Below are 230,686 nucleotides of genomic sequence, written 5' to 3'. Positions count from 1 at the left end.
CTGCCTTCGCGCAGCGGAATGGAGCCGACCGCGCCCGCGTTGTCGTGCGGTCCGCCATGCAAGCGGCCGTCGATTACGAGTCCGCCGCCGATGAACGTGCCCACGAACAGATACAGAAAATTGTGGATGCCGCGACCCTGGCCCATCACGAGTTCGGCGGCACAGGCGGCGGTGGTGTCCTTCGAGAATTCCACCGGGAGGCCCGTCATGGTCGCGATGCGCGCGCGCAAGTCGATCTCGTGCCATGCATCGAGCGCATCCAGCGCGTCGGGCGGCGCGCCGAGCAGATCGCGCCAGCCTCCGAGCCATAATGGCGCAGCCACGCCCACGCCGACCACTTTGCTCGCGCTCGCGCCGAGCGTCTGATTCACGCGCGTGAGCCTTGTTTCAAGCGCTGGAAACAGCGTGCGCGGATCGGGATACGGATACTCGAACACGTCGCGGCACACAACGCGGCCCGCGAAATCCATCGCCAGCACGTCGAGGCTGCGGCGCCCGACCTTGATGCCGATCGTATAGGCGCCGTCCGCGCGCAACGCAATCGGCACCGACGGCTGCCCGATCCTGCCACGCACGCGCGCCTGCTTTTCCAGCAGACCGTCGTCGATCAAACGATCGACGATCATCGACACCGTCTGCATCGAAAGACGTGTCAGGCGGCCAACGTCGGCTTTCGGCAGCGGCCCGTGCAGGCGGATCGCCTGCAGCACGATGCGTTCGTTGAATTGCCGCATGCCGACCTGGTTTGAGCCGACCGTGCGTTTGAGGGGCGGGCGCATGCCCGTGGTATCCATGACGATGAGCCCCTCAGCGAAGTGACTGCATCATGCAATCGCCTTGACGTCGGCTTCTTTCGCGCCCGTCATGATTGCAACGGCCTCGGACATATGCACGTCTTTTGTATTGACGAGCGCGGCGCGCCGGCCGAGCCGCTGAATATGAATGCGGTCCGCGACTTCGAATACGTGCGGCATGTTGTGGCTGATGAGAATCACCGGCAGCCCGCGGTCGCGCACACGGCGAATCAGTTCGAGCACCATGTTGCCTTCCTTCACGCCGAGCGCGGCGGTGGGCTCGTCGAGAATCACGACGTGCCGCGCGAATGCCGCACTGCGCGCGACCGCGACGCCCTGGCGCTGACCGCCCGACAGTGTTTCGACGGCCTGGCGCATCGAACGAATGCCGATTTGCAGGTCTTTCATATGCGCAGTCGCTTCCTCCAGCATGCGGCGCTTGTCGATCATCTTGAAGATCGAGCCGCGCCAGCCGGGCTTCACCAATTCGCGCGCGAGAAAGAGATTTTCCGCGATGCTCATCGCGGGCGCGACCGCGAGTTCCTGATAGACGGTCTCGATGCCTTGCGCACGTGCATCGAGCGGGCTGCGGAATTTGACGGGCTTGCCGTCGAGCAGAATCTCGCCTTCGTCGGGCACGGTCGCGCCCGACAACGCCTTGATCAAGGACGATTTGCCTGCGCCGTTATCGCCGATCACCGCGAGAATTTCGCCGGGCAGCACCTCAAAATCGCAGCCGTCGAGCGCGGTCACATTGCCATAACGTTTGACGAGCCCACGCGCCTGTAAAACGGGCAGCGGGGAAGAAGCGGAAGTAGTTGTCGACATCACGGGCTCCTGTCGGTCCGGACCTGCATGCAAGATGTTGGCGGTGCAGTGCTTAACCGCGGCGATGAGAAAGTTTGTCCGCGGCCACCGCGAGAATCACCAGCATGCCGGTGATCAATACCTGGTAGACCGAAGAAACGCCGATCAGTGTCAGGCCGTTTCGAAACACGCCGACAATCAGTGCGCCGAGCAGCGTGCCGGAAATCGAACCGCGTCCGCCGAAAAGACTCGTGCCGCCGAGCACCACCGCGGTAATGCTGTCGAGATTCTCCGTTTGCCCCGCTTGCGGATCGCCCACGCCGGTACGCGATACAGACAGCAGCGCCGCGACGCCATAGATCGCGCCCGCCAATGTGTACACGGTGAGCAGGATCTTCTGCGACGACAAGCCCATCAGCCGCGCGGCCTCGGCGTTATTGCCGAGCGCATACAGGTGCCGCCCAGGAACCGTGTCGCGCAGCACGAACCATGTGGCCAGATACATGAGCAGCGTGAGGACGGTGCCGTACGTGACATCGGCGGGACCGAGCTTGAACGTGTTGCCGAAGAACATGATCGCGTCCGGCAGATTCGACACGCTTTCCGCATTCGAATAGATCTGCGTGAGCGCGAACGCAATGTTCAGCGTGCCGAGCGTGACGATGAACGCGGGCAGTTTGATGCGCGTGATCAGCACGCCATTGAGCACGCCGAACAATGTGCTCGCGGCGATACCGCAAAGAATCGCGACGGCCGGCGGCAGGCCGAGCGTGACGGCGAACTTCGTCATGATGATGGAGCCGAACGCCATCACCATCCCGCATGAGAGATCGATGCCGCCGGTCAGCACGATCAGCGTCTGACCGATTGCGATGACGGCGACGACCATCGTCTGCTGAAGAATCAGCGAGAGGTTCTGGAACGACAGGAACCGGCTGCTTTGCGAAATGAAGAATGCACAAGCCAGCACGAGCGCGATGAGCGGCCCGACTTCGGCGAGCGACGGCAGACGGTCGGAGAAATGGCGCGGATGGCCCGCGGGCGCGGAGGGAGTCGACATGATGGATGACCTCGAGACATGAGCGCGGCAGGCGCCGCGCGGCGAATCGTTCGGCGGCCCGTTACGTGGGCCGCCGTGCAGTGCGCGTTACTTGTTGCCCCAGCAGTTGTCGACGCCGAACTTGGTGTCCTTGCTGTCGATGCCGGACATCGGCTTGTCGGTGATCAGCGTCACGCCCGTGTCCTGATAGCCCGTGACCTTCTTGCCGGTCTTGGCGTAGTCGACGCCCGCCGTCACGCCGAGCGAGGCCATCTTCAACGGATACTGCTGCGAGGTCGCGGCAATCGAGCCGGCCTTCACGTTGCGCACGCCTTCACAGCCGCCGTCGATGGAGACGATCATCACGCTCTTGTCCTTGCCCGCCGCTTTCAACGCGCGATACGCACCCGCGGCTGCCGGCTCGTTGATCGTGTAAACCACGTTGATGTCCGGCGCTTTCTGCAAGCAGTTTTCCATCGCGGTCTGGCCTTTCGCCTGATCGCCGCGTGTGTCCTGGCTGCACACGATCGACGCGTCGCCTTCCTTCACGCCGAAGCCTTCCAGGAAACCGTTATGACGCAGCACGCCGACCGACACGCCTGGCGCGAGGTCGAGCGTGGCGATCTTCGCGGGCTTGCCGTTCAACGCGGCTTTCGCGTACTTGCCGATCAGCACGCCGGCCTTGAAGTTGTCGGTGGCGAAGAGGGCGTCGGTGGCGTCCTGCGGATCGGTCGGCGTATCCAGCGCGACCACCATCACACCGGCGGCGCGCGCTTTCTTGATGCTCGGCACGATCGCTTTGGTGTCGCTCGGCGTGATCAGAATCGCTTTCGCGCCGGCCGTCATCATGTTTTCGATCGCGGTCACCTGGCTCGCGTTATCGCCGTCGAAGCGGCCTGCGGCGGTAATCAGCTTCGCGCCGTCTTTCGACGCAGCCGCTTCCGCGCCTTGCTTCATCTTCACGAAAAACGGGTTCGTGTCGGTCTTCGTGATGAGGCCGACGACCGGCTGGTCGGCTGCCTGGCTCGCGCTCGCGCACCAGACCGCCGACGCCGCGACGCACATGGAGACGATTTTCCTGGCGACAGGAAGCCTGCGGGAATTCAGATTCATGGGACGCTCCTCCAGTTATTGGCAACGACGTTTGAACTGCCGGCGGTTGCACATGCGAACGCTGCGCGGCGCAACCTGAACGGCGGCTGATTCGAACCGTGATGTGAGGTCGAAAGAAGCCGCCTAAATCACTTTGGTTGATTTAGTACAGCAGGCGCGAACGGGCGCGTCAAGGAATCTCGTGAGCGGGGGTGAGAGTGCGGCGAGTCACGTCTAGGCGTGTGAAGCCATACCGGGCGGGGCTCTAAGGCGGTGATGCGATGCAACGTCGAGTGGCGCCGATTGGGGAAAGTCCTGGCTGCGGTGAAAGTTATCTGAAAGCTAAAAGGCATGCGTTAGCGACTAAAAGCCGCGCATGCTTCGCTCGTTTGCAGCGGTGCGAGGGGAAAATCAACGCGAGCGCGGCGTGCCGCTCGACGCTCGCACCACGAGTTGCGGCGCGGACGAAACTCGCATCGGCACTTTCGTTTTGCCGCGTGCCTTTTGTCCATACGACGACTCGATCAACTCGCGCAGCAGCGACACCGCGAGTCCGGCCACTTCGACGGTCGGCACCGCGACCGTGGTCAACGCGGGTCGAGATTCGCGCGCGAGTTGAATATCGGTGATGCCGACAACCGACAAATCCCCGGGCACCGCGAGGCCCAGGTCCGCGGCGGCATGCATCGCGCCGAGCGCCGGCAGATCGTTGGTCGCGAAGATCGCAGTGAGTTGCGGGTCGGCTTCGAGCAACGCGCGCGCCGCCGTGTAGCCACCGTGGATCGTATCCGCTGCATGTCGGACGCGGTTCCTGCGCACGCCGGCCGCGCGCAGTGCATCGACGAAACCTTCGTAGCGCGTTGCGTGAACGCCGGACGCCTTGCTCCCGACAATCGCGCCTATCCGCCGATGTCCCAACTCGAGCAGATGTTTGCCGGCAAGCTCGCCGGCCAGACGAAAATCGACCGCGACGCAGGGCAAACCCGGCGGATCGTCGGGCCGCTCCCACATGCATAAAACCACGGGCGTACCGCGCGATTCGGTCACATGAAGGTCGGCGAGTTCGAGGTTCGCGTTCGTCACCAACACGCCCTCGGACAGCGTGCCGGCAATCTGATCGAGGTAGGCGCGGCCCGTCACCGGATCTTCGTTAGTATTGCAAATGATGACGAAGTGGCCGCTCGTACGCGCCGCGCGTTCGACGGCGAGCGCGAACTCCGGATAGAACGGATTGGCGATGCTCGACACCATCAACGCGAGCGTCGGCGCGCGGCCTTCGGCCAGCGCGCGAGCGGCAAGATGCGGGCGATAGCCGAGGGCATCGACGGCTTCGAGTACGCGTTGACGCGTCGCCTCGCCGACGCGGCCGCGATTGCGCAGCACGTTCGAAACGGTGGCGGGCGTCACGCCCGCGTGGCGCGCAACTTCGCTGAGTGTGGGCATAGATCGTCATTATTTGGGATGGTTACCCGGCATTTGCATCAAAGCGCAAGGCACGGCACCATCTGTCGCACAGACAAAACGACATGGAGACAGGCAAGGACCGGCGATCGCATGCGATCGATTTTTTAGGTCTTGCTGATTAAGCGCTTAATCTCCGTCGTCGAGCCGATTAAATCACGGAGTCGATGCGATGGCGAGCATTTCGTTAAGAGGCGTACAGAAAGCGTATGGCGACGGCGCGCCGGTGATTCGCGACGTCGATCTGGAAATCGGCGAGAACGAATTCTGCGTTTTTCTCGGCCCCTCGGGCTGCGGCAAGTCGACCTTGCTGCGTATGATCGCGGGGCTCGAAGATCTCACCGACGGCGACTTGTCGATCGGTGGAAAGATCATGAACGACGTGCCGGCCGCTCAGCGCGGCGTCGCGATGGTGTTTCAGAGCTATGCGCTCTTTCCGCATATGACCGTGTTCGAGAACATGGCCTTTGGATTGAAGCTCGCAAAAACTCCCAAGGAAGAGATCGACCGCAAGGTACGCGAAGCCGCGCGCATTTTGCAACTCGAAGCCCTGCTTGAACGCAGGCCGAAAGCACTCTCGGGCGGTCAGCGTCAACGCGTTGCAATTGGCCGCGCAATCGTGCGCCAGCCCGGCGTGTTTCTGTTCGACGAACCGCTTTCCAATCTCGACGCAACACTGCGCGGTCAGACTCGCATTGAAATCGCGCGGCTGCATAAGCAGTTTGCGAAGGCGAGCGTGGTGTATGTCACGCACGATCAGATCGAAGCGATGACGCTCGCGGACAAGATCGTGTTGCTGCATGCGGGCAAAGATACGGAGCGCTACGGCAGCATCGCGCAAATCGGCGCGCCGCTCGAGTTGTATCACCGTCCGAAAAGCCGCTTTGTGGCCGGCTTTATCGGTTCTCCACGCATGAACTTTTTGCCGGGACGGGTTGCTTCCGTCGACGCGCAAGGCGTAATCGTCACGCTCGACACGACGCTCGAAAACGTACGCGTGCCCGTGGATGGCGCCGCGCTCGAGGTCGCTCAACCGGTGACGCTCGGCGTGCGTCCGGAGCACCTTGAATTCATCGACACGTCTTCGCTTCAGGATGAAGCGGTGCTCACACGCACCGTCTCGCTCGTCGAACAACTCGGCGAACACAGCTACGTGCATCTCGATCAGCCAGGCGGCTTCACGCTGATCGCAAAGGCACCGGGCGACACGCATCTCGCGCCGGGCGATCGCGCGCATTTGCGTGTGCCGCGCCACGCCACGCATTTGTTTACCGAAGACGGCTTTGCCGCCGCTTCGCTGGAATCCGTCGAACACTACGCATAAAGGACATTCGGATGCGCCTTGGAGTCTGCTACTACCCGGAACACTGGCCAGAGTCGATGTGGGAAGACGACGCGCGCCGGATGAAAGCACTCGGCATCGAACAGGTGCGAATAGCCGAGTTCGCATGGAGCCGCATTGAACCGACGCCCGGCGAATACGATTGGGCGTGGCTCGATCGCGCGATCGAAGTACTCGGCGCGGCCGGTCTGCAGGTTGTAATGTGCACGCCGACCGCGACGCCGCCGAAGTGGCTGATCGACCGTCATCCGGACATCTTGCCGATTGGCGCCGATGGCCGGCCGCGCGCGTTCGGTTCGCGTCGTCACTATGACTTTTCGTCGCCGTCGTATTTCGCGGCGTCGCAGAAGATTTGCACTGCAATTGCCGAGCGTTATGGCAAGCACCCGGCCGTTCGTTACTGGCAGACCGATAACGAGTTCGGTTGCCATCACACCGTGGTCAGTTATTCGCCGGCGGCAGTGGAGCGTTTTCGCGAGTGGCTGAAAGCGCGCTATCAAACTGTCGACGCATTGAACCGCGCGTGGGGCACCGTGTTCTGGAGCATGGAATACCGCAGTTTCGACGAGATCGACGCGCCCGTCGCCACCGTGACCGAAGCGCATCCTTCGCATCGGCTCGATTACCGGCGCTTCGCTTCCGATGAAGTCGCGCGCTATAACCGCATGCAGGTCGAGATCATTCGCGCGCATTCGCCGGGGCGGCCGATTGCGCACAACTTCATGCAGCTCTTCACCGAGTTCGATCACTACAATGTTGCCGCCGATCTCGACGTTGCCGCGTGGGACAGCTATCCGCTCGGCGCACTCGAAGAGCAATGGTTTGCGCCGGACGTGAAAGCGCGCTGGCTGCGCAGCGGTCATCCTGACTTTGCGTCGTTCAATCACGACGTGTACCGCGGCATGTCGAAGCTGCCGTTCTGGGTGATGGAGCAGCAGCCGGGTCCAGTGAACTGGGCGATGTGGAATCCCGCGCCGCTGCCTGGCATGGTGCGTTTGTGGAGTTGGGAGGCGTTTGCGCATGGCGCGGGTTGCGTGTCGTATTTCCGCTGGCGTCAGGCGCCGTTTGCGCAGGAGCAGATGCATGCGGGTCTGAATACACCGGATAACCGCCTCGATGTGGGCGGTAGCGAGGCCGCGCGCGTGGCCGAGGAAATCGGCACTGTACTCGCGGCGAACGCCGACGCCGACGCCGCGATTCGTTCAAAGGTCGCGCTCGTCTACGACTATGAAGCGAAGTGGCTCTTCGAGATTCATCCGCAGGGTGCGGACTTTCACTATCCGCGCTTTGCATTCGAGTACTACTCGGCATTGCGCGCACTAGGTCTCGATGTGGATGTCGTGCCGGTCGATGCATCGCTGGACGGCTACAGTCTGATCGTCGTGCCGCCGTTGCCGGTCGTGTCTGCTGATCTTGCCGCGCGTCTCGCGAAGTCGGGCGCGCAAGTGGTGCTCGGGCCGCGTACCGGTTCTAAGACGCAGGACTTGCAGATCCCGGCGAATCTTCCGCCAGGCCCGCTCGCTGATGTATTGCCGTTGCGAGTATGGCGCGTCGAATCGATGCGGCCGAATGTGACCGAACCTGTGCTGCTCGATGGCACACAAGCCGCGAATGCCGGAGAGGGCGTCGCGCGTCACTGGCGCGATTTCATCGAAAGCAATGGCACGAATTCATTCGACGTGCTCGCGCGTTTCGCGGACGGCCACCCAGCGTATGTGCGAAGCGGCGCGTTCCATTACTTTGCAAGCCTGTTCGACGACGCGCTGACGGTTCGGCTCTTTGCGCAAATCGCACAGCAAGCCGGCATTCAAACGATGCCGCTTGGCGAAAGCGTACGCATCAGCCGGCGTGGTGCGCTGACCTATGTGTTCAACTACGGCGATTGCGCACACACGATCGCCGATGTGGCAGACGACGCGTTCATTATCGGTTCGCGCGCAGTCGAACCACAGGGCGTGGCAGCGTATCGATCGAAATGACCGGTTCGGGTAACGGGACGATTGGCAAGCCGGAATTCCATGCAGTAACGACAACGACGCAAAATCAAGGAATAAAGGAGACAGGTAGCATGAAAATGAAACCACGCAAGGTTCTGCTGACACTCGCGCTCGCTGCGGCTGCGCTCGGAACGACCGTTGTCAGTACTGCGCAGGCCGGCACGCTGACTGCGAACATCGCGTTCAAGGGCGCGAGCCAGCGCGCGGTGTGGCAGTCGGTGGTCGACGACTTCAAGAAGGCGCATCCCGGAATCGACGTGAAGGTATCGTTTATCGACGAAGAAGCCTACAAGGTGCAGTTGCCCGGCTGGCTCTCCACGGTCGCGCCCGACATCGTGAACTGGCATGACGGCGAACGCATGGCTTATTACGCGCAGCGCGGCCTCTTTGAAGACCTGAGCGGCGATTGGGCGAAGAACGGCTGGAACGACATGTATGCGTCGACGAAAGAAGCCTCGTCGTATAAGGGCAAGCAATATGCGGCGCCCACGGTGTACTACTCGTGGGGCATGTTCTATCGCAAGGATCTGTTTCAGAAGGCCGGCATTTCCGGTGAACCGAAAACGTGGGAGCAGTTTCTCGACGACTGCAAGAAGTTGAAGGCAGCCGGCATTGCGCCGATCGCCGTTGCGGGCCGCGATTCATGGACGCTCGCCGGCTGGTTCGATTATCTGGATCTGCGCGTGAACGGCAACGCATTCCACCAGAAGTTGATGGCGGGCGAGATTGCGTACACCGATCCGCGTGTGAAGAAGGTTTATACGACGTGGAAGCAGTTGATCGACGCCGGCTATTTCATCGACAACTCGCTCTCTTACGATCTCGATTCGGTGCAGCCGTTCCTGTTCCAGGGCAAAGCCGCGATGATGCTGATGGGCACGTTCATTACCGCGGGCTTTCCGGCGAACGTGAAGCCTCAAATGGGCTACTTCCAGTTCCCGATCATCGACGCCAATGTGCCGACCGCTGAAGATGGTCCGGTCGAATCGTTGCATATCCCGTCGAAAGCGAAGAACAAGGCGGATGCGCATACGTTCCTCGCCTTTGTCGAGACGCCGGAAATCGGCGCGAAGCTCGCCACGGGGCTTGGATCGTTGTCGGCGAACAGCAAGTCGCCGGAACCGGAAGATCCGATTTCGAAGATCGGTTTCCAGATTCTTGCGAATACGAAGGGCGGCATTGCGCAGTTCTATGATCGCGACATGACGAAGGAAATGGCCGATGAAGGCATGAAGGGCATGCAGCAGTTCATTTCCGATCCGTCGAAGCTTGATAGTGTGCTCGCGCAGTTGGAGCAGACGCGGAAGCGGATTTATAAGAAGTAGGGAAGGGGGCGGTCGGGCGGCCGCCTTGGTGTTTTTGCTTGGCCGATAACACGCGTCGACAGCTTTGTATGGGGTGGGAGTAAGAGCTTTGCATGGGACCGGAGTAACGCGCTAAAGCGCGAACTTCGGATCGACAGCTAAAGCACCAACTCCCACCGACAGCTTTGCATGGGACCAGAGTAAGAGCTTTGCATGGGACCGGAGTAACGCGCTAAAGCGCGAACTCCGGATCGACAGCTAAAGCGCTAACTCTGGTCGACAGCTTTGCATGGGGTGGGAGTAGGTGCTAAAGCACCAACTCCCACCGACAGGAGAATCACTTTGTCGCATTCCGTCACCCGTCACACCGTGGACGGATCCGTTCAGCCGGGCGGCTCCGCGCTGCCCGCATCGCGTGACCGCGCGCCGAATGTCCGCACGCGCGGCCGCCGTCCTTCGCCCACTGCAAGGCGCCAACGGCGCGCGGCCTTTCTGTTTCTCGCGCCGGCCTGCGTCATGGTGGCCATTTATGTGATCTGGCCGATTCTCTCGACAATACGCCTGAGCTTCTTCAACTGGGACGGCATGACGGAGCCGACTTTCGTCGGTCTCGCCAATTACGTCGAACTGTTCAACGCGCAAACGTTCTATACCGCGTTGAAGAACAACGTCATCTGGTTGCTGCTATTTCTACTCGCGCCGCCGATGGGACTCGCCGTCGCGCTCTACCTGAATCAGGCAGTGGCCGGTATCCGTATCGTCAAATCGCTGTTCTTTGCACCGTTCGTCTTGTCCGGCGTCGTCGTCGGACTGATCTTCTCGTGGTTCTACGATCCGACATTCGGCCTGCTCGCGCTGATTCTCGGCCACGGCGTGCCGGTACTCGGCGATCCGCGCTACGCGACTTTCGGCATCGTATTCGCGGCACTGTGGCCGCAAACCGCCTATTGCATGATTCTCTATCTGACCGGACTCACATCGCTCAATGCCGAGCAGATAGAGGCCGCACGCATGGAAGGCGCACGCGGCTGGTCGATGCTGTGGCACGTCATTCTTCCGCAATTGCGACCTACTACGTTCATGGCAATCGTCGTCACGATCATCGGCGCATTGCGCAGTTTCGATTTGATCTCGGTGATGACAGGCGGCGGTCCGTTCGAAAGCTCGACGGTACTCGCCTATTACATGTACGACCAGGCGATCAAGTACTACCGCATTGGTTATTCGGCTGCAGTGGCCGTCGTGCTGTTCGGCATCATGCTGGTGTATATCGTTTATCACTTGCGGCGGATGCTGCGCACCGAGCAATAAGGAGCGACCATGTTTCCAATTCCCATCGACAAATGGAAACCGGCCACGCGCCGCGTCTACAAACTCACCTTGCCGATTGCACTGCTGATCTGGCTTCTGCCGATGATCGCCGTGCTCGTTACCTCAGTGCGGTCGACGGAAGAACTCAGCGAGGGCAACTATTGGGGCTGGCCCAAACACTTCGCGCTATTCGACAACTATCGCGAGGCGCTCACCACTTCGCCGATGCTGCATTACTTCTGGAATAGCGTGCTCATTACCGTGCCTGCGGTAATCGGCTCGATCGCTCTCGCGGCGATGGCGGGCTTCGCGCTCGCCATCTATCGCTTTCGCGGCAATTCCTCGCTATTCGCCACCTTTGTCGCGGGCAACTTCGTGCCCGTGCAGGTGCTGATGATTCCGGTGCGCGACCTGTCGTTGCAACTCGGCGTGTTCAATACCGTTAGCGCGCTCATCCTCTTTCATGTTTCGTTTCAGACCGGGTTTTGCGCGCTTTTCTTGCGCAACTTCATCAAGCAGTTGCCGTTCGAACTTGTCGAGGCCGCGCGCATCGAAGGCGCAAACGAGTGGACCGTGTTCTTCAAAATCGTGCTTCCGCTGATACGGCCCGCGCTCGCCGCGCTGGCGATTCTGGTTTTCACCTTTGTCTGGAACGATTACTTCTGGGCGCTGTGTCTGACGCAAGGCGACGATGCCGCGCCGATCACAGTCGGCGTTGCTGCATTGAAGGGTCAATGGACGACTGCCTGGAACCTCGTTTCCGCAGGCTCCATTCTCGCTGCGCTGCCTTCTGTGGCCATGTTCTTTGCGATGCAAAAACACTTTGTCGCCGGGTTGACGTTCGGTGCAACAAAGGGCTAAACCGGCGACCGGCTCACGCTAAAAAAAAGCCACGGCAAAAGAATAATAAGTCCGGCGAAGCACACCCAGCTTTGCCGGTACGACTGGCAAACGTTTGCGCAATTGTCATCACGTTTCCCCTCATTAAAGATCGGGAAGGGCTTGTCGTTATCTAGTGAAATAAGTCAGACCGTCGAACTGACTCGTGCCTGAAAAAAAGGCACGCGCTGGACCAAAGCTCATCGGGGGTAGCAATCGTGAACCAACAACGCTCGCCATGGACTCGCACCGCGGCTCCGGGGGAAGTCATCTATTCGGAAGGCTTCTTGGGCGACGCAGTCATCTACGTCATTGCAGATGGCAAAGTCGAAATCTCCACGCAGTGCGATGAAAAAAAGGTCATTCTCGCCACGCTCGGCAAGGGCGAGTTTTTCGGCGAAGCGGCGTTGTTGCCGCCCGAGCCGCGAGCGCACACCGCCAAGGCATTGAGCTTTTGTCAATTGACGGCTATCGCAGGCGGTATCGTCGAAGAAGAACTGGAACGCGTGTCGCCGCTTCTGCGTCATATCGTTCGCACGATGATACGGCGCGTCAAGAAGAAGGACGACATTCTCGCGACGAACACGCATGCCGATTTTCTCCCAGGCGTACTGTCCTACGCGCATGTGCTGTCGTTGATGGCAGGCGCCGAGGCGACTGACCGGTTCGATGCACGCGCTCGCCGTCCTCAGAACGAGGAAGTCTCGATTCCGCTTCCCGAAGTCATCAAGAAGTGCAACGCGATTGCAGGCCATTCGCGCCCGCATGTGATGGCGATGCTCAAGCGCATGGAGAAGCTCAATCTGGTCTCCATCGAATCGGGACGCTCAGAGCGGCTGAACAATACGTCGGGACGCTATTCGGCGAGCGACGGTGCAGTGGGCAGGCAACTCGTCACGTTCGATCCGGTGAAAATCACCGAGCGCGCGCAGCAGGTCGCGAATCACGATCTCGACGTTTCGATCAGCAGCGAACTCGAACTGATTGAACTCGATGATCTGGAAGCGTTGATCGGCGTCGACAGAAAGGTGATTCTGAACAAGCTCTCGCATTCGGAGATTGCCGAAGACCTCTTCGCGTTCCGCAAGACCAAGGTTCTCAACTACGTCGAAGAGAAAGGCCTCAGCTATTTCTCGCGCCGCAATGCGCGCGGTGCGGGTGAATTGAATTCGCTCGACGATCTCGAGTTCGTCGATCAGCGAACCCTGTTCGAAGCAGTGAGTGCGTTCGATACCTACGATCTCGCGAAGCTGCTGTCGGCGTCAGCCGGACAGCCGGTGGACGAGCGCCTGCAGGCCGTCATGACCGAAGCGAGAAAGAAAGAAGTGTCGTGGGTGATGCGCCGCGAGATCAAGATCGATCCCGTCGAGATTGTGGAAATCGAGCAGCGTTTCATCGATACCGTCCGCGCACTGAAGTCGCCCGCGGCGCATGCCGCGCCGGTTGAATCCTGACGCCCGTTGCGTTCGGTCTAAAAGGCCTAATGCAACCTTTAACTGTAATTCGCAGGCTCGTTCAGCCGGTCGCGAGGACGTATGGATCTTTTGACGGTATTTGGCGTAGTGTTCGGCGTCGCGGCGATCGTCGCGGGCTTCTCGCTCGAGGGCGGCGACTTTACGTCGCTGCTTCAACTGGAGGCGTTTGTCATTGTCCTTGGCGGCACGTTGGGCGCAGTGATGATCCAGAACACATGGGCGCGGTTTTACGACGGCGTGAAGCTGCTGCGCTTCGCTTTCGTGAAGGCGCGGCAAGTGGATCGCGAGAGCCTTTCCGTTCTGCTCGAATGGGGCGATCAGGCGAAACTGAACGGCATGCTGGCATTCGAATCGATCGACGCGAAAGGCATTAGCCCATTCGCCAAGCGAGGTCTCGAACTGCTCGCGAACGGCGTTTCCACGGCTGTACTCGAAGACGCATTGCAGCGCGAAGTCGACGCCTACGAGCGTAATTGCATGGCGGCCGCGCGTATCTGGCAACAGGCGGGCGGTTATGCGCCGACCTTCGGCATTCTCGGCGCAGTGCTCGGTTTGATTCAGGTAACGGGGCATATGCTCGAGCCGTCGCAATTGGGCAAGGGCATTGCGGTCGCATTCGTCGCCACGCTGTATGGCCTTGGGCTCGCGAACCTTGTATTTCTGCCGCTATCGGGAAAAATCCGCGCGCAGGTGGATAGCGAATTGCGTTTCAGGCGCTTGTATCTGGACGGCTTGCTCGCGATCTCGCGTAAGGAATCGCCGCATACGATCGAAACGCGTTTGGCGGGCGACGTGCGCGAACGATCTGCCGAATTGCTCGGCTAGTCGAGTCGACAGAAGTCGTGCATCAACTGATAGCGGACTGCGTGTATGAGTACAACCACTGGCAGCAAGCGTCTCGCGACGGACAAGAACGGGCACGATGACGGCCACGATAGCGGCGAGCAGTCGGACCGCTGGCTGATTTCATACGCCGATCTGATTACGACACTGATGGTGCTGTTTCTCGCGCTCTATGTCTTGCAGCTCGCGAAGAACAGCGAGTTGCAAATACAGGCGCTGCAGCATCGTCCGGTGAAGGAAGCTGTCGACGTAGAGCCGCCGATCACGGCAGCGAACGCGAAAGACGCCGCAAAAAAGCAGCTTCTGTCATTGCTCGCGCCGTTGCAGGACAATCGCCAGATTACGATTTCGCACACGCCGCAAGGCGTGGAAATCGCGATCAATGCGAAAGTACTGTTCAATTCCGGCGATGCGCGTCTTTTGCCCGAATCGTTCGCGGTGCTGGAACGCGTTGCAGCGGTGCTGCGCGACCGTGCGAAAAATAACATCCTCGTGGAAGGGCACACGGACAGTTTGCCGATTGCCACGGCGAAATACGAATCCAACTGGGAACTGTCGTCCGCGCGCGCGGGCGCGGTGGTGCGCTTCTTCGCGGACAAGGGCATAGAAGCGCATCGCATGGCGGCAATCGGCCGTGCCGACAATTTCCCGCTTATCATCGGCAACGATGCGGCGGCCAACGCCGCCAATCGCCGCGTGACGATACTCGTCGAGTACTGAGCATCAAACGCCGAGCGCAAGGTACTGATGAAGCGACTGAATTGCGGCCGCGCCTTCTCCAACGGCTGCCGCGACTCTCTTCACTGAGCCGCTGCGCACGTCGCCCACCGCAAAAATACCCGGCCGGCTCGTTTCGAGAAAATGCCCGGTGCGCTCGGACGTCCACTTGTGAGCGACATCGGGACCGGTCAGCACGAAGCCATTTCTATCGAGTTCGACGCAATCGCCAAGCCAGCCGGTATTAGGTTGCGCGCCGAGAAACAGGAACACATGGCGGATTGGCTTCTCTTCGATTCGCCCTTGCTGATTCCACTGAATCGACTCGAGATGCGCTTCACCGTTTAGTGCGACGATCTGCGTTCGCACATGTACCGTGATGTTCGGCGCTGCCTCGATGCGTCGGATCAGGTAGTTCGACATGCTCGCGGCAAGTCCTTCGCCGCGAATCACGATATGCACATGGCGCGCAAAGCCCGAGAGAAATACCGCTGCCTGTCCCGCCGAATTGCCTCCGCCGACAATGACGAGTTCTTCGTTGCCGCAAAACGCCGCTTCCATATACGTCGCGCTGTAGTACACGCCCCGGCCCTGAAAATGTTCGAGACGTGCGAGCTCCGGCTTTCGATAACGCGCGCCTGTTGCGATCACCACTGCGCGACCGTACACATGTTCGTCGTGACTAAGGCGGATATGGAACGGCTGACCCTTGTCGCATTCAATACCGAGCGCTTCGATCGGCACGCCCACTTCCGCGCCAAATTTCCGGCATTGCGAAAGGCCGCGTCCGGCAAGCGCCTGACCGGAGATGCCGGTGGGAAACCCAAAGTAGTTTTCGATCTTCGAGCTGGTGCCGGCCTGGCCGCCCGGCGCTTTCGTGTCGAGAACCGCGACGCGCAATCCCTCCGACGCGGCATAGACGGCTGCGGCCAGGCCCGCCGGTCCCGCGCCGACCACGACGACGTCGAACCGTTCGCCGTTCAATCTGTCGGGACTCAAACCGATTGCGTCGGCAACGGCGCGATTCGTCGGGCGCTTTAGCACGACACCTTGCAAGGTGACGAGTACCGGCAGATCTTCTTTCGTGGCGCCGTAACGTTCGAGAAGTGCTTTGGCTTCCTCATGCTCGTCAATATCGAAGTACGCCGACGGTTGCGCATTACGGCTCAGAAAGTGCCGCAATACCAGTGTCGGAAAAGAAGCCGAGCTGCCGATCACGACCACGCCGCCGCTCTGATCCTGTATGTAGGCGACGCGGCGCAGAATGTATGCGCGCATGATCGTCTCGCTCAGTTCCGCTTCGGCAATCACGAGCGCGCGCAGCGATTCCTCGTCGATCACGATGACTTCGCAATCGCTCGTCGCGCGCGCGGACGCCACCGCGCCGCGCCCCGCGAGCGTGCCGACTTCGCCGGTAAAACTGCCGGGTCCGTGCGTGCCGAGAATATGCAGCGTATCGCCGCTGCCGCGCGTCGCCTCGATGGTGCCGGAGATGATCGCGTACATCGGAATGTGGCGATCGCCTTCGGTGAACAGCACGTCGCCGGTGTTCAGTTTGCGCCGCTCGCCATAGCGCTCGAGTACCGCGAACTGCGCGTCGTTCAGCCTGGGGAAGATCTGGTGGTGACGGCTGCCGCCTGCCAGCAGATCTTCACGCTTGCCAGAAGTTTTATCGCTCATGAGAGGTCCGATTGGAAAGACGCACGATGCAGCGTGTCGCTGCGCCGCCGGATTGGCATGCGAATGCGAACAATCGGCAGCAAGAAAAGGCCGCGGAGAGGCCGCTTTCGCCGAGATTGTGCGCCAGAGTCCACTCGCCAGTAAAGAGTGCGTAAGGCGGAGAACGTGCGGCCGAACAGCGCGAGAGCGCTTCTGCTCAAGTTCGCGCTTCTTTTGCCGTAAAAGACGAGAGGAATTAGAGAAATAGACAATGAAAAGGGTCTAGGAAGCATGCGCGATTTAACAGTAAAAAACAGCTTACTTGCAGTGCTGGTCGTCTTTGCCGCGATGATCATGTTCGGCGGCGTGGTCGGCGTATTCGCACTCGGCCGCTCGAATGAAAACGCCCAGCGGCTTCAGGAGATCGCTACTCAGGAGATCCTCGCCAACGATGGCTATAAGGACAGCACGCGCACGCGGGCAGCGCTTACGCGCGCTTATGCCGCGTTGAAGGAGCGCAACGATCTCGCCACGCGCGATTCCGCACTCGGCAGCGCGCAACGAACGCTCGATCGCGCGGATGCCGAGACGCGCGCTTTTGCGGCAGCGTCCCGATTCGTGGGACAGGACGATGCGTTGAAACAGCAGCTCGTCGATTCGTCGAATGGATTGGCGGCCACTTTAAAGAAAGCTTTCGACGCGCTTCAGCGTGGCGATACCGACGCCTACGTCGCCATCAACGATCGCGACATTACACTTGCCGGTCAGGTCTATTCGGCAAACGTCGAAAAATTCCAGAACCTTGCGGGTGCGCTTGCAAAGGAGTCAGCGACGAGAACCGAACGCGAATACGGGTGGATCGTCGCGATGGTTTTGACTGGTGTTGCGCTTGCCCTCGCATTGATCGTCGCCACGCACTTTGCGTTGCGCACCATTGTGATTCGCCCGTTGCAGCAGGCGTCGAAACTGCTCGACCGGATCGCGGGTAATGATCTGACCGCGTCTATTCCTGAAGGCAGCAAGAGCGAGATCGGCAAGTTGTTCACGTCGATGTCGCGGATGCAGGCCGGACTCGCGCATACCGTGTCGAACGTGCGCGTCAGTTGCGAGGCGATTCACGGCGGCGCGCGCGAGATTGCAGCGGGCAACCTCGATTTGTCGAGCCGCACCGAAGAGCAATCGGCTTCGCTCGAGGAAACCGCGGCGAGCATGGAAGAACTGACCTCCACGGTCAGACAGAACGCGGATAACGCGCGCCAGGCGAGCACGCTTGCCGCGAGCGCCGCCGATGTCGCGCAGCGCGGCGGCGACGTCGTGCAGCGCGCGGTCCACACCATGACGGCCATCACCGCAAGCTCGCACAAGATCGCGGAAATCACCGGCATGATCGACAGCATCGCATTCCAGACCAACATTCTCGCGCTCAACGCCGCCGTCGAGTCCGCGCGCGCGGGCGAGCAGGGCCGCGGCTTCGCTGTCGTCGCGGGTGAAGTGCGCACGCTGGCTCAACGCAGCGCGAGCGCCGCGCAAGAGATCAAGGCGCTCATTTCCGCTTCCGTCGATGACGTGCGCAGCGGCAACGAACTCGTCACGCAGGCCGGCCACACGATGAACGAAATCGTCGGCGCAGTGCAGGGCGTTGCGACTATCATGGCGGAGATCACGTCGGCGACGGTCGAGCAAACCGCGGGCATCGAGCAGGTCGGCAAAGCCGTCAGCCAGATGGATCAGGTCACGCAGCAGAACGCCGCGCTCGTCGAGCAGGCCGCCGCCGCTGCGAGCGCGCTCGAGCATCAGGCGCAGTCGATGAACGATGCGGTGTCGGCATTCCGTCTGCGATAACGCCGTCAGTCTCCAAACCAAACTAATCGGAAAACAAATATGAGCGTTAGTGCCGTCTCGCGTGCAGTCGCAATTCTGTTAGCCGGCGTGACGATGTGCGCCACCGTGCACGCGTCCACGTATGCGTATGTGTCGAATGCGGACAGTCAGGACATTTCGGTTTTCAGCCTCGATAAGTCGAATGGCGCACTCAAGCCGGTCGAAACAGTGAGCGTTGGCGGCACGGTTATGCCGATGGCCTTTTCGCCGAATCATTTGCGGCTCTATGCAGGTCTGCGTTCAAAGCCTTTTCGCGTGGTGAGCTTCGCAGTCAGTCCGCTTGACGGACGCCTGACCGAACTCGGCAAGGCGCCGCTCGCGGAAAGCATGGCCTATGTGTCGACCGACGCGAGCGGCCGCTATCTGTTCTCCGCGTCGTATGGCGGCAATCTGCTCGCGGTGAACGGCATCGGTGCAAATGGCGTTGCCGGCGATGTTCAGCAGATCGTCAAGACGGGCCCGATGGCGCACGCTATTCGCAATGCGCCCGACAATCGTTATGTGTTCGCGTCAGTACTCGGCGCCGACGCATGGTTGCGTTTGAAGTTCGACGCGGCGAACGGCGCGCTTACTCAAGACGCGGCGCCCGCCTATTCGCTGCCGGCCAAATCGGGTCCGCGCCATTTCGTGTTCTCGCCGGATGAGCGCTTCGTTTATCTGATCGACGAACTCGACGGCAAGCTGCATGTACTCGCATTCGACAAGCAACGCGATGCGGTGAAGCCGGTGCAGACCGTTTCCATTCTGCCGCCCAACTTCTCCGGCGACAAACCGTGGGGCGCGGATGTTCACATCACGCCCGACGGCCGCTTCGTCTATGCATCGGAACGCACGTCGAGCACGCTGGCCGCTTATCGCGTGGACCGTGCATCGGGAAAGCTGACGCGCATCGGCACCTATCCGACCGAAAAGCAGCCGCGCGGCTTCAATATCGATCCTTCGGGCAATTACCTGCTCGCGGTCGGTCAGTTGTCGACCAACCTGAGCGCATACCGGATCAATCGCGAGACGGGCGCATTGAGCGCGCTCGGTCAGTATCCGGTCGGCAAGGGCGCGAACTGGATCGAGATCGTGGAGTTCAACGGATCGAACGATTGAGGTTCACGGCGAACTGCGTCCCCGCGCATGCGGCGACGCGGACGCCGGCCCGCCCGCCGACGCTGCACTGCGTCGGCGGGCGCGCAGCCCGCGCCATAGTTCTTCGAAGTAAGGCAGTAGCTCGAATAGCAGAATCAACGCGAACAGAATCGCGATATAGGCGACGGGCAACGGTTCGCTTTTCGCGGTCAATCCGAATCTCGCCGGCTCGCTGCCGAGGCCGAGCAACGCCAGAAATTGCGTCCAGTGACGGGCGACGACAAGCAGTATCGCCATCAGCGGGACGAGTTCGAGAAAGCTATGAACGTGCTGTTCGAACGGCGTCACGTTGCGTCCACTCACTGCATAACTGACGTCCCACAGCGCGGTCGCTTCGTGAACGAAGAACGCGACGATCATCAATAGAATGATGCCCGCGTTGATCTCGAGAAAGATCGCGGCGAGTAGCGGCAGTCCGACTTCGGCAAACATCAACAGATGGATCACCGATTCTTTCGCGCCGGTCGTGGATTCGATTCGAGTCGCGCGATGGCACAGCCAGTCCGCGAAACCGGCCGCAAGCCACACAGGCAAAACGAAGTACATCAGGATCGTGAGGGTTGGGTCGATCGACATGATTTCCTCGGCGAACGGCTGGCTGACCAACGCGAGCACGCGGCTTCACTCGATCCCTTCGTGTTTCAACGCCAGTTGCACCGCGGGCCGCCCGCGCATGCGTTGTGAGAACTCCGCGAGTTTTTGCGGGACCTCGATCTTTACTTTGTTCGCCCATAGAAGCATGGTGAACAGATAGGCGTCCGCGACGCTCGCTTCTGCGCCGAACAAATAGTTGCCTTTAAGCATTGTCGATATGAGCTGGAAACGCTGGCCGATTTTCTCGCGCGCGGCATTCGCTTCCTCATCCGACGCCGGCTTGAATACGCGGCCGAATTGTTTGTGAAGCTCCGTTGAAATAAAGGCGAGCATTTCAATCAGGCGCGTAGTGCCGAGTTCTCCCGACGGTGCAAGCGAGGGCTTGCGTTGCGCGACCCACGAAAGGATCGCGACGTTTTCGGTGAGCCGTTGACCGTCGTCGAATTCGAGTGTCGGTACATAGCTCTTGGGATTGATTTCATCGAACTTCTGGCCGGTCTCAGTCGTCTTTGTCTTGAGGTCGACGCGCACGCGATCGAATTGCATCTCGGCCTCGTGCATCGCGATGTGATCGGCAAGACTGCACGCGCCCGGCGAATAGTAAAGCTTCATGATGCGGCCCTCCTTCATGCAGCAGTTGGCGATTTTTAATGGAGCATCCCGCGTGCCTCGGCGGCCATGCTCATAGTTCGCCGCGCGCGGCGAGGGCGGAAATGCGATCCACCGTTCGGCATGCAATGGCCTGAATCGTCAGCGAAGGGTTGACGCCGCCCACGGTCGGAAACACCGAGCCGTCGCAAATCCACAAATTGCGGATGTCCCAACTGCGGCAATCCGCATTGACAACGCTCTTTGCCGGATCGTCGCCCATGCGTGCGGTGCCGTTCAGGTGGCACGTATCGTCGGTTTCGCGCCAGATGTCCTTGCCGCCCGCGGCGGCGAGCGCCTGCTCCATGAAATTCAGCGAATGGGCAATGAGGCGTTTGTCGTTATCGCAGTACGAGTACGACACGCGTGCAACGGGCAAGCCGTATTGGTCTTTTTCGTCGGCGAGCGTCACGCGGTTGCGTTCCTGCGGCAGCATTTCGCCGACTATCTTCAGGCCCGCCTGATGGTTGTACTTGTGCATCTCGTCAGCGAGCGCTTCGCCCCACAGGCCGCGGCCATTTTGCGCGGCTGCCCATGCGTTGGGCAGCGGACCCTGGCTCATATACGCATAGCCGCCGAAAAAATCCTTGTTCTGGTCCGCGTAGTTCCAGTGCTCGGTAATCGCAAGCGACGGCGGTCCCTTGTACCAGCGTATCTCTTCGTCCATCGTGCCGTACACGGCCTGGTTGGCCTGCACCATCAGGTTCTTGCCGACAAGACCCGAGCTATTCGCGAGACCGTCGGGAAAGCGGCTATTCGCGGACATGAGCAGAAGGCGCGGCGTTTCGATTGCATAGCCGGCGACGACAACGTTCTTCGCGCGCTGGAATTGCCAGCGTCCTTCGCGAATGTACTCGACGCCCGTAACAAGCCCGGCATCATTCATGTCGATGCGGCCGACCATCGCCAGATCGCGCACTTCCGCGCCGGCTTGCAACGCGCGCGGAATCCACGTGACGAGGGCGCTTTGCTTCGCATTGGTCGCGCAGCCGGACACGCAAAAGCCGCGATACACGCAAGGATGCGCTTTGCCGCGCGGCGCCGAGAGTGTCGCGAGCGGTGTTGCGCTCCAGCCGATGCCGAGCGCCTCGCAGCCGCGCGCGAGCACCATCGCCGCGGCATTCAATTCATGCGCGCGATACGGATAGCGTGGACGTTTCGGTCCCCACGGATAATTGACGGGTCCGGCGATTTTCAGCGCGTCCTCGACCTGTGAGTAGTACTGCCACATCTCGCGCCAGTCGAGCGGCCAGTCCGCGCCATAGCCGAGCAGCGCGCGCGATTTGAACCATTCGGGCCTGAAGCGCAGAGAGACCATCGCGAAGTGAACCGTGCTGCCGCCCACTGCCTTGCCGCTGTTGTTATGGCCGAGCTTGAGCGGGTTGTCGCCGTCGCAGATGCGCTCGTCGGTCCAGAAGAGTTTTTGCTGATGCGCTTCGTCGGACGCGAATTCTTCGAGTGGACGCCACCATGCGCCCGCATCGAAGGCGACTACCTTGAAGCCCTTTTCCGCGAGGCGGCACGCGAGCGTGCCGCCTCCCGCGCCCGTGCCGACGATCGCGAAGTCCACTTCGTCGTCGTTCGAATATTCGCGCATTGGCACCCAGCCGCGCGGTTCGAACACATCGGGCGCGCGGCCATGCTTGCCGCGTGGATGATAGAGAGCGTCATCGAACACGGCGATTCTCCCTCGCGGCTTTATCCTCGCTGCCCGATTGCGCCTCGACGGGTTCCCACGGATCGCGACGGTTGAAATACATGCGCACGTAGCCACGCGGATTGGCCGGGCCGCCGAAACCAATCTCGCTCCAGGCATGCGGATGCGAGTAATAGAGACCGCAGATGTCGTGAAGTACTCGCTCCGCAAAGAAAACTTCCGGTTGCATGCCGCGCCACGCCGCATGCACGAGTTCGCCGCGCTGCATCTGTTCGAGCAATGCGTTCTGCGCGGTTCTATCGAGGCTTGCGAACGGCAGGCCATGCCGCTCGCGGCTCTCGGCATCGAGCGCGGCTAGGCCCGTGCGCCACGCGTCGCGCATCGGCGGCAACGCGGCGTTTCGATAACCATCGCCCTGATTCGTGTATAGGCGATGATCGAGCATGGCGGCGACCGGCACAAGCGGCTGCGCGTTTGCCTGCGGCACGACGCACGCGCAGAGCGACGTCACCGCAAGCCATTCCATCGCATTGAAGAAGCGCGGCTCGCGCGGCACCGCCAGCCGTTCGTCGATAACGACGCGAGACACTTCATCCCATGACGGTGTGTCGCGTTTGCTCAACACGTCGTAACCGGGGTAACGTGTCGCTCTTTTCGTTGGTCTGCCGGTTTTCATTTCTCCGTCTCCCTGAGCCGCAGCGCGGCAAGGCCCGCGAGCGCGAGCGCCGAGAAGCTCGGCGGCGCCGGCAGCGGAGGGCCGGCGAACAGGTTCTGGCTCCAGTTGCGCCATCCGCCCTGGCGCCGCGCGATGCCGCGCGCGTGGAAGCCGGCGCCCGCGATACCGAGCGCGGTCGTGATGCGCAGCCATAGGCGCGTGAACCAGCGCTCGCGCGGCGCGGCCAGCGCGGCGTGCGCAAGCAGCGCCGCTGCAAACGGCGGCGCGCTGACGGGTGCATACATCGCACGATGCTGGAATGAGCCGCGAAAATGCAGCAAACCCGCTTCGCCGACCGTGCCGATGAGTCCGGCCGCCACGAGCAAATCCCAGCGCGCGGCCCGCAGGCATGCCGAGAAGTTGCGGCTCGTGCGCGGGCTCGTCGCGCAATCGCTCGGCCACCGCGCCGAGTGCGCCCGACAACAGCAAGGCCATCGGCGCACCGACCGGTGCGGCATGAAACAGGTTGTTCCAGCTCCAGCCGCCAGGGCGCTTCATGACGTTGTACAAGTGAAACCCCGTGCCGGCGATGCCGGCCGCAGCCGCGGTCCGATAGATCAAATGACGCGCGTGGTGCGTTTGCTGTCTATGGTCCGCGCCGCCGTGCAAACCGGCGATCAGCGAAAGACTCGCGCTGACGAGCGGCGTATACATCGCCGGATTGTCGAAGGAACCGCGGTAGTGTTCCATCGCACTGTCCGTGAGCACCGAGAAGGCGAGCAGCGCCGAACTATGATTGAAACGCCGCGCGGCTTCGACGTGTGCCTGAGTTGCGGGCGCGGCGTGGGTGACGCTGTCGATTGAGCGCAGCGCTGGTCTTCGAGGCGTCGCGCGTGTGCGCCGATTTGCGTTTGCCCTGCGCCCGGTGAATCGCGCTAAAGCGGCAGCTCCGGCCACCGCGCATAACACGCTAAATATGCGTTGCGTCCCCATCGATACCTGCTCCTGCGTTTTTCGCGCCTATGCAACGAAGTACTGTGCCGCGTCCTCGTGCTTGAATGCGAGGCCGCAACCGGGCCTCGACAGGTCGGGCGCGATGACGCCGTCATGCGCTCGCGGTGCGCCGTCGAATAACATCGCCTCGATGCGCACATGGTCATGAAACCACTCCTGATGACGCAGCCGCGGCACCGCGCAAGCCACATGCAGATGCAATGCGGGCGCGCAATGCGCGGAAAGCGGCATGTGAAACGCGTCGCAAAGCGCGGCGGCCTGCAGGAATCCGGTGATGCCGCCACAACGGCTCACGTCGGCTTGCAGTACATCCACGGAGCCCTCGGCGAGTAGCGTGCGGAAATCGTCGGACGTGTACGCGTATTCGCCGGCCGCGATGTCCATGCCGGACGGCGCGTGTTCGCGCACGAAGCGCAAGCCGGCTGCATCGTCGGATGAGACCGGCTCTTCGAACCATGCGACCTGTTGCGCTTCAAATTGGCGCGCATGGTACAGCGCCTCGCGCGGCGAGAACGCGCCGTTGGCATCGACGAACAGACCCGCGTCGCCGATAGCTTCGCGCGCGGCTTTCACGCGCGCCTGATCTTTATGCGGTTGACTGCCGATCTTCATCTTGACCCAACGGCAGCCGTCGCGTTCGACCCAGCCGGCAAGCTGATCGCGCAATTGCCGGTCGTTGTATGTCGTGAAGCCGCCGCTACCGTAAAGCGGCACGCTTTCGCGCGCCGCGCCCAGCAGTTGCACGAGCGGCACGCCGAGCAGCTTCGCTTTCGCGTCCCACAACGCGCAGTCGATTGCGGAGATTGCCGTGGCCGCAAGTCCCGCACGCCCGAGATTGCGCACCTGACGCTGCATGCGGTTCCAATGCGCGCGAATATCGGCGACGTCCTCGCCGGTCACACAGGGCGACAGCGTGTTCGCGATCAACGCGACGATGCTGGAATCGCTATACGTATAGCCGATTCCTGTTTGACCACCCGCATCGACCTCGACGACGACGAGCGTCGTCGCATTCCACTCGAACGTTCCGTCGCTTTCGGGGGCGTGGGAGGGAATGCGGTAGGCGCTCGCCCGCACCGCGCTAACCGGAAGTTGCGAGCCGCCTCGTGCAGATGCCGCCTTGCTCATCGCCGCGTGCCTCTACTTGTCATGACGGCCCGGAAGCACTGCGCCAAGCACCTGCTTCGCGGTCTGCACGATCACATTGCCTTCGTCGGGATCGCCTTTTAACAATGTCGATGCAAACGCCTTGGCCTGAGCAAGCGTGATATGCGGCGGCAACGGCGCGATGTTCGGATCGGCTTTTACTTCGATCACCACAGGGCGATCTGCGGCAAGCGCAGCGTCCCAGGCCGCGCCCATCTGTTCGGCGTCGTCGACATAAATGCCTTTCAGGCCGATCAATTCCGCGAACTTGTGATACGGCACCGAAGGAATGTCCTGCGAAGCCTCGAACTTCGGATCGCCCTCCATCACGCGCTGTTCCCACGTGACCTGGTTCAGATCCTGGTTGTTGAGCACCATGCAGATCCAGCGCGGATCAGCCCAGCCTTTCCAGTACTTCGACACGGTGATGAGTTCGGCCATGTTGTTCATCTGCATGGCGCCGTCGCCGACCAGTGCGATGACGGGCCGCTCCGGATAAGCGAACTTTGCCGCGATCGCATACGGTACTGCGGCTCCCATCGACGCGAGGCCGCCCGACAGCGAGCACATCATGCCGCGCTTCACCTTCAGATCGCGTGCATACCAGTTTGCACAGGAGCCTGAATCGCTCGTCACGATTGCATTCGACGGAACGCGTGGCGACAGTTCCCATACCGTGCGCTGTGGATTGACGGCATCCTTGCCGGGCTCGTGCGCGCGTTCGTCGAGTGTCTTCCACCAGTCGGCAGTCCAGCCTTCGATCGTCTTGCGCCACCCGCGGTCCTGCTTGTGTTCGAGCAAAGGCAGCAAGGCGCGCAGCGTTTCGACACTATCGCCGACGAGGTTCACTTCCATCGGATAGCGCAGGCTCAGCATGTCGGCTTTCAGGTCGATCTGCACGCCGCGCGCCGCACCTTCCTTCGGCAGAAACTCGGAGTACGGAAAGCCGGAGCCGATCATCAGCAGCGTGTCGCACTCGGTCATCAGATCGTAACTGGGCTTCGTGCCGAGCAGGCCGATCGAGCCGGTGACCCACGGCAGATCGTCGGGCAACACCGCTTTGCCGAGCAGCGCCTTTGCCACGCCTGCACCGAGTTTTTCCGCGACGGCGATCACTTCGTCCGTTGCATGCAGTGCGCCGGCGCCGACGAGAATCGCGACCTTCTCGCCGGCGTTGAGCACGTCGGCGGCCTGCTGAAGATCTTCAGGCTGAGGCACGAGACGCGGCTCGCGATAGCCGACGCCCGAATGCAGCGTGCCGTGTTTGCGCGCAGGAGGCTCGTACGGCAAGTCTTGCAAGTCGTTCGGCAGCACGAGCGCGGTCACCTTGCGCTCGGAAAGTGCCGTACGTATCGCGCGATCCACGAGATGGCGCACTTGCGCGGGCACCGACGCCTGTCCGACGAACGCACCCGCGACGTCCTTGAAGAGCGAGATGAGATCGACTTCCTGCTGATAGTGGCCGCCTAGCGCCGCGCGCGCCTGCTGACCGGTGATAGCCAGCACGGGCATATGGTCCATGCGGGCGTCGTAGAGTCCCGTCACGAGATGCGATGCGCCAGGCCCCGACGTCGCGATACAAACGCCGAGCTCGCCTGTGAATTTTGCATGCGCGGACGCCATGAAGGCGGCCATTTCCTCGTGACGAACCTGAATGAATTCGATCGGCCCCGGCTGGTCCGTGTTCTTGTGATGCTTCTTCGCTTCACTCTGCGCGCGATTCAACGCGCCGAACACGCCGTTGATGCCGTCGCCGGGATAGCCAAAAATTCGGCGCACGCCCCACGCCTGGAGTCGCTCGACGATGAAGTCACCGACAGTTGTGGACATGGACAGCTCCTCACAATAAAGATCGTCACACATGCGAGGTTGCAAACCACGTTCCGCGTTCTTTCACTCAGAAAGAATGAATTGCTTCCTTGTGAAGCTGCGCGGTGAATGAAGCGGGCTCGCTTTTTGCTGGGCCCTTGTGAGTAAAACGCGGTGCATGTCGTGCAAGGGATTCGTCATGAATAAAGTCGTCGTTGTGACAGGAGCGGGCGCCGGAGTGGGACGCGCGACCGCCGAGGAATTCGCGCGGCATGGCTACGATGTCGCATTACTTTCACGCGATTTGGCGCGGCTCGAACGCGCGGCCGCCGAACTGCGTCTTCGATACGGCGTGCGTGCAATTGCGATTCGAGCCGACGTCGCCGACGCCGCGCGCGTGGAAGAAGCGGCAACGCGCACCGAAACGGAGCTTGGACCTATCGACGTGTGGGTCAACGTTGCAATGGCCACGGTCTTCGCGCCGGTATCGAAGCTGACTGCGCAGGAATTCGAGCGAGGCACCAAGGTGACATACCTCGGCCAGGTGCACGGCACGATGGCCGCACTGTCACGCATGCGCACGCGCAATCGCGGAACGATTGTCAATGTGGGGTCCGCACTCGGTTATCGTTCGGTGCCGCTGCAATCCGTCTATTGCGGCGCAAAATTCGCGGCGCGAGGTTTCACTGACTCGCTGCGTTCCGAGATCATTCACGACGGGCTCAATGTGCATTTGACGATGGTCGATTTGCCCGCATTGAATACGCCGCAATTCGACTGGTCGCTCAACAAGATGGGTAAAAAGGCCAAGCCCGTCGCGCCGATTTTCCAGCCGGAAGTGGCCGCGCGCGCGATCTATTTCGCTGCAACGCATAAGCGTCGCGAGGTATGGGTGGGTTTTCCGACGGTCAAGGCGATACTGGCCAACTTCATCGCGCCCGGACTGCTCGACAGATATCTGGCAAAGGCGGGCTACTCAGGACAGGTCACCGACGAGCCGCTTCCTGCCGACGCGCCTAACAATCTGTTCGATCCCGTACCCGGCGATTACAGCGCGCACGGACGTTTCGACCGTGAGTCGAAACCTGTGAGCCTGGAGATGTGCGCGGTTCGTCACCGTGGCTTTTTATGCGCATTGGCAGGCATAGGGATCGTCGGCGGCATCGGATTTTTGATCAGAAAGAATCGCGGCGCATAGATACGACGGCGTAACAAAGGGTTCTTGCCGGCCACCAGGTAAGAGTCACGAGGATAGGTGACAATACACCTATCCCACAGCCCTTAGGAAAGCCATGTCCCAGCCGCTCACCATCGATTTCGTTTCCGACATTGCATGCCCTTGGTGCGCAATCGGCCTTTCGTCGCTGCAACTCGCGTTGTCGCGCGTCGGTGACGCCGTGGATGCGCGGATCGTCGTGCACCCGTTCGAACTGAATCCGCAGATGGCGCCCGAGGGCGAGGCGATTGTCGATTATCTGGGCAAGAAATACGGACGCACGCCCGAGCAGATCGAAGAAACGCAGGCCATGATCCGCGAGCGCGGCGCGAGCGTCGGCTTCGAGTTCGGTCCGCGCACGCATGTCTACAACACGTTCGATGCACACCGCCTGTTGCATTGGGCAGGTCTCGAAGGCAAGCAACTGCCGCTCAAGCTCGCGCTGCTGCGCGCCTATCATTCGGAAGGCCGCGATCCGAGCAATCATGACGTGCTCGTCGAAGTCGCGCAGTCGGTAGGACTGGACGCCGAAGCCGCACGCAACGTGCTGCAAAACGGCGACTATGCCGACGAAGTCCGCGCCGAAGAAGAAGAGTTCCAGTCGCACGGCATTCAGTCGGTGCCGGCAATAATTTTCAATCGCCGCTATCTGGTGAGCGGCGGGCAACCTGTCGAAACCTTCGAACAGGTCATTCAGCAGATTCTGGCCGAAGCATAATCCGGCAGTTTCGTATGTGAATGCCTGCGCAATAGCAGGCCTTTTTTTGGCGTAAACGAAATACAGCCGGAGAACCCCGTTCATGGTCACCAAACGAATCCATGCCGCGTTGCTCGGCTTCGCGCTGATGGCGCTTGCATGCGTAGCTCATGCGCAATATACGACCGACTGGCTCGCCAATACCTACGGCACGCTGGCCGCGCATGTCGGCAACGGCGCGCGTTCAATGTGGGTCGCACCGGAAGGCGTGATTTATACGTCGTCGTTGTGGGACGAGAACGAGGGCGGCGTCGCGATCTATCAGAACGGTCAGAACATCGGCTCGATCGGTACGCACGCCGACTTTCAGGGCAGCGCGATAACCGGCAATGCGACGTCGATTTTCACGGCGCTGCAATACAACAGGTCGTTCGGCAGCGGCTCGGTCGGGCGCTATAACCGTGCAACGAAAGCGCTCGAACTTCGCATTCCGGTCAGCGTGTGGGACCGGCATCCCTCATGCGGATGTCATCACCGGACTCGCCACGGCAGGCACGCTGCTTTATGTCAGCGACTTTTACGGCAACCGTGTGCGTGTCTATACGACTGACGGCGTGTGGCAGCAGGATATAGCGGTGTCCGGTCCCGGCGCGCTCGCACTCGATGCTGCGGGCAATCTGTGGGTCGCGCGAAAAAGTGCTGGCGTCATAGCGCAATTCAGCGCGGCAGGCGCGTCGCTCAACACGATCCAGATGCCCGCCGCTTCGCGGCCATCGGCGTTGTACTTCGATGCATCGACGGGACGGCTCATGGTCGGCGACGAAGGCCCCGACATGAACATCAAGATCTATAACGTGGCGGGCGCGCCGACGTTGGCCGGTACATTCGGCATTCAGGGCGGCTACCTGGATACGACTACCGGAATCAAAGGGCAGGTCGGCGACAAGCGCTTCACGCGCGTAGCGGGCATCGGCAGGGACGCAGCGGGCAACCTGTATGTGCTCAACAATCCGTGGGGCGGCGGCTGGGACATGGGCCGCAATGGTCCGACCGATCTGCATGCCTACGACAGCGCCGGCAATCTGCAATGGAAACTGCAGGCACTGAACTTCGAAGCGGTCGCGGCACCGGACCCGTTGACCGACGGCGCGTACTTTTATAGCGGCGCGCATATTTATACGGGCACCGCGGGCGGCACCTTCGTTGCGAATACCGTCGACCCGTTTACTTATCCATCGGACCCGCGCCTGAATATCAACGACACGCAGCGCGGGCAGCACTTCGGGCAACTCGTCGCGGTGGGCGGAAACCGCATTCTCGTCGCGTCCGGGCAGAATCCCGACACCTTCAACTTCTATCATTTCAATTCGGCGAGCGGCTACATTGCAATACCGGATGGCTCTTTGCCGGGCCCGGCGTTCAACACGACGGTGAAGGTGACGGGAGGCTTTTGCATCGACAGCAGGGGCGATGTGTGGGCGGGTCTCGACAGAACAAACCATATCTATCATTACCCGCTTACGGGTTTCGACGGAAACGGTAAGCCGTTGTGGGGCCCGGCCGTCACGATCAAGATTCCAATGAGTATCCGGCCGTTGACGCGCATCATCTATTTGCCCGAGAGCGACACGATGATTCTCGCGCAAGGCGTGGCAGGCAGTTGGGACTGGACGGCGATACAGTCGCGCATCGAGGTCTATCACGGCTGGAGCGCGGGCAATACGACGCAGCCTCAACCGGTGATCAATCTCACGAGCGCGAATCCGAAGTCGATTACCGCAGTGGGCAATTATCTCTTTGTCGGCTATGTGCATACGGTGCCGAACATCGACGCGTTCAATCTGAACACCGGCAATCTCGACGCGACGCTCATCAATAATAGTCCCGGTGCTGTGGATGTCGGCAACGATGTCGATTCGATGTACGGACTGCGAGCGTTTCTGCGGGCAAGCGGCGAATACGTGATTACGAAAGACAACTACAACGGGTCGAGCATGATCGTGCATCGCTGGACACCGTAAGCGGCGTGGGCCTGCGTGAGGCTTCGCGCTGATCACGTAGGCCATCGGATAAGATACGGCCCTCGTGGCATTTTCCCGCTTAAAGGAGTGGTTTCAGTGATTCAGCCGAGCAACGTATTCAAGGAAAACCTCGCGCATATGCCTGCAATCGACGGCATTGCGCGTATCGATCTGATCGACGCGCAAGGCGCCGTTGTTGCGAGCATCGAGAACAAGCCGGGCAAACAGGGCTCGCTCGCGGTGTACAACTATCTGCAACAGACGTTCGGTGCGCTCGACGCCAAAGCCGCCGAACACGGCCTCACGGTGTTCGGCGAACATACCGCCGACGCGCGCAACCGGCCCGGCGCTCATCCGAATGTCGATCATCTTCTCGCGATTGCAGCGGGCGCGCCGGCTTTGCGCATCGACGTGATTGCGGCGGACTGAACTGCGTTCGGACCGCCGTTAACGCGACTTGCTTTAGCGCGCCTTTAACGCGCTTTGCTTTAACGACCTTGAAGGCCGTGCGCTGCACGGCCGAATATCGCGCGGTCGGCGAGCCATACGGCGACAAGCGTTGCGCCCATCAACGGAAAAACAATGCCGAGCATGACGAGGCCGGTTTTCCACCCGCGCATCGGCGGTGCGGCTCTTTCCCGCGAAGGCGCGCCGAGCGAGCGCTGCGGTTTGCGCTTCCACCACATCACGCAGCCGGTCACGGCCATCAACGCGAGCCCCAACGAAATCGCGGCGCACAGAATCTGATTGGCGACGCCGAAATAGCGGCCCATATGCAATGACGTGCCGTATGACACCGCTTTCGATACGCCGCCATAGTCGGCATAGCGAATGTCCTTGAGAATCGCGCCGCTGTACTGATCGATATAGATGGTGCGTTCCAGTTGCGGATCGGCTGGGAAATAGGACACGGTATAGACGCCCGTCGGCGATGTCGGCAGCGCGATGTTGTAGCCGCTCGTGACACCGAGCGACGCGGCTTGCGCGACGATGTGGCCGAGCGGCAACGGGGCCGCTGCTTTCGCATCGGCGGAAGCGGGCACCGGCGCATTGCCGACGGCCCACGGCGTTTGCGGCAGCGGCAAGTCGTCCATCACCATGCCGGGCATGGAGTCCATGTGCGCGGCGTGTTCTGCTTGTGCGCTTGCTTTTGCCTTCGCGTCGATCTCTTTGCTCGTGCCCGCAGGCAGCACCGAGCGCAACGGCAAGCCGCCCCACGTGCCAGGCGGAGCGCCGAGATTCGCAGCGGTCGCGAGCGCCTTGAACTGCTGACCCCACGAGCCGGACCACGGCAAACCGGTCAACACGAACGCAAGCGCGCCGAGTGCGAGCCAGATGCCCATGACCCCGTGGATGCTCTTCCACAGCGGCCGGCCCTTTAACGTCAGACGCGGCACGAGTGCATCCCGCACGCGTGTCGTTTCACGCGGCCACCACAGCGCGATGCCGGTGCCGATCATCACGAGTGTCCAGCATGCGGCAAGCTCCATCAGCAATTCGCCCGGTTTGCCGAGCAACAGCTTGCGATGAAGCATGCGGTCGACCTGCATCAAGCGACGCTCGACGCTCAATGTGCCGAGTACTTCTCCGCTATACGGGTTCAGATGGACGCTCTGCTTTTCGCCGTCCGCGAGACGAAAAATGAATTCCGTGCTGCGCTCGGGCGTGTTCGAGATCGCGGCGGTGACGGCGATTGCATTGGACGGCATGGCCGCACGCGCTCGCGCGAGCAGCGCGTCTTCTGACATGCGCGGCGCCGTTTGCGGTTCGACGACGAGAAGCCGCGGATAAAGCAGCGGTTCGACCTGCGGCTGAAAACAGTACAACGTACCCGTTATTGCCAAGACGATGAGAAACGGCATCACGAAGAGGCCAGCGTAGAAGTGCCATCGCCAGAGCGTGCGATAGCCGCTGCTGGGACTCGTCGTGCCTAATACGGCGTTATGCGGTGCGATGGTGGACATTGAATCCTCCTGAAGAAGATTGATCTGGTTCTTGCGCTAGAACGCTACGATTGCGCGCTACATGCGCAACTTCGCTTCCAGATAGAACGTGCGTCCTGGGTAAGGGTGATAGACGAAGTAGCGCGCATCGAAAATGTTGTCGACGCCAATGCCGACTTCGCTCAGCTTCGTGGGCCTGAACGTGAACTTCGCGTCCGCCACCGTGTAAGAACTCGTGCCGCCGAATACATCCGGATTCGTGTCGGTATTCGTGAGCGTGTTGTATTGGCGGCCCGAATAGCGCGCGGCGAGTGTCACTGCCGCGCGCTCGTCGAAGCGATAGGTCGCCGCCACATTCACGCGCCATAGCGGAATGCGATAAAAGTATTTGCCGACGCTCGCGGGGTTCTGCGCATTGGCAATGATCTTCGATTGCGTATAAGCGACGCTTGCCAGAAGATCGAGTCCGCGCATGAATACGTTCTCACCGGCATAGCTCGTTTCCACGCCGCGCGAACGCACTTTGCCGATGTTCTGGAAGTTCGCCACGTTCGGAATCACGGTCGTATCCGTCTGGCTGAAAATCGTGTTCTTCACGTCGTCCTGAAACAGCGAGAAACGGAAGATGCCATTCCAATGCGCCCATTCGGCGGTGAGTTCTTTCGAAAGATCGTCTTCCGGTTTCAGGCTCGGGTTGTTGTTGACGATCGAGGAGCCGTTGATTTGCCCCTGGAACAATTCACTGACCGTGGGAAAGCGATATGCGCGGCCAATCGACGCGCGTAACGTCAGATCGTCGCTCACATCGAATGAAAGCGAAGCCTTCGGCGAGAAGTGCTGCTCACTGGCGTTAGCGAGTGCAACCCTTGTGCCCGGCAACGCTTGCGATCCGTCGTACGCGCGCCAGTCTTCGTAACGCACGCCGTAGACGAATTTCCAGCGCGGCAGGAAGCGCCATGCGTCCTGTGCGTAGAGCGCCTGAGTTTGCGTCTTGCCGGCGAATGCGTTGGCGAATGAAGTCGCGGAGCCGTCCCGCCAATTGAGCGTCGAGTAACTTTCGTTGTCGAGAAAGTAATTGTCGTAGTGGTAGCCGAAAGCGAGCGCATGATTCGCGAGACCCGCTTGCGTCGAGGCCGGCGTGTAAGTACTGCGCAAGTCGAGTGTCTTCCAGCCGGTGCCGTCGCCGAAGGTCACGGTGCCCGCGCCATTGCCGGGCGCGCCGGAACTTGCAAGACGCGCGACGCTATTACTGACGTCGTAATACGAGGCGATCGCCTCGCCGTTCCAGCCGGTGGCGTTGCGCGTTTTCAGCGTCACGCCATAGAGCCAGTTCTCGCTATGGCCCAGGCTCGGCGCGAATGCGGAAGCCGGAATCGTGTACTCGTAGCCGTTGATCGAAACCTTGCCGCCATATACAGCGTTGCCGTTCGCGTCGCGCAGAAAACTCGACGTCTCGCTGTTATACGTTTGATGCCAGTAGCCGAGCGTAAAAGCGCCTTGCAGTGCCGGCGCGAAGTCGTACTGCATCTTCAGCTTGAACTGGTCCTGGACGGTGTGCTCGATGCCTTCGCCGTTAATACCGAGTATGGCGGTCGGCGTATTGGTCTGGTTGTTGTAGAAGTACGCTCCTGTAACCGGCGTGTCGCCGGCCTTCGCGGGCGTGCCCGATTTGGCGAGCGTCGCGAATTGCAGCGGCTGGCTCGTGTTCTCCAGATGGTTCACGCCGAGCAGAAACGAGAACTTGCCGATCTGGTTGCCGATAGAAGCACTCGCTTCACTGCCGTTGAAATTACGGTTCACACCATAAAGGCTGAAGTGCTGCGTGAATGCTTTCACGTCGGCTTCCGCTTCGAATTTCTTTGGCATGCGCGTGCTGATCAATACGGTCGCGCCAAGCGAATTGCCCGGATAGAGCGCGGAATACGGGCCATAAATCACATCGACCTGCTGGATCTCGTCGGGAGACACCATCGACCAGCGCGGTGGAAAAGAAAAGTTGTTGCCCAGCAGATTGCTCAGCAGCAACCCGTCCGCATAGACCAGACCGCGCGCACTTTGCGTATTGCTCGTGCCGCGCACTGCGATGATCGAATTCAGATCGCCGATAAAGCGCTTGCGGACCGCGAGATTCGGCATGTACTTCAGCACGTCCTCGGTGTTCACGACATTCCAGTTGGAGAATTGCTCGCGCGTGACTGTTTCGACCGAAGCCGGCAGATTCGGATCGACGGCGCGGGGCGCGACGTTTTCGTTTGCGGCGCTATTCGCACTCACGCTGACGGCGGGCAGCGTCGTGTCGGCGTGGACCGGTGCCGCCGCGAACGCGGTCATCGCTGTAGGGACGAAGGCGCGCAGCCTTCGCAATGAGAAGATCGACATGAGCGTTTCCTTCATGCATTGAACGGACGATCGCGCGCGCCATCGACAGATGCGGCAAATGCGGCCGCATGTGGCTAACGCGGCCACATGTGGTCAATGCACGCAATGCGCGGGCGATCAGGAACAACGACGATCAGGAAACGGAGGGCGGTGCTCTAGGGCGTCCCGAAGGGAACGCGCCGAGTGGTGTGAAGCGGGTGGAGAGACTGGGCGGCGCCGTGCCTGTCATGACGATGACAACCGGCGGCTGCGCGGCCGCAACCGTGGGCATGGCCACATGATGCTGCAACAGATGACAGTAACCGCAAGCGCCGAAGGCGTCGTCGTGACTGAGGTGGACGGCCGATGTGTCGGCGCGGCTGGCGTGCTGCATCGCGCCGGGCTGAACGGTTTGCAGCGCCGAACATAGCGCGGCAATCGGCTCCTGCGCGCGGTTGGAGACCAGCGTCTGACTCACGACCGGCGCAAACACGACGAGCCACATGGCGATGAGGCCAAGCCAGGCGGTCAGACGGTTGCGGGAGTGTGGAGTCATGGCGATGAGCAGGAAAACGCGGCGATTCTAGCACTGCCACGCACATTTTTCTGCCCGATGTCCGGCATAACGACGGATTGAAGCCGGAAATCCGCTCATTTCCCGCCGTTACAACGCGGCCGCATCGCTTAATCTGCGTGGTACATGTTGGCCTTTGTGCAACATGGGCGATCCCGCGCGTGGACGCCGCACTCGCAACGTTACTGGACTCATGACTTTCACGCAGACGCTCGCCTCTTCAATTGCACAACTCAACCAGCAGGCGATAGCGCTCTACTCGGCGGATGAATTTGCCGCGGCATTATCGACGGTAATGCCCGCGATCGAGCACGACGAAAGCACGCTCGACGATGCAGCGATTCACGCAATGGCCGACGCGCTGAACATCGCCGGGGCTTCGTCGTGCCGTCTCGGTCACGCGGACGATGCAGAGCGCCATTGGCGCCGATGCCTGCGTATCGCGCCAGGTTATGTCGAAGTGTATGAGAGCTTCGGCGCGTTGCTGAAAGCGCGCGGTCGCCTGTCGGCGGCCAAAGCAATTTATCGGCAACTCATCGCGATGCGGCCCGAGCATGCGGACGCTCACAATCAACTGGGCGCAGTGCTGCATGCGCAAGGCCATCATGAAGAGGCCGAGGTGTCGTATCGGCGTGCGCTTTCCCTTCGCCCGGACCATGCCGAGGCGCACTATAACCACGGCGTCGTATTGCAAACGTTGCGACGCCTGCATGAAGCCGAGGCCGCATATCGCGAGACGCTGCGCCGATTACCGGCGCACGCGCAAGCGCACAACAATCTGGGCAACGTGTTGATGGATCTCGGTCGTGTCGACGAAGCGGACGCGGCTTATCGCGACGCGCTCAGCATCCAGCCGCATTATCCGGAGGCATTGAATAACCTCGCCGGCGCGTTGAAGGCTGCGCAGCGTCTGACCGAAGCCGAACTCGCTTGCCGGCTTGCGTTGACCATGCGCCCCGACTACGCGGAGGCTCACGTCAATCTTGGCGCGGCGCTGACCGATCTTGCACGGCTGCCCGAAGCCGAGTCCGCGTATCGCAAGGCAATCGCGCTTTGCGCCGATTACGCCGGGGCTCATTACAACCTCGGCATCACGCTTTTCAAACTCGAACGCATGGAGGAAGCCGCGGCCGCTTATCGCGAAGCGGTTCGCCTGCGTCCCGACATAGCGCCTGCTCATAACAATCTCGGCTGCGTGCTGCGCCTGCTCGACCGTTTGCCCGAAGCCGTCGACGCTTTCGAACAGGCGCTATCCACTGATCCCGATCTGGCCGAAGCGCATTACAACCTCGGCGCCGCACTCGCGCAATTGACGCGTCTGCCCGAGGCGGAAAGCGCATACCGTCGCGCACTTTCGTTACGCGCCGATTACGGCGATGCGCGCTTCGGGCTCGCGACATTGCTGCTGAGCATGGGACGTTTCGAGGAAGGCTGGCCGCTTTATGAATGCCGCTATCAGCAGACGGATTTCGTGCATCGGCAGACTGCTCAGCGGCTATCGTGTCCGCAGTGGCAGGGCGATGCGCTCTCGGGACGATCGTTGCTCGTCTGGCAGGAAGACGGTCTCGGCGACATGCTGCAATTCAGCCGTTATTTCGCGTTACTGAAGGCGCAGGGCGCCGCGCATATCGCGTTTGCGTGCGCGCCTGCGTTGCATCGGCTGATGACGCGCATCGACGGTGTGGACTCTGTGCTCGATCACCATACGGCAGCGGCGCGTGCATCCGATTATGATTGCTGGACGAGCCTCTTGAGTGCGCCGCTGCATTTGCGCACAACCATCGATACGATTCCGCGGCCGGTCCGGCTCGCGGCCGAAGAGTCGCTCGTGGAAAAATGGCGGCCTGTGCTCGACGCATTGCCGCCGGGGCGCAAGATCGGTCTCGTGTGGAAGGGCAATGCGAAGCATCATAACGACGCCAATCGTTCGATTCCGTCGCTCGTCACGCTCGCACCGTTGTGGAGCGTGGCCGGTCTCAGCTTCGTGAGTCTGCAGAAAGGGCAGGGAGAAGATGAAGCGCGCAATCCTCCATCTGATCAGCCGTTGCTCCACGTTGGTTCGATGGTGACAGATCTTGCCGACAGCGCCGCGATCGTCGCGCAACTCGATCTGGTGATTTGCGTCGACACGTCGATCGCGCATCTCGCTGCGTCGCTCGGCAAACCCTGCTGGGTGATGCTGCCGGAGAAAGATGTGGACTGGCGCTGGATGTACGAGCGCAGCGATTCGCCGTGGTATCCGCACACGCTGCGGCTATTTCGCCGCGAGCGGGGCGAGGAGTGGACCTCGACTGTCGAGAGAGTGAGGCAGGCGTGCGTCGCGCGATTCGGCGTGCGCGAGTAGCCGCTACGCGGTTACGAGCGTCATCGAGAAACCGTCCCACCCTTTTGTGCCGACCGTTTGAATCGCAGTGGAGTCGAGGCGCGGATTGCTGCCAAGCAGCCTGAAGAATTCATGCAGGCCGGCTACGTCCGGATCGCTGCTCGCGTGATCGGCAATGCGGCCGCGGCGAATCACGTTATCGCCGACGATCAGCGTGCCGACGCGGCTCAATTGCAGCGACAGGCGCAGGTACTCGGGATAGCTTTTCTTGTCGGCGTCGAGAAAAAATCATGTCGAACGGTTCGACGTTATCGGCGACGAACTGCGCGAGCGTTTGCGCCGCGGCGCCCACGACGATCGACGCAACGCCCGACACGCCCGCGCGTTCCAGGTTCGCGCGCGCCACTTGAGCATAGTCGCCGTTTGCTTCGAGAGAGATGAGTTGACCGGTTGGCGGCAGCGCTCTTGTGAGCCAGATCGTGCTGTAGCCGCCGAGTGTGCCGACTTCGAGAATACGCCGCGCGCCGCGCAGTTTCGCGAGCAGATGCAGCAGCTTGCCCTGATTCGGCGCGACGTTGATGGACGGCAAACCCGCCTCGGCACTTGCGCGCAATGCGGCGTCGAGCGACGCATCCTCGGGTAAAAGGCTGCTTGTCAGATATTCGTCGATCGTATTCCAGAGGTTCTCGTCCATCGTTTCTCCTGCATGGTGTGAACTACTTCGCGCGCTTCGGCTTCGCCTTCGATGCCTTGCCCGATTCATTAAGCGCGATTGCCGCATGAATCAGGGCCTTAAACGCATTCGCGTCGAGTTCTTCGCCTTCGTGAATGTCGATTGCGCGCCTCGCATTGCCGTCGAGACTCGAGTTGAAAAGCTTTGCCGGGTCCGCGAGCGAAGCGCCCTTCAGGAACGTCAGCTTCACCGCCGACTTATACGACTCGCCTGTGCAGATGATTCCATCATGCGACCACACAGGCGTGCCCATCCATTTCCATTCTTCGATCACGTCAGGATCGGCTTCGTGGATGAGCTTGCGCACTCTGGTCAAAGTGGCGCCGCGCCAGTCCGCGAGATCGGCAATTCTTTTGTCGATCAGTTCCGAGGCCGGCAGTGCTTCCGACGAAGCCGATTTATTCATAGTGCTCTCCTGAGCTTGTTCGGTTCAGAGGCCGAATTGCTTCGCGTACTCGGTATTCAGACGCGGCCATTCGAAATTCATCGCATCGCCGGCGACGATACGTCCCAGCGGATCGCCCGCGAGGAAATGGTCGAGCACGTCGAGGCAAATGTGCCAGCCGGCTGCGCCCATCGAGATGAACTTGCGGTCGATGTTGTGCCACAGCGTCAAACGCGTGCCGTCGCCTAGCGATTCGAGTTGCCAGCGAAGATCGTTCTCGCCCCAGCGGTACTCGAGCAGATTCGGCGCGTCGGCGCGCGTGACTTGCGTCTCCGACACTTGCGGCGTGGGCGTGCCCACTGTCGAAAGTTTGACCGGACCGACCGATGCAAGGCTGTGGTCCGCGTCGAACGGCGCCCATTCGCGCAGGCTCGTCGGGTCCGTCAGCGCTTGCCAAACTTTCTCCGGCGAATGACGCAGTTCGCGCACGAGGACGAGCGTCCAGCGGTCTCCGTCTTTCTGAACTTCCGCGCCGGCGGCGGGGCCGGGCCTGTATGAATCGCGATTGCTCATCGCTTCTTCTCCTTGCGACGTGGTGCGGGATGAGTCTGGTCGAGATGACGCTCGAGCGCGTCGAGATGAACCGACCAGAAACGGCGGAACGGAGCAAGCCACGCGTCGATCTCCATGAGCGGCTCCGGTTTGATGCGATAGACGCGCCGTTGCGCGTCGACGCGAGACTCGACGAAGCCGGCGTCACGAAGCACGCGCAAATGCTTCGAAACAGAGGGCTGCGAAAGGTTGAGCTGCTCTTCGATATCGCCCACGGACTGCTCCGACGATGCAAGCAGACTGAGAATGGCGCGACGGCTCGGCTCGGCAATGATGGCGAAAGTTGAGTCCATGTCGTTTATATACTCCGTGAGGCATATACGTGTCAAGCCGTGGCTGTGGATGCGAAAGCCTCACGATTCGTTTGGTTGGCTCCGGTTTCGCTTCGCTTTCCGCGCCGCCTTCACGAACTCGACGAAGCATTTCACGACCGCATCGTCGCGCGCGGTTTGCCATGCGAGACCGATGCGCCAACTGGCGCCGGGTCGGCGCAACGGCAGCACTCTCGCGTCGCGCAACAAATACTGCACGCGGGACGGCAGAAACGCGGCGCCGACGCCTGCCGCCACGCCGGCCAGCACGGTTTGAATGTCGTCGGTCTGCTGGATCACATTGGGCACGAAACGATGCGCCGCGCACCACTGGTCGATCTGCGCGGCGAGGCCCGGACCCCGTCCGCGCGCGAGTGCAATGAAGCCCGACTCGTTCAGTTCGTTCAGGTCCGAAGGAAGGCGCTTCCAGCGTGCATGCTGCGGAATAGCCAGCCCGAGTGCCTCGTCGAGCATCGCGAATGAGGAGACGCCGCTATCGGCCGGCAAGCGCAGAAAGCCCACTTCGAGCTTGCCGGAAAGAAGCCGCCGCGTTTGCTCCGCCGACGACAGGTCGTTGAGCGTCACGCTGACGTTGGGATAGCGCTTGCGAAAGTCGGCGACCAGTTGCGGGACTTCGGTGAGCGTGGAGAGCCCAAGACCCACGCGCAGAAAACCGCGCGCGCCGCTGCTCGCCTCGCGTGCCCGCGCGAGGATCTCGTCGGCATCGCGAACTAGCGCTTCTGCATCGGCGAGAAAGCCAGCGCCAAAAGTAGTGAGTTCCGCCCCATGCCGGCCACGCTCGAAAAGACGCGCACCGAGGCTCGCTTCGAGTGCCGCGATCTGCTTGCTAAGAGCGGGTTGACTCACGCATAAAACGTCCGCTGCCTGGCCGAAATGGCGCAACTCGGTGACGGTGAGAAATGCCCGCAGTAGTTTGAGTTCCATTCTTAAAAGTAATCGAATGCACCGAAACTTTCATTTTACGTATGGATGGTAGCGCGGTCCAATGGGGCTGTTCTTACTTCACCGGGCCGTGAAAATGCTGTCTTCGTTCGCTTCGTCGTTTCGTGTTGCATCGGTGCCGCTGGTGTCGTGCCGCGGGCAAGCCGCGCAAAATGTCGCACGTATCGCGGACTGGTTGACGCTTGCCGCGTCGCGCAACATCGACCTCGTGGTCTTTCCCGAGGCTTGTATCAGCGGATACGCGAGCATGGCGAAGCTGAACCGTGCCGAACTGAATGCGCTTGCTGAACCACTGGATGGTCCTTCCGTGCGCGCGGTCATGGATGCCGTCGAGCGCACTGGCGTCGCGGCTGGTGTGGGACTTATCGAGCGCGCGACGGATGGGCAGTTGTTCAACAGCTATCTGGTGTGTCTGCCGGGCGGCGTGCGCTATTGCCACAGAAAGCTGCATGCGTTCGAGCATCCGCGAATTGGCAGCGGCGATCGCTTCACCGTGTTCGATGTGTCAGCGGGCATTCGCATCGGTATCCTGATCGGCGCCGATAACTATGTGGTCGAGAACGTGCGCATGGCGGCGCTGATGGGCGCGACGCTGCTGATCGCGCCGCATCGAACGTATGGTGTGAGCGGGGAGGGGAGCGAGTGGATTCAGCCGATGTCGATGGAGCAGGCGCTTCACTCCGCGTCGAGCGCGAATGCGGCGCGTTGCGAAGCCGCATGCAGTGCCGAAAAATGGCTATGCCGCTGGCTGCCTGCGCGAGCCGTCGATAACGGAATGTTTGTCGTGTTCAGCGATGGCGCCGATATCGCCGGGCAGCCGAAACGGGCCGGCGCAGCGATGATCGTCGATCCGTTCGGCCGCATATTGGCGGACATGTCGAGCGGCGAAACGACAGGCGGCCTCGTCTATGCCGAACTCGACACGAGGCTGATAGGGGTTAGCCCTGGGCGCGAATGGCTCGGCGCCCGCCGATCGAATCTTTACGGCGCATTGAGCCGCTCTGCGTTAAACGCCACGGACTTCGACGCGCAACGCGTGTCGGCGAAAGGCGCGGTTGCAGTGTCGTTTGCGCAGGTCCGACGCAATCGCGTCATTGGTTGATGCGACCCGCGCCAGAACACCTATTCCGCGATTGAAAAGCGCGCCGGACGGCTTTGCGTCGATTTCGTGGGGCGCTCGATTCGCGCCGTCGCGCCTCGGATGAACAGCACCGCGCACACCGCAACCATCGCCCAAATGCAGAGAATTACCGTCAAAGCGCTCATTTCGTGTCTCGAACGTTATAGAAGTGCTGTCGTTATCGTTGGCTGTACTGTGTTGCCAGCCGGTCAGTGCATCGTGGGTTGGTCGTCGCCGGCGGAAAGAATCTCGTCGATCAAATGCGTGGCCACTCCAAGCTGCTTTTCCAGCGAAGCACGCGCTGCGTGCGCCGCTCTTTCATCTCCCCGCGCCGCTGCATTGTACGTCTGCGTCGCGAGGCGCAACACATTTTGCGAAGCGAGGTGCAGGTCGTGCATGGTGCCCGTGTCGCCAGCGGACGCGGAGCTCGCTTCGGTTGCCGTCAACTCGGGCAGATTTTCGTCGAACGGGCGATCCGGGCGGTCCGGACGATTCGGGCGATGGCGGGAAGGCATCTGAGGCTCCTGGCGCGATTGGCACGAAAACAGTGTGCGCCGGGCGAGCGAACTTCAATTGGTCGAATAGAAGGCGTTTTTAAGGGCAATCGCGGGCATGGGCGGGGTGAGGGTTTTCGTCTGTAGAAAGCATGGCTTTCAAGTGCGCTGCACCAACGCATTGCAGCTACGTAGACAAAGCGCGTTTACACGCGCTTTGTGATCTGCAAAAACGCGTGATGCCAACGTTACCGATAAGCAGATTAGATGGCTTTATGGGCCGCTTTAGGCGCTTGATCGACGCGTGCCAAATCTACAATGACAGCCACATTAGCGTTGGAGACCCGCGATGTCCGGTCGCACACAGACCCGCATTCCCTGCATGTTGATTCGCGGCGGCACGTCGAAGGGCGCGTTTTTCATGGCGTCCGATCTGCCCGCCGATCCGACCGAGCGCGACCGTGTTCTGCTCGCCGTAATGGGTTCGCCCGACCCGCGGCAGATCGACGGTATCGGCGGCGCCGATCCGCTGACGAGCAAGGTCGCGATCATTTCCCGCTCGTCGCGCGAGGACGCCGACGTCGACTATCTGTTCGCACAAGTTGTCGTCAACGAAGCGCGCGTCGATTTCGGTCAGAATTGCGGCAACATTCTCGCGGGCGTCGGGCCGTATGCGATCGAGCGCGGACTCGTCAAAGCGGAAGAAGGCAGCACGCGTGTGGCCATTCACATGGTGAACACCGGTCAGATTGCAGTGGCCACAGTCAGCACGCCGGATTTTCGCGTGACGTATGAAGGCGACGCGCGCATCGACGGCGTGCCTGGCGGCGCCGCGCCGATTCCACTCGAATTCAGGGACACGGCCGGTTCGACATGCGGCGCGCTTTTGCCGACGGGTCAATTGAAGGACACCGTTGAAGGCGTGGAGGTGACGTGCATCGACAACGGCATGCCGCTTGTGCTGATGCGCGCGCGCGACCTGCAACGCAGCGGTTACGAAACGCGCGAGGAACTGGATGCCGACGAGGAACTGAAGGCGCGCATCGAAAAAATCCGCCTGGCCGTAGGCCCGATGATGAACCTCGGCGACGTGAGCACGCGCACTGTGCCGAAGATGTGTCTCGTCGCCGAACCGCGCGATGGCGGCACCATCTCCACGCGCAGCTTTATTCCGCACCGCTGCCATGCGTCGATTGGCGTGCTCGGCGCGGTCAGCGTGGCAACCGCTGCTGTGTTGCCGGGAACTGTCTGCGACGGCCTTGCAAACGTCGATGCGGAAGGCGCGCGCAAGCAGGTGTCCGTCGAGCATCCGACTGGCGAGTTCACTGTCGAACTCACACTCGGCGGCGAGCGTGATCGTCCCGTGGTGTTGAGCGCGGCGTTGCTGCGTACCGCGCGCTGGTTGTTCGACGGCGTGGTCGGCATTCCTGCTTCGGTGTGGGAACAAAGAGGTTCTTTATAAACTGAACGGCCGCTAGTTCGTCGTGGCGGTGCTGACGGTACGCGTAACGTCCACGACCGACAGACGAATCGCGTCGATCAGCGCGCGAGCCGCCGGCGACGGCGTACCCGCCGCGCGCAGCGTCAGCCCTATGTCGCGGCGCGTATTGTGAAGCGGCACGTCGAGCACCGCGAGCTGGCCCGTTTGCACTTCGTAGTGCAACTGCTGCGCCGACAGCGCCGCAACCATGTCGGTGCCCAGCAGCAGGCCGCGAATCACCGCGAGGTCGGCGGTTTCGACGGTAGGCAGCGGCGGCCTGATTTTCATCCGCTTGAATTGCGCTTCGAATAGCGCGCGAGCCGGCGCGTGGCTGCGCGGCAGAATCCATTGCACGTCGCGCAGATCGGCGATACGCGGCTCATGCGCGCGCGTGAGCGGGTGATCGCGGCGCACGAGAAGCACCATGTCTTCCGACATCAGGCGCTCGTTTCTCAGGCCACTGGTCGCATCGTTTTCGCGCAGTGCGCCGAGAATGAAGTCGATGTCGCCCGCTCGCAGACCCGCCACTAACGCTTCATAGGCGCTTTCGTCGGTGACGACGCGCACGCCTGGATTTTCCGCGCTCATCTTCGCGATGGCTTTCGGCAGGATCAGCGTGCGTCCGAGCGGCAATGCGCCGACGGTCACCGCGCCCTGGATATTGCCGCGCAATGCGGCAATATCGTCGGGTACGTGGCGCAGTTCGTTCAATGCGCGGCGCACGTGCAGCAGAAAAGTTTCGCCTTCCGTCGTGAGCAGAATACCGCGCGGGCTTCTATGAAAGAGGCTCAAACTCGAGCCGCTTTCCAGTACGCGGATCGCGGTACTCACGGCAGGCTGGCTGATGCCGAAGGTCTTCGCGGCGCTCGGCATGTGACGATGCCGTGCAAGCGCGACGAAGATTTGCAGCCGCCGCGTGTTCAGCAAATACGCGGGCAACGCGCCCTCAGCAGCGGGCCGGCGACGCGTCTGGCGCGCGGCGCACCATTGCGCGAGTTCTTCGAGCTCCGCAAAAATCCGCTCGCAGCGAAGCAGGACCGCGCGCCCAACCGGCGTGGGCAACATGCCCGAAGGACCACGATCGAAGAGCGGTTCGCCGAGCGCCGATTCGAGTTCCTGTACCGATCGAGTAACAGCCGATTGCGCGCGAAACAGCGCAGCCGCCGCGCGCGTCGCGCTGCCCCTATCGGCGACGAGGCGAAACGCGCGTAGTTGCGCGAGGTTGAGCAGGTCTTTGGTATTTGCGGGCGTAGTGCGCGTGGCGGCGCTTGCGGACGTAGGCGTGGTTCCTTGCGCGGTGCCCTGGTTCCTCACGCGACGAGGCGCTGCATTCTGCGTCATGCCGCGCCCGCAATCAGATGCAAAGCCGGCAGCGACAGATTGAGGCTTTCCTTGGAGATGTGCGTATGTTCCTTCATCAACGCCTCCACGCGCGCGCCTTCGCCTTTCTTCAACGCGTCCGCGATCGCATGATGCTGGCGGTGCGCGTACATCAGCATCATGAACTGGCGCTCGCGCGCGGCTTCGTCGAATGCGATGGTGAACGGCGAGACGAACGGAATCTTGTCGTTCAGGCTCAGCGCGGCGCTCACCGCTGCGTTTTGCGCGGCTTCGATGATGAGCGAGTGAAAGCGCCCGTTCATGTCGGCATAACGCACGTCGTCGCCGGGTTTTAGCTGGCCGTTGCGGAAAATCTCGTCGCCCTCGCGCAGGCAGTCGTCGAGTGCGGCGGCGAGCGCCGCGCCCACGCCGCCCTCGGCAACCGAACGCGCGGCGAGACCCTCGAGCACGCCGCGCACGTCGATCGCGTTCAACACGTCGCGCACGCTGAAACGGCGCACCACATAACCGCGGGCGCCGGAGCGATCGAGCAGTCCTTCGGATGACAAGACGCTCAGCGCATAACGCAGCGGCGTTCGCGACACGCCGAGCCATTGCGCGAGTTGCGCTTCGACGAGCCGTTGTCCGGGCGACAGTTCGCCTGCCAGGATTTTCTCGCGTAAGGTCTGAACAATGGCCTGCTGAGTGGTTTCGTTCATCGTCGTCTACTCGTTGGACGTCGTCCAGTATAGCCACGCGAGCCGGGTTGCACCACGCTTCGAAAGCGTCTTGCGAGTTGGTTTTATGGCCATCTGTTTTGTTTATTCGCGGCTGTTCCAGAAATACGGTTGCGAAGTCAGCTTAGATCCGTTCGGGATACCAAAACGGCCCGGCATCATGCGGCTCGCGGGTCATTGCATGAAGACGGAAGGGCTCTCGCACTGCACTGGTAGCGACGATTCTGCTCATTTCGCGCGTTAACCCGTACTTCCCGAAAACCCGCACAATTCCTATCTTCGTATCCCAAGGCGGTTGCCAACGCTTCTTTCGCATTCCCGGCAACCTATACGATTCGCACCCAGCAATAGCGCAGCACGAAGTAACGGAAGACAAACGAAATGGCAAGGATCATTGGCGGCATCGGCACTTCGCATGTGCCGACTATCGGCATGGCGTACGACAAGGGCAAGCAGAACGATCCGGCATGGGCGCCGCTTTTCAAGGGCTATGAACCTGTGGCGAGCTGGCTCGCAGAGCGCAAGCCGGACGCGATGGTGATGTTCTACAACGACCACGCGAACAGCTTTTTCTTCGACTGCTATCCGACCTTCGCACTGGGCGTATCGGCCACTCATGAATTCGCGGACGAGGGCGCGGGAAAACGTCCGCTTCCGGATATAGCGGGCCACCCCGACCTCGCGATTCACATTGCCGAGCAACTGGTCAACGACGAGTTCGATCTCACGATCTTCCAGGATCGTCCGCTCGATCATGGCTGCAATTCGCCACTCTCGCTGATGTTGCCGCATGCGGGCGGCTGGCCGCTTGCGCTCGTGCCGATCGAGGTCAACGTGCTGCAGTATCCGCTGCCGACCGCGAACCGCTGCTATCGGCTCGGACAGGCACTGCGCCGCGCGATCGAATCGTATGAAGCGAACCTTGATGTCGTGGTGGTCGGCACGGGCGGTCTCTCGCATCAGGTGCACGGCGAGCGCAGCGGCTTTAACAACACCGAATGGGACATGGAGTTTCTGGACCTGATCGTTCACGAACCAGAGCGTCTGGCCGCGATGAAGCATGTCGACTATGTGCGCCTGGGCGGCGCGGAAAGCGTCGAAACGATCATGTGGCTCGCGATGCGCGGCGCGCTCGGGCCAACGGTGCGCGAGCTACATCGCAACTATTACCTGGCGACCAGCACGGCAATGGCCGTCACGATTTACGAAGACGAGGTGGCGCAATGAATCCGCAATTGATCGGCGTCGAAGAACTGACGGGCACCTATCCGTTCGACATTCGCCAGAGCATGAAGGCCATGCGGCTGAACCGCTTCTTCTGGCAAATGCGCGAAGCCGCGGCGCGCACGCTGTGGCTCGAGAACCGCGAAGCGGCTTATGACGCGGCAGGTCTGACACTAGAGGAGCGCACGCTCGTCGATAACGCCGACTGGATCGGCCTGATTCGCTATGGCGTGTGTTTCTTCGTGCTGGAGAAATTCGCGCGCGTCGTGAAGATCACCAATCTGGGCATGTACGCAAGCATGCGAGGCGAAACGCTCGAAGCGTTTCTGAAGACGCGCAAGGTGCCGGAAGCCGTGTAGAACGCCGGACACCGTGCCGCCTGCCGGCGCATTTAATTCGGATACCAGAACAAAACCCGGCTTCCATCGAAAGCCGGGACGGGAAACTATTTTCTTCGGAGACAAGCATGAAATCTGCAGAATCAGTCGACATCAAGGCGTTTATCGACGCGCGCAAGGTGTCGCCCTATCAATGGCTCGTCCTCGTTCTGTGCTTTGTGATCGTCATGATGGACGGCCTCGATACGGCCGTGATGGGTTTCGTCGCGCCCGTCATCATGCATGACTGGAGCGTGAGCCGTACCGCGTTTGGTCCGGTGATGAGCGCTGCGATGGTCGGCCTCGCGGTCGGCGCATTGGCCGCGGGTCCGATTGCCGATCGCATCGGACGCAAGAAGGTATTGATCGCTTCGGTATTCTGCTTCGGCTTTTTCAGCCTGATCTGCGCGTTCGCCGAAACGCCTGTACAACTTGTCGTACTGCGTTTCCTCACTGGCCTCGGACTCGGCGCGGCCATGCCGAATTCGACGACGCTGCTTTCCGAATACGTGCCGTCGCGCAGCCGTTCGCTGCTGCTCACCATCATGTTTACGGGCTTCAATTTCGGCTCGGGAGCGGGCGGCTTCGTCGCGGCCTCGCTGATTCCGCACTACGGCTGGCGCTCGGTGTTCATGTTCGGCGGCATCCTGCCGATCGTGAGCGTGCCGCTTTTGTTGTGGCTCTTGCCCGAGTCCGCTCGCCTGATGCTGGTGCGCAAGATGCCGAACGAACGTATCGCGGCGACGCTCGGACGCGTCTGCGGCCACCTGTTCGACAAGGACGTGCGTTTCACGTCGCCCGAACCCGTGGTTGCGGCAAAGGCGCCGGTGCGCATGTTATTCGCCGATGGTTACGCGCTCAGCACGCTGATGCTGTGGCTCACGTATTTCATGGGCCTTCTCATCATTTATCTGTTGACCGGCTGGCTGCCGACGCTGATCAAGGACGCCGGCTTGCCCGTCGAGCGCGCGGCTGCGATCACCGGCATGTTCCAGTTGGGCGGCACGATTGGCGCCGTCGCGGTGGGCTTCGCGATGGACCGTCTGGATCGCAACGGCGTGATTGGCGCCGCGTATCTGCTTGGCGGCGTGTTCATCTTCGCGCTCGGCATGGGCACGCTGAAGTCGAGCCTGTTGCCGGTTCTCGTCACGTGTGCGGGCTTCTTCATGAGCGGCGCGCAGACGGGGCTCAACGCACTCGCGCCGAGTTGCTATCCGACCCGCGCTCGCGCAACAGGGGTGAGCTGGATGCTCGGCTTTGGGCGGCTCGGCGGCATTCTCGGTTCGCTCGTGGGCGGCGCGTTGCTGTCGCTCGGATTCAGCTTCCAGGTCGTGTTTTCGGTGCTTGCGGTTCCCGCCATTATCGCGGCCGTGGCAATCGGGATGAACCGGCTTGCCTTGCGTTTCATTACGAGTCCGGTTGCCGACGCATAGATCTGTTTTGCAGTGAGTGGCGAGAACTTGCGGCGTTCAGCTTGCGCCTCCGTTCTTGTATCGAACGCGAACACAGCGCGCTTACTACATCTACAGCGCGTTTATCCGGGAGCAGACATGGACGGCAATTTGAGTGCAAGCGCGAGCGAGTTTAAAAGAACAGAACTTTCGTCCCGGTGGACGTGGCCCAATCGTCAGGCAATGATTCGCGCGGGCGTGGCGGGCGGATTGCTCGGCGCGGTGATCATCTGGATTTACGAGGCGTTGATCTGGGTCGGCGCGCAGCATCTGATGCCGCTCGCCGGCATTCCGCGCAACGCAACGGGTCTCGTATTCGGCAAGGGCGTGCAGGAGTCGATCGGTATATGGGCCTACGTAGTGGGCACGGGTATTCATTTCGTGTTCGCGATTGCATGGGGCGTGCTGTTCTCCGCCGTCTGGCCATACTTTCGCCGACGCGGCATTGAAGCGACGCTCGTCGCACTCTTCTATGCGGTGCTCGCGTGGATCGTCATGCACGTGGCCATCATGATCGCTTCAGATAATCACCCGAACTACTACGACCCCGCGGTGATTATCGGCGGCTTTATGTCTCACATCTTCTTCACCGTGCCGCTTGCATTGACGGTGAAGCGCCGGTTCGAAAGAAAAGCGCAAAAAAGTATTTCAACAAAGACGTAGCAATTGGAGATCTGGAGAATGAAAAGAAGTCTCAGGGGAATTGACGTCGCGCTATTCGGCGCGGCACTGGCGGCCTCAGTGCCGGCCTTCGCGCAAAGCAGCGTGACGTTGTACGGTATTGTCGATAACGGCCTTTCTTACACCAGCAATCAGACATCCACGCTGGGCTCGACGAGCGGCGGGAAATCCGCTGTCAAGTTCACGCCGGGTGTATGGGCCGGCAGTCGCTTTGGCCTTAAAGGCGGGGAAGATCTCGGCGGCGGCACGAAGGCTATTTTCCAGCTTGAATCAGGCTTTAACTCGGGGACGGGCGCGCAGCAATACAGCAATGCGATGTTCGGCCGCCAGGCCTGGGTCGGCGTTACCAATCCCGCGTACGGTACTTTCACGGCGGGTCGCCAATATGCGTCGTACTACCAGATGCTGTCGCCGTATAGTCCGACGACCTGGCTCACCGGCTACTATGGCGCGCATCCTGGCGACGTCGACGGTCTCGATACGATTTACCGCGCGAATAACACGCTCGAATATACGTCGCCGAAACTATACGGTCTGACTGTGAGCGGTTCGTATTCGCTCGGCGGCGTGGCCGGCAGCACGAACCGCGGCTCGACGTGGTCGACTGCGGCGCAATATGCGTTGGGTCCGATCGGCCTCGCGGTCGGCTTCTCGCGGATCAACAACTCGACGCTCGGCGGCGGCACATGGGGCGCGGATTCCACGACCACGAACGGCGGCTCGCAGATCGGCGTATCCGCGGTGACGAACGGCTATCAGACCGCGCAGGCGCAGCAGCGTTTCGCAGTGGGCGGCGGTTATACGTTTAACAGCGCGTGGGACGTCACGGCGACCTATACGAACGTGCAGTACATTCCTAGCACAGGATCGAAATTCCACGACACGGCAATCTTCAATACAGGCGGTCTCGTGTTGCACTGGAAGCCGATGGTCGCGTGGGATTTCGGCGCGGGCTACAGCTACACGCGCGCGACACGCGCGAACGGTATTGAAGACAGCGCGCAGTATCACCAGTTCAACCTGTCACAGTACTACTCGCTTTCAAAACGCACCGGTCTTTACGCGCTGGAAGCGTATCAGCACGCGAAGGGGAAGACGCTCGGCACGAATGCCGCGGGGCAAATCATCGACGCCACGGCGACGCTCGGCGACGGCTACAACACCGCGCCGTCGACGACCGGCAATCAGTTCGCTTTCGGCGGGGGCATCATTCACCGCTTCTGACGAATGGATTGAGTTTGCGGTCCTTTGAAAAGCCGGGCTGCATGCATGAACTCCATGCGTCAGCCCGGCTTTTTTGTTGTCGCGGAACAGTAATTGCTCTCTTGTTGCACGAAATCGCCTCGCGGTATTTCAGGAGCCGCGTCGCGAATTCTTCCGCGAAAACAGCAAGCAGTTAATAAGGGAGACGATCATGACGAGCAAGCCCACGACACTCGCCACTCCGGCCACCCTGGCCGCCCCGGCTGATCCCGCCGATCCGAGCCGTCGCAAGGTGCTCGCGGCGCTTGCAGGGTCCATCGCATTGTCGGCTTGTGGAGGAGGCGGTGGAGGCGACAGCAATGGCGGCTCCGGCTCAGGCGGATCGCAGCCCGTCGGCACGATTCCGCCCGCCCGTGCGAATCTCCCGCGTCCCGCGCTACCCGATCCCGCTACCTCGGGCATCGACCATGTCGTGCTGGTGACGATGGAAAACCGTTCATTCGATCATCTGCTGGGCTGGGTCCCGAATGCGGAAACCGCGCAGACCGGTCGGAACTTCAAGGACGTGTTCGGCGAAACACACACGCCGTTCGCGCTTGCCACGAACCCCGCGTATGGCTTCCAGGCGTGCTCGTTCGCGGACCCGAATCATTCATACGATGCTGGACGCGTTCATCTTGCCAATGGCGCAATGAACGGCTTCCTGCTCACGGCCGGTACAAGCCTCACGCGCGGCGACCTGCTTCCCATCGGCTATTTCCAGTCCGCGGATCTCGACTTCTATCGCGGCGCAGTCACGCAGTACACCGTGTGCGACTACTACATGAGCGGCATTCTCGCGGACACTTATCCAAACCGCGTGTATCTGCATAGCGGACAAACGGACCGCTTGTCCGACACGCTCGACACCTCGTCGTTGCCGACCATCTGGGACCGTCTCGACGCAAAGAACATTTCGTCGACGTACTACTTCCACGACGTGCCGTTCACCGCGCTTTACGGAACGCGGTACGTCGGCCGCTCAAAGCTCTTCTCCGACTTTCTCTCCGACGCAGCCGCAGGTACTTTGCCCTCGTTCTGCATGGTCGATCCGAGCTTTGGCGGTGAAGCGCAGGGTACGTCGAACGACGATCATCCGCATGCCGACGTGCGCAACGGCCAGGTGCTGCTCGGCCAGATCTACGACGCGTTACGCACGAGCCCGAACTGGAGCAGAACGCTGATGATCCTCGTGTACGACGAGTGGGGCGGTTTCATGGAGCATGTGGCGCCGCCCGTGAAGCCGGTGTCGAGTGCGGAGGCTTCGCTCGGCAACGACGGAAGGCTCGGCTTTCGCGTGCCCTGCATGCTATTCGGGCCGCGTGTGCGCGCCAATTATGTGTCGCGCTATCCGTTCGATCCGAGTTCGATTCACCAGTTGCTCGCATGGCGTTTCGGTCTCGATCCACTCGGTGTGCGCGCAAGCGATTCGGCGACATTCAATATGGCCTACGCGCTCGACTTTACCGATCCCGCGCGCACCGACGCGCCGGCCATCGCGGTGGCACAAGGCACGTTCGGCTCGGCATGCTCGAATTTGTCGACGGCGGGCGCGGGCGCGAGCGGCATTGCGCAACTGGACAAGAGCCAGCTCGTGCCGAATACGGCCATGAGTGCGCCAGGCGGCCGTTTCGCCGAGTTGCGCACGAAGGCCGACGCGCTCGGCTTCCCTGCGCCGAGATAATGGTTGCGATTGAGAAGATCTGTTAGCCCTGAGTCGCGCGGCGTCAGAACAACTGCTTTTGACCGGACGTGAGCCGTGTAAAGTCGTCGCGCAACAGCGGCAAGATTGCATCCGCAACGGGTTGCAATTGACGCGTGAGATAGTGTTCGTAGTCGATCGCGGAACGCAGCGTTTCGAGCGGCTCGGGGCCGGCAATCGTCATCACATAGCTGATCCAGCCGCCGTTCTGATATTGCAGCGGACGCCCTTGCCGGCGATTGAATTCGTCGGCCACGCGCGCGGCGCGCACGTGCGGCGGCACGTTGCGTTCGTAGTCGCCGAGCGGTCTGCGCAGACGCTTGCGATAGACGAGCTGATCGTCCAGCTTGCCGGCGAGCGTATCGCGCACATAGTCGCGCACGTAATCCTGATACGGCTGCTGCGTGAAGATGCGTCTATAGAGTTCCTGCTGAAACTGCTGCGCGAGCGGAGTCCAGTCGGTGCGAACCGTTTCGAGTCCTTTATAGACGATCTCTTCGCTGCCATCCGCCGATACGGTGAGACCGGCATAACGTTTCTTGCTGCCTTCTTCCGCGCCGCGAATGGTCGGCATGAAGAAGCGCCGATAATGCCGCTCGAATTGCAATTCGAGTGCGCTGTCGAGTCCGAAGCGCTGTTGTAAATCCTGCCGCCACCACGCGTTGATATGCTCGACGAGCGCGCGTCCGATGCGGCCCGCTTCTTCTTCGTTGTGCGCGTGCCGCAGCCAGACGAAGGTCGAATCCGTGTCGCCGTAAATGACTTCATAACCTTCGGCCTGAATCAGTTCGCGCGTGCGGTGCATGATTTCGTGGCCGCGCATCGTTATCGACGACGCAAGACGCGGATCGAAAAAGCGGCAGCCGGTCGAGCCGAGCACGCCGTAAAACGCATTCATGATGATCTTCAGCGCCTGCGAAAGCGGCTTGTTGTGCTCGCGTTTCGCGGTTTCGCGACCTTGCCATACCTGACTGACAATCGACGGCAGACAATGACGCGTGCGTGAAAAACGCGCGCCGAGAAAGCCGGGTACGGACTGATCGTCGCCGGGATTCAGCATGCCTTCCACGAGCCCGACAGGGTCGATCAGAAAAGTGCGAATGATCGACGGATACAGGCTTTTGTAATCGAGCACCAGCACCGAATCGTATAAGCCCGGGCGCGAGTCCATCACGAAACCGCCGGGACTCGCGGCGCCGGCCACGTCGCCGATATTGGGCGCGACGTAGCCTTGCCGATGCATTCGCGGCATATACAAATGCGTGAACGCAGCGACGGAGCCGCCGCTGCGATCCGCGGGCAGCCCGGTCACGGTGGCGCGCTCCAGCAGAAACGGCAGCAGTTCCGTCTTCGCGAAGATGCGCGTGACGAGCTCGCAATCCTTCAGGTTATACCGGGCGAGCGCGGGCTTGTCCTCGTCGAAGCGGCGCTGGATTTCGTCCATGCGCTGATACGGATTGTCGATGGATTTGCCTTCGCCCAGCACCGCTTGCGACACATGCTCGAGGCTGAACGAGGGAAAGCTCCAGGTGGCCGAACGCAGCGCCTCGATGCCGTCGATAATCAGGCGCCCCGCAGCGCCCGCAAAGTAGTGGTTCTGCTTCAGGCCGTGTTCGCGCCACTCCATCACGGCGCCGCCGCGGCCGAGTTTCAAAGGCACGCGGTATTGCTCGGCATGCTGCTGCAGCACACGCAAATCGAATTGCACGAGATTCCATCCGATGATCGCATCGGGATCATGCCGCTCTATCCATGTGTTGAGCTTTTCAAGCAACTGGGCGCGCGTTTCGCAGTATTCAAGGTCGAAGTCGAGTTGGCTCGCATCGCCATTCGGCGGCCCGAGCATGTACACCTGGCGCTGACCGCAGCCTTCCAATGCAATCGAATAGAGTTCGGCATGCACACTCGTTTCAATATCGAGCGACACGAGTTTCAATGAAGGACGATAGTCCGCAGCCGGTTTCAATTCGCCATTGATAAGCGTGCCGTCGCTTTGCGGTTCGCCGCCGAACCACACTGGCGCAGTGATGAAACGCTCCATCATGTAGCGCTCGGGCGGAAAGATGTCGGCTTCATAGACATCCACGCCGCCTTGCTTCAAGCGTCTTTCCTGGCCGGTCAACTGACGATATTGCGGGCAGTAAAGTCCCATTACCGGCCGGTGATGGAAGTCGCGCAGTTCCAGCGGACGCAGATCGAGAGGCGCCTCGCGGCGCAAGATGGATTCGACGCGCTCGCGCTGTTCCGCAGGCACGAATGCCACGGACGTTTGATGGCGCAAACGCACGTGACGGGGCCCGCCGTCGGTTGCCAGCCAGAAATCGACTTCGGTGCCGGCGGGCGTGTCCCGCCAATGCCGCGTCAAAATGAAACCCTGCTCGAGCTTTGTCAAACTCACCACCCTGGATCTTGCGAAAGGCGTGTTGTCGCCTGATGCAATTCTACCGTCGCGCGCAAGCCGCAGCGCGTGATGCCAATGGCACCGTGTCTGCAGCCACGCGACGTAGCCGGTATGATGAGTTGGCAGCGCTTCTCTCGGCGCGATCCTGCGCCGGTCAGTCTTCTAAAAAAACGGAGTAAATGAAATGACTTTGGGCAAACTTCTGGTAGCCGCTGCGGTTGCCGCAGCGAGTTTCGGCGCGCAGGCGCAAGTTGCCGGCACGCAACCGCTCGGCGTGACTATCGAACAATCGAATGCGCTGCTGAGCGGCTGGAGCGTGAAGAAGAGCATTCTCGGCAAGGCCGTGTACAACGATCAGAATGAGAAGATCGGTTCGATCCGCGATCTGGTGGTGGCGCCGGATGGTTCTCTTTCCGCAGCGATTGTCGCCGCGGGCGGCTTTCTCGGCGTTGCGTCGCATGATGTAGCGGTGCCTATTGCGGCACTCGACGTTCGCTCGGGCAACTTCTATCTGCCGGGCGCGACGAAGGCAGCGTTGAAGGCGACGCCCGAGTTTCAGTACAGCAAGGTGCAGGCGCCGCCGAAGCCGAAGAAGCTGTCGACGCAGTGATGTAAAAGCGGCGTGCGGGCAGGCCGATTAGAAGGGCCGGCCCGCAACTGCTTTACGCCTCCAGGGCGAGCGTGGCGAACGTCCCGAGCCAATGCTCGCCCATGTAGTCTCCGGCCACATGAGGCAGCGCACTTTGCAAGTGACGCTCGGCTGCATCGAGCAATGCCGTGCGTCGTATGTCGCCTGCCGGCAGTGCGCGAGCCAGCGAGCGCTGGCACCAGGCGCGGCTCAGATTGAGACCGTCGAGATGCGCGATCTTGCCGTCGGTGCGGTCCGTTACCGTAACGGGTTCGAATAACGTAGCCGGCTTTTTTGCGCCGAGGTCGGGCAGAAAGCGCCCAAACCAGTCGACGAATTGCGCGGACGGCAACACACGCCGCATCAATTCCGCTTCCATCAGCGAGGGCGAGAGGAATTCGTCGCCGGCGGGCTCCCATGCCTGGCACGCTACGTCGTGCAAAAACCAGCGCTCCGCGGTGCTGACAATCAACGCCTCCAGCGAGCCGCGCGAAGTTTGCCGCGCGAAATCCAGCGTGAGCGCAAGCGCGAATGCCATGTTGAAATGCGTGCCGACGCGCAGCGGATAAGTGGCTTTCGGCAGAAACGTCTCGAAACGTTCGACGAAGATCTCGGTAAGCGGCGCGAAAGTCTTCGACCAGCGCGCGGCATGCGAGAGCTTCGACGAATGCAATTGCGCGCTGAGCGCGAGCAACCATGCCCAGCCATAAGGCCGCTCGAAGCCCAGGTTATGCGGCAACTCGAGATAAGCGCGTTCCCCGGCTACGTTCGCCGCCGTCAAATGCTCGTCCACCACGGCGACGATACGTTCTGCTTCCGGCAAGTCCGGGAAGCGCTCGATAAGATGAAGAACCAGCCAGTAGCCATGCACGCACGAATGCCAGTCGTAGCTGCCGTAAAAAATCGGGTGCAATGCACGGGGGCTCTGCACGTCTTGCGGACCGGCCAGCGAATGCGTGAGTTTGTTCGGGTATTCGCGTGTTAGATGAGCGAGCGCGAGATTGGCGAATTTCGACGCGGATTCGCGAGTGAGCAGGGCGGTCATCGGCGGTTCCTCGAGGCGGAATAAGAACAGGCCATTAGTATCGTATTCGCGGCCGACAATAGCAAAGCGGCGAGCGTGGTTCTCTGCCGGATGCATGCTGGATATTCTAGTCGCAGTAGCGGGAATGCCGCGATGTTAGCGTTTGCGGCCGCGAACGGCGCGCAATTGCAGCTAAAGCTGCGGCGATGGGTTTTGAAGATGCCTGGAGGTGAGCGCAAGCGGACACGGCGTCCAAGCCGCGTTTCTTTCCAGTTCTTTACACCGTTATGGCCGCCTTTATGCGCGTGCTAACGTCGCGCTCCGCTACAAGCAATGCGTCTTTGCACTGACGACACGAAGAAACACGAAGATGGAGCAGTTCTTTATGCGGCGTGCCAGCGCCGTCAATTTCCTGCTGGCGCGCCGACGCCTATGCCTCGACAAGATTGCGTCCGCAACGGACGTTGACCTGGATCAGCAGCGCGAAGCCGAATTGATCGAGCGTCTGGTACTCGACGTTCGCGCGGGGCGGCTCAGTACATTCGAATTGAAACAGGCGAAAGCCGTTGCAGTGATCGTCACCGATTGAGGCTTCGGCTTATTGGCGGCGTTAGAAGCGATAGCCGGAGTTCTCCGCCGCTATCGCCTTCTCTTTTCTTACTGGCTGCGCACTGCGCTATAAAGAGGCAATACCCGCTCCTCGAGCATTGCAATCGCCTGAACCGCGAGTTGCGACAGCGTGTGCTTGCTGCTCGTTGCAATGGCGAGCCGGCTGAACAGAGTTGGCTCGGTAATGCGGATCACGCGAAAGCGCCGCTTGAGCGCGTCGCTCACGGTTGCGTTGAGCGGCAGCACCGCATAGCCGATGCCCTCGCTGACCAGATCGAGAATCGACGACACGGCGTCCACTTCGAGTTCGATATTGAGTCTCACGCCTTGTTCGGCCGCAACCGATTCGAGCATGCGCCGGATTGCATGCATGCGGCCCGGAATGACGAGCGGATAGCGTGGAATGTCGCGCAGTGCGATGGTTTTAACCGTCTCGCGCGCGGCCTTTGCAACTGGTTTGCCGTCATCCGCGCCGATCAGAAAGAGTTCCTCGGTAAAGACAGTGCGCTTGTCGATTAGCGGTGTGTCGAACGTGTCGTAGAGAACCGCGGCATCCACTCGGCCCATCATCAACCATTCGATCAGGTAGGTCGACAGTCCCTCGGCAACGGAAATAGTCGCGCCCGGAAACGACGTACGAAAACTGCGCACGAGTTCATGGGTGGCGACTTTCGCGAAGCTCGGCGTAATGCCAATGCAAAAGTGCCCGCCGACGGTGCCGCGCAATTCGTCGAGATCCTGTGACGCGCGCTGCACCTGCGAAAGTATCCCTTTGGAATGAGCCAGCATTCGCTGACCAGCCGGCGTGAGCGTGACGCCGCGGCCATTGCGTTCGAGCAGCGTGTGACGCAATTCGACTTCGAGTTGCCGCACGAGCCTGCTGAGTGCCGGCTGATTGGTGTCGAGCGTAATGGCAGCGCGCGTAAAGCTGCCGAGTTCGGCGACGTGCACAAACGCTTCCAACTGCTTGAGGTCCATGATGAGAGCTATGTGAAAAACACATATCAGCTAGTTTGGTATAGCGATTGTATCGAGCCGCGCGTGCCGCCACAATCCGCTTACTCCAGCTTACATACGCAGCCGCACTCAGCCGCACCGCAGCCGCCGCACTCAGCCGCACCGCAGCCGCCGCACTCGGCCGCGCCGCGGCCATCAGAACCAGATAGAGACGAAGCACATATGAAATCCTGCTTGCCGCCCGATCCCCATCCTGTCCGTCCCGCGCAGCGACTGCCCGCCGGCGCCTGCGACGCGCATTGTCATGTCTTTGGTCCCGCCGACGTTTTTCCGTATGCGCCCGATCGCAGCTACACGCCGCCCGACGCGCCTTTCGAGCAACTCGTCGCGCTGCACGATTTTCTCGGCGTGAGCCGCGGCGTGATCGTGCAGGCGAGTTGTCATGGCACCGACAACACCGCGATGCTCGACGCGATTGCCCGAAGTGACGGCCGTTATCGCGGCGTCGCGATCGTCGACGGCGATGTGACCGATGCGCAACTCGCCGACCTCGACGCGCGCGGTGTGCGAGGCGTGCGTTTTAACTTCGTCGCTCATCTTGGCGGCGCGCCGGATCTCGATGTGTTCGACCGTGTACTCGAACGCATCGAGCAACTTGGCTGGCATGTCGTGTTGCATCTGGACGCGCAGGACATTCTGCAATACGCGGAGCGGATCGCGCGCATCAAGGTGCCGTTCGTGATCGATCACATGGGCCGTGTGCGTGCCGAAGCGGGACTCGATCAGCAGCCCTTTCGCCAACTGCTCGACCTCATGCGCAATCCGCTCGCATGGGTCAAAGTATGCGGTTCCGAGCGCGTTTCGGCAGGCTACCGGCCCTTCGACGACGCGATTCCATTCGCGCAAGCACTCATCGACGCCGCGCCGGACCGCGTACTGTGGGGCACCGATTGGCCGCATCCGAACATCAGCAAGGACATGCCGAACGATGGCGAACTGGTCGACCTGCTGTTCCGTTTCTGCCCCGACGAGGCATTGCGCGAAAAGCTGCTGGTGACGAATCCCGCGCGGCTTTACGGCTTTCGCTCATCGTAGTTGACGCTGTACCGGTATCGAGAACTGCCGCATCAGATGGCAGCTCTGTGGAAAGCGACCTGTATATATATCGGCTTTCCGCTCACTATTCCCGATGGAGACAAAGATGATCAGCACTAGTGCCCGCGTTAATCGACCGGGAGCGGCTTCATGAGCGAGAGCGCCGTCATGACCTCGTCCGCGTCCGGCGCAAGGAAGCCGTTCTATCGCACGCTTTACTTTCATGTGTTCGTCGCGATCGTTATTGGCGTGCTGCTTGGGCATTTCGCGCCGTCGCTTGCCGTGAAGATGAAACCGCTTGGCGACGCGTTCATCAAGCTGATCAAGATGGTGATCGGGCCAATCATCTTCTGCACCGTCGTGACCGGCATTGCCGGAATGGGCGACATGAAGAAGGTCGGGCGAGTAGGCGGCAAGGCGCTGCTCTACTTCGAAATCGTGTCGACGCTCTCGCTCGTGGTCGGGCTCGTGGCAGGACATGTCTTTCATCCTGGCAGCGGTTTTAACCTGAATCCGGCCACCATCGACACGAAAGCTCTCGCCGGTTATACGACTGCGGCGCATCAGCAGAATACAGTCGAGTTCCTGATGCACATTATTCCGGACACCGTCACAGGCGCTTTTGCATCGGGAAATGTACTGCAAATCCTGCTGATTTCAGTGCTGTTCGGTGCGGCGCTTGCCGCCACCGGAGAGCGCGGGCGCCCGCTCATCGCGATGATCGACTATTTCGCGCATACCTTTTTCGGCATCGTGCACATCATCATGAAAGTGGCCGCGATCGGCGCTTTTGGCTCGATTGCGTTCACGATCGGGACGTACGGTATCGGCGCGGTCGTGCCTTTGCTGAAACTGATCGGCGCCTTCTATGCGACGCTGTTCGTATTCGTGATCGTGGTGCTCGGCGCGATTTCGCGGCTACTCGGCTTCAGCATTCTGCGCTTCATGAGTTATATCCGCGAAGAGATCCTGATTGTGCTGGGCACGAGTTCTTCCGAGGCCGCGCTGCCGCAGATGCTCGAAAAACTCGAGCGTCTTGGCTGCTCGAAATCGGTTGTCGGACTCGTCATTCCGGCCGGCTATTCATTCAATCTCGACGGCACCAACATCTATCTGACGATGGCCGTGCTTTTTATCGCACAGGCATTCAACATCGAACTGAGCCTCATGCAGCAACTGACGCTGGTCGGCGTGGCGATGCTGACGTCGAAAGGAGCGAGCGGCGTGGCCGGCGCCGCATTTGTGATGCTGACTTCGACGTTACTGGTCTTCCCGCTCATTCCAGTGTCCGGCATGGTGCTGATTCTCGGCATTCACCGTTTCATGGGTACAGGTCTCGCGATTGTGAACACGATCGGCAACGGCGTCGCGACGCTCGTCGTCTCCGCGTGGGAACACGAGCTCGATCGATCGAAGCTCAATGCAGGCATGTCGCGCCGACGCACGGATTAAGCGCAGGAATTGACGGTCTAGCCGCCGAATACATTGCAGTGTCCTGATGACTGCGAGCGCATTCGCGCACGCAGCAGGGGACGCTTGCATTCAAAAAATAGAAACTGGTCTGGAGACATGATTCATGTGGACAAAAACAAATGCCATGCGCCGCATGCTGCACGTGAACGCTGCGTGCATTGCGACGGTTCTTTCGATGGCGGCGAGCGGCACCGCGCACGCCGATTCTTCACAAGCCGCGGCGGGCGCGGCGTCCGTGTCTTCATCGTCGGTGCAGATGTACGGCCTGATCGGCATGTACGTCGACAGTTCCAAACTCAGCACGACGCGCTCGAGCACGGTGCAGATGGGCGGCGGCGGAATGACGACATCGTTTTGGGGCATTCGCGGCCGCGAGGATATTGGCGGCGGCAATGCGGTGATCTTCAGCCTCGAAAGTTTCTTCCGGCCGAATACCGGGCAGATGGGACGCAATACGACTGACGGGCTATTTTCACGCAACGCCTATGTGGGACTCACCGGCGCATACGGCACGTTCAAGTTTGGCGAGCAAACCAACCCGACGTATATCAACCAGCAACTCGTCAATCCGTTCGGTTCTTCCGTTGTCTTTTCGCCGTTGATCGTGCAGTCGTACACGGCGAGCTATAGCAACACGGTGATTGGCGATACCGTCTGGCAAAACGCAATCGAGTACGTTTCGCCAAATTATGGTGGGCTCACGGGCACCGCGATTTATAGCGTAAGCAGCACGACGGGGCACCAGGGCCGCGACAATGTCGGCCTGCATTTGACCTACGCAAAAGGACCGCTCACGGCGGTGTTTTCCGCGCAACGCGTACGCACTGCGGCGGTCGCGCCGTCAAGCGGTCAGTACCTTTATCTCGCAGGAGCCGCGTATGACGCGAGGTTCATGAAGGTCTACGGCGCCGCGCAAATGACCAGCAATAACAATGTGGAGACCGGCTCGCACACTTATGAACTGGGCGTTTCGGTGCCGCTCACGCCGTCGAACGTGATACTCGGCGAGTGGGCGCGCACCAAACACAGTGCGCCGCTGAATCACAGCAACGTGCGCAACACGGCGAGCCTTGCTTACGAGTACATTCTGTCGAAACGCACGTTCGTCTATACCGTCTATTCATACGACAAACTCACTGCGAATCCGTCAGGCAGCACATATGGCGTGGGAATGCAGCACACCTTCTAGGTGCGATGAAACAGTCCGCCTTATGCGCTGCTGCCTGGTTCCGCGCGCCGTGCGGTGTTGCACGAGAACAGACGTGCGAACAGGCCCCGCGACGTTTGCGGCGCTTCGGCGACTTCCATTGCGTTACGCCACCAACGCTCGCCACGATGCGGCGCTGTGAGGTCGAGCCGCTCGCCCATGCGTGGTGTGGAAAGCGCGACGCCGCGCGCAGCGGCGAGACCCAGCACGCGCTCGAACGGGTCAGACCACCTGTGCATCGCGAGATCGAACGTGCCGTTGTGAATCGGCACAAGCCAGCGGCCGCGCAAGTCGACGTGCGCCTGTACCGTCTCTTCCGGCTGCATGTGGACGTACGGCCATTGCGCGTCGTACGCGCCGGTTTCGACGAGCGTGATGTCGAACGGACCGAGGCGTTCGCCAATAGTCCTGAAGCCGTCGAAATAGCCCGTGTCGCCGCTAAAGAACACGCGCAAATCGTTATCGACGATAACCCACGACGCCCACAGCGTGCTGTTGCCGTCGAACAGGCTGCGCCCCGAGAAATGCTGGCCAGGCGTTGCGGTGAATGCAATCCCGTCGATCTCCACGCTTTGCCACCAGTCCAGTTGACGCACCTTGCCCGCGTCGATACCCCATTCGATAAGCCGGTCGCCGACGCCGAGCGGCGTGACAAAGAGCTTTGTCGTGGCCGCAAGCGCGAGCACTGTTTCGTGATCCAGATGATCGTAGTGGTCGTGCGAAAGAATCACGCCGGCAAGCGGCGGCAGATCTTCGAGCGCAATAGGCGGCGCATGAAAACGTTTGGGACCGAAGCGCCGAAATGGTGAAGCGCGTTCTGCGAACACCGGATCGGTCAACCAGAACTCGCCGCGCAACTTGAGCAGCACGGTCGAATGTCCGAGCCGGTAAAGGCTTCTATCCGGCGCCGCATCGAGATCCTCGCGCGTCAATCTGTCGACCGGCAAGGTGGCCAGCGGCACCGTGCCCGACGGCTTGTTGAGCAGCACATTCCACGCAATGCGCAAGGTCTTGCCGAATCCTTCGACAGGACGCGGCTTCACGTTGCGAAAGCGCTCGCCGTCATGCTGCGCCGACAGCGCGGACAACTCGCGTCCGCGCCTCGCGGCAGCGAAACCCAAAGTCCGGCTGATGGAGTCGAGGAGCGATGTCATGTGTGGCGTCCCGAGTTGGAAAGTAGACTGAGCAGTGTACTTTATAATCTCGAAAAGTAAACTGCACAGTGTAAAATTTCCGGATGGACCCCACAGTCACTCACCAACGCCTCACCGACCGCAAGCGTGTCGCCGTCATTAACGCGGCAATCGAGGAATTTCTGGCAGCCGGTTTCGACGCCACCAGCATGGACCGCATCGCCGCGCGCGCGAATGTATCGAAGCGCACGGTGTACAACCATTTCCCCAGCAAGGAAGCGCTCTTCGCCGAAATACTGCGGCAGTTGTGGGACGCGAGTCACGCCGGCGAGACACTCGCGTATCGGGCGAGCGTCCCGTTGCGCGAGCAACTAATCGAACTTTTAGTGCGCAAACTGCGGCTTATCAACGACGAAGCGTTCCTCGCGCTCGCGCGCGTTGCGATCGCCGCGGGCATTCATTCGCCCGAACGCGCGCGCGATATGGTCGCGCGTCTCGGCGAACGCGAGGAAGATCTGACCGTGTGGATACGCGCGGCCGCGGCCGACCAGCGTCTGCGAATTGCAGACCCTGTGTTTGCCTCGCATCAGTTGCAAGGGCTCGTCAAGGCGTTTGCGTTCTGGCCGCAAGTGACGATGGGACAGCCGCCGCTCAGCGAGACCGAGCAGCAGACAATCGCCGAATCCGCGGCGGATATGTTTCTCGCGCGCTACGCGTAAGCGGCGAGCGTTTTATCGCGCAACAACGCATTCAACTGCCGCGCGATTAAACAGGTTCTTCCGGCACGTCGAACAGACTGTCATCCACATTCACTTCAAGCGCACAGTCGTTCTGGTGTGGGGACGAGCTTTTCAATTCGGCAAAACGCGTCTGTACAGTCGCTTTGAGCCGCTCCTGAATCGTCCTGCGCTTGATGGTGTCCATCGCCGCATACCGGTTTATCTGCGCCTGAGAAAACCGGAGCGTCGCGGCGCAACGCGTATCGAGCGATGTATCGCCGTGCGATTGCAGAACCCACGCCAACTGCATGTAAAACGTGGCGCCTTCATCGTAGGTAATGACACTCGGCGATTTCGGCGATTCAAAGGCGCTCGCGAGCGCCAATTCGATTTCCTCGATCCGCTGCTGCCGGTCCGTTTCGCGCATGACTGACCTCGCATAGTGTGTGTTCGTAGGGCGGCGTCGTCAAAGCGGGCGCAACTCATGCGTGCGTTCCGATTATGCGTTGCCGTCCTTACTCTGCAATGCGAACTCGCAAACATCGAACCATGTACGCGAGGATGCAGTGGACTGCGCGTTCGCGGACGCAATAACCGACGCGAGCGCACGCCGCATACGGGTTGCGCTTTTTACACAGGATTGCAACTTGTACAGGGACAGAAGGCGGTCGCATATTGCGAAGCCGTGTCGCGTCGGCATGTCGATCATGCGTCCTGTTTCAAGGCGCTCTGTGAGGCAATCAATCGCCGGCGTCCGCACGATTTGTCGAAGCGATCGCGCGTCGCCGACGGCGAGAAGCGCGATGCCCGACGCTCACGACCCGTGAGGAGAGGATGATGGAACGAGTTCTAGGCAAGGCAATGGTCGCGGTATTGATCGCGGCGCTGGCAGGCGGCACGTTCGGATGCAAACGCTCCGGCTCGAACGATACGGCGGGAACGGCCGGCATGAGCGGGCCGGCTGCCACGAGCAATAGCGTCGCGCCGCCGATGGGAGGCGCATCCGCGGCGAGCCAGTAAGCTTGCAAAGCCGGCGTTTGGTTCGCGTCATCGCGCGGCAAACGGCGAGCACATCGAGCGGCTCCGCGCCATCGCCACGCACGAAGGAATGACATGCGCGCAATGGTGTTCGACGGAAGCGCTGCGGTGCTGCATGAGCGCGACATGTCCGATCCGCAACCGGCGGCTGGCCAGTTGCTGATCGACATTCACGCGTGCGGCGTGTGCCGAACGGATTTGCATGTCGTCGACGGAGAACTCGCGCATCCGAAGCGGCCCATCATTCCCGGACATGAGATCGTGGGAACGGTGGCGGCATTGGGCAACGACGTCGCCGGGTTCCAGGTGGGCGATCGCGTTGGCGTGCCGTGGATCGGCCACACCTGTGGCCACTGCCGCTATTGCAAGAGCGGCCGCGAAAATCTGTGCGACGCGCCGGGCTTTACGGGTTATACGATCGACGGCGGTTACGCGGAGCGCACGGTCGCCGATGCCCGCTATTGCCTGCATCTACCCGAGCGCTATTCCGATCTCGAAGCAGCACCGCTGCTATGCGCCGGCCTGATCGGCTATCGCACACTGAGCATGGCAGGCGATGCGCGCGCAATCGGCATCTACGGGTTCGGCGCGGCCGCGCATATCGTCGCGCAGGTGGCGTTGCACCAGGGCCGCACGGTGTTCGCACTGACGCGTCCGGGCGATACCGCCGCGCAGCAGTTCGCGTTGCGGCTCGGGGTGCACTGGGCCGGCGGCAGCGACGAGACGCCGCCCGAACAACTCGACGCGGCGCTCATCTTCGCGTCGGCCGGGCCACTCGTGCCTGCTGCATTGAGGGCCGTGACGAAGGGCGGCGTTGTCGTGTGCGGCGGCATTCATATGAGCGACATTCCGTCGTTCCCATACGATCTGTTGTGGGGCGAACGGCGCGTGTGTTCGGTTGCCAACCTCACGCGCGCCGACGGTCATGCCTTCTTGCAACTCGCGGCGCGATTGCCGTTGCAAATCGAAACCACGCCTTATGCGCTCGCGGATGCAAACCGGGCCCTCGACGATCTGCGCGACGGCAGACTAAGCGGTGCGGCGGTGTTGCGCATGCGCTGATTGCGCGAACGCGTTATCGACCCGGCGACGCGCGTCGATGCTTGCCGCGCGCGAGATCTTTTGCACCCAGCATTTCCTTATCGTGAGCCAATGCCGCGCGCAGACGCGCGCACGATGAAATCGATAAAACCACGCGTTTTCAGCGGCAATTTGCCTTGTCCCGCATGCATGACGCTCACCGGTATCGGCTCGGGATCGAACTCGCGCAGCACCAGTTTCAGTTTTCCTTCACTGACCGCGCTTGCTGCCTGATACGACAGCACGTTTGTCAAACCGACGCCGGCGATGGCCGCATCGATCGCCGCTTCAACGGTATTGACCGACAGCCGTGCACGAACCGGTACCGTCTGCTGCGGGGCCTGGTGTCCACCAAACTCCCACACGTAACTCGAAGGCAACGCGTCCGAAACGATGCATGAGAAGCGCGCCAGATCGGCAGGCGTTTGCGGCTCGCCGGCTTGTGCAAGGTACTGCGGACTTGCGCACACGACGCGGCCCACGGTGCCCACCTGCGTCGCGACCATGCTGCTATCGGGCAGCTTGCCGATGCGCAGCGCGACGTCGATATGCTCGTCCAGCAGATGCAGGTTGCGATCCGCGAGCACGAGCCGCACGGTTATCTCCGCAAACGCCGCGAGAAAGTCGCTGACGACGGGCAGCATATGCAACCGCCCGAAGACGACAGGCGCTGTCACCACGAGTTCTCCGCGCGGCGCGCTGTACTCGCCCGCGGCGGCGCTTTCCGCCTCGCTCACCTGCTCGAGAATCTGCTTGCAGGCCGCGAGATAGGCGACGCCCGCGTCGGTGAGCGTGAGCTTGCGTGTCGATCGAACGAGAAGACGCGCGTTGAGATGCGCCTCCAGTTCCGCGACTTTGCGGCTTACCGTGGGCAGCGGCATGCGCAGCTTGCGGCTGGCAGCGGAGAAGCTGCCGCTTTCCGCCGCGGCCACCAGAATCGACATTGCTTCAAGACGGTCCATGAACGCGCATGCTCATCGAGTTGAATCGAAGCAAAATACCGGATTGCGCGGAGTTCTGGAAGAGCGGCAATACGATTGTGCCGAGCATAAGTGCACCGTGCCCGGCAAATGGACGCGAGCGCTACAATCGTCATTACATATAGCGCGATAAAGGAGACACAGCATGACAACGCTTCAGCCGATCAGCCGCTACCCCGTGCCCGATCCCAGCGAATGGCCCGACGACATCCGTGCGCGCATTCTCGAAGTGCAGCAGAAAGCCGGCTTTGTGCCGAATGTATTTCTGACGCTCGCGCATCGGCCGGATGAGTTTCGCGCGTTCTTTGCGTACCACGACGCGTTAATGCTGAAGGAAGGCGGCCTCACCAAAGGCGAGCGCGAAATGATCGTGGTGGCCACGAGCGCGGTGAACAATTGCCTCTATTGCGTGGTCGCGCATGGCGCGATCGTGCGCATCTACGAAAAGGCGCCTTTGCTCGCGGATCAGCTTGCCGTCAATCATCGCAAGGCGGACATTACCGCGCGGCAAAAGGTCATGCTCGACTTTGCATTGAAGGTGTGCCGCGAATCGGGCAGCGTCGATGAAGCCGACTTCGAGCTTCTGCGCGAACACGGCTTCTCCGACGAAGACATCTGGGACATTGCTGCGATCACGGCGTTTTTCGGCTTGTCGAATCGCATGGCCAATGTCATTTCGATGCGTCCCAACGACGAGTTCTATTTGATGGGCCGCGTGCCGAAAGCCGCATCGGATACTGCTTCAAAATAGGCTTATTCTGCGCTATGCCGTTTATGCGCTCGCCGGTTCGGAACGGAGGGCGGGCGTGGGCAGCGCGGTATCGTCAATGGGAAAGTGCAGCAACGCGGCGATAAGTCCGCTCGCAACCGTTGCTTGCCACAGCAGCGAATACGAGCCGGTTAGATCGAATACGACGCCGCCTAGCCACGCGCCGAGAAACGAACCGATCTGATGACTCAGAAAGCACACGCCGAACAGGCTGCCAAGATGCCGCGTGCCGAATACTTTCGCCACGAGTCCGCTCGTCAGCGGAACCGTGCCGAGCCATGTGAGGCCCATCACGGCTGCGAATAGCACCACCGTGACGGCACTTTTCGGCAACACGAAGAATGCGCCGATCGTCGCGCTGCGAATCAGATAGAGCCAGCCAAGCACGTGATGCTGCCGGAAGCGGCCACCAAGCCAGCCACAACCCCAACTGCCGACCATATTGAACAGACCGATCAGCGCGAGCGCGGTTGCGCCAAGTCCGATCGGCATATGGCACAGCGACAGATAGCCAGGCAAGTGTGTGGCGATGAATGCGAGCTGGAATCCGCAGGTAAAGAAGCCGAGCGTGAGCAGCCGGTAGCCGCGATGTCGCGCGGCCTGTGCGAGCGTATCGCGTAACGGCGCAGCGGGAGCCTCGTGCCGCGGCGCTCCTACAGGCGCGCGACGGTCCAATACGATGCCGAGCGGAGCGACCATCAGCATCACGAAAGCGAGCACGAAGAGCGACGTCGCGATGCCGGCATGGAGCCTGATTCCTTGCACGAGCGGCACCATCAATACTTGCCCGACAGAGCCGCCTGCGCTGACAAGACCCATCGCCATGCTGCGTTTTTCGGGCGACGCAACGCGGCCGACCGCCGGCAGCACCACGCCGAACGTGGTGCAACTCACGCCAATGCCGACCAGCAGACCCATGCCGACGATCAGCAACGGGCCGCTCGGCGTGGCGGCCGCGAGTCCGAGGCCCGCCGCGAAAGTCGTCGCGCCGAATGCGACCACCGGCGCGGAGCCGTAGCGATCCGCGGCCGCGCCCGCGAACGGTTGCGCGAAGCCCCACACGAGATTGTGCAGTGCGATTGCGAATGCAATCAGCGTGACGGGCAAGCCTCGATCGAACGAAAAAGGCCCGATGAAGAGCCCGAAGGTTTGCCGGATGCCCATTGCCGCGCTGAGAACAAGCGCGGCGGCGAGAATGACGAGCGTCGTGTGATTGAACGCGGGCGTGAAGCGTTTGCTGCTGGTGGTCGACATGTTCTGATCTCCTTTGACACAATGGTCGCAGCGAGTCTCAGAAGCGGCAAAAGAAAAGTTTTTGATGACAGGTGAATGCCGCTCACCTGTGCAATGCAGCTTGCGCTTGCAATGCTTGCAATAAGCGTCGACGGAATCAGAACGACGTGCCGATCTGAAACTGGAACTTCTGATACTTGTCGGTCGCGTGTTTGACGACTGGAAAGCCGAGCGACAATTTCAGCGGGCCAATTGGCGAAATCCATTCGAGTCCCGCGCCATAGCTGTAGCGCAAGCCGTTTGCGCCGGTACTATTGCCTTCGCTGCCCCACACATTGCCCGCGTCGACGAAGGTGAAAACGCGCAGTGTTCTGTCCCATCCGGTGCCGGGCAGCGGGAACGTCATTTCGACGTTGGCCACGACCATTCGCGAGCCGCCAATCGGGTCGCCCGTGGTTTTGTCGGTCGGCCCGAGCGAGCCGGATTCGTAGCCGCGCACCGAGCCAATGCCGCCTGCGTAGTAGTTCTTGAAGATCGGATACGCCTTGCCGGCAAACCCATTACCATAGCCGCCCTGAAGATTGAGGCCCAGAATGAAGCCGCGCGAGAACGAGTAGTAGTACTGCGCCTGGAGGTCGGTCTTGTAGTACTCGGTGCCGCCCGCCGGCGTGCCGACTTCGCTATTGGCCTGCACGAAGTAACCGCGGCTCGGCACCAGTGCGCTGTCGCGATTGTCGCGCGCCCAGCCTGCTGTAATGGGCACGTTGTTGACCACATTGCCGAACTCGGCCACATAGTCTTTATAGCTTTGCGGCGTCGATGAATCCGTGCTCAGCCGGTTCTGCTCGAGTCCGAGGCCGAAATAGACGGTATCTGCCTCGGAGAACGGAATGCCGAACTTCAAATCCGCGCCCACGGTGATGATGCGAAAACTCGTATCGGTGTAGTAATAGAGCGGATAGGTGGTGCGGTAGTAGACGTCGGTAATACGCTTGATGCCGTCCACGGTGAAGTACGGGTCCGTTTGTGTAAGCGAAAGCGTGCGGTACGTCTTCGCCGTATTCACGTTCACGGCGAGGCTCGTGCCGGAACCGAACACATTGTCCTGCGAAATGCCGGCTGAAAGCACCACCTTGTCAGTGGACGAAAAGCCCGCACCCAGCGTAATCGCGCCGGTCGGCTTCTCGTTGACTTTGACATCCACGTCGACCTGATCCGGCGATCCCTCCACCGGCACGGTGGTCACGTCGACATCGGTGAAATAGCCCAGACGATTCACACGGTCCTTCGACAACATCAGGCGGTTCGAGTCGAACCACGAACTTTCGAGCTGACGCATTTCGCGGCGCACTACTTCGTCGCGGGTGCGGGTGTTGCCGGTCACGTTGATATGGCGTACATAGACGCGGCGGCTCGGGTCCACTTGCAGCGTCAGGTCGACCGTACGGTGTTGCTGATCGATCTTCGGCAATGCATTCACGGTGGCGAACGCGTAGCCGTATTCGCCGAGCTTGTCGACCACGGCCTTCGTCGCGGCCTGCAGCTTTTCCGCGGAAAAGCGCTCGCCGGCCTTGATGTTCACGAGTTTCGTCAATTCACTCTCGCGGTCGAGCAGGTTGCCCGCCAGCTTGATAGAAGAAATGGTGTACGGCTCGCCTTCGTGAAGCGTGACCGTCAGGTACATATCCTTCTTGTCCGGCGAAAGCGATACCTGCGTCGATTCGATGTTGAACTCCAGATAGCCGCGATTCAGGTAGTACGAGCGCACATGTTCCAGGTCGCCGGTGAGCTTGTCTTTCGCATACAGATCGTTTTTCGTGTACCACGAGAACCAGTTCGGCGTGGACAACTGCATTTCGTCGCGCAACGTGTCCGTGCTGAATACACTATTGCCGATGAAATTGATCTGCCTGATCTTTGCACTCGGACCCTCGGCCACGGAGAAAAGAATCGCCACACGGTTACGGTCGATCGGCGTGATCGTCGTCGTCACTTCCGCGGCGTAATAGCCGCGCGTCAGGTACTGGCGTTTCAATTCCTGCTCCGCCTTGTCGACGAGCGCCTTGTCGTAAGAGCGGCCTTGCGACAAACCGACGGCGCGCAGCGCCTTCGTCAGGTTTTCCTTGTCGAACTCGTGAATGCCCGCGAAGTCGATTGTGCCGACGGCGGGGCGTTCCTGAACGTGCACGGTGACGACATTGCCTTCGGTGGAAATCCGCACGTCGTTGAAAAAGCCGGTGGCATAGAGCGCGCGAATCGATTCGGAAGCCTTATCGTCCGTAAAGGGCTCTCCCTGCTTGATCGGCAGATAGGCGAAGAGGGTGCCCACTTCGATGCGTTGCAGACCTTCTATCTTGATGTCCTGCACGACGAACGGTTCGGCGGAATGCGCGGGGCTGCTTGCCAGCGTGATGCCGGCGAATGAAAGCGCGCCTGCCAGCCGGCTCGTTAAAGCTTGAAAGTTCATCTTGAGTTATCGATCCTGATGCAGCGCGCGCGAGCGCAGATGAGAACGCTCGAAGGCAAACGGCGCATTCGAAACGACGGTATTGGGCTCTGGAAAGCGCGAAGTATAGGGACGTGTGCGGCGGCTATCGTTACCGGAAACTTTCCGCGCCTTATGGTCGTGCGGTGTCCAATCTATCGACGAGGCGGTGCGCGGGGGCTGTCAGCGTTGTGCGTGGAAATAATGCGTTACAGAGGCGAAGAAAGCGTAGGGCGCGTGTAACCCAATGGCGCATGGGCGCTGCTATTGTGAAATCGGCGATTGCGCTACCGGCGTAACGCGATTTGGAGGGCGGGTCATGATGGAGTTCTTTACACCGGCGGTTCTTGCAGCGATCTTGCGTGTCAGTTCGACGCCGATCTTTTCGTTGCGCCTTGCTACAGCGTCGCTGCTCGTGCGCCGCGACGTGCCGCGCTCTGCGGTCGATGCGATCGATGCGGTCGCTATGGTCGATCCGGTCGATGCGCGCGAGCGCGGCAACCCCGCGCGAGAGGATGCGATTCGTGGCTGACATTTCGACTTTCATGCTGGATTCGATCACCGGCATGCAATTGACGGCGGACGGCCAGTACCTGCTGATTCACGGCAATCAGCCCACGGCCGCGCTGCATCGTTCGGTACTCAACGATCTTCTGGTGGCGCTGCCCAATGCCATAGAGCATGCGGACCGCGTGGCTCACGACGGTCAGGAGAGAGGTTTCGCACTGCATTGTCAGGGTTGGGAGGTCGGCCGGCTGGAAGGCATGGGCATGGTGGTGATCCGCTTTCGCCTATCGGCGAATGCGGGCCTGTCGTTTTCGTTGCCCGCCGAGCAAATTCCTCATCTGCTGCATGCGCTCGGCGGCGTGGTGGCTGCAAACGAGGCTCGTGCGAGCGATGTGACGCTGCAATAGCCGCATTCCATCCGTGAATACGCTGCCGGCGTCGGCGTGCTTTCTTTTCGCATTGCTGCGTCCTTCATTCTTTCCTTTCGTTACCTCTTTTGAAACTACGCAGTGTATTTCGGCGCATTCGCTTAAGGCCGCTCGTTTCCGTGATGCTGTGTACCGCCGGCTATGCACCGCTTGCCGGTCACGCGCAATTGAGCGGCGCGGCTGCGCAAGCCGAATCTGTCGACGGCGTATGGGGCCTGCGGCTCGCGCCGCAATTGACGGAGCAGCCTATGCGCGCGGGAGATCAGCCATTCGTATCGGCGATTGCCGATTCCGTCACGGCCACCGCGGACACGGACGTGTCGCTCAAGGGACACGCGCAGTTGCGGCGCGGCGTGTCCATCGTGAAGGGCGACGCATTGCATTACGACGTGGATACGGATAAGGCCGATGCCTATGGCAACGTACAACTCGTTCAGAATGGCAACGTGTTCGACGGCCCGGACGCGCATGTTTACCTGGCAGCGAATGAAGGCTATATCAGCGTGCCCAAATACCGGTTCCATCTCACGGGAGGTTGGGGCAGTGCGCGACGAGTCGATCTTCTGGATAAGGAACGCTCGGTCGTGCATCACGGCACGTACAGCGCGTGTCAATGCGAGTCGGACCCGGCCTGGTACGTGAAGGCATCGGAGTTCGACATGGATACCGGTACTGACGAGGGCATCGCTCATAACGGCGTGCTGTTCTTTCAGGGCGTGCCGCTGCTTGCGAGTCCGTGGCTATCGTTTCCACTGTCGGGCGCGCGGCGCAGCGGCCTGTTGCCGCCGACTTTCTCGATGAGTTCCACTAATGGCATCGACGTCGCGCTGCCGTATTACTTCAACCTTGCACCGAACTACGATCTCACGCTGACGCCACGTATCATGACGCGCAGAGGCGCAATGCTGACAGCCGATTACCGTTATTTGCGGCCCAACGATTCCGGTTCGATTTCAGTTGCCTGGCTGCCGCACGATGCAATAACCAACACAGAGCGCTATTCGATTGCGTTGAAAGAGAACTGGGATTTCGGCTCGGGATTCGGCGCATACGTCAATTACAACCGCGTCTCCGACTCCACGGTCGTAACCGATCTCGCGTCGGGCATTGCCTTTCCGACCGGCTCGACCACGCTGTATCAGCAGGAAGCCGGGCTCACCTATTCGAATGGACCGTGGACCGTATTGGCGCGCGAGCAGCGCTGGCAATCTTTTTCCAGCGACTCCACTTACAACCGCGAGCCGCAAGTCAATGTCCGCTACGCGCGCTACAACGTGGGCGGTTTTGATTTTGGCGCCGAGGCAGATGCGACGCGCTTCACCATCTCGTCGTCGGATATGACGCAAGGCAATCGCTTCGTTTTCAACCCGTATGTGAGCTATCCAATCGAGCGTCCGGGCTGGTTCATTACACCGAAGCTGGCGTGGCATTTCGCTGCGTATGATCTGACGTCGATCGGCTCCGACGTGCCCGCGGGCGAGCCCAAATCGTTCAGCGTGAACGTGCCGACGTTCAGCCTCGATTCCGGCATGCGTTTCGAGCGAAGCGTGCGGCTGTTCGGGCAATCGTACATACAGACGCTCGAACCGCGCCTCTTCTATGTGTACACGCCTTATCGCAATCAGTCGTATGTGCCGCTATTCGACACGGCCGCCGCGGATTTCGGACTCGCCGAATTGTTCATGGAGAACAGCTTTGTCGGTAATGACAGGGTGTCCGATGCGAATCGCGCGACGGCGGCATTGACCACGCGCTTCATCGACCCCTCAAGCGGAGACGAGCGCGCGCGCTTTGTTCTCGCGCAGCAATATGACTTTCGCACGCCGCGCGTGACGTTGCAGTCCACCGACAACATCAGCACGGTGGCGCGGACCGGCATTATTCTCGGCGCCTCATACAAGGTGGGGTCCAATCTCAGCGCGGAGCAGGCTGTCGAGTACAGTCAGGCCAATCATTACCTCACGCATGCGGAGGCCGGATTTGGCTGGGCGCCTGGCGCGCACGAGGTGTTGAATATGGCGTACCGCTACACGCGAGCCAATAGTACGCTCGACTATCAGCCGGTCAATCAGTTCATTGTCTCCGGGCAATGGCCGCTTGCGCGCAATGTCGTCAGCGTTGCGCGTGTCAATTACGACATGAGTGCGCATCGGCTGATTGCCGGCTTGCTTGGGATTCAATACGACGCTAACTGCTGGTCCCTCGGTGTCGCATTCGAAAAGTACACCAATGCGACGAGTTCGGCCACATCGCCGAGTACCGGAACCCGCATGCTGATGCAGCTTCAGTTGAAGGGCTTTTCGCAGGTCGATAACGGTTTGCTCAATCAGTTTCGCGCCAACGTGCCCGGCTATACGCCCGCGTCCACGGTGGAAGAACCGGTGTCGCGCTTCAGCGATTATCAATAGCGTTCTATTGCGGCGTGTGGATATCGGCGCTGGCGTCGTCGCACGAAAACTGCTCGGCCTCCGCGAGTATCCATTGCCTGAAGCCGAGTAGTTCCGGCCGACGTTCGCCATTCTCCGCACTGACGAGCCAATACGCGCCCGCCGAGTCAATCGTGTCGAAAGCCGCTTCAACGAGCGCGCCGCTCTCGAGGTCGCAATCCACCAACGGCTTGCGGCCGAGTGCAACGCCGAGTCCCATGCTCGCGGCTTCGAATGCGAGCTGGATGGTATCGACACGCAAGCCGTCGTCGGGATCGAGCTTCTCTGCGCCGGTCGCTTCGAGCCACGTCTGCCAGTCTTCGCTCGCGGCGTTCACGTGAATCAACGTGGCTTTCTCTAATGACGGCGCGCCATGCTCGTCGCGCAGCGACTCGAGATAAGCGGGGCTGCAAACGGGGACGAGTTGTTCTCCAAAGAGCCGCGTCCACGCGGCGCCCGCAACCGGTGCGCGGCTCAAGCGGATTGCGAAATCGAATCCATCTACTGGAAAGCCGACCTGGCGATGCGATGTGTCGACCGTCACGTTGGTATTCGGCCAACGCGCCTTGAAATGCTGCAAGCGCGGCAATAACCAGCGCGATGCAAACGTCGGCGCGCAACTCAACGCAATCGGCCGATTCGCGCGATGATTCGGCAGACGCTGTGTGCCGATCGCAATTAGCGAGAACGCCTCTGAAACATATGACAGATAGTCGGCGCCGGTCGCGGTCAGTGAAATGCCGCGCGGCTCGCGCACGAACAGTTCGACGCCGAGCGCTTCTTCGAGACCGACAATGCCGTGACTGACGGCACTCGGCGTCACATTCAATTCCGCGGCGGCGAGCTTGAAACTTTGATGCCTGCCCGCCGCTTCGAAAAAACGGAGCGCGGGCAAAGGCGGCAGACGTAGCGGCATGTTGCATCCCCATATGACGGCGCAACGCCCGCGAGGCCGCGTGCGTGCCGTTTCGCGACAGCATACCGCGACGTGGCGATTGTTTTGCAGCGGTTTTCATTGCAGTGCGGAAAGAAGTTCTTGCGCACTGTGCGACAAATTATTTGCGGAGGCTGTCGATACTCGGTGGATTCGATCGTCGTCTGCATATGGGCGGCGCGCCTTTAGCCCTTTAGCCCTTTAGCCGCTCACTTGTCCTTTCTCATCGATAGGAGATGCCAGATGACTGAACTGAACCAGGCTTCATCGACGCTCAAACCGGCCCGCGAACTGGCCGACTTGCCGCGCCGTTTTCCCGGCGAAAGCGCCGAATATCGGCGTGCACGCAACGAATTACTCGCTGAAGAAATCGAACTGCGCCGCCATATCGAACGCGTCGCCGCGCAGCGCCGCGCGTTGCCGCTTGGCGGCGCGGTGCCGGAGGATTATCGTTTCGAAGGAGAGTTGGGCCCCGTCACGTTGTCCGAAATGTTCGGCACTCACGACACGCTCGTCACCTATAACTGGATGTTCGGTCCGCAGCGCGAGCGGCCTTGCCCAATGTGTACTTCGCTGCTGAGTGCCTACGACGGCGAGATGCCCGACATTCTGCAGCGCGTCGCATTTGCGGTGATCGCGCGATCGCCGATAGAGAAACTCGCCGCCTTCAAGAAAGAGCGCGGCTGGCGTTATTTGCGGCTGTATTCGTCGGCGGGCAATACATTCAATCGCGACTATGCGGGAGAAGATCCGGACGGCGACGACGTGCCCGCATTCAACGTGTTCACGAGAAACAATGGGACGGTGCGTCACTTCTGGGCCGCGGAAAATGGGTCCGTGGACCGCCGACCCTGGCCAGGACCCGCGAGGCGCGCCCGACGTAATGCCGATCTGGACCGTGCTCGATATGACGCCAGGCGGCAGGGGCAGCGACTGGTATCCGAAGCTGCAATACGACAATGCACCGCGTTAGCGCGGCGCGCGGCAAGGGCGATTAGCTGGCTGCGTCGTTTGCCTGACTTTGCGCGAGCGCGGCTTGCAGATAGCCTGACACGGCGCCCGAACGCATGGGCGGACTGAACAGGTAGCCTTGCACCGCGCGAGCGCCCAATGCCTTGACCACTTCCGCTTGCGACGAAGTCTCGAGCCCCTCGACCACACATTCGAGCCCGAGGTTCTTGCACAGATCCAGTACCGATTTGACGATCTTCTTCGATGCGCTATTCGAATCGACGTCGGTCATGAAACTGCGGTCGATCTTGATCGAATCGAACGGAAGACGGTGCACGTAACTGAGGCTCGAATAGCCGGTGCCGAAATCGTCGAGCGAAACGCGGCAGCCTGCCTGCTTGATCATCGTGAGCGCGGAGCGGGCCTGCTCGAAGTCGCGCGTGACCGCCGTTTCCGTGATCTCAAACGACACGCGATGCGGCGGCACGCCGCTTGCCGAGACAATGTCGATAAGACGGCGCGCGCGTGCCGACGTCGAAATATCGATCGCGGAAAGATTGAACGACAGATAGAGTTCCGCTGGCCAATGCGGGACTTCGGCGAGTGCTTTATGCAGCAGTACTTCCGTAATCCGCAGAATGATTTCGGTGCGCTCCGCGATGCGGATGAACTCTTCCGGCTTGACTGCGCCGAGCCGCGGATTGTGCCATCGGCCGAGTGCTTCGAGTCCGATTGTCCGTCTCGTCACGACGTCGGAAATCGGCTGAAACTCCAGAAAGAGTTCGGACTCGAGTTCCGCATGACGCAATTCCTGCGTGACGAGACTCGAACGCCGAATGCGCGTTTCGTGTTCCGTGGAGAAGATCACCGCTGTGCCGCCGCGGCGGCCTTCCTTGCCGACGTAAAGCGCCGCATCCGCACGCTCGAACACTTGAGTAACGGTGTTGCCCGCGTCGGGAAATGCGGCCCAGCCGATCGTGCCCGACAGTTCCGCGATATTGCCCGCGACGCGATACGGCTGACTGAGCGCGTCGCAAATGCGCTGGCCCAATTCGAGCAGCGCATCGTTCGATTGCCGGTCTTGCGCGAGTACTCCGAATTCGTCGCCACCGAGCCGCGCGAAGAATATGCCGGGCTCGGCAAGCGCAAGCAGACGCACGCCGACTTCCTGCAGCACGAGATCGCCGCTCGCGTGACCGTAGATGTCGTTGACCTGCTTGAAGCCGTCGAGATCGATAAGGCCCACATTAAAGCCGCCGCCAGTGGCGAGCGCCTGCTCGGACAGCGCGCGCAGCGAGGCGAAAAAACTGCGGCGATTGGGCAGGTCGGTCAGGCTGTCGATGCTTGCGAGTCGAAAGTTCTCGTCGCTGAGTCGTTGAGTCTTCTCCTGACTCGCCTGCAAATCGCGCTGCGTGTGCACGACTCCCGCAAACGAGCGGTAATACAGTTCGATGATGAACGCGAGTGCGAGTCCGATAAGCGTCATGTCGATCGCCATCGCGATGAAAACCGGAGAGCCGGTGAAGACGAGGAACGTCGCAAAGCTCAGGATAACGATCGATAGCAGCAGCAACGCGGCCACGCGCAAATGCATCAGGCAGAACACGCAGCCCACTACCGTCGTCGCCATATAAAACGCGACGTGCGCCTGTTCATACGGCGTGCCGTAGGGCAGCAGCATCAGCGACCAGGTAGTGAATGCAATGCCGAAGATGCCCGCTACCCAGATGAGCCGGCGCAATTCGGGTACGGCTTTCTCGTGAGTCAGTACCAGGTTGCGGCCACGCCACCATCGCATGCAGCGTACGACACACAGCGTGCAAAGCGCGCCGGGAATGTAGATGGACATCCACGCCGGCGCGCTATGCAAATGCGTGAACGTGACGGCCATCGTATTGACGATCAGGATGAAGTAGAGAAGGGGAATCTGACGGCCGAACGCCTGGACCTGCGAACGCACGAGCTCGGGGTCTCCTTCCGCAACCGACAACGCTTCTCGCAATCTGGTTATTGCAACCATTCCTGTCCTTTAACATTTGCGCCGCATACGCAGCTTGGTATATCGGCAGGGGCCGGTCAGACCTTGAGCGCAGTCGATGCCAGCTTCAGTTTCGTGAGACGGTAAGAACGACCTGCGTGTTGCGAAAGGGGCGTTTATTCGCGCGTCGTTCGAGTAACTTTGACTTTGGGATTGCGGCTCAAAGCGTGGGACAGGACAGCACGCGCAAGGGTCCAAGCGTCGTACCCGGTTCGCCGTTCGTGGCGGGAGTGCCTTGCGGCGGCGTCGAAATGAGGCGCACGGCGTTCTCGCCGGCATTGGCCAGAACATACTTTTCGGCGCTGTTTTCAGGCTGCCAGTAAGCGCGAAACACGCCGTTTTCGCCGAATACGAGCAGCTTGCCATGCACCGTTTTCATTCCGCTGATGAGATCCACGGGCTCGCCGTCGCGTACCTGAAAAGCTTGCGGGGTTGCCGGATGAGTGGCGCTTGCGAGCGTCGCGCAGCCGTTTTCATCGGCTGAAGCAGTGCCGCCGACGAGCGCGCCGAGCAGTGCACATGTTGCAATATGGCGAAATTTCATCTTTTTCTTTCTCCCGATTGCTGGCTTGTCGGCGCGTTGCAAGGCGAATGCCGCTGCTCGCGGGCGGCACCATAACATAGTAAAAAATCGCTGGGCGATTGCGAGAGGCCGCGCTAAAGCACTGAAATTGCAACGGATTGTGATTCGACGCGTTCGCTGGTACGGCGCGAGAAACGCGTAAGCGCACGATTCTTATGGCACTTTGCCGAAGAAAATCGTCAAATCCCCAGTGGGCGGGTGAAACAAGGCTTACACGCGGGGTTTGCGCGAATGCGCGCCTATGCGTTAGTGTGTCGGTCCCGGCGCGACAGATGTAGCGCCGTTTCCATGATTACCATACGGGAAGTGCTATGAACAAACAGGAACTGATTGATGCAGTCGCCGCAGCGACGGGCGAAAGCAAAGCGGCCACGGGCCAAACCATCGACGCTATCGTTGAAGCGGTGACCAAAGCCGTGGTCGGTGGCGATACGGTGCAACTGGTCGGTTTCGGTTCTTTCTCGACTGGCGCGCGTGCAGCACGCGTGGGCCGCAATCCGTCGACGGGCGCCGAGATCCAGATCGCCGCAGCCAAGACGGTGAAGTTCACCGCAGGCAAGGCGTTCAAGGAAGCAGTCAACGCGTCGTAATGCAACGCGCTTCACACTGGAGCGTCCGCCATGCGCCGTCATGGCGCTGCGAGCGACGCCTCGAGTGTGAAGAATCGCGCGCTGCGCAGCCCCGATAGACGAACGCGTCGGCGGATGGCGCGGCGCGTGTGCGCCGGCTTTCGTCGAGCGCGCTCGACGCAGCGAGGCTGCGTCTGCAATCAGCTCGCGCGGCGCTTGCGCGTCGCTTCGGCGAGCGTCTCCAGCACCGGTTCCGTTTGCGTCCAGCTCACGCATGCATCGGTAATGGACACGCCGTAACGCAGCGGCTCGCCGGCCTTCAGATCCTGACGGCCTTCTTCCAGATGACTTTCAAGCATGACGCCGATAATGCGGCGCTCGTGCGCGGACAGTTGCTGCGCGAGATCCTGAACCACATCCAGTTGACGCAAATGCGATTTGCCGGAGTTCGCGTGCGAGCAGTCGATCATCACCTGTTCACGCAGCCCCGCTGATTTAAGCGCTGCACAGGTTGCCGCCACCGACGCGCTGTCATAGTTCGGCCCTTTCTTGCCACCGCGCAGAATCACGTGAGCGTCGTCGTTGCCGCGCGTTTCGAAGATCGCGGCCATGCCCATCTTCGTCATGCCCATGAACGCGTGGCTTGCGCGCGCGGCGACGATTGCATCAGCGGCAATCTGCACACCGCCGTCGGTGCCGTTCTTGAAACCGATCGGACAACTCAGGCCCGAAGCCAGTTGCCGATGACTCTGGCTTTCCGTTGTGCGCGCACCGATTGCGCCCCAGGCGATCAGATCGGCAATGTACTGCGGGCTCAGCAGGTCGAGAAATTCCGTTGCGGTCGGCAAGCCGAGTCCATTGATGTCGAGCAGCAATTGCCGCGCGAGACGCAGGCCCTCATTGATGCGGAAACTGCCGTCCAGACGCGGATCGTTGATATAGCCTTTCCAGCCGACGGTAGTGCGCGGTTTTTCGAAGTACACGCGCATGATGATCAGCAGGTCGTCTTTGTACGCGTCCGCGGCGGCTTTCAGTTTGTGCGCGTAGTCGATTGCCTGGTCGTGATCGTGAATCGAGCAGGGCCCGACGATCATCACGAGGCGGTCGTCGCGCCCGTGCAGAATGTCGGCGATTTCCACGCGGGTTTTTTCCACCAGCGATTGCACCGTGGGCGGCACGGGAAGTTCGTCCTGCAGCAGCGCGGGCGAAATGAGCGGACGTACCGCGCCGATGCGAACGTCGTCGATGCGGGTGGTGTCCTGGGTGGCGTCGGCCGAGCCGACTTCCTGGTCGTGCAGAGGATTGTCGATGGCGCTCAAGGTATTCTCCCGGACTTGTCGATGTGAGCTGGCCTTGCGGCCTTGAATGTGGGTGTCGTTGCGCGGTGGGTCGCGCGCAATTCGCTGCCGGGATTATGACATTCGCGCGCCACCGCGCACACCGCGCGGCTCGAGGGTGCGCGCGAAGTGAGCGAGAAGTGAGCAAAAGCCGCTCGAAAGCGTTGCTTAAAGCCGCTCGATCAGCGCCTTTGCAGCGGCCGGATTGCGTTCCTTGAAACCGCTGATCACGTAGAGATACACATCGCGTGCGGCTGCTTTCGCGGGCGGCGCGCCACAGGTTTCCAGATCGCCGGGCGTGGTGCCCGTCGCCAGTTGGCGCGCGCGTTCGGCCCATGCGTCGAGCGCTTTCGCCGGATAACCGTTGGCCTCTTTCTCGGTTGTGCCCATGATGCGCGCGTACACGAACGGCGCGGTGATGTCGGCGATCTGCGGATATTCGCTGTCGCCGGCCAGCACCGCTGCGACCTTGTATTTGCGTGCCAGCGCGATGAATTCGGGTGTCCTGAAGCTCTCGTTGCGCACTTCGATGGCATGCCTGAGCTTGATTCCTTCGATGCTCGCGGGCAGCAGCTTCAGGAAAGCCTCGAAATCTTCGCCGTCGAATTTCTTGGTCGGCGCAAACTGCCAGTTGACGGGGCCGAGCTTCTGTTTGAGCAGCAGCACGCCGCTCGCGAAGAAACGCTCGATGGTCTCGCCGGCATCCGCGAGTACTTTTCGATTGGTCGCGTAGCGCGGCGCCTTCAGCGAAAAGACGAAATCATCCGGCGTTTCCTGATACCACTTTTCATAGCTCTCCGGCTTTTGCAAGCCGTAGAACGTCCCATTGATTTCGATGGTCGACAACTGGCGGCTCGCGTATTCGAGCTCGCGCTTTTGCGTTAGATCTTCGGGATAAAACACCCCGCGCCACGGGGCATAGGTCCAGCCACCAATGCCCACACGGATTCGCGGTTTCGTGCGCGTTGCCATATGCGGTTTTCCTCGTTGTTCTGGTTTGCCTCGCGGCGCCCCGGTGTCGATTCGAGCGCTGACAGCCCTACGTTGCGTCAGGCAGTAGCTTACTCGATCGTGCGTCGCGTGTAAGGAAGGGGCGGGGCATTCATCAAAACGGGGGCTATCGCGGAAGCATCCGGTAAAGCCGATGTTCCGGTAAAGTCGCAACGAGTTGCCAGCCAGCGAGTGTTTCAGACAGGCGCCGTTGCGGATCGAACACTGCCAGGTACACCTCAGTGAATCGGGTTGGCAAGTCCGGAAATGTTTTTTGCAAGTCTGCTGCCCACGCGCGCAGCATATCGTCGTTTGCGCGGAATGCCTTATCGCCGTTTTCAATGTCGTCCTGGAACTTCCTCAACGCGGCGTTTTTGGTGCGGTAAAGCACCGGCTGTTGACCCGCCTTCAAATAGAGATCCGGTACGAGAACACGATCGAGCGTGGCGAGCGCGACGACTTTATCCAGATACGGATTCCACCGGTCAGGCGCCGTTCTTGGCGACGGGTACGTCGTATCCTGTTTGTACTGGAACAGAACAGAGCCTGATTTCAAGGACGCAAACGTAGCCCTGTATGCCTGAATGGCAGGCTTCGCCGCACGCCAGTCGGCAGTTACCGTCGCAATGCGGAACAGGAAGACGATAGTGAGCGCCACCGCGCCGGCACGTTGCAGACGCGGTCTCGAAGCCCGCACATCCACCAGTGCAGTCAGCAGGAACGCGAAGCTCAGCGCACATCGCTCGACAACGCCATAAGAAGCAAATGCGGAGAATGGCGCGAATAGGGCCACCAGCGGAAGCGCGATGACGGTTATCCGGCACTCAGGCTGACACGTCCACCACCTCAGTAGAAAGCCCACGGCTAACGTCAGGCCCAGGCTTGCCAGAATTGCAATGTCGGCGGGAGGATTACCGATTGCGAAGACATCGAGCCAGCGGCTCACTTTGGCGAATAGATGAATGAAACCGAAGTCGACGGAACCGCGAAGCCCGCCGGTACTGCTGTGCGCCAGCAATACCACGGGAAGTATCAACGGAACCAGGGTTGCACTCGCATGCCTGAACATCGACCGGATGCGGAACTTGTCTTCCTGTAGCAGACAGCCAAGCTCCCATGTTCCCGTGACCAGTGCAAAGACGGCCAAAGGAAACAGATGGCAAAAATAGATGAGAAGCGCGCTGCAAGACGAGACTGCGATTCGAGCGACCGTGGACCGGCGTAGCGTGACATGCAACGCTATGGCCCATAAACAAAGGCCGATTCCGAACAGAAAGTTGTCGTAGCCGCGAATCAGAATCCAGTTGTAGAGCAGCAGGAAACTGGTCAATGGGAACCATGACCAGCGGCCGTTCAGCGCACGGCTGAGGATCAGGCATCCCGAGCTGATCAACGCAAGTTCGACAACGATAAAGAGCCACGCAGCCCATTCCACCGGCATGAGCTTCGCGATCCACGGGACCGTCAGGTCCATCGCAAGATCGGGTAAGGGGTCCCACCGAACTACGAAGTCGCCGGCGTAGGAAACCGGATGCGCAAGGATGTCTATCCTGACGATATTATAAAAGTGCTGCCCCAACGGAGGTATCGACGAAACGAAGAGCGGCAATGAGGCCACGAGAGTGGCGATTAGCCAGACGGCCCACAGAGTCAACGGCCTGCCGCCCTGCACGGGCCCTCTTTGTGCAGTCATCAAATCCCCTTTCAGGTTGTTAAAGCGCTTTGCGTCGTGCGGGTAACGAACGAATCAAACAACCTTGAGGATCGAAGTCGCGAAAGTTCTAATCTCATCGAACTGGGTAACGAGTTCCAGGCACAACACGAATCCAAGCATCGCCGATAGTCCGGGGTAGCGCTCGATCCAACGCAATATAGGAGTTGCGTAAAGCGGTCTCACGGAATCGCGCGTCATGACATAGGTAATGACGATGCCGATCGCGGCGCCTGCCAACAGGTCCGTCGGATAGTGGAAGCCGAGGTAGGCGCGCGGAATGCAAATGAAAATGGCGACGTAGAGAAGCGCGAGAATGCCGATGCGGCGCGAGACGACAAAGAGTCCTACTGCGACCGACATCCACAGCATTGCGTGATCGCTAGGAAAGGAACTCCACGTTGACAACATGCTTTCGCTTTGCGGGACAAACGGGAAATGAAGGTTTAGCTCGGGGGAAAAGGCGGGGCGCATACGGAAGGGTAAAAAATGCGCGAGAAGCCTTCCTGCAAGAAGGGCCAACAGGCCACTCACGGCCGTTGCAATAACGACTTCACGCCTCCATTGCCGACGCTCCGCCGATTGAAACCATATCCACCACAAAGCCGGGATCAGAACCAGACCTTTGAAGGTGTACATGTTGGCAATGGCTTGCACCGCATGATTGCAGAGCGCACACGAATTGAATCCGCTAAGGAACGTCTCGATGCTCGTATCGAAGCTGTTCATTTTTCGCGTAGACAGTAAGGTTCGTACTGGGACCGGACGGCAACCCTCCGTCTTGCGGAGGGGTTCGCCCAACGAGTCGCTTTCCTACCTGCGGTACACCCAGATTATGATATTTGCCACCGTCGGAGGATCGACATCGGCTCCCGAATGCGCGCTTGCGCACGCTACGTTCCAAAAAATTTCCCGTTGTGGCCTGAAATGAAGAATGCTTTCAGATCGCCGTCACGGAACATCGGGTCACGCGCAAGCAGTCTCGCGAAGTACTGGTATGAGCGGCGAAGTTCAGGTCAGCACCACGCTCACGGCCTTGCACTCGACGGCAGGTATAGCAACAGCACGCTTATGAGAAGGAAGCCGGCGCCTGCGACGATCCGCGGCGAAACCGCTTCGCCTGACACGACGCCAAACACAAGAATCTCGAGGATCGTGACTGCAACCATCAGCGGATAAGCCACGCTCAGCTCGACGCGCTTGAGTGCCAGCGCATAAAGGCCGAACCCGGCACCATAAGCCGCTATCGCGGCGAGTCGATAAAGTAACGGCCGGCCACCGGTCGCGAACAACGAGGGGTCGGTATCAACCCGCGCCGCAATGCGCAAAAGAATGCTCGCCGAGGCACTACAGGTGCCGCTCAGAAACAGAAAAAAGAATTGCATCGATTGAATGGTCGAGGGTCAGCTTGCCGCTATCACCGTCGCTATGCAGAGGCAGACTACCAGCAGGCTAAGGCGGTTCTTGAAGGTGAACACAATCGGATCGTCTTGCATCTCGCCGCGAAAGGCCAACATCCACACACGGCTAATCCAGAAGAGCAGCAGCCCGAATAACAACCAGAGTGCGTGCGGGTGCCGATAGAGCATCCGTACATCGGATGAATTCATGTAGAGCGCGAGCACCAGTACCGCGACGTAGCCAGAAGCCGTGCCGAATGAACGCAGAATGCCGAGATCCTGCGTAACGTAACCGCGCCCGACTGCGCAAACTTTCGCTTCGCGCAATAGCGCGTCGAGCTCCGCGTAGCGCTTCACCATCGCGAGACTGAGAAAGATCAGAATAGAAAACATGATCAACCAGTCCGACAGGGGAATGTCCCCCGCGGCGCCGCCCGCCGCGACGCGGGCGGTGTAAAGAGCCGCGAGCACAAAGACATCGATAAGCACGAACCGTTTGAGCCTGAGCGAATAAGCAAGCGTAGTTGCGAAGTAGCCGGCCAATACGAGCTGAAATGTGGAAGGCAAAAGCAGGGCAAGACCCGCAGAGGCGACGAGCAGCGCACACCCGATAAGCATGCCGAAAGCGAGCGATAACTGTCCCGAGGCAAACGGCCGATTGCGCTTACTTATGTGGCGGCGGTCCGCATCGAGGTCCAGCATGTCATTGAGCAGATATACCGATGAAGCACAGAAGCAGAAGGAAAAAAATGCGATGCCTTCCGCTCGAAGCGTGTCCCCTTCGGTAAAACGGTGCGATGCGAGCAGCGGTACAAAAATCAGGAGATTCTTGACCCACTGATAAACACGCATTTCCCTGACGGTCAGGCCGATGAGCGATCGCCGCTCCTCGAAGAAGAGAACCTTCTGATTCACCATCTCGGCCGCCTCGGCGATCGGGCGCGTTCCCACAACGATTGCCCGTCTGCACTGTTTCCACACGGGTACGTCGCACAGCGCGTTGCCGCAATAGTCGAAGCCATGCGGACCGAATTCCTCGGACAAAGCGCACGCCTTCTGGACGCCGGAGAGATTCAGAGCGTCGTTGCTCGCGAGAATACCCGCGAAGAAACCGAAGTATGAGGCTATCTGTTCCGCGAACTTGCGGTTCGCAGCCGTGCATAAATAAAGATCCCTGCCACTGGATCGCTCTGCACGCAGGAACGCCACGAGGCGCGCGTTATAGGGAAGCAATGTCACATCGATTGCTGCCCGCTGGGCAATCTGCGCTTTCAGATGCGCTTTGCCGCGAAACAGCCAGCCAATACAAAAAAACGCATACAGTGGATTTCGCTTTATCAGCACGAGGAAAGATTCGACCAGAAGGTCGGTGCTGGTCAGCGTGCCATCGAGATCGACGCAAAGGGGTACGCTCGCCTGGGACATCATCACCTCGTGTGAGTCTGGGCTGCATGCCTGATTCGTCAGGCAACGCGCATTGCATACACTTTCCTCTTCAAGAATAGTGCTCGATTTGCTCTGCACTGTGCGTCAGAACACACTTGTCGCGGCGTCGTTAAAAAAACTGTCACACTGGCTAAAGCGCAACTGTTCTTCAGGTTTCCTTAAGGTTTTGCGCATAGCATCTGAGCGATATATGCGCCTTCGGTTCAGATGCTGATGCCGGTTGCGGACAAACCTTTTCTGCGATCTCTTGCCCGTCGCTGGAAACCGCGCCATGCGGCGAACCGAATGGCGGGCTCGCTGCTATGACGAATTAGCCCGCCTCGCGAAGTTAGCGCGGCTTCTCACCTTCCATCGGCTCGCCTAACACGAACGGCCCACCTTGAAAGCGCTGCGCGGGATCGTCGCGCGAGTCGTCAGGCGCCGTTGCCGGAAAGCGCGACGCGAACGGCGCGGAACTGTCGCGCGGATTGAAGCCGAGGAACGCGGCCTTGGTGTTGTCCCACCACTTGACCGGATTGTCCGACGCGCCGTACACGACCACATGCCCCACGCGATTGGTGAACAGCGAGCAGCGCACGAGTTCGATGAAGTCGCGATAGCTCAGATAGGTGACGAGCATCCGCGGATTTTTAGGCTCTTCAAACGACGAACCAATGCGCATGCACACCGTTTCTATCCCGAAGCGATCGTAGTAGTAGCGCGACAGCGCTTCGCCGAAGCACTTGGTCACGCCATACAGACTATCGGGGCGCTGCGGCGCATCGGCGTCGATTACTTCAGTTACCGGATGAAAGCCGATCACATGATTCGAACTCGCGAACACGATCCGCTTGACACCGTGTTTGCGCGCGGCTTCATACAGGTTGTAAGTGCCGGCGATGTTCGCGCCGAGCAGATCGTCGAATGGCGCGTCGATGGAAATGCCGCCGAGGTGCACGATTGCGTCGACACCGGCCACGAGTTGCATCACCGCTGCGCGGTCGGCGAGATCGACCACACTCGTTTCTTCATGCGCCGCGGGATCGCCGAGACTCGCAATGTCGGTCACGCGCACGACCTCGGCCCATTCCGCGAGTGCGCCGCGCAACTGCCGGCCCAGGTTGCCGGCGCCGCCTGTCAGAAGCAGGCGCCGGAACGGCTTGCGATCTACTGTGGACGATTCGCTGATGGTTTGGCTCATCGATAAAACTCCTGCCTATTGCGTGGTTAAATTGCAAAAACGTTTTTGTGCGGCCGGCGACCGGCGGCACGCCGAAGCCTGCAACTGAATCAAAACAAACGCGCGCCAGCCCATTTCTGCGACAATCCGTTAACAGGAGAACCCGTTAACTGCGCGATGAAAAAACTTCCTCCAACTATTCGCGACGTCGCGGCTGCCGCGGGCGTATCGGTCGCAACCGTGTCCAAGTTCATGAACGGCGCGCAGCGCTTCTCGCCACCCGTCGAGGCGCGCCTCAAAGCGGCGATCGAAGATCTCGGCTACCGTTCGAATCCGCTTGCGCGATCCATGATTACGGGCCGCACACGCGCGATCGGATTGACGATTCTCGACATCAGCAATCCGCACTTCACTAACGTCGTGAAGGGCGCGAACCGCATTGCGCTGCGCCACGATTACACGCTGCTGCTCGTGGATACCGACGAAAACCAGGCGCGCGAAAAGCCGTTGATCGAAGCACTCGCGCAGCGCGTCGACGGGCTGATCATCAGCTCGCGCATGTCCGACAGCGAGTCGCAATGGCTGCTCGATCTCGACAAGCCGCTCGTGCTGTTGCGGCACAGCGAGACCCTGCCAATCCCGAGCGTGGGCATCGACAACCGGCTCGCAACCTACATGCTCGCGCGGCACCTGCTCAATCTCGGGCATCGTCAGATCGCTTATCTCGGCTTTGGGCAGGCACGCATCAACGACGAGCGTATTCGCGGCGCGCGCGATTGTCTCGAGGAAGCGGGTCTCACGCTCGACGTGTACGACGCGCATGCGCCCACTGCGCATGCCGGCGAACACGCGTGCTCGCGCGTGATGCTTGGACCGCACAGGCCGCAAGCGGTGATCTGCTACAACGACCTTATCGCGCTCGGCTTCATGAAAGAGGCGGCGTCGCTCGGCATCAAGCTGCCGCAAGAGTTGTCGGTGACCGGCGTCGACAACGTTCCGTACGGCGAATATGCGGCCCCCGCGTTGACCACCGTCGATATTCAAAGCGAGAAGATGGGCGAACTCGCGATGCAAAAGCTGATCGATCAACTCGCGGGCCACGCGCAAACAGGGCATTCGATGTGCGAGCCGAGGCTCATCGTGCGTGAATCCACGGCGGCCTGCGGCTGACACATATCGCGCTTTCAACCCGTACTTCTCGCGCTTCTCGCGTTGTTGTTACGCTTCGAGTTTCGCCGGCGCCATACGCGGCGTCAGCAAGTGCATCACGCCAAACGCGACGAGATAGGCGAGCGCGCCGATAGCGAACAGTACCCAGTAGTGCCCCGTGCGTTGCAGTACCTGGCCGATTACTTCGGAGAACAGCACGCCGCCAATCGAACCGGCCATTCCGCCGATGCCCACCACCGCGCCGAGCGCGCGCTTCGGAAACAGGTCCGACGCCGTGGTGAACAGATTCGCGGACCAGCCCTGATGCGCTGCCGCCGCTAGGCCGACGATCGCAACCGCGCCCCACAGATTGTCGACCTGCGAGACGAATGCAATCGGCAGCACGCAGCACGCGCAGATCAACATCGCGGTCTTGCGCGCGGCGTTCACCGTCCACCCTGCGCGCAATAGTGCCGACGAAAGCCAGCCGCCGCCGATGCTGCCCACGGTCGTCATCGCGTAGATGCACACGAGCGGCAGGCCGATATGCTGCATGTCCATGCCGCGCGATTCGTTGAGCCACTTCGGCAGCCAGAACAGATAGAACCACCATACCGGGTCGGTCAGGAACTTGCCGATCAGGAACGCCCATGTCTGGCGCTTGCGGATCAATACGCCCCAACCAGGCGCACGCGCGTTCACGTTGGCGGCGTCGAGTGCTTCGACTTCGTCGCGTGCCTCGTCGAGATCGTCGTCGTGTGAGCGCGGTTCGGCCGAGCGGTAGAACGCGAACCATACAACGAGCCACAGCAAGCCCAGCGCGCCGATGATCACGAACGCCGCGCGCCAGCCAAACGCGAGCGCAAGCGGCGGAATGATCGCGGGCGCGAACACGGCGCCGATATTCGCGCCCGAGTTGAAGATGCCGGTTGCAAGCGCGCGCTCGCGTCGCGGAAACCATTCGGCGGTGGTCTTGATGGCGGCCGGGAAATTGCCGCCTTCGCCTATGCCGAGCAGCGCGCGGACCATCGCGAAGCCGGTGACCGAACCCACCGCGGCGTGCAGCATCGCGGCCACGCTCCACACGAGCATGGCGAGCGCATAGGAAATGCGCGTGCCGAGCCAGTCGACGATGCGCCCGAAGCATAAAAGCCCCACTGCATAGAACGCTGAAAACGCGATCACGATGCGGCCGTACTGCACCTGCGTCCAGCCGATGTCGTGCTGCAGCAGCGGCGCGAGCAGCCCGAGAATCTGGCGGTCCATGTAGTTGATGACGGTCGCGAAGAAGAGCAGTGCGCAGACCGTCCAGCGGTAGCGGCTGGCTGTACGGGCAAGACCGAGTACGGCAGTTTGCATGGATGTCTCCGTCGCACGGCTTCGCTCGTCGCGCCACGCTTTTCTGTGCCGGGCGACGAGCGCCCGGGCCCGCGGCGCAGCACCCGGCGCAGTCGCGCGCGGTCAGCGATTTGGACCCAATTAGGAAAACGTTTTTCTAGAATAGAAGCTTTGCGGCCGCAATGCTAGTGCTGAGTTTACCTAGGGTTGTGCGCGACGGCGAAATAGTGGGAGGATAAGCGCCTTGCACTGAGTTAATCGTTTTCTCGAAGGTTGCCAGGAGCCGCCGAGCTCTATCCAACACTAATCAGGAGACAGACATGCGTTCCCCACGAAAGTCCATCGGCAGGTGTGCTGTGAGTACGTTGACGCTTCTTCTCATGTCGGCCTGCGGCAGCGGCACCGACGATGCGAACCAGCCGCCCGCGCCTACGCCCACGCCGACAGCCGCGCCGTCGCTGCATGCAATCGTTTATGGCGCGAGCGATACCAGTGTTCCGCGAGGAACCGATGTGCCCATTACGATGATGGGCCAGATGCGGGCGCTCTTCGATCTGATCAGGAAATCGCCGGACTTCACGCAGGTCGTGATGGATCTCGGCGACGGCACTCCGGTACACGTTCTCGACACCAACACGGGCGACAAATTCCTGCCCGGCAAACTCGCGCTCGGCCTTTCGTACATCCTGATCGATATGAAGGCGAAGGGCGATCCGAAATACGCGGACTATCTGGCGACCTACCAGAAGATCACCACCGCGATGATGGCGCAGCCGAGCGGCGGCAATTACACCTACGCCAATACTTCGTGGGGCGAATACTATTACCTGGTGGCGCTGAACAACTTCAAGGCGCACGGCATGCTCAATGAAGTATTCAGCGACACAATGCTGGCGACGCTGCAAAACCGTCTAACCTTCTGCGACATGTTCGGCGCGGATTCGAGCGGAAAGACGAATACATGTCCTGCGGCCGGCGTGCCGATCGACGTTGCATCGCTGAATACCGCGCAGAATTACTATGCTGTGTCCTACGGCATTGCTGGATTACGGCAGAAGCTCGGCTGGAGCAATCCGACCTTTTCGTCCGCGACCGACCCGGCCGTTGCCACGATGAACGCGCGCGACGCGTTGCTGTACACGCTGACGAACCATATCCGCAACGATTCGTCAGGCGGCTTCTCCGACGAAGCATCGAACACGCACACGACCTATTACGACCAGGCGCGCTTCGACAGATACAGCACGTTGCTGATCGGCGAAGTAGTCGAGCGCACACTCGAAATGGGCAACGAGGCCAATCTCACGCCGGAATTGAAGGGCTATTTGAGGAAATCGGTCGATCTTATTCTTCCTCAATTGAACGCGGACGGCGAGGGCTTCAACTATGGACGGTCCATTGGTCCTTATGGCGATTCGGCATTCATGGAAGTTCTCACTGCCGCAGCCAATGCCGGCGTATTGACGCCGCAGGAAATGCAGATCGCCTATACGTTCATCTATAAGGCGGCTCGCCGCTATGAAACGTTCTGGTATGACCCGACGTTGCCGACTCCGTCGGTGAACATGTGGGTGAAAGGCCGCGGCACCGATACTTACCGCGGCAAGCCGCGCGTGATGGGCGAGAACTTCAGCCTGCTGCATCAGTACATGTATGTCGATGCGTGGTGGAGCAAACTGGGTTTCGGCGGCAAGGCGCCGATGGCCGACTCCGACTATCAGGCGTGGCTCGATGCAAGGCCGCGCTATACGCTGACCTGGTACAACCAGCCCACCGATACCGCCCACCCGTACAGTGCGGCGCTTCTGACCGTGCGTGACGGCAATCGTGTCATCAATCTGAATCTGAGCCAGGCGCCCGACTACAATTCATTCACGCCGTATTACCCGGTTCCTTTCTCCGACAAACTTATCTATGGTACGACCGATCTCGGCTATGCATTGCTGATTCCGCAGGTGTCGTATAACGGCAAGACTTACATACCCGTCACCTACTATAAAAATCTCAACGTCACGGAGAGTAATGGTCAGGTGATCGTGTCGTTCGACACGGCGAAGTTCAGACAAGCCGTGAAGAACGCGGCGTTCTCGACCGACCTCGATTTGCAGGCGCATACGGTGCTCACATTCGGCCGAGGCACGCTGACGCGCACCGATACGCTGAGCTCGGCGACGCTGACCGGCAATGTGACGGTGGAAACCGACTTCACTTCATTCGCCGATTACCAGAGCACGACCGCCAACGGCGACGGCTTCTCGGTCAATTACGCCAATAACGCCAATAGCAATGCGACCGGCTACGGCACCACGGGTTTCGACAGTTGCGCGCTGTCGAACTTCGATACGACAGCGGGCGGCGCCACGAACCCCTTGTCGACGACGCCGATCGGCCAGTTGCACTCGAACTTCGCGTGCACGACGCAGCCGTTCACGATCAACGCCGGCAGTACCCGCACGTTCGGCTGGAGCCTGAAGTACAGCAGTTAGCGTTAGCGTTGTTCTTCGTTCGTCTTTGCTGCGGTGGCTCGATGATCGGATACGAGCGTCCGCAGCATCGACGGATCATCGGCAGGTTCACGATCCAGACGCCGCGATCGAACCATCTTGCGCATGGCCAGACGCGCCATCCTGGCCCAGCCGGAAGGACGCGGATCGGCAAGCATGCTGAGCGCGCGCGCATAGTCGAGCGTGAGGCCGGGCGTCCACGCCATCGTCGCCGCGCGTTTGCGTATTTGCGCAGCAACCCATAGCTCCGGCGTCGTGATCACGCGAAGAAAAGGCCGCCACCCGCCGAGGCCGCCGACGCCACCGAGGCCGCCCCATACGCGTGTCGAAGCCCCTTCGATCGCCGCCTCGAGCGCGCGCGAGACACTGCTCGAACAGTTGCGGGACGTCAGGTTATACGTGGTGTCCTGCCGGTACGCGTCCCAGAAGCGGCGCAAGCGGGCCGGATCGTAATTGCGTATGCGCACCTGAACCGTCGACGGACACCACGCCTTCGATTCCGTCGCATAGTCAGGCTGAAACACGCCGGGCACATCGTTCTCGCGCGTGGCACGCAGGAGCCGCGCGAAGTCATCCGGCGAACGATCGAATTCCACCGCGGGATAGAGGCTCACGTAAATGCCATCAGGTGCTTCGAGCGCCGCGTGCCCGGTCGAGATCACACCGTTGCGATCCACCGCCGCGATATAACGATCGACAATCGGCTGTCGCCGCGCCTCGCCTTTGGCCGATCCGACGGGGGTCCACACATGCACGGTGAGCGCGGCTTCGTCGGCGGCGGGCGGGCCGTCCCATTCGATGTTCGTCATCGCGGCCCGAGTCGCTGCATCGCTGTTGTCCGATCGTTCGGCATCCGAATCGACTGCGGGATTCGACACGAGGCGCCGCGCCCGCGTACTCAGCAACAACAGATTCCAGCCGCCGAAGATCAAACCGAGGCCGAGGCAATACGGTACGGTGCCGACATAATGCGTGGGATAAGGCTGATAGAAGAAGAGCGCCAACGCGATTTCCACGCCACCGCCAATCGTTGCGAGCCGCCACGTACGGTAGCGCACGACATGCGCCGAGACGATCTGCAACAGGCCATCGGCGAGAAACAGCGTGCCGAAAATCATCGACAGGGCGAAGTGGCCATGATGATGACCCGCGAGAATCAGCGCCGCCGCCAACGAGAACGCAATGCCCTTCGCATAGCGCAGCGTGCGCTGGCCGCCCATGCCGGTCCACGCGACCGCGAGCGTGGCGAGCCCTTCGAGCAGCAACAAAACCGCAAACGGCGTGATCGGAAAATAGAGCGCGCCGTCGAGCGCGTCGATGAACACGACGATGCCGAGCAGCAGGCTAGCCGCGCCCATCATCCTGAGCGAGCGCCAACGCGTGCGCAGGTAATCGACGCCGAGCAGAATCATGACCAGACGAACCATAACGAATCCTCCTTGACGCGTTCAGTTTGCACCGGCACCGACGCGCGTGATGTTCTGTTCGCACTCTAAAGGCGAGCCGTTCGACGACGATGCAGTTTCATGTCGGCGGCTGGCGGCGATCGATCGATGTTGAAGAGCGGCAGCGCGGATGCGCTCGGCCATGAGCGCATCCAATGGCGTGTACACGACCATGCCGAGATCCGGCCGGCCATCGACGGCGAATAGCGAATATTCCATTTCGACCTGCCCGAGCGTGGGATGCAGCAGGCGCTTTACGTTCTCGCCGTCACCGTGACCCAGCACCTGGTTTTCGCGCCACATGCGGTCGAAGTCCGCGTTGGCGCGGCGCAGATCGTCGACGAGTTCGCCCACTTCGGAAGCGAGCCCTGCGCGCGCCACGTCGGCGCGGAATGTTCCGACCACGAAGCGCGCGACGCCTTCCCAGTCGTGCTGTTTCGCGCGAACGGCCGGGTCGCCGAACAGGAAACGCAGGATGTTGCGCTGGCCGGCCGGCAGCCTGCCGTAGTCGGTCAGCACGACCGCGGCGGCCGCATTCCACGCGACCACGTCCCACGTCGCGGTCTTGATGATCGAGGGGCTCGCGTCGAGCGAATCGAGCACGCGCTGCAACCGCGGGTTCACACCATCGACGCCGCGATAGCGCACCTCGGGCGGCCTCCCGAGACCTAGCATGAAAACGTGTTCGCGCTCGGTATCGGTGAGCATCAGCGCCGCGCAGATGCGCTCGAGCACATGCGCGGACGGCGCGCCGCCGCGGCCCTGTTCGAGCCAGGTGTACCAGGTGGAACTGATGTGGGCAAGCTGGGCGACTTCCTCACGGCGCAGTCCAGGCGTGCGCCTACGGCCCGAAAAGCCGAAGCTCGCCGGGTCCAGACGCGTGCGGCGGCTGCGCAAAAAGTCACCGAGGGTTTGAGCGTCGTTCACTGACATGCTGAGCCTGTTAGTCCTTTTACCGGGATAACGTCACTACTTAAACAGGATAGCGGATGAACGCATAGTACAGGGATGACTACCTAAGGAGGCATTGCCATGCGGATCTTTGTGACGGGCGCAACGGGCTTCATCGGCTCGGCGTTGGTGCCCGAACTTATCGAGGCCGGTCATCAGGTGATCGGCATGACGCGCTCCGATGCGGGCGCGCACGCGCTGTTTGCCGGGGGCGCCGACGTTCATCGCGGCACGCTTGAAGACGTCGACAGCGTGCGCAGCGGCGTCGCAAACGCGGACGCCGTCATCCATCTCGCATTCGACCACGACTTTTCGCGCTTCGCGGCGAACTGCGAGAAGGACGCACGCGTGATCGAAGCGCTCGGATCGGCGCTGGCCGGTTCCGATCGTCCGCTGCTCGTCACGTCGGGCACGGGCGCGGGCAGCCGCGACGACGGGCAGCCCGCCACGGAGGATGTGTTCAACACGGCGCACCCGAATCCGCGACTCGCAACGGAGCTGGCCAGTAACGTTCTGCTGCAGGCAGGCGTGAATGTCTCGGTGATGCGCCTGCCGCAAGTGCACAACCCGTTCCGGCAAGGGCTAATCACGCCGCTCATCCAGATTGCGCGCGAGAAAAGGGTTTGCGCGTATGTGGACGAGGGCCGTAATCGCTGGCCCGCGGGACATCTATCGGACGTCGTGAAGCTGTACCGGCTCGCGATCGAAAGGGCAGAACGCGGCGCGCGGTATCACGCGGTCGGCGAGGAGGGGGTGAGCGCGCGGGAGATCGCGGAGGCGTTGGGCCGTGGCCTGAAGCTGCCGGTCGTTTCGATCGCGCGCGAGCAGACGCAGGCGTATTTCGGATGGATGGCGATCTTCGCGGCGCTCGATATGCCCGCGTCGAGTGCTCTGACACAGGCACGTTTGGGCTGGCAACCAGCAGGCCCGACGCTGATTGCCGATCTCGACGAAGCACGTTACGCCGACGATGTGCCGGCGTGACTCAACCGTTCGACACGCTGACGAGCTTCTGACTGTGTTCGCCCGTCCAGCGTTTCACCGTCCCCACGTCGATATCGAATAGATCGAGCACGCGTCCCAGCGTGTGATCGATCATCGACTGCAAACTGTCGGGCCGCGCGTAAAACGCCGGCACCGGCGGATAGATGATCGCGCCGGTTTCCGTCGCCGCGGTCATATTGCGCAGATGCCCGAGATGCAGCGGCGTCTCGCGCACCATCAACACGACGCGTTTGCGTTCCTTCAGCATCACATCGGCGGCGCGCGACAGCAACGAACCCGTGTTGCCCGTCGCGACCTCCGCGAGCGTTTTCATCGAACACGGCGCGACGATCATGCCGTCGACGCGAAACGAGCCGCTCGAAATCGCCGCGCCAATATCGGCATTGGGATAGTGCTCGAAAGCCAGCGCCTGAACGTCGGCCGCGCGCAAGTCGGTTTCGTAGGCAAGCGTCATTTGCGCCGAGCGGCTCATCACCAGATGAGTCTCCACGTCGAGCTCGCGCAGCATCTCGAGCAGCCTCACGCCATAGACAACGCCGGAAGCGCCGCTGATTCCCACCACGATACGTTTGCGTCGGTCCATGTTCGTCGTCTCTTGTCGATCCGCTGCGCGGCGGGTTCGTAGGTTCGTATGTTCGTCTGTCTCCGCACTCAGGTTGCATGACATGGCCCCTGTCGTTCAAACGAAATCTGTTCATGCCTCGCATGAGGGCTTTTCATTGTCCGCGGATGAAATCCGTTCATGACGTACATGAGAAATCAGCGTTTGCGAGGGGAGGTCGTTGTGCGTCAGTCTGCGCTCACCGTCGTTCCCCTTGATCATTCACCGGACAACCATGAAAACTTTCCCCTCGTTTCAGACCCACTTGCAGGCCCTCGAGGAAAAGGGCCTTGTCGTTCACGTACACCGCGAAATCAACAAGGACACCGAACTCCATCCGCTCGTGCGCTGGCAATTGCGCGGCGGCATTCCCGAGTCGGATCGAAAGGCGTTCGTGTTTCATAACGTCGTCGACAGCAAAGGACGCCGCTACGAGTTGCCCGTCGTGGTCGGCGCATTGTCGATCAATCGCGAGGTCTACTCGATCGGCATGGGCGTGCCCGTCGATCAGATCGGCAAGAAGTGGCAGCAGGCGAAGGGCAATCCGATCGCGCCCGTTCTCGTGAACGAAGCGCCGTGCCAGGAAGTGTGTTTTATCGGCGATGAACTCGATGTCGACGGTCAAGGTCTCGAACATCTGCCGATTCCCATTTCGACGCCAGGCTTCGACAACGCGCCGTACACAACGTGCTCGCAGTACGTTTCCGTCGATCCGGAAAACGGCATTCAGAACATGGGCACGTATCGCGGACAGATCAAGGGTAAGCGCCGCGTCGGTTGCAATCCGTCGATCGAAATGGGGCAAGGCATCTATCAGCATTGGCTCAAGTACAAGGCGATGGGCAAGCCGATGCCTGCCGCGCTCGTGATCGGCGGCCATCCGGCCGTGTCGTTCTGCTCGGTCCAGAAGCTGCCGATCGACGTGGACGAACTCGGCGTGGCCGGCGCGATTCTCGGCGAACCGCTGCGCGTGGTGAAGTGCAGGACCAACGATCTACTCGTGCCCGCCGACGCTGAAATCGTGATCGAAGGATTCGTTCCGACGGATACGCTCGAACCGGAAGGGCCTTTCGGCGAATCGCACGGTCACGTGAATTTGCAGGAATTCAATCCGTACATGAACGTCACGGCGATTACGCGACGCAAGAACGCGCATCTCGTGTCGATCATCAGCCAGGTCACGCCGAGCGAAAGTTCGCTCGTCAAGAAAGTCGCGTTCGAGCCGCTGTTTCTCGACCATCTGAAGAATTCGCTGCGTATCGCAAGCGTCGAAAAGGTCGTGATGCACGAGCCGCTGACCAATCTGCGCAAGCTCGTGATCGTGGTGTTCAGCGAGAAGGCAACCGAAACCGAAATATGGCGCGCGCTGATGGGCGCGGCGTCGCTGCAACCGGCTGTCGGCAAGCTGGTCGTTGCCGTGAGCAACGACATCAACCCCGAAAACAGCGACGCGATCTTCTGGTCGATGAGCTACCGGATGAACGCGATCAAGGACGTGCAGATTCTGCACGGCCGCGATACGGGACACGGACCGCGCACGTCGGGCGCGCAACGCGGCGACGATGCGGTTGACGGCGTGATCCTGATGAACGCAACACGCAAGGAAGAGCTGCCGCCGCTTTCGCTGCCGACGCGCGAGTACATGGAAAACGCGAAAGCGATCTGGGAAGAACTCGGGCTGCCGCCGCTGCGTCCGGAATGGCCGTGGTACGGCGTCTCGATGGGCGACTGGGACGAGCGCAACGAAGCGATGGCGCAGCGCGCCGTGAAGAGCGAGTACTTCGAAACGGGCGAGGAACAGACGCTTCAACGCGTCGGGCCTGAGTGGATCAATAAGGATTCCGACTGGTTCTTCGCCGAAAAGAAAGACATCTAACGCGCCGCGGATAGCGGCCACCATATCAATAGAACGACATCGATGGAGGAGATATGCACGACAAAGGAGAAGCACTTCCGGCTGTACGAATGAGTATGTTGACGCGCTCGCTCGCGGCATTCACGTTGCTTGGGCTGTCGAGCGGCGCGGCGCATGCGCAAAGCAGCGTCACGTTATACGGTTCGCTCGACGGCGGCTTGCGCAATCTCGTGAACGGCACGAAGGCGGGCGGCGCGGCGTTGACGATGGCGTCGAACGGCGTCTACAACTCGAACCGCTGGGGCCTGGAGGGCAAGGAAGATCTGGGAGGCGGCTACTACGCGCGCTTCAATCTGGAAGCAGGCTTCGTGCTGTCGACCGGCGCGAATAACAACACCAACAACCAGATCTTCCAGCGCACGTCGACGGTCGGAATAGGCGGGCCGTTCGGGCAGGTCGACATTGGCCGGCAATTCACGCTCCAGCATTTTCTGATCAAGGACTTCGAGCCGTTCGACTTCCATTACCTCGGCATTACGGAATCGACGGCGGTGTCGGGCGGCAACACCGGACGCGACGATAACGACATCAACTATCGCGGCATTTTCGGGCCGTGGGTGGTTCGCGGCGAATATGCGCTGGGCGGCGTGCCGGGCAGCGCCGCACACGGCTCGACGCTCGCCGGCGGCCTGAACTATCGGGGCAAGACGATCAAGCTGGGCGCGGGCTATACGCACAAGTCGAATCCGCTGACGGCGACGTCGAGCGAATACTTCAGCAATGACCAGTACACGGCAGGCGGCACGGTGAGCGTGGGCCCTGTCGATGTGATGGCCGGTTACTCGCTCGATTTGCAGGACACGCCCGCTTCGGCGCGCAGCATGACACGCAATCAGTACTTGTGGGGCGGCTTGCGTTATCAGGCGACGCCGTTCTTTAGCGTGACCGCCGCGTATTACGACAACAAGAACAAGACCGGCGGCGTGGACGGCAGGAAAGACGTGGCGATTCTCGGCATTGACTATCTGCTCTCGAAGCGCACGGAGCTTTATGCGGACATCGACTATACGCATTTCACCGGCGTTTATGTCACTAACGCAACGTTGAACGCGTCGGGTCACGCGAAACAGACGGGTATCTCGTTCGGTATGAATCACTGGTTCTAGCCGTACCGTCTACTGCAACTTAACTCACGCAAAAAAACCGGTCGGAAGCCTTTAGGCTCCAACCGGTTTTTTTACGCTTGAGCAATCAGTGTTCAGTGATCGTCGAGCGATCCTTGCGCATTGAAGTGTGCGCGAATCGTCTTCGTGTGATGCAGAAATGCCGGCGTGGCCATCACCTCAAGAGAACGCGGACGCGGCAAATCGATGTCGTAAATCGCGGCTATCGAGCCCGGCCGTTCCGACATCACCAGCACGCGGTCCGACAGGAATACCGCTTCAGGAATGCTGTGCGTGATGAGCAGCACGGTTTTCTTCGATTCGAGCCAGATGCGCTGCAATTCCATGTTCATGCTCTCGCGCGTCATTGCGTCGAGTGCGCCGAAAGGTTCGTCCATCAGCAGAACGGACGGCTCGTGCAAGAGCGCGCGGCAGATCGACACGCGCTGCTGCATGCCGCCGGAAAGTTGCCACGGATGCTTTTGCTCGAAGCCTTCTAGACCGGCCATGCTGATCAGTTGCATCGCTTTCTCGCGTGCTTCGCGCCTCGGCATGCGGCGCATTTCCGCCTGCAACAGAATGTTGTCGAGCACGTTGCGCCACGCGAGCAGCACGGCGCTCTGGAACACGATACCCACGTTCTTTTGCGGGCCGCGAATCGGCTCGCCGGACAAGGTCATCGTTCCGGACGAGATCGCTTCGAGTCCGGCGACCATCTTCAGCAACGTGCTTTTGCCGCATCCGGACGGTCCGACGATCGAGACGAACTCCTGTTCGCGGATGTCGAAGTCGAGCGGCTTCAGCGCTTCCATCATGCCTTGCGCGCTGCGATAACTCTTGGTCACGCCGCGCAGTTCTATCAGCGATCTGGCGGGCGCGGGCGCGGAAAAAGACCGGTGATGCTTGTCGTCGAGCTTGAGTACGGTGGTCATAGCGGGGCGGGTTTCGGGTGAACGGAAAGGAACGACGCGGCGGCGCTAGTGCGGCTCATGGAACGAATGCGCCGGTGTAGTACTTCGCGGGCACGTTCGCCGACGGATCGAGCTTGCTGTACTGCACGATCGCGGCCACGGAGTCGTCGATGTTCTTCGCGCTGACGTGGAAGATCGGCGCCTTCTCGGTTTCGGGCGTGCGGTAGAACGGGATCGTCGCCTGCAGCGTGCGGATCATCGTGTCGCGCGAACCGGCGGCGGGCAGCGTCTTGAGTAGCGCATCGACCGCGGCGGCCGGGTCTTTCTCGCTGTCGTTCACGGACTTCGCCGTCGCGCGCATGAAGCGTTTGAGCAGATCGGCATGGTCCTTGATCATGTCGTCGCGCGCGATGATGCTAAGCGTCGCCACGTTCACGTTGTAGTCGGCAAACAGGATCGCGCGCGCAGGCTTCTTCGTGGCCTGCTCGACGGAGATCAGCGGGATCGTCGCGAAGCCGACCAGCAGATCGGCCTGACCCGTAATGACCGCATTGATCGTGGTCTGCGGATTGCCGGTGATCGTCTTGAAGTCGGAGTCCTTCAGGCCGACCTTGTTCATGAACATCGTCCATAGCTGCGACGACGCGTCGCCGGGCGCAACCGCAACCGTTTTTCCCTTGATGTCCTGCGGCGTTTTGATGTTCTTGTCCGCGAGCCCGACCACGGAGGTCGGATTTTCCTGCATCAGCACGCCGATCGCTTTCACGGGTGCGCCCATCGCGGCGACCTTGACCATCGTGCTGAAGTCCGCGTAGCCAATGTCCACGTTGTGCGTCGCGACGGCCTGCACGGTCGGGCCCGAGCCGTGTCCTTCCATCAGCTTGAGGTCGATGCCTTCGGCGTCGTAGTAGCCCTTCACCTTGCCGAGATAAAACGGTGCGACCGCGCCGTTGACCGTGTAGTTGAGCATCAATGTCAGCGAGTCTTTCGCGTAAGCGGCGTGGCTCGTGCAGCAGACCGCTGCAAACGCGAGCGCGGCTGCCATGCGCGTCGGCTTTCGTGATTTCATGGTGTCTCCTTCCTGTGGCCCCATCTGAAATGGGTGCTGTCTGCTTCTTGATGTGGGGTAGTCAAAGCGAATGCGGTGGAACCGCGCGAACGCCGAGAACGCCGCGAGCGCGTCAAGCGCGTCCAAGCAGCCGCGAGCGATGCGACGCATGCCACGGAATCGCGATGCGCTCCAGCATGTCGATGGCGACGAACAGCAGAGCGCCGATCACCGACAGCACGACCAGCGCCGAGAAGATCAGCGGCTGGTCGAAGTTGCCGTTTGCACGTTGCAGCACGAAGCCGAGTCCCGAATTCGCGCCGACGAATTCGGCGACCACCGCGCCGACGACAGCGAGCGTGATCGACACCTTCATGCTTGCGAAGATCGACGGAAGCGCGTGCGGCAGGCTGATCTTGAAGAACGTTTTCACCGGCGAACTGCCCATCGACTTCGCCAGATCGGTCAGATCCTTCTCGACCGATTTGAAGCCCATCACCGTCGATACGACAACCGGAAAGAAGCCAAGCAGGAACGCAACCAGTATGCGCGGAAAGAGTCCGAAGCCGAACCAGACGACAAAAAGCGGCGCGATCGCCACTTTCGGAATGCTCTGCGAAAACACGACGAGCGGGTACAGGTAGCTCTCGATCAGCGGCGACGCGGCGACCAGCATCGCGATCGGCACGCCGATCAGCACCGAAAGCGCAAAGCCGCCGAGCGTCGCGTACAGCGTCGGCAACGACTCTTCCAGCAGCATCGACCATTGCGCAGCGATCTGATGGAAGATCGCTTCGGGCGTCGGCACCAGATACGGCGGAATCTTGAAGATGCGTATCACGAGATCCCACGCAAGCACGATGACGACAATAAGCAGCAGCGGACGGACCCACTGCGAACTCAGGACTTTCCTGGTGAAGTTCACGGCATTCGACCTTTATGGTTGAGAAGCGGAAGAGCGGGAAGAACTGGAAGAGACCGCGCGCGGACATGCGCCGGCATGCTCTGGCAGCAAGATTGACCGCCAGCCATGCGCCGGGCAAACGCTAATTGTTCATGCCGCATATGAGAGAAATTCATCCGCTGCGTGCGGCGGCGCGATGCGCAATAACGAAACGCGCATGGTCGTCGATGCGATGGAACGTCCGTTCGCAAGCGATGAATTGTTTTCATGCTTTACATGAAAGATCGTCGTTTGCCGGTCCAACGGCGAGCCCGCAATATCCGGCTGAGGGCTCGATGACCCGAACTCGAACGCATCCGATAGCCAGTGGAGCACGCAATGAATCAACCGATCAGTCCCGATGTCGTGTCGTCGCACGTTACCGTGCGTGACGGCACGCAAATCGGCTACACCCTCTACGGCGCAAAAGACAACACGGTGCGCGTGGTGCTCGTGCATTCGCTCGCGATGGACCGTCACTTCTGGGCGCCTGTCGTCGAGCGGCTGTTGCCGCGTGCTTCTGTGCTCGCCATCGATGCGCGCGGTCACGGCGCATCCGGCAAGCCGGCCGGTCCGTACACGGTGTCGCTGTTTGCGCAGGACGTCTACGACGTGCTGCGCGCGACGGACTTTCGCAACGTGCTGATCGCGGGCGCGTCGATGGGCGGCTGCGTCGCGCTGCAATTCGCGGCCACATGTCCTGATGCGATCGGCGCGGGCCTGATCGACACGACCGCGTGGTACGGCGAGACGGCGCCGCAGGACTGGGACGCGCGCGCCCAGAAGGCCGAGACCGGCGGCCTTGCGCCGCTGGTCGAGTTTCAGACCACGCGCTGGTTCAGCGACGCGTTTCGCGCCGCGCATCCGCAAGTGGTGCAACGTTGCGTGGACACCTTTCTACGCAACGACGTTGCGGCATTCGCCGCGACCGGCCGCATGCTCGGTTCGTTCGACGGCCGCGCGCTGATGGCGAAGGTGAAAGTGCCGACGTGCGTGATCGTCGGTGAGGAGGACTATGCGGCGACGCCCGCGATGGCGCGGGCGCTGCACGCGGGCATTGCCGGATCGACCTTCACCGAGATCCCGAAGGCGCGTCATCTGACGCCGCTGGAAACGCCCGACATCGTCGCGCGCGAACTGCACGCGCTGCTCGATCGCGCAGGCTGCGCCCGCTAGATGCACAAGAAACCTGCAACGAATACGCGCAACAAGGAGTGCCTGGATGATTCCGTTTGAGCTCGCGAAGCCACGGTCGCTGAAGGAAGCGATTGCGCTGCTGGACCCGGAAGACCCGGATATTCGCCCGGTGGGCGGCGGCACCGCGGTGATGTTGATGATGAAGGCCGGCGTGCTGCGGCCGACGCGGCTCGTCAGTTTGCGCGATATCGAGCCGCACTATGCGCAGGTTCGCCTGGACGACAACGGCGAGTTGCGTATCGGCGGATTGACGCGGCTCGCGACGCTCGAGCATTCGCCGGTCGTGAAGGAGGGATGGCCGCTCATCGCCCGCACGTTGCGCACGCTGTCGAATGTGCGAGTGCGCAATGTGGCGACCATCGGCGGCAACCTCGGTCACGCCGATCCTCATATGGATATGCCGCCGGTGCTAAGCGCGCTCGGCGCACGCGTGACGATCACGGGTCCGCACGGCGAACGCACGGTGCCCGTCGAGCAATTGTGCACGGGCTATTACGAAACCGTGCTCGCTCGCGATGAACTCATCTCCGAAGTGATCGTGCCGCCGCAAGCCGGCCGGCCCGCGGCGTACATGAAGGTCACGACCCGCGCGGCGCATGACTGGCCTGCGCTCGGCGTGGCTGTCGTGCTCGATATAGAGGGGCCGCGCATCGGCCGCGCGAGCGTGATCGTCGGCGCGGCGACGGACCGGCCGACACGGCTCACGCATGCCGAGGCGCTGCTTCGCGGCGCGGCGCCCGACGACGCGATTCTGCGTGAAGCGGGCGAAGCGGCTGCGGCGCAACTCGATATCGTCGGCGATTCTCATGGGTCCGCGAGTTACAAGAAGCAACTGCTGAAGGTCTATCTGGGCCGCGCGGTGCGCACGGCGCTGGCCGCCGCGAGCGGACGCGCCGCTCAATTCGGGGATCATGCGTGATGAAGATCGACAAGACGCTGGAAGAACAGCCAGCACAAAAGCAGGTGGGCCGCGCATTGAACCGGCTCGAAGCGCGCTCGAAAGTGACGGGCCGCGCGGAGTACATTCATAACCTCGTGCTGCCGCGCATGCTGTACGGCAAGATATTTCGCAGCACGATGGCGCACGCAAGGATTGTCAGCATCGACACGAGCGCCGCGCGTGAAATGGAGGGCGTATTCGCCGTGTACACCGGCGAAGATATTCGCAAGGTGATTCCCGAGCCTTACTATGGCCCGGCGTTTCACGACCAGCCGATTCTCGCGCTGGATAAAGTGCGCTACATCGGCGAGCCGGTTGCCGTCGTGCTCGCGGCCGATCCGCATATCGCCGAAGAGGCAACGCATCTGATCATGGCCGAATACGAGGAATTGCCGGCCGTGTTCAACGAAGTCGAGGCTGCGCAATCGGATGTACTCGTGCACGACTTCCTGCGCCCAGCGGGTACGTTCCCGGACCTGAAGCATCTTGCCGGACGCAAAGGCACCAATGTCGCGCTCGATTTCCAGTTGCGGCGCGGCGACGTGGAGGCGGCCTTCGCAAGCGCCGCGCATGTATTCGACGACACGTTCACCACGCAGCAGGTGATGCACACGCCGCTCGAGCCGATGGTCTCGCTTGCCGAGCCGGATATGGGCACGGGAATGCTGACGGTGCATACGGCTTCGCAGAGCCCGTCGTTCGTGCGCATCGAAATCGCGCGTCTGCTGGGGTGGGACGAGAACCGCGTGCGCGTGAAGTCGGCGCTGCTCGGCGGCGGCTTCGGCGCGAAGCTGTATATCAAGCTCGAAGCACTCGTCGTCGCGCTGGCGCTGCTGTCGCGGCGCAACGTGAAAATCTCGCTGACAATGGAAGAGCAGTTCTTCACGATCACCAAGCACGCCACCACGTTCCGCATGAAAACGGCGGTGAACGAAGAAGGCCGCATTACCGCGCGCAAATGCGAGGTCTGGTGGAACGGCGGCGCGTATGCCGATATCGGGCCGCGCGTCACGCAGAAGTCGGGCTTTACCGCTTCGGGTCCGTACGACATCGAGAACGTGTGGATCGATTCGTACCAGGTCTACACGAATCTGCCGCCTGCGGGCGCATTTCGCGGCTTCGGCATTCCGCAGATGGTGTGGGCTTACGAGAGCCACGCCGACATGATTTCGCGCGCGCTTCGTATCGATCCGCTCGAATTCCGCCGCCGCAATATCCTGCGCGAAGGGCGTCCCCATGCAACCGGCACGCCGATGCACGACGCGGCGATCGGTCTCGTGCTCGAACGCGTCGCGCAGCGAATGAACTGGGCGGCGCCGTTCGAGCGCGGCACAGGCACGCTGCGGCGCGGGCGCGGCATTGGAGTCGGCTTCAAGGCGCTGGTTGCGCCCACCACGTCGATGGCGATGGTGAGCCTCGCGGGCGACGGCAGTTGCACGGTTTATTCGAGCACGGTCGATATGGGCCAGGCGTCGGAAACCGCGATTGCGCTGATGGCCGGTGAAGTGCTCGGCATTCCCGCCGAACGCATCCGCGTGATGCGGCCCGATACGGACGTGACGCCCTACGACATGGCGACGCTCGGCTCGCGCTCGACATTCCACATGGGACACGCGGTGCGTCTCGCCGCTGAAGACGTGAACCGCAAACTCGCCGAACTCGCCGATGAACTCGGCGTGCCGGCCGCGCCCGCGAGCCGCGCGGGCGAACTGCTGCGGCGCAAGTACGGCATGCAGGCGGGCAACATCGTCGGCATAGGCAGCTTTATTCCGCCGTATAAGTCGCCGGAACACGAGACAGGGCAGTCGGAGAACATCACACCGAACTGGATGGTGGGCGGCTGCGGCGTCGAAGTCGAAGTGGATACGGAGACGGGCCACTTCAAGCTGCTGCGCTTCGAGCATGTGGTGGATTGCGGCACGCCGATCAATCCGAAGGTGGTCGACACGCAGATCTCCGGCGCGGCCATCATGCAGCTCGGCATTTCGCTGTTCGAGCGCATGGAGTTCGACGAGGTCGGGCAGCTTCGCAATGCGTCGTTCGCCGAGTACAAGATTCCGGGCATCCACGATATTCCGCCGGTCATCGGGCGCGAGACCGTCGACTCGGTGCAGAGCAACGGGCCGTTCGGCGCGAAAGGCGTCGGCGAGAGTTCGACATTCGGCGTTGCGTCGGCGATTGCCGAGGCCATCGAAGACGCGGTCGGCGTGCGTCTGAAGTCGCTGCCGCTCACGCCCGAGCGTGTGTACCGTGCGCTGTGCGCCGCGCGCAATGAACCGCTATCCGAGGAATAAACATGAGCGCTACTTCCATCAACATTCAATTCACGCTGAACGGCGAGCGCGTGAGCGCCGACGTCGAACCGCATCACACGATTCTCGACGTGCTGCGTCAGCAGTTCGCGCTATATGGCGCCCGCGAAAGCTGCGGTCAGGGCTTGTGCGGATGCTGCACGGTGATCGTCAACGGCGAGAGCGTGTCGGGCTGTCTCTATCTCGCCGCAATGGCCGACGGCGGTGAAGTCAGCACGATCGAAAACCTGGACGCCAATGGAGAACTCGATCCGGTGCAGCAGGCGTTCATCGAGTGCGGCGCGTTTCAATGCGGCTTTTGCACGTCAGGCTTCATACTGATGAGCCGCCAGTTGCTCGACCGCAATCCGGACCCGAGCGAAGCCGAGATCCGCAATTTCCTGTCGGGCAATCTTTGCCGTTGCGCCGCGTATCCGGAGATCATCGAGGCCGTCAAGCTCGCCGCGCAAATGCGCAAGTCGAAGGCGACGGTCGCCGTCGTGGCCGCGTAGCGCGCCTGCAAACAACGGCAAATCAACGCAGTGACGCGCGTCTGAAGAACAACAGACGGCATGGCGCGCGATAACGACATCGAGGAGACAGTCGATGCAGCACCCTCTGGAGGAAAGCTCCGGCGGCGGCACGCGCGGCAGCCTGGGCGGCGAGCCGCGGGTCGCCCTGGACGACGCGACCCATGCCGTCTGGTATCGCTCGATCAACCGCCAGCAATGGAGCGCATTGATCGCGTCCAATCTCGGCTGGTTCTTCGACGGCTATGAAACCTATGCACTGGTTCTGACCGTGGGCGGCGCGCTCGGCCAGTTGCTGCCGGCGTCGGGCCACGCGCAGATTCCGTTCTACGCGGGACTCGTGATCGCATTGACGCTGCTCGGCTGGGGCATCGGCGGATTGATCGGCGGCATCCTGACCGACTATATCGGCCGCAAACGGATGATGATGTTCGCGATTCTCGCGTATTCGCTGACCACCGGTTTGAGCGCGCTGTCGTGGGACTGGACATCGTTCGCGGCGCTGCGCTTCATCGTCGGTCTCGCGATGGGATCGGAGTGGGCGACGGGCACCGCAATGACTGCGGAAATCTGGCCGGACCGGCATCGCGGCAAAGGCGCGGGGCTCATGCAGTGCGGCCTCGGCACGGGCTTTTTCGTCGCGTCGCTGATATGGCTTTTCATGAGCGGCGCAGGCGAGCATGCATGGCGCTACATGTATCTGATCGGCGTGCTGCCCGGTCTCGCGACGCTGTGGATGCGCGCGGGCATTCCCGAGTCCGAGCAATGGCAGCGCGTGAACACCGAGCGCAAGGCGACGCTCGCGCGCAGGAAGTCGGGCGTGACGCTCGACGCGCGCGAACAGTCGCTCGCGCGCTTTACGCTCGTCGATCTGCTGGCCGACGCGAAGCTGCGCCGCCGCACGTGGATTGCCGTGCTGATGTCGCTCAGCACGACGCTCGGCTGGTGGGGCATCTCGACGTGGGTGCCGCCCTACATCGGTTCGGTCGCGGCGCATGCCGGGCTTTCTGCGGCCTCGTGGGCGAGCTTTGCCGGCATGGCGTACAACGTCGGCGCGATCAGCGGTTATATTGGCCTCGGCTTTCTCGCCGACGCCTATGGCCGCAAGCGCATCACCTGTCTATTCTTCGCGATGGCGTTCGTGCTGACGCCGGTGCTCTTCATGTGGACGCACGACGTCGGCCTGCTGCTGGCGGTCGCCTGCGTGGCAGGCTTTTTCAGCCTCGGTCAATATACGTGGATGCCCACGTGGCTGCCCGAGCTTTATCCGACGCGCGTGCGCGGCACCGCTATCGCGCTGTGCTTCAATGTTCCGCGCTTTCTTGCGTGGACGGGGCCGCTCGTCGCCGGCACACTGATCACCCGCTTCGGCGGCTACGGTCATGCGGCGGTCATAGTCGGCTTCATCTATCTGGTCGGCCTCGCGCTCGCGCCGTGGCTGCCGGAAACGCGCGGCCAACCCTTACCAGAAGAGGTTTGAACAATGAATTTCATTTTCACCGACAATGCGCCGTCTCCGGGCGGCCACTATTCGCAGGCCGTGCAGGCGGGCGGCTTCACGTTCGTCTCGGGCATGCTGCCGGGTCCCGGCGTGGCCACCGACGGCCCCGACAACTTCGAGCGCCAGGTGCGCGCCACGCTCGCTCATTGCGAGCAGGTGCTGGCCGCGGCGGGCTGCGCGCTGACCGACGTCGTGCAATGCACCGCGTACATCGTCGATGTGAAGAACTGGCCGGAGTTCAACCGGCTCTACGCGGAGTATTTCGGCGTTCACAAGCCGGCGCGCGCGGTCGTGCCGGTGCCCGAGCTGCACCACGGCTTTCTCGTCGAGTTGCAGATGGTCGCGCATCGCGGCGCATAAGCGCGCCGCTTTACGGAGGACACGATGGACAGCATCGACGTGAGCGTGCTGCGCAATGCCGTCGACTGGCTCGCGACGGGCCGCCGCGTCGTACCCATCACGGTGACGCGCCCGTGGGGTTCGAGTCCGCGCCCCGTCGGCGCGATGCTCGCGATGCGCGACGACGACCTACTCCTGGTCTTGATCCGCCTCCGGCAACTCCGGCCCTGAGCTGACAATCCCCCACCATTGCTGACGCAGTGCGTCGCGCAAGATCTTGCCGCGCGCGCTGCGCGGCAGCGCTGCAACCGGATAGATATTCATCGGCATCTTTTCGCGCGGCAGATGCCGCCGGCAATGCGCACGCAGCGCCTCCACGTTCGGCGCGATGTCCGGCTGCAACACCACGAAGCAGACGGTTTCCTGTCCATACACCGGGTCGGGCACACCGAGCGCCGCGACGTCCTGCACATGAGGATGCGTACGCATCACATCCTCTATCTCCTGCGGCACGATCTTCACGCCGCCACGAATGATGAGATCGTCCATGCGAGCCGCCATGCGCACAAAGCCGTCCGTGTCGCGTGCGGCGATATCGCGCGTGAAGAGCGGCGCGCCGCGAATCGGCAGCAGCGAGCCGTCTTGCTGAAGCACGCCGAGCGCGAGCTTGTCGCCGTCGACGACAACCTGGCCTTCGACGCCGGCAGCGCACGGCATACCGTCGGCGTCCACGATCTCGAAGCGGATATGCGCGGCCGGATAACCGACCGTTCCGAGCTTGCGATGCTCGAGCCGGTTGCCGCACATCCATCCCGCTTCCGACGACCCATACAGATTGAGGATGCGAATGCCGTAGCGCTTTTCGAAGCGCATCCATTGAACGGGCGATAGCGGCGCTGTGCTGCAGGTCATCGCGCGCAGCGACGAGAACGTTTCGGCGCTCACCTCGAGCGGTGCTTCGAGAAGCATGTTGAGCACCGTGGGCACGCCCGCGCAAACGGTAATGCGCTGATCGCGGACCCAGTCGCCGAAGCTGCTGCGCGAAAAGCGGCGCGCGACGCATAGTGTCGAACCGAGTTGCAGGAACGGAATGAAGCTCAGTATCTGCGCCGAGTACCAGTCGAACGAACGGTATTCGAGCATGCGGTCGTCGCGGCTCGAACCGAGCAGGTCGATACTGTCGAGGCCGTTGAGCCAGTACGACTGGTGATCGTAGACGACGATCTTCGGAATGCCGGTCGTGCCCGACGTGCAGCACATCGACGCAATGTCGCGATGCGTGCATACGGTTGCGCCGTCGGGCAGCGGCGTGTCGTCGTGCGCGCCTGCTTCGAGCGAGATGATGTCGCCATCGCAGCCGATGTTCTCGCGGCCGGCCGAGGCCCACGAAGCGAAGCGCACGACCTGCACGTTCGCTGCGGCGACGGAGGTGTCGGCGGGGTCCACGGCGTCGACGGGAAACACGATCAGCTTCGGCCTGATTGTGTCGAGCAACTGCCGTGCGATCTTTACGCCGACGAAGGGCACGTCGAGCGGACACACGATTGCACCGAGCCGCCACGCGCCGAGCCACAGCAGCAGCTTGTCGGGCGCATCGCAGTCGGCGAGCACGACGCGCGTGCCTCTCGTCACGCCACGCCGCGCGAATTGTCTGGCGATCGTCTCGACCGATTGCGCGAGTTGCTCGAAGCTCATGCTCACGCGCCGCTCGACATCGACGATGGCAGGCTTGTTGGGCGTCGCGCGCCGATGCTGTTCGAGCAGGGCCGCGACAGTGCGAAAAGGCGGATCGTTCGTGGGCGGATGCGTGCTGACCATGAGCTCAGCAGGGCTCGGGCACGGAAGGCGAGGCGGCCTCGCATTGCGCCGCGGTCTCGCCGCGATCGCGGTTTTCACCGAGCCGCGCGAGCGCCCATTCACGGAAGGCTTCCACTTTCTTCGTGCGTGCCTTGTCGGTCGGCGACGAAACGAAATACGCGGAATTCGACGGCACACGCACGTCGAACGGCGCCACGAGTTTGCCGCTCGCCAGATCGCCGTTCACGAGCGGCGTGCGGCCGATTGCAATGCCGACGCCGTCCACGGCCGCCGCGAGCGACGTGAGCTGCAGATGGAAAACGGATTCGCCGGCGAATTCGACGGGCTCATGCACGGCCGCTTCGAGCCACGCGGGCCAGTCGTCCTGGTACATCGAATAAAAGTACGTGCGAATCTGCCGCATGCGTGCGAGCACTTCCGCGACCGATCCGAACTTGCCCGCTTCTTCGAGCACGGCGGGCGAGCACACGGGAAAAAATTCCTCGCCATGCAGACGGTCCGAGCGCGCCGACGCCCAGCGCCCGGAGCCGTAACGGATCGCGACGTCGTAGCTGTTGCGATCGAACTCGTTGAACGTCGAACTCGTTGCGACGTGCACGGTGATGTCCGGATGAGCACGCTGGAATTCGGGCAGCGCGGGGATCAGGCATTTGACTGCGTAGGTGGGCAGGCACGTCACCGTGAGCACGGTGCTGGGTTTTTTCTTGCGCGCGTGCGCCGTGGCGATGGACAGCAGATTGATCGCCTCATGCACCGAATCGAGATACTCGCGTGCCGCCGGCGTGAGTGTGAGCACGTTTCGGCGCCGCACGAAAAGCTTGACTTCGAGCCGGTCTTCGAGCGTCTTGATCTGGTGGCTGATGGCCGTCTGCGTCAACTCGAGTTCCTGTGCCGCGCGGGTGAAGCTCAAATGCCGCGAGGCAGCTTCGAATGCGAGCAGGCTCTGAAGCGAAGGGATATAGGGTCTCATCTGTTGTCAGCGCAATGCAGGAACGCCTGGGTAGTGGATCTTAGCGGGTTTCATCGGCGCGCGAGGCGCCTCGCACGGGCGCGGGAATACGTGTCGGCGGCCCTGCGGAGAGCCGCCCTGCGGAAAGGCGCCCCGCGGAAGGCCGCCCCGATGCCTGGATGATCGGCTGGTTACGGACCCCGAGGAAATGAAACTTTTTCATGCAGGCATGAGAAAAGTTAGTTTGCGCGCGTGGAAAGCGCTCATGCACTCTTGGTCCGGTCGAGCGAAGCGTCGTCTATCGGCGCACATTAATCAATCGTTACAAACCCGGAACGTGAATGTGCCGGGCCGCGCGCGAAGAACCGAAACGTTGGGCAGTCAGGCCCGTTCACGCGCGGAAAGGGAGAGAACAATAGTGGATATCGATGTGCTGGAAAATCCGTTTCTTGCCAGCCTCGGCTTGTCGCGCACGGCCTGGCGCGATGGCTATGCGGAGTTTCGCCTGAGCTTGCAGCCCGAATTGCTGAACCGGCAACGCGTGCTGCAAGGCGGCGTGGTGGCGACGCTGCTCGATGCGGCCTGCGGTTATGCGGGGCTTTATAGCGCCGATCCGCTGCGGCCCATACACGCGGTGACGCTGTCGCTGACGCTCAACTTCCTCGACAAGGGAGTGGGCGAGACACTGATCGGCAAGGGCTTTCTCGAGCGCAAGGGGCGGTCGGTTTATTTCGCGCGCGGCGAGGCGTGGATCGATTCGAAGACGCTGATCGCCACCGCGCAGGGCACCTTCAAATATGCGGGCGGTTACGGCCGGCGCGAGCCGTCGAGCGCCCCGCCTGGCGAGCTCGACTGAACTTAACTTTACTTAACTGACGCGCGGCGGGCCGCAGCGCCGCGGTCACTTCGTCACGATCGCATTCGCACGATCGCATTCGCAACCATCGCATGAATCCTTCTCATCCCTGTCATGAAGGATGGTCGTTTGCGTGTGCCGCTGCATTGCCTCATTGTGGCGATCAACAAGTGAAGCGGCGCCGCGTGACGACGGCGTTCGCAATCCCGCATACGAATACGAATACAAATCGCCAAACTATCGGAGACACACGACGTGACAGACAGCTCGACTTCCCATCCGCTCGATCTGCGGGCATGGCTCGACGAGGCGCGCGCGCTCGGCGAACTGACCGACGTTTCGGGCGCGGACTGGAATCTGGAACTCGGAGCGATCAGCGAGTTGAACGTGAAGAAGGAGCGGCCCGCCGCGCTGCTTTTCGACGATATCCCCGAATATCCGCAAGGACATCGCGTGCTGACATGCAGCACCGCGAGCCCGGCGCGATTGTCGTCGATCCTGCGCGTCGGACATCAGCCGACGCATCGCGCGCTGGTCGAAACGTTGCGCGGCAAGCCGAAGCAATGGCAGGCGCATGCGCATGAATACGACCCGGTCACAGCGGCGAGCGGCCCCGTATTCGACAACGTGCAGACCGGCGGCGACGTCGATCTCTTTTCGTTTCCCGCGCCGCTGTGGCATGAGAAAGATGGCGGCCGTTATATCGGCACCGGCTGCATGGTGGTGACGAAAGATCTCGACTCGGAGTGGATCAATGTCGGCACGTACCGCGTGATGATTCACGACCGCAACCATGTGGGCCTCGACATGATTCCAGGCAAGCACGGCGCGATCCAGTACGACAAGCACATGAAGGCGGGCAAGCCGTTTCCGGTCGCGATCGTGATCGGCTGCGATCCGCTCGGCTACCTGATTTCAGGTATCGAAGTGCCGTTCGGCATGTGCGAGTACAACTATATCGGCGCGATCCTGAAGAAGCCTGTCTCCGTGGTGAAAGGGCAGTTGACGGATCTGCCGTTCCCGAGCGCATCGGAGATCGTGATCGAAGGCTATGCGCATCCGGGCGACGTCAGGATCGAAGGGCCGTTCGGCGAATTCCACGGCTATTACCCCGGCAAGGCGGAGACCGCGCCGGTGGTGACCATCGAGCGCATCTACTATCGCAACAACCCGATCATCATGGGCAGCCCGCCCGCAAAGCCGCCGAACGACTACTCGTATTCGAAGGCCGTGATGCGCTCGGCGTTGCTCGTCGATGCCCTTCAGGCGGCCGGCGTGCCCGATGTCGCCGGCGTGTGGGCGCACGAGATCGGCGGCGCGCGCATGTTCAACGTGGTGTCGATCCGTCAGCGCTATGCGGGACACGCGCGGCAGGCAGGACATATTCTCAGCCAGTGCGGCGTGGGCGCATACATGTCGCGCTATTCGATCGTGGTCGACGAGGACATCGACCCAGCGAATCTTCAGGAGGTGATGTGGGCCGTCGCGACGCGCACCGACCCGGACATCGATATCGACATCGTCAAACGCGGCATGGGGTCGAAGAACGATCCGATGTCGATTGCGAATCCGTACAAGGCGCCATTCAACTCGAAGGCGATTATCGACGCGTGCCGTCCGTTCGATTTTCTCGCGGAGTTTCCGCAGGTTGCCGAGGCGAGCAAGGAACTGCAGGACAAGACGCGCGCGAAATGGGAACACATTCTCGGCTGACGGACGACAAGGAGAGTTGCACATGGAACTGACAGGCGAACAGATTTTGCCGCTGCCGCGCGAACGCGTATGGGCCGCATTGAACGACCCCGAAATCCTCAAGGCTTCGGTGCCCGGCTGCGAGTCGTTCGAACGCGTCGACGACAACCAGTTTCAGATGGTGATGGCTGCAAGCGTCGGCCCGATCAAGGCGCGCTTCAAAGGCAAGATGGTGCTGACTGATTTACAACCGCCGCAGTCGTATTCGATGACGTTCGAAGGATCGGGCGGCGCGGCGGGCTTCGGCAAGGGCGGCGCGCACGTCGATCTGCTTGCCGACAACGGCGGCACGCGGCTCGTGTACCGCTCGCATGCGCAGGTTGGGGGGCGTCTCGCGCAAGTGGGCGCGAGACTGATCGACGGTGTCGCGCGAAAAATGGCCGAGGACTTTTTTGGGCGCTTCACGGCGGCTGTGATTGGGCCGCAGCAGACGGCGGAAGATGAAGCACGCCCGGCGACCGCTTCTGCCGACGCTCACGCAGGCACGCTCGCCACTTCGCAGACAGCGGCAGGCACGAGCGCAAGAAACTGGATGTGGGCACTGGGCGTGGTGGTCGTCCTTGCGCTCGTCGCGGTGTACGCATTGCATTGATAACAACGACGGGATGCGTGAACGACGTATCGGGCGCCGCAGCCCGAACGCCGCTCGCGGCACCCGCAACAGGAGACGACGATGCAGGATGGCAATACGCTACAGGGCGCAGTCACACGCGACGACACGCAGACGGCGGCCGTCGAAGCGGCTGTCGACGCTGCAAGCGCGGCGCTGATTCGCCGGATAGAGAGCGTGCCGTTTTCGCGCTGGCATACGAAGGCGCGGATCATCGTCGGCAGCGCGACGTTCTTCGATGCGTTCGACGCGCTCTCGATCGCCTTCGTGCTTCCGGTGCTGATCGGCCTGTGGCATATCGAGCCGCTGGAGATCGGCGTGCTGATCGGCGCGAGCTACATCGGTCAATTCATCGGCGCGCTGACGTTCGGCTGGTACGCGGAACGGCGCGGCCGAATTCGCAGCGTGACGATCGCCATTGCGATCATGTCCGTGATGAGCATGGGCTGTGCGCTAAGCGGCAGTTTCGCGGTGCTGCTGGTGTGCAGATTCATTCAGGGAATCGGCGTGGGCGGTGAAATGCCGGTCGCGGCGACGTACATCAGCGAGTTGTCCAACGCTCACGGCCGCGGCAAATACTTTCTGCTATACGAACTGATTTTCCCGGTCGGTTTGATGGCGACCGGACAGATCGGCGCATGGCTCGTGCCGCTCATCGGCTGGAAGATCATGTTCTGGATCGGCGCGGTGCCTGGGCTTCTGATCGCGCTGCTGATCGCACGCTTGCCCGAATCGCCGCGCTGGCTGATTTCTAAAGGACGATTCGACGAAGCGGAAGCCGTGGTCCGCGACATGGAAGCGAGCACGGATCGCCGCATCGAACCCGGCCGGCGCCAGCAGCCGAACAAAGGCGTGATGAATGCGCGCGCGGGCTGGCGCGAACTGCTTTCGCCGTTCTATCGCGGCCGCACGCTCGTCGTGTGGGTGCTGTGGGCGACCGCGTTTTTCATCGCGAACAGTTTGAACAACTGGCTGCCGACCTTGTATCGCTCGGTTTATCACCTGCCGCTGCAAACCGCGCTGCGCGCCGCGTCGATGACCAACGTCGCACAAGTCGCGCTGCTGCTCATCTGCGCGTATGTGATCGATCGCGTTGGCCGCCGCAACTGGACGGTGTCCGCTTTCTGTCTGGCAGCGATTCTGTTCGCATGCCTCGGGCTCTTTGCCGCGCACGACGTATGGAGCGCAATGGTGCTCGGCACGCTGAGTTATGGACTGATCGGTTCGATCGCGGCGGTGCTGTACCTGTACACGCCCGAGGTTTATCCCACCAGAATGCGCGCGACGAGCACCGGGCTCGCCACTTCCTGGCTGCGTCTTGCGTCCGCGGTCGGACCGTCGCTTGCGGGACTTCTGCTGCATAAGCGGGGCATCGGCTCGGTGTTCGTGATGTTCGCCGTGGTCGCGGTGGTCGGCGCGATTTGCGCACTCAGAATGACAGAGACGCGCGAACGAAGCCTCGAGGAAATCGCGCCGTGACAAGGCGGCGGGTTGCGATGAGCGCGCTCACTCATTAGCGAAATACGCCGGCAACCTGAAGCCGTCATAGAAGCGGTTGCCGCGAATCGCCTGCTGAAACTCCACCGACCGATACGCGTCGACGATGTCCTGCGTCGCGCGCGCATTGCGGTTGCCGGCCTTCACGACGACCTGGTTGATATACGGCGGCGTCATCTCTTCCAGCGCGAGCGCATCGGCCAGTTTGTGGCCGCTGAAAATCGCGAAATTGCCCTGAATCGCGGCGTAATCCACATCGTCGAGCGCGCGCGGCGCTTGCGCCGATTCGAGCGGAACGATCTTGATGCCGGCCGGATTGGCGATCACGTCGCGCTCGGTCACGTCGACGGGATTCGGGTTCGGCTTGATCCTGATCCAGCCGATGCGCTGCAGAATCTTCAGCGCGCGTTCGAGATTCACCGGATCATTCGGCACCGCGACGCGCGCGCCGGGTTTCACTTCAGCCAGCGTTCGGTGCTTCTTCGAATAGAGACCCATCGGCGGCGTCGGCACCTGCACTACGCCGACGAGGTCGGTCCCGTTGCGCTCGTTATACGACTTCAGATAGACCTCGTGCTGCATCACGTCGGCGACGATCTCGCCGCGATATACGGCCTGATTTGCTTCGAGCCCTGTACTGAACTCGACGTACTTGATCGCATAGCCTTTCTTGCGCAGTTGCGGTTCGACACCCGCTTTGAATTCATCGGCATAAGGGCCGGGCACGAAGCCGACGCGCAATTCCTGCGCGGTGTTCTTGCTATCGGCGGCATGCGCGCTAATGGACGTTAGCGCGGTGAGAGCGCTGAGCGTGGTGGCGAGCAGCAGCGCGCCGGCTGCGCGTTTTTTGAAGGGTGACGGGATAGTGATTGTTCGGAACATGACGATGAAAGTAGTGGCGATCGCACCGGCAACCGTGCAGCGTTGCTAGAGAACTTTGAATTCGAAGCAGTAGATCACGCGCCGTTTCGAACGCCAAACAACTAATTCTGCTTATCAATTGCCAGTTCTCGCTCGCAATGCAAGCCGCGATAAGCGTGCCGGGAAATTGCAATTTAAAGTCTCGCTGAATTTCAAATGCACGGAGCAATCCGTAGCAAACCCGACTTCGATGTTTGTCTCCCGCATTTCGCGATCCTAAGATTGGACCCCTTTCAGCCGATGATGTTAACCACGACAACAAGGGGTAAAGATGAAACGAGTCGCTCTCACCAGCGCCGCCGGTCTGCTTGCAATCGCTCCACTCGCCGCTCAAGCGGAAAGCTCGGTCACGTTGTACGGGCTCGTCGATGCGGGCATCACCTACACGAACAACCAGAAGGGCGCGAGCAACTTCCAGCAGACGAGCGGCAAGCTCAGCGGCAGCCGATGGGGCCTCAAAGGCAACGAGGATCTGGGCGATGGCTGGAAGGCCGTGTTCACGATCGAGGGCGGCTTCCGTCCCAACGACGGTACGCTGGCTCAGGGCGGCCGCGAGTTCGGACGGCAGGCGTTTGTCGGCGTCCAGAAAACGGGCATCGGCACATTGACGCTTGGACGCCAGTACGAGCCGCTCGCCGATCTCGCGGCGCAATACGCGGGCTCCGGTTTCTGGTCGCCGTCGACCCACATCGGCGATAACGACAATCTGAACCAGACTTTCCGCGTCAATAACGCCGTCAAGTTCCGCAGCGACACGATTGCCGGATTCACGGTGGACGGCCTGTATGCGTTCAGCAATCAGGCCAGCGGCGGCAGCGGAACAGGGTTCGGCAACAACCGCGCATGGGGCATCTCGGCGAACTACGTCAATGGACCGTTGTCGATCGGCGGCGGCTACGTAGTGCTCAATCATCCGGATACGACGTCGAATACGAGCGGTGCGGTCGGCGGCGCGTCGACCACGACCGGCGACGATTACAGCGGCGCGTTCTTCTACGGATTGAACGGCGGCGTGGTGCGCCAGCAGATCGCGGTGGCGGGCACCAACTACGCATTCGGCCGCGCGACGGTCGGCTTTGCATGGAGTCACACGCAGCTCGACTACAACGACGGCTCGTCGCGCAAGTTCAACAACTACGACCTGAATGCACGCTACCTGTTCACGCCTGCGCTGACGCTGATCGGCGTCTACACCTATACCGATGGCCGCGCGACGAATCTGCCGGGGACCAGCGGCGCGAATCTGAAGCCGCGCTGGCATCAGTTCACGCTCGGTGTCGACTATGCATTGTCGAAGCGCACCGACGTGTATCTGTCCGGCGTGTATCAGCTTGCCGTCGGCGATGCATCGACGCGGGTCGGCTCGGGCTACCGCACCATCGCGGCGATTGCCGATGTCGGCACGGCTTCGTCGACGAACCGTCAGGTCGCCGTGCTTTCAGGCTTGCGCGTGAAGTTCTGACCGGAGGCCGCGATGGCATGGCGCATGCATGCCGTCGTGGCTTATACGCGATACGTGATACGTGATACGTGATTGAGTTGCTGAGTCGTTTCAGCCGCGCGCCGCTTCGGCGGCTTCGCGCGTGTTGCCGTGCTGAAGCCCGCGCGCCAGCAAACGAACCGACGCGATGCGTTGCGCCGCGTCCGTCACCGGATTATCGATGATGAATTCATCCACGCCATAGCGGTCCTGCAGTTCACTGAGCGCATCGTGCACCGCGTCGGACGTGCCATGCACGATGTGGTTCTCGCGTTCGTCGATGCGATGAGCGCCGCCGCCTGCCTGACGAACGAACTCTTCGGCCTGCGCGATGCTGCCCACCGTGACCGGCTGCTGGTCGCCGACCTGTACGCGAAAACGCCGCGTGTCCGATGCGAGCCGCGCTGCTTCGTCGGCGCTTTCTGCTGCTATGACGGAGAGAGCCAGCAATGCCTTGCGTCCGTTCGATGCCGCGCGATAGCGCTCCAACGCGCGCTCGATCTCGTCCGGCGCGCCGTTGATGTGAGCCGCGTACACGAAGTCCCAGCCAAGCCGCGCCGCAAGCGCCGCGCTCTCGACGCTTGCTCCGAGCAGAAAAGGGCGCGCAGGCGAAGGCGGCAGCGGCGTGGCTCGCAGCACGGAACCGAACTGCTCGTCGCCGTCGGCAGCATCGTGTTCGCGATTCGCGGCGAGAGCATCGGCGAGATAGCGGTCCAGCTCGAACGCGAGCGCAGCGAAATCGGGCTTGTGCGCAGGGTCGCGCGCCGATTGCAGCGCGCGCGTGGAAAGCGGCAAACCGCCAGGCGCCTTGCCGATGCCGAGATCGACGCGACCGGGCGCGAGCGAGGCCAGCAGATTGAAATTTTCGGCGACCTTGTAGGGACTGTAATGCTGCAGCATCACGCCGCCCGAACCGACACGTATGCGATTGGTGCGTGCAAGGATATAAGCGATCAGGATTTCCGGCGAAGGGCAGGCGAGCTGACTCGTGTTGTGATGTTCGGCGAGCCAATAGCGCCGGTATCCCCATGACTCCGCATGGCGCGCCAGTTCGACCGTGCGCCTGAGCGCCTCGGTCGGCGTTTCGCCTCGTGCGATCGGGCTCTTGTCCAGCAGGCTTAAAGCGTAGGTGGTCATGTGAGGTTCTGGAAGTACGGCATGTATCGGGCTTGCGCGGCGCGACGAGCCGATCATTAGTACGGCGATGGTATTTCTCCGTGAACGGCGCGGTCAAACAATCTAGAGGAATAAGTAAAGGCAAAAAGATTTGTTCGATGCGAAGACGCCGGCCGATGTTTAATGAGGCCAACGCCTCGAATTGCCGGCATTTTCCAGAGAACTGTCATATGCACCTGAATCCAATCGTCAGCGAGGTCGACTTCGACCTGGCCGGCCGGCACACCGGTTATCTGCGTCTGCCGCACTCCGTGCATCGTTCCGCATACGGCTGGCTGCCGTTCCCTGTCGTGTCGATACGAAACGGCAGCGGGCCTGTCGTGCTCGTGATGGCCGGCAATCACGGCGACGAATACGAAGGACAAATTCTCGCCGCGCAACTCGCGCGCGAGATCGATCCGGCCCATCTAACGGGGCAAATCATCGTGTTGCCGGCCGCGAATGCGCCCGCGGTCGAGCAGGGTCTACGGACTTCGCCGATAGACGACGGCAATCTCAACCGCGCGTTTCCCGGCGACCCGCGAGGCTCGCCCACGCAGATCGCCGCGCATTACATCGAGCATGAATTGCTCGCGCGTGCCGACTATCTGATCGACCTGCATTCGGGCGGCAGTTCACTGCTCTATCACGGCGGCAACATGCTCGCGATCGAGCCGCGCGACGACGCCGGGAAAGCGCGGCTAATCGACTTGCTGAATGCATTCGGTTTGCCGAATGCATTCATTCATCGCGAGAATCCGGTGCATGCGGCAGCGGCGGCGCGGCGTCAAGGCGCGGTGTCCATCACGACCGAACTCGGCGGTGCGGGCACGGTCAGCTCCGCGCTGATTCGCGAAGCGCGCCAGGGGCTGCTGCATTTCCTCGGGCACGTCGGTTTGCTGCATGGGCCGCTCGTCCCCGAATCGCCGCCTGCAAGCGTGCGTTTCAGACGCGTCGCCGGTGCGCGGCACTACGTTTATGCCTACGACAGCGGCGTTTACGAGCCGCTTGTCGAACTCGGCGACCGGGTAAGTCAGGGGCAACCCGCTGCGCGAATCCATTTCCCCGATACGCCGTGGCGCGAGCCGGTGATTCGCCATTTCGACAGCGACGGAGAAGTCGTTTGCAAGCGCGTGCCCGCGTTGGTCCGAAGAGGCGATTGTCTGTTTCATCTTGCAGAGGACGATCCAACGTTCTTTACGCAGCTCGCGCGCTGACGATGTTCTATTGACGGATACGCTGCGCGAATAACGCAATGCGATGCGCGAGCAATTGAACGGACAACAAAAAACGTTCGCCGCAGCGGCACCATATTCATATACCAATTGCTTGTTTAGCCGTCGAACGACTGCGCGCTATCGTGTGAATTCCACAAGACGAGCCGGCGCGTTCCGGTCGATCATCATGAGCTTTAGCGTTGTCGATACCAGTCCGCTCGATCCGCTTGCCCAACCTCTGCTAAGCGCATTGCAGCGCGAATATACGACGCGTTACGCATCGTTTCACAAGGACAACGGCGAGTCGGCCGCGCAGGAAATCGCGCGTTATCCGGCCGAGGCGTTCGCTCCGCCGGAGGGCGCATTCATTCTGCTGCTGCGGGACGGCGCGGCGATCGGCGGCGGCGCGTTCAAGCGCTACGACGCGCGCACCGCGGAACTCAAACGGGTCTGGACACGCGACGATGTGCGCCGTCAGGGCCTCGCGCGCCGCGTCGTGCAGGAACTAGAACAGCGTGCGCTCGCCCAGGGTTATACGCGCGTTTATCTGACCACCGGTTTCCGGCAGCCCGAAGCCTGGGCGCTGTATGCGAATAGCGGCTACGTGAGCCTGTTCGATACGTCATTGCCTCCCGAGGTGCATGTTCATCTGCGCTACGGAAAGGACCTGCTCGATCCGGGCCGCATCGATACCCTCGAAGACCTTCGCGCGAAACAAACCGATCTCGCGATCCGCTAAGCCCACCTGACATTCCAACGGAACACATGACGATGAGATTGCGCGCGCATCTTGCAACGCTTCTATTGGCGAGCATGGCCGGCATGACGGCCGGCAGTGCCCCGGCGCTCGCCGCGGCGCCGGGCTTCGATCTTAGCCCGGCGCAACAGAACCGCATTCGCGGCGCGGAGGACCCGGCCGCCATCAAGGCCATACCTTCGAACTTCGCCTTCGTCGCGAAGAATGCGTTGACGGTGGGCATCGTCGTGGGTCATCCGCCGATCAGCACCTATGCGAGCGACGCGAGAACGGTAGTCGGATTCGACCCGGACCTCGCGCAACTGATTGCGGACAGTCTCGGCAAGCATCTGAATGTCGTGATTCTCGCGTGGCCGGACTGGCCGCTGGCCCTTGCGTCCGGCAAGGTCGACGCGGTGATTTCCAACGTCACGGTAACGGAAGAGCGCAAGGCGAAGTTCGACTTCTCGACCTACCGGCAGGATCAGATCGGCTTCTATGTGAGGACCGATAGTCCGATCAGGCAAATCGCCGAGCCGAAAGATATCGCCGGTCTGCGGATCATCACCGACGCCGGGACCAATCAGGAAAAGATCCTGCTCGAGTGGGACCGGCAGAACGTCGCGCGTGGGCTCAAGCCGGTTTCCGTGCAGTACTACGACGACGATGCGGTGAGGTCGGTGGCGTTGCAGTCGGGGCGCGCGGACGCGATCTTGAGCGTGAATGCCGCGCTTGCCTACGATGCCGCGAGACAAGGCAAGACGCGCCAGGTCGGCACCTTGAGCGGCGGCTGGCCGCGCACGGCGGAGGTCGCGGTGACGTCGCGCAAGGGCAGCGGTCTTGCCGAGCCGCTCACCATCGCGCTGAACAATCTGATCCAGAACGGACAGTATCGCTCGGTGCTCGCGCGCTGGCATCTCGAGTCCGAGGCGATCGCGAAGGCGGCGACCAATCCGCCGGGCTTGCCGAAGTCGTGACGCGGCGGTCGAAAACGCATCACCGGCTTCGATCTTTCCTTCTGTCTGGCGAACGACATCATGAGCAAGAAGCACATCCCATTCGGCATCATGCTGCAAGGTGCCGGCAGCCACATGAACGCGTGGAAGCATCCGGCGGGACCGGCGGATGCCAGCGTCAATCTGGACTTCATGATCCGCACGGCGCAAAAAGCGGAAGCGAACGGCATTGCGTTCGCGTTCGTCGCGGACGGTCTCTACATCAACGAGAAATCGATCCCGCACTTTTTGAATCGCTTCGAGCCCATTTCGATCCTGTCGGCACTCGCCACGGTCACGTCGAAAATCGGTCTCGCGGGTACGGTCTCGACGTCGTATAGCGATCCGTTCACGGTCGCACGGCAGTTCGCGTCGCTGGATCTGATCAGCGGCGGCCGCGCCGGCTGGAACGTCGTCACGACGCCGCTCGAAGGCACCGCGAAGAACTACGGCGGATCGCATCCCGAGCATGCGTTGCGCTACGAAATCGCGGATGAATACCTGAGCGTGACGCAAGGGCTGTGGGATAGTTGGGACGACGATGCATTCGTGCGCGACCGCGCGCGCGGCGTGTTTTTCGATCGCGACAAGTTGCATCCACTGAATCACCAGGGGAAATTTTTTCAGGTAGCGGGGCCGCTCAATATCCAGCGCTCGCTGCAAGGACAACCCGTGATCTTCCAGGCCGGCTCGTCGGATGCGGGCATTGCATTGGCCGGTAAATATGCGGATGCCGTGTTCACGCATTCGGTGTCGGTCGAAGAGACGCGGCTTTTCGCGCAGCGCGTGAAGGACAGCGCCGAGGCGCATGGGCGCAGCCGCGAGGACGTGAAGATATTCCCCGGTATCGGCCCGATTGTCGGCGCCACGCATGAAGAAGCGGAAGCCAAGTACCGCGCGATTCGCGATCTGCTCAATATCGACGAAGCGCTCGCGTACCTCGGCCGCTTTTTCGATCATCACGACTTTACGCAGTACCCGCTCGATGCCCCGTTCCCCGAACTCGGCGATCTTGGCCGCAACAGCTTCCGCTCGACGACGGACCGCATCAAGGCCAATGCCCGCAGCAACGGACAAACCTTGCGCGAAGTCGCGCTCGAAGTCGCGACGCCGAAGACGCATTTTCTCGGAACGGCCGAACACGTGGTCGATGAACTGATTCGCTGGATAGAAGCGGGCGCCGCCGACGGATTCATTCTTGGCTTCGCGGTGCAGGCGCAAGGCCTCGACGATTTCGTCCGCTACGTGATTCCCGAACTGCAGCGGCGCGGCCGTTACGAAAGCACGCTCAGCGGCGCAACGCTGCGTGATCACTTAGGTTTGCCGCGCAAGGAAAGCCGCTACACGCTGACCGAAACTGCATGAACACACGCGAACGGACACCACAACGGACACCACAACGGACACAGTACGAACGATGAACGAAGCCGCTAAAGTCGCCGTACAGGCGCCAGGTTCCGCGCAAGCAGAATCGCAACGGGACCGCAACCGCTATCACGTCGTGCCCGCGAAGCATCGCGCGCGCACTGCCGGTGCTGCCCTCGCCGCTATCGTGATCGCGCTCGTGCTCGACTCTGTGCTTGGCAATCCGCGCTGGGGCTGGGGCGTATTTGCCGAATGGTTTCTGTCGGAACCGGTGCTCTCGGGGCTTGGGCGAACACTGCTGCTGACGGCGCTCGGTGCGTCGATCGGCTTCGCGCTCGGCATGCTTATCGCGCTCGCAAGAGTATCGCGTTCTCCGCTTCTTGCAGGCAGCGCCTGGGTGTTCGTGTGGTTGTTCCGCTCGATCCCGCTTATCGTTCTGCTGCTGATCCTGAACAACCTCGGCTATCTATACGAGACGATCAGCGTCGGCATTCCCTTTACCGGCATTGCATTCGGTAACTGGCCGACTACTGAAGTCGTCAGTCCTTTCTGCGCAGCCGTTCTCGGCCTGACGCTGCATCACGCCGCTTTTTCGGCGGAAGTGATTCGCGGCGGCATCCTGTCCGTCGATCAGGGGCAGCTCGAAGCGGCCGCCGTGCTCGGACTGCCGCGGCTTCGCCAGGCGCGGCGCATCATGCTGCCGCAGGCCATGCGGGCCATCGTGCCGACCGCGTTCAACGATCTCATCTCGCTCGCGAAGGGATCGGCGATGGTTTATGTGCTCGCCATGCCCGAGCTGTTTTACACGGTGCAGATCATCTATCGGCGCAATCTCGAGGTCATTCCGCTGCTGATGGTGGCAACCGTCTGGTATCTGATCATTCTCTCGGTGCTCTCCGCGATTCAGGTGTACGTGGAGCGCTATTTCTCGCGCGGCGCGACGCGCAGCACAACGTCGTCGCCATTCGAACAGGCCATCAAGGCGCTTGCAGGATTCGTGCTGCGCCGGCGCGAAACTGCATTTGCCGGCGAGTCGCGGCTTGCCGACGCCATCGCGCCGAGCGAGTCGAAAATCCCCGGCGCTGCGAATCCGTGGATCGACCAGCGCACAGGCGGCGAGATCGTCATCCAGAAGGTCTCGAAGAGCTTCGGCGCACTCAAGGTGCTCGACAACGTCTCGCTCACCATGCGTCCCGGCAGCGTCACGGTGATCCTCGGTCAATCCGGCTCCGGCAAGTCGACGTTGCTGCGCACGATCAATCATCTTGAACGCGTCGACGACGGTCTGATCGATATCGACGGCGAACTGATCGGCTATCGCCGCGACGGCATGACGCTCTACGAACTAAAGGAGCGCGACGTGCTGCGGCGTCGCGGCGACGTCGGCATGGTGTTTCAGAACTTCAATCTGTTCCCGCATCTGAGCGTGCTGGACAACATTGTCGAGGCTCCTGTCGCGCTTGGCCGCTTGCCGCGCAAGGAAGCGGAGCAACTCGCGCGGAATCTGCTTGCGCGTGTCGGACTCGCGGACAAGGCGCACGCGTGGCCGCGGCAATTATCGGGCGGACAGCAGCAACGCGTCGCGATTGCGCGCGCGTTGGCGTTGAGGCCAAAGGTTCTGTTGTTCGACGAGCCGACATCCGCTCTCGATCCCGAACTGGTGAACGAAGTGCTCGACGTCATCAAGGAACTGGCGCGCTCCGGCACCACGATGGTCATCGTCACGCACGAGATTGGCTTTGCGCGCGAAGTGGCCGACACCATCGTGTTCATGGATCGCGGCCGGATTATCGAAGCCGGTCCGCCGGCGAGCGTGCTGAATCAACCGCAACATTCCCGCACGCGCGAATTCCTGTCGCGTGTGCTCTGACCACTCCTTCTTCGCAACACGATGATCAACAGGCGCAGATTCGTCATGACGGGCATCGCGGCGGCGCTGGCGACGATCGGCCGCGCACATGGCGCGCAGACCGGCATCGACCTCAGTCCGCAACAGCCCGGACGCATACGTACCGGCAAAAACGAGCAGGCGATTGCGGCAATCGCGAATCGCTACCGGTTCGTGAAGGAAGGGCTTTTCACAGTCGCCATCTCGCCGCATGGTCCGCCGACCGCGACTTACGCGACGGATGCGCGGACCGTCGTCGGTTCGGATGCGGACTACGCGCAACTGATCGCCGACGCCCTGGGACTCAAGCTCGACATCGTGCCGATCACGTGGGCCGACTGGCCCCTGGGCTTGACGTCGGGGAAATACGACGCGGTGATCTCGAATGTCGGCGTGACGGAGCAGCGTAAGGAGAAGTTCGACTTCACCACTTACCGTCAGGGCTTGCACGGCTTCTATGTGCGAACCGCCAGCCCGATACGCCACATCGCGGAGCCGAAAGACATTGCGGGCCTGCGCGTGATTACCGGCTCGGGGACGATTCAGGAAAAGATCATCCTCGAATGGAACCGGCAGAACATCGCGAAAGGACTGAAACCCGTCGAGCTCCAGTATTTCGACGACGACGCGGCAAGCCGCGTTGCGTTGCTCTCCGGCCGGGCGGACTTGGAGTTCAATCCCAATGCGCCGCTTGCCTACGACGCCGCGCGAAGCGGCGCGATTCGCCAGGTGGGAACCGTGAATGCGGGCTGGCCCGCGAGAGCGGACGTGGCGATTGCGACGCGCAAGGGCAGCGGACTTGTCGACGGCCTGACACTTGCCACCAATGGCATGATCGCCGACGGCACGTACGCGCGCGCGCTCGCGCGCTGGGGGATTCAGGCCGAAGCGCTGAACCGTTCCGAAAGCAACCCGCCGGGCCTGCCAAAATTCTGATCCAACTCCAATGACCTTCCGTTCCGTTTTTCCGGGCGCGTCGCTGCGGCACGCCCTGTTTCGTGGTTCGCGCCTTGGCGTGTCGATGGTGCTAAGCGGCGCGCTGCTGATGAACGGCGCTTCTGTCCACGCCGCGCCCGCCGGCACACTCGTGTTCTGCTCCGAAGGCAGCCCCGCCGGCTTCGATCCGGGCCAGCATACGACCAGCACCGATTTCGACGCGAGTACCAACACCGTCTACAACGGACTCGTGCAGTTCCGCCGCGGCACGCTCGATCTCGAACCCGCGCTGGCGACGAGCTGGGACATTTCAGCGGATCAGCGCACGTACACGTTTCATCTGCGCGGCGGTGTGAAGTTTCATACGACCGCATGGTTTCGACCGACGCGCGACTTCAACGCCGACGACGTGCTGTTCACGTTCAACCGGATGCTGCATGCCGACGATCCGTTCCGCAAAGCATATCCAAGCAGCTTTCCGTATTTCAGCGATCTGGGCTTCGACAGGAACATCGAGAGCATCGAGAAGGTCGATGCTCTGACCGTGCGCTTTCGGCTCAAGGAGCCGGACGTGATTTTCGTGCGCAATCTCGCGATGAGCTTCGCGTCGATTCTGTCGGCCGAATATGCGGACAAGCTGAGCGCCGCGCATCGCGAGGCGGACATCAATCAGTTGCCGGTGGGAACGGGGCCGTTCGTGTTCCGCTCGTACCAGAAGGACGCGCTGATCCGTTACGACGCCAATCCCGTCTACTGGCGCCCGGACGACGTCAAGCTCGCGCATCTGATCTTTGCGATCACGCCTGATCCGGCGGTACGCATGCAGAAGCTGGCAAGCGGCGAATGTCAGGTGTCCGTGTTTCCACGTCCCGCCGATCTCGAGGTTGTGAAGCGAAACGCCGCGCTTACCGCAGTTTCGGGCGTCGGCTTCAATGTGGGCTTCGTCGCCTACAACACGCAACATGCGCCGCTCAATCGCGTGGAAGTGCGCCGCGCACTCGATATGGCCATCGACAAACCCGCGATCATTCAATCGGTCTTCTCGGGCAATGCAACCATTGCGTCGAATCCGATGCCGCCCGCGCAATGGTCGTACAACAAGCAGTTGAAGGACGCACCTTACGATCCCGCAAAAGCCAAAGCGCTGCTTGCGCAGGCGGGCTTTCCGAACGGCTTCGAGATTTCGCTATGGGCGATGCCGGTGCAGCGTCCCTACAATCCGAATGCGCAATTGATGGCGCAACTGATCCAGCAGGACTGGGCGAAGATCGGCGTGCGCGCGAAGATCGTGAGCTACGAGTGGGGCGAATATAACCGCCGCGCGAAGCAGGGCGGCGAACACGACGCGATGCTCTACGGCTGGTCAGGCGACAACGGCGATCCCGACAACTGGCTCGGCACGTTGCTCGGGTGCGATGCGGTGCACGGCAGTAACGTGTCCAAGTGGTGCGATCCGGCGTTCAACGCGTTGATCGACAAGGCGCGCGCAGCCGCGAACGTCGACGAGCGCACGGCGCTTTATCAGCAGGCGCAGGTCATCTTCAAGCAGCAGGTGCCTTATACGCCGATTGCGCATTCCATCGTCTCTCTGCCTGTGTCGAAGCGTGTGAAGGGGATGGTGTTTTCGCCGCTCGGCAGTCATCGCTTCGAGGGCGTGTGGTTGGAGTGATTGCGTCTACGTCGAGGCGACGTGCGGGGCGATGGCATCGCATCGCCCCGGTGGTCGGCTCGAACTACGCGGTTGCGGCCGCTTGACGCCGCAACAGATGGCGGCTGAACGGACGCGGCAGCGCGAAGTGGTCGCGCAGCGTACGTCCTTCGTAATCGGTGCGGAAAATGCCGCGTTGCTGCAGCAGCGGAACCACGCCGTCGGTGAAGTCTTGAAGCCCGCCCGGCAGAACATCCGGCATCAGATTGAAGCCGTCGGCGGCGCCGCCTTTGAACCAGTGCTCGATGTCGTCGGCGATCTGTTCCGGCGTGCCGACGACGACACGATGTCCGCCGCCGCCCGCCAGCGCGCGAATCAATTGACGCGCCGTGTAGCCATGCGTGCGCGCCTGCGCGAGCGTGGCGTGGAAGAACGTGTGGTTGCCGTTGCCGCCGCCGGGCAATGCGAGATCGTCGGGCAGGCGTTCGTCGAGTTTCAGGCGCTCGACAGCGATGCCCAGTATGCCGGCCAGTCGCGTGAGGCTATACGTCCACGGAATCAGATCGACCAGTTCATCGCGACGGCGCAAAGCCTCGGCTTCGGTTGCGCCGATGATCGTCGTGAGCCCCGGCAGCACGCGAATCGCATCGCTGCCGCGGCCCCATGCTGCCGCTCGCGATTTCAGTTCATGCGCGTAGGCGGCGGCTTCATCGAATGATTGCGATGCGGAAAACACGGCTTCGGCATGGCGGGCCGCGAGCTCGCGTCCGTCGGCCGAGCCGCCGGCCTGGATCAGCACGGGATGACCCTGTTCGCTGCGCGGCAGATTGAACGGGCCGTCGACACTGAAGTATTTGCCGCGATGATCGATGCGGTGCACCTTCGCCGTATCGATGAAGCGGCCGCTCGCCTTGTCGCCGATAAAAGCGTCGTCTTCCCAGCTATCCCACAACGCCTTCACGACCTCGGTGAATTCGGCCGCGCGCTCGTAGCGTTGCGCGTGATCGGGCACGGCCTCGCGCCCAAAGTTGCGCGCCGAGCCGAGATCGGCGGTCGTCACGATGTTCCAGCCGGCGCGGCCTGCGCTGAGCTGATCGAGCGTGGCGAAGCGGCGCGCGATGTTGTACGGCTCGTTATAACTCGTCGACGCCGTGCCGATAATGCCGATATGCGTGGTCGCCGCGGCAATGGCGGCGAGCAGCACGGTCGGCTCGAGTGCGGTGATCGGGCGGAAGTCGATCTGATCTGCAATCGATGCGTTATCCGCGAGAAACACCGCATCGAACTTCGCGGCCTCGGCGATCTGCGCGACGCGAACGTAGTGAGCGACATCGACGAAAGCGCGCGGATCGGCATCGCGCGTTCGCCATGCGGAAGGGACAAAACCGGAGTGAAGGATGTTGACGTTCAGATGAAGCTGGCGAGGCGGATCGGTTCTCATGGTCGTGTCGAATGCGGGAGAAGTCAGCAACGAACGTGCTGACCGATTCGATCATTGTCGATGAGCGCGGCGGTCGCGACCACGAAGGAATTGTGGCATCGATATGTATGCGGGGACTAAGCGGGCGACGTCAGCGCCATTGACACGCGCGCTCGCAACGCCGGCAAAACATCGGCTTCGAACCAGGGATTGCGCTTGAACCATGCGATGTTGCGCGGCGACGGATGCGGCAGCGGCATCACGCGCGGCCCGTATTCCTGCCACCGGGTGAGCGTGTCCGTCAAGGTTGGCCCCCGTGCGTCACCGAGTCCGAATTGTTGCGCGTATTGTCCGACCAGCAGTGTGAGCCTGACCGCACCGAGGTGTTGGAGCAGCTCCTGGTGCCACCGGGGCGCGCACTCTGGCCGTGGCGGCAAATCACCGCTGCGGCCGCGGCCTGGATAGCAGAACCCCACGGGAACGATGGCAAATTTCGAATCGTCGTAGAAGGTGGCGTCGTCGACGCCGAGCCATGCGCGCAGGCGCGTGCCGCTCGCATCGCTCCAGGGGATCCCCGACGCATGCACCCGTGCGCCGGGCGCCTGACCCACGATCAGAATGCGCGCCTGTGCCGACGCGGCCAGTACCGGCCGCGGTGCATGGGGCAGCTTCGACGCGCAAAGCGTGCAACTGCGAATGTCGCTTAGCAGCTTATCGAGCATGACGATTCCGTAGTTGTTTGCCGGGGGCACGGCGCTGTCGGAACGAACCGACTGGTTCGACGCGGCCGCATAGTCTTATGCCCCCGAAGAGCTGCGCCGTGGGTGGTAACGGCCGGATAGCTTAGCATCTGCTCGCAATCGACTACTGCGATTCCGCCGACGAAGCCTGTCGAACCCGCACCGCTTCACGCCTCGCCCAGGCCGCGATACATTCCGATACCTCGCCGACACACGTGGGATACATAGCGCGCTTCTAATCGCTGCATGGCGCCGGGCGCGAGCGTTGTCAGCTCGCCTGAAGGACATTGAACACGTGTCGTCAGAGTCCCGTCGATAGATCAATTGCAAACGATAAGGAAGCTCGCAAATGACTGGCGACAAAGTGTGGTTTATCACCGGCTGTTCCGCGGGGCTGGGGCGCGAGCTTGCCGAAGCCGTGCTCGCGAGCGGTCATCGGCTCACCGCTACGGCGCGGGACACGGCACGGCTGCGGGCTCTGGCCGACAGGTACGGGGATCGCGTTCGCGTGATCGCGCTCGACGTGACCGATCCGGTCGCGGCGCGGGACGCGGTCAGTCTCGCCGTCGAGCAGTTCGGCCGTCTGGACGTGCTTGTGAACAACGCGGGCTACGCCGACCTGGCTTCAATCGAAGACGCGACCGATCAGGCGCTGCGCGAACAGATGGACGTCAACTTCTTCGGTGTTTGCAATCTCAGCCGCGCAGCGTTGCCGGTGATGCGCAAGCAGCGCGCCGGTCACATCATGCAGATTTCGTCTGTCGGCGGACGCGTCGGAGGACCGGGGCTCGCGGCCTATCAGGCGGCGAAGTGGGCGGTAGGCGGCTTCTCCGAAGTGCTCGCCAAAGAGGTCCGCGACTTCGGCATCAAGGTCACGGTGATCGAGCCAGGGTCGATGCGAACGAACTGGGCCGGTTCGTCGATGACCATTCCCGAGATCAGCGAAGCCTACCAGCCGGTCATCGGTCCGGTGGCGGAGCGCCTGCGCCGCAGTGACGGCAATCAGCCGGGCGACCCGGCGCGCATTGCCCAGGTGCTGCTCGATATCGCCGAAGTGCCGGCGCCGCCGTTGCGCCTGCTGGTCGGCAGCGACGCGGTAGCGGTAGCCGCCGATGCCGCGAGGTTTCGCGCCCAGGAGGACGCCGAATGGCGCGCGGTCAGCGAATCCGTTGCATACCCGTCCGCTGACACTGCACAGGTCGCGCAGGCCACGCAAGCCGGAGGTGCGGATTGATACGGCCGCGATCCGCCGGACCGCTCACCGTCGTCGTTCATCTCCGATCCTGATTTCGCCATGCGCCCATTCAGCGCCTTCTTCGTGCTCATCGGCACCTTGCTCACGGCGAGCGGGTACGGGGCGACGTTTTTCCTGTCGATGCATTTCCGGTCTCTCGGGGGCAACGATCTGGATACCGGACTCGCGCTGGCGGAAGCCACGGTCGGCACACTGGTAGGCGTGCTCGTGGTGGGCCGGTTCGCGCGGCGTATCGGCAGCGCGCGCACCACCGCGCTCGCGGCCCTCTGTATTGGCCTCGGCGTGACCGGCTTTGCTGCGGTCGACCGGATGAGCACACCTGGCATTCTCCCCGGCTTTCTCGTGGGCTTCGGCTGGGGAGCGTTCTGTCTCGCCGCGCCCATGTCGTTGACGGAACGCACGAGCGACGCCGATCGCGGATTCTGGTTCATGCGCTTCGGTACGATCCAGATGGCGGGCATTGGCGGCTGTCCCGCCGTGGCCGCAATGGCGATCCGTTCGTGGCACTGGCCGCTCACCAGCGTGTTCTACGTGGTCGGCGGCTTATGCGCGGTCGCCGCGCTGATGCTCGAAGCGTTCGGGCGGGTATCGCCGCACCGGGACGAAGCCCCGGTGCAGCAGGACTGGCTGCGCGAGTCGGGTGCTGTCTGGCGAACGCGCGCCGCGTATCCGATCGTGATGATTTCGCTGTGCGCGTGCGTCTTTTCGGGGTCGATGACGTTTCAGATGTCCATCATTCGCGGCACGCATGCGCAAGCCGGCACCTTCTTCAGCCTCTATGCGGTGACGGTCGTCGTTGCGCGATGGCTGCTCACGCGCGTCGTAGTCAGGCTATATCACGGAGTCGCGACCAGGCTTCTGCTGGCGATCATGGTGCTCGGCACCGCGGCCATGTTCGTCGTGCCGTACCAGCCGGCTTTTCATTCGATAAGCGCAGTACTGCTGGGCATCGGCTACGGGCTCGTCTATCCGACCATCCAGGCGCAGGCCGTGAACGACTGCGCGGCGACGCACCGGCAGCCCGCGCTCACATGGTTCGTCGTGGCGTACTTCATCGGCACGTTCGGTTTCCCGGCGGTGGCAAGCTGGGTGCTCGTTCATATAGGCACGCCCGCGTTGATCGCATTGATGGCGGCCTGCGGTGTCGGCGCGCTTGTCCTCGCGGTCATGCGGGACAGGCACGCGATTGCGCCGTTGTCCAACGCGTGACGGAGCACGGCTTGCTCGTGGCGTGCCGCGCGACTTCTGCTGTAGCTGATTGGTATGCCGCATGAAGCGACCGTCGCTGACGATAGCCGCAAGCGTTCGATGGGCCGGATACATTTCGATACGTCGCCGAAACACCGCCGATACATTGCGCAGTTCAAATTGAAACACCCCTGATTCGCAGCGGCGCAGCGGCGCAACGGCGCAGCGAAAGGCGTCGCAGTCGCTGCGGCGAAGCAGGTGCGCGGCGTCACGTCGATGAGTAGCAAACCGACGCTGCGCGAGCAAGGCGGCGTTAAGCGCGAGCTTTTGCTCTTCCCACTACGAACATACCGGCTTCTGGAGATCAGTCGATGAGAGTGCTATCCGACGACGACATCGTGGTTCGCACATTGCTGAATGTCCTCGATCCTTCCGCGGAACAACTGGACGCCTGCGCGCGGAAGAAGCCTTTGCCGCTCAAGCGGTGCCGCATAGGCACGCGTTCGCCGATGGCCGACGCATCCCACCATCGCGCGAGCCGGCCGGCCCGGATTGCGGTAGTGGAATGGTTGTCGCCGGCGACCATCAGCGTATCGTGGAGCGACTCGTGCACCGGGCGCTACGCCGAGCAGATATGGTGCAGCGGACTCGCGCGGGTCGGTTCCGTATGCGCGCTGACAGGCCGCGCAGTCAGACGCGGCGACCGGATATTCCGCCCGCGTATCCGGCAGATGCGGGTGCCCGGCAATCGCGATCAGGTGATCCTCGCGGAGGCGATCGGACAGCGCACCGATCTGCCAATAGAAGGCGCTGCGGGCTGGCCGTTTTGAACCGCTACACGTGCGACTGGATGCATGCCTGCATACAGTTGGCATCGACACTGGAGGCTACATGAGTGAACTATGGCAATTGTCCGCAACTGAACTGGCGAGGCGTGTGAGAACGCGTGAAGTGTCCGCTCGCGAAGCGGCGCAGTCCGCGCTGGCGCGTCTGGATGCGGTCAATCCGCTCATCAACGCGGTCGTGGCGCACCGGTCCGACTGGGTGCTGGAGCAGGCAGACAGCGTCGACCGCGCGATTGCTCGCGGTGAAGATCCGGGGCCGCTGGCGGGCGTGCCTGTCACGACCAAGATCAATACCGACCACGCGGGTTTCGCCACCACCAACGGCACGCGTTTGCAGGAAAACCTGGTGGCCGAGGTGAATAGTCCCGCTGTCGATAATCTGCAAAAGGCCGGCGCCGTGCTGCTCGGCCGCAGCAATTCGCCGACTTTCGCTCTGCGCTGGTTCACCTCCAACCAGATTCATGGACGCACGCTCAATCCGCGCGACCCATCGCTCACGCCGGGCGGGTCGTCGGGCGGCGGAGCAGCGGCAGTCACCGCGGGTATCGGGCAGATTGCGCTCGGCACGGATATCGGCGGCTCGATACGCTATCCGGCTTACGCATGCGGCATCCACGGACTCAGGCCGACGTTCGGACGCGTGCCCGCGTTCAACGCGTCGTCGCCCGAACGCCCGATCGGTGCGCAATTGATGTCGGCCACGGGTCCGATGGCGCGCACGGTGGCGGATCTTCGCCTCGGCCTCGCCGCACTGGCTGCGCCCGACTTGCGCGATCCCTGGTATCTGCCGATGCCGCTCGAAGGACGCGCGGTGCCGTTGCGTGCCGCGCTTTGCCTGCGTCCGGGCGGCCTGCAAATCGTCAAGGAAGTCGAGCACGCGTTGCTGGACGCGGCCCAACGCCTTCGCGACGCAGGCTGGCGCGTCGACGAGATCGACGACACACCGTCGATGCGCGAAGCCGCGCAATTGCAGGAGCGTCTATGGCTCGGCGACGGTTTCGAGGCGCTGGCCGACTCGGTGGCGCGCGACGGCGACCCCGGCGCGCAAGCGGTGGTGAACGCGGCGCGCCTGAAAGTGAAAGACCTGCCGGCCGACGTAATCAGCCGGTCGCTGGTGCGCCGCACGAGCTTGCTACGTGAATGGCGGCTGTTTCTCGATCAGTATGCGGTCGTGCTGATGCCGGTGTCGGCGGAGCTTCCGTTCCCGGACGATCTCGATCAGCAAGGCGCGGCGGGCTTCGACCGCGTATGGGAAGCGCAACTCACAATGCGTGCGCTGCCTGCGATGGGTCTGCCGGGTCTTGCCGTCACGACGCAACTGGTGAACGGCGTGCCGGTGGGTGTGCAGATCGTGGCCGCGCATTACCGCGAGGACTTGTGTCTGCTCGCGGGTGAAGCGATCGAAGCACGCGGCACACCGCTCTCTCCGGTTATGCCGGTCACTCCGCTTACGTCGCTTACGCCGCTTACGCCGCTTACGCCGCGCGTCTGAGCCGGCATCGCAGGGCTTGCATGAAGCGCACAGGCGGCGGTTGCCGGCTGTGCGAGCGTATGCGTCGGTTAGCTTACCGGTGCCTGATACGCTGCCAGCGCCTGACCGAGAATCTCGCCGGCCCTGCTTTGTGCAATGTGCCGGCCGATTGCCGCGAGGTCGGTGTCGCCGGAGGTGGCGATCAACGCGTAGCTCTGCTTCGCCTGTCTCCAGGTCACCACCTGCATCGTGTTGACGTCCTGCTGCGCGAGCGCGGCATCCGGCTTGTCATCTCTCATCACGCATAGCGAAACCGGCAAGCCTTTCTCCGGCAGGTAGACGATCTGCACCAACGGCTTGTCGTTAAAGCGCAGCCGTTGCACGCGCTTGAACGTCAGTCCGAGCGAACGCAGGTCCGGCACGTGGATCGACAGTCCGTCGTCGCGGCGAATGTCGTCGACGATGTGCGCAAGGCCGGTAATCGGCAAGTCGGACGCAACGGTTTCCCGCGTATAGAGCCGTTGATAATTGACCGCTGCGATGATCCACGGCGATACGCCTGCCGGGATAGCCTGTTGTGAAAGCGTCTGCCCGACACCGCCGGGGGCGCTGCTTCCCGCCAAGCGCAGCACGACGGCGCAACAGAACGCACCGCTTACGAATGCGAGCGCGGCCCACGGAGCCGCGGCGCGAATGCGTGCGCGCACCGGCCGGGCCCACTGAATACCTGTGTCGGAGCCTGAAGCCCCGGACGGCCCGCGCATACGCAAGGACCACGGGCTGCGGCCGCTCGCGCGCGAAGCCCACGCCGCGGCACGATCGTTCCTGCCCACGGCTCTCATGCCAGGAGCCGGCGTTTGCGCTTCTATCAACTGCGCAACGTTGCGCGTGAGGCTTTCCGGAACCGGTGGCAGTTGCTGATGCTGGAACGCCCGCCGATACGGCAACGCCGACGCCCTGAGCAATGCGACGCGTTCGGCGACATCGGCCGAGACGACGATTGTGCGTTCGACTTCCTTGCGCTCGCGCGGCTGCAAATTGCCGTCGACGTACGCCATGAGCAGGATGTCGTCCATAGTCAAGCCCCCTGGTCTCTGCTATTACTCATTACTCGCGCGAGCCACGCTTTTTTGTTTTTCGCTGAACAGGGCCCCGATGGTTTGCCGGGCCCGCGAGAGGCGGCTCATGACGGTCCCGATAGGGACTCCCAGGGTTTGCGCCGCTTCCTGATAGCTGAGGCCCTCGACCGCTACCAGCAGCATCACCACGCGTTGCGCGTCGGGTAGCCGCTGCACGGCTTCGACAATCTGTCCGTCCATCGCGTGTTGTTCAGGCGTGCGCGCGGCGGGGTCGGCGACTGTTTCGAGAAATTCGTCGTCCCAATCCATGCCCGAGCGACTGCGCACGCTGCGCGCACGCAACTCGTTTATCCATGTGGACTGCACGATCGAAAACATCCAGCTAAGCGGCGCGGTGTCCGGCTGAAGCTGATGCGCGCGTTCGAGCGCCCGCACGCAGGCGCGCTGCACGAGGTCTTCGGCGTCGTGCCGGTCGCCCGAAATGCGCAGCGCGAATGTCCACAGGCGTGGAAGCATCGACGGAAGCAGGGCGGACAGATCTGCTGCGGTCATCGAATCGGTCCATCGCCGGATACCATGCGGCCGCCGTCCGCCGGCGCAGGCGTACGCGCGGTATGTTCAAGCAGGCACGCGACCTTCGTTCTCACCGCGGGTCGCGACCGCGCCGCACTGCGTTTCGATTCGTGCGTGCCGTATGCGGCCGGCTGCGATGTCTGGTCTGTTTCCATGGAACGATGCGGATGCGCTGGCTAGTCGACATCACATAAACACGCGTAGCGGGTGATCTATTCCATCGCGGCAAGCGATGCAGGATGACAAGGACTGAACACGCGTGCTCTAGCCGTTTGCGCGCGAACGTGATTTCGAACGCCAATTCCAATGCCAATGCCCACGCCGCCCGTTCACGGCCCGCAAGCGTCAGCAAGCCGCTCGCTCAGCGCACGAAGAAACGCGGTTCTGTCGACGGTGGCGGGAAGTGCATCGGCGAGCCGGTTGTGAAAGGTCGCGGTGTCGACGCCCAGCGCAGCCCGCTGCGCGACGATGCGGGCGACGGGCCCAATATGCGTTGCAAGCTGCCGTGCGGCTGCTTCGATATGCGCGGCATCGGGCACGCGTGCATGAGCCGAAGTGCCGCGTGCCGCAGGTTGAATGCTCTCGCTCACCGGCCGCGAAGACGCGCTTCCCTGCCCGGCAGTATGCCGTTGCAACAGCGTGTCGAATTGATGACGTGTCGCTTCGTCGGGAAGATGACGCGCGAGTTGTGCCGCCAGCATGCGCGGGTTCGTTGCGTGTGCCGCCGCCCGCCGCACGAGCAGCGACGCAACCGGCCCAACGTGGTGCGCGAGCCGCTCTTCGAGCTGCGCCAGCAATTCCGGAGGCCAGCCGATAGAATCGGCGGATACCGCGTGAGCAGTAGCGGTGATGATCGGTGGTGCAAGCGCCTCGCGATTCACCGGCGCCGCGACCACCGTCCGGTCGGTATCGCGTTCTGCCGCGAGCGTATCCAGCAGGCTCAGCAACTCCGCGCGCCAGCTTTGCGCGGACAGGTAGCGTGCCTTGGGCTCTTTTGCAAGCGCCTTGCGCACCATCGCATCGAGCGAGGTTGGAAGGCCAGGCGCTTCGCTCGACGGCGCGGGCGGCATGCCGTTCAACACCTGTTGCATGACAGCCGCCGATGAGCCGGCGAACGGGCACTTGCCGGTCAGCATCTCGTACAGCACGACGCCCGCGGAAAACAGATCGCTGCGTGCGTCGATCGGTGCGCCCGTGTACTGCTCGGGCGACATATACGCAGGCGTGCCGATCATCATGCCTATCTGCGTCAGACGGCCCGTGTCCAGTTGCGCGATGCCGAAGTCGGCGATCTTGCATTCGCCACGCGGCGCAATCAGCAGATTGGCGGGCTTGATGTCGCGATGGATCACGCCAGCCTCGTGCGCATACGCCAGCGCGTCCAGCAACTGCGCGAACCACGCGAGCGTGCGCACGAGCGGCAATCTCGTGCCATGCAGGGCCTCTTTCGCGAGCCGTGCGGCGAGCGTTTCTCCGCGCACATATTCGAGTGCGATAAACGGGACGCCGTCGGCCTCGCCATAGTCGAACACACCGACGATATGCGGGTGCACGAGCCGCCCGGCCGCGCGCGCCTCGTTGATAAAGCGCGCGGGCAGTTCCGCATCGGCCGCGCTGCTCCCTTGCTGCGAGTCGCGCAGCAACTCGGGGTTGATCGTCTTGAGTGCGACTTGCCGCTGGATATGCGGATCGGTGGCGAGATAAACGGTGCCCATCGCGCCGCGGCCAAGCACGCCATCGACCAGATAACGGCCGATCTGCCGCGGCGCTCCGCTCGTCGCGGTCATGGTTGCAAGCCGTGCGGCACGGTTGCGGCCGCACCGGTCTCGTCGAGTATCTCGAAGGCCGTCACGAGACTGGTGCGCATTCTTCCGAACGACACCGCGAGCGAAGCGATCTCGTCGCTACCGCGTGTGGGCAATTCCACTTCGCCGAGTTTGCCGAGGCTGACTTCGTCGGCGGCACGCGAGAGAGCCTGCAGGCGCCGCGTGACGAGCACATGCACCATCACGTTCAGGACCACCAGCACGACCGCGAACACGACGCTCAGGGCGGTCATGAAGCTGCGCCACAGCGCCCGGCCGCGCGCGATCGATTCCGACATCGGCACCGACACGAACTCTGCGCCGATCACGTCGTTCATGGTCCAGCCAAAACCGTTCGCCGGCCCGTACTTGTCGAGCATGGTGCGCGGCGCCGCCGACGGCGTGCTGTGACACTGCATGCAGGCGGCGTCCGTGATCCGGCTGGGACGCGCCAGAAACAGCAGATGTTCGCCGCCGGGAGTGCGCCGCTCGCCAGTCACCTCTTTCAGCGCGGGCTTGTCGTGCAGATGCGCAATCACTTCGGTTTCCCAATCGGTCGGGCGATCGCGTAGGTTGGTCGGATTGAGCATCGTCGAACGATACGAGAAGTTCGGGAACGCACCCTGCAACGTATTCAGCATTTCAATCGCGGAGAACGCGGGCACGGACTCGGGCACGAACGAATACTGAATCTGTGTCGAGAGTAACGGCGTGATGTGCTGAGCCGTGTAATTCTGCATCGCCTCGGCGGCGCTCATCAGCACATTGGCGTCGTGCCGGGTTTCGTCGAGCGACTGCTGCTGCAGCACATGATTTGCGACGATGCCCGCCGCGCTCAGTCCAATCGCGAAGATTGCGATGAACACGAGATTGAACTTGATGGCGAGTGACAGCTTCATGGTCGAGCCCATGCGGATGAGTAGGACGAGTAGGCAGAAACGGGAGCGGCTGTGCCGGCCCGCCACGCAGGTCGCGGATGTCGCTGCGCGAGCGGCCGCCAGTCCGGCAGATCGTGCAGGTGTTGGCGGATGTCGCGGCGGAACGCCGGGTCTGACAGGCGTGCGCCGAAGCGTTGAGTAAAGCGCGTGGCCGGGTCTGTTCGCACCGCAAGCGCGCTGCCGAGCCAGTCGGACACGTCCGCGTAGGTCACGGGGCGTGAGCCGGCTGCCGATGGGCTCGCCGGGCGCGGCGCGGCCGGCGCGGCCGGCTCGGGTCGCAGCGGCAGCGGGCGCAGCGCGTCGCGGAACGCGAGCGGCATCGCGGCCACGAATGCGGGGTCAAGGCGTGCCGAAACGATAACGCGTGCGTTGGTTTTGGAAAGCCGCGCGAACTGATGAGTTGATATCGCCGTCCGCGCGGGCTCGCCATGCGGCTTGCCGAGCGTGACCAGTTGTGCGGACCCGCTTTCGCAGAACACAGCGTGCGCGTCGTCGCCGGCGTAAGCCGGCGTGGACGCGGCAATCACGAGCGCGCTGCGTTCGGCCGGCGTGACACGCATACGCTCAGTCTCAACGACAGGCACCGCGCAATTGGCCGCGGCGCAAACATGCTGCACCTTCAGCCAGCCGCGTAGCAGCGCGACATGGCCATCGCGCGCAAGCAACACCCGAGTGTCACTTCCCAACGCAAGCACATTGCCCGTTTCGTCCTGCATCTGAACGATGCCATTGGAATCGGGCGGAGTTTCGACGATATCGTCTGGCGCGAGCCGTTGGCCTGAGCCGGCCCGATACACAGTGCTTTCGTGGATCGTCGTCACCGGTGCGCCGGTTTGCATGATCGTCCAGCCGGCGTGCGCATACGGTGCGAGCGCGAGCAGGCAGAGGGGTAAGAGCCGCATCGGTGCAATTGCGATCGGGCACAAGCGTGTGGGATCTTCGGATGATGTCATTGCGTGCCGTGTACTGAAGCCACTGTTCGATAACCACTGTTGCTGACTGAACAGCCGGCTGCCCGGATTTATTCCGGCACGTCACGACGAATGTCGCGGCGTCGCGCGCTCGCGTGCGTTCCCGCGAATTTTCAAAGCAATCATTCGAGCGACGGAATATTCACGCCGGCCCAGATGTTCTGGTTGCGGAATGCGGTTGCGTCGATGGACGAAAGCTCTAGCAGATCGATTCACAAATCACGGAATAGATCGCGAGTCTGCGCTGTTGTGTGAGCGTGGACGACGGCCGGGCACCAGCACCCGGCTCATTCGAATCCCGAACCTGAATGCATCCAGAGGAACGAGCGTATGGCAACGAGACAGAGCAGTCAGAAATTCATTGCGCGAAATCGTGCGCCGCGCGTACAGATCGAATATGACGTCGAGCTGTACGGTGCGCAGAAGAAAGTGCAGATACCGTTTGTGATGGGCGTGATGTCGGACCTCTCCGGCGCGAACAGCGGCGATCTTCCGCCGATAGAAGAGCGCAAGGCATTGGAGGTGGATGTCGATAACTTCGACAACCGCATGCAGTCGATGAAGCCGCGAGTGAACTTCAACGTTCCCAATACGCTGACTGGCGAAGGCAATCTCGAAGTGGACATGACGTTCGAAAGCATGGACGACTTTTCGCCCGCGGCAGTCGCGCGCAAGGTCGATGCGCTCGCCAGGCTACTGCAGGCACGCACGCAACTGGCGAACCTGGGCACTTATCTCGACGGCAAGGCCGGCGCGGAAAAACTGATTGCCGAGGCGCTCAAGGACCCTGCGCTGCTGCAATCGCTAAGCGCCAGTCCGAAGCCCGTTGACACCGAACCCGGACAGGAGTGAGCGCGATCATGGAAAGTCAGAAGCAGTTGGACACAGCCGCGCAAGGCACCCTGAGCGAAACCAGCGACTTCGCCGCGCTGCTCAACAAGGAATTTCGCCCGAAGAACGAACGCGCGAGAGAGGAAGTCGAGGCGGCGGTGCGCACGCTCGCCGAGCAGGTGCTGCAGGATTCGAACATCGTCTCCGATGACGTGACCCAAACCATCAATGCGTATGTCGCGGAGATCGACCGCAAGCTCAGCGAGCAGTTGAACCGCATCATGCATCACGAGGAATTCCAGAGGCTGGAAGGCGCGTGGCGTGGCCTGCATCATCTGGTCACGAACTCGGAGACCGATCCGATGCTCAAGATCCGCGTGCTGAACGTGTCGAAGAAGGAGTTGGGCAAGAACCTCAAGCGCTTTAAAGGCGTTGCATGGGATCAGAGCCCGGTGTTCAAGCGCGTTTACGAAGAAGAGTATGGTCAGCTTGGCGGCGAACCATACGGCTGCCTGATCGGCGACTACTACTTCGATCACAGTCCGCAGGATATCGAGCTGTTGCGCGGCATCTCACAGGTGGCCGCCGCGGCCCACGCACCGTTTATCTCCGCCGCCGATTCCACCTTGCTCGGCATGGAGAACTGGAGTGAGCTCGCGAATCCGCGCGATCTGTCGATGATCTTCACGACGCCGGACTACGCGGGCTGGCGCTCGCTGCGCGAAATGGACGACGCGCGCTACCTCGCGCTGACGATGCCCCGCACGCTTGCGCGGCTGCCTTACGGCGCAAAGACCGACCCTGTCGACGAGTTCGATTTCGAAGAAGACACGGAAGGCGCCGATTCGTCGAAATACACATGGCAGAACGCGGCCTATTCGATGGCGGTGAATATCAACCGCTCATTCAAGCTATATGGCTGGTGCACGCGCATTCGTGGCGTGGAGTCGGGCGGTGCGGTCGAGAATCTGCCGGTTCACACTTTCCCGAGCGACGACGGCGGCGTGGATATGAAGTGCCCGACTGAAATTGCGATCACCGACAGGCGCTCGGCCGAACTCGACAAGATGGGGCTGATGCCGCTCGTGCATCGCAAGAACTCGGATGTCGCCGCGTTCATCGGCGCACAGTCGGTGGCGAAGCCGGAAGAGTACGACGATCCGTCGGCGACCGCGAATTCCAATCTCTCGGCGCGGCTGCCGTACATGTTCGCGTGCTGCCGCTTTGCGCACTACCTGAAGTGCATCGTGCGCGACAAGATCGGTTCGTTCAGCACGCGTGAGCAGATGGAGAGCTGGTTGTCGAACTGGGTGATGAATTACGTCGACGGCGACCCGGTGAATTCTAGCGAAGAAACCAAAGCACGCAAGCCGCTCGCCGCCGCGCAGGTCGTGGTGGAGGAAGTGGAGGGTAATCCCGGCTACTACACGTCGAAGTTCTTCCTCAAGCCGCATTATCAGTTGGAAGGCCTGACCGTGTCGCTGCGGCTCGTGTCCCGCCTGCCGTCCGCGCTCGCGGCGTAGGCGTCCCGCACCACGTCACCATGCAGAAAACCTGTCCGCGGCGCAAACGCCACGGGCTCCACGTTCGCCGCACCGGCGAGCACACTCATTAGCAACGGGAAGAGGTCAATATGGCATTCGATATGCATCTGAAATTCGGCGCTGGTTCGGTCACGATCCAGGGCGCGTCCAACCATTCGAAGCACAAGAACGAGGTGCCGATCATCGCGTGGTCCTGGGGCGTCAGCAACACCGGCAACCTTCACACTGGCGCGGGCTACGCGTCCGGCGGCAAGGCGAACATTCAGGACATCACCATCACCAAATACGTCGACAGCTGTTCGAACGCGATTCTCAACGCCTGCTGCACGGGCGCGCGCCTCGACACTGCCTATCTGTACGTGACCAATGCGACCGGTCAGCAAACGGACTTCCTGACAATCGAATTGAGCGAAGGCGTGCTGATTACGTCGGTGGCGACCGGCGGCAGCGGCGGCGATGAGCGTCTGACCGAAAACATCACGCTGCACTTCGGCAAGTTCAAGTATTCGTTCCAGCCCCAGGACGACGAAGGCAAGGCAAGCGGCGGCACGAAGGACTTCACGTTCGACATCCAGCAGGTCGCGAAACAGTAAGCGAGTTGAGGTGCGGGACGACAAGGTGATTCGCACGATAAGGATACCGAACGGATGGCGGAGCTGACCCCTCAGGAGCGCTTGCAGCCCTCGTTGCTCGACCGGCTCACCGACATGGCGCCGGACGAGCCCGACGAGAGCCGCGAGCAGCGCGTGATCACGGCGGCGCGCCTGCGCGAGTATGTGACGCGTGACATTGCCGCGCTGCTGAACTGCACGCGGCAGTGGGACAGCGACGGTCTTCCGGGACTCGATCACGTCGCTAACTCCGTGCTGAACTTCGGTATTCCGGATCTGGCGGGCGCACCGTTGTCCGGCATCGACGCAGGCATGTTGCAGGAGCGTATCCGCACAGCGCTCATCGACTTCGAGCCGCGCCTGATCGCGGACACGGTGCAAGTGGCCGTGAATATCGACGACGCGGTAATGAACGCACGCTCGCTGAGTTTTCGGATCGAGTCGCAGATGTGGGCGCAACCCATGCCGCTTGCGCTCTATCTGCATACCGACGTCGATCTCGAGACCGGTGAATTCCGGGTCTCGCAACATTTCGGTTGACTATCATGGACCCACGTCTTCTCGGCTACTACAACCGCGAACTGCAGCATGTTCGCGAGATGGGCGCGGAATTCGCGAGCGCCTATCCGAAGATCGCGGGGCGCCTCGGCATGGAGGGCTTCGAATGCGCCGATCCCTACGTGGAGCGGCTGCTGGAAGGCTTCGCATTTCTCGCCGCACGCGTGCAATTGAAGCTCGGCGCGCAATACCCGGTGTTCACCCAGCATCTGCTGGAAATGATTTATCCGCACTATCTGCTGCCGATTCCGTCGATGGCGGTGGTGCAGATGCATCCGGACGCGACGCAAGATCTGCCCGCTGGCGGCCACACGGTCGCGCGGCATACGGTGATGCGCAGCCTGAAGGGTTTCGGCGACCGTACCGCGTGTGAGTACCGGAGCGCGCACGAGGTCACGCTGTGGCCGCTCGAACTCGCCGAGGCGCGCTATTTCGACACGCCGGCCGCGCTTGCCGCCGCCGCTCTCGTGCCGCCGCCAGGGCGCGAGGTCCGGGCGGGGTTGCGGCTGCGCTTCTCCACGCTCTCAGGGGTGCAGGCGAACATGCTGGCGCTCGACAGCCTGCCCGTTTACCTGGCCGGAGCAGACGAACTGCCCAACGTCGTGTACGAGCAGATGCTCGCAAACGGTGCGGGCTACACGATCAGGGCGCGAGGCGCGCAGGAAGGCCAATTCGTCAGCGAGCATCACGACGCGGCGGCGCTGCGCGCAATCGGCTTCGGCGAACACGAGGCGATGCTGCCGTACGGCGACCGTTCGTTTAGCGGCTACAGACTGCTACAGGAATATTTCGCGTGCCCGGAGCGCTTTCGCTTCGTCGAATTCACAGGACTGCGCTCCGTGCTCGCACGGGCTCAGGGCAATGAGTTCGAGATCGTGGTGTGGCTCGACCGCGGTGCTGCCAGGCTGCATAACGCGCTCGACGCCGGCAACTTCAGGCTGTTCTGCACGCCCGCGGTCAACCTGTTCGAGCAGCGGGCCGACCGGATTCATCTTCAGCAAGGCAAGACCGAGTATCACGTGATCGGCGATCGCACCCGTCCGATGGATTTCGAGGTGCATAGTGTGCTCGACGTGCAAGGCTACGGCGACAGTCAGGAACCGCAGCAAAGCTTTTTGCCGTTCTATGGCGGCACGTCGCGCACCTGGCATCACGCCCAGTCGGCGTTCTATACGTTGCGCCGCGAGCCGCGTCTTCTTTCGGGCCGGCAATTGCAGAACGGCGCGCGCTCCAGCTATGTGGGCAGCGAGACGTTCATTGCGCTCGTCGACGCAAACGACGCGCCGTACCCGACCACGCTGCGTCAACTCGGCTTGCGGGTGTTATGCACCAATCGCGATCTGCCGTTGCATATGCCGGTCGGCAAGTCGTACACCGATTTCACACTGGACACCGACGCGCCGGTCGCATCGATTCGCTGCATCGCCGGTCCGACCCGGCCGCGCGCGCCGACCGCTACCGGCGAGACCGCGTGGCGGCTCATCAGTCATCTGCAATTGAATTACCTGTCGCTGTTCAACGAGAGCCGCGACGACGATGGCAGCAAGGATGGCAACGACGAAGGCGAGCAGAACGCCGCCGCATTGCGCGAGATGCTCGGCCTCTATCGCGACGAGTTCGACGCGGCGGCGCGGCGGAGAATCGAAGGCATCAAGCAGGTCGCCGCGAGAGCCGCCACGCGCCGCGTGCCGGTGCCCGGACCGATCACCTACGGGCGCGGGCTCGAAATCACACTGACGTGCAGCGACGCGGCCTTCGAGGGCAGCAGCGCGTTTTTGCTCGCGTCGGTTCTTCAGCATTTTTTCGCGCGCTACGTCTCGCTGAATTCGTTCACGGAGACCGTCTTGCGCACCTTCGAACGTAACGAGGTAGCCCGATGGCCCGCCACACCCGGCAAGCGTCCAATCCTCTAGCGCCCGATCCTCTGGCACTGGAAGCCGCGCTCAGCGAGCGGCCGTTCGACTTCGAATTTTTCGAGGCAATGCGCCGGCTCGAATGCGCGTATCCGGACCGTCCGCGGCTCGGACATTCGACGAAGCCGGCCGACGATCCCGTGCGGCTCGCGCATGCGGCGACGCTCGAGTTTGCGCCGCGCGGCATCGAGCGCTTCGAGCGCGGAGCGGCGGGTTCGCCTGGCAAGCTATACGGGCTGTTTCTCGGCCTGTTCGGACCGAACGGTCCGTTGCCATTGCATCTGACCGAGCATGCAGTCGAGCGTCAGCGCAACGCGAAGGACACGTCCCTGGTGGCGTTCGCCGACATCTTTCATCACCGGATGCTGAGCCTTTTTTACCGCGCGTGGGCCGATGCACAGCCCACGGTTCAACTCGATCGTCCCGACGAAGACCGCTTTCGCACGTATGTCGGCGCGTTGATTGGAATGGCCGCGCCGCAACTGGAAGGACGCGATGCGCTGCCGGATCGGTACAAGCGCTTTTTTGCCGGCCGGCTGGTGCCGCAGGCGCGCAATGCCGAGGGGCTCAGGAGCTTTCTCGCGCATTACTTCGGCGTGCCGGTGGCGGTGCTCGAGTTCATGACCGGCTGGATGCAGTTGCCGCGCGACGCCCATCTGCGAATGGGCATTGCGGTGGCGTCATTGGGCCGCGACGCGACGCTCGGTGCACATGTGCGCGGCGCGCAGCAGCGCTTTCGCTTGCGAATCGGGCCGTTGCCGCTTGGCGAGTTCAAGCGTTTTTTGCCGGGCGGCGATGCGCTCGCCGAACTGGTCGCCGCGGTCAAGCTCTACGTGGGCGGAGAAAAACGCTGGGACGTGCAGATCGTGCTCATGAAAGAAGAGGTGCCGGCGACGCATCTCGGCCAGATGGGTCGCATGGGCTTCAGTACATGGATGGGTCACTACACGAAGCCCGTCGATGCCGACGACGTCGTGCTGACGCCAGTCGACTGAGGCCATGCGAATGCATTGCACCGACGCGCTCGCGTCCTGACTTTCAACCGGCGGCATCACGCCGATCACCCCATTTCAAAGGATCGCCATCATGGCCGAGATCAGTCGCGGCGCGCTGTTCGGGAAGCTCAATTCGCTTGCCTACCGGAGCATCGAAAGCGCTACCGTGTTTTGCAAACTGCGCGGCAACCCGTACGTCGAAATCGCGCATTGGGTGCATCAGATCCTGCAATTGCAGGACTCCGATCTGCACCGGATCGTCAGGCGCTTCGACGTCAACCCGTCGAATCTCGCTCGCGATCTGAGCGCAGCGCTCGAGCGTCTGCCGCGCGGCAATACGACGATCAGCGATCTGTCGGCCGACGTCGAGGAAATGGTCGAGCGCGCCTGGGTCTTCGCCACGCTGATGTTCGGCGAGGCCCAGGTTCGCACGGGGTATCTGCTCGTCGGCGCGCTGCGCACGCGCCATCTGCGTAACGCGTTGCTCGCGTTGTCGGCTGAGTTTGCGAAAGTGAAGGCGGAGGCGCTTGCCGACGCGTTCGGTGAGATCGTCGCGGGATCGCCGGAAGACCGCCTGGAGGCGACCGACGGCTTCCGTTTGGGCGCGGCGCCCGCGCCTGGCGAAAGCAGCGGCTCCATTGCGCCGGCGCAGATGGGAAGACAGCAGGCGTTGCAGCAATTCACGGTCGATCTGACGGCGCAGGCGCGCAAAGGTGCGCTCGATCCTATCGTTGGCCGCGACGGCGAGATTCGCCAGGTCGTCGACATACTCATGCGCCGCCGGCAGAACAATCCGATGCTGGTCGGCGAGGCGGGCGTCGGCAAGACCGCCGTCGTCGAGGGCTTCGCGTTGCGCATCGCGCGCGGCGATGTGCCTCCGGCGCTGAAGGACGTGGTGGTGCGCACGCTGGATGTCGGTCTGTTGCAGGCCGGCGCCAGCATGAAGGGCGAATTCGAGAACCGGCTGCGCCAGGTGATCGACGAAGTGCAGGCGTCGCCCAGGCCGGTGATTCTCTTTATCGACGAGGCCCACACACTGGTTGGCGCGGGCGGCGCGGCCGGCACCGGAGACGCCGCAAACCTGCTCAAGCCGGCGCTCGCGCGAGGCACGCTGCGCACGATCGGCGCGACGACGTGGGCCGAGTATCGCAAGCACATCGAAAAGGACCCGGCATTGACGCGGCGGTTCCAGACTGTGCCCGTCGACGAGCCGGATGAAGAAAAGGCCATTCTAATGATGCGCGGTGTCGCCAGCGTGATGGAGCAGCATCACCGCGTGCAGATTCTCGACGAGGCGCTCGAAGCGGCCGTCAGGCTGTCGCATCGTTATATCCCTGCGCGCCAGTTGCCGGACAAGTCGGTGAGCCTGCTCGACACCGCTTGCGCGCGGGTGGCGATCAGCCAGCATGCGACGCCCGCTGAAATCGACGACATGTCGAAGCGGATCGAGGCGCTGGAGACCGAACGGAACATCATCGAGCGCGAAAAGAGCGTGGGCATCGACGTGACGGCCCGCGAAGCGCGCGTCGCTGTTTCGCTCGACACGGAACGCGCGCGCCGCTCGCAACGCGAGTCGGAGTGGGCGAGAGAGAAATCGCTGGTCGAGCGGATTCTGACGCTGCGTGCGCAACTGCGCGGCGATAGCGCGGTGGTCGATGGGGCGAGTGACGACGTCGCGCAGCCGGCAGAGGCCGAGCCGGATCGGATAACGCAGACGGGCGCGGCCTCTGCGCCCGACCCTTCCGCGCGCGCGGAAATGCTTGGGCGTCTCAGGCGCCTGCAAGCCGAACTCGCCGAACTCCAGGGCGAGGCTCCGTTGATCCTGCCGAGCGTCGACTACCAGGCGGTCGCGTCGGTCGTCTCCGACTGGACGGGCATTCCCGTAGGGCGGATGGTGCGCAGCGAACTGAAGACCGTGATGAATCTGGCGACTGTGCTGGGCGAGCGCGTGATCGGCCAGGATCATGCGATGGAAGCGATCGCGAAGCGGATTCAAACCTCGCGCGCCGGCCTCGACAATCCCGATCGTCCGGTTGGCGTGTTCATGCTCGCGGGCACTTCGGGCGTCGGCAAGACCGAGACCGCGCTGGCACTGGCCGAGGCGCTGTACGGCGGCGAGCAGAACCTCATCACGATCAACATGAGCGAGTTCCAGGAGGCGCATACGGTATCCACGCTCAAGGGTGCGCCGCCGGGCTATGTCGGCTATGGCGAGGGCGGCGTGCTGACAGAAGCGGTGCGTCGCAAGCCGTATTCGGTCGTGCTGCTCGACGAGATCGAGAAGGCGCATCCCGACGTGCACGAAGTGTTCTTTCAGGTTTTCGACAAGGGCGTGATGGAAGACGGCGAGGGCCGCTCGATCAATTTCCGCAACACGCTGATTCTGCTGACGACCAACATCGGCACCGAACTGATAGCGCAACTCTGCAGCCGCCCGGCCGCCATGCCGGATGCCGACGGGCTCGCGAAGGCGCTGCGCGAGCCGTTACTCGACGTATTTCCCCCCGCGCTGCTCGGCCGGCTCGTGGCCATTCCGTACTTCCCGCTCAGCGCGGACATGCTGGCGCGAATCGTCACGCTGCAGTTGAACCGCATCAAGCGGCGCGTGGAGGAGCGCTACCGCGTGCCGTTCGACTATGACGACGCGGTCGTTCGCCTGATCGTCGGACGCTGTACCGAGAGCGAATCCGGCGGCCGGATGATCGACGCAATTCTCACCAACACGATGCTGCCCGCAATCAGCCGCGAGTTCCTTGCGCGCTTGATCGACGGCGGCGAGGTGCGGCAGGTTCGCGTGAGCGTGGAGCAGGGCGATTTTGCGTATTCGTTCGACTCCGCTGCGTGCCTCGATCAACCTGGTCTCCATGAGGAGGTTTGAAAGTTGAGAGCCATTCCAAAGGTCATTCATATCATCTGGATCGGCGGCGATATCCCGCAACGGAATCGCGATTGCATCGTCACGTTTCCAAGGATGAATCCCGACTGGGAAGTCAATCTCTGGATCGACGCCAACCAGTTGCTGACCGGCGAACGCCGCCGGCAGATCAGCGACCAGAACGGAGCGCAAGGCCTTGGGCGCGTTTCCGCGGCGCAATGGCAGGAAGTCGCACAGGTGCTGGGAAAAAAAGGAGGCGATGCAGCCACGATCCGCTATCTGGAAGAGTATCTGAATCAGCGCGGCGAGACCCTCCGAGGCATGCGCGCGACGCAGGTCAACTCGATCATCAACTTTTGCGAGGAGAACAGGATCAAGCTTCGCGAAGTGCAGCGCGACCTGAAAATGGGCAAGAACGCAGCGATTTATCGCAGGGAACTCGTCAATCGCGGCGCCAACTTCGGTTCGGCCAGCGACATTCTGCGCATCGAGATTCTTCTTCAGTACGGCGGCATTTATGCGGATACGGACGTCAGTTGCGTGAGTCCGCTCGGCGACATCGTCTGCCATCAGTCTTATCCGCGGTTTTCCGCCGTGAATCCCGTGTGGCACAACGGCGTAAGCGAAAACGACTGGACCAGCGCGGACTGGTGGCAAGCGAATATTCGCGGAGATCAACCGCCTCCCATCAGCAACTCGATCATTGCAAGCCACGCCGGCAGCAATGGCCTGAAGTCGTATAAAGCGCTGATACACAGCAGGTTTCGTTCGATGAAAACCAACGACGAGCTGCGCACCGAGTACATGGAGGACGTGCGCCGCAGCACGATCAGGATGACCGGCCCCACGGCCGCGGCCGAGAGTTCGGGCTTCACGAAACTGCGCGACCGGATGTTTGAGGACCAGGCCCGCTCGCAGCTTCCAGAGCAGAGTCTGGAGAACAAGATCTTCATGCGCGACAACTGGTATTTCCCCATGTACAAGGTCAGAGACAGCTACTTCCACGACTGGCTTTGACGCTCGAGTTGCAAGTCGCCCACATACAACCAGCGTCCCCCGCCGCGCGCGCCGATTTTTTTACTTCACGAGGAAGGAATAGATCGCGAGACCCGGCTGTTGTGTTCTTCGAGAGACGAACCAACCGCGTCGGGAGATAAGGCGATGCCAGCAGCAAAGAGCAACGATGGATTCGCGGAACTGTCGACACTGAGCGACAAGAATGTCGTGCAGTTCGTGACGAGGCTGATCCAGAACTTCGAGCACGGATCGAATCCCCGCTTCACATACAGGAACGTGCTGGCCGACGACGCGAAGGACAACAAGTCGAAGTCCGTGAACCTGATTTCGAACGCCGTCGTGATTCCGTGGACAGTGAGCGAAGAAGACGGTGCGCAGGACGTTCTGTTTCTGTCCGCGCATGTCAACGCCACGCTGAAAATCGGTCAGCTCAAAAAGACCTCGCCGCTCAAGATCAATGTCAGCAAGTTTCATCTGACGGTGCGGCGCAAGCGTGTGCAGGACACCATCGAGGACAGCGGCGTGACGGTCGATGTCGGACCCGAGTCGATCCACATCGGCGGTGCGAGTGACGGCGGCTGGGACAAGCGTAGCGACAACCTGGAAACGCTGCGCAAAAAGCTGATAGAGGATTCGGCGCTGCCCGCAAAAGAAACCTTGATCACAAAGGAAGCACTCAAAGAGATGCTTGACGGCTGGGTCTCCGTGTCGCGTTTCAAAAGCGAGATTCGCGAGAACTTCAGAACGTCGCTCGAAACACAGGTCGAGAAAAACGTGAAGTCCGCGGCGAACCTGCCGAGGTTCAGCGTGGACGTCGTCCTCTAGCACGCATGGACGCACGCACCATCGCACAGCTTCGCGCGCCGCACTGACCAGTTCCGCACACAACCCGCTTTCGTCAATCACATGGCTCACGCAATCACGCTCGCCTCGAACCTCGGCACCAGTCTGCTGTTCTCGAACATGACCGCGACAGAATCGCTCGGCCGTCTGTTTTCATACCGGATCGAGGCGATCAGCAAGAACCCGCAGGTCGATCTGCGCGCACTGCTCGGCACGCCGATGACCGTCAAGCTCGTCACCCCGCAGGGCTATACGCGGTACTTCAACGGCATGGTCAACGAGTGCGAGCAGGGCGGCTTCGTGAATATCGACAACGTGCGTTACGCCGTCTACACCTTCGGAGTCGTGCCGAAGGCGTGGTTGGCGACGCGCCGGCGCGACTGTCGCATCTATCGAAGCATGAGCGTGCCGCAGATCGTCAAATCGGTGCTCGCCGATGCCGGCTATGCGGACGTAAAACTGAGTTTGAGCGGCACTTACGCGCCGCGCGATTACTGCGTGCAATACCGCGAGAGCAGCTTCGATTTCATCAGCCGCCTGATGGAGCAGGAGGGCATCTACTACTTCTTCACGCATGCGGACGGTGTCCACACGATGGTGCTTGCCGACGCGCTCGGCGCGCATTCGCCTGTGTCCGGTTTCGAGCAGATTCCCTATGCGCCGCCGACCGGGCGCGGCAAACGCATGAAGGCGTCGATCAGCGACTGGACCACTGCGCGCGCGATGAATGCAACGCGTGTGCAACTGGACGACTACGACTATCTGAAACCGAAAGCGTCGCTGCTCGCCACCGAGGATGTCACCGATAAGGACGATGCCCACAGCGTGAGCGGTCTCGACATCTACGACTACGCGTACGACTACGTCGGCCACGACCAGCGTCTGCAGGACGGTCAGCGCTACGCGCAGGTGCGCGCCGATGCGCTCAACGTGCCGATGCTGACGAGCGCCGGGCACACCGACGCATGCGGCGTCACCACAGGCGCGTTGTTCAGGCTGAAGGACTTTCCGCTTGCGGACGCCAACCAGGAATATCTCGTGATCGAAACCGAGATGCGGCTCGTCGAGCCGGACTACGTGACGGGCGGCGGCGCGGACGAAGGCGAGGAACCGTTTCGCTGCGCGTTCAGGGCGATTCGCAGCCGTCAGCCGTTTCGCACGATGCCGCTCACGCCGCGCCCGGTGATTGCCGGCCTGCAGACCGCGGTGGTCGAAGGCAACACGCCGGAGGACATCGCAGTCGACAAATACGGCCGTGTGCAGGTCACGTTCTTCTGGAACCGCCCGGCCAAACCAAACGCGCAGAGTTCTTGCCCGGTGCGCGTCGCGCAGATGTGGGCGGGCAAGCGCTGGGGCGCGCAGTTTATTCCGCGCGTCGGACAGGAGGTGGTAGTCAGCTTTCTCGACGGCAATCCGGACCGGCCGCTGATTATCGGCAGCGTCTATAACGCGGACAACATGCCGCCGTACAGCCTGCCCGAAAACCGCACGCAGAGCGGCGTCAAAAGCCGCAGCCACACCGGCTCCACCGAGGACTACAACGAAATCCGCTTCGAGGACAAAAAGGGCAGCGAAGAGGTGCTGATTCATGCGCAGAAGAATTTGCGCGAGGAATCGGAGCATGACCACGACGTGCAGGTGGCGCGCAATTACACGCTGACGGCCGGCAAGCAGATCAGGCTGGTGACCGGACTCGCGAGCATCACGTTGAACAGCACGGGTGAGATCGCGATCGAGGGCACCAACGTTACGGTGAATGGCGAACTGAACGTGGCGATGACGTCGGGGCTCGCGATGGAACTCAATTCCAAGGCGAATCTGAACATCAGTTCGATTGCCGCGATGGAGATTCTGTCCGAGGCCGACTGCCTCGTGCAGTCCACCAACCTGCAACTGATCGGCACGGCCACCGCGATACTCGGCGGCGCGGCGCCGATGATCCTGCCGCTATGACTACGCTCTTCGACGCTGCCCGGCAGATGCGGCTATCCGCGCCGGCGAACGCCCGCCTGGAACCAGGGATGACGCCGCGCGCCGCCGTACAGACGCTGCTCGACGACGGACTGGCCGCCGACGCGCTGAGCCTGCTCGCGCGCCTCTTGCCGCGTCGCTACACGGTCGCGTGGGTATGTCAGTGCGCGAGCCGCCAGCCCCTCGGCGCGCACGACCGCGAAGGTGTCGCGCTTGCCGAAGCGTGGGTGCGCGATCCGGGCGAAGCGCAGCGCGCCGCCGCGGCGTCGTTTGCCAACGAGCACCGCTACCGGACGATCGGCGCATGGGCCTGTGCCTCCGCCGGCTGGACCGGCGGCAACCTGAATCCACGATACGGGCAGCCGACGCCGCCGCCCGAGCACCTGAGCGCGATTGCCGCCACGGCGGCCGTCAGCTACATGGCCGCGCTGGTCCCGGCGCAGATCGACGCGCGCCGCACCGCGTTCGTGCGCGACGCGCTGAGCCTGCTCGGCATCCCTAACGATATGGACGGAGCGACGCAATGAGCACCGCGCACAATCTGATTCTCTCGGTGCAGGGCGAACGGGCCGAGCGTCTGGGCGGCCGGCGCGAGTACGTGTTCGACTGTCGCGACGGCAGCATCGGCCGCTCGGAAGACTGCGACTGGGTGCTCGGCACCGAGGGTGTGTCGCGGCTGCACGCTCTGGTGCGCTATCTGAACGGCCTCTATTTCGTCGAGGACCGCAGTACCAACGGCATGCTGCTCAATGGCGCCGCGCTGCAAAGGGGCGATCCCGCGGCGCTGAAAAACGGCGACCGGCTGCAGATCGATACATTCGAAATCACGGTGCGTCTTTCCGGCGCGACGGCCGGGCAGGACGATACCTCGCGCGACGTTTCGCGCGACGTTTCAACAGATGCCCGCAAAGCGGCGGCGCCCGCGCCGTTGCCGCCAGCGTCGGCAGGACCGTCGCCGTTGCCCGCCTCCGACGTGGGAGCGGCTCGCGCGCGGAACGCCGAGCCGCTCGATCTGGGTCTGCTGCTGCCGTCCGCGCGTGCCGGCGCATCTGGCGGCGCAGGGTTTGCGGAAGGGCTGATTCCCGGTGCAGCCGATGCCGCAGCGGCGGGCGCGAGTCTCGATCCGCTCGCGCTATTCGACGCGCCGCCTTCTTATTCCGACGAGGCTGCGCCCGCAGGTCCGCCTGCGCCGGACTGGAACCACATGCCGGCGGTCGCGGACCGCTTCCGCCCGCCGCAAGTCGAACTGCCGCGAACCAGCGGCCCGCTGCTGCCGGACGACTGGGACGCAACCGGAAGCCGGGTCGAACCGCGTTCCGGGCCGCAACGGGAGCCGGTCGATGTCGAGCCCGTCGCCGGGACGTCGGCGGATGTAGCGCAGGCGACGGACTCACGGCGGTCGGCGGATTGGCAGCATGCGTCGCCGGCTATCGTCGATTCTCCCGCTTCGGCTCCGGCTCCGGCTCCGGCTCCGGCCGCCGCGCCGGTCTCATCGATTCCGACGGGCGCAGCGGTTCCGTCAGTCGATCCGGCGGCAGCGGCTCCGCTTACGGATTCGTCACCCACGCCGGCAACGTCGCCATCGACATCAACTCGGCCCACCCCACCAGCACCACCCACGACCCCCGACCCAACCCCCGTCATAACCAGCGCGTCCCCGCCAGCATCCGCCGATGCCGATGCCGATGCCGATGCCGAGCCGCAAGCGCAACAATTGACCGACATGCTCCACATCGCCGTCGACGCGATGATGGACGTGCTGCGCGCCCGCGCCGAGCTGAAGAACCGCTTCCGGCTGCCTGCAACGCTGATCCAGCGTTCGGAGAACAATCCGCTCAAGTTCGCGCCGACCGCGCAGGAAGCGGTCAGGCGGCTGTTCGCGCCGCCGGACGGCGGCTTCCTGTCCGGCAACGCGGCGCTCAACGATGCCGCCGCCGACATCCGCAATCACCAGATGGCCATGCTTGCCGGCGTGCGCTCGGCATTCCAGTCGATGCTGGCCCAGTTCGATCCCGCGCGCATCGAGGAGTCCGAAGGCCGCGCGCGACGCTTGCCGCTCGGCGGCCGGCCGCGCCACTGGGAGCGCTACAAGGAGCAGTTCGACGCGCTAACCCGAGACCCCGACGAATGCTTTCGGCGCCTGTTCGGCGACGAATTCGCGCGGGCCTACGAGCAGCAGCTCGCGCACCTCAAAGCCCGCGCGGCCGACGACCCGCAATAGTGACCCCAGCCACCGCGTCAGCGCACTGCCCGCAGCCGGGCGGCGCACACAGAACTCTTGATCGAACCGACGACATGACCCACCGCAACAAAGTCATATGGAGCGAAGGCCTGTTTCTGAGGCCGCAGCACATGCAGCAGCAGGAACGCTATTTCGAGCGCTACGTGGAACTGCGCGCGGGCGGGCTGCGCCCGCATGCGTGGGGCTTCCAGGAGCTCGAACTCGAACCCGACCTGCTCGCGATAGGCAAGCTCGGCATCAAGCGCGCGCGGGGCGTGTTTCCCGACGGCACGCCCTTTTCGATGCCGGGCGACGATCCACTGCCGGCGCCGCTCGACATCGATTCGAACTGGCGCGATCAGGTCGTTCACCTGAGCTTGCCGCTGCGCTCGTCCACGCGGGCAGACAGCGGATGGACCGGCGCGGGCGCCGCCGACCAGCTATTGCGCTATCGGGTTCGCGAGACGGAAGTGCACGACGCGTCCGGCAGCATGGAAGGGCTTACCGTGCTCGAAGTCGCGGGCATGAGCACGCGGCTCATGCCGGAGTCGCAGCCCGCCGAGGGACTGATGCAGATTCCGCTCGCCCGCGTGATCGAGTGCCGGGCCGACCGGCGCGTGACGCTCGACGACGGCTTCATGCCGAGCGCGTTGCAGACTCAGGCCGCCGAGCGTCTGGTGACGTTTCTGTCGGAACTGCTCGGCCTGCTTCACCAGCGCGGCGAAGCGCTCGCGAGCCGCGTCACGCAAACGGATCGGGGCGGCGCTGCGGAGATCGCCGACTTCCTGATGCTGCAGGTCATCAACCGTTACCAGCCGCTCGTTGCGCATCTGGCCGAAGCGCCGCTGCTGCATCCCGAAGCGCTGTACCGGCTGCTGCTCGAACTGGCCGGCGAACTGGCCACCTTCACCGCGCCGGCCAAGCGCGCGCAGAGCTTTCCGGCGTACCGGCACGAACTGCTGCGGGAGAGCTTCGAGCCGGTGATCGCCGCATTGCGGATCGCGCTGAGCGCCGTGCTCGAACAGAGCGCGGTGCCGATCCCGCTGCAGCAACGCAAGTACGGCGTGTGGGTCGGCGTCGTGCCGGATTCGACGCTCCTCGACACGGCAACCTTCGTGCTCGCCGCGCGAGCCGATATGAAAGCCGAGGACATGCGCCGGCAGTTGCCCACGCAATCGAAAATCGGGCCCGTGGAGAAAATCCGCGACCTCGTGAATCTGCAACTGCCGGGCATCGGCGTGTCGTCGATGGCGGTCGCGCCGCGCCAGTTGCCTTATACGTCCGGCTTCGTGTATTTCGAGTGCGACCGCGGTTCGGCGATGTGGCGAATGTTGAAGACATCCGGTGGCATCGCGATGCATTTCGGCAGCGGCTTTGCCGGCCTCGATCTTCAACTGTGGGCGGTTCGCGCATGAACACCGCCAATCGCAACGATCAGCCGGGCGGGCGCTTCGACGCCACCGTGATCCGTCCGCAGCCGCAAGCCGGCGCCGACGACGCAACCCGCATCATGCCGCGGCATGCGCCTTCGCGCGGCCACGAGCAGGCCGCTTCTGCCGCGCCGCGTATCGAACTGCGCGAATTGATGAGCGGCGTCGTCAATCCGCTCGTGCGCGCCGCCAATCCGCTGCTGCTCCTCAGCGTGCAGTTGCGGCACAGCGTGGCGGCGCCCGCCGATGTCGCGCGGCTGCGCGAACAGGCCGTCGCACACGTGCACAGCTTCGAGCGTCACGCGCAGGATGCCGGTGTCAACACGCAAACCGTGATGGCCGCGCGCTACGTGCTGTGCACCATGCTCGACGAAGCCGTGAACAATGCGCCGTGGGGCGACCTCAGCGGATGGGCGCAAAAGACGCTGCTCGTGACGTTTCACGGCGAGACCTACGGCGGCGCCAAGTTCTTCCAGATTCTCGACCGGCTGAGCGTGGACTTCTCGCGTCATCTGGATCTGATCGAGATGATGTACATCTGCCTCGCGCTCGGTTTCGGCGGACGCTATCTGGTGGAGCCGGGCGGCCTCGGGCGTCTGGCCGACATTCAGGACGATCTGTACCGCCGGATTCGCGGCTTGCGCGAAGCGCCCGCTGCCGAACTGGCGCCGCACTGGCGCGGCGTCGATGACCGCCGCAATCCGGTCATGCGTCATGTGCCGCTGTGGATCGCCGCTGCCGCGTCGGCGGTCATTGTGATCGGTGCGTTCCTGTACTTCTTCACGCGGCTGAATGCGCTCGCCGAACCCGTCGGCGCGCAGCTTGCCGCGATCGGCACAGGCAGCGCGCCGCCGCCCGCCGGGGCCGCTGCGCCCAGGCCCGCTCGCCCCAGCCTGAAGGCGCTGCTTGCGCCGCTCGAGCAATCGGGCGCGCTCGCCGTGGACGAGCAGGCCGACGGCCGCGACACGATACGCCTTGCGGCAGGCGCGCTGTTTCCTTCGGGCGGAGCGGATCTTTTACCCGACGAGATTCCGCTGCTGCGCCGCGTGGCCTCGGCGCTGAACCAGGTGCGCGGGCGCGTGATCGTGGTGGGCCATACCGACGATCAACCGGTGCACTCGCTCAGATTCAAGGACAACTTCGCGCTGTCGACGGCGCGCGCGCAGAACACGCTGGCGGTCCTCGCACAAGGACTCGACGATCCGCGCCGGCTGGAGGCAAACGGCGCCGGTTCGTCGCAGCCGATCGCGACGCCGGCCGATCTGCCGGCGAACCGGGCGCGCAACCGTCGCGTGGAAATTCTGTTTATCCCGGAGAACTGAACCCATGAACACGCTGAAAACCTGGGTCAAGTCCCGGTGGTTCACGCACGCGCTCGGCCTGCTGCTGATCGCGGCACTGATCTGGCTCGGCGGCCCTTACGTGGGCATCGGCGAGCGCGAACCGCTCGCGAGCGCGGCGGCGCGGGTCGCATTGATTCTCGCCGTGGTGCTCGCATGGGTGATTGCCTTGCAGGTCCTGCAATGGAGAGCGCAGCGCAAGACTGCACGGCTTTCCGGCGACCTCGCGGGCCAGGAGACGCAGCTCGCCGCCGCGGAGCCCGGCAGCGAGGAGCGCGCGCAACTGCTGCAGCGCTTTCGCGAAGCAATCCACACGCTGCGCAAGACACGCCGCAACGGCAACAACCTGTACGCGCTGCCGTGGTATGTCGTGATCGGGCCGCCCGGCTCGGGCAAGAGCACGCTGCTGCAAAACTCCGGTCTCGACTTTCCGTTGTCCGAGCGCTTCGGCAAGGACGCGTTGCGCGGTATCGGCGGCACACGCAACTGCGACTGGTGGTTCACCGACGAGGCCGTGTTTCTCGACACCGCGGGCCGCTACACGACGCAGGATTCCGACGCGCAAGCCGATGCAAGCGCATGGCAGTCGTTTCTCGCGCTGCTGCGCCGCTATCGCAGGCGCCGGCCGCTGAACGGCGTCATCGTGACGATGAGCGTGTCCGATCTGCTCGGCTTCGACGACGCCGCGCGCGAACAGCATGCGCGCGCCGTGCGCCGTCGTCTGGACGAACTCGCGCAGCATCTGAAAGTCGCCGTGCCCGTGTATCTCGTGTTCACCAAATGCGACCTGGTGGCGGGCTTCGGCGAGTTCTTCGACGACCTGGGCGCTCAGTTGCGCAGCCAGGTGTGGGGCGTCACGTTCCCGCTGGGCGCGAGCCTCGACGGCAGTGCGTCCAGCCGTTTCGCCGATGAATACGATCTGCTGCTCAACCGCCTCAACACGCGCCTGATCGAGCGCCTGCACGGCGAGCGCGACCGCGGCCGGCGTGCGTCGGTGCTGAGCTTTCCGCAGCAACTGGGCGCGTTTCGCGAGATCGCCCGGCAGTTCGTCGAGGCCGCGTTCGGGCGTCACCAGTACGGCACGCCACCGATGCTGCGTGGCGCTTACCTGAGTTCGGGCACCCAGGAGGGCGCGCCGATCGACCGGATACTGGGAGCGGTCGCGCGTACCTTCGGCGTCGACGCCGCGCGAGTGCAGGCCGGCGCCGGGCAGCGGCACACCTACTTCGTCGAGCGCCTGCTGAAGGATGTGCTGTTTCGCGAGTCGGGTCTCGCGGGCACGAATCCGCGCTTCGAGCGGCAAAAGCTCTTCATGCAGGCCGCCGCCTATGCGGGCCTCGCCGTCGTGACCCTCGTGCTGGTCGCGGGATTCGCGACCAGCTATGCGCGCAACCGCGCGTTCGTCGCGGAAGTTCAGGGCGCGCTGAAGGATCTGCCCGATGCCACTACGCTTGCCGGCGCGCCTGACCTCAAGTCGTATTTCGCGCGGGCGCTCGCGCGGCTCGAGGTGATCTCCGCGACGCAGGATGCCGCGGGTCAGTACCGCGCGCACGTGCCGTGGTCGATGCGCTTCGGGCTGTATCAGGGCAACGCGCTCTTCGCGCAGGCGCACAGCGCATATCTGCGCGAGCTTGACGGCACCTTGCTGCCGGGCGTCGACCTGCGGTTTCGCGAAGGTCTCGTCGAGAACGCCAGCAATCCGCAAGCGCTCTACGACGATCTGAAGGGCTACCTGATGCTCGGCGAGCCGCAGCATCTCGACGCGGACGAACTGGCCGCGCTTGCGCGCGTCGAGTGGCAGCGGCTGTTCCCGCAGGACCCGGCGATTCGCACTGCGCTCGACAAGCACTTCTCCGCCCGGCTCGGCGACGCGCAGAAGCCGCGCGCACTGCCGCTCGACAACGCACTGATCGCTCAGGCGCGCTCGACGCTGAAGACAGCGGACGTCGCCACGATGATCTACGGCAGCGTGCAACTGGACGCGGGCCGCTCCGGTGCGTCGCCGGTGCGGCTCGACCAGTCGCTCGGGTTGCTGGGCAACGTGTTCCGCCGCAAGAGCGGGGCGCCGCTGTCCGAGCCTTTGCCGGTTCTTTTCACGCGGCCGTATTTCCAGTCCGAGGTGAGCGGCGGGCTAGACCAGTCCGTCGATCGTTTCGTGAAGGACTACTGGGTGTTCGACAGCGGGCGCGTCGATCCGCTAGCCCGCTCGCGCTATGAACAACAGGTGCTGACGCTCTATGAGCAGGACTACATCCGGAACTGGGATGCCTTGCTCGCCGATCTGCAATTGCAGCCGGTCACGAGCATTCAGGACGCGAGCGCGATGGCCGCGAAACTGTCCGGACCGAGTTCGCCGCTAAAGGCGCTGCTCAACCTGGTTCGCGACAATACGAGCGACATGTTGCGCGCGCCGGCAAGCGGCGCCGCGGCGGGCGCCGATTCGCTGGCCTCGCAGGCGCGGCTTGCGGGTGAAAACATCGCGGCGAAGCGCGCGCTGAACACGCGCCTCGCGGGCGAACTGCGCAACGCAGGCGCGCCGCTGCCCGTCGGCGTCACGCTCAAGGCGGGCGATGCGAACCCGGCCGGCTCGCGGCAGCCGGGCGCGGCCATCGAAGAACATTTCGCGCAGATCGATCAACTGGGCACGGGCGCGGGCACGAGCGGCGCGACGCCGCTCGACCATACGTTGGCCGTGCTCGATCAGCTTGGCAAAACCCTGCTGACCATGAACGACCTGAGCGACCCTGCCGCGCAGAACAGTCCGGCGCTGCTTGCCGCGCGCCAGGAAGCGGGGCAACTGCCGCCGCAGGTGGCCGGGCTGATTCAGGGTCTCACCGGCAAGAGCGCCGATCTGGTTGCGAGCGGCGGGAGCGCGGCGCTTGCCGATCAGTTTCGCGCGGCGGCGGGCAGCGACTGCGCAAACTTCGTCGATGGACGCTATCCGTTTGCGGCAAGCGGCGGCTCGGATATCCCGTTGCAGAATTTCGCCGAACTGTTTGGCAACGGCGGCAGATTCGACAGTTTTTTCAAATCGACGCTTGCGCAGAGAGTCGATACGGGCGGCCGTGCATGGCGCTGGAAACCGGGCGCGCCGCCGGGACCGCAATCCGTACTGGCCGGCGCGCAGGCCGCCGACGACATCCGTCAGATGTTCTTTCGCAGCGGCGCTCAGGTGCAGGTCGGCTTCACGCTGCTCGCGCCGCAGTTCGAGGCGCCCATCGCGCGGGCCGTGATCGAGATCGACGGGCAGAAGTACGACTATTCGGCTAACGGGGCGTCGAGCGTGGCAATGGCATGGCCGGGCCCGCAGCCGGGCCATGTGTCGGTCAGCGCTTTCGATGTGGCCGGCCGTCCGCTCGGCACGCCGTTGCGCTTCGACGGCGAATGGGCGTTCTTCCATGCGCTCGACGCCGCTCGCCTGCAAAAGCAGGGCGACCTTCGCTATCTGGCGACGTTTGATTTCGACGGCCATGCTCTGAAGCTGCCGATCCAGCCGGCGAGCCTGCGCAATCCGTTCGACAGCAATGAAGTGCGGCGCTTCAGGTGCCCGCGATGAGCGGCGCCGTCGGCTTCTACGGCAAGCTGCCCGGCGCAGGCGACTTTGTGCGGCGCCGGCTGCCGCCGGACTTCGTCGATGCATGGGATCGCCACTTCCAGCGCGCGGTCGAGATCGGGCGGCGCGAGACCGGCGAGCGATGGGCGTCCGCCTGGCAGCACGCCCCGGCATGGCGGTTCGTGCTTCCGTCACAGGTATGCGGCAACGGCTCGTGGTGCGGTCTCGCCGGTCCGGCCGTGGACCGTGTCGGCCGTGCATTCCCGACCGTGCTGGCGGCGCGCTGTTCCGGCGAAGTCGCGGAGCTGTTTGGCAATCCCGGCTGGTTCGACGCGCTCGAGCGGGTGTACCGCAGCGCTCAAGGCGAGGCAGTCAGCGTCGAGACGTTCGACGCGCGTGTCGTGACGCTGCCCCGGCCTTTCAGCGACGCGCGCGATTTGTCGGCGCTTTGGCGCGAGTTGCCGTGGGACAGCGGGCAATGGGGACTCGGCATAGCGGACAGCACGTGCGCCGGCCTGATTCTGAGCGAGGCATGGCGCCAGCTTTGCATGAGGCCGGGGCCGTGGTGCCTGTGGTGGACCGCGGGCGCGGCGCGATTGCTGGCGACGCGCGGGTTGCCGCGCAGTTATGCGGCGCTGCTTGCGCCTTCATGCCTGCCGGCTCAGGACGTATATGGGCTGCACGAACTGGAGGAACTGCACGGACCGCATGGAGCGTATCGACAGTATCAATCGCACGAGCAACCCTTGCGCGCTGACGATACTTTTAGCTCGTCGGATATCGATGCAGGCGACGCCGCGTCGGCAACGGCAGCCTCCGCCTCCGCAAGCGAGCCTTTGATCGCGACCTCAAGCAGTCCCGACCTCGTCCCTCGCACCGCCCCGATCGGCAGCACGACGATGTGGCTGGACAACGGCCGCACTTTGCTCGTGAGCGCCGACGACGGTCCGTCTGATCCACGCTGCGTGGCCGCGCGCGGCATCCGCGAGACGGTGCTGCTGAACGCGCCCGACGCCCGGATGCTCAGGGCCGGGCTGATGTCGCTCCATGCGCGGCTGCGTGATTCAAACAGTGAAGCAAGCCGTGAAGCAAGCCGTGAAGCAAGCGGGGCGGCTGCCGAAAACGGCGCGGCTGTCGTCGTGTGTTTCGAGGGCGCGTCCGCCCGCGTGATGCGCGTCGGCGCCGCGGCGCTGTGGCACTGGCGCTCCGGCCAGTTGCTCGCGCCGTTCGTCGAGCGCGCGGCCGGCGCGGGCGGCGAGCTGGACGATCTGCTGTTCGGCGACGCATGGCTCGACATGCCCGGCATCGGCGCCCACGGCGATCCGAACTGCGAGGAAGCGGCGCTTTCGCTCGAACGCGGCGACCGTCTGCTTCTGCTCGCCACACGCCAACTCACGCGGCTTTCGCGCGACTGTCTCTCCACGGCGCTGGCGCTGCCGACCTGCGACGACGTGCGCGCCTATCTGGCGAATGCGGCCGGGCTTCGTGCGCCGTCCGCGGAATGGCCGCTCGCGGTCGTGGAGATAGACGCATGACGACGGTCTGCCGCTCAGCCGGCCACACGGAAACGGGTAACGTGCGCCGCCGTAACGAGGACGCGATCCTCGTGCGCGACGACCTCGGACTGTGGGTCGTCGCCGATGGACTCGGCGGCCACGCGGCCGGCGACTACGCCAGCACGCTGATCGTCGAGCGGCTGGGTGCGCTGACTCGCGACGCCGACGTGAACGACTTCATTGCGGCCATCGAAGATACGTTGCAGCAGGTCAACGCCGAGCTGCGCGCGGCAGCCGCGGCGCGGCAGGTCGACGTGATCGGCTCGACGCTCGCGCTGCTGGTCCACGCCCCGGCATTCGTGCTGTGCGGCTGGGTTGGCGACAGCCGCGTCTATGTGCACGAAAACGGCGCGCTGGTTCAGCTCACGCGCGATCACGTGCACGGTCAGCCAGCCGACATCACACAGTTCGGCACGCGCGCGCCGGCAGCGGGGGCGGGGGTGCTGACACGCGCAATCGGCGTCGAGGACACGCTGTTCGTCGACTGGGCGGTGGCGGGCAGCCGCCCAGGCATGCTGTTCCTGCTGTGTTCGGACGGGATCAACAAGGAACTCAGCGACGGCGAACTGGCCGACGCATGCCGCGATCCGCACACCCCGCAGCAGCTTGTGGACCGCCTGTTCGCGCTGTCGCTTGCGCGCCGCGCCCGCGACAACCTTTCCGCCGTGATCGTACGGCTTGAAGCAGCCTGATAGACCTTCGATGAACGACATCTACTCACGCCTCGGCGCCGGCGGCGCGCGCGCACGGCAACTGTTCCTTCTGATCGAGGCTCGCGCACGGCGGTTGTTCGCGCGGCGCGCCGCGCCGGTTTCGTCTTCTTCCGTGTACCGCCGCGAGCAAGTGGCGCTCGATGCGAGGCCCGCTGACGCCGACGACGGCCTCACTGTCGTGCAACCCGCAGTGGGGGTTTCATCGCGCGCATCGTGGGACGACGCGACCGTCGTCAAACCCGCGAGCCGTTCCGTCAGCCACGCGGGATCGGAAGAAGTCCGAAGCAACGATGCGAACAACAGCGATGTGAACGACAGCGATGTGAACGGCAGCAGCGCCAGCGATAGCAAGTCCAGCGACAGCAGCCTGAATCGCGATACCTGGCAGCGCGTAGCCCAGGCGCGAAGCGGCGATCATGCATCGGTGGGCAAGCTGCTCAAAGGACGTTTTCTGCTCGAGCGCGAACTGGGGCGCGGCGGCATGGGCGTCGTCTATCTGGCGCGCGACGAGCGCAAGGTCGAGGCCCGCGACCGCGATCCCTACGTGGCCGTGAAGGTGCTCAACGACGAGTTCCGCCGCCACCCGGATTCGCTGATTGCCTTGCAACGCGAAGCGCGCCGCGCGCAACGGCTTGCTCACGACAACATCGTGCACGTCTACGATTTCGACAAGGACGGCACGATCGTTTTCATGACGATGGAGTACATCGACGGCACGGATCTGCGCACGCTGATTCGCGAGCGTCCTTCGGGAATGCCGTTTCGCGAGGCGTGGCCGCTGATCGACGCGATGGCGCGCGCGTTGCAGCGGGCGCATGCGAGCGGCATCGTGCACTCGGACTTCAAGCCGGGCAACGTCATGGTGACGCGCGACGGCGTGCCGAAGGTGTTCGACTTCGGCATCGCGCGCGCGGGGCTCGCTGCCGCGGGCGCGGCCGGTGAGCAGACCGTGTTCGATGCCGGCACGCTCGGCGCGATGACACCGGCCTATGCGAGCCTCGACATGATCGAGGGCGCGGCGCCGTCGGTGCGCGACGACGTGTACGCGCTCGGCTGTGTGGTTTTCGAATTGCTAACCGGCCGCCATCCGTTCGACCGGCACAGCGCCGACGTCGCGTTGCGCGAGAGTGCAGTGCCGCCGCCAGTGCCGGGTCTCGGGCGGCGTCAATACCGGGCGCTGTGCCAGGCGGTGGCTTTTCGCGGCGGCGAGCGGTTGCAGACGGTGGGCGCGCTCGTCGAAGCGCTGCGGCCGAGGAAAATGCGCGAGCGCCTGTTGCCATATTGCGCGGGCGCTCTCGCCGTGGCGGTGCTCGCCGCAGGCGCTTCCGCATGGCATAGCCAGCATCGCCATCGGCAACTGGAGGCGACCATCGCGCGCTTTGCCGATAGCGATTCACGGCACTACGCGAACGAAGACCAGGCCGTCGCGGCGCTCGCCTTGCTTGGCGTGGACGAGCGCGAACGCCTCGTGCTGAACCAGAACGATCTGATCCAGCGCTTTCTCGCAAGCCGGCTCGACGCGTACTGGAGCCCGCCGCTCGGGCGGATCGATTATGCGGCCGCCCAGCACGTGTTTCAGATCCGCGACCAGTTGAAGCTGTTTTCGCCGGAATTCGACGTGCGGCGCAAGCAGATCGACGATGAGCGCGCCGACATGCTCGCGAAGCTCGCGAGCAGCCTCGACGAAGCGCTCGATCGCGACGCGTTGTTCGACGACCAGCCGGGCAGCGCGGCGGACATCCTGCAGCGGATTCGCATGCTCGACCCGGGCAGCGCGTTGCTGAAGAGTCCGCAGATCGAATCGCGCTACGACGCCGCGATCGGGCAATCGCTCGACTCGGCCAGGTTCGACGAAGCGCGGGCGCGGATCGCGCTGGCCCTGCAACTGTTTCCGGACTCCTCGCGCTTGCAGCGGCGGCGCGGACAACTGGCGGCCGCAGCGGCATCGGCGACACAAAATCATGGGACGCCTGCCGCCGCGATGAGCGTGCCCGATGCGCGCCGCTCGCTCGTGGAACTGGCGGCTAATCCGTCAGCCAGTGCATCGTGGCTCGACGGCGTGAGCCGGGCGATGAGCGCGCTGCAAAACGACGCTTCGTCGGAAACCGGCACCGCAATAGACGCGCTCGCCGACGGCATCGTCGCCGCGGCGTCTCGCGTGACCGATCCGCTGCTGGCGCATCGGACGCTGGACGTCATCGAGGTCGGCTTGCGTTATGCGCCGCATTCGCCGGGTCTTTCCGCTCAGCGTGACCGGATGCTGCAGTTGTTGCAGCAGCAACGCATCGACCAGTTGACGGCGAGCGGCGACGCGGCTGCGCAAATGGACGCGCTGCGGCTCGCCGCTGCCGCCAACGACGGAGCGCGTGCTCTCGCGGCACTCAACCGGATGCGCGCGTTGGAACCCGGCAACGCGTTCCTCACGAGCGGCGCGCCGCAGCTCGTTGCCAACGCGTATCTCGGCAATGCTCGCGCGCTTGGCCGCGCGGGCCATCTGCAAGACGCCGCTCGCGTCGCCTCGCAGGGTGCCGACGCGCTTTCCGGCGATCAGAAACTCGGCGACGCGGCGCAACGCTATCTGCTCGCGGCGGCAATCCTGGCCGCGCGCGATCAGCCGATGGCCGACCCGGATCTGCAGGCGCTGCAGGCACGCTTCGATACCGCGCAGGCAGCCGACCCGGAAGCCATGAAGCAGATGGAGCGCGACATCGGCGCGAGCATCGCGTTGCCGCCAGGCGGCTTGAGCGCGCTGCTGGAGCAGATCAAGGCGCGGGTCGAAAGCGGCGATGCGGCGAGCGCGGCGGCGTCGGTTTCAATGACGCTGCCCGCGCGCAGCGACCGGCACAGCCAGGCGAACGCATGACGGGCAGCGAAATGCGGCGGGCCGGACAGCGCAGACGGGCGGCGCGGCGCGGCACTCAGGCGGAGCTTGCAGCGACGACACAGGAGGAGCCGGGCATGCGCGAGCAGCAGGTCAACGACGCGTTGCGGGTGCTCGATGAAATGCATCGGCTTGGCCGCATCGAACGCGATGCATATCGGCAGCGGCGGCGACGCTTGCTTGATTCGCTCGTCGGCGAAGCGCCCTCCGATGGGCGCGATACGGTGCGTCGAAGCGTCCCTGCGGGTGCCGCACGGCGCCAGCCCGTGCCGATTCGGCGGCGCGATGCCGGCAGCGCGCAGATGCCTGTGAAGCGAGGCCGCTCGTCCGCGCTATGGATGCTGCTGATGCTGCTGTTGGTCGCGGTGGCCGGCGCGCTTGCCGCCGGCTGGTTGATGCTGGCGTCATGACGGCCGCGATGCGGTCTGCTGAACGCGCCTCCGCGGCCGCACTTCGCCGGCCACGCCTGGCCGGCCGCGCCTCGCCGGCCGCGCTTATTCGCTCTCGGAACCCGACAATGTCTGAAGCTCCGACAGCCCGCCTGGCGCGATGTCCCTGAGCACCTCGGCGAAACTCTTGCCGACGAGGCGCCGCGCGCGTTTGAGCAGAATCGGTAGCGGGCTCGAAGGTTCGACGCGCTCGTAGTAGTCGCAAATCTCGTCGAGCCGCCGGATCACATCGGCCTGGCCGGAGATTCTCGCGTTGGCCGGCTCATGCGTAGCGCCCTCGTGCGGCGACACAGGCGAAGACGAAGACAAGTCCAGAAGCGAGCCCGACAGCGAGGCCGGCGACGCGCCGACGCCCGCTTCCGGTCGTCCAGGAAACCGGCGCTGCACTTGCGCATCGACGAATTTTTTCAGATCCGCGATATCGCCGCACAACAGCGCCAGGTCGGGGCTCGCCGTGCCGAGTTTTTCCCGCGCCAGCGCAACGATGGCTTGCGCATGTTCCTGTGCTTCTGCGAGCGTTGCGGCCGATTGCGGCAACTGATCCTCCGGGCAGTCCATGCAACATGCTTCGAGATCGACGAGCGTCGGAGCCGGCGCGCCGTCCTGCGACGGCGACGCGTTGATCGCGCCCGTCGCGACGCGCAGATCGCGCAGCGAAAAGCGGCCGAGACGCGGCGACTGCACAAACGGAGCAAGCCTGAACATGCCGAGCGCGCTTTGCGGATCGCCAAGCGGCATCAGCGCATTGGCGCGGGCGGTGGGGTCGTTGTTATCGTCTGCGTCCAGTTGTGGATGCACATGGTCCCAGTAGCGTTCGAGCAGCCCGCGCACGAGGCCGAGGCCCGCGGCCCATCCGGACAGACCTTCTCTACGGGTTCGAGCAGAACACAGGTGAACCGCGACGCGCAGATCTTTCGTGCGCGCGAGCAGCGCGCCGGCGGCGCTTGCGACTTTGTCCCAGTCGGGTTCCTGAGCCGCTTTCAGACTGTCGCCCATGGCGCGCTCGGGCGTCGGTGTCGCCAGCAGTTCGAGTTCGGTGAAGGCGGGATCGTATTCCAGGTTGAGCCCGGCCGGCGCCGCATCGTCGATAGGGGAAAGCAGGGCATTCGTCGTGGAGGAGTCGGTCATGTCGGACTGGAAGATGAGAGCATGTGCAAGCGCAAGCGAAAACGGCGGACGCGCTCGCGTGATTTCGTTCGGTGTTTCCGGTCCATGACAGAACAACTGACGGCGAGCGGTTATTCCACCTGAGGCGGCAAACAGGCGTGGCTGCCCCGAAGCAAACGTTTGACGCACGCTGTACAATCCGCGAACTCCTTCACCCGCAGGAACGGTCAGTCAGCAGCCGGCGCGCCGGACGGTAACCCTGCTTCGAGCCAGTCAATCATGTCAACAGCAGATGTCGAGAATCTGCCCAGTCTTCTACCGGGCATGCTGCCGCGGCTCTGGGCATTCTCTCTGCGCCTGTGCGGGAACCAGCACGACGCCGAGGACCTGCTCCAGCGCGCGTGCGTGCGGGGGCTCGAACGTGCTCATCAATTGCAGCCCGGTACCTCGCCTCTGAGCTGGATGTTCTCCATCGTCCATTCCACCTGGCTCAACGAACTACGTGCGCGCAACGTGCGCAGCCGCTCGAGCATGGAGTGGGACGACAACTTTCTCGAAACCGTGCCCGACCCAGGGGCGCGCAATCCTGCCGACAGCGTGAGCGAGATCATCGCGGCGGTGGAGCGTCTTCCCGACGCGCAGCGCACCGTGATGCTGCTCGTGGCGGTCGAAGGGTTCAGCTATGCGGAGGCGGCCGAGGTGCTCGGCGTGCCGATCGGCACGATCATGAGCCGGCTCTCCCGCGCGCGCCAGACAATCGGTGCGCAATTCAGCGACCATGATACGTCTTCGGCACGATCGTCGAAAAACCAGCGAGCGGCGCAATGAAGATCGATGATGCCAGCCTGTTGGCTTATGTCGACGGTGAGTTGTCGGGCCCCGAGCGCGAACAGGTGGAAAAGGCGATCCGCGAATCGGAAGACCTCGCGTCCCGCGTGTCGATGCTGCGCGCCTCGCAACTGCCTTATCGGCATGCGTTCGAACAGCAGGCGTTGCCGCCCATGCCGGAATCGCTGGGCCGTAGCGTCGACGCGTTGATCCGTCAGCATGTGGAGCGCGAGAGCGCCGAGCGGAGCGCGAGCGCTGACGCGGCAGAAGCGGCAGAAGCGGCAGAAGCGGATAACTCGCGCGGCACCGAAGAACAGCCTGGCGACAATGTGCGGCCGCTAAGGCCTCGGACGAAGTCGCGGCAATGGCTGTCGCTGCCGCAGTGGCCCACGTGGCCGAAGCTCGCGGTGGCGTTCGTCGCGGGCGCGTTCTGCTGCGGCCTCGCGCTGCGGCTCGTGCCGCAACTGGCCGGTGGCGGCGGCGCGCTCACCACGGCCTCTGACGACTCGGGCATGACGCCGTGGATCAAGGCGGCGGCCGGTTATCAGAAGCTGTACACACGGGACACGGTCGCTCTGCTGCAACCCGACATGAGCACCACGGCGACGACCGTTGCAGACATCCAGCAGGTGGATGAGCTGCCCGTACGGATTCCCGATTTGCGCAGCCAGGGGCTGACTTTCAAGCGCGTCCAGCGGCTGCGCTTTCATGGCAAGCCACTGGTGCAGATCGTCTATTTGCCGGAGAAGGGCGACCCGGTCGCGCTGTGCGTGCTGAAAGAACCGAAGGCGGATGCAGCGCCGTCGAACGCGAAAGCCGAAGGCATGAAGGTGGTCGCGTGGCGGCGCGGCGAGGTGGGCTATGCGCTGATCGGCACGCCAGGTACAGTCGATCTCGATGCGCTCGGCAGGCAGCTTTACGATGGCCGGGTATCCGCGACCGTCGGCGACAACCGCACCGGCACCGATGTCCAGCAGAGTTGAGCGCAACCTTAGCGGTTCGATGTGCGTGACGAGTCGCGCCGCATTCGCTGGTCACGCGCCGCTCGGGCACGCCGCGTTGAAGCGCACGCGCCGCCGGCCGCATAACGCATGAGGTTCGGCTACTTGCGCGATCAGCCGGCGCGGCCGCGATCATCGCGTCGCACATTGCGCGCGTTGCGCTCGTTCGCCGTATGCGCGATACCCGCGGCGCTCGCCGCTGTGTTCCTTTCTTGCGTGGGCTGGCTTTCTCCACGGCTGAACGCGCGGCGCATCGTCAATGCATTCGAGGCGACGACCACGCCGCACCCCGGTTTCAGGCGCAATCACGCGAAAGGAATTTGCGTGACCGGCCACTTCGACAGCAACGGAGACGGCGCGCTGCTCTCACGTGCCAGCGTGTTTGCGAAGGGGCGTTATGCGGTTGTCGGACGCTTGTCGATACCCGGCGGCGATCCCGGTGAGGACGACGCCGCCGCCACGGTGCGCAGCCTCGCGCTGCGCATGACGCTGCCGCGCGGCGAGGAGTGGCGTCTTGCGATGAACTCCACGCCTGTGTTCCCGGTGCGCACGCCTCAGGCGTTGCTCGAGCAGTTGCAAGCGGATGCGCGCGATCCGCGCACGGGCCGCCCCGATCCGGCGAAGATGCAGGTGTTCCTCGACAGTCATCCCGAGGCCCGCGCTTTCAGGCGTTTTATCGAGCAGCATCCGCCGTCGTCGGGCTACGACAATGCCACGTACTACGGCATCAGCGCGTTCCAGACTATCGACGCGCACGGTATTCGTCGCTTCGTTCGGTGGGAAGTGGTGCCGGACAAGCCTTATCGTGCCGTCGATGCCGGCGATCTGCGCGATCCGGATTTTCTGTTCTACGATCTGTCGAAAAGTCTGCGCAAGGGGCCGTTGCGCTGGCATCTGTTTATGAACGTCGCCATGCCCGGCGACACGACCGACGACTCCACGCGGCAATGGGTGAGTTCGCCGCGCCGGCCGAGAATCGACGCAGGCACGCTCGTGATAGATCGCGCGCAAACGCAGATCGACGGTGCGTGCCGCGATCTTGCTTTCGATCCAACGGTTTTGCCGGACGGCATTGCGCCTTCCGCCGATCCGCTGCTTGCCGCACGATCCGCCGCCTATGCCGTGTCCCTGCAGCGCCGCACGAGTGAAGAAGCGGCGGCGCGGGCCCGCGCACATTGACGCGCGCACTGCCTCGGGTGGGAACGCACCGCCAGTACGGTTATCATGGAAGCCTTCGGCAGCACGGGCGTTCGTGCCCGCCGTGACGCCACTCACTCATTCACACAGCCCTTTCTCTCCTTAGCCTATCGTCCAATGAAGCCCGACGACAGCCAACTGATCGCGTATGCCGACGGCGAACTCAGTGCTCGCGAAGTGGCATCGGTCGAGAGCGCGCTCGCGCAATCCGCCGATCTGAGAGAGAGCGTGGCGTTGCTGCGAGCGTCGCGGCTTCCTTATCGCGAAGCGTTCGCGGCGCAGAAATTGCCGCCGCTGCCTGACGAACTCCGGCGCCGGATCGAGTCGATGGCGCAGGCCGCGGGGCCGCAGGCATCGAGCACTCCCGCGCCGCAAGCACAGCGTTCGCAGCGCCGCGTGTGGCTTGCCGCCGCTTTCATTGCGGGCGCTTTTTGCGCGGGCCTCGTGCAGCATCTTGGCGGATGGCCCGGCGCGTCCGGCAATCGCGGAGTCTCCACGGCGGCCGTCCAGACGCGCTCGTGGATCAGCGTCGCGGTCGACTATCAGCGCATGTACACGCGCGAGACGGTCGCCAGTATCGTTCCCGATGGCGCCGCTGCCGCCCGCACTGTCGATGCGATTCGCAAGGTCGACGGCATCCGCTTGCGTATGCCCGATCTGCAGGCGGCGGGGCTATCGTTCAAGGCGGTGGAGCGGTTGCGCTATAACGGCAAGCCGCTCGTCCAGATGGTGTATCTCCCCGAGCATGGCATGCCGGTGGCGCTGTGCGTGATGAAGGATTCGCGCCCTGACGAGTCCATCGCCCAGCGCGAGATGGACGGTATGAACGTCGTTTCGTGGCGGCAGAACGAACTGTCCTATGCGCTGATCGGCAAGCCCGATTCCGCCGACTCCGCCGATTTGCCGGCCATCGCCCGGCAGATATCGAACGGCAATGTCGACGATATGTTCTCCGGGCTCGACGCATCGTCGCGGCACGGGCGTGGCACGCGGCCATTCATCCAGGCACGAACGGGCTGAGTTGAGCCGCCGCGGCGAACATCCGCGTGAATTGATCCAGCGCGGGCAGCGTGTCGCGTCCGCTGCGCGTGATCCGGTAGAACGAAAATTCCACCTCTGGCCGGATCACGTCGATGCGCACCTGATAGTGCCGGCAGATGTGTTCGCAGAACGACGGCATGATCGCAACGCCCAGTCCTTCGTGAGCCATCGCGACCGCGGTCTGCAAATGGCCGACAACCGTACGCCGGCCCGCCGTCACTTCTTCTTTCGACAACGACGCTTCGATCAGACGCTGCAACGGGTTCTCCTTCGGCAGGGTAATGAGCGGCAACCCTTCGAGCGCGCGCCATTGCACTCCGTCGCGCGGCACCTTGCCGATGCCATGCGCTCCTTCCACGGGCGACGAGACCACGACGAGCCGCGTCGGAAAGATAGGCACGCGGTCTATCCCGGACAACTGCGAGAAGAAGATGCCGTACGCCGCATCGAGATCGCCGTCCTCGACCATCTTCAGAAGCTCGCCGGGAGGACGGTCGACGAGTTCGATCTGCGCTTGCGGACTCGTCTCGGCGAAACGCGCAAGCACTTGCGGCATCAGACTCGCGGCGATCATCGGCGTGCAGCCGAGCAGCAGCGACGCCTGCTTCTGCCGGCCGAGTTCGTTGAGTTCGACGACGGATTTTTCAAGCGTGTCGACGATCTTCATCGCCGTTGGATAGAACAGGTGACCCGCCTCCGTGAGCGCAACCGTGCGCGTGGTGCGTTCGAACAGCCGGCAATCGAGCTGGGTCTCGAGCTCGCGGATGATCGCGCTCAGCGCCGCCTGACTCAGATGCAAGCTCTGCGCGGTCTTCGTGAAGCTCGACGCGTTCGCCACGCCGAGAAAGACCTTCAGTTGTTTCAGGGACAGATTCATGCGGCGGTCCTGTGGGAAGGGCACGAGAGGGCTGCCGGGATTCTATCGCCGCGCTCGGGTATCCGCGACCGGGACAACACCCGATCGCCCCTTACATGTCCATGACGATGCGACGGCGCCGTTGCGCCGCACCTGTCATGCAAACGCGTATCGCCCCTCCTCGTCGCGGACGATGGCGCGGGTTGCCGCCGTGTCTTCGAGCCAGCGCACGATCTCGCGGCCATCGCGCGTTCCTGTCGCGGACATGAGTTCGGTGAAACGCTTCGGACCGTGCTCGAGTGCGGCTTGCAGCGAATGGAAACGCGCGCCCGTCAGAACCGGCGGCGTGGGAACGCGATGTTCGAGATCGCGCTGTTCGCCGGGGCGCAAGAGCGGCAGCGTCAGGTCGAAGCCGAGTTTGGCGGTGACCGTTGCGCCGGCGAGCGACGGGTCCAGCGGCATCGCGCGCATGCCGCCATGCATCACCATATCGCGGTCCGCCTGGAAGCGCGTGGCGAGCGCCCAGTCCATCTGCTCGTCCGAGAAGATATCGATGTCGGGGTCGACCACGAAAACATGCTTGACGTTGGCAAGCGACGCGAACACGGCCGCGATCGCGTTGCGCGCTTCGCCAGGCACACGCTGTTGCATCGCGACCCGCACGTTGAACATGCCGCCCGTCGCGGGACTCGCGTACACCGCCCTGATCTCGCGCACGGCCGTTTCCAGCGCGCGCCATACGGTGACTTCGGTGCGCAGCGCGGCCAGTTGCGCGGTATCGGTGCGCGCCATCGTGCGGCCGCCGATCGTGCAGGTCTGGAACACAGCGTCTTTGCGATGCGTGATCGCAGTCAGATGAAACACCGGGTTGGTCTTGATGCCGCCGTAATAGCCGAGGAATTCGCCATAGGGTCCTTCAGGCTCCGCGTGGCCGCGCTCGTCGAGATAGCCTTCGAGAATGAACTCCGCGTCGGCCGGCACCAGCAGATCGCTGGTGACGCATTTGACGACGCCCATCGGCGCGCCGCGCAACGCGGCAACCAGCTCGAGTTCGTCGGCGGGAATGCGCATCGTTGCACCAACGTGATCGATGGGGTGCGTGCCGACGGCGAAAGCGATCGGCAGCCGCTCGCCGCGCTTCGAATGTGCGAGCGAGATCGCGCGCAGATCGGACGGCGCCACGAGATCGATTCCGGCGGTGCGGCGCCCGCGCAGCATCAGCCGGCGAATGCCGACGTTGGTCCAGCCCGTGTCGGGGTCGACCGCGAAGTCGATCGACGCCGAGATATACGGCGCGCCGTCCAGATCGTGTTGCAGATGAACGGGCAGCGCCGTGAAATCGCAATCGTCGCCGGTCAGGACCACTTGCTGAACGGGTGCCTGTGCGCGGCTCACTTCGACGAGCTTGCCCTTCGTGCGCAAACGGTCGCGCACGACTTCGAGCAACTGGCCGGGTGTCGTGTCGAACGCTTTGGCAAGGCGCGAGCGGCTCGCCGCCCACGCTGCCCGCGAGCGGCACGCTGCCGCCCGCCGGTTGCGCGAACCAGACGGCGCGCGGATTGCCTTCCATGATCGCGGCGATATCGGCCAGATCGACGGGCTCGCTGCGTCTATCGAGTTCGGTTTCGTCGAGCGAGTCGAGAAAGCGGCGCAGCCGGAAGCGCTCCAGGTCGGGCAGTTCCGCGCCTTGCGCGGTGGAAGCGATGGTGGTCTTCGGTCTCAATGTCGTGTCCTTGTGCGAGGGGCGGCGCGCGGCCCTCAGAAGCGGGCTGACAGCGCAGTGGCTGCAAGATGGGCGGCAAAGCCGCTCGAAGCCGCGGCGGGCATCTCCGGAGCGAGATGCAGGAACTGCTTGACGGCGCGCAGCGTGACGGCGCTGCAGCCGAGCAGCGTTTCGGTGAGCGCCCCGGCTTCGGCGTCGAGCGAGGCGGATGCAACGACGCGGCTCACGAGCCCCGCCGCCAGCGCTTCGTGCGCGGAGAGCCGCGCGCGGCTCAGCACCATGTGTGCAACTGTCTTGACGGGAACGCGTCCGATCAGCGCCGACATGACGAGCGTCGGCGGAATGTCGCGCTCCATCTCGGGGATCTGAAACACGGCGTCCTCGGCGGCAAGCGCGACATCGCAAACGCCCGCGAGCGCGCAGCCCACGCCGATCGCCTCGCCGCGCACGACCGACAGCACCGGCACACGCACCGCCTTCAGCGCATCGTAGAGCGCGAGCGGCGGCGCGGCGACGACGCGGCGCAGCGTTTCCGCCGACGGCTTCGCGCCTGCCGGCGGCATCGGCGACTGGCGTCCTTTGCAGAAGTCCTTGCCGCTCGTGACAATGCGCACGAGCTTGGTGTCGTCGTCGATCGTGGTCAGGGCGGCGATGATCGCATCGCTCATCGCCTGGTCGATCAGGTTGCCGTTCTCAGGACGGTCGAGCACGACTTCGAGCAACGCGCCCTCACGGCGGATAGTCACGGATTCAGTCGACATGAGCGCCTCCTTGCGCGCGGTGTATGTATTCCCAGATCACCCTGGGCGTGGCCGGCATCGCGAGTTCGTCGCTGCCGTAGTCGCGCAGCGCGTCGGCCAGCGCGTTGAAAATGGTGGCCGTAGCCGGCGTGATGCCGCTTTCTCCACCGCCTTTCACTCGCAGCGGATTGCCCTGCGTCGGATCTTCCGTCAGCTCCACGTTGAGCGGCGGAATCACGCCGGCGCGCGGCACGCCGTAGTCCATGTAGGAGCCGGTCAGCACCTGGCCGGTTTGGCGATCCATGTAGAAGCCTTCCGAGAGCGCCTGGCCGATTCCCTGCGCGAGGCCGCCATGCACCTGGCCTTCGACGATCAGCGGATTGATCGGCTGCCCCACGTCGTCCACCGACGTGTAGTTCACCAGCTCGACCGCGCCGGTGTCGGGGTCCACTTCGAGTTCGCAGACGGCCGCGCCGGTCGGATGGGCGGGCACGCGCGTGCTGACTTCCGCGTGGGCGTGCAGCTTTTTCGCCGATGGGTCGCCTGGCAGGCCGTCTTTCGCCACATGCTGCGCGATCCCGGCAAGGCTCACTCGACGGCCGCTCGCGGGCGCGGTGAATTGCGCGTCGGCGAATTCGACGCTCGCTGCGTCCACATCGAGCAAGACCGCGGCGACGCGCTTGCCGGCGGCAATGATCTGTTGCGCGGTATCCACGAGCAGCATGCCGCCGAGCCGCATCGTGCGGTCCGAGTGACTGCCGCCGCCGACGCTCACGAACGCGGTATCGCCCGTGCGCAGCTTGACGGCTTCCATCGGCACGCCGAGATGATGCGCGACCACCTGCGCGAACGTGGTTTCGTGTCCCTGGCCGGTCGACTGCGTGCCCGACACGATATCGATGCCGCCGTCGGCGCGCACCGTCAATTCGATGCGCTCACGCGGCGCGCCCACCGGCGATTCGATGTAGTTCGCAAGGCCGATGCCGCGCAGCCGTCCCTGTGCGCGCGACTGCTCGCGGCGCTTCGCGAAGCTGTCCCATTGCGCGAGCGTCAGCGCGCGCGCCATGTTGCGCGCAAAATCGCCGCTGTCGTATGTGAGACCCATCGGGCTGCGATACGGAAGCCTGTCTCGCGGCACCAGATTGCGCCGGCGAATCTCCGCGCGATCGATACCTAAGCCGGCGGCCGCAAGATCGAGCATACGTTCGATCACATGCGTCGCTTCGGGGCGGCCCGCGCCGCGATACGGCGCCGTGGGCACGGTGTTGGTCAGGACCGCGCTCACATGCACGGCGGCCACCGGTACGTCGTAGACGGTCGTCATGATGCGCGTGCCGTTCGACATCGGCACATACGAGACCGTGTGGGCGCCGACGTTGCCGATCCACTCGTTGTCGATGGCGAGCATGCGGCCGTCTTTCGAGAAACCGATTGTCGAGCGGATGATCGCGTCGCGCCCCTGGTAGTCCGACAGAAACGCTTCGCTGCGATCGCTCGTCCATTTGACCGGGCGTCCGATGCGGCGCGCGGCCCATACGACGGCAAGCTGTTCGACATAGATGAACGAGCGCGGCCCGAAGCCGCCACCGGTATCCGGGCATACCACGCGCACGTTCGCCGGCGGCACTTTCAGCGCCGCGGCGAGGCAAAGCTGCTGGCGCACCGCGCCCTGACTGCCGGAGATCAGCGTGTAGACGCCGGTTGCCGCGTCGTACGCGCCGATCGCGCTGCGCGGCTCCATCTGGCAATTGACGAGCCGGCTGTGATGAAACTCGCGGCGCACGACATGATCCGCTTTGGCGATGATCGCGCGCGCGGCGTCACGATCGCCGATCTGGGTCTGGAAGCACAGATTGCCCGGCGCGCCATCCCAGAGTTGCGGCGCACCGTCCTGCATCGCGTCGTTGCCGTTGATCACAGCGTCGAGCACGTCGTAGTCCACGTCGATCAGCTCGGTCGCGTTGCGCGCCTGCAGCGGCGTCTGCGCGATCACCATCGCGATCGCTTCGCCCACATGGCGCACCCGGTCGACCGGCAGCGGGAGATGGGGCTGATTGAAGATCGAGCCGGTCAGCGAGGTGAGGAAAGCCTTCTTCGCCGCGTCGATGGCATCGACGGGATTCGGCACATGGTCGACGCCCTGGAAGCCGTCGTCGAGATAATCCTGGCCCACCAGTACCGCGATCACGCCGGGCGCTTCGCGGGCGGCGGCGATGTCGATCGAACGCAGCACGGCGTGCGCATGGGGCGAGCGCAGAAACGCCGCATGCAACTGTGCGTCGACGTGAATGTCGTCTGTGTACTGGCCGTTGCCGGTGACGAAGCGCTGGTCTTCGACGCGAGGTATCGGTTTGCCGATCATGACGAGTGAGCCTCCGTCCTGGCGAACGGCGCATCCGGATACATTTCGCGAGCCGCGTGGCGAACGGCCTCGATGATGTTCACATAGCCCGTGCAGCGGCAGATGTTGCCCTCCAGCGCATGAGCGATGCTCGCCTGGTCGAGCGCCGGCTCTTGGCGCAGATAGAAGGCGCTTGCCATGATCATGCCCGGCGTGCAGAACCCGCATTGCAGACCGTGGCACTGAACGAAAGCAGCCTGCACCGGGTGCAGCTTGCCGCCGCACGTTGCGTTGAGACCTTCGACCGTGACGACCTGGCCGCCGCTCGCCTGCGCGGCCAGCACGGTGCACGACTTGACGGCCTGACCGTCGAGAAGCACGGTGCACGCGCCGCACTGGCTCGTATCGCAACCCACGTGCGTGCCCGTGAGGCGCAATTGCTCGCGCAGGAATTCGACCAGCAGCGTGTTGTCGGGCACGTCGCGCGCGACGTCCGCGCCGTTCACCTGCAATTGGACATCAACCATGATTCACCTGTGTTTCCGGTTCTTGCGCTCATTGCGCGGCCTGGCTCGCTGCGCTCAGCGTCGCGTTGAAGCGTTTGAAGAATTCGGCGGCGAGCTTGTTCGCCACGGACGTAACAAGCCGCGAGCCGATCTGCGCGAGCTTGCCGCCGACCTGCGCGTCGGCCACGTAGGTGAGCAGCGTGCCGTCTTCGGCATCGGCGAGCGTCACGGTCGCGGTCATCTTGCCGAAGCCCGCGATACCGCCTTCGCCCTGGCCTACGATCCGGTAGCCGCTCGGCGCATCGCGATCCGACAGTTCGAGGGTGCCCTTGAAGCGCGCCTTGACGGGCCCGACCGACGCCACCACCACCGCCTTGTAGCGGTCTTCGCTTTCGGCCTCGAACGATTCGCAACCAGGTATGCATTCCTGCAGCACGGCTGCGTCGTTGAGTCCTTGCCAGACCTGTTCGCGCGATGCCGCGATGGTTTGCGATCCAGTAAATTCCATTCTTGTCTCCTCGATGAGCGTCCGCTGTGACGACGCAGTTACGACGCAAGCAGCGCCTGCAGTGCGCGGCGGGTATAGGTTTCGATCAGATGAGCGCGATACGGCGCGGACGCGTTGTCGTCGTCGGGGAGCGTATTGCGGTCGATGCAAAGCGACGCGAGCGCCGCGTGCGAAAGGTCCTGCTGCAAGGCGTTTTCCGCATCGAACCAGCGGAACACCGACGCGCCCGCGCCCGTCACGGCGACGCGGATCGTATCGTCGTACTGGGCGATGAAGACGCCGGCCACCGCGTAGCCGGACGCGGGATGCCGGTACTTGGCGTAGGCCGCGCGCAGCGGAATCGCAAATTCGATTGCGGTCACGAGTTCGTCAGCGTGCAGCGCGGTCTCGAAGGTATCCACGAAGAATTCGTCGGCGGGAATGCGCCGTTGCGACGACGTGACGACGTGCGCATTCAGACCGAGCACGGCGGCGGGGTAGTCGGCGGCGGGATCGTTGTTGGCGACCGAGCCGCCCAGCGTGCCGCGGTTGCGCACCTGCGGATCGGCGATCACGCCAGCCAGGCTGGCAAGCGCCGGAATCGCGCCGCGCACGACGCTCGACGCCGCAACCTCGGCGTGTTTGCTCAGCGCGCCAATGCGTAAAACGCTGCCGCGCACTTCGATGCCACGCAGCGCGTCGATGCGCGTGAGATCGATCAGATGCGAGGGCGCGGCGAGGCGCTGCTTGAGGGTGGGAATCAGCGTCATGCCGCCCGACAGCGGCCGCGCTTCTTCATGCTCGCGCAGCCAGCCGACGGCTTCGTCAAGCGATGCGGCGCGCAGATAGGTGGTCTCGTACATGGTGTCTCCTGCATCGCGCGCATTGTGTTGGCGCGCGTGCCTGACTGCTTAGCGCGGTCCGTTAAGGCTCCGAGAGCCAGTTTTCGAGTGCGGTCGCCAGCGCCACCGGCACTTCGTTCATTGCGTAATGCCCTGCATTGGTCAAGGTTTCGACGGCGGCGTTCGGATACCACGTCAGCCACGTGCGCGCCGTCAGCTCCGCCGTGATGGCCGGGTCGTGTTCGCCCACGAAGAGTTTCACCGGCGTGGGATTGCCTTCCACCTGTGCGGCAAAGTCGCCGGTGGCCCAATGCGGCAGATAGGCCGCGAAAGCCTCGCGGCGCGATTCGCGCGCCGATTGCTGGGCGAGGTGCGCGCTCCATCGTGCGGCGAGCCGGCTGCCCGTCGAAAAGTGGATGATGCCCGCGCGCCTCGTCACGTCGCCGATTGCAGCGGCAAACATCGCGAGACGCGTGTCGTCCATGCGCGAGCCGCACGCGGGAACGGCCGACACCCCCGCCATCTTCACGATGCGCCTGGGCGCCGCCAGCATCGCCCGCTGCATCGCCATGCCGCCCATCGAGTGGCCGATCAGGCTGAAGCGCTGCCAGCCAAGATGGTCCGCGAGCGCAAGTACGTCGCTTGCCACTTCGTCGAAGGTGAATTCGCCGTCTTTGTCGCGCGAAAGCCCGTAGCCGCGATAGTCGAAGAACGCGTAGCTGAAGCGCTCGGGATCGAGTGCGGGCGTGAGCGCGTTCCAGTCGGCCGAACTGCCGAACCAGCCGTTCAGCGCGATGACTTTATGCGGGCCGCCGCCGAACTGCGCGAAGCCGTTGAGCGTCGTCATGGTTCAGTGTTCTCCGTGCGGCAGTGCGTTTGGCGCGTGCGGATACGGTGCGTGCGGATACGGCAACGCCGGCGCGATGCGCGCGCGGCACTCGCCGAAGCCGATCGACACTGCACCGGGCGCGCTCGCACGCGCACTCAGCACGATCTCGTCGCCGTCTTCGAGCGCGATGCGCGATTCGCCGCTGGGCAGCGCAAGCGGCTTCTTGCCCGCGTCGGTCAGTTCGGTCAGACAGGCGCGCGATTCATCGCTCGCACCGGAGATCGTGCCGCTGCCGAGCAGGTCGCCCGTGCGCAGGTTGCAGCCGTTGCTCGTGTGATGCGCGACCATCTGCGCAAACGTCCAGTAGAGATTGTCCAGATGCGTGTGCGTGATTCGCACGGGCTCGATGTGGTCGCGCCGCATCGCAGCCGTGGACAGTTGTGCGAACAACTGCAGGTCCAGACCGCCGCTTTGCTGGTCCTGCACGCCGCGAAGATGCGGCAGGATCGCCGGATCGCCGGCGGCGCGTGCGGGCGCCGCCTTGCGAAACGGGGCGAGCGCTTCGTCGGTGACGATCCAGGGCGAGATGCTCGAATGAAAGCTCTTTCCAAGGAACGGCCCCAGTACCTGCTCGAACCATTGAATGCTCTTCGCCGACCAGTCGTTGAGCAGACAGTAACCGAAGATGTGCGCGCGGGCGTCGTCAATCGGAATGGCTTGCGTCAGCGGGTTGCCGCGGCCGATCACGGCAGCCAGCTCCAGTTCGAAGTCGAGCATCGGCGCGGGCCCGAAACACACGCGGCCTTCCGCGTCGCGATACTGGCCGTACGGGCGCCGCACTTCGCCGCCACTCACGCGAAGCGACGAAGCCCGGCCGTGATACGCGATCGGCAGCGATTTGAACGCGGCCGGCAGCGGATCGGCGAGGCCCTTGTAGCGGCCGTGGCGCTCGGTGTGATGAAGCGACGTCAGAAAGTCGGTGTAGTCGCCGATCGTGCACGGCAGTGTCAGTTGCACATCGTTCATGTGCGGCAGCACGGCGTCGATCGACGATTCGAGCCGCGAGCGTGCGGGCGCGTTCTGCGCGAGCAGCGCCGACAGTGCGCCGCGCAACGCGCTCACATGGCGGGCGTCGAGCGCCATTAGCGCGTTTAGCGTGCCGTCGCGAACCGACGCGCAGGCGAGCGCCGCGTCGCCTTCCAGCAGCGCCATGTCGTGCAGCGCGCGCAAATCGACGATGCGATTGCCGATTGCGACGCCGATGCGCAATTCGCCGCCGCGCACGAATGCGCCGAACGGCAGGTTTTGAATGGGGAAATCCGCGTTGCCGGCGTTCGCCGATTCGATCCAGCTGCGCCGCGCCGGATCGTGCGTGGAATTGAGCGCGCTCATGCGGGGCGTGTCTCCGATACTGCCTTGTTCTTTTCAGCGGTCCAGGCGTCGAGCACCGGCCGAGCCCGCATTCTATAACCCACGAGTTCTTCGGCGGGCGCGACGGGCACCGTTAGTTCGACACGCAAGCCGTTCGGGTCGAAAAAATAGATCGAGCGGACGAAGTGATGATCGGTGACGCCGAGCACCTCGACGCCATTGTGGGTCAGCCGCGCTTTCATCGTTTCCAACTGTCCGAGCGTTGCCAGGCGCAGCGCGATGTGATTGACCCACGCGGGCGTATTCGGCGAGGCAAGCGCGGCGGTTCCATCGCCGAGATCGAAGAAGGCGATGTTCGAGCCGTCCGCCATTTCGAAGAACAGATGCACGTAGGGACAATATTCGCCGGTGCTCGGCACGCGGTCCAGGCGGATGACGTGCACGAGCGGCAGACCGAGAATGTCTTCGTAGAAGTGACGCGTTTCCTCTGCGTCGCGGCAGCGCCACGCAAAATGATGCAGGCCGAGCACCGGCGCTGGAGGATCGAGATGGATGGACACAGTGTCTCCTGGTATTGCTGGATCGTACGGGGCAGCGTCGCGCGAAAACCCGGTGCGGGTCAGACTTCGATCGCGTCGACGTTGTATTCGAACAGCCAGTTGTAGCGCTCCTTCACGCGCTCCTCGCTCCACTCGCGGTCCACATAGGCGGCTGCGCCTTCCGCATGGGCAAGCTGCGGATTGTGAAAGCGCGTCGCGTTGGCCGCCGAACCGCGCACGACTTTCGCGGTGCGTTCGAGCCGCAGCGCCTCATAGCGTTGCAGTGCCTGCGGCACGTCGTGCGTATAGCGTTCGAGACAGCGCGCGAGCAGATAGCCGTCTTCGATCGCCATGCCGGCGCCTTGCGCGAGAAACGGCAACGTCGGATGACAGGCATCGCCGAGCAGCGTCGCGTGGCCCTGGCTCCAGCGGGCCATCGGCTCGCGCACCATCAATGCCCATTTATACGGAATGTCGATCGCGCAAATCAGCGTGCGCACATCTTCGTGCCAGCCTTCGAAGTCGGCGAGACATTCGTCGAGCGTGCCGCGTTCGGACCATGATTCGACTTGCCAGCCCGACTTCTCGATCGCGCCGACGAAGTTCACCAGACCGTTGCCGCGCAGCGGATAGTGAATGACGTGCGCGCCGGGGCCGACCCAGTTCGCGCCGTAAGGCGAACGCAAGTGCTCCGGCAGCTTGCTCGCGTCGATCACGCCGCGCCATGCCATCACGCCCGAAAACACGGGCTCGTCAGGGCCGAAGAGCGCGTGCCGCACACGCGAATGCACGCCGTCCGCACCGATCAGCAGATCGCCTTCGCAGGTTTCGCCATTGACGGCCTGCACCAGCACCTTGCCGTTCTGTTGCGAGAAGCTCTCCACCTTATGGTTCAGGCGAATGGCGTCGGGTTTCATGGAGCGCACCACGTCGGCGAGTTTCTGATGCAGGTCGGCGCGATGCAGTGTGAAGTAGGGATAGCCGTAGGTCTCGCGCGATTGCGCGCCGAGATCGAACAGGCGCCATGTCTGGCCGGTGTTCCATAGACGCACGCGCTTGCCGAGCGGTTCGCACGCAAGGCCCTCGAGCGCATCGCCCGCGCCGAGCTGGAACAGCACGCGCGGTGGCGTTCGGGCTCAGTTGCACGCCGGCGCCGATCTCCTTGAGCGCCTGCGCCTGCTCGAACACCGTGACATCGAAACCTTTTTTCAATAATGCGGCTGCGGCCGTCAATCCGCCGATACCGGCGCCTGCAATAACTATCTTCATTCGACGATTCGACCTTTTTCGTAATGAGCGCTTTTATCGATCTTCGTTATGAATCGATCGATAATCTTTATAAGTAGCCAACGCGGTGAAATCGGGAATCACTTTAATTCAGCGAATCGCGCGAAAGAAGCAAATTAATCCGAATGGATCATCACTGAAATTTGATAATCGGAACAGGCGCTGTGACAAGGGCGCGGTGGCCCTGAACGGGAGAGACGGCGGCACGCCTACATGCCCCAGCGCTGCACCGTGGCGGCGTCCAGCCCGAACAGGTCGAGCACGCGGCCGAGCGTGTGATCGACCATGTCGGTCAGCGATTCGGGGTTCGCGTAGAACGCGGGCACGGGCGGATAGACGATGGCGCCGGACTCCGTTACCGCCGTCATGCTGCGCAGATGGCCGAGGTGCAGCGGTGTCTCGCGCACCATCAGCACGAGGCGGCGGCGCTCCTTCAACGTGACGTCCGCGGCGCGCGAAAGCAGGCCGCTGGTCATGCCCGTGGCGATTTCCGACAGCGTCTTGATCGAGCAGGGCGCGACGATCATGCCCATCACCGGGAACGATCCGCTCGAGATCGACGCGCCGATATCGGTGTTGGAATGGCAGACGCTCGCCATCGCGCGGATGTCGGCGACGCTGAAGTCCGATTCGTGAGCGAGCGTCACCTGCGCCGAGCGGCTCATCACCAGGTGCGTTTCGATTTCGAGCTTGCGCAGCAGTTGCAGGAGCCGCACGCCGTATATGACGCCCGACGCGCCGCTGATTCCAACCACCATGCGCCGCGGCAGCATGCCTCTTATATCCATACGAGTCTCCAGACGCAGGTTCTTAATGCCGACGCGGCGGATGGTAGCACCGGGTTCTGGCTAATAGAAGCGTGGGCGCCAATTAATCGTGCTTGCCTGGTATTTTCACCGACCATTAAAAGCTTTATTCGTTTTGTTCGATGAGTTGATAAATAATTCACGATTCAAAAGCCTAAATCCATTCGCTACACTCCCGGCAACATCTGGAAGACGGCAGCGAACCGCGCAGCAGACCGGCGCCTGTTACCCACATGGGGATCGGTCAGCAGACATGCGGCCGGCGACAAAAAAGACATTGGAGACATGGGTTGAAAACGACGAGTCTGTTCTCAGGTGCGTGCGCGTTGGTGCTGGGGTGCCCCGCGTTCGCACAGTCATCGGTGACGCTCTACGGGAGCGTCGACGTGGGTGTCGATTTCGTGACGAACTCGCGCGGCGGGCATCTGTATCAGGAGTCGGCCGGCAAGCGCACGCCGGACCGTTTCGGCTTTCTCATCAAGGAAGACATTGGCGGCGGCAACGCGGTTTTCGCGCGGCTGGAGTCGGGTTTTCTCACCAACACGGGCACGCAGATCAATCCGGCCAGCTTCTTCAACCGGGACGCGTACGTGGGCATCACGAACAGCCGCTTCGGCTCGCTGAGTCTCGGCCATATCCCCGACTATGTGTACGAGTACGTGGGCGCGTTGAACAATTCGGTGCCGGGTATCTCGTCGTATTACACCGTGGGCAACCTGGACGGCCTCGCGAACACGCGCGCGCTCGACAACTCGGTGAAGTACGAATCGATCGACTACCGCGGCTTCCAGGCCGGTGCGATGAACGCCTTCGGCAACCAGACGAACTTCAGCGAAGGGCGTCAGTACAGCGTGGGTGCGCGCTACCAGAACGGCAGAGTCAAACTGGGCGCGGCGTATTCGATGTCGCACAACCGCACGGCCGACCTGTTCGGTATCTTCGGCGTGACCTCGGTACTCGGTCAGCGGCTCAAGCAGGGCACCCTGTTCAACGCCGACCGTTACAGCACGATAGCGGTCGGCGGCTCGGTGGTCGTGGGCGACTTCATTCCGCACGCCACCTTTACGGACGTGAAGCTCGAAGATCCGCAGGGCTCGGTGACGGAGCGCAACTATCAGGTGGGCGTCAACATCGACCTGAGCGGCGGCAAGCGCTTCTATGTGATGGGGATTTCGTACAACCGCTCCATGTTCGAGGGGCTGACGTACAACCAGTACAACCTGTTCATCACGCACTATCTGTCCAAGAGCACGCAGATCTATGCAGGCGTCGGCCTGCAACGGGCCTCGGGCACGAATGCGAAGGCGGAGCAGTTCGGCTATCAGCCGTCGAGTTCGAGTGCGCAGACGGTTGGACGTATCGGTATCAACCAGATGTTTTGACGTGACGCGGATGCCGTGTGCCGGGTAACGCGGCGGGCTTTGTTCACTAATTTCGATTTCATCATCGGGATTTTTTGATTCTGTCGCCCGCTGCCGGGCCGTATATTGAGGTTCCCGGCGCAGGCGCCAACGGGAAACAGAACGAAGCGGCGTGCGCGGCAACTGCGCCCACCGCCTGATCGGCATATTGGGACGCACATGCAAGCAGAGCGCACATTCAACATATCGACACTCATCGAAGAGCAGAAGACAGGACGTTTCGCGGTCGGCTTGCTGTTCTGGTGCTTCCTCATCATGCTGATGGACGGTTACGACCAGACGGCCGTGTCGTTCGCGGCGCCCGCCATCATCAAGGAGTGGCACGTCGCACGCGGCGGCTTTGGACCGGTCTTCGGCGCGGGTCTGTTCGGCACGTTGATCGGCTCGTTCATCTTCGGCTACTTCGGCGACCGCTTTGGCCGCAAGCGTGCGATCGTGTCGGGCAGTCTGTTTTTCGGTCTGCTGACGCTTCTGTCGGTGTGGGCAACTTCGCTGCACGAACTCATGCTGCTGCGTTTTATCGCCGGTCTCGGCATGGGCGGCGTAGTGCCGAATTCGGTTGCGCTCGTCGCCGAATACGCGCCCAAACGGTTGCGCGCCACATGGGTGACGCTGATGTTCTCGGGCTTTTCCATCGGCGCGGGGTCCGGCGGGCTGGTTTCGTCGGCGCTCATTCATCGCTATGGCTGGCCGGTGATGTTCGTCGTGGGCGGTATCGGCTCGCTCGCGGTCGCGTGCCTGCTGATCGTGACGCTGCCGGAATCCGCGAAGCTGCTGGTAGTGCGTCAGCGCAGTGTCGAAACGGTGCGCAAGCTCGTTGCGCGTCTGCGCCCCGAACTGGCGCTTCCCGCCGACGCGCAGTTCGTGCCCGGCGAAGTGCAGGAAAAGAAGCGCTTTGTGCTCAAGCTGATTTTCTCCGACGGCCTGCGCGCAATCACGCCGTTGCTGTGGATCGTATTCATCGTCAATTCAATGGCGCTGTACTTCCTGCAGAACTGGCTGCCCATTCTGATGGAAGGTGTCGGCATCAATCCGCAGAGCGCCGGTGTCATCACAACGATGTTCTCGGTGGGCGGCGTGCTCGGCGGACTGATCCTGTGCCGCTTTGTCGACCGTCACGGCGTGCTTGCGATCATCTCGTTGCCGGCGGTCGGCTGCCCCGTGGTCGCTTTCCTCGGGCATGGCATGTCGGAGGCGTGGCTCATGTTCGCCGTGTTCGCGACGGGTTTCTGCGTGGTCGGCGCGCAGTACGGGCTGTACGCGGTGGCGGGGATGATTTACCCGACCTCGTTCCGCTCGGCGGGCGTGGGCAGTGCAATCTCCGTCGGCAAGATCGGCTCGGTATCGGGGCCTGTGATCGGCGGAATTCTGCTGTCCATGCATCTGCCGATCTCGCAGATGTTTTACGCGGCGTCCGGACTCTTTCTCGTCGCCGCCATCTTCTCGACCGTGCTGGCAGTGTTGTACAAGGCGCGATTCGGCGAACAGCATAAACAGGACGACGCCCGCATCAAGGAGATGCGTTCCGCGCTGGGCGACTCCTGATCCGGACCAGACAGAAGCGTTCATACAATCAGCCGGCCGGCGCCGCAAACAGGCGAACGGCCGCAGCCACGGAGACCCGATGAGCCCGTACTTCGAACGTGCTTGTGGATGCGCGCCGGCGCGCGCCATGCGCCGCGCCGATGGGAGATACACGCGATGACTGTGCTTCCCGAAAGCGCCAGCGCTGTTGCCCCGGCCGTTGACATCACCGCGCTCATCGAGCGGCAGAAGTTGCGCGGCTTTTCGCTGGGCCTGATTGCATGGTGCTTCGTGATCGTGCTCATCGATGGCTACGATCAGGTCGCCGCTGCCTATGCCGCGCCCACGCTCGTCCGCGCATGGCACGTGAAGGCTACCGAGTTCGGTCATGTGTTCGGTTACGGCCTCGTCGGCGTGCTCGTCGGTTCGTTGCTGCTGGGCTTTCTCGGCGATCGCATTGGACGGCGTCTCACGATCATTTACGGCGTGTTGTGGTTCGGCATCCTGACACTTGCGTGCAGCCGGGCGGCATCGCTCGATCAATTGACCGTGCTGCGTTTTGTTGCGGGAATCGGCATGGGCGGCGTGGTGCCCAATACGGTCGCGCTGGTGTCGGAATATGCGCCGAAGGCACGCCGCGCGACATGGATCACGCTAATGTTCTCGGGCTTTTCGATCGGAGCCGGCGGCGGTGGCGCGATCGCTTCGTGGATGCTGCCGCGCTTCGGCTGGCCGGTTCTCTTCGAGGTGGGCGGCGTCGCGGCCATTGCGGTCGCCCTCGTGTCTTTCGCCGTGCTGCCCGAGTCCGTCCGTTTCCTGATCCTCAGGGGGCGGGCGCCGCGCGAAGTCGCCCGCATCGCTCGCCGTCTCGGTTCGGACAGCGTTTTCAACGACGCGGAAAACCAGGCTGCGCGCTATATCGTTCAGGACGAAAAGCGTATTCGCGCGACACCGCTCGCGTTGTTCGGCAACGGTCTTGTCCGTGTGACGCCTTTGCTGTGGGCGCTCTTTGTCCTGAATTCGCTCGCACTGCATTTTCTGCAGAACTGGCTGCCGATTCTGTTCAGCATGAGCGCGCTGCCGGCGGCGCAGGCAGCGAAAGCCGCGATGATGTTTCCGGTCGGCGGGACGGTCGGTGCGCTCGCGCTGTGCCGATGCGTGGACCGTTACGGCATAGCGGTGATTCTGTTGCTCGCTTTGGTCGGGCTTCCGGTTTGCATCTCGCTCGGCATGCCGATGCCCGCTCTTTGGCTCTACGGCGCGTCGTTCATGAGCGGGGTATGCGTGATCGGCAGTCAGTTTGCGCTCTATGCGGTGGCCGGCATGCTGTATCCGACGATGTTGCGCTCGGCCGGAGTCGGCTCGGCTATCGGCATCGGCAAGCTCGGCTCGGTAATCGGCTCGGTGCTCGGAGGCGTCTTGCTGGCGATGCATTGGCCGGTTGCCGATCTTTTCATGAACGTGTCGGGCGTTTTCATCTTCATTGCGCTGTTGTCCGTCTGGCTGGGCTGGAACCGGCGCCGCGCAGCGAGCCAGTCGATCGCGTAACTCAACGCCGCTTGCCGCAACCAGGCGCGGCATATACGGGCAAGGCCGTGCGCGAGTCGACGCGTCATAGCGTCCACGGCATTTATCCGATTTCAAGAGCAGAGGTTCGCATCATGCTGTCCCTTTCCAACGCTTCCAACGCCTCCAACGCTTCCAACGCTTCCAACGCTTCCAACGCTTCCAACGCTTCCAACGCTTCCAACGCCTCCACCGCCTCCACCGCCGACATGGCCACACCGTTCTCCGAACCGGACCCGGTTAGCAACGCCGATGCGTTCGGCGCGACAGATCGTGCGGCGGCACCTGCCGGGCTGCGCAAGGCGATTTCGTTGCAGCAGCGCATTGCGCTGACGATGGCCTTGCTCGCCGCGCTGATGATCGCCATCGGCGTGCTCGGACTGGCGGGCGCATGGCGTGCGAACCAGGCGACGCGCGATACCTATGAGAACAAGCTGACGGCTGCAGTTCACATCGGTAACGCCGAACTGTTGATGGCGCGTACCCGCCTCGTGCTCGGCGGTGCAATGGCCGCGACGGACACCGCGCGCGCGGGCGAGCAGATTCGCCATGCCGCCGACTTCCTCAAGCAATCGGACGAACAGTGGCGCAGTTTCGTGAACGAGCCGCACGAAGCGGGCGAAGCGTCTCTTATCGACGCCGCGGGGCAGCGCCGCGACGCAATGCGTGTCGCGATGCGAGCGTTCCTCGACGCGCTGCAGTCAGGTGACCGGTCGACTGCGCAGCGGATCGGCGTATCGCAGTTGAGCACGCTGTTCAACGACATGAGCGCGGCGAACGATACGCTCAAACGCTCGCTGTATGCCAATGCGAAACGCAGCTACGACGACGCGGAACACTACTTCAAGCTTTTCTTTGCGGGATCGACGGCGATGCTTGCGTTCGGCGTCGCCGCGGCGGCGTTTAGCTGGCTTGCGCTGCGCCGTGCGATCGTTGCGCCGCTTCGCGACGCGCTTGCGCACTTCGACGCGATCGCGGCCGGAGATCTGAGCCGCACGGTTGCCCGTCACCGCGCCGATGAAATGGGACAACTGCTCGACGGACTGCATCAGATGCAGGCGCGGCTCGCGCAAACGGTAACGGCGGTGCGCGACAGTTGCGAATCGATTGGTACGGCCGTTGGCGAGATTGCTGCCGGCACGCTGGATCTGTCCGCCCGGACGGAAGAGCAGGCGGCGTCGCTCGAGCAGACCGCCGCGAGCATGAGCGGTCTGACGGAGACGGTGCGCCGCAATGCGACGCGGGCGCAGCAAGCATATGGCGTCGCGCAGGAGGCGGCCTCGGCCGCGAACCAGGGCAATCATGCCGTCGAAGAAGTGAGCAAGACCATGGCGCGCATCGACGCCAGTTCGAGGAAGATCGCGGACATCACGGGAATCATCAAGGGCATCGCGTTCCAGACCAATATTCTCGCCTTGAACGCCGCCGTGGAAGCGGCGCGGGCCGGCGTGCATGGACGGGGCTTTGCCGTCGTCGCCGCCGAGGTGCGCTCTCTCGCGCAGCATGCGTCGACGGCTGCGAAGGACATTGGCGTGCTGGTGGTGGATTCCGTCGGCGCGGCGGCGGATGGCTCGACGCTCGTAACACATGCGGAAGGCGCGATCCGGGCCGTGCTCGACGCAGCCGGACGCTTTCGCGAAGTAATGAGCGAGATGACTGCCGCGGCCGAGGAGCAGCGCGTCGGCATCGAGCAGGTCGATGCCGCGTTGACCATGATGGATTCGATCACGCAGCAGAACGCGGCGCTCGTCGAGCAGGCGAGCGCATGCGCCCAGTTGCTCGACGAGCAGTCCCGGCAGTTGAGCCGGCAAGTCGCGGTGTTTCGCATCGGCGCCGCATAGCGATGCCGGTGCGGTGCGGCCTTGCCTCAGCGTGCGGCGCTTACGACCTACGACTTACGACTGTGACGACACCTGCTCGCGCCACCGATACGCCTGCTGCCATCCAAGCAAACGCTTGAGCTTCTCGTTACTCAGCAAGGTCTCGAACTCGCCGAGCGGCTTTTTGACCGGCACATTCGGGTAGTAGGTCTTCAGCAGTTCGGCAACCGGGCGGTCCGAAGAGACGTCGTCGGCGGCGACATTCATCACCGTGTAGCCCAGCCCGTCTTTTTCAATGCCGAGACGGCAGGCCGCCGCGAGATCGCGGCCGTCGATATAACTCCATGCGATGCGCTTTCTCAACGCAGGGTCCTTCAGCCAGACGGGGAATTTCCGGTAGTCCTCGGGATCGAGTACGTTGCCGATACGGAAGCAGTAAATGTCCGAGCCCGTGCGCGCATGAAACGCCTTGGCCGTCACTTCATTAATGACCTTCGACGTGGCGTAGCTGTCCATCGGGTCCACCGGGTACTCCTCGTCGAGCGGAAAATACGCCGGGTCGCGATGGCGATGCGCGAACACCACGCCGTATGTCGTCTCGCTGGAAGCCACGATAACCTTCCTGATGCCGAGCTTCGCCGCCGCGTCCAGCACGTTGTAAGTGCCCATCACGTTGATGCGGAACACCTCGTTGTCGGTCGTGACGAGAATGCGCGGAATCGCCGCGAAATGCACGACCGCGTCAATCGGCTTGGGCTCGATGTCGTCGTCGAATTCCTTCGCCGTTGTAGTGGATGCGAACGCATTGAATACCTGTCCCGCATCGGTGATGTCGGTGATCAGGGTTCGCGCCGTGCCTTTGGCCATCGGTACGCGGTCCACATTGAGCACTTCATAGCCGTGCGCCACCAGATCCTCGACGACCCATTTGCCGGCAAGTCCGCTGCCGCCCGTCACTATCACTCGCTTGGTCATGCCTTGTCTCCTTTACAGTTCATAAAGCCGTCCGGTTGTGCCGCGCCGTTGATCACACGACTCGCATCCTAACGCCGCGCCTCGCGCGAATGCTGTGACGCGCGTCATAGGCACGGAGCCTTTCATCGCGCTATCCGCAGGCAATCTACGGGTGAATCCCGATACGGATCTATGACGGGCGTCACAGATTTCCGCGGGCCGGCGCTTCTATGATCTGTTCCGGGCTTGTAAAGAGGAGCGATCGGTGACCGCAATATCGTCGAAGAAGGAACCCCAGCCTGCGCCGTCGCGTGCCGCGGAACGGATCAAGGCGTGTCTGCGGATACGCGAGCTGAACGTGCTGTCGGTGCTGCTGCTGGTCGGCTTGCTGATCAGCGTCTTCTCGCCGTACTTCCTCACGACCAACAACCTGATGGGCGTGTTCCGCTCGTTTTCGCTGATCGCGCTGATGTCGATCGGCATGATGCTCGTGATCATTACAGGCGGCATCGACCTGTCGGTGGGCTCGGTCATGGGCTTATCGTCGCTCGTCACCGCGCTTGCCTTCCAGCACGGTTACAGCGCGCCGGTGGCGATCGGCGCGGGGCTCGGCGTGGGACTTGCCGTCGGCGCGTTCAACGGCTTCATGATTACGTGGATACAACTGCCGCCTTTCATCGCGACGCTGGGCACGCTGTCGATCGGCCGCGGCCTCATGTACATCGTCACCAAAGGCGTGCCCGTCACGCCCGACGTGCCCGACAGTTTCACCTTCGTCGGTCAGGGCTATATCGGTTTCGTGCCCTTCCCGGTCGTCATTCTTCTGGCGATGACAGCCGTCTTTTCCATCGTCATGCGGCAGACGCGCTTCGGCCGTCATGTCTATGCGACGGGCGGCAACGAAGTGGCCGCGCGCCTGTCCGGCGTGCGCACGGCCCGCGTCAAGTTCTCGGTCTATGTGCTGTCCGGACTGATCGCGTCGATGGCGGGCGTCATCGCGTTCTCGCGCTTCGTATCGGCGGAGCCGGCCTCCGGTTTCGGCGCCGAACTCGACGTGATCGCGGCGGCCGCCATCGGCGGCGCGAGCCTGTCGGGCGGCGCGGGCAGCGTGGAAGGCGCGATCATCGGCGCGGCGCTCGCGGGAATCATCACGAACGGCGTGGTGCTGCTCAATATCGATACCTATGCGCAGCAGGCCATCACCGGCTGCGTGATTCTCATTGCCGTCAGCATCGACATCTGGCGCGTGCGCCGCAAGGAACGCTAGAAACACTAGAAACACGAGTCATACCGAGTGCCGCGAACACAACATCAGGAGACATGCATGAAACTCACGCAACGTATTACCGCGGGCGCGTTGGTCGCGCTGGCCGCGTCGGTCGGCACAACGGCTCACGCGAAGGACGCAAAAGATATTTCGGTGGCCGTCATTCCCAAAGTCGCCGTGCCGTTCTTCGACGACTGCAACAAGGGTGCGAAAACGGCGGCCGACAAAGCCGGCGTGAAATACCAATGGGTGGTGCCGCAAAACACCCAGGGCTCCACGCAGGTACAGATCATCGAAGATCTGATTTCAAGGCACGTGGATGGCATTGCGATTTCTGTCAATGAGCCGAAGTCGGTCGAGAGCGTGATGAAGCGCGCGGAGCAAAGCGGCATCAAGGTGCTGACGTACGACTCGGATTCGCCGAAAAGCGGCCGGTCCATGTATATCGGCACGAACAACGAACAGGCGGGCGCCACCCATGGCCGAGACAATGGGCAAGGCGCTCAATGGTCAGGGTGAAGTCGCGATCATCACGGGGCAGCTCGGCGCGGTCAATCTGAACGAACGCATTGCCGGCATCAAGAAGGGCCTGGCGAAGTATCCGGGCATCAAGGTGGTCGAGACGCAAGGCACCGACGACGACCTGGCGCGCGGCGTGTCGGTCGTCGAAACCACGCTGCGCGCGCATCCGAACCTCAAGGGCATTTTCGGCGTGAGCCAGGTCGGCGGGCCGGCGGTCGCGAAAGTGCTCAACACGCGGGAATTCGGCGCGATGAAGGGCAAGCTCGAAGCGCTCGCCTTCGACGATCTTCCTGACACGCTCAAAGGTCTCAAGGACGGCTACATTCAGGGCATCATGGTCCAGCGCCCGGTGACGATGGGCTCGCTCGCGGTCGACCATCTCGTCGCGCAGATCCAGGGCCAGGAAGGGCAGCCGAAGGACATCGACACGGGCGTGACCGTGGTCACGAAGGACAACATGACCAGCTATACGAAGTGATGAGCCCCGTGACAGGCGTTCCGTTTCTGGAGATGCGCAACATCTCCAGAACCTTCCCCGGCGTCAAGGCGCTCGATCGCGTGAATCTCGAGATCCGCGCGGGCGAAGTGCTCGCGCTTGCCGGCGAGAACGGCGCCGGCAAAAGCACGTTGATGAAGATACTCACCGGTATCTATGCGCCCGACGCAGGCGGCACGATTCTCATCGAAGGGCAGGAAGTCACGCTGGCCGACAGCCATCACGCTCGCGCGCTCGGCGTGAACATCATTTACCAGGAACTGGCGGTCGTCGGCAATCTCACCGTCGGCGAGAACATCTTTCTCGCGAGGGAACCGCGCACGCGGCTCGGGCTGATCGACCGTCCGCGCATGTATCGCGAGGCGCGCGAGGTGCTGGCCACCATCGACATGAATATCGATCCCGCCACGCGCGTGAGCGAACTGAGTGTCGGACAGCAGCAGATGATCGAGATCGCCAAGGCTTTGTGTGCGCAGTCCAGGGCCATCATCATGGACGAGCCGACAGCGTCGCTCAGTCATCACGAAACGGGCATACTGCTGCGAATCGTCAAGCGCTTGCGGGAACGGAACATCGCTGTGGTGTATATCTCGCATCGTCTGGAGGAAATCTTCGAACTCGCGGATCGCGTGACCGTGCTGCGCGACGGACGCACGGTCGGCACGGCGCCGATTGCCGAGATGACCCGCGAGACGCTCGTGCGCATGATGGTGGCGCGCGAGTTGAGCGAACTCTACGGCGAGCCGGATTCTCATGCGAGCGGGGAGGCCGTGCTCGAAGTGCAGGCGCTGTCGCTCAAACCGGTCAGAGGGGCGGCGCCCCGCATTCGCGACGTGAGCTTCACGTTGCATCGCGGCGAAGTGCTTGGCATTGCCGGCCTCGTCGGTTCCGGGCGCACCGAAATAATGGAAATGATCTTCGGCATGCGGGCATGCACGGGATCGATCAGGATCGACGGCAAGCCGGTGGAGATCCGCAATCCGCACGATGCAATCAGAGCCGGCATGGGCTTCGTTACCGAAGACCGCAAGGCCCAGGGGCTCGTGCTCGGCATGAGCGTGCGCGAGAATTTCAGCCTCACGCATCTCGAGCGCTATTCGCCGTTCCAGTTCGTCCAGCCTGCGCGAGAACGCGAGAGCTGCCAGCATTTCGTGCGCATGCTGGGCATCAAGACGCCGGGCGTGGAGCAGAAGGTCGTCAACCTGAGCGGCGGTAATCAGCAGAAGATCGTGATCGCCAAGTGGGTCGCGCGCAGCCCGAAAGTGCTGATCGTCGACGAGCCCACGCGCGGGATCGACGTGGGAGCCAAGGCGGAGGTGCACGCGCTGATTGCGAGGCTCGCGGCCGAGGGCATTGGCGTGATCGTCATCTCTTCCGATCTTCTCGAAGTACTTGCCGTGAGCGACCGGATTCTGACGGTGCGGGAAGGCCGCATTAGCGGCGAATTGAGCAGGGCGGAAGCATCGCAGGAAAAGGTGATGGCACTCGCCACCGCCTGAAAATCATTCAACGAAGTAACGGACACGAACATGACCACGATCGTCGTTATACATACCGGCCCAGTCACGGTCGACCCGCTCAAGGCGCAATTCGCCGCGCAACTCGCCGATGCGCGGGTCGTCAATATCGTCGACGACAGCCTGCTCGCCGATGTGCGTTCGGCGGGGCACCTGACGCCCGAAGTAACGCGCCGCCTTTATAGCTATATGGCGAACGCGGAAGCGCTCGGCGCGGACATCATTCTCAACGCGTGCTCGTCGGTGGGCGAGGCGACCGATTTGCTGCGCGGCATGATCCGCACGCCAATCGTCAAGGTGGACGAAGCGATGGCTGACGAGGCCTGCGCGCTCGGACCGCGAATCGGCGCGGTCGCTACCGTGTCCACGACGCTGGAGCCCACGGTGCGCCTCATTCGCAGGAAGGCTGTCGAGCGCGGCGTTGAGATCGAGGTGACGGAATGCATCGCGCAAGGCGCATTCGAAGCGCTGCTTGCGGGCGACGCCGCGAAGCACGACGACATCCTCAAACGCGCGATTATCGAGCTTGCTGGACAGGTGGATGTGATCGTGCTCGCGCAAGTCTCGATGGCGCGCCTCGTGCCGTCGCTCGGCTCGCTGCCGGTGCCTGTGCTGTCCAGTCCGCAGAGCGGCGTGGCGTCGGTCAAGCGCGCATTAGCGGCGCTCTGAACTCGCGCGGCGCCTGGCTTGCGCTTGCCGGTACGGCCGTAAAGCTGGGCGCTCTTGTGATGTAGCGCGTGACGAACGCAGGCGTCAGCACGATCTTGCGCTCGTGCATGTCGACGAAGCCTTCCGCCTTCAGGTCGCTGAAGTGCCGGTTGACGGATTCGCGCGACGTGCCGATGAATTCCGCCAGCTTGTCCTGTGCGATCGGCAAGTCGATCAGGATGGTATCGCCGTGCTCCGGGTGCTCGTGGGCCGCACCGACCTGGCCGGCGAACATGACGAGGATGTTGACGAGCCGCTTTCTGACATCGTGCAGCGAGAGATTCTCGATCAACTGCTGTGCTTCCTGCCAGCGCAGATAGTGATTGCGCAGCACGAACTGATTGATGACGTCGTAACGCGCGAGCAGTTCCTTGAAATCGGCCTTGCGGATATAGCAGACCATGCTCGGCGTCAGCGCCTGCGCGTGATGGGAATAGTTCTCTTCGTTGAGCACGTCGCCGTCGCCGAAAATCATGCCCGCCTTCACGAACGCAAGCGTGATTTCCTGGCCGTCCTCGGTCAGACGGTAGAGCCTTACGCTGCCGCTCTTGAGCAGGTACACGTGCTCGCTCGATTCGTCCGGCCGATAGATGACGGCGTTCTTACGCAGCGTGCGATGGTCGCTAAAGGCAGGCATGACCTCGTCGAGGCAATGACATTCGATCAAAGAGAGCAGTTCGCTCTTGCCGACAAACCACATTGTCGTCTCCTTAAATTTGCCTTGCGAATGCAGCGCCCATTCAGGCGTTTGTAATAGCGCGGCGTTGTGCGATTCATTCTACACACCGACCATAAAAACGCGCTCGGCACAGCGCGTTCAGCACTTTGCAAGGCGTCGCCGCGCAAGCCGGATTTTGCGCAACGCAGCGCGGCGAGAAGCGTGCATCGACAAGGATGAGCGTCCGGACTTGCTGCGCGTGCGACACAATTCGCGGCTCGTGAAGGGCGGCAGACGCGAGAAAAAACCAAGGGAAACTCCCTACAAAAACATCAGATGTCTGATGTATATTGGGCGCAGTGACGAGCGAGAGACAACATGCGCCTGAGCGTAGAGCGATCGATGAGCGACAAGATTCAGGAGTCGCTGCTGACCATGATTCGTGAGCGCAAGCTCAAGCCGGGTGACCAGATTCCTACTGAGCTGGAGCTCTGCGAACTGCTTGGCGTCGGCCGTTCGAGTTTGCGCGAAGCAGTGGCGCAAATGATCTCGCATGGACTGCTTTCACGGATTCAGTGGGCGCGGCACCTTCATCAGACAAATTTCGTTGAAGCTGCAAGGTGGCCTCGATGATCTGATGTCTGTAACTGACATGATCAGGAGCGTGGGCGCCGTACCTTCCACGAGCCGTATTCAGATGGACAGCATTGCCGCATCGGAGAGTCTTGCCGAGAAGCTTGGAATCGCGCCCGGCGACAGTTGCATCCGCATCGAACGGGTGCGCCGCGCCGACGATGCAATTGCCGCTTATTGCATCGACACGATTCCGAAAACGCTTTTCGACGAGGCGCAGGGTGAATTGGGCGAATCGCTATTCGGCATGTTCGCGCGGACTGGCCGGCGTTTGTCGCATACGCACACGTCGATACAGCCCACCATTCTCACGCCGCGCGATCTGCCCGAGTTGGGCGATGGTTTCGGCATGTTTCTGCTGCTGGACGAAGTGGATTTCGATCAGAGCGGCGAGCCGCTTTGCTATAGCAACGACTACTACAACACGAGCATCTTCAAGTTCGACCTGGTGCGCAAGCGTCGCTAAAGACGTCTTTGGTCGATGAGCGCCGGAAGCAACATCGGAGGAGGCACCGATGGAGTTTGAAGCCTTTACCGCAAGCGAGCTCGCAGCGTATCTCGGCGCCATTCCCAAGGTGCGCGCGCTGCTCGGCGAGCCGGACGATCTGGACGTCGCCGAAGTCGGCGACGGCAATCTGAATTATGTGTACTTCGTGACGAATGCGAAGGCGCCGCAGCGCAGCGTCGTGGTCAAGCAGGCTCCGCCCTTTTTGCGGCTGGTCGGCAAGACGTGGCCGCTGTCGTGTCAGCGCATGGAGCACGAAGTCGCGGCCCTGCGCCGCTTCGGCGCGCTTTGCCCGCAGCATGTGCCCAAGGTGTATCACGCCGACAGCCAGCGTTTTCTGATGGTCATGCAACGGCTCGCGTCGCATTGCATTTTGCGGCAAGGGCTGATGAGCGGCATGACCTATCCGAAGCTCGCGGCGCATCTGTCCACCTATCTCGCGCACACGCTCTTTCATGGCTCGGATCTGTTCCTTGCGCCCGACATCAAAAAGCAGGCGGTGAGCGCAGCCGTCAATGTCGAACTGTGCAGGATCACTGAAGATCTGGTGTTCACGTTTCCTTTCGAAGATCATCCGTCGAATATTTATAGCCCGGCCTTGCCGCTATCCGCGCTTGAACGTTTGAGAACGAACGAAGCGTTGCGCATTGCCGCGGGCGACATGAAGTGGGCATTCATGAACCGCGCGGAGACCTTGCTGCACGGCGATCTGCATACCGGCTCGATCATGGTCAACGAGGACGAGACGTTCGTGATCGATCCGGAGTTCGCTTTCTACGGGCCGATGGGTTTCGACATCGGCGCGGTGCTGGCCAATCTCCTTCTGGCCTATTTCTCGCGCGACTGGCATGGCCGTGCTGACGGAGGCGACCCGGCGGCTTACGAGGAATGGCTGCTGGCTCAGGTGATCGGCATATGGAACGGCTTTAGCGAGCAGTTCGTTGCGCTGTGGCGCGATCACGAAAGCCGCAGCGAGCGCCGCTTCATCGGCGGACAGGGGCAGACACGCGCGCTCGAAGGCTATTGCGCGCATTTCATGCGCCGCCTGCTTGCCGATACGCTCGGTTTTGCCGGCTGCAAGATGATCCGCCGCATCGTCGGCATGGCGAAGGTCGCCGACATCACGCGCATACCGGATGCGCAGGCGCGGGCGCGAATCGAAGTGCGTTGTCTGCGCTGCGCCGAAGCCTTGCTCGTCGAACGCGAGACGCTCACCGACATCGAGCAGGTCGCCATGCTCGCGCGCGAGATTCGCCGCGAGACGCCTGTACACGTTTAACGCACACGGAGCTTTCATGGTTGCGCAGTCCCTGTTCCCCGCGCTGGCCCCTACGATCGAATGGCGCGACGGCGATCTTCTGCTGCTCGATCAGACTCGCCTGCCGCATGAGATCGTCGTGGAGCATGTCGCCGATGCAGCCGCAGTGTGGCGAGCCATTCACGAATTGCGGGTGCGCGGCGCGCCGGCCATCGGCGTCGCGGCGGCGTATGGACTGTGCGTCGCTGTTCAGGATGCCCGCGCATTGCCGCTCGCGCAGTTTCGGGCGGAACTCGAACGGCGCGCACGCTGGCTCGACACCGCGCGTCCCACTGCCGTCAATCTGAGCTGGAGCCTCAGACGCATGCTGCAACGTGCGCTCACGTGCGGCGCAAGCGATACCGCTGCGCTTTACGCTGCGCTCGTCGACGAGGCGCAGCAGATCCATGCGGAAGACCAGGCGCTGTGCGAAGGCATCGGCCGTCATGGCATGCCGCTTATCGGACAGGGCAGCGGCGTGCTCACGCATTGCAACGCGGGGGCGCTTGCCACGACTGGCCTAGGCACTGCAACCGCGCCGATTTACGCAGCGCATCGCGAAGGCGTGACCTTCAAGGTATTCGCGGACGAAACGCGGCCGCTGCTGCAAGGCGCGCGTCTCACCGCGTTCGAATTGCAGCAGGCGGGCGTCGACGTGACACTGATCATGGACAGCGCGGCCGCTTCGATCATGTCGCAGGGACTCGTGGACCTGGTGATCGTCGGCACCGACCGCGTGGCGGCCAACGGCGACTTTGCCAACAAGATCGGCACGCTCGGGGTTGCCATTGCAGCGAAGCATTACGGCATACCGTTCTACGTGGCGTGCCCGTCGTCGACGCTGGACTTTCGCACGCCGAGCGGCGCGCAAATCGAAATCGAGGAGCGCTGCGACGAAGAAGTCACGCATATCGCGGGACAACGCACGGCGGCGCCGGGCATCAAGGTCCGCAATCCCGCATTCGATGTCACGCCGCAAGAACTCGTCACGGGTTTCATTACTGAACGCGGCATCGTGAGGGCGCCGTTCGAACGATCGCTCGGCAGTCTCTTTCCGGCGGCAGGGAACGCGGCATGAGTGCGGCAACGGAGCGCGCGTTGCGCCGGGACATTGTCGAGACCTCGCTCGAGATGGAGCGGCTCGGCATCAACCAGGGCACTTCGGGCAACGTGAGCGCGCGCCTCGGCGATGGTTTTCTGATCACACCGAGCGGCGTGCCGGCGCGCGAGCTGCGCGAAGACAGCATCGTGTGGCTATCGCTCGACGTGGCCGACGACGCGGACGTGCTGCGCGAAAAGCGTCCGTCGTCCGAATGGCGCATTCATCGCGACATTCTTCGCGCGCGGCAGGAGATGCATGCGGTCGTGCATACGCATTCGATCGCGGCCACGGCGATGGCAATTCATGGACGCGACATTCCGGCGCTGCATTACATGGTGGCGGCAGCAGGCGGCGATTCGATTCGCTGCGCGCCGTACGCGCTGTTCGGCACACAGTTGCTTTCGGACCATGCGCTCACGGCGTTGCAGAACCGCCGCGCGTGTCTGCTTGCGCATCATGGCGTGGTCGCGCTGGGTGTCGATCTGGCGCGCGCCGTCTGGCTCGCGCACGAAGTGGAAGTGCTGGCAAGGCAGTATCTGCTCGCCTGTCAACTGGGAGCGCCGCCGCTTCTGTCGGGTGAGCAGATGGACGAGGTGCTCGAAAAGTTCAAGACGTATGGCAGGCGCAAGGAAGCCGAGCGTTAGCACGCTTGCTTGAAGGAAGTGGTCGTTCGCATCGCAGTGAAGAAATCCTACAACGGAGACAGCTATGGCCTGGAGTTCAGCAAGATTCGACGGATGGGACGTATTGGGTAAATCGACCTGCGCGGTGTTGCTGTGTGCGGCAGCCGCGCTTGCCGGGTGTTCGAAAAGCGACAACAGTTCGACCGGCAGCAGCTCGACCGGCAGCGCGAGTGAAGCCGCGAGCGCGCCGGCGAGCGCGCCCGTGGCGAACGCAGCGGGCGGCAAGACGAAGATCGGCTTCTCGGTCTCTACGCTCAACAATGCGTTCTTTGTCGGCCTCAAGGCGGGCGTGGAGAAGGGCGCCAAGGAGCAGGGCTTCGATCTCGTGCAGACCAATGCGAACGGCGACGCGCAGCAGCAGGTCAACGACGCCATCAATCTTCTGAGCCAGGGCGTGACAGCACTGGTACTCAATCCGATCGATTCGAAGGCCATCATTCCCGCTGTCGAAAAAGCCAATGCGATGAACATTCCGGTGTTCACGCTGGATCGTGGTTCGGATGGCGGCAAGGTCACGTCTTTTGTTGCATCCGATAACGTTGCGCTAGGGCAGACGGCCGCCAAATGGATCGCCGACCAGTTGACGAAGCGTTACGGCTCGGCGAAAGGCAACGTGGTCGACCTGATCGGGCTCGTCGGCACGACGGCCGCCACCGATCGCGAGAAGGGCTTTAGCGACGAGATCGCCAAGTATCCCGACATCAAGGTGGTCGCGCGTCAGGAAGGCGCATTCGATCAGGAGAAGTCGCTCAACGCGATGACCAATATCCTGCAGAAGTATCCTCAGATCGACGCGGTGTTCGGTGCTAACGACGACAACACGGTCGGCGCGGAAAAGGCCATCGACAATGCGGGCCGCTACAAGCCGCTCGACGACAAGCAGCACATTCTGGTGATCGGCGCAGACGGCACGGCGCAGGCACTGTCGGCGATTCGCGCGGGCAAGCAGGACGCGACCATTTCGCAGAACCCGATTCAGATGGCCGCCAAGTCGCTGCAATTCGTCGCGGATTACACCGCGAAAAAGGACGTGCCGGCGAACTATGCGTGGCCGACCCTGCTGATCGACAAGTCCAATATCGATTCGGATGCGACGAAGAAATATGGGCTGTGGTCCGAGGAAGTCAAACAGTAAGACGGGTCGCGGGCTGCGTTGCAGCGGACGGTGCGCGCAGCCCGCAAACGGAATGAGGCGACATGACAGTGCAAGCCGAAGAACGGGAGCGCGTGCCCGTCGAGACACCTGTGCCGCTGCTGCGCATGCAGGGCATCGTCAAAAGTTTTCCGGGCGTGAAGGCGTTACGCGGCGTGAGTCTCGAATTGCAGGCCGGGCATGTGATGGCGATCGTCGGCGAAACACGGCGCGGGCAAGTCGTCACTCGTCAAAACGCTGTCGGGCGCGTATGAGCCCGACGAAGGCACGATCGAAATAGACGGCGTGCCGCTGGCGCGCGGCACCCATGCGGCCATCGACGCAGGCGTCGCCGTGATCTATCAGGAACTCTCGCTGATCAACGACATGACGGTGGCGGAAAACCTGTTTCTCGGCCGCATGCCGGCGCGCAAAGGTTTCCTCATGCAGCGCGAAGCCAATCGGCTCGCGCGGGCGGCGCTCGCGCGCGTGGGCCTCGACGATGTGCCGCCGTGGATGCGCCTCGGCGATTTACCGCTCAACAAGCGCCAACTGGTCGAAGTTGCGAAAGCCATTACGCGCGATGCGCGCATTCTCGTGATGGACGAGCCGACCGCCGCGCTGCAAAGCCAGGACATCGTCAATCTGTACGCTGTAGTGCGCAGGCTGCGGGCGGCGGGCATGGGCATCATCTTCATTTCGCATCATCTGGAAGAGGTGTTCGAGCTGGCCGATTCGGCGGTCGTGATGCGCGACGGCGCGACCGTCGGCGCGCGTCCCATGTCGCAATGGACCGAAGCCGAACTCGTGCAGGCGATGGTCGCGCGCAATCTCGAGTCGTTCTATCCGTGGGAGCCGCGCGATTACGGCGATGTCGTGCTCGAGGTGCGTGATCTCGCCAGTGCGCCGCTGCTGCGCAATGCGAGCTTCAAGGTGCGCGCGGGCGAGATTGTCGGCATAGCGGGAATCGCGGGCGCGGGGCGCACCGAACTGCTGAAAACGATCTTCGGCGCGCTGCCTGCGACGGCCGGCGAGATACGCGTCAAGGGCAGGAAGATCTCGAATCATTCGCCGACCGAAGGCGTGCGTCATGGCCTCGTCTATACGTCCGAGGATCGCAAGCTGGAGGGGCTCGTGCTCGATGCCAGCATCGAAGAAAACATCGCACTGTCCAGTCTGAAGGCGCTGGCCACGGGCGGATTCGTCAGCCGCGCCAGAAAGCGGGAAACTGGCACGCGACGCCAGCACGCGCTTTAACGTGCGTTCGTCGTCGGTCCTGCAGGTCACGGGCACGCTGTCCGGGGGCAACCAGCAGAAGGTGATTCTCGGGCGCGCTACCGCAACACAACCCGTTGTGATCATGCTCGACGAGCCGACGCGGGGCATCGACGTAGGGGCGAAGACGGAAATCTACGCGCATATGGTGTCGATGGCGCGCGCGGGCGCTGCGGTCGTCATGGTGAGTTCCGAATTGCCGGAACTGCTCGGCATGTCGGATCGCGTGCTCGTGATGTATCGCGGCAGCATCGTGACGGAAATTGCGCGCGACAACGCGCATTCCGAAGCTGTCATTCAATGGGCTACAACAGGAGCAGGCGCATGACCTCCACGGCAGCCAACCGCGCGGATACGGAGGCGCTGTCGCGCCGCGTGATTCGCCAACTGAGGAGCGGAATCGGGCCACTGTTCGCGGCGCTCGTGCTGATCTGCATCGCGTTGTCGATTGCATCGCCCGAGTTTCTGACGACCAGCACGCTGACCAACATCATGGTGCAGGTGTCGGTGGTCGGCATAGCGGCGGTGGGCGGGACCTTCGTGATCATCACGTCGGGGATCGACCTTTCGGTCGGCTCGCTCGTCGCGTTGACCGGCATGGTCGCCGCGACTGTGATGGCGGGGTCCACGCCGGGCGCGGTCGGCCTCGGCATTGCGGGGCTATGCGTGGCGCTCGCGGTCGGCGCAGCCGCGGGAGCGTTGAACGGCCTCGCGGTGGCGTGGCTGCGGCTCGTGCCCTTCATCGTCACGCTCGCGATGATGGCGATGGCGCGCGGCCTCACGCTCGCCATTTCGGACGGCCGCACCAAGTTCGATTTCCCGAATGCCTTCACCGCGTTCGGCGCGAAGACGGTCGCGGGCCTGCCCATGCCGATGATCGTCATGCTGGTGATCTTCGCCATCGGCCATGTGTTGTTGCGCAAGACGACGTTCGGCCATCAGGTGTTCGCAGTGGGCGGCAATCAGGAAGCCGCGCGTCTTGCGGGCATCCCCGTGCATCGCGTCGTGTTCCTCACTTACATGCTGGCCGGCGTGACGGCGGCGATTGCCGGGATCGTGCTGGCGGGGCGGCTCAATTCCGCCCTGCCTTCCGCGGCCAACGGGCTGGAGTTGCAGGTCATCGCGGCGGTCGTGATTGGCGGGACGTCGCTTGCCGGCGGGCGCGGGTCGATTGTCGGAACGTTTATCGGCGTCGTGCTGATCGGCGTGATCAATGTGGGATTGTCGCTGCTCGGCGTCAATCCGTTCTGGACGCAGTTCATACAGGGCGGCGTCATCTTCGCGGCGGTCCTGCTGGATGCGCTCAGTCAGCGGCGCAAGCAGTAAGCGCCTTATTGCATCTGTGAAAGCACCCCAAAACCGGAGGAGCAGCACGTGAAGAAAATCATCAATGAACCGGATGTCTTCGTCGACGAGATTATCGAAGGGCTGCTTGCCGCCCATCCGGCGTGGATCAAAAGCGCAACGGCCGACAAGCGGGCGCTGGTCCGCAAGGACGCGCCCAAAGAGGGGCGCGTGGGCATCGTGACGGGCGGCGGTTCGGGTCATCTGCCCGGCTTTCTCGGCTACGTGGGCGAGGGTTTGTGCAGCGGCGTCGCGGTGGGAAACGTCTTTTCGTCGCCGTCCGCCGAGCAGATTCTGGAGGCGACCAAGGCCGTGAACGGCGGCGCCGGCGTGCTCTACGTCTATGGAAACTACGGCGGCGACGTGCTGAACTTCGATCTCGCCGCCGATCTCGCCGAGCCGGAGGGCATCGAAATTCAGACAGTGGTGCTGACCGACGACGTCGCTTCCGCACCGAAAGAGCGCGCCGCGGACCGCCGCGGCGTGGCGGGCATGCTGTTCGCGTTCAAATGCGCGGGAGCGGCAGCGGAGCGCGGCGATTCGCTCGACGACGTGGCGCGCATCTGCGGCAAGGCGAACGCCAGTTGCCGCACCATGGGCGTCGGCCTGTCGCCGACGATCCTGCCCGCTGCCGGCAAGCCGACCTTCACGCTGCCTGAAGGCGAGATGGAGATCGGTATCGGTATTCATGGCGAGCCCGGCACGCACCGCGGCAAGCTCGAATCCGCGGATGCCATTGCGGAGCGCATCACGCGCGAAATTCTCGACGACCTCGACGCGGAGAAAGGCTCACGCGTGGCATTGCTCGTCAACGGCCTCGGCGCGACGCCACTAGAAGAGCTGTATCTGCTCTATCGACGTTCGGCGCGCCTGATCGCGGATCGCGGCCTGAAGGTGGCGCGCTCCTATGTCGGCGAATACGTGACGAGTCTCGAGATGGCGGGCGCATCCATTACGGTGATGCTGCTCGACGACGAGCTTCAGGCGCTGCTCGAAGCGCCGGCGAATTCGCCGTTCTTCCGCGACGGCACGGCATCCTGAAGAGGTCCGGCAATGACTGTATCCAGCAAGGAAATGCGTGAGGTTTTGACGCGCGCACTGAATGCGCTGCCGGCCCACGCCGACGAACTGCGCGAACTCGACGCGGCATTGGGCGACGGCGATCTCGGCATCACGGTACGCGCAGGATCGGCAGCGGTGGTGAAGGCGCTTTCCGCACTGCCCGACGAAGCATCGGTTGCGGATGTGCTGCTGGCTGCCGGCAAGGCGTTCTCGACCGCCAACCCGTCAACGTTCGCGGCGCTCGTGGGCGGCGGCCTGCTTGCTGCTGCCAAGGCGACGGCCGGGGTACAGAGCGCCGGGCGCGCCGACGCGCTGACGATCGGGCGCGCGGTGGCGGCTCGCATCGTCGAGCGCGGCAAGAGTCAGGTCGGCGACAAGACCGTGCTCGATGCGCTTGTTCCGAGCCTCGACACCCTGGAGGCATCGGAAGGCAGCGCCGTCGAACTGCTCGACGCGATGATCGCGACGGCGCAGGCGCAAGTCGCCGCCACGGCCTCGATGCAGTCGCGAAAAGGCCGTGCCGCCTGGGTGCAGGAACGGAGCATCGGCCATGCGGACCCCGGTGCGACCGCTTACGTGCGCTTTCTGGAGGCGCTGCGCACGGCGTTTGCCGCCTAGGGCGACAGAGAGCACGTTCATTGACGGTGCGGGCGGGTTCGCAGCCGCGCTGCCCGCGCCGGAGAAAGCGTTCGCGGACGCGGCGATAGGTGTCGGCTGTCGCCGCGTCCGCAGGTTATCGCCCTCCCTGGTAACCGAAGCTCATGCGCCCGCACGTCCATAGCTAGTCCACGCTGCCTCCCGCGTGTCGACCCTACGCGGAGCATGCGCGCCTGCGCTTTGCTGGCGGCTTGCTCGCGTTCGAATGCGTGCCGCGCATGATTAGCGACACGCCGCCGCCCAGACTCCCTAATTCCCAATCTGCCGTTTTGATCACTTCGATCATAAAAATGAGCGATTTGCGCAAGTCTGCCGACCGCAGTACACTTGGACATGATCGTTTCAATCAAAAAAGCGACCGATCCGATCAAAACCCAATCAGAGCGGAGACTGGCATGGCCCAAATAAACATCAAGCGCGGCATCGAACGCGTACCCGGCGGCATGATGATCGTCCCCCTGCTGTTAGGCGCGCTCGTCGCGACCTTTCTGCCGGGCATGCCGAAGTTTTTCGGCTCGTTCACGAATGCGCTTTTCACTGGCGCGCTGCCGATTCTCGCGGTGTTCTACGTCTGCATGGGCGCGAGCATCGATGTCAAAGCGACACCCTATCTGCTCAAAAAGGGCGGGGCGCTGTTCGTCACCAAGGTCGGCGCGGCAATCGTCGTGGGCGTCGTGATGGGACATTTCCTCGGTGAACAGCCGATTTCGTCCGGGCTGTTCGCCGGCCTGTCGACTCTTGCCGTGGTCGCGGCGATGAACGACACCAACGGCGGGCTCTACATGGCGTTGATGGGCCAGTACGGCCGTTCTGAAGATGTCGGCGCGTACACCATCATGTCGCTCGAATCCGGACCGTTCCTGACGATGGTCACGCTGGGCGTCGCCGGCCTGTCCGCGTTTCCGTGGCCCACGCTCGTCGGCAGCATATTGCCGCTTGTTTTCGGCATGCTGCTCGGCAATCTCGACCGCGAAATGCGGGCGTTTCTCGGCAAAGCCGTCCCGGTCATGATTCCTTTTTTCGCGCTGGCGCTCGGGGCCAGTCTGGACCTGCATAAGGTTTGGCAGGCCGGCGTCCTCGGCATTGGTCTTGGCATCGCCGTCGTGATCGTTACCGGCATTCCGCTCTATCTCGCCGACCGTCTGACGGGCGGCACCGGAGTCGCGGGCACGGCCGCGGCGAATACGGCGGGCAATGCGGCCGCCGTGCCCGCGCTGATCGCCGCCGCCAACCCGGTCTACGCGGAAGCAGCGAAAAGCGCGACGCTGCTGGTGGCCGCCTGCGTGGTGGTGACCGCGATCCTGTCGCCGATCCTGACCGCCGCCGTCGCAAAACGCGTGCAGGTACGGCGCGAATCGAGGGAGCTGGCGCGATGAGCATGCTGATCATCGCCGACGATCTGTCCGGCGCGGCGGATTGCGCGATCGGTTTCGCGAGCGCGGGCTATCGCACGGTCGTCGCGCTCGAGGCGTCGGCGCAAGCGCTCGACGCCCATGCGGCCGACGTGATCGCCGCCGATACCGACACGCGCCGGCTGACGGCCGCCGAGGCCGCGCGGCGCACTGCGGCGGCCTGGCAGGCGTTGCGCGTACCGGGCCGGCGTCTGTACAAGAAGATCGACTCGACGCTGCGCGGCAATTGGGCCGCGGAAGTCGCCGCGCTGCAATCGCTCGCGGGTCTGGCGATCGTTGCGCCGGCATTCCCGGCGACCGGCCGGACATTGCGCGGCGGTCGTGTGTTGGTGCACGGCAAGCCGCTCGAAACTACGGATACCTGGAAGCTTGAAAACGCCGGCCGCGCCGCTGACCTGCATGCGATGCTGGCGGAGGTCGGTCTGTCGACGGCGCAACTGAACGTGGATGCGTTGCGCGAAGGCGGTCAGGCGCTCACGGCGCGGATCGCGGCGGTGGCGGCGAGCGGCACGCAGGCGCTGATCGTCGACGCAGAGACCAGCGAAGACCTGCTGACGCTCGCGCAGGCCACCACCCAAATGGATCAGGCGTTGTTCTGGGTCGGCTCGGGTGGCCTTGCTCGCGAGATCGCGAGCCTTGAAGGCTTGTTCGGCGCGCGAGCGGCAGAAGAGACGACAAGCGCTTCCGAACGGCAGCGAGAGAAACAAGAGAAGCAGCAGAAACAGCAAGACCATTCGCCGGTGCTGGTGCTGGTAGGCAGCCTGTCGGCGGTATCGGAGCGGCAGTGCGCGATGCTGCGCGATCGCGCCGGCATGGCGGAACTGACGGTGCCGCCAGGCGTGCTGCGTGACGGCGAACGTCACGCGGACTGGGCGGCATGGCAGACGCGCATTGGCGAGGCGCTCGGTACGCGCGCCGATCTCCTGCTGCGCATAGGCCGCGACGATGCGTTCGATCCTGCGGAAGGCGCGTTGCTGTCCGCGGCCCTTGCTGCGCTCGTCAAGCCGCACTTTGCGGCGCTCGGCGGCCTGATCGCCACGGGCGGCGAGACGGCGCGAGCGATGCTGAGCGCGGCCGGCATCGGCAGTATCGAACTGATCGCGGAGATCGAAGCGGGTGTGGCAGTCGGCAAGCCCGTCGCAACGTGCGCTTTGCGGCCGCATTTGCGTATCGTCACGAAGGCGGGCGCCTTCGGCACCGATCATGCGCTGTTCGCCGCCTGGCGCTATCTGCACGAAGCGCCGGCAGAACCGGCAGCATCCGCAGCACCGGCAGCCGCCGGAACCGGATTACACGACTCGGCCTGATCGCCGCGTTGGCGTAATCAGGCAGGCAGGACTGGCAGGACTGCACAGACATCAAGGACCAGGCAAAACACCATGAGCAACTACCTTCCCGTAATCGGCATCACGATGGGCGACGCAGCGGGCGTCGGCCCGGAGATCGTCGTCAAGAGCCTTGCGCACGACATCGTTTACAAGCAATGCCGTCCGCTCGTGATCGGCGATGCGCGCCGGCTCGAACGCGCGACTCAGATCGTTGGCGGCACGGCGAAAATCCGCCGTATCAAGGAGGCGGCCGAAGCGCGCTATGAGCCGGGCACGATTGACTGCATCGACCTCGATCTGATTCCCGACGATCTGCCGTTCGGCCAGTTGTCGGCAGTCGCGGGTGACGCCGCGTACCGGTTCATCGCGCGCGCGGTCGAACTCGCGGAGGCGAAGCAGATCGACGCGATCTGCACCGCGCCGTTAAACAAGGAAGCGCTGCACGCGGGCGGCCACAAGTTTCCCGGCCACACTGAAATGCTTGCGTACCTGACGGGCGTCGATGAAGTGTCGATGATGCTGGTAGCGCCGCAACTGCGCGTGATCCACGTGACGACGCACATCGGCATCATCGACGCGATCCGCAAGATCGAGCCGGGCCTCGTGCAACGCACGATCGAGCGCGGCAACGCGACACTGGTCAAGGCCGGCATTGCGAAGCCGCGTATCGGCGTGTGCGGCATCAATCCACACGCGGGCGAAAACGGCCTGTTCGGTTACGGCGAGGAAGAAGAGAAGATCGTTCCGGCAGTGAAAGTGTTGCAGGAGCGCGGCCTGGACGTGACCGGCCCGCTACCCGCGGATACGCTGTTCTTCCGCGCGGGCCGGGGCGACTTCGATCTCGTCGTCGCGATGTATCACGACCAGGGACATGGCCCGGTGAAGGTGCTGGGTCTCGAAGCCGGCGTGAACGTGACGGTGGGTCTCGAAGTCATCCGTACGTCGGTCGATCATGGCACCGCATTCGACATCGCGGGCAAGGGCATTGCCGACGAGCGCAGCCTGCTCGAAGCACTGCGCCAGGGCGCGGAACTCGCGACGCGGCGCGGCTGAACCCGCGCAATTAACGCCGAAGATGGCGTGCGAACCGTGGTGTAACATCGGCAGCCTTGTTACAGCAGAATCACACCCATGAAAGCGTCCGAGCGCCATCGCGCGATTCTCGAACTCGTCCTGACCGGCGACGCCAACGTAGAGCAACTGAGCGCCGCGCTCGGCGTGTCCGAGGCAACCGTCCGGCGTGACCTGACGACGCTCGCCAATCAGCGGCGGCTAGTACGCACCTATGGCGGCGCGACCGCGCTTATCGGCTCGCATGAACCGGAGGCGTCGCTCGAGGAGCGCAAGGCGACGCAGCGCGATCAGAAGGAAGCCATTGCGCGTGCGGCTGCCGCGCACGTGCACGACGGCGATACGGTATTGCTTGACGGCGGCACCACCTGTGCAGCGCTCGCGCGGCATCTTGGCTCGCGTGCTGATCTTCATGTGGTTACCAACAACCTGCTTGCCGTCATGACGCTTGCCAATGCACCGGGCGTGCATCTGACGCTGATCGGCGGCGATCTGCGCAACTCGAGCATGAGCACGGTCGGGCCGCTCGCCGAACTTTCGCTGAGCCGTTTGAGCGTGGACAAGGCGTTCCTGGGCGCCGACGGCGTGGTTGCCGGTTTCGGGCTTTGCGAGGCCAGCGCGCAGCAGGCGTATCTGAAGGACTGCATCATCCGGCGCGCGGCGCAGGTCATCGTGCTCGCGGACGCCGATAAGCTCGGCCGCTCGCGGCAGCAGCATTGGACTCCCCTCGAGCGCGACTGGCGGCTTATTACGTCGAGTGTCGCGGACGAGGCGTGTCTTGCGCCGTTCAGGGCGCTTCAGCGCGTCGTGGTGGAGACGGCCGATCTCGAGAACGCGCCGCTCGCTGCCACGCCCCGCGAAGCGGCGGTTCGAGGTACTGGAGTCGCTCGGGATTGAGCAGTGACGGCTGGTTGTCTGTATGGGCCAAGCCGCGCAGCAACAAATTCCGCAGGGAACCCGAGGTCGCCGTTGTTTTGCTCAACGATGGCGTGACTCCATACGTCATGGCCGCGTTACTTCTGCGATTGCATTAGCGCACGACGTGAGCGGATGCCGCGTGGCCTTTCACGCGAAGCACGTTGCCTTCCGGCGTGGTTTGCCGCGGAATCTCGGACATGTCTGGTTCTTCGTTGCGCAAGGTCTTTTGCGCAATACCTTGCTTCGCCACGAGCCGTGGAGCAGTTGCCAGCGCGCGCGGCGAACGCAGCTTTTTCGCGTGCAAGGCCACATGGCGTCGTACTGCGAGCCTGTGTGCGGTAGCCACCCGGTGCGGGGCAGTCGCGCGCGCCTCAGGCGGATTCCACACCTCCGAATAGGTGCCGGCCCCGAAAGCCATCGGCGCGAACGCCGCCGTCAGTAACGCAAGTCCAAGTTTTCTCACGATTCCCCCTGCCTGCCTGTCATTGCTGCCACTTTTTGCAAGCCATCGGCTGATGCATGCATCAGCCGTGGCAGCCTGCGCAATAGCGGCGGTTCCGTGTGGGATACTGTACATCCATACAGGTTTTATCGCAATGGGATCTGCTTGGGCTGGTCATGTCGGCAGCGCGAGGAGCAAGGGCCCTGCGGGCGATGTGGCCCGTGACGAAGTCCTCGCACAGTTTCCGCTCCGTGTATGATTCCGGCGGCGAAGCTATCACAGGCTGATTTGGTGCCTTGCGAGCAGGAACGGGGGCGTCGCCAGCGTCGTGGCGCGTGCGAACGTCTTGCCACTCGCCCAGCTTTTGCCGACGCGTCCGGCCGTCGTTCTAGCTGTTTCGCGGCCTTGGCATCGAACCTCATGGTCGGCGCAGGTTTTCGGCTGGCGAGTGAAAAAAGCTACGCTAACGTCTTGAACTCAGCAACCTGCAGACGACCGACTACTGATACGAAAAGCCCTTATTTCAAGGGCATTTGACAAAGAAGCACCCCGCGCGATACGCCTCTCGCGGGAAGACGAAGGAACCGTCCTGAATGCTGGCAGAACAACGTCATCAATACATCCTGGCGCAAGTCGCCAAAACCGGCGCGCTTTCGGTCGCCGAACTGGTGCGCGAATTGAACGTGTCGCGCGAGACGATCCGCCGCGACCTTAACGCGCTGGCCGGGCGCGGCCTGCTCGTCACCACGCATGGCGGCGCGCTATCGAGCGACCGGCGCGAACCCGATCTCGACACCCGCGAAGCCGCGAATGCGGGCGCGAAGCGTGCGATCGGCGAGCGCGCCGCGCAGTTCGTTCCGGACGGCGCGTCGCTGATCGTGGACTCCGGCAGCACCACGCAGGCCGTCGCGCGAGCCTTGCTCGACCGCCACCGCCTGTCGGTCTATACCAATGACTGGCGCATCGCGCTCTTGCTCGGCCGGCGCAATGACAACCGCGTCACGCTGCTCGGTGGCGAGCTTTCCGACATCGAAGACGCGACGTTCGGGCTCGATACCGTGCACCAGCTCACGCAATATCACGCGGACTTCGCCTTCATCGGCGCGGGCGGCATCTCGCCCGACGGCTATCTGACCGACTACAGCCGCATGGCCGCCGAGGTGCGCAGCCGCATGATCGCCGCCGCCGACACCGTGGTCGTCGTCGCCGATCATTCGAAGTTCGGCCGCGTGACGCCTGTGCGCATCAACGGTATCGAATCGGCGCGCTATCTCGTGACCGAGCTGGCGCCCGAGCGCTCGCTCGGCAAGGCGATCACCGATCATGGTCCGGAAATCGTGATTGCCTGAGCGACGCGCGCAAGCAGGCAGATGCCCAGGCCGCCGCGCCGTACGACGCGCGGCGGTTGCAAAAAGGCGCATGCAACACGCCCACACAACCGCCCGGTCACGCGTCCGCGCAATTCGTTCGCTGATACCCGCCACGCATCCGGCGGCAACGTCGGAATTCCCCGGCATGTTCTCCTGGCACTTCGTTGCAGCTTGGCTATTATTGGCGAATTGTGTCGTTTTTTGGAATTCGACAGAATGGTCATGGCGTTGTCATCGAAACCTGTGATCCTTGCCGTGCCCATGCAGGCGCGGCAGGCAGCGCGAAGGTCGTAAGCAGCTGTATGCCGGGGCAAACATCACGCGTTCGGGTTGTCGGCAATCTGCAATCCACACGGGACAGCGGCGCCGCCGCCGGGCAACATGCAGGCAAACGAGCAGTCAACACGCACGCAACGGTTACGCAAACAGCAAGCAGCACGCAACCAGCAAGCGAGCAGCACGCAGCGGACATGCAAGCAGCACGCAGGCAACAGATAAAAGCGCAAACGGCGCGGCCCACGCGCCGTTCAATCACAACAGGTATCGGGTTTTCCCGGCCGTCTGGTTTTAAGCCTTTCGGAGAAGCGACATGACAAAGACCAATTCCTCTCAAGCCACGGGCCTCGCACGCAAGCTGTTGCCGGCGCTGCTGGCCGCCACGTTGTTCGGCGGCGCGGCGATACAGGCGCACGCGGCCGACGCCGTCGTGCTCTACACCGCCGACGGCCTCGAAAATCTCTACAAGGACGTACTGCCGGCCTTCGAAAAGAAGGAAGGCGTGAAGGTGAACATCGTCACTGCGGGCAGCGGGGAAGTGGTGAACCGCGCGACGATCGAGAAAGATCAGCCGAAGGCCGACGTGCTCGTGACCTTGCCGCCGTTCATCCAGCAAGCGGACCAGAACGGTCTGCTGCAGGCTTATCAGAGCGCGAACTACAAGAACGTCCCGGCGATCGCGAAGGCATCCAATGGCGCGTGGGCGACCTTCGTGAACAACTACTTCTCGTTCGCGATCAATCCTGAAGTCACGAAAAACGCGCCGAAGACTTTCGCCGATCTGCTGCATCCCGACTACAGCGGCAAGATCGCGTACTCGAATCCGGCGACGGCCGGCGACGGCATGGCCGTGATCATCCTGACGTCGTCGCTGATGGGCGAGGACAAGGCGTTCGAGTATCTGAAGAAGCTCGAGCAAAGCGCCAAGTTCCACACCAAGGGCACGGGCTATCTGGACGTGCTGCTCTCGCGTAACGAAATCGCGTTCGCGAACGGCGATCTGCAAATGGATCTCGACGACGCGGCCAACGGCGGCTTGTCGCTCAAGCCGGTGTTTCTCGCGGCGGCGCCGGGCGGCCAGCCGACCACGTTCCAGTTGCCTTACGCGATCGGTCTGATCAAGAACGGTCCGAACCAGGCGCAAGGCAAGAAGCTGATCGACTATCTGATGTCGACGGAAGTGCAAGCGAAAGTGCCGGACATCTTCGGCATTCCTGGCCGCACCGACGTGCCGCTCGCCGGCAAGAACGGCGAAACGGTCAAGCAGGCCATCGCGGGCGTGAAGCTGATTCCGGTGGACTGGAATCAGGTCATGGCGAAGAAAGCCGATTGGACCGCGCGCTGGAAGAACGACGTGGTCGGTTCGTCGGGCAAGCAGATCGAAGTCGTCAAGCCGAAGTAACTTCGCAATACGCAGTAAATCTGGAACATGCAGCGCCTGCGCGATCTTTTTGAGCCGCCACGGCGCTGCACGCGCATCAATCTTGTTGGAGGATGAACCCGGTGAATACCGCCAGTCTTGCTGATCCAGGCGCGCTCGGCGCGTCGCCGGACGCCCTCGGCGCGGCGCGTTCGGACGCGCCCGGCGGCGTGCAGATCGACCATCTGACGGTGCGCTTCGGCTCGCGCACCGTGCTCGACGATCTGTCGCTGACGATCCAGCGCGGCGAGTTGCTGACCGTGCTCGGCCGCAGCGGCTGCGGCAAGACCACGCTGCTGCGCTTCATCGCCGGTTTCATCGAGGCGGACGGGTTGTCGGGCACGCTGACCGTTGCCGGTCACGATCTCACGCACGTATCGCCGCATAAGCGCAATCTCGGTCTGCTGTTCCAGAGCTATGCGCTGTTTCCGCATCTGTCGGTGTTCGAGAACGTCGCGTTCGGCTTGCGCGCGCGGCGCATATCGGCGAAAGACATCACGCGTCGCGTCGCCGATGCGTTGAAGCTCGTGCAACTCGGCGACGCCGGGCATGTGATGCCCGCGCAGCTTTCTGGCGGCATGCAGCAGCGCGTGGCACTCGCCCGCGCGCTGGTGATCGAGCCGGACGTGCTGCTGCTCGACGAGCCGCTGTCCGCACTCGACGCCAACCTGCGCGCGTCGGTGCGCTCCGAACTCAAGGCACTGCACGAGCGCCTGCCGCATCTGACGATTGTCTGCGTGACGCACGATCAGGACGACGCGCTCGTGCTGTCCGACCGCACGCTGCTGATGCGCGACGGACGCATCGCGCAGCTCGGCACGCCGCAACAGTTATACGACGCGCCGGCCGACGCGTTCGTCGCGCGCTATCTCGGCGCGGCCAATCTGCTGCCGCCGCAAGTCGCTTTCAGCATGGACGACGCGCGCTATAACGAGCGTGAGCGCGTCGCTTGTCTGCGGCCCGAGGCGCTGCGCATCGTGCCGCTCGGCGAAGGGCACTTGCATGGCGCGATCGCGTCGGTGGAATGGTATGGCGCGGTGTTGTCGGTTTCCGTCATGCTGGATGCAATGCCGAACGAACCGGTGCTCGTCACGATGCAGCGCGGCCACGGCATGATGCCGGAGAAAGGCGCGCGTGTTTCCCTGCGTTATGAGGCTGACGATGTCGTCCTTATCAAGCCCTGAGGCGCCGGCTTCGCTGACCGCGTCGGCATCGGCGTCGGCATCGGCGTCGGCGTCCGCTTCCGCAGCCGCCGACGCTCGCCGCAGCGCGAGCGCCGCTTCGCATCGCGCCGCGGTGAAGCGTCGCCAGCGCGCGGCGCAATGGCATCTGCTGTTCATCGCGGTGGTCGTGCTCGGACCGCTCGTCATCTATCCGCTCGTGCGGCTGGTGGCGCTGAGTTTGAGCGGGCCGCATGGCTTCGGTCTGCAAGCGTACGCGGCATTCTTCGGCAATCCGGAAACGCGCGGCGTGATCGGCACGACGCTGTGGATTCTGTTCGCGAGCGCCGGACTCGCGTCGCTGCTCGGCGTCGCGCTTGCCTCGCTGCTGTTCTTCAAGCCGTTTCCCGGCGCGCGCCTCGTCACGCGTTTTCTCGAACTGTTCGTCGCGTTCCCGTCGTTCCTCGTCGCCTTCACGCTGATCTTTTTGTACGGCTCGCAGGGCTCCGTGAGCATCGGCTTGCAACGGCTCTTTCATCTGCAAGCGCCGCCGCTCGATTTTCTGTTCGGCGTGGGCGGCGTGATTCTCGCGGAAGTCGTGTTCTACGCGCCGTTCGTCGTTCGCCCGACGCTGGCCTCGTTCGCCACGCTCGACATGCGTCTGATCGAAGCCGCCCGCAGCCTCGGCGCGAGCGGCTGGATGGTCGCGTTCAAGGTGATCGTGCCGCTCGCGTGGCCGGGCATCGCGGCCGGCACGATCCTGTGCTTTCTGCTCACGCTCAACGAGTTCGGCATTCTGCTCGTGCTCGGCAGCGCGCATCTGATCACGTTGCCGGTCGCGATCTACAGTTCGGCCACCGTCGATCTCGATCTGCCGACGGCCGCCGCCGGCGCGGTCGTGATGCTCGTCATGTCTTTGTCGCTGTACGCGTTGTACCGCCAGGTCAATCGCCGCAAGGTGAAAGGAGCGGGTCATGGCCGATGAACTCGATCCGACCGTGCTGCCGGTCATGCACATGAAGGCGCGGCCGGTGCGCCGCAGTCTCGTCGTCAGAATGCTCGGCGGATTGTTCCTCGGCTTTGCGGCGCTGTTGTGCTTCTGGCTTTTCGTGTTGCCGGTGATCGTGGTCGCGCTTTCGAGCGTGGCGGCTCACTGGTCGGGCACGATCCTGCCCGACGGCTTCAGCACGCGCTGGTTCGAGCGGCTCTCGTCGAGCGATTTCGACGCGCTGACGACGAGCCTCGAAATCGGCATGGGCGTCGCCGTGCTCGGCACGATTCTCGGGCTCTGGCTCGCGCTTGCGCTCGAAGGACGCGACCGGCGCGGCCTCGGCGCCTTCGTCGACACCATCGCGATGATGCCCAACGGCGTGCCGAGCGTCGTGCTCGGGCTCGCGGTGCTGATCGCATATCACAAGCGGCCGGTGGATTTGTCGAGCTCGGCGGCGATCGTCGTGTTCGTGCAACTCGCGCTGGTCCTGCCGTTCTGCTACCGATGCGCGGCCGCCGCGCTGCGCCCCGAATTGACGGTTCTGCGCGAAGCGGCCGCGAGCCTCGGCGCGCCTCCGTCGATGGTGCTGCGCCGCGTCGTGCTGCCGCAACTCGTGCCGGCGATCCGCGCGAGTCTCGCGCTCGGCTTCGCGTTGTCGCTCGGCGAACTGGGCGCGACGCTCACGGTTTATCCGCCGGGCTTCGCGACGGTGCCGATCGTGGTCGTCGGTCAGGTGGAGCGTGGTTATTACTTGCCGGCGTCGGCGCTGTCGCTGATCTTGCTGCTCGTTTCGCTTGCCGCGCTGCTCGTCATTGCCGCGCGCGTGCCGCGTCGCCGGATCGACTGAGCCCGCATTCACGATTTCCCTGCTTGCGTTGCGCGTCTGGCTCACGAGACGCCGTCGCGCAAACGTCCTTTTTGATGTGGCGAAATTTGTCAAAATGACCGAATATATGCAAGATGCTTCCGTCGATCCGATTGAGGTTGTGCGCAGGCATTCGCTGACGGCGCTGGTCCGCGACGAAATCGAAAGGCACATCGTCGAGGGCGAGCTTGCGCCGGGCGACAAGCTCAACGAAGCGGAGTGGGCCGCGCGTCTGCGAGTGTCGCGCGGGCCGGTGCGCGAGGCGTTTCGGGCGCTCGAGCAGGCGGGGCTCGTGCGCACTGAGAAGAACCGCGGCGTGTTCGTGCGGACGGTGTCGCTCGCCGAGGCGGACGAAATTTACGCGGTGCGCGCCGTGCTCGAGGAGGCAGCGTGCCGCATGCTGGCCGCGAGCATCGACGCGCAACAACTGGCGGTGCTGCGCGACTGGCTCGACGCGATGCGCACCGCGCTCGACACGCAGGACGCCGACGCGTATGCGCGTGCCAACGTCGCGTTTCACGATGCGATCGTGGCGGCGGCCGGCAATGTGAAGCTGTATGAGACGTATCGAAGGCTGGTGAGCGAGCTGAGTCTCTTTCGCCGCGCGGCGCTGGTCGTGCATGCCGACGCGATGGAGCGCTCGCTGGCCGAGCATCGCGCGATTCTGACCGCGCTGGCTTCACGCGACGCCGCGCGTGCTGCGGCGCTGATGCAGGCTCATGTGCACGGCGGCTTGCAGCGCGCGCATGCGGCGTGCGAGGAAAGCGGCGCGGCGGCAGGCCAGTTGGATGCGGCGCGATTTACGCCGGCGTCGGACGAGTGAAGCGATGAGGTGGGTTTAACCGATTGGCTCGAGCACGCGTGCGCGGCACGCAGGGACGGGAACAATGGCAAGCACGAACGAAGAAACGGTTGGGCGGATGATTGAAGTCAACGGCCGCCGCTACAGGCTGCCGTCGCGGCCGACGGTCGTGGTGTGCGTCGACGGCTGTGAGTTCGATTATCTCGAGGCGGCGGTCGCGGCCGGCGTTGCGCCGTTCATCGGCAAGATGCTGAAGGGCGGCGCGGCGTTCAAGGGCGATTGCGTGATCCCGTCGTTCACCAACCCGAACAATCTGTCGATCGTGTGCGGCGTGCCGCCTTCGGTGCATGGCATCTGCGGCAATTACTTCTTGGACCCGGACGCGAACGATGGTGCGGGCGCCGAAGTGATGATGAACGATCCGGCCTATCTGCGCGCCGGCACGTTGCTGGCTGCCGCGAGCGAAGCCGGTGCGGCGGTCGCCGTCGTCACCGCGAAAGACAAGTTGCGCCGCTTGCTGGGCTGGCAGTTGAACGGCATCTGCTTTTCGGCGGAAAAAGCGGACACGGTGACGCGCGAGGAAAACGGCATCGACGAAGTGCTCGGTCTGGTCGGCTTGCCGCTGCCCGACGTGTACAGCGCGGCGCTGTCGGAGTTCGTGTTCGCGGCGGGCGTGCGGCTCGCGCAAACGCGCACGCTCGACCTGATGTATCTGTCCACGACCGATTACATCCAGCACAAATTCGCGCCGGGCACCGAAGGCGCGAACGCGTTCTACGCGATGATGGACGGCTATCTCGCGCAACTCGACGCGCTCGGCTGGGTGATCGGACTGACCGCCGATCACGGCATGAACGCGAAGCACGATCCGCAAAGCGGCGAGCCGAATGTGATCTATCTGCAGGACGTGCTGGACGAATGGCTCGGCGCTCGCAAGGCGCGCGTGATTCTGCCGATCACGGACCCGTACGTGGTGCATCACGGCGCGCTCGGTTCGTTCGCGACAATCTATTTGCCACGCGATGTGAGCGCCGCGCAGGTGATCGAGCGTATTCGCGGCCTTGCGGGAGTCGAACTCGTGCTCGATAACCGCGCCGCGTGCGAACGCTTCGAGTTGCCCAACGACCGCGTCGGCGACATTGTTGTGATCGGCACGAAGCATGTCGTGCTCGGCACGCGCCGCGACGAGCACGATCTTTCCGGATTGACCGTGCCGTTGCGCTCGCATGGCGGCTTGTCGGAACAGGAAGTGCCGCTGCTTTTCAATCGGCGCGTAGAGGGATTGCCGACCGCGGACAGTGGCCGGCGGCTGCGCAACTTCGATATCTTCGACGTCGCATTGAACCGCGTGTCGGCATCATGAACACGACGCTGCGGGACCATCCGGCCTTCCGGGCGGAAACGCTGCGGCTCGAAGGCGAACGCGCGGCGCGTCCTCGCTCGTTCGACGTGTTCGATCCGTACACGGGTACGCGCGTGGGCACGGCGGCGCTTGCAAGCGTCGACGATGTGCGCGCCGCGTTCAACTACGCCGCGGCTTATCAGCCGAAGCTCACGCGCTATGAACGCTCGCAGATTCTCGAGCGCGCGGCCGCTTTGTTGCGCGAGAGAACCGAAGAGGCGTCGGATCTGATCTCGCTGGAATCGGGTCTGTCGAAGCAGGACTCGCGATATGAAATTGGCCGCGTCGCCGACGTGTTCAAGTTCGCCGCGATGGAAGCATTGCGCGACGACGGGCAGAGTTTCGCGTGCGATCTGACGCCGCACGGCAAGCGGCGGCGCGTGTTTTCGCAGCGCGAGCCGCTCGCCGGCGTGATCGTCGCCATCACGCCGTTTAACCATCCGATGAACCAGGTCGCGCATAAGATCGCGCCGGCAATCGCGACGAATAATCGCGTCGTGGTGAAGCCGTCGGAGAAGGTGCCGTTGTCGGCGCTTTATCTCGCCGACATTCTGTATGAGGCCGGTTTGCCCGCGCCGATGTTGCAAGTGCTGACCGGCGACCCGCGCGAAATCGCCGATGAACTCATCACGCATCCGCTGGCTGAACTCGTCACGTTCACGGGCGGCGTGGCGATCGGCAAATACATCGCGGCGAAGGCGGCGTATCGGCGTGTCGTGCTGGAGTTGGGCGGCAACGATCCGCTGATCGTGCTCGACGACGCCGATCTCGAGCGCGCGGCGACGCTCGCCGTGCAGGGCTCGTACAAGAACTCCGGTCAACGCTGCACGGCGGTCAAGCGGATGCTCGTGCAACAACGCGTCGCGGCGGATTTCGCCGAGCTGGTCGTCGAGAAGACGCGGGCTTGGCGCTTCGGCGATCCATTCGATGCGGCCAATCAGATGGGCACGGTCATCGACGTCGCGGCGGCGCAGCTTTTCGAATCGCGCGTGAACGAGGCGATTGCGGGCGGCGCGCGTTTGCTTGTCGGCAATCGGCGCAATGGCGCGCTGTATTCGCCGACGGTGCTCGACAGAGTTGAGCCCGAAATGAGCGTGGTGCGCGAGGAAACCTTCGGGCCGGTGTCGCCGATCATCACGTTCGACACGCTCGACGACGCTATCCGTATCAGCAACGGCACGCGATTCGGTTTGTCGTCGGGCGTGTGCACGAACCGACAGGACGCGATCACGCGTTTCATCAACGAGTTGCGGGTGGGCACGGTCAACGTGTGGGAAGTGCCGGGCTATCGGATCGAGTTGACGCCGTTCGGCGGAATCAAGGATTCGGGGCTCGGCTATAAGGAAGGCGTTCAGGAAGCGATGAAGAGCTTTACCAATCTGAAAATCTTTTCATTACCGTGGGAGTGACGGCGTGGCACTGAGTGTGAGCGACATCCGTTCGCTATTCGAGCAATATGGCGGCATCGCTTATAGCGGCGAACCGGTCACGCAACTCCAGCATGCATTGCAAAGCGGCGTGTTAGCGGAAGAGGCTGGCGCGAACGACGAACTCGTCGCCGCCGCGTTTTTGCACGACCTCGGGCATTTGCTCAATCTGCAAGGCGCGACGCCGACGGAGCGGGGCATCGACGATCTGCACCAGTACTTCGCGTTGCCGTTTCTGCGCGCCGTGCTGCCGGACGCGGTACTGGAGCCGATTCGTCTGCATGTGGACGCAAAGCGCTGCCTTTGCGCCATCGACGACGCGTATTTCGACCAGCTTTCCGCCGATTCGGTGCGAAGTCTGCAGTTGCAAGGCGGGATCTTCAGCCGCGACGAAGCCGAAGCGTTTCTCGAGAAGCCATACGCACAGGACGCGCTGCGTCTGCGTAAATGGGACGACCGCGCAAAAGAAGAAAATCGCGCGACGCCGGGTATCGATCACTACCTCGCAGTGGTTGAGCGCGTCATGCATAAGCGCGCGATTTCGGGAGTTTGAACGGTCCGGTTTTCATAGCTCGTGACGACCGTTCTCGAGCAATTTCCTTATGTGGAAATAACGCTTGCAAGGCGCCGGCCGGCTCGCTAGAATCTCGCTCTTTCGTGCTCCGGACGCCGGGGCACGGGAAGCGGGAGAGCCAATAGCGGCAAGGCTTCCAGCGGTGGCGGCAGGGTGAGTCAGTAGCAAAAACCTGTTGACGGCGCGACGGAAGTTCTTCATAATCTCGCTTCTCTGCTGCTGATGCAGCGACGCAGGACGAAGCAGTGCCGGGGTGGTTGAAATGGGCGCTGTGAAGTGTGCGAACCGATCTTTAAAAACTAACAGCCGATAAGTGTGGGCGCTTGATGCGCGACGCGCGCCGGGTTGCGGGGTTTAGCTCCGGAGCCGGGCGAGAAGCGAAAGTATCAAGTCTCACACAGTAATGAAAGGAAGGTTTGGTCATCGAGAGATGGTTAGACACTTCGTCAGTACGTTGAGTGAGCGACCGGGTTCGAAAGAGCCCGAAAACAGTAACAGGTTTGAACTGAAGAGTTTGATCCTGGCTCAGATTGAACGCTGGCGGCATGCCTTACACATGCAAGTCGAACGGCAGCACGGGAGCAATCCTGGTGGCGAGTGGCGAACGGGTGAGTAATACATCGGAACGTGTCCTGTAGTGGGGGATAGCCCGGCGAAAGCCGGATTAATACCGCATACGCTCTGCGGAGGAAAGCGGGGGATCCTTCGGGACCTCGCGCTACAGGGGCGGCCGATGGCAGATTAGCTAGTTGGTGGGGTAAAGGCCTACCAAGGCGACGATCTGTAGCTGGTCTGAGAGGACGACCAGCCACACTGGGACTGAGACACGGCCCAGACTCCTACGGGAGGCAGCAGTGGGGAATTTTGGACAATGGGCGCAAGCCTGATCCAGCAATGCCGCGTGTGTGAAGAAGGCCTTCGGGTTGTAAAGCACTTTTGTCCGGAAAGAAAACCGCCTGGCTAATATCCGGGCGGGATGACGGTACCGGAAGAATAAGCACCGGCTAACTACGTGCCAGCAGCCGCGGTAATACGTAGGGTGCAAGCGTTAATCGGAATTACTGGGCGTAAAGCGTGCGCAGGCGGTTCGCTAAGACAGATGTGAAATCCCCGGGCTTAACCTGGGAACTGCATTTGTGACTGGCGGGCTAGAGTATGGCAGAGGGGGGTAGAATTCCACGTGTAGCAGTGAAATGCGTAGAGATGTGGAGGAATACCGATGGCGAAGGCAGCCCCCTGGGCCAATACTGACGCTCATGCACGAAAGCGTGGGGAGCAAACAGGATTAGATACCCTGGTAGTCCACGCCCTAAACGATGTCAACTGGTTGTCGGGCCTTCATTGGCTTGGTAACGTAGCTAACGCGTGAAGTTGACCGCCTGGGGAGTACGGTCGCAAGATTAAAACTCAAAGGAATTGACGGGGACCCGCACAAGCGGTGGATGATGTGGATTAATTCGATGCAACGCGAAAAACCTTACCTACCCTTGACATGTACGGAAGTCCGCTGAGAGGTGGATGTGCCCGAAAGGGAGCCGTAACACAGGTGCTGCATGGCTGTCGTCAGCTCGTGTCGTGAGATGTTGGGTTAAGTCCCGCAACGAGCGCAACCCTTGTCCCTAGTTGCTACGCAAGAGCACTCCAGGGAGACTGCCGGTGACAAACCGGAGGAAGGTGGGGATGACGTCAAGTCCTCATGGCCCTTATGGGTAGGGCTTCACACGTCATACAATGGTCGGAACAGAGGGTCGCCAAGCCGCGAGGTGGAGCCAATCCCAGAAAACCGATCGTAGTCCGGATCGCACTCTGCAACTCGAGTGCGTGAAGCTGGAATCGCTAGTAATCGCGGATCAGCATGCCGCGGTGAATACGTTCCCGGGTCTTGTACACACCGCCCGTCACACCATGGGAGTGGGTTTTACCAGAAGTGGCTAGTCTAACCGCAAGGAGGACGGTCACCACGGTAGGATTCATGACTGGGGTGAAGTCGTAACAAGGTAGCCGTATCGGAAGGTGCGGCTGGATCACCTCCTTTCCAGAGCTGAACGTGTCAAACGTTGAGCGCTCACGCTTATCGGCTGTAGTGAAGAAACGCAGACAGACTCAGGGGTCTGTAGCTCAGTCGGTTAGAGCACCGTCTTGATAAGGCGGGGGTCGATGGTTCGAATCCATCCAGACCCACCATGTCATGTCTGGTGAGCTGATGGACTGAAACCTCTGGTGCTGCTGTGCAGTGACTTGGGGGATTAGCTCAGCTGGGAGAGCACCTGCTTTGCAAGCAGGGGGTCGTCGGTTCGATCCCGTCATCCTCCACCAATCCTCAATGCGTAGCGTTCTGTGAAACAGGCAGAGCGTTGTGCATTGGCGATTGAGCCAGTCAGCAAGTGGTATGAAGCAGAGCTTTGTATCGGCTGTCGTTCTTTAACAATCAGGAAGAAGTAGTAAAGAGATTCACGAAAGCATGCTTAGAGATGGGTGTGCGAGTAGGTGAATCAGGGTTGTGATTGTATCGATGTATTTTAAAGGTAATCGAAAGATTGCTCTTGGAATACGGCGCAACACGAATACTCAACCTGTAGCGAGTGATCGGATCGCTGGTCCCCTTCGGGGATCGGGCCAGAGTAAGTGCTAAAGCACTAACACTGGCCGAGAAGACACACCCGTTATAGGGTCAAGCGAACAAGTGCATGTGGTGGATGCCTTGGCGATCACAGGCGATGAAGGACGCGGTAGCCTGCGAAAAGCTACGGGGAGCTGGCAAACGAGCTTTGATCCGTAGATGTCCGAATGGGGAAACCCACCTCTTTTGAGGTATCCGTGGCTGAATACATAGGCCATGTGAAGCGAACGCGGTGAACTGAAACATCTAAGTAACCGCAGGAAAAGAAATCAACCGAGATTCCCAGAGTAGTGGCGAGCGAAATGGGACCAGCCTGTACTCTTTATCTTCATTGTTAGTCGAAGGCTCTGGAAAGTGCCGCCATAGCAGGTGATAGCCCTGTAGACGAAAACAGCGAGGAAGAACTAGGTGTACGACAAGTAGGGCGGGACACGTGAAATCCTGTCTGAAGATGGGGGGACCATCCTCCAAGGCTAAATACTCGTGATCGACCGATAGTGAACCAGTACCGTGAGGGAAAGGCGAAAAGAACCCCGGGAGGGGAGTGAAACAGATCCTGAAACCGCATGCATACAAACAGTCGGAGCCTTCGCAAGAGGGTGACGGCGTACCTTTTGTATAATGGGTCAGCGACTTACATTCAGTGGCAAGCTTAACCGATTAGGGCAGGCGTAGCGAAAGCGAGTCCGAACAGGGCGTTCAGTCGCTGGGTGTAGACCCGAAACCAGGTGATCTATCCATGGCCAGGATGAAGGTGCGGTAACACGTACTGGAGGTCCGAACCCACTAACGTTGAAAAGTTAGGGGATGAGCTGTGGATAGGGGTGAAAGGCTAAACAAACCTGGAAATAGCTGGTTCTCTCCGAAAACTATTTAGGTAGTGCCTCGTGTATCACCTTCGGGGGTAGAGCACTGTCATGGTTGTGGGGTCCATTGCGGATTACTACGCCATAGCAAACTCCGAATACCGAAGAGTGCAATCACGGGAGACAGACATCGGGTGCTAACGTCCGGTGTCAAGAGGGAAACAACCCAGACCGCCAGCTAAGGTCCCCAAATATGGCTAAGTGGGAAACGAAGTGGGAAGGCTAAAACAGTCAGGAGGTTGGCTTAGAAGCAGCCATCCTTTAAAGAAAGCGTAATAGCTCACTGATCGAGTCGTCCTGCGCGGAAGATGTAACGGGGCTAAGCCATATACCGAAGCTGCGGATGCACATTTATGTGCATGGTAGGAGAGCGTTCCGTAAGCCTGCGAAGGTGCACTGGAAAGTGTGCTGGAGGTATCGGAAGTGCGAATGCTGACATGAGTAGCGATAAAGGGGGTGAAAGGCCCCCTCGCCGTAAGCCCAAGGTTTCCTACGCAACGTTCATCGGCGTAGGGTGAGTCGGCCCCTAAGGCGAGGCAGAAATGCGTAGCTGATGGGAAGCAGGTTAATATTCCTGCACCAGTGTTGAATGCGATGGGGGGACGGATCGCGGAAGGTTGTCCGGGTGTTGGAAGTCCCGGTCCTTGCATTGGAGAAGGCGCTTTGGCAAATCCGGGCGCGGAATTCAAGGGTGCGAGGCCAGTCGTTTAGGCGACGAAGCAATCGGAAGTGGTTCCAGGAAAAGCCTCTAAGCTTCAGTTCAACAGTGACCGTACCGCAAACCGACACAGGTGGGCGAGATGAGTATTCTAAGGCGCTTGAGAGAACTCGGGAGAAGGAACTCGGCAAATTGGTACCGTAACTTCGGGATAAGGTACGCCCCTGTAGCCTGACTGGCCTGCGCCAGAAGGGTGAAGGGGTTGCAATAAACTGGTGGCTGCGACTGTTTAATAAAAACACAGCACTCTGCAAACACGAAAGTGGACGTATAGGGTGTGACGCCTGCCCGGTGCCGGAAGATTAAATGATGGGGTGCAAGCTCCTGATTGAAGTCCCGGTAAACGGCGGCCGTAACTATAACGGTCCTAAGGTAGCGAAATTCCTTGTCGGGTAAGTTCCGACCTGCACGAATGGCGTAACGATGGCCACACTGTCTCCTCCCGAGACTCAGCGAAGTTGAAGTGTTTGTGATGATGCAATCTCCCCGCGGCTAGACGGAAAGACCCCATGAACCTTTACTGTAGCTTTGCATTGGACTTTGAACCGGTCTGTGTAGGATAGGTGGGAGGCTGTGAAGCGTGAACGCCAGTTTGCGTGGAGCCATCCTTGAAATACCACCCTGATCTGTTTGAGGTTCTAACCCTGGTCCGTGAATCCGGATCGGGGACAGTGCATGGTAGGCAGTTTGACTGGGGCGGTCTCCTCCCAAAGTGTAACGGAGGAGTACGAAGGTACGCTAGGTACGGTCGGAAATCGTGCTGATAGTGCAATGGCATAAGCGTGCTTAACTGCGAGACCGACAAGTCGAGCAGGTGCGAAAGCAGGTCATAGTGATCCGGTGGTTCTGTATGGAAGGGCCATCGCTCAACGGATAAAAGGTACTCTGGGGATAACAGGCTGATACCGCCCAAGAGTTCATATCGACGGCGGTGTTTGGCACCTCGATGTCGGCTCATCTCATCCTGGGGCTGTAGCCGGTCCCAAGGGTATGGCTGTTCGCCATTTAAAGAGGTACGTGAGCTGGGTTTAAAACGTCGTGAGACAGTTTGGTCCCTATCTGCCGTGGGCGCTGGATATTTGAAGGGGGCTGCTCCTAGTACGAGAGGACCGGAGTGGACGAACCTCTGGTGTACCGGTTGTCACGCCAGTGGCATCGCCGGGTAGCTATGTTCGGAAGAGATAACCGCTGAAAGCATCTAAGCGGGAAACTCGCCTTAAGATGAGATATCCCCGGGGCTTCGAGCCCCTTGAAGGGTCGTTCAAGACCAGGACGTTGATAGGTCAGGTGTGTAAGCGCAGTAATGCGTTCAGCTAACTGATACTAATTGCCCGTAAGGCTTGATCCTATAACAGGTGTGTGTCGGCAGCCGTTAGTGCTTCAGCACTTATGGATGCCCCACCCTGCGCCACGCGCAGGGTCTTATGCAGACCACACACGGTTGAGTGATCGATGTTGTGCCTCGAACAACACAGCCCAAACAGCTTTACCCTGGTGAGCATCACCAGAAACTACTTCTTCCAGATTGGTTGTGTTGGCCCAAAACCCAGCACGACAACAAGTCATGCCTGATGACCATAGCGAGTCGGTCCCACCCCTTCCCATCCCGAACAGGACCGTGAAACGACTCCACGCCGATGATAGTGCGGATTACCCGTGTGAAAGTAGGTAATCGTCAGGCTCCCCAGCAGTGTCAGAAACCCCACCCCGCAAAGGTGGGGTTTC

At 62.5% G+C, this 230,686-nt stretch carries 188 protein-coding genes, 2 tRNA genes, 3 rRNA genes and 8 pseudogenes (1 of these 201 cut by a window edge); 124 read left to right on the top strand and 77 right to left on the bottom strand.

Annotated elements, in window-relative coordinates; all coding sequences use genetic code 11:
- From ABIE53_RS19805 to ABIE53_RS19785, 5 genes are all read right to left on the bottom strand, one after another.
- Positions 1 to 794: the 5' portion of an ROK family transcriptional regulator gene (locus ABIE53_RS19805; RefSeq protein ID WP_192699786.1), read on the bottom strand. Its footprint begins 442 nt before the window's first position; only the first 794 of its 1,236 coding nucleotides appear in the window; the start codon lies at positions 792 to 794; its stop codon lies off the left edge, out of view.
- Positions 795 to 824: 30 nt separating this feature from the next.
- Complete coding sequence (locus ABIE53_RS19800) at positions 825 to 1,622, bottom strand: ATP-binding cassette domain-containing protein (RefSeq protein ID WP_006049904.1); 798 nt, start codon at positions 1,620 to 1,622, stop codon at positions 825 to 827.
- A gap of 52 nt (positions 1,623 to 1,674) precedes the next feature.
- On the bottom strand, positions 1,675 to 2,661 hold the full coding sequence (locus ABIE53_RS19795) for an ABC transporter permease (RefSeq protein ID WP_006049903.1): 987 nt from the start codon (positions 2,659 to 2,661) through the stop codon (positions 1,675 to 1,677).
- Between the two features lie 87 nt (positions 2,662 to 2,748).
- Complete coding sequence (locus ABIE53_RS19790) at positions 2,749 to 3,753, bottom strand: sugar ABC transporter substrate-binding protein (protein WP_029970147.1); 1,005 nt, start codon at positions 3,751 to 3,753, stop codon at positions 2,749 to 2,751.
- A gap of 390 nt (positions 3,754 to 4,143) precedes the next feature.
- On the bottom strand, positions 4,144 to 5,175 hold the full coding sequence (locus ABIE53_RS19785; RefSeq protein WP_192699787.1) for a LacI family DNA-binding transcriptional regulator: 1,032 nt from the start codon (positions 5,173 to 5,175) through the stop codon (positions 4,144 to 4,146).
- A 190-nt stretch (positions 5,176 to 5,365) separates the two neighbouring features.
- Here ABIE53_RS19785 and ABIE53_RS19780 point away from each other — a divergent pair, with 190 nt between their 5' ends.
- From ABIE53_RS19780 to ABIE53_RS19745, 8 genes are all read left to right on the top strand, one after another.
- The gene (locus ABIE53_RS19780; protein ID WP_029970151.1) at positions 5,366 to 6,517 is read left to right on the top strand and encodes an ABC transporter ATP-binding protein; all 1,152 of its coding nucleotides are present in this window, start codon (positions 5,366 to 5,368) and stop codon (positions 6,515 to 6,517) included.
- 11 nt (positions 6,518 to 6,528) lie between these two features.
- The gene (locus ABIE53_RS19775; protein WP_192699788.1) at positions 6,529 to 8,514 is read left to right on the top strand and encodes a beta-galactosidase; all 1,986 of its coding nucleotides are present in this window, start codon (positions 6,529 to 6,531) and stop codon (positions 8,512 to 8,514) included.
- An 89-nt stretch (positions 8,515 to 8,603) separates the two neighbouring features.
- Positions 8,604 to 9,857, top strand: a complete 1,254-nt coding sequence (locus ABIE53_RS19770) for an ABC transporter substrate-binding protein (RefSeq protein ID WP_192699789.1) — start codon at positions 8,604 to 8,606, stop codon at positions 9,855 to 9,857.
- A gap of 321 nt (positions 9,858 to 10,178) precedes the next feature.
- Positions 10,179 to 11,147: a carbohydrate ABC transporter permease gene (locus tag ABIE53_RS19765; RefSeq protein ID WP_310076232.1), complete on the top strand. Its 969-nt coding sequence runs from the start codon at positions 10,179 to 10,181 to the stop codon at positions 11,145 to 11,147.
- 9 nt (positions 11,148 to 11,156) lie between these two features.
- On the top strand, positions 11,157 to 12,008 hold the full coding sequence (locus ABIE53_RS19760) for a carbohydrate ABC transporter permease (protein WP_006049896.1): 852 nt from the start codon (positions 11,157 to 11,159) through the stop codon (positions 12,006 to 12,008).
- 236 nt (positions 12,009 to 12,244) lie between these two features.
- The gene (locus tag ABIE53_RS19755) at positions 12,245 to 13,480 is read left to right on the top strand and encodes a Crp/Fnr family transcriptional regulator (protein ID WP_053860107.1); all 1,236 of its coding nucleotides are present in this window, start codon (positions 12,245 to 12,247) and stop codon (positions 13,478 to 13,480) included.
- An 81-nt stretch (positions 13,481 to 13,561) separates the two neighbouring features.
- Entirely contained in the window at positions 13,562 to 14,326 is a 765-nt protein-coding gene (locus ABIE53_RS19750) for a flagellar motor protein (protein WP_006049894.1), read from the top strand.
- 45 nt (positions 14,327 to 14,371) lie between these two features.
- Positions 14,372 to 15,064, top strand: coding sequence for an OmpA family protein (locus ABIE53_RS19745; protein WP_192699790.1), 693 nt, complete (start codon positions 14,372 to 14,374; stop codon positions 15,062 to 15,064).
- Between the two features lie 3 nt (positions 15,065 to 15,067).
- On the opposite strand, the gene ABIE53_RS19740 is transcribed toward ABIE53_RS19745, so the two are convergent.
- Positions 15,068 to 16,741 carry an FAD-dependent oxidoreductase gene (locus ABIE53_RS19740; protein WP_192699791.1) on the bottom strand — a complete coding sequence of 558 codons (1,674 nt, stop codon included), beginning with the start codon at positions 16,739 to 16,741 and terminating at the stop codon, positions 15,068 to 15,070.
- A 270-nt stretch (positions 16,742 to 17,011) separates the two neighbouring features.
- On the opposite strand from ABIE53_RS19740, the gene ABIE53_RS19735 reads away from it, so the two are divergent.
- Together ABIE53_RS19735 and ABIE53_RS19730 are read left to right on the top strand one after the other, a co-directional pair.
- Positions 17,012 to 18,562, top strand: a complete 1,551-nt coding sequence (locus ABIE53_RS19735; RefSeq protein WP_029970159.1) for a methyl-accepting chemotaxis protein — start codon at positions 17,012 to 17,014, stop codon at positions 18,560 to 18,562.
- A gap of 39 nt (positions 18,563 to 18,601) precedes the next feature.
- Complete coding sequence (locus ABIE53_RS19730) at positions 18,602 to 19,699, top strand: lactonase family protein (protein ID WP_192699792.1); 1,098 nt, start codon at positions 18,602 to 18,604, stop codon at positions 19,697 to 19,699.
- Between the two features lie 3 nt (positions 19,700 to 19,702).
- On the opposite strand, the gene ABIE53_RS19725 is transcribed toward ABIE53_RS19730, so the two are convergent.
- The 7 genes and pseudogenes from ABIE53_RS19725 to ABIE53_RS19695 form a co-directional block, all read right to left on the bottom strand.
- On the bottom strand, positions 19,703 to 20,314 hold the full coding sequence (locus ABIE53_RS19725) for a hypothetical protein (protein ID WP_006049889.1): 612 nt from the start codon (positions 20,312 to 20,314) through the stop codon (positions 19,703 to 19,705).
- Between the two features lie 45 nt (positions 20,315 to 20,359).
- The gene (locus tag ABIE53_RS19720) at positions 20,360 to 20,944 is read right to left on the bottom strand and encodes a glutathione binding-like protein (RefSeq protein ID WP_053860822.1); all 585 of its coding nucleotides are present in this window, start codon (positions 20,942 to 20,944) and stop codon (positions 20,360 to 20,362) included.
- A gap of 70 nt (positions 20,945 to 21,014) precedes the next feature.
- The gene (locus ABIE53_RS19715; protein WP_006049887.1) at positions 21,015 to 22,658 is read right to left on the bottom strand and encodes a GMC family oxidoreductase; all 1,644 of its coding nucleotides are present in this window, start codon (positions 22,656 to 22,658) and stop codon (positions 21,015 to 21,017) included.
- Complete coding sequence (locus ABIE53_RS19710) at positions 22,648 to 23,313, bottom strand: gluconate 2-dehydrogenase subunit 3 family protein (protein ID WP_006049886.1); 666 nt, start codon at positions 23,311 to 23,313, stop codon at positions 22,648 to 22,650. Before ABIE53_RS19710 ends, ABIE53_RS19715 begins: the two co-directional genes overlap by 11 nt.
- Positions 23,310 to 24,285 (bottom strand): annotated as a pseudogene (locus ABIE53_RS19705) (hypothetical protein). The gene ABIE53_RS19710 and the pseudogene ABIE53_RS19705 overlap by 4 nt, the downstream one beginning before the upstream one ends.
- Positions 24,286 to 24,312: 27 nt before the next feature.
- Positions 24,313 to 25,434 (bottom strand): enolase C-terminal domain-like protein, encoded by a 1,122-nt coding sequence (locus tag ABIE53_RS19700; protein ID WP_192699793.1) that lies wholly within the window; start codon positions 25,432 to 25,434, stop codon positions 24,313 to 24,315.
- Positions 25,435 to 25,446: 12 nt separating this feature from the next.
- A complete protein-coding gene (locus tag ABIE53_RS19695) occupies positions 25,447 to 27,282 on the bottom strand; it encodes a thiamine pyrophosphate-requiring protein (RefSeq protein WP_192699794.1) in 1,836 nt (611 codons plus the stop codon).
- A gap of 178 nt (positions 27,283 to 27,460) precedes the next feature.
- Here ABIE53_RS19695 and ABIE53_RS19690 point away from each other — a divergent pair, with 178 nt between their 5' ends.
- From ABIE53_RS19690 to ABIE53_RS19675, 4 genes and pseudogenes are all read left to right on the top strand, one after another.
- Positions 27,461 to 28,459 carry an SDR family oxidoreductase gene (locus tag ABIE53_RS19690; protein WP_192699795.1) on the top strand — a complete coding sequence of 333 codons (999 nt, stop codon included), beginning with the start codon at positions 27,461 to 27,463 and terminating at the stop codon, positions 28,457 to 28,459.
- 94 nt (positions 28,460 to 28,553) lie between these two features.
- Positions 28,554 to 29,195: a DsbA family oxidoreductase gene (locus ABIE53_RS19685; protein WP_192699796.1), complete on the top strand. Its 642-nt coding sequence runs from the start codon at positions 28,554 to 28,556 to the stop codon at positions 29,193 to 29,195.
- Positions 29,196 to 29,277: 82 nt separating this feature from the next.
- Positions 29,278 to 31,195: pseudogene (locus tag ABIE53_RS19680) on the top strand (SMP-30/gluconolactonase/LRE family protein).
- Between the two features lie 96 nt (positions 31,196 to 31,291).
- Complete coding sequence (locus ABIE53_RS19675) at positions 31,292 to 31,624, top strand: DUF2322 family protein (protein WP_192699798.1); 333 nt, start codon at positions 31,292 to 31,294, stop codon at positions 31,622 to 31,624.
- A gap of 59 nt (positions 31,625 to 31,683) precedes the next feature.
- Here ABIE53_RS19675 and ABIE53_RS19670 read toward each other — a convergent pair whose 3' ends face one another.
- The 3 genes from ABIE53_RS19670 to ABIE53_RS19660 all read right to left on the bottom strand — a co-directional run bounded on the left by ABIE53_RS19670 (position 31,684) and on the right by ABIE53_RS19660 (position 36,052).
- Entirely contained in the window at positions 31,684 to 33,159 is a 1,476-nt protein-coding gene (locus tag ABIE53_RS19670) for a PepSY-associated TM helix domain-containing protein (protein ID WP_192699799.1), read from the bottom strand.
- Positions 33,160 to 33,216: 57 nt separating this feature from the next.
- Positions 33,217 to 35,517, bottom strand: coding sequence for a TonB-dependent receptor (locus tag ABIE53_RS19665; RefSeq protein WP_192699800.1), 2,301 nt, complete (start codon positions 35,515 to 35,517; stop codon positions 33,217 to 33,219).
- 133 nt (positions 35,518 to 35,650) lie between these two features.
- A complete protein-coding gene (locus ABIE53_RS19660) occupies positions 35,651 to 36,052 on the bottom strand; it encodes a DUF2946 domain-containing protein (RefSeq protein WP_006049876.1) in 402 nt (133 codons plus the stop codon).
- Between the two features lie 211 nt (positions 36,053 to 36,263).
- Between ABIE53_RS19660 and ABIE53_RS19655 the strand changes: the two genes are divergently transcribed.
- A complete protein-coding gene (locus tag ABIE53_RS19655; protein ID WP_192699801.1) occupies positions 36,264 to 38,414 on the top strand; it encodes a tetratricopeptide repeat protein in 2,151 nt (716 codons plus the stop codon).
- Positions 38,415 to 38,417: 3 nt separating this feature from the next.
- Here the strand turns inward: ABIE53_RS19655 and ABIE53_RS19650 are convergent.
- The 5 genes and pseudogenes from ABIE53_RS19650 to ABIE53_RS19630 all read right to left on the bottom strand — a co-directional run bounded on the left by ABIE53_RS19650 (position 38,418) and on the right by ABIE53_RS19630 (position 41,379).
- Positions 38,418 to 39,087, bottom strand: a pseudogene (locus ABIE53_RS19650) (O-methyltransferase).
- A 22-nt stretch (positions 39,088 to 39,109) separates the two neighbouring features.
- A complete protein-coding gene (locus ABIE53_RS19645) occupies positions 39,110 to 39,532 on the bottom strand; it encodes a DUF1801 domain-containing protein (RefSeq protein WP_192699803.1) in 423 nt (140 codons plus the stop codon).
- A gap of 24 nt (positions 39,533 to 39,556) precedes the next feature.
- Entirely contained in the window at positions 39,557 to 40,084 is a 528-nt protein-coding gene (locus tag ABIE53_RS19640) for an SRPBCC family protein (RefSeq protein ID WP_029970182.1), read from the bottom strand.
- Positions 40,081 to 40,416: an ArsR/SmtB family transcription factor gene (locus tag ABIE53_RS19635; protein WP_029970184.1), complete on the bottom strand. Its 336-nt coding sequence runs from the start codon at positions 40,414 to 40,416 to the stop codon at positions 40,081 to 40,083. Before ABIE53_RS19635 ends, ABIE53_RS19640 begins: the two co-directional genes overlap by 4 nt.
- 60 nt (positions 40,417 to 40,476) lie before the next feature.
- Positions 40,477 to 41,379, bottom strand: coding sequence for a LysR family transcriptional regulator (locus tag ABIE53_RS19630; RefSeq protein WP_192699804.1), 903 nt, complete (start codon positions 41,377 to 41,379; stop codon positions 40,477 to 40,479).
- 94 nt (positions 41,380 to 41,473) lie between these two features.
- Here ABIE53_RS19630 and ABIE53_RS19625 point away from each other — a divergent pair, with 94 nt between their 5' ends.
- Positions 41,474 to 42,499 carry a nitrilase-related carbon-nitrogen hydrolase gene (locus ABIE53_RS19625; protein ID WP_192699805.1) on the top strand — a complete coding sequence of 342 codons (1,026 nt, stop codon included), beginning with the start codon at positions 41,474 to 41,476 and terminating at the stop codon, positions 42,497 to 42,499.
- A gap of 227 nt (positions 42,500 to 42,726) precedes the next feature.
- Here the strand turns inward: ABIE53_RS19625 and ABIE53_RS19620 are convergent, their stop codons facing one another.
- Positions 42,727 to 43,032: a hypothetical protein gene (locus tag ABIE53_RS19620; protein ID WP_192699806.1), complete on the bottom strand. Its 306-nt coding sequence runs from the start codon at positions 43,030 to 43,032 to the stop codon at positions 42,727 to 42,729.
- Between the two features lie 328 nt (positions 43,033 to 43,360).
- On the opposite strand from ABIE53_RS19620, the gene ABIE53_RS19615 reads away from it, so the two are divergent.
- A complete protein-coding gene (locus tag ABIE53_RS19615; RefSeq protein WP_192699807.1) occupies positions 43,361 to 44,473 on the top strand; it encodes a 4-oxalomesaconate tautomerase in 1,113 nt (370 codons plus the stop codon).
- A 12-nt stretch (positions 44,474 to 44,485) separates the two neighbouring features.
- On the opposite strand, the gene ABIE53_RS19610 is transcribed toward ABIE53_RS19615, so the two are convergent.
- Positions 44,486 to 45,832, bottom strand: coding sequence for a LysR family transcriptional regulator (locus tag ABIE53_RS19610; RefSeq protein ID WP_192699808.1), 1,347 nt, complete (start codon positions 45,830 to 45,832; stop codon positions 44,486 to 44,488).
- Complete coding sequence (locus ABIE53_RS19605; protein WP_053860123.1) at positions 45,829 to 46,530, bottom strand: GntR family transcriptional regulator; 702 nt, start codon at positions 46,528 to 46,530, stop codon at positions 45,829 to 45,831. The genes ABIE53_RS19610 and ABIE53_RS19605 overlap by 4 nt, the downstream gene beginning before the upstream one ends.
- Positions 46,531 to 46,929: 399 nt before the next feature.
- Here ABIE53_RS19605 and ABIE53_RS19600 point away from each other — a divergent pair, with 399 nt between their 5' ends.
- From ABIE53_RS19600 to ABIE53_RS19575, 6 genes are all read left to right on the top strand, one after another.
- Positions 46,930 to 47,775: a gallate dioxygenase gene (locus ABIE53_RS19600; RefSeq protein WP_192699809.1), complete on the top strand. Its 846-nt coding sequence runs from the start codon at positions 46,930 to 46,932 to the stop codon at positions 47,773 to 47,775.
- On the top strand, positions 47,772 to 48,131 hold the full coding sequence (locus ABIE53_RS19595) for a protocatechuate 3,4-dioxygenase (protein ID WP_192699810.1): 360 nt from the start codon (positions 47,772 to 47,774) through the stop codon (positions 48,129 to 48,131). Before ABIE53_RS19600 ends, ABIE53_RS19595 begins: the two co-directional genes overlap by 4 nt.
- A gap of 107 nt (positions 48,132 to 48,238) precedes the next feature.
- The gene (locus ABIE53_RS19590; protein ID WP_107709482.1) at positions 48,239 to 49,582 is read left to right on the top strand and encodes an MFS transporter; all 1,344 of its coding nucleotides are present in this window, start codon (positions 48,239 to 48,241) and stop codon (positions 49,580 to 49,582) included.
- Positions 49,583 to 49,783: 201 nt separating this feature from the next.
- Positions 49,784 to 50,263, top strand: a complete 480-nt coding sequence (locus tag ABIE53_RS19585) for a hypothetical protein (protein ID WP_192699811.1) — start codon at positions 49,784 to 49,786, stop codon at positions 50,261 to 50,263.
- A gap of 18 nt (positions 50,264 to 50,281) precedes the next feature.
- Positions 50,282 to 51,505, top strand: coding sequence for a porin (locus ABIE53_RS19580; protein ID WP_192699812.1), 1,224 nt, complete (start codon positions 50,282 to 50,284; stop codon positions 51,503 to 51,505).
- Positions 51,506 to 51,695: 190 nt separating this feature from the next.
- Positions 51,696 to 53,207: an alkaline phosphatase family protein gene (locus tag ABIE53_RS19575; protein WP_192699813.1), complete on the top strand. Its 1,512-nt coding sequence runs from the start codon at positions 51,696 to 51,698 to the stop codon at positions 53,205 to 53,207.
- Between the two features lie 43 nt (positions 53,208 to 53,250).
- Here the strand turns inward: ABIE53_RS19575 and ABIE53_RS19570 are convergent, their stop codons facing one another.
- The gene (locus tag ABIE53_RS19570) at positions 53,251 to 55,617 is read right to left on the bottom strand and encodes a DNA polymerase II (RefSeq protein WP_192699913.1); all 2,367 of its coding nucleotides are present in this window, start codon (positions 55,615 to 55,617) and stop codon (positions 53,251 to 53,253) included.
- Between the two features lie 193 nt (positions 55,618 to 55,810).
- Between ABIE53_RS19570 and ABIE53_RS19565 the strand changes: the two genes are divergently transcribed.
- Positions 55,811 to 56,236: a PRC-barrel domain-containing protein gene (locus tag ABIE53_RS19565; protein WP_006049856.1), complete on the top strand. Its 426-nt coding sequence runs from the start codon at positions 55,811 to 55,813 to the stop codon at positions 56,234 to 56,236.
- A gap of 52 nt (positions 56,237 to 56,288) precedes the next feature.
- Here the strand turns inward: ABIE53_RS19565 and ABIE53_RS19560 are convergent, their stop codons facing one another.
- Entirely contained in the window at positions 56,289 to 57,299 is a 1,011-nt protein-coding gene (locus ABIE53_RS19560; protein WP_029970200.1) for a DUF2891 domain-containing protein, read from the bottom strand.
- Between the two features lie 349 nt (positions 57,300 to 57,648).
- On the opposite strand from ABIE53_RS19560, the gene ABIE53_RS19555 reads away from it, so the two are divergent.
- Positions 57,649 to 57,867 carry a hypothetical protein gene (locus ABIE53_RS19555; RefSeq protein WP_232292281.1) on the top strand — a complete coding sequence of 73 codons (219 nt, stop codon included), beginning with the start codon at positions 57,649 to 57,651 and terminating at the stop codon, positions 57,865 to 57,867.
- A gap of 68 nt (positions 57,868 to 57,935) precedes the next feature.
- Here ABIE53_RS19555 and ABIE53_RS19550 read toward each other — a convergent pair whose 3' ends face one another.
- Positions 57,936 to 58,865, bottom strand: coding sequence for a LysR family transcriptional regulator (locus tag ABIE53_RS19550; RefSeq protein ID WP_029970202.1), 930 nt, complete (start codon positions 58,863 to 58,865; stop codon positions 57,936 to 57,938).
- Positions 58,866 to 59,066: 201 nt separating this feature from the next.
- Here ABIE53_RS19550 and ABIE53_RS19545 point away from each other — a divergent pair, with 201 nt between their 5' ends.
- From ABIE53_RS19545 to ABIE53_RS19535, 3 genes are all read left to right on the top strand, one after another.
- Positions 59,067 to 59,939: an amidohydrolase family protein gene (locus ABIE53_RS19545; protein WP_192699814.1), complete on the top strand. Its 873-nt coding sequence runs from the start codon at positions 59,067 to 59,069 to the stop codon at positions 59,937 to 59,939.
- Between the two features lie 150 nt (positions 59,940 to 60,089).
- Positions 60,090 to 61,391 carry a dicarboxylate/amino acid:cation symporter gene (locus ABIE53_RS19540; protein WP_006049851.1) on the top strand — a complete coding sequence of 434 codons (1,302 nt, stop codon included), beginning with the start codon at positions 60,090 to 60,092 and terminating at the stop codon, positions 61,389 to 61,391.
- Between the two features lie 124 nt (positions 61,392 to 61,515).
- A complete protein-coding gene (locus ABIE53_RS19535) occupies positions 61,516 to 62,601 on the top strand; it encodes a porin (RefSeq protein WP_192699815.1) in 1,086 nt (361 codons plus the stop codon).
- A gap of 20 nt (positions 62,602 to 62,621) precedes the next feature.
- Here the strand turns inward: ABIE53_RS19535 and ABIE53_RS19530 are convergent, their stop codons facing one another.
- Entirely contained in the window at positions 62,622 to 63,773 is a 1,152-nt protein-coding gene (locus ABIE53_RS19530) for an MBL fold metallo-hydrolase (RefSeq protein ID WP_192699816.1), read from the bottom strand.
- Positions 63,774 to 63,856: 83 nt separating this feature from the next.
- On the opposite strand from ABIE53_RS19530, the gene ABIE53_RS19525 reads away from it, so the two are divergent.
- Positions 63,857 to 64,471, top strand: coding sequence for a TetR/AcrR family transcriptional regulator (locus ABIE53_RS19525; protein ID WP_006049848.1), 615 nt, complete (start codon positions 63,857 to 63,859; stop codon positions 64,469 to 64,471).
- Positions 64,472 to 64,517: 46 nt separating this feature from the next.
- Here ABIE53_RS19525 and ABIE53_RS19520 read toward each other — a convergent pair whose 3' ends face one another.
- On the bottom strand, positions 64,518 to 64,898 hold the full coding sequence (locus tag ABIE53_RS19520) for a DUF3022 domain-containing protein (protein ID WP_107709498.1): 381 nt from the start codon (positions 64,896 to 64,898) through the stop codon (positions 64,518 to 64,520).
- 410 nt (positions 64,899 to 65,308) lie between these two features.
- Between ABIE53_RS19520 and ABIE53_RS19515 the strand changes: the two genes are divergently transcribed.
- Together ABIE53_RS19515 and ABIE53_RS19510 are read left to right on the top strand one after the other, a co-directional pair.
- A complete protein-coding gene (locus tag ABIE53_RS19515; RefSeq protein WP_006049846.1) occupies positions 65,309 to 65,491 on the top strand; it encodes a hypothetical protein in 183 nt (60 codons plus the stop codon).
- 93 nt (positions 65,492 to 65,584) lie between these two features.
- Positions 65,585 to 66,571 carry a zinc-dependent alcohol dehydrogenase family protein gene (locus tag ABIE53_RS19510; RefSeq protein WP_192699817.1) on the top strand — a complete coding sequence of 329 codons (987 nt, stop codon included), beginning with the start codon at positions 65,585 to 65,587 and terminating at the stop codon, positions 66,569 to 66,571.
- Between the two features lie 77 nt (positions 66,572 to 66,648).
- Here the strand turns inward: ABIE53_RS19510 and ABIE53_RS19505 are convergent, their stop codons facing one another.
- Entirely contained in the window at positions 66,649 to 67,551 is a 903-nt protein-coding gene (locus ABIE53_RS19505; RefSeq protein WP_376915890.1) for a LysR family transcriptional regulator, read from the bottom strand.
- 163 nt (positions 67,552 to 67,714) lie between these two features.
- On the opposite strand from ABIE53_RS19505, the gene ABIE53_RS19500 reads away from it, so the two are divergent.
- Positions 67,715 to 68,320: a peroxidase-related enzyme gene (locus ABIE53_RS19500; RefSeq protein WP_192699819.1), complete on the top strand. Its 606-nt coding sequence runs from the start codon at positions 67,715 to 67,717 to the stop codon at positions 68,318 to 68,320.
- 21 nt (positions 68,321 to 68,341) lie between these two features.
- Here ABIE53_RS19500 and ABIE53_RS19495 read toward each other — a convergent pair whose 3' ends face one another.
- Together ABIE53_RS19495 and bamA are read right to left on the bottom strand one after the other, a co-directional pair.
- Positions 68,342 to 69,592 (bottom strand): MFS transporter, encoded by a 1,251-nt coding sequence (locus tag ABIE53_RS19495; protein ID WP_192699820.1) that lies wholly within the window; start codon positions 69,590 to 69,592, stop codon positions 68,342 to 68,344.
- A 136-nt stretch (positions 69,593 to 69,728) separates the two neighbouring features.
- Positions 69,729 to 71,963: pseudogene (bamA, locus tag ABIE53_RS19490) on the bottom strand (outer membrane protein assembly factor BamA); the annotation flags it as partial.
- A 412-nt stretch (positions 71,964 to 72,375) separates the two neighbouring features.
- Between bamA and ABIE53_RS19485 the strand changes: the two are divergent.
- The 3 genes from ABIE53_RS19485 (at position 72,376) to ABIE53_RS19475 (ending at position 75,399) form a co-directional block, all read left to right on the top strand.
- Entirely contained in the window at positions 72,376 to 72,588 is a 213-nt protein-coding gene (locus ABIE53_RS19485; protein WP_192699822.1) for a hypothetical protein, read from the top strand.
- Positions 72,581 to 72,970: a hypothetical protein gene (locus tag ABIE53_RS19480; protein ID WP_006049838.1), complete on the top strand. Its 390-nt coding sequence runs from the start codon at positions 72,581 to 72,583 to the stop codon at positions 72,968 to 72,970. The genes ABIE53_RS19485 and ABIE53_RS19480 overlap by 8 nt, the downstream gene beginning before the upstream one ends.
- 143 nt (positions 72,971 to 73,113) lie before the next feature.
- Positions 73,114 to 75,399, top strand: a complete 2,286-nt coding sequence (locus ABIE53_RS19475) for an LPS-assembly protein LptD (protein WP_192699914.1) — start codon at positions 73,114 to 73,116, stop codon at positions 75,397 to 75,399.
- 4 nt (positions 75,400 to 75,403) lie between these two features.
- Here the strand turns inward: ABIE53_RS19475 and ABIE53_RS19470 are convergent, their stop codons facing one another.
- Entirely contained in the window at positions 75,404 to 76,333 is a 930-nt protein-coding gene (locus ABIE53_RS19470; protein WP_192699823.1) for a LysR substrate-binding domain-containing protein, read from the bottom strand.
- 261 nt (positions 76,334 to 76,594) lie between these two features.
- Here ABIE53_RS19470 and ABIE53_RS19465 point away from each other — a divergent pair.
- Positions 76,595 to 77,324, top strand: a pseudogene (locus ABIE53_RS19465) (DUF899 family protein).
- A 21-nt stretch (positions 77,325 to 77,345) separates the two neighbouring features.
- On the opposite strand, the gene ABIE53_RS19460 reads toward ABIE53_RS19465, so the two are convergent.
- Both ABIE53_RS19460 and ABIE53_RS19455 read right to left on the bottom strand, forming a co-directional pair.
- Positions 77,346 to 79,322 (bottom strand): putative bifunctional diguanylate cyclase/phosphodiesterase, encoded by a 1,977-nt coding sequence (locus ABIE53_RS19460; RefSeq protein ID WP_376915886.1) that lies wholly within the window; start codon positions 79,320 to 79,322, stop codon positions 77,346 to 77,348.
- A gap of 178 nt (positions 79,323 to 79,500) precedes the next feature.
- A complete protein-coding gene (locus ABIE53_RS19455; protein ID WP_192699826.1) occupies positions 79,501 to 79,884 on the bottom strand; it encodes a hypothetical protein in 384 nt (127 codons plus the stop codon).
- A 350-nt stretch (positions 79,885 to 80,234) separates the two neighbouring features.
- Here ABIE53_RS19455 and ABIE53_RS19450 point away from each other — a divergent pair, with 350 nt between their 5' ends.
- Complete coding sequence (locus tag ABIE53_RS19450) at positions 80,235 to 80,513, top strand: HU family DNA-binding protein (protein WP_006049832.1); 279 nt, start codon at positions 80,235 to 80,237, stop codon at positions 80,511 to 80,513.
- A 179-nt stretch (positions 80,514 to 80,692) separates the two neighbouring features.
- Here ABIE53_RS19450 and ABIE53_RS19445 read toward each other — a convergent pair whose 3' ends face one another.
- From ABIE53_RS19445 to ABIE53_RS19415, 7 genes are all read right to left on the bottom strand, one after another.
- The gene (locus ABIE53_RS19445) at positions 80,693 to 81,811 is read right to left on the bottom strand and encodes a 3-deoxy-7-phosphoheptulonate synthase (protein ID WP_310076273.1); all 1,119 of its coding nucleotides are present in this window, start codon (positions 81,809 to 81,811) and stop codon (positions 80,693 to 80,695) included.
- 186 nt (positions 81,812 to 81,997) lie between these two features.
- The gene (locus ABIE53_RS19440; protein WP_192699827.1) at positions 81,998 to 82,801 is read right to left on the bottom strand and encodes a DUF72 domain-containing protein; all 804 of its coding nucleotides are present in this window, start codon (positions 82,799 to 82,801) and stop codon (positions 81,998 to 82,000) included.
- A gap of 145 nt (positions 82,802 to 82,946) precedes the next feature.
- Positions 82,947 to 84,293: a hypothetical protein gene (locus ABIE53_RS19435; RefSeq protein WP_310076277.1), complete on the bottom strand. Its 1,347-nt coding sequence runs from the start codon at positions 84,291 to 84,293 to the stop codon at positions 82,947 to 82,949.
- 273 nt (positions 84,294 to 84,566) lie between these two features.
- Positions 84,567 to 85,259 carry a phosphatase PAP2 family protein gene (locus ABIE53_RS19430; RefSeq protein WP_006049828.1) on the bottom strand — a complete coding sequence of 231 codons (693 nt, stop codon included), beginning with the start codon at positions 85,257 to 85,259 and terminating at the stop codon, positions 84,567 to 84,569.
- 299 nt (positions 85,260 to 85,558) lie between these two features.
- Positions 85,559 to 85,822, bottom strand: a complete 264-nt coding sequence (locus ABIE53_RS19425) for a DMT family transporter (protein ID WP_310401436.1) — start codon at positions 85,820 to 85,822, stop codon at positions 85,559 to 85,561.
- Between the two features lie 111 nt (positions 85,823 to 85,933).
- A complete protein-coding gene (locus ABIE53_RS19420) occupies positions 85,934 to 87,355 on the bottom strand; it encodes a UbiA family prenyltransferase (protein ID WP_192699830.1) in 1,422 nt (473 codons plus the stop codon).
- A gap of 349 nt (positions 87,356 to 87,704) precedes the next feature.
- Positions 87,705 to 88,556, bottom strand: coding sequence for an NAD-dependent epimerase/dehydratase family protein (locus tag ABIE53_RS19415; RefSeq protein WP_374710228.1), 852 nt, complete (start codon positions 88,554 to 88,556; stop codon positions 87,705 to 87,707).
- A 156-nt stretch (positions 88,557 to 88,712) separates the two neighbouring features.
- Between ABIE53_RS19415 and ABIE53_RS19410 the strand changes: the two genes are divergently transcribed.
- Positions 88,713 to 89,705, top strand: coding sequence for a LacI family DNA-binding transcriptional regulator (locus tag ABIE53_RS19410; RefSeq protein ID WP_006049824.1), 993 nt, complete (start codon positions 88,713 to 88,715; stop codon positions 89,703 to 89,705).
- Between the two features lie 48 nt (positions 89,706 to 89,753).
- On the opposite strand, the gene ABIE53_RS19405 is transcribed toward ABIE53_RS19410, so the two are convergent.
- Entirely contained in the window at positions 89,754 to 91,043 is a 1,290-nt protein-coding gene (locus ABIE53_RS19405) for an MFS transporter (protein ID WP_006049823.1), read from the bottom strand.
- 299 nt (positions 91,044 to 91,342) lie between these two features.
- Between ABIE53_RS19405 and ABIE53_RS19400 the strand changes: the two genes are divergently transcribed.
- The gene (locus ABIE53_RS19400; protein WP_192699831.1) at positions 91,343 to 93,508 is read left to right on the top strand and encodes a hypothetical protein; all 2,166 of its coding nucleotides are present in this window, start codon (positions 91,343 to 91,345) and stop codon (positions 93,506 to 93,508) included.
- 2 nt (positions 93,509 to 93,510) lie between these two features.
- On the opposite strand, the gene ABIE53_RS19395 is transcribed toward ABIE53_RS19400, so the two are convergent.
- Both ABIE53_RS19395 and ABIE53_RS19390 read right to left on the bottom strand, forming a co-directional pair.
- Positions 93,511 to 94,953: an HdeD family acid-resistance protein gene (locus tag ABIE53_RS19395; protein ID WP_192699832.1), complete on the bottom strand. Its 1,443-nt coding sequence runs from the start codon at positions 94,951 to 94,953 to the stop codon at positions 93,511 to 93,513.
- Between the two features lie 21 nt (positions 94,954 to 94,974).
- A complete protein-coding gene (locus ABIE53_RS19390) occupies positions 94,975 to 95,904 on the bottom strand; it encodes a helix-turn-helix transcriptional regulator (protein WP_192699833.1) in 930 nt (309 codons plus the stop codon).
- Positions 95,905 to 96,003: 99 nt separating this feature from the next.
- Here ABIE53_RS19390 and ABIE53_RS19385 point away from each other — a divergent pair, with 99 nt between their 5' ends.
- Positions 96,004 to 96,906, top strand: coding sequence for an SDR family oxidoreductase (locus tag ABIE53_RS19385; protein WP_192699834.1), 903 nt, complete (start codon positions 96,004 to 96,006; stop codon positions 96,904 to 96,906).
- A gap of 1 nt (position 96,907) precedes the next feature.
- On the opposite strand, the gene ABIE53_RS19380 is transcribed toward ABIE53_RS19385, so the two are convergent.
- Positions 96,908 to 97,510: a UbiX family flavin prenyltransferase gene (locus ABIE53_RS19380; RefSeq protein ID WP_192699835.1), complete on the bottom strand. Its 603-nt coding sequence runs from the start codon at positions 97,508 to 97,510 to the stop codon at positions 96,908 to 96,910.
- A 253-nt stretch (positions 97,511 to 97,763) separates the two neighbouring features.
- On the opposite strand from ABIE53_RS19380, the gene ABIE53_RS19375 reads away from it, so the two are divergent.
- A complete protein-coding gene (locus ABIE53_RS19375) occupies positions 97,764 to 99,404 on the top strand; it encodes a UbiD family decarboxylase (protein WP_192699836.1) in 1,641 nt (546 codons plus the stop codon).
- An 89-nt stretch (positions 99,405 to 99,493) separates the two neighbouring features.
- Complete coding sequence (locus tag ABIE53_RS19370) at positions 99,494 to 100,549, top strand: porin (protein WP_244231033.1); 1,056 nt, start codon at positions 99,494 to 99,496, stop codon at positions 100,547 to 100,549.
- 92 nt (positions 100,550 to 100,641) lie between these two features.
- Here the strand turns inward: ABIE53_RS19370 and ABIE53_RS19365 are convergent, their stop codons facing one another.
- From ABIE53_RS19365 to ABIE53_RS19355, 3 genes are all read right to left on the bottom strand, one after another.
- Positions 100,642 to 101,478: an ABC transporter ATP-binding protein gene (locus ABIE53_RS19365; RefSeq protein WP_192699837.1), complete on the bottom strand. Its 837-nt coding sequence runs from the start codon at positions 101,476 to 101,478 to the stop codon at positions 100,642 to 100,644.
- A 55-nt stretch (positions 101,479 to 101,533) separates the two neighbouring features.
- The gene (locus ABIE53_RS19360) at positions 101,534 to 102,526 is read right to left on the bottom strand and encodes an ABC transporter substrate-binding protein (protein WP_006049814.1); all 993 of its coding nucleotides are present in this window, start codon (positions 102,524 to 102,526) and stop codon (positions 101,534 to 101,536) included.
- 112 nt (positions 102,527 to 102,638) lie between these two features.
- Positions 102,639 to 103,430, bottom strand: coding sequence for an ABC transporter permease (locus tag ABIE53_RS19355; protein ID WP_192699838.1), 792 nt, complete (start codon positions 103,428 to 103,430; stop codon positions 102,639 to 102,641).
- Positions 103,431 to 103,787: 357 nt separating this feature from the next.
- On the opposite strand from ABIE53_RS19355, the gene ABIE53_RS19350 reads away from it, so the two are divergent.
- The 7 genes from ABIE53_RS19350 (at position 103,788) to ABIE53_RS19320 (ending at position 110,477) form a co-directional block, all read left to right on the top strand.
- Positions 103,788 to 104,624 carry an alpha/beta fold hydrolase gene (locus ABIE53_RS19350; RefSeq protein WP_192699839.1) on the top strand — a complete coding sequence of 279 codons (837 nt, stop codon included), beginning with the start codon at positions 103,788 to 103,790 and terminating at the stop codon, positions 104,622 to 104,624.
- Between the two features lie 46 nt (positions 104,625 to 104,670).
- Positions 104,671 to 105,564, top strand: coding sequence for an FAD binding domain-containing protein (locus ABIE53_RS19345; RefSeq protein ID WP_192699840.1), 894 nt, complete (start codon positions 104,671 to 104,673; stop codon positions 105,562 to 105,564).
- The gene (locus ABIE53_RS19340) at positions 105,564 to 107,879 is read left to right on the top strand and encodes a xanthine dehydrogenase family protein molybdopterin-binding subunit (protein ID WP_192699841.1); all 2,316 of its coding nucleotides are present in this window, start codon (positions 105,564 to 105,566) and stop codon (positions 107,877 to 107,879) included. Before ABIE53_RS19345 ends, ABIE53_RS19340 begins: the two co-directional genes overlap by 1 nt.
- 2 nt (positions 107,880 to 107,881) lie before the next feature.
- Positions 107,882 to 108,388, top strand: coding sequence for a (2Fe-2S)-binding protein (locus tag ABIE53_RS19335; RefSeq protein WP_192699842.1), 507 nt, complete (start codon positions 107,882 to 107,884; stop codon positions 108,386 to 108,388).
- Between the two features lie 94 nt (positions 108,389 to 108,482).
- Positions 108,483 to 109,886: an MFS transporter gene (locus ABIE53_RS19330; protein ID WP_107709548.1), complete on the top strand. Its 1,404-nt coding sequence runs from the start codon at positions 108,483 to 108,485 to the stop codon at positions 109,884 to 109,886.
- A 3-nt stretch (positions 109,887 to 109,889) separates the two neighbouring features.
- Positions 109,890 to 110,267 carry a RidA family protein gene (locus tag ABIE53_RS19325; RefSeq protein ID WP_192699843.1) on the top strand — a complete coding sequence of 126 codons (378 nt, stop codon included), beginning with the start codon at positions 109,890 to 109,892 and terminating at the stop codon, positions 110,265 to 110,267.
- Between the two features lie 24 nt (positions 110,268 to 110,291).
- Complete coding sequence (locus ABIE53_RS19320; protein WP_192699844.1) at positions 110,292 to 110,477, top strand: XdhC family protein; 186 nt, start codon at positions 110,292 to 110,294, stop codon at positions 110,475 to 110,477.
- Here ABIE53_RS19320 and ABIE53_RS19315 read toward each other — a convergent pair.
- Both ABIE53_RS19315 and ABIE53_RS19310 read right to left on the bottom strand, forming a co-directional pair.
- Positions 110,436 to 112,064 (bottom strand): class I adenylate-forming enzyme family protein, encoded by a 1,629-nt coding sequence (locus ABIE53_RS19315; RefSeq protein ID WP_192699845.1) that lies wholly within the window; start codon positions 112,062 to 112,064, stop codon positions 110,436 to 110,438. The two genes, ABIE53_RS19320 and ABIE53_RS19315, sit on opposite strands and share 42 nt — an antisense overlap.
- 4 nt (positions 112,065 to 112,068) lie before the next feature.
- A complete protein-coding gene (locus tag ABIE53_RS19310) occupies positions 112,069 to 113,034 on the bottom strand; it encodes a LysR substrate-binding domain-containing protein (RefSeq protein WP_006049804.1) in 966 nt (321 codons plus the stop codon).
- 397 nt (positions 113,035 to 113,431) lie between these two features.
- Between ABIE53_RS19310 and ABIE53_RS19305 the strand changes: the two genes are divergently transcribed.
- From ABIE53_RS19305 to ABIE53_RS19290, 4 genes are all read left to right on the top strand, one after another.
- On the top strand, positions 113,432 to 113,869 hold the full coding sequence (locus ABIE53_RS19305; RefSeq protein ID WP_192699846.1) for a PaaI family thioesterase: 438 nt from the start codon (positions 113,432 to 113,434) through the stop codon (positions 113,867 to 113,869).
- Between the two features lie 255 nt (positions 113,870 to 114,124).
- Positions 114,125 to 115,582 carry a UbiD family decarboxylase gene (locus tag ABIE53_RS19300; RefSeq protein ID WP_192699847.1) on the top strand — a complete coding sequence of 486 codons (1,458 nt, stop codon included), beginning with the start codon at positions 114,125 to 114,127 and terminating at the stop codon, positions 115,580 to 115,582.
- A gap of 22 nt (positions 115,583 to 115,604) precedes the next feature.
- Positions 115,605 to 116,213, top strand: coding sequence for an SRPBCC family protein (locus ABIE53_RS19295; RefSeq protein WP_006049801.1), 609 nt, complete (start codon positions 115,605 to 115,607; stop codon positions 116,211 to 116,213).
- A gap of 81 nt (positions 116,214 to 116,294) precedes the next feature.
- Positions 116,295 to 117,710 (top strand): MFS transporter, encoded by a 1,416-nt coding sequence (locus tag ABIE53_RS19290; protein WP_006049800.1) that lies wholly within the window; start codon positions 116,295 to 116,297, stop codon positions 117,708 to 117,710.
- Positions 117,711 to 117,737: 27 nt separating this feature from the next.
- Here the strand turns inward: ABIE53_RS19290 and ABIE53_RS19285 are convergent, their stop codons facing one another.
- Positions 117,738 to 118,610: a MetQ/NlpA family ABC transporter substrate-binding protein gene (locus ABIE53_RS19285; RefSeq protein WP_029970244.1), complete on the bottom strand. Its 873-nt coding sequence runs from the start codon at positions 118,608 to 118,610 to the stop codon at positions 117,738 to 117,740.
- Between the two features lie 310 nt (positions 118,611 to 118,920).
- Here ABIE53_RS19285 and ABIE53_RS19280 point away from each other — a divergent pair, with 310 nt between their 5' ends.
- Entirely contained in the window at positions 118,921 to 120,111 is a 1,191-nt protein-coding gene (locus ABIE53_RS19280) for a porin (protein ID WP_192699848.1), read from the top strand.
- A gap of 90 nt (positions 120,112 to 120,201) precedes the next feature.
- On the opposite strand, the gene ABIE53_RS19275 is transcribed toward ABIE53_RS19280, so the two are convergent.
- A complete protein-coding gene (locus ABIE53_RS19275; RefSeq protein WP_192699849.1) occupies positions 120,202 to 121,266 on the bottom strand; it encodes an LLM class flavin-dependent oxidoreductase in 1,065 nt (354 codons plus the stop codon).
- Positions 121,267 to 121,475: 209 nt separating this feature from the next.
- Here ABIE53_RS19275 and ABIE53_RS19270 point away from each other — a divergent pair, with 209 nt between their 5' ends.
- The 7 genes from ABIE53_RS19270 to ABIE53_RS19240 all read left to right on the top strand — a co-directional run bounded on the left by ABIE53_RS19270 (position 121,476) and on the right by ABIE53_RS19240 (position 130,090).
- On the top strand, positions 121,476 to 122,501 hold the full coding sequence (locus ABIE53_RS19270) for a succinylglutamate desuccinylase/aspartoacylase family protein (RefSeq protein WP_192699850.1): 1,026 nt from the start codon (positions 121,476 to 121,478) through the stop codon (positions 122,499 to 122,501).
- Between the two features lie 187 nt (positions 122,502 to 122,688).
- Positions 122,689 to 123,240, top strand: a complete 552-nt coding sequence (locus ABIE53_RS19265) for a GNAT family N-acetyltransferase (RefSeq protein ID WP_114158072.1) — start codon at positions 122,689 to 122,691, stop codon at positions 123,238 to 123,240.
- A gap of 32 nt (positions 123,241 to 123,272) precedes the next feature.
- Entirely contained in the window at positions 123,273 to 124,214 is a 942-nt protein-coding gene (locus ABIE53_RS19260; RefSeq protein WP_192699917.1) for an ABC transporter substrate-binding protein, read from the top strand.
- A gap of 60 nt (positions 124,215 to 124,274) precedes the next feature.
- Positions 124,275 to 125,597 (top strand): LLM class flavin-dependent oxidoreductase, encoded by a 1,323-nt coding sequence (locus ABIE53_RS19255; protein ID WP_192699851.1) that lies wholly within the window; start codon positions 124,275 to 124,277, stop codon positions 125,595 to 125,597.
- A 52-nt stretch (positions 125,598 to 125,649) separates the two neighbouring features.
- The gene (locus ABIE53_RS19250) at positions 125,650 to 127,467 is read left to right on the top strand and encodes an amino acid ABC transporter permease/ATP-binding protein (protein WP_192699852.1); all 1,818 of its coding nucleotides are present in this window, start codon (positions 125,650 to 125,652) and stop codon (positions 127,465 to 127,467) included.
- 21 nt (positions 127,468 to 127,488) lie between these two features.
- Positions 127,489 to 128,421: an ABC transporter substrate-binding protein gene (locus ABIE53_RS19245; protein ID WP_192699853.1), complete on the top strand. Its 933-nt coding sequence runs from the start codon at positions 127,489 to 127,491 to the stop codon at positions 128,419 to 128,421.
- An 85-nt stretch (positions 128,422 to 128,506) separates the two neighbouring features.
- On the top strand, positions 128,507 to 130,090 hold the full coding sequence (locus ABIE53_RS19240) for an ABC transporter substrate-binding protein (RefSeq protein WP_310076397.1): 1,584 nt from the start codon (positions 128,507 to 128,509) through the stop codon (positions 130,088 to 130,090).
- A gap of 64 nt (positions 130,091 to 130,154) precedes the next feature.
- Here the strand turns inward: ABIE53_RS19240 and ABIE53_RS19235 are convergent, their stop codons facing one another.
- A complete protein-coding gene (locus ABIE53_RS19235) occupies positions 130,155 to 131,510 on the bottom strand; it encodes an LLM class flavin-dependent oxidoreductase (RefSeq protein WP_192699855.1) in 1,356 nt (451 codons plus the stop codon).
- Between the two features lie 116 nt (positions 131,511 to 131,626).
- A complete protein-coding gene (locus ABIE53_RS19230) occupies positions 131,627 to 132,211 on the bottom strand; it encodes a uracil-DNA glycosylase family protein (protein WP_029970256.1) in 585 nt (194 codons plus the stop codon).
- A 367-nt stretch (positions 132,212 to 132,578) separates the two neighbouring features.
- Here ABIE53_RS19230 and ABIE53_RS19225 point away from each other — a divergent pair, with 367 nt between their 5' ends.
- The 4 genes from ABIE53_RS19225 (at position 132,579) to ABIE53_RS19210 (ending at position 137,009) form a co-directional block, all read left to right on the top strand.
- Positions 132,579 to 133,463 (top strand): oxidoreductase, encoded by an 885-nt coding sequence (locus ABIE53_RS19225; RefSeq protein ID WP_192699856.1) that lies wholly within the window; start codon positions 132,579 to 132,581, stop codon positions 133,461 to 133,463.
- Between the two features lie 60 nt (positions 133,464 to 133,523).
- The gene (locus ABIE53_RS19220) at positions 133,524 to 134,693 is read left to right on the top strand and encodes an MFS transporter (RefSeq protein ID WP_192699857.1); all 1,170 of its coding nucleotides are present in this window, start codon (positions 133,524 to 133,526) and stop codon (positions 134,691 to 134,693) included.
- Between the two features lie 350 nt (positions 134,694 to 135,043).
- On the top strand, positions 135,044 to 135,502 hold the full coding sequence (locus ABIE53_RS19215; RefSeq protein ID WP_192699858.1) for a DUF3331 domain-containing protein: 459 nt from the start codon (positions 135,044 to 135,046) through the stop codon (positions 135,500 to 135,502).
- A 61-nt stretch (positions 135,503 to 135,563) separates the two neighbouring features.
- Positions 135,564 to 137,009 (top strand): amidase family protein, encoded by a 1,446-nt coding sequence (locus ABIE53_RS19210; protein WP_192699859.1) that lies wholly within the window; start codon positions 135,564 to 135,566, stop codon positions 137,007 to 137,009.
- Between the two features lie 68 nt (positions 137,010 to 137,077).
- On the opposite strand, the gene ABIE53_RS19205 is transcribed toward ABIE53_RS19210, so the two are convergent.
- The 5 genes from ABIE53_RS19205 to ABIE53_RS19185 all read right to left on the bottom strand — a co-directional run bounded on the left by ABIE53_RS19205 (position 137,078) and on the right by ABIE53_RS19185 (position 142,285).
- Positions 137,078 to 138,064, bottom strand: coding sequence for an anti-sigma factor family protein (locus tag ABIE53_RS19205; protein WP_192699860.1), 987 nt, complete (start codon positions 138,062 to 138,064; stop codon positions 137,078 to 137,080).
- Between the two features lie 24 nt (positions 138,065 to 138,088).
- A complete protein-coding gene (locus tag ABIE53_RS19200) occupies positions 138,089 to 138,619 on the bottom strand; it encodes an RNA polymerase sigma factor (RefSeq protein ID WP_006049781.1) in 531 nt (176 codons plus the stop codon).
- A 350-nt stretch (positions 138,620 to 138,969) separates the two neighbouring features.
- On the bottom strand, positions 138,970 to 140,427 hold the full coding sequence (locus tag ABIE53_RS19195; RefSeq protein WP_192699861.1) for a serine/threonine-protein kinase: 1,458 nt from the start codon (positions 140,425 to 140,427) through the stop codon (positions 138,970 to 138,972).
- Positions 140,424 to 141,344 (bottom strand): Tll0287-like and HAMP domain-containing protein, encoded by a 921-nt coding sequence (locus ABIE53_RS19190; protein ID WP_006049779.1) that lies wholly within the window; start codon positions 141,342 to 141,344, stop codon positions 140,424 to 140,426. The genes ABIE53_RS19195 and ABIE53_RS19190 overlap by 4 nt, the downstream gene beginning before the upstream one ends.
- Positions 141,341 to 142,285 (bottom strand): hypothetical protein, encoded by a 945-nt coding sequence (locus tag ABIE53_RS19185; RefSeq protein ID WP_192699862.1) that lies wholly within the window; start codon positions 142,283 to 142,285, stop codon positions 141,341 to 141,343. The genes ABIE53_RS19190 and ABIE53_RS19185 overlap by 4 nt, the downstream gene beginning before the upstream one ends.
- A 399-nt stretch (positions 142,286 to 142,684) precedes the next feature.
- On the opposite strand from ABIE53_RS19185, the gene tssB reads away from it, so the two are divergent.
- From tssB to ABIE53_RS19090, 19 genes are all read left to right on the top strand, one after another.
- Positions 142,685 to 143,206 carry a type VI secretion system contractile sheath small subunit gene (tssB, locus tag ABIE53_RS19180; RefSeq protein WP_029970266.1) on the top strand — a complete coding sequence of 174 codons (522 nt, stop codon included), beginning with the start codon at positions 142,685 to 142,687 and terminating at the stop codon, positions 143,204 to 143,206.
- Between the two features lie 8 nt (positions 143,207 to 143,214).
- On the top strand, positions 143,215 to 144,708 hold the full coding sequence (tssC, locus tag ABIE53_RS19175) for a type VI secretion system contractile sheath large subunit (RefSeq protein ID WP_029970267.1): 1,494 nt from the start codon (positions 143,215 to 143,217) through the stop codon (positions 144,706 to 144,708).
- Between the two features lie 110 nt (positions 144,709 to 144,818).
- Entirely contained in the window at positions 144,819 to 145,322 is a 504-nt protein-coding gene (locus tag ABIE53_RS19170) for an Hcp family type VI secretion system effector (RefSeq protein ID WP_006049774.1), read from the top strand.
- Positions 145,323 to 145,376: 54 nt separating this feature from the next.
- Positions 145,377 to 145,880: a type VI secretion system baseplate subunit TssE gene (gene tssE / locus ABIE53_RS19165; protein ID WP_029970268.1), complete on the top strand. Its 504-nt coding sequence runs from the start codon at positions 145,377 to 145,379 to the stop codon at positions 145,878 to 145,880.
- Between the two features lie 5 nt (positions 145,881 to 145,885).
- Positions 145,886 to 147,811, top strand: coding sequence for a type VI secretion system baseplate subunit TssF (gene tssF / locus ABIE53_RS19160; protein ID WP_192699863.1), 1,926 nt, complete (start codon positions 145,886 to 145,888; stop codon positions 147,809 to 147,811).
- A complete protein-coding gene (tssG, locus tag ABIE53_RS19155) occupies positions 147,775 to 148,806 on the top strand; it encodes a type VI secretion system baseplate subunit TssG (RefSeq protein ID WP_192699864.1) in 1,032 nt (343 codons plus the stop codon). The genes tssF and tssG overlap by 37 nt, the downstream gene beginning before the upstream one ends.
- Positions 148,807 to 148,897: 91 nt before the next feature.
- On the top strand, positions 148,898 to 151,684 hold the full coding sequence (gene tssH / locus ABIE53_RS19150) for a type VI secretion system ATPase TssH (protein ID WP_192699865.1): 2,787 nt from the start codon (positions 148,898 to 148,900) through the stop codon (positions 151,682 to 151,684).
- Between the two features lie 3 nt (positions 151,685 to 151,687).
- On the top strand, positions 151,688 to 152,698 hold the full coding sequence (locus tag ABIE53_RS19145) for a TcdA/TcdB catalytic glycosyltransferase domain-containing protein (RefSeq protein ID WP_192699866.1): 1,011 nt from the start codon (positions 151,688 to 151,690) through the stop codon (positions 152,696 to 152,698).
- Between the two features lie 144 nt (positions 152,699 to 152,842).
- On the top strand, positions 152,843 to 153,523 hold the full coding sequence (locus tag ABIE53_RS19140) for a hypothetical protein (RefSeq protein ID WP_006049768.1): 681 nt from the start codon (positions 152,843 to 152,845) through the stop codon (positions 153,521 to 153,523).
- A gap of 81 nt (positions 153,524 to 153,604) precedes the next feature.
- Positions 153,605 to 155,494: a type VI secretion system tip protein TssI/VgrG gene (tssI, locus tag ABIE53_RS19135; RefSeq protein ID WP_310076321.1), complete on the top strand. Its 1,890-nt coding sequence runs from the start codon at positions 153,605 to 153,607 to the stop codon at positions 155,492 to 155,494.
- Between the two features lie 68 nt (positions 155,495 to 155,562).
- Positions 155,563 to 156,039, top strand: coding sequence for a DUF6931 family protein (locus ABIE53_RS19130; RefSeq protein ID WP_006049766.1), 477 nt, complete (start codon positions 155,563 to 155,565; stop codon positions 156,037 to 156,039).
- Positions 156,036 to 157,733, top strand: a complete 1,698-nt coding sequence (tagH, locus tag ABIE53_RS19125; RefSeq protein WP_192699867.1) for a type VI secretion system-associated FHA domain protein TagH — start codon at positions 156,036 to 156,038, stop codon at positions 157,731 to 157,733. Before ABIE53_RS19130 ends, tagH begins: the two co-directional genes overlap by 4 nt.
- Before the next feature lie 74 nt (positions 157,734 to 157,807).
- Complete coding sequence (tssK, locus tag ABIE53_RS19120; RefSeq protein WP_029970276.1) at positions 157,808 to 159,148, top strand: type VI secretion system baseplate subunit TssK; 1,341 nt, start codon at positions 157,808 to 157,810, stop codon at positions 159,146 to 159,148.
- Positions 159,145 to 160,485, top strand: coding sequence for a type IVB secretion system protein IcmH/DotU (gene icmH / locus ABIE53_RS19115; RefSeq protein WP_192699868.1), 1,341 nt, complete (start codon positions 159,145 to 159,147; stop codon positions 160,483 to 160,485). The genes tssK and icmH overlap by 4 nt, the downstream gene beginning before the upstream one ends.
- A gap of 4 nt (positions 160,486 to 160,489) precedes the next feature.
- Positions 160,490 to 164,059, top strand: a complete 3,570-nt coding sequence (tssM, locus tag ABIE53_RS19110; protein ID WP_192699869.1) for a type VI secretion system membrane subunit TssM — start codon at positions 160,490 to 160,492, stop codon at positions 164,057 to 164,059.
- On the top strand, positions 164,056 to 165,591 hold the full coding sequence (gene tagF / locus ABIE53_RS19105) for a type VI secretion system-associated protein TagF (RefSeq protein ID WP_192699870.1): 1,536 nt from the start codon (positions 164,056 to 164,058) through the stop codon (positions 165,589 to 165,591). Before tssM ends, tagF begins: the two co-directional genes overlap by 4 nt.
- Complete coding sequence (locus ABIE53_RS19100; protein ID WP_114157539.1) at positions 165,588 to 166,304, top strand: PP2C family protein-serine/threonine phosphatase; 717 nt, start codon at positions 165,588 to 165,590, stop codon at positions 166,302 to 166,304. The genes tagF and ABIE53_RS19100 overlap by 4 nt, the downstream gene beginning before the upstream one ends.
- A 10-nt stretch (positions 166,305 to 166,314) precedes the next feature.
- Entirely contained in the window at positions 166,315 to 169,188 is a 2,874-nt protein-coding gene (locus ABIE53_RS19095; RefSeq protein ID WP_192699871.1) for a serine/threonine-protein kinase, read from the top strand.
- On the top strand, positions 169,185 to 169,616 hold the full coding sequence (locus ABIE53_RS19090) for a hypothetical protein (protein WP_310076327.1): 432 nt from the start codon (positions 169,185 to 169,187) through the stop codon (positions 169,614 to 169,616). Before ABIE53_RS19095 ends, ABIE53_RS19090 begins: the two co-directional genes overlap by 4 nt.
- Positions 169,617 to 169,700: 84 nt before the next feature.
- Here ABIE53_RS19090 and tssA read toward each other — a convergent pair whose 3' ends face one another.
- On the bottom strand, positions 169,701 to 170,783 hold the full coding sequence (tssA, locus tag ABIE53_RS19085; RefSeq protein ID WP_053860188.1) for a type VI secretion system protein TssA: 1,083 nt from the start codon (positions 170,781 to 170,783) through the stop codon (positions 169,701 to 169,703).
- A 258-nt stretch (positions 170,784 to 171,041) separates the two neighbouring features.
- Between tssA and ABIE53_RS19080 the strand changes: the two genes are divergently transcribed.
- From ABIE53_RS19080 to ABIE53_RS19065, 4 genes are all read left to right on the top strand, one after another.
- Positions 171,042 to 171,590 carry an RNA polymerase sigma factor gene (locus ABIE53_RS19080; RefSeq protein ID WP_006049756.1) on the top strand — a complete coding sequence of 183 codons (549 nt, stop codon included), beginning with the start codon at positions 171,042 to 171,044 and terminating at the stop codon, positions 171,588 to 171,590.
- Complete coding sequence (locus tag ABIE53_RS19075) at positions 171,587 to 172,573, top strand: anti-sigma factor family protein (RefSeq protein WP_192699872.1); 987 nt, start codon at positions 171,587 to 171,589, stop codon at positions 172,571 to 172,573. The genes ABIE53_RS19080 and ABIE53_RS19075 overlap by 4 nt, the downstream gene beginning before the upstream one ends.
- Before the next feature lie 108 nt (positions 172,574 to 172,681).
- Positions 172,682 to 173,770, top strand: coding sequence for a catalase family peroxidase (locus tag ABIE53_RS19070; protein ID WP_310076332.1), 1,089 nt, complete (start codon positions 172,682 to 172,684; stop codon positions 173,768 to 173,770).
- A gap of 135 nt (positions 173,771 to 173,905) precedes the next feature.
- Positions 173,906 to 174,808, top strand: a complete 903-nt coding sequence (locus tag ABIE53_RS19065) for an anti-sigma factor family protein (RefSeq protein ID WP_192699873.1) — start codon at positions 173,906 to 173,908, stop codon at positions 174,806 to 174,808.
- Here ABIE53_RS19065 and ABIE53_RS19060 read toward each other — a convergent pair.
- The 12 genes and pseudogenes from ABIE53_RS19060 to ABIE53_RS19005 all read right to left on the bottom strand — a co-directional run bounded on the left by ABIE53_RS19060 (position 174,786) and on the right by ABIE53_RS19005 (position 187,138).
- Positions 174,786 to 175,706 (bottom strand): LysR family transcriptional regulator, encoded by a 921-nt coding sequence (locus ABIE53_RS19060; RefSeq protein ID WP_107709610.1) that lies wholly within the window; start codon positions 175,704 to 175,706, stop codon positions 174,786 to 174,788. The two genes, ABIE53_RS19065 and ABIE53_RS19060, sit on opposite strands and share 23 nt — an antisense overlap.
- Before the next feature lie 135 nt (positions 175,707 to 175,841).
- Positions 175,842 to 177,131 (bottom strand): UbiD family decarboxylase, encoded by a 1,290-nt coding sequence (locus ABIE53_RS19055; RefSeq protein WP_376915855.1) that lies wholly within the window; start codon positions 177,129 to 177,131, stop codon positions 175,842 to 175,844.
- 312 nt (positions 177,132 to 177,443) lie between these two features.
- A complete protein-coding gene (locus ABIE53_RS19050) occupies positions 177,444 to 178,169 on the bottom strand; it encodes an enoyl-CoA hydratase/isomerase family protein (RefSeq protein ID WP_192699874.1) in 726 nt (241 codons plus the stop codon).
- Positions 178,159 to 180,510: a xanthine dehydrogenase family protein molybdopterin-binding subunit gene (locus ABIE53_RS19045; RefSeq protein ID WP_192699875.1), complete on the bottom strand. Its 2,352-nt coding sequence runs from the start codon at positions 180,508 to 180,510 to the stop codon at positions 178,159 to 178,161. The genes ABIE53_RS19050 and ABIE53_RS19045 overlap by 11 nt, the downstream gene beginning before the upstream one ends.
- Positions 180,507 to 181,016: a (2Fe-2S)-binding protein gene (locus tag ABIE53_RS19040; RefSeq protein ID WP_006049748.1), complete on the bottom strand. Its 510-nt coding sequence runs from the start codon at positions 181,014 to 181,016 to the stop codon at positions 180,507 to 180,509. The genes ABIE53_RS19045 and ABIE53_RS19040 overlap by 4 nt, the downstream gene beginning before the upstream one ends.
- A 28-nt stretch (positions 181,017 to 181,044) precedes the next feature.
- On the bottom strand, positions 181,045 to 181,503 hold the full coding sequence (locus ABIE53_RS19035; protein WP_006049747.1) for an SRPBCC family protein: 459 nt from the start codon (positions 181,501 to 181,503) through the stop codon (positions 181,045 to 181,047).
- A gap of 38 nt (positions 181,504 to 181,541) precedes the next feature.
- Entirely contained in the window at positions 181,542 to 182,345 is an 804-nt protein-coding gene (locus ABIE53_RS19030; RefSeq protein ID WP_192699876.1) for an FAD binding domain-containing protein, read from the bottom strand.
- Positions 182,346 to 182,406: 61 nt separating this feature from the next.
- Positions 182,407 to 183,171 (bottom strand): alpha/beta fold hydrolase, encoded by a 765-nt coding sequence (locus ABIE53_RS19025; protein ID WP_192699877.1) that lies wholly within the window; start codon positions 183,169 to 183,171, stop codon positions 182,407 to 182,409.
- A 3-nt stretch (positions 183,172 to 183,174) separates the two neighbouring features.
- A complete protein-coding gene (gene fahA / locus ABIE53_RS19020) occupies positions 183,175 to 184,545 on the bottom strand; it encodes a fumarylacetoacetase (RefSeq protein ID WP_192699878.1) in 1,371 nt (456 codons plus the stop codon).
- The gene (locus ABIE53_RS19015) at positions 184,542 to 185,084 is read right to left on the bottom strand and encodes a VOC family protein (RefSeq protein ID WP_192699879.1); all 543 of its coding nucleotides are present in this window, start codon (positions 185,082 to 185,084) and stop codon (positions 184,542 to 184,544) included. The genes fahA and ABIE53_RS19015 overlap by 4 nt, the downstream gene beginning before the upstream one ends.
- Positions 185,085 to 185,143: 59 nt before the next feature.
- Positions 185,144 to 186,332: pseudogene (locus tag ABIE53_RS19010) on the bottom strand (FAD-dependent monooxygenase).
- 227 nt (positions 186,333 to 186,559) lie between these two features.
- The gene (locus tag ABIE53_RS19005) at positions 186,560 to 187,138 is read right to left on the bottom strand and encodes a UbiX family flavin prenyltransferase (protein ID WP_006049741.1); all 579 of its coding nucleotides are present in this window, start codon (positions 187,136 to 187,138) and stop codon (positions 186,560 to 186,562) included.
- 308 nt (positions 187,139 to 187,446) lie between these two features.
- Between ABIE53_RS19005 and ABIE53_RS19000 the strand changes: the two genes are divergently transcribed.
- The 3 genes from ABIE53_RS19000 (at position 187,447) to ABIE53_RS18990 (ending at position 191,649) form a co-directional block, all read left to right on the top strand.
- Positions 187,447 to 188,538, top strand: a complete 1,092-nt coding sequence (locus ABIE53_RS19000) for a porin (protein WP_192699881.1) — start codon at positions 187,447 to 187,449, stop codon at positions 188,536 to 188,538.
- A gap of 198 nt (positions 188,539 to 188,736) precedes the next feature.
- Entirely contained in the window at positions 188,737 to 190,122 is a 1,386-nt protein-coding gene (locus ABIE53_RS18995) for an MFS transporter (protein WP_107709626.1), read from the top strand.
- A 156-nt stretch (positions 190,123 to 190,278) separates the two neighbouring features.
- Complete coding sequence (locus ABIE53_RS18990) at positions 190,279 to 191,649, top strand: MFS transporter (RefSeq protein ID WP_114158066.1); 1,371 nt, start codon at positions 190,279 to 190,281, stop codon at positions 191,647 to 191,649.
- 82 nt (positions 191,650 to 191,731) lie between these two features.
- Here the strand turns inward: ABIE53_RS18990 and ABIE53_RS18985 are convergent, their stop codons facing one another.
- Positions 191,732 to 192,034, bottom strand: coding sequence for a hypothetical protein (locus ABIE53_RS18985; protein ID WP_376915849.1), 303 nt, complete (start codon positions 192,032 to 192,034; stop codon positions 191,732 to 191,734).
- On the opposite strand from ABIE53_RS18985, the gene ABIE53_RS18980 reads away from it, so the two are divergent.
- Positions 192,003 to 193,508: a methyl-accepting chemotaxis protein gene (locus tag ABIE53_RS18980; protein ID WP_376915847.1), complete on the top strand. Its 1,506-nt coding sequence runs from the start codon at positions 192,003 to 192,005 to the stop codon at positions 193,506 to 193,508. The two genes, ABIE53_RS18985 and ABIE53_RS18980, sit on opposite strands and share 32 nt — an antisense overlap.
- 54 nt (positions 193,509 to 193,562) lie before the next feature.
- Here ABIE53_RS18980 and ABIE53_RS18975 read toward each other — a convergent pair whose 3' ends face one another.
- Positions 193,563 to 194,462, bottom strand: a complete 900-nt coding sequence (locus ABIE53_RS18975; RefSeq protein WP_006049736.1) for an NAD-dependent epimerase/dehydratase family protein — start codon at positions 194,460 to 194,462, stop codon at positions 193,563 to 193,565.
- Positions 194,463 to 194,706: 244 nt separating this feature from the next.
- Here ABIE53_RS18975 and ABIE53_RS18970 point away from each other — a divergent pair, with 244 nt between their 5' ends.
- The 4 genes and pseudogenes from ABIE53_RS18970 to ABIE53_RS18955 all read left to right on the top strand — a co-directional run bounded on the left by ABIE53_RS18970 (position 194,707) and on the right by ABIE53_RS18955 (position 198,912).
- Positions 194,707 to 195,708 (top strand): ABC transporter permease, encoded by a 1,002-nt coding sequence (locus tag ABIE53_RS18970; protein ID WP_114157528.1) that lies wholly within the window; start codon positions 194,707 to 194,709, stop codon positions 195,706 to 195,708.
- A 57-nt stretch (positions 195,709 to 195,765) separates the two neighbouring features.
- A pseudogene (locus tag ABIE53_RS18965) lies at positions 195,766 to 196,708 on the top strand (sugar-binding protein).
- A complete protein-coding gene (locus tag ABIE53_RS18960) occupies positions 196,708 to 198,225 on the top strand; it encodes a sugar ABC transporter ATP-binding protein (RefSeq protein WP_192699884.1) in 1,518 nt (505 codons plus the stop codon). Before ABIE53_RS18965 ends, ABIE53_RS18960 begins: the two are co-directional and overlap by 1 nt.
- 30 nt (positions 198,226 to 198,255) lie before the next feature.
- Positions 198,256 to 198,912: an aspartate/glutamate racemase family protein gene (locus tag ABIE53_RS18955; RefSeq protein WP_192699885.1), complete on the top strand. Its 657-nt coding sequence runs from the start codon at positions 198,256 to 198,258 to the stop codon at positions 198,910 to 198,912.
- Here the strand turns inward: ABIE53_RS18955 and ABIE53_RS18950 are convergent.
- Positions 198,887 to 199,651: a Crp/Fnr family transcriptional regulator gene (locus ABIE53_RS18950; protein ID WP_006049731.1), complete on the bottom strand. Its 765-nt coding sequence runs from the start codon at positions 199,649 to 199,651 to the stop codon at positions 198,887 to 198,889. The genes ABIE53_RS18955 and ABIE53_RS18950 overlap by 26 nt on opposite strands.
- Positions 199,652 to 200,011: 360 nt before the next feature.
- Between ABIE53_RS18950 and ABIE53_RS18945 the strand changes: the two genes are divergently transcribed.
- The 14 genes and pseudogenes from ABIE53_RS18945 (at position 200,012) to ABIE53_RS18880 (ending at position 214,007) form a co-directional block, all read left to right on the top strand.
- Positions 200,012 to 200,242 (top strand): FadR/GntR family transcriptional regulator, encoded by a 231-nt coding sequence (locus ABIE53_RS18945; RefSeq protein ID WP_376915843.1) that lies wholly within the window; start codon positions 200,012 to 200,014, stop codon positions 200,240 to 200,242.
- 4 nt (positions 200,243 to 200,246) lie between these two features.
- Positions 200,247 to 200,708, top strand: coding sequence for a GntR family transcriptional regulator (locus ABIE53_RS18940; protein WP_376915841.1), 462 nt, complete (start codon positions 200,247 to 200,249; stop codon positions 200,706 to 200,708).
- A gap of 49 nt (positions 200,709 to 200,757) precedes the next feature.
- A complete protein-coding gene (gene mtnK, locus ABIE53_RS18935) occupies positions 200,758 to 202,026 on the top strand; it encodes an S-methyl-5-thioribose kinase (RefSeq protein ID WP_029970306.1) in 1,269 nt (422 codons plus the stop codon).
- A 16-nt stretch (positions 202,027 to 202,042) separates the two neighbouring features.
- Positions 202,043 to 203,122 (top strand): S-methyl-5-thioribose-1-phosphate isomerase, encoded by a 1,080-nt coding sequence (gene mtnA, locus ABIE53_RS18930; protein WP_029970307.1) that lies wholly within the window; start codon positions 202,043 to 202,045, stop codon positions 203,120 to 203,122.
- On the top strand, positions 203,119 to 203,790 hold the full coding sequence (locus ABIE53_RS18925) for an L-fuculose-phosphate aldolase (protein ID WP_192699886.1): 672 nt from the start codon (positions 203,119 to 203,121) through the stop codon (positions 203,788 to 203,790). Before mtnA ends, ABIE53_RS18925 begins: the two co-directional genes overlap by 4 nt.
- Before the next feature lie 64 nt (positions 203,791 to 203,854).
- Positions 203,855 to 204,964: a sugar ABC transporter substrate-binding protein gene (locus tag ABIE53_RS18920; RefSeq protein ID WP_192699887.1), complete on the top strand. Its 1,110-nt coding sequence runs from the start codon at positions 203,855 to 203,857 to the stop codon at positions 204,962 to 204,964.
- Between the two features lie 62 nt (positions 204,965 to 205,026).
- Positions 205,027 to 206,564, top strand: a pseudogene (locus ABIE53_RS18915) (sugar ABC transporter ATP-binding protein).
- Positions 206,561 to 207,562, top strand: coding sequence for an ABC transporter permease (locus ABIE53_RS18910; RefSeq protein WP_006049724.1), 1,002 nt, complete (start codon positions 206,561 to 206,563; stop codon positions 207,560 to 207,562). Before ABIE53_RS18915 ends, ABIE53_RS18910 begins: the two are co-directional and overlap by 4 nt.
- A 48-nt stretch (positions 207,563 to 207,610) precedes the next feature.
- A complete protein-coding gene (locus tag ABIE53_RS18905; RefSeq protein WP_006049723.1) occupies positions 207,611 to 208,621 on the top strand; it encodes a dihydroxyacetone kinase subunit DhaK in 1,011 nt (336 codons plus the stop codon).
- A 12-nt stretch (positions 208,622 to 208,633) separates the two neighbouring features.
- Positions 208,634 to 209,260, top strand: coding sequence for a DAK2 domain-containing protein (locus ABIE53_RS18900; protein ID WP_006049722.1), 627 nt, complete (start codon positions 208,634 to 208,636; stop codon positions 209,258 to 209,260).
- A 434-nt stretch (positions 209,261 to 209,694) separates the two neighbouring features.
- A complete protein-coding gene (locus tag ABIE53_RS18895) occupies positions 209,695 to 210,675 on the top strand; it encodes a 2-keto-3-deoxygluconate permease (protein WP_029970314.1) in 981 nt (326 codons plus the stop codon).
- Entirely contained in the window at positions 210,672 to 212,018 is a 1,347-nt protein-coding gene (locus ABIE53_RS18890) for a four-carbon acid sugar kinase family protein (RefSeq protein WP_192699889.1), read from the top strand. Before ABIE53_RS18895 ends, ABIE53_RS18890 begins: the two co-directional genes overlap by 4 nt.
- Positions 212,019 to 212,090: 72 nt before the next feature.
- Positions 212,091 to 213,092, top strand: coding sequence for a 4-hydroxythreonine-4-phosphate dehydrogenase PdxA (gene pdxA / locus ABIE53_RS18885; protein ID WP_029970316.1), 1,002 nt, complete (start codon positions 212,091 to 212,093; stop codon positions 213,090 to 213,092).
- Positions 213,093 to 213,170: 78 nt separating this feature from the next.
- A complete protein-coding gene (locus ABIE53_RS18880; RefSeq protein ID WP_192699890.1) occupies positions 213,171 to 214,007 on the top strand; it encodes a DeoR/GlpR family DNA-binding transcription regulator in 837 nt (278 codons plus the stop codon).
- Positions 214,008 to 214,140: 133 nt separating this feature from the next.
- On the opposite strand, the gene ABIE53_RS18875 is transcribed toward ABIE53_RS18880, so the two are convergent.
- Positions 214,141 to 214,491, bottom strand: coding sequence for a hypothetical protein (locus tag ABIE53_RS18875; protein WP_192699891.1), 351 nt, complete (start codon positions 214,489 to 214,491; stop codon positions 214,141 to 214,143).
- Positions 214,492 to 215,063: 572 nt separating this feature from the next.
- On the opposite strand from ABIE53_RS18875, the gene ABIE53_RS18870 reads away from it, so the two are divergent.
- From ABIE53_RS18870 to rrf, 14 genes are all read left to right on the top strand, one after another.
- The gene (locus ABIE53_RS18870; RefSeq protein WP_006053235.1) at positions 215,064 to 215,819 is read left to right on the top strand and encodes a DeoR/GlpR family DNA-binding transcription regulator; all 756 of its coding nucleotides are present in this window, start codon (positions 215,064 to 215,066) and stop codon (positions 215,817 to 215,819) included.
- Between the two features lie 610 nt (positions 215,820 to 216,429).
- Positions 216,430 to 217,518, top strand: coding sequence for a 2-aminoethylphosphonate ABC transporter substrate-binding protein (gene phnS / locus ABIE53_RS18865; protein ID WP_029970318.1), 1,089 nt, complete (start codon positions 216,430 to 216,432; stop codon positions 217,516 to 217,518).
- A gap of 101 nt (positions 217,519 to 217,619) precedes the next feature.
- On the top strand, positions 217,620 to 218,720 hold the full coding sequence (gene phnT / locus ABIE53_RS18860) for a 2-aminoethylphosphonate ABC transport system ATP-binding subunit PhnT (protein WP_006053233.1): 1,101 nt from the start codon (positions 217,620 to 217,622) through the stop codon (positions 218,718 to 218,720).
- Positions 218,698 to 219,681: a 2-aminoethylphosphonate ABC transporter permease subunit gene (locus ABIE53_RS18855; RefSeq protein ID WP_192699892.1), complete on the top strand. Its 984-nt coding sequence runs from the start codon at positions 218,698 to 218,700 to the stop codon at positions 219,679 to 219,681. The genes phnT and ABIE53_RS18855 overlap by 23 nt, the downstream gene beginning before the upstream one ends.
- The gene (gene phnV, locus ABIE53_RS18850) at positions 219,671 to 220,534 is read left to right on the top strand and encodes a 2-aminoethylphosphonate ABC transport system, membrane component PhnV (RefSeq protein ID WP_006053231.1); all 864 of its coding nucleotides are present in this window, start codon (positions 219,671 to 219,673) and stop codon (positions 220,532 to 220,534) included. The genes ABIE53_RS18855 and phnV overlap by 11 nt, the downstream gene beginning before the upstream one ends.
- 94 nt (positions 220,535 to 220,628) lie before the next feature.
- Complete coding sequence (locus tag ABIE53_RS18845) at positions 220,629 to 221,375, top strand: phosphonate utilization associated transcriptional regulator (RefSeq protein ID WP_192699893.1); 747 nt, start codon at positions 220,629 to 220,631, stop codon at positions 221,373 to 221,375.
- A gap of 64 nt (positions 221,376 to 221,439) precedes the next feature.
- Entirely contained in the window at positions 221,440 to 222,717 is a 1,278-nt protein-coding gene (gene phnA, locus ABIE53_RS18840; RefSeq protein WP_192699894.1) for a phosphonoacetate hydrolase, read from the top strand.
- Positions 222,714 to 224,165 (top strand): phosphonoacetaldehyde dehydrogenase, encoded by a 1,452-nt coding sequence (gene phnY, locus ABIE53_RS18835; RefSeq protein WP_192699895.1) that lies wholly within the window; start codon positions 222,714 to 222,716, stop codon positions 224,163 to 224,165. The genes phnA and phnY overlap by 4 nt, the downstream gene beginning before the upstream one ends.
- Before the next feature lie 4 nt (positions 224,166 to 224,169).
- On the top strand, positions 224,170 to 224,736 hold the full coding sequence (locus ABIE53_RS18830; protein WP_029970323.1) for a phosphonate degradation HD-domain oxygenase: 567 nt from the start codon (positions 224,170 to 224,172) through the stop codon (positions 224,734 to 224,736).
- Positions 224,737 to 225,259: 523 nt separating this feature from the next.
- Positions 225,260 to 226,792: ribosomal RNA gene (locus tag ABIE53_RS18825) — 16S ribosomal RNA — on the top strand.
- A gap of 72 nt (positions 226,793 to 226,864) precedes the next feature.
- A tRNA-Ile gene (locus ABIE53_RS18820) sits at positions 226,865 to 226,941 on the top strand.
- A 56-nt stretch (positions 226,942 to 226,997) separates the two neighbouring features.
- Positions 226,998 to 227,073, top strand: a tRNA-Ala gene (locus tag ABIE53_RS18815).
- A 353-nt stretch (positions 227,074 to 227,426) separates the two neighbouring features.
- Positions 227,427 to 230,309 (top strand): 23S ribosomal RNA (locus ABIE53_RS18810).
- A 219-nt stretch (positions 230,310 to 230,528) separates the two neighbouring features.
- Positions 230,529 to 230,642: ribosomal RNA gene (rrf, locus tag ABIE53_RS18805) — 5S ribosomal RNA — on the top strand.
- The 16S, 23S and 5S rRNA genes sit together here with 2 tRNA genes alongside, the layout of an rRNA operon.
- Positions 230,643 to 230,686 lie beyond the last annotated feature (44 nt).

The sequence above is a fragment of the Paraburkholderia sp. OAS925 genome (assembly GCF_040543975.1).
GTDB lineage: Bacteria > Pseudomonadota > Gammaproteobacteria > Burkholderiales > Burkholderiaceae > Paraburkholderia > Paraburkholderia graminis.
This window is presented reverse-complemented; position numbering and strand designations above follow the sequence as displayed.

What these genes read in the sequence shown, in the direction of transcription:
- ABIE53_RS19800 (WP_006049904.1), bottom strand. Translation starts at nt 1,622, where the DNA reads ATGTCGACAACTACTTCCGCTTCTTCCCCGCTGCCCGTTTTACAGGCG.
- ABIE53_RS19795 (WP_006049903.1), bottom strand. Translation starts at nt 2,661, where the DNA reads ATGTCGACTCCCTCCGCGCCCGCGGGCCATCCGCGCCATTTCTCCGAC.
- ABIE53_RS19790 (WP_029970147.1), bottom strand. Translation starts at nt 3,753, where the DNA reads ATGAATCTGAATTCCCGCAGGCTTCCTGTCGCCAGGAAAATCGTCTCC.
- ABIE53_RS19785 (WP_192699787.1), bottom strand. Translation starts at nt 5,175, where the DNA reads ATGCCCACACTCAGCGAAGTTGCGCGCCACGCGGGCGTGACGCCCGCC.
- ABIE53_RS19780 (WP_029970151.1), top strand. Translation starts at nt 5,366, where the DNA reads ATGGCGAGCATTTCGTTAAGAGGCGTACAGAAAGCGTATGGCGACGGC.
- ABIE53_RS19775 (WP_192699788.1), top strand. Translation starts at nt 6,529, where the DNA reads ATGCGCCTTGGAGTCTGCTACTACCCGGAACACTGGCCAGAGTCGATG.
- ABIE53_RS19770 (WP_192699789.1), top strand. Translation starts at nt 8,604, where the DNA reads ATGAAAATGAAACCACGCAAGGTTCTGCTGACACTCGCGCTCGCTGCG.
- ABIE53_RS19760 (WP_006049896.1), top strand. Translation starts at nt 11,157, where the DNA reads ATGTTTCCAATTCCCATCGACAAATGGAAACCGGCCACGCGCCGCGTC.
- ABIE53_RS19750 (WP_006049894.1), top strand. Translation starts at nt 13,562, where the DNA reads ATGGATCTTTTGACGGTATTTGGCGTAGTGTTCGGCGTCGCGGCGATC.
- ABIE53_RS19745 (WP_192699790.1), top strand. Translation starts at nt 14,372, where the DNA reads ATGAGTACAACCACTGGCAGCAAGCGTCTCGCGACGGACAAGAACGGG.
- ABIE53_RS19740 (WP_192699791.1), bottom strand. Translation starts at nt 16,741, where the DNA reads ATGAGCGATAAAACTTCTGGCAAGCGTGAAGATCTGCTGGCAGGCGGC.
- ABIE53_RS19735 (WP_029970159.1), top strand. Translation starts at nt 17,012, where the DNA reads ATGCGCGATTTAACAGTAAAAAACAGCTTACTTGCAGTGCTGGTCGTC.
- ABIE53_RS19730 (WP_192699792.1), top strand. Translation starts at nt 18,602, where the DNA reads ATGAGCGTTAGTGCCGTCTCGCGTGCAGTCGCAATTCTGTTAGCCGGC.
- ABIE53_RS19725 (WP_006049889.1), bottom strand. Translation starts at nt 20,314, where the DNA reads ATGTCGATCGACCCAACCCTCACGATCCTGATGTACTTCGTTTTGCCT.
- ABIE53_RS19720 (WP_053860822.1), bottom strand. Translation starts at nt 20,944, where the DNA reads ATGAAGCTTTACTATTCGCCGGGCGCGTGCAGTCTTGCCGATCACATC.
- ABIE53_RS19710 (WP_006049886.1), bottom strand. Translation starts at nt 23,313, where the DNA reads ATGAAAACCGGCAGACCAACGAAAAGAGCGACACGTTACCCCGGTTAC.
- ABIE53_RS19700 (WP_192699793.1), bottom strand. Translation starts at nt 25,434, where the DNA reads ATGAGCAAGGCGGCATCTGCACGAGGCGGCTCGCAACTTCCGGTTAGC.
- ABIE53_RS19695 (WP_192699794.1), bottom strand. Translation starts at nt 27,282, where the DNA reads ATGTCCACAACTGTCGGTGACTTCATCGTCGAGCGACTCCAGGCGTGG.
- ABIE53_RS19690 (WP_192699795.1), top strand. Translation starts at nt 27,461, where the DNA reads ATGAATAAAGTCGTCGTTGTGACAGGAGCGGGCGCCGGAGTGGGACGC.
- ABIE53_RS19685 (WP_192699796.1), top strand. Translation starts at nt 28,554, where the DNA reads ATGTCCCAGCCGCTCACCATCGATTTCGTTTCCGACATTGCATGCCCT.
- ABIE53_RS19670 (WP_192699799.1), bottom strand. Translation starts at nt 33,159, where the DNA reads ATGTCCACCATCGCACCGCATAACGCCGTATTAGGCACGACGAGTCCC.
- ABIE53_RS19665 (WP_192699800.1), bottom strand. Translation starts at nt 35,517, where the DNA reads ATGTCGATCTTCTCATTGCGAAGGCTGCGCGCCTTCGTCCCTACAGCG.
- ABIE53_RS19660 (WP_006049876.1), bottom strand. Translation starts at nt 36,052, where the DNA reads ATGACTCCACACTCCCGCAACCGTCTGACCGCCTGGCTTGGCCTCATC.
- ABIE53_RS19655 (WP_192699801.1), top strand. Translation starts at nt 36,264, where the DNA reads ATGACTTTCACGCAGACGCTCGCCTCTTCAATTGCACAACTCAACCAG.
- ABIE53_RS19645 (WP_192699803.1), bottom strand. Translation starts at nt 39,532, where the DNA reads ATGAATAAATCGGCTTCGTCGGAAGCACTGCCGGCCTCGGAACTGATC.
- ABIE53_RS19640 (WP_029970182.1), bottom strand. Translation starts at nt 40,084, where the DNA reads ATGAGCAATCGCGATTCATACAGGCCCGGCCCCGCCGCCGGCGCGGAA.
- ABIE53_RS19635 (WP_029970184.1), bottom strand. Translation starts at nt 40,416, where the DNA reads ATGGACTCAACTTTCGCCATCATTGCCGAGCCGAGCCGTCGCGCCATT.
- ABIE53_RS19630 (WP_192699804.1), bottom strand. Translation starts at nt 41,379, where the DNA reads ATGGAACTCAAACTACTGCGGGCATTTCTCACCGTCACCGAGTTGCGC.
- ABIE53_RS19625 (WP_192699805.1), top strand. Translation starts at nt 41,474, where the DNA reads ATGCTGTCTTCGTTCGCTTCGTCGTTTCGTGTTGCATCGGTGCCGCTG.
- ABIE53_RS19620 (WP_192699806.1), bottom strand. Translation starts at nt 43,032, where the DNA reads ATGCCTTCCCGCCATCGCCCGAATCGTCCGGACCGCCCGGATCGCCCG.
- ABIE53_RS19615 (WP_192699807.1), top strand. Translation starts at nt 43,361, where the DNA reads ATGTCCGGTCGCACACAGACCCGCATTCCCTGCATGTTGATTCGCGGC.
- ABIE53_RS19610 (WP_192699808.1), bottom strand. Translation starts at nt 45,832, where the DNA reads ATGACGCAGAATGCAGCGCCTCGTCGCGTGAGGAACCAGGGCACCGCG.
- ABIE53_RS19605 (WP_053860123.1), bottom strand. Translation starts at nt 46,530, where the DNA reads ATGAACGAAACCACTCAGCAGGCCATTGTTCAGACCTTACGCGAGAAA.
- ABIE53_RS19600 (WP_192699809.1), top strand. Translation starts at nt 46,930, where the DNA reads ATGGCAAGGATCATTGGCGGCATCGGCACTTCGCATGTGCCGACTATC.
- ABIE53_RS19595 (WP_192699810.1), top strand. Translation starts at nt 47,772, where the DNA reads ATGAATCCGCAATTGATCGGCGTCGAAGAACTGACGGGCACCTATCCG.
- ABIE53_RS19590 (WP_107709482.1), top strand. Translation starts at nt 48,239, where the DNA reads ATGAAATCTGCAGAATCAGTCGACATCAAGGCGTTTATCGACGCGCGC.
- ABIE53_RS19585 (WP_192699811.1), top strand. Translation starts at nt 49,784, where the DNA reads ATGATTCGCGCGGGCGTGGCGGGCGGATTGCTCGGCGCGGTGATCATC.
- ABIE53_RS19580 (WP_192699812.1), top strand. Translation starts at nt 50,282, where the DNA reads ATGAAAAGAAGTCTCAGGGGAATTGACGTCGCGCTATTCGGCGCGGCA.
- ABIE53_RS19575 (WP_192699813.1), top strand. Translation starts at nt 51,696, where the DNA reads ATGACGAGCAAGCCCACGACACTCGCCACTCCGGCCACCCTGGCCGCC.
- ABIE53_RS19565 (WP_006049856.1), top strand. Translation starts at nt 55,811, where the DNA reads ATGACTTTGGGCAAACTTCTGGTAGCCGCTGCGGTTGCCGCAGCGAGT.
- ABIE53_RS19560 (WP_029970200.1), bottom strand. Translation starts at nt 57,299, where the DNA reads ATGACCGCCCTGCTCACTCGCGAATCCGCGTCGAAATTCGCCAATCTC.
- ABIE53_RS19555 (WP_232292281.1), top strand. Translation starts at nt 57,649, where the DNA reads ATGGAGCAGTTCTTTATGCGGCGTGCCAGCGCCGTCAATTTCCTGCTG.
- ABIE53_RS19550 (WP_029970202.1), bottom strand. Translation starts at nt 58,865, where the DNA reads ATGGACCTCAAGCAGTTGGAAGCGTTTGTGCACGTCGCCGAACTCGGC.
- ABIE53_RS19545 (WP_192699814.1), top strand. Translation starts at nt 59,067, where the DNA reads ATGAAATCCTGCTTGCCGCCCGATCCCCATCCTGTCCGTCCCGCGCAG.
- ABIE53_RS19540 (WP_006049851.1), top strand. Translation starts at nt 60,090, where the DNA reads ATGAGCGAGAGCGCCGTCATGACCTCGTCCGCGTCCGGCGCAAGGAAG.
- ABIE53_RS19535 (WP_192699815.1), top strand. Translation starts at nt 61,516, where the DNA reads ATGTGGACAAAAACAAATGCCATGCGCCGCATGCTGCACGTGAACGCT.
- ABIE53_RS19530 (WP_192699816.1), bottom strand. Translation starts at nt 63,773, where the DNA reads ATGACATCGCTCCTCGACTCCATCAGCCGGACTTTGGGTTTCGCTGCC.
- ABIE53_RS19525 (WP_006049848.1), top strand. Translation starts at nt 63,857, where the DNA reads ATGGACCCCACAGTCACTCACCAACGCCTCACCGACCGCAAGCGTGTC.
- ABIE53_RS19520 (WP_107709498.1), bottom strand. Translation starts at nt 64,898, where the DNA reads ATGCGCGAAACGGACCGGCAGCAGCGGATCGAGGAAATCGAATTGGCG.
- ABIE53_RS19515 (WP_006049846.1), top strand. Translation starts at nt 65,309, where the DNA reads ATGGAACGAGTTCTAGGCAAGGCAATGGTCGCGGTATTGATCGCGGCG.
- ABIE53_RS19510 (WP_192699817.1), top strand. Translation starts at nt 65,585, where the DNA reads ATGCGCGCAATGGTGTTCGACGGAAGCGCTGCGGTGCTGCATGAGCGC.
- ABIE53_RS19505 (WP_376915890.1), bottom strand. Translation starts at nt 67,551, where the DNA reads ATGGACCGTCTTGAAGCAATGTCGATTCTGGTGGCCGCGGCGGAAAGC.
- ABIE53_RS19500 (WP_192699819.1), top strand. Translation starts at nt 67,715, where the DNA reads ATGACAACGCTTCAGCCGATCAGCCGCTACCCCGTGCCCGATCCCAGC.
- ABIE53_RS19495 (WP_192699820.1), bottom strand. Translation starts at nt 69,592, where the DNA reads ATGTCGACCACCAGCAGCAAACGCTTCACGCCCGCGTTCAATCACACG.
- ABIE53_RS19485 (WP_192699822.1), top strand. Translation starts at nt 72,376, where the DNA reads ATGATGGAGTTCTTTACACCGGCGGTTCTTGCAGCGATCTTGCGTGTC.
- ABIE53_RS19475 (WP_192699914.1), top strand. Translation starts at nt 73,114, where the DNA reads ATGCTGTGTACCGCCGGCTATGCACCGCTTGCCGGTCACGCGCAATTG.
- ABIE53_RS19470 (WP_192699823.1), bottom strand. Translation starts at nt 76,333, where the DNA reads ATGCCGCTACGTCTGCCGCCTTTGCCCGCGCTCCGTTTTTTCGAAGCG.
- ABIE53_RS19460 (WP_376915886.1), bottom strand. Translation starts at nt 79,322, where the DNA reads ATGGTTGCAATAACCAGATTGCGAGAAGCGTTGTCGGTTGCGGAAGGA.
- ABIE53_RS19455 (WP_192699826.1), bottom strand. Translation starts at nt 79,884, where the DNA reads ATGAAATTTCGCCATATTGCAACATGTGCACTGCTCGGCGCGCTCGTC.
- ABIE53_RS19450 (WP_006049832.1), top strand. Translation starts at nt 80,235, where the DNA reads ATGAACAAACAGGAACTGATTGATGCAGTCGCCGCAGCGACGGGCGAA.
- ABIE53_RS19440 (WP_192699827.1), bottom strand. Translation starts at nt 82,801, where the DNA reads ATGGCAACGCGCACGAAACCGCGAATCCGTGTGGGCATTGGTGGCTGG.
- ABIE53_RS19435 (WP_310076277.1), bottom strand. Translation starts at nt 84,293, where the DNA reads ATGGACCTGACGGTCCCGTGGATCGCGAAGCTCATGCCGGTGGAATGG.
- ABIE53_RS19430 (WP_006049828.1), bottom strand. Translation starts at nt 85,259, where the DNA reads ATGAACAGCTTCGATACGAGCATCGAGACGTTCCTTAGCGGATTCAAT.
- ABIE53_RS19420 (WP_192699830.1), bottom strand. Translation starts at nt 87,355, where the DNA reads ATGTCCCAGGCGAGCGTACCCCTTTGCGTCGATCTCGATGGCACGCTG.
- ABIE53_RS19415 (WP_374710228.1), bottom strand. Translation starts at nt 88,556, where the DNA reads ATGAGCCAAACCATCAGCGAATCGTCCACAGTAGATCGCAAGCCGTTC.
- ABIE53_RS19410 (WP_006049824.1), top strand. Translation starts at nt 88,713, where the DNA reads ATGAAAAAACTTCCTCCAACTATTCGCGACGTCGCGGCTGCCGCGGGC.
- ABIE53_RS19405 (WP_006049823.1), bottom strand. Translation starts at nt 91,043, where the DNA reads ATGCAAACTGCCGTACTCGGTCTTGCCCGTACAGCCAGCCGCTACCGC.
- ABIE53_RS19400 (WP_192699831.1), top strand. Translation starts at nt 91,343, where the DNA reads ATGCGTTCCCCACGAAAGTCCATCGGCAGGTGTGCTGTGAGTACGTTG.
- ABIE53_RS19395 (WP_192699832.1), bottom strand. Translation starts at nt 94,953, where the DNA reads ATGGTTCGTCTGGTCATGATTCTGCTCGGCGTCGATTACCTGCGCACG.
- ABIE53_RS19390 (WP_192699833.1), bottom strand. Translation starts at nt 95,904, where the DNA reads ATGTCAGTGAACGACGCTCAAACCCTCGGTGACTTTTTGCGCAGCCGC.
- ABIE53_RS19385 (WP_192699834.1), top strand. Translation starts at nt 96,004, where the DNA reads ATGCGGATCTTTGTGACGGGCGCAACGGGCTTCATCGGCTCGGCGTTG.
- ABIE53_RS19380 (WP_192699835.1), bottom strand. Translation starts at nt 97,510, where the DNA reads ATGGACCGACGCAAACGTATCGTGGTGGGAATCAGCGGCGCTTCCGGC.
- ABIE53_RS19375 (WP_192699836.1), top strand. Translation starts at nt 97,764, where the DNA reads ATGAAAACTTTCCCCTCGTTTCAGACCCACTTGCAGGCCCTCGAGGAA.
- ABIE53_RS19370 (WP_244231033.1), top strand. Translation starts at nt 99,494, where the DNA reads ATGAGTATGTTGACGCGCTCGCTCGCGGCATTCACGTTGCTTGGGCTG.
- ABIE53_RS19365 (WP_192699837.1), bottom strand. Translation starts at nt 101,478, where the DNA reads ATGACCACCGTACTCAAGCTCGACGACAAGCATCACCGGTCTTTTTCC.
- ABIE53_RS19360 (WP_006049814.1), bottom strand. Translation starts at nt 102,526, where the DNA reads ATGAAATCACGAAAGCCGACGCGCATGGCAGCCGCGCTCGCGTTTGCA.
- ABIE53_RS19350 (WP_192699839.1), top strand. Translation starts at nt 103,788, where the DNA reads ATGAATCAACCGATCAGTCCCGATGTCGTGTCGTCGCACGTTACCGTG.
- ABIE53_RS19345 (WP_192699840.1), top strand. Translation starts at nt 104,671, where the DNA reads ATGATTCCGTTTGAGCTCGCGAAGCCACGGTCGCTGAAGGAAGCGATT.
- ABIE53_RS19340 (WP_192699841.1), top strand. Translation starts at nt 105,564, where the DNA reads ATGAAGATCGACAAGACGCTGGAAGAACAGCCAGCACAAAAGCAGGTG.
- ABIE53_RS19335 (WP_192699842.1), top strand. Translation starts at nt 107,882, where the DNA reads ATGAGCGCTACTTCCATCAACATTCAATTCACGCTGAACGGCGAGCGC.
- ABIE53_RS19330 (WP_107709548.1), top strand. Translation starts at nt 108,483, where the DNA reads ATGCAGCACCCTCTGGAGGAAAGCTCCGGCGGCGGCACGCGCGGCAGC.
- ABIE53_RS19325 (WP_192699843.1), top strand. Translation starts at nt 109,890, where the DNA reads ATGAATTTCATTTTCACCGACAATGCGCCGTCTCCGGGCGGCCACTAT.
- ABIE53_RS19320 (WP_192699844.1), top strand. Translation starts at nt 110,292, where the DNA reads ATGGACAGCATCGACGTGAGCGTGCTGCGCAATGCCGTCGACTGGCTC.
- ABIE53_RS19315 (WP_192699845.1), bottom strand. Translation starts at nt 112,064, where the DNA reads ATGGTCAGCACGCATCCGCCCACGAACGATCCGCCTTTTCGCACTGTC.
- ABIE53_RS19310 (WP_006049804.1), bottom strand. Translation starts at nt 113,034, where the DNA reads ATGAGACCCTATATCCCTTCGCTTCAGAGCCTGCTCGCATTCGAAGCT.
- ABIE53_RS19295 (WP_006049801.1), top strand. Translation starts at nt 115,605, where the DNA reads ATGGAACTGACAGGCGAACAGATTTTGCCGCTGCCGCGCGAACGCGTA.
- ABIE53_RS19290 (WP_006049800.1), top strand. Translation starts at nt 116,295, where the DNA reads ATGCAGGATGGCAATACGCTACAGGGCGCAGTCACACGCGACGACACG.
- ABIE53_RS19285 (WP_029970244.1), bottom strand. Translation starts at nt 118,610, where the DNA reads ATGTTCCGAACAATCACTATCCCGTCACCCTTCAAAAAACGCGCAGCC.
- ABIE53_RS19280 (WP_192699848.1), top strand. Translation starts at nt 118,921, where the DNA reads ATGAAACGAGTCGCTCTCACCAGCGCCGCCGGTCTGCTTGCAATCGCT.
- ABIE53_RS19275 (WP_192699849.1), bottom strand. Translation starts at nt 121,266, where the DNA reads ATGACCACCTACGCTTTAAGCCTGCTGGACAAGAGCCCGATCGCACGA.
- ABIE53_RS19270 (WP_192699850.1), top strand. Translation starts at nt 121,476, where the DNA reads ATGCACCTGAATCCAATCGTCAGCGAGGTCGACTTCGACCTGGCCGGC.
- ABIE53_RS19265 (WP_114158072.1), top strand. Translation starts at nt 122,689, where the DNA reads ATGAGCTTTAGCGTTGTCGATACCAGTCCGCTCGATCCGCTTGCCCAA.
- ABIE53_RS19260 (WP_192699917.1), top strand. Translation starts at nt 123,273, where the DNA reads ATGAGATTGCGCGCGCATCTTGCAACGCTTCTATTGGCGAGCATGGCC.
- ABIE53_RS19255 (WP_192699851.1), top strand. Translation starts at nt 124,275, where the DNA reads ATGAGCAAGAAGCACATCCCATTCGGCATCATGCTGCAAGGTGCCGGC.
- ABIE53_RS19250 (WP_192699852.1), top strand. Translation starts at nt 125,650, where the DNA reads ATGAACGAAGCCGCTAAAGTCGCCGTACAGGCGCCAGGTTCCGCGCAA.
- ABIE53_RS19245 (WP_192699853.1), top strand. Translation starts at nt 127,489, where the DNA reads ATGATCAACAGGCGCAGATTCGTCATGACGGGCATCGCGGCGGCGCTG.
- ABIE53_RS19240 (WP_310076397.1), top strand. Translation starts at nt 128,507, where the DNA reads ATGGTGCTAAGCGGCGCGCTGCTGATGAACGGCGCTTCTGTCCACGCC.
- ABIE53_RS19235 (WP_192699855.1), bottom strand. Translation starts at nt 131,510, where the DNA reads ATGAGAACCGATCCGCCTCGCCAGCTTCATCTGAACGTCAACATCCTT.
- ABIE53_RS19230 (WP_029970256.1), bottom strand. Translation starts at nt 132,211, where the DNA reads ATGCTCGATAAGCTGCTAAGCGACATTCGCAGTTGCACGCTTTGCGCG.
- ABIE53_RS19225 (WP_192699856.1), top strand. Translation starts at nt 132,579, where the DNA reads ATGACTGGCGACAAAGTGTGGTTTATCACCGGCTGTTCCGCGGGGCTG.
- ABIE53_RS19220 (WP_192699857.1), top strand. Translation starts at nt 133,524, where the DNA reads ATGCGCCCATTCAGCGCCTTCTTCGTGCTCATCGGCACCTTGCTCACG.
- ABIE53_RS19215 (WP_192699858.1), top strand. Translation starts at nt 135,044, where the DNA reads ATGAGAGTGCTATCCGACGACGACATCGTGGTTCGCACATTGCTGAAT.
- ABIE53_RS19210 (WP_192699859.1), top strand. Translation starts at nt 135,564, where the DNA reads ATGAGTGAACTATGGCAATTGTCCGCAACTGAACTGGCGAGGCGTGTG.
- ABIE53_RS19205 (WP_192699860.1), bottom strand. Translation starts at nt 138,064, where the DNA reads ATGGACGACATCCTGCTCATGGCGTACGTCGACGGCAATTTGCAGCCG.
- ABIE53_RS19200 (WP_006049781.1), bottom strand. Translation starts at nt 138,619, where the DNA reads ATGACCGCAGCAGATCTGTCCGCCCTGCTTCCGTCGATGCTTCCACGC.
- ABIE53_RS19195 (WP_192699861.1), bottom strand. Translation starts at nt 140,427, where the DNA reads ATGACCGCGACGAGCGGAGCGCCGCGGCAGATCGGCCGTTATCTGGTC.
- ABIE53_RS19190 (WP_006049779.1), bottom strand. Translation starts at nt 141,344, where the DNA reads ATGAAGCTGTCACTCGCCATCAAGTTCAATCTCGTGTTCATCGCAATC.
- ABIE53_RS19185 (WP_192699862.1), bottom strand. Translation starts at nt 142,285, where the DNA reads ATGCGGCTCTTACCCCTCTGCCTGCTCGCGCTCGCACCGTATGCGCAC.
- tssB (WP_029970266.1), top strand. Translation starts at nt 142,685, where the DNA reads ATGGCAACGAGACAGAGCAGTCAGAAATTCATTGCGCGAAATCGTGCG.
- tssC (WP_029970267.1), top strand. Translation starts at nt 143,215, where the DNA reads ATGGAAAGTCAGAAGCAGTTGGACACAGCCGCGCAAGGCACCCTGAGC.
- ABIE53_RS19170 (WP_006049774.1), top strand. Translation starts at nt 144,819, where the DNA reads ATGGCATTCGATATGCATCTGAAATTCGGCGCTGGTTCGGTCACGATC.
- tssE (WP_029970268.1), top strand. Translation starts at nt 145,377, where the DNA reads ATGGCGGAGCTGACCCCTCAGGAGCGCTTGCAGCCCTCGTTGCTCGAC.
- tssF (WP_192699863.1), top strand. Translation starts at nt 145,886, where the DNA reads ATGGACCCACGTCTTCTCGGCTACTACAACCGCGAACTGCAGCATGTT.
- tssG (WP_192699864.1), top strand. Translation starts at nt 147,775, where the DNA reads ATGGCCCGCCACACCCGGCAAGCGTCCAATCCTCTAGCGCCCGATCCT.
- tssH (WP_192699865.1), top strand. Translation starts at nt 148,898, where the DNA reads ATGGCCGAGATCAGTCGCGGCGCGCTGTTCGGGAAGCTCAATTCGCTT.
- ABIE53_RS19140 (WP_006049768.1), top strand. Translation starts at nt 152,843, where the DNA reads ATGCCAGCAGCAAAGAGCAACGATGGATTCGCGGAACTGTCGACACTG.
- tssI (WP_310076321.1), top strand. Translation starts at nt 153,605, where the DNA reads ATGGCTCACGCAATCACGCTCGCCTCGAACCTCGGCACCAGTCTGCTG.
- ABIE53_RS19130 (WP_006049766.1), top strand. Translation starts at nt 155,563, where the DNA reads ATGACGCCGCGCGCCGCCGTACAGACGCTGCTCGACGACGGACTGGCC.
- tagH (WP_192699867.1), top strand. Translation starts at nt 156,036, where the DNA reads ATGAGCACCGCGCACAATCTGATTCTCTCGGTGCAGGGCGAACGGGCC.
- tssK (WP_029970276.1), top strand. Translation starts at nt 157,808, where the DNA reads ATGACCCACCGCAACAAAGTCATATGGAGCGAAGGCCTGTTTCTGAGG.
- icmH (WP_192699868.1), top strand. Translation starts at nt 159,145, where the DNA reads ATGAACACCGCCAATCGCAACGATCAGCCGGGCGGGCGCTTCGACGCC.
- tssM (WP_192699869.1), top strand. Translation starts at nt 160,490, where the DNA reads ATGAACACGCTGAAAACCTGGGTCAAGTCCCGGTGGTTCACGCACGCG.
- tagF (WP_192699870.1), top strand. Translation starts at nt 164,056, where the DNA reads ATGAGCGGCGCCGTCGGCTTCTACGGCAAGCTGCCCGGCGCAGGCGAC.
- ABIE53_RS19100 (WP_114157539.1), top strand. Translation starts at nt 165,588, where the DNA reads ATGACGACGGTCTGCCGCTCAGCCGGCCACACGGAAACGGGTAACGTG.
- ABIE53_RS19095 (WP_192699871.1), top strand. Translation starts at nt 166,315, where the DNA reads ATGAACGACATCTACTCACGCCTCGGCGCCGGCGGCGCGCGCGCACGG.
- ABIE53_RS19090 (WP_310076327.1), top strand. Translation starts at nt 169,185, where the DNA reads ATGACGGGCAGCGAAATGCGGCGGGCCGGACAGCGCAGACGGGCGGCG.
- tssA (WP_053860188.1), bottom strand. Translation starts at nt 170,783, where the DNA reads ATGACCGACTCCTCCACGACGAATGCCCTGCTTTCCCCTATCGACGAT.
- ABIE53_RS19080 (WP_006049756.1), top strand. Translation starts at nt 171,042, where the DNA reads ATGTCAACAGCAGATGTCGAGAATCTGCCCAGTCTTCTACCGGGCATG.
- ABIE53_RS19075 (WP_192699872.1), top strand. Translation starts at nt 171,587, where the DNA reads ATGAAGATCGATGATGCCAGCCTGTTGGCTTATGTCGACGGTGAGTTG.
- ABIE53_RS19070 (WP_310076332.1), top strand. Translation starts at nt 172,682, where the DNA reads ATGAGGTTCGGCTACTTGCGCGATCAGCCGGCGCGGCCGCGATCATCG.
- ABIE53_RS19065 (WP_192699873.1), top strand. Translation starts at nt 173,906, where the DNA reads ATGAAGCCCGACGACAGCCAACTGATCGCGTATGCCGACGGCGAACTC.
- ABIE53_RS19060 (WP_107709610.1), bottom strand. Translation starts at nt 175,706, where the DNA reads ATGAATCTGTCCCTGAAACAACTGAAGGTCTTTCTCGGCGTGGCGAAC.
- ABIE53_RS19050 (WP_192699874.1), bottom strand. Translation starts at nt 178,169, where the DNA reads ATGTCGACTGAATCCGTGACTATCCGCCGTGAGGGCGCGTTGCTCGAA.
- ABIE53_RS19045 (WP_192699875.1), bottom strand. Translation starts at nt 180,510, where the DNA reads ATGATCGGCAAACCGATACCTCGCGTCGAAGACCAGCGCTTCGTCACC.
- ABIE53_RS19040 (WP_006049748.1), bottom strand. Translation starts at nt 181,016, where the DNA reads ATGGTTGATGTCCAATTGCAGGTGAACGGCGCGGACGTCGCGCGCGAC.
- ABIE53_RS19035 (WP_006049747.1), bottom strand. Translation starts at nt 181,503, where the DNA reads ATGGAATTTACTGGATCGCAAACCATCGCGGCATCGCGCGAACAGGTC.
- ABIE53_RS19030 (WP_192699876.1), bottom strand. Translation starts at nt 182,345, where the DNA reads ATGTACGAGACCACCTATCTGCGCGCCGCATCGCTTGACGAAGCCGTC.
- ABIE53_RS19025 (WP_192699877.1), bottom strand. Translation starts at nt 183,171, where the DNA reads ATGACGACGCTCAACGGCTTCGCGCAGTTCGGCGGCGGCCCGCATAAA.
- fahA (WP_192699878.1), bottom strand. Translation starts at nt 184,545, where the DNA reads ATGAGCGCGCTCAATTCCACGCACGATCCGGCGCGGCGCAGCTGGATC.
- ABIE53_RS19005 (WP_006049741.1), bottom strand. Translation starts at nt 187,138, where the DNA reads ATGGATATAAGAGGCATGCTGCCGCGGCGCATGGTGGTTGGAATCAGC.
- ABIE53_RS18995 (WP_107709626.1), top strand. Translation starts at nt 188,737, where the DNA reads ATGCAAGCAGAGCGCACATTCAACATATCGACACTCATCGAAGAGCAG.
- ABIE53_RS18990 (WP_114158066.1), top strand. Translation starts at nt 190,279, where the DNA reads ATGACTGTGCTTCCCGAAAGCGCCAGCGCTGTTGCCCCGGCCGTTGAC.
- ABIE53_RS18980 (WP_376915847.1), top strand. Translation starts at nt 192,003, where the DNA reads ATGGCCTTGCTCGCCGCGCTGATGATCGCCATCGGCGTGCTCGGACTG.
- ABIE53_RS18985 (WP_376915849.1), bottom strand. Translation starts at nt 192,034, where the DNA reads ATGGCGATCATCAGCGCGGCGAGCAAGGCCATCGTCAGCGCAATGCGC.
- ABIE53_RS18975 (WP_006049736.1), bottom strand. Translation starts at nt 194,462, where the DNA reads ATGACCAAGCGAGTGATAGTGACGGGCGGCAGCGGACTTGCCGGCAAA.
- ABIE53_RS18960 (WP_192699884.1), top strand. Translation starts at nt 196,708, where the DNA reads ATGAGCCCCGTGACAGGCGTTCCGTTTCTGGAGATGCGCAACATCTCC.
- ABIE53_RS18955 (WP_192699885.1), top strand. Translation starts at nt 198,256, where the DNA reads ATGACCACGATCGTCGTTATACATACCGGCCCAGTCACGGTCGACCCG.
- ABIE53_RS18950 (WP_006049731.1), bottom strand. Translation starts at nt 199,651, where the DNA reads ATGTGGTTTGTCGGCAAGAGCGAACTGCTCTCTTTGATCGAATGTCAT.
- ABIE53_RS18945 (WP_376915843.1), top strand. Translation starts at nt 200,012, where the DNA reads ATGAGCGACAAGATTCAGGAGTCGCTGCTGACCATGATTCGTGAGCGC.
- ABIE53_RS18940 (WP_376915841.1), top strand. Translation starts at nt 200,247, where the DNA reads ATGTCTGTAACTGACATGATCAGGAGCGTGGGCGCCGTACCTTCCACG.
- mtnK (WP_029970306.1), top strand. Translation starts at nt 200,758, where the DNA reads ATGGAGTTTGAAGCCTTTACCGCAAGCGAGCTCGCAGCGTATCTCGGC.
- mtnA (WP_029970307.1), top strand. Translation starts at nt 202,043, where the DNA reads ATGGTTGCGCAGTCCCTGTTCCCCGCGCTGGCCCCTACGATCGAATGG.
- ABIE53_RS18925 (WP_192699886.1), top strand. Translation starts at nt 203,119, where the DNA reads ATGAGTGCGGCAACGGAGCGCGCGTTGCGCCGGGACATTGTCGAGACC.
- ABIE53_RS18920 (WP_192699887.1), top strand. Translation starts at nt 203,855, where the DNA reads ATGGCCTGGAGTTCAGCAAGATTCGACGGATGGGACGTATTGGGTAAA.
- ABIE53_RS18910 (WP_006049724.1), top strand. Translation starts at nt 206,561, where the DNA reads ATGACCTCCACGGCAGCCAACCGCGCGGATACGGAGGCGCTGTCGCGC.
- ABIE53_RS18900 (WP_006049722.1), top strand. Translation starts at nt 208,634, where the DNA reads ATGACTGTATCCAGCAAGGAAATGCGTGAGGTTTTGACGCGCGCACTG.
- ABIE53_RS18895 (WP_029970314.1), top strand. Translation starts at nt 209,695, where the DNA reads ATGGCCCAAATAAACATCAAGCGCGGCATCGAACGCGTACCCGGCGGC.
- ABIE53_RS18890 (WP_192699889.1), top strand. Translation starts at nt 210,672, where the DNA reads ATGAGCATGCTGATCATCGCCGACGATCTGTCCGGCGCGGCGGATTGC.
- pdxA (WP_029970316.1), top strand. Translation starts at nt 212,091, where the DNA reads ATGAGCAACTACCTTCCCGTAATCGGCATCACGATGGGCGACGCAGCG.
- ABIE53_RS18880 (WP_192699890.1), top strand. Translation starts at nt 213,171, where the DNA reads ATGAAAGCGTCCGAGCGCCATCGCGCGATTCTCGAACTCGTCCTGACC.
- ABIE53_RS18870 (WP_006053235.1), top strand. Translation starts at nt 215,064, where the DNA reads ATGCTGGCAGAACAACGTCATCAATACATCCTGGCGCAAGTCGCCAAA.
- phnS (WP_029970318.1), top strand. Translation starts at nt 216,430, where the DNA reads ATGACAAAGACCAATTCCTCTCAAGCCACGGGCCTCGCACGCAAGCTG.
- ABIE53_RS18855 (WP_192699892.1), top strand. Translation starts at nt 218,698, where the DNA reads ATGTCGTCCTTATCAAGCCCTGAGGCGCCGGCTTCGCTGACCGCGTCG.
- phnV (WP_006053231.1), top strand. Translation starts at nt 219,671, where the DNA reads ATGGCCGATGAACTCGATCCGACCGTGCTGCCGGTCATGCACATGAAG.
- ABIE53_RS18845 (WP_192699893.1), top strand. Translation starts at nt 220,629, where the DNA reads ATGACCGAATATATGCAAGATGCTTCCGTCGATCCGATTGAGGTTGTG.
- phnA (WP_192699894.1), top strand. Translation starts at nt 221,440, where the DNA reads ATGGCAAGCACGAACGAAGAAACGGTTGGGCGGATGATTGAAGTCAAC.
- phnY (WP_192699895.1), top strand. Translation starts at nt 222,714, where the DNA reads ATGAACACGACGCTGCGGGACCATCCGGCCTTCCGGGCGGAAACGCTG.